The sequence below is a fragment of the Bordetella genomosp. 7 genome (genome assembly GCF_002261265.1).
Taxonomy (GTDB): Bacteria; Pseudomonadota; Gammaproteobacteria; order Burkholderiales; family Burkholderiaceae_B; genus Bordetella_A.
Map to the genome: position 1 here is coordinate 1 of NZ_NEVK01000001.1, position 225,163 is coordinate 225,163.

Annotated in this window: 214 protein-coding genes, 1 tRNA gene and 1 riboswitch (1 of these 216 cut by a window edge); of the genes, 111 read left to right on the forward strand and 104 right to left on the reverse strand. The window is 65.7% G+C overall.

All coding sequences use genetic code 11. From position 1 onward, the window contains the following. A partial coding sequence (locus CAL19_RS00005; RefSeq protein WP_141214337.1) for an IS3 family transposase occupies positions 1–97 on the forward strand: 97 nt, incomplete at its 5' end. A gap of 231 nt (positions 98–328) precedes the next feature. On the opposite strand, the gene CAL19_RS00010 is transcribed toward CAL19_RS00005, so the two are convergent. From CAL19_RS00010 to CAL19_RS00040, 7 genes are read right to left on the reverse strand one after another with little or no spacing between them, the layout of a single operon-like run. After that, the gene (locus tag CAL19_RS00010; protein WP_094795700.1) at positions 329–1,312 is read right to left on the reverse strand and encodes a Bug family tripartite tricarboxylate transporter substrate binding protein; all 984 of its coding nucleotides are present in this window, start codon (positions 1,310–1,312) and stop codon (positions 329–331) included. A 41-nt stretch (positions 1,313–1,353) separates the two neighbouring features. After that, positions 1,354–2,502 (reverse strand): mandelate racemase/muconate lactonizing enzyme family protein, encoded by a 1,149-nt coding sequence (locus tag CAL19_RS00015; protein WP_026639502.1) that lies wholly within the window; start codon positions 2,500–2,502, stop codon positions 1,354–1,356. Between the two features lie 18 nt (positions 2,503–2,520). After that, positions 2,521–3,498 carry a hydroxyacid dehydrogenase gene (locus tag CAL19_RS00020; RefSeq protein WP_026639501.1) on the reverse strand — a complete coding sequence of 326 codons (978 nt, stop codon included), beginning with the start codon at positions 3,496–3,498 and terminating at the stop codon, positions 2,521–2,523. 10 nt (positions 3,499–3,508) lie between these two features. Continuing rightward, a complete protein-coding gene (locus tag CAL19_RS00025; protein ID WP_094795701.1) occupies positions 3,509–4,579 on the reverse strand; it encodes a tartrate dehydrogenase in 1,071 nt (356 codons plus the stop codon). 12 nt (positions 4,580–4,591) lie between these two features. Then, entirely contained in the window at positions 4,592–5,500 is a 909-nt protein-coding gene (locus CAL19_RS00030) for an NAD(P)-dependent oxidoreductase (RefSeq protein ID WP_026639499.1), read from the reverse strand. 29 nt (positions 5,501–5,529) lie between these two features. Beyond that, entirely contained in the window at positions 5,530–6,990 is a 1,461-nt protein-coding gene (locus CAL19_RS00035) for an NAD-dependent succinate-semialdehyde dehydrogenase (RefSeq protein WP_094795900.1), read from the reverse strand. Between the two features lie 25 nt (positions 6,991–7,015). Continuing rightward, positions 7,016–7,996, reverse strand: a complete 981-nt coding sequence (locus CAL19_RS00040) for a 2-hydroxyacid dehydrogenase (protein WP_094795702.1) — start codon at positions 7,994–7,996, stop codon at positions 7,016–7,018. Positions 7,997–8,098: 102 nt separating this feature from the next. Here CAL19_RS00040 and CAL19_RS00045 point away from each other — a divergent pair, with 102 nt between their 5' ends. From CAL19_RS00045 to CAL19_RS00070, 6 genes are all read left to right on the forward strand, one after another. After that, the gene (locus CAL19_RS00045) at positions 8,099–8,908 is read left to right on the forward strand and encodes a FadR/GntR family transcriptional regulator (protein ID WP_038852296.1); all 810 of its coding nucleotides are present in this window, start codon (positions 8,099–8,101) and stop codon (positions 8,906–8,908) included. A gap of 200 nt (positions 8,909–9,108) precedes the next feature. After that, a complete protein-coding gene (locus CAL19_RS00050; protein ID WP_026639496.1) occupies positions 9,109–9,930 on the forward strand; it encodes an SAM-dependent methyltransferase in 822 nt (273 codons plus the stop codon). A 394-nt stretch (positions 9,931–10,324) separates the two neighbouring features. Continuing rightward, complete coding sequence (locus CAL19_RS00055) at positions 10,325–12,322, forward strand: ligand-gated channel protein (RefSeq protein ID WP_094795703.1); 1,998 nt, start codon at positions 10,325–10,327, stop codon at positions 12,320–12,322. Between the two features lie 11 nt (positions 12,323–12,333). Beyond that, positions 12,334–12,678 carry a hypothetical protein gene (locus tag CAL19_RS00060; RefSeq protein WP_094795704.1) on the forward strand — a complete coding sequence of 115 codons (345 nt, stop codon included), beginning with the start codon at positions 12,334–12,336 and terminating at the stop codon, positions 12,676–12,678. A gap of 13 nt (positions 12,679–12,691) precedes the next feature. Then, entirely contained in the window at positions 12,692–14,314 is a 1,623-nt protein-coding gene (locus CAL19_RS00065) for a PepSY-associated TM helix domain-containing protein (protein ID WP_249276230.1), read from the forward strand. Beyond that, entirely contained in the window at positions 14,311–14,649 is a 339-nt protein-coding gene (locus CAL19_RS00070) for a DUF3325 domain-containing protein (RefSeq protein ID WP_094795706.1), read from the forward strand. The genes CAL19_RS00065 and CAL19_RS00070 overlap by 4 nt, the downstream gene beginning before the upstream one ends. A 40-nt stretch (positions 14,650–14,689) precedes the next feature. Here the strand turns inward: CAL19_RS00070 and CAL19_RS00075 are convergent, their stop codons facing one another. After that, on the reverse strand, positions 14,690–15,370 hold the full coding sequence (locus CAL19_RS00075) for a GntR family transcriptional regulator (RefSeq protein WP_026639492.1): 681 nt from the start codon (positions 15,368–15,370) through the stop codon (positions 14,690–14,692). Positions 15,371–15,609: 239 nt separating this feature from the next. On the opposite strand from CAL19_RS00075, the gene hydA reads away from it, so the two are divergent. The 6 genes from hydA (at position 15,610) to CAL19_RS00105 (ending at position 23,702) form a co-directional block, all read left to right on the forward strand. Further along, entirely contained in the window at positions 15,610–17,076 is a 1,467-nt protein-coding gene (gene hydA / locus CAL19_RS00080) for a dihydropyrimidinase (RefSeq protein ID WP_094795707.1), read from the forward strand. Positions 17,077–17,092: 16 nt separating this feature from the next. Beyond that, a complete protein-coding gene (locus CAL19_RS00085; RefSeq protein ID WP_026639491.1) occupies positions 17,093–18,535 on the forward strand; it encodes an amidohydrolase family protein in 1,443 nt (480 codons plus the stop codon). Positions 18,536–18,599: 64 nt separating this feature from the next. Continuing rightward, the gene (locus tag CAL19_RS00090) at positions 18,600–20,189 is read left to right on the forward strand and encodes an ABC transporter substrate-binding protein (RefSeq protein ID WP_026639490.1); all 1,590 of its coding nucleotides are present in this window, start codon (positions 18,600–18,602) and stop codon (positions 20,187–20,189) included. A gap of 4 nt (positions 20,190–20,193) precedes the next feature. Next, a complete protein-coding gene (locus CAL19_RS00095) occupies positions 20,194–21,135 on the forward strand; it encodes an ABC transporter permease (protein ID WP_026639489.1) in 942 nt (313 codons plus the stop codon). A gap of 7 nt (positions 21,136–21,142) precedes the next feature. Then, positions 21,143–22,030: an ABC transporter permease gene (locus tag CAL19_RS00100; RefSeq protein ID WP_026639488.1), complete on the forward strand. Its 888-nt coding sequence runs from the start codon at positions 21,143–21,145 to the stop codon at positions 22,028–22,030. Beyond that, positions 22,023–23,702 (forward strand): ABC transporter ATP-binding protein, encoded by a 1,680-nt coding sequence (locus tag CAL19_RS00105; protein ID WP_026639487.1) that lies wholly within the window; start codon positions 22,023–22,025, stop codon positions 23,700–23,702. Before CAL19_RS00100 ends, CAL19_RS00105 begins: the two co-directional genes overlap by 8 nt. 66 nt (positions 23,703–23,768) lie before the next feature. Here CAL19_RS00105 and CAL19_RS00110 read toward each other — a convergent pair whose 3' ends face one another. From CAL19_RS00110 to pcaH, 10 genes are all read right to left on the reverse strand, one after another. After that, a complete protein-coding gene (locus tag CAL19_RS00110; RefSeq protein ID WP_170941479.1) occupies positions 23,769–24,269 on the reverse strand; it encodes a LysR substrate-binding domain-containing protein in 501 nt (166 codons plus the stop codon). A 7-nt stretch (positions 24,270–24,276) separates the two neighbouring features. Next, positions 24,277–25,494: an MFS transporter gene (locus tag CAL19_RS00115; RefSeq protein ID WP_094795709.1), complete on the reverse strand. Its 1,218-nt coding sequence runs from the start codon at positions 25,492–25,494 to the stop codon at positions 24,277–24,279. 77 nt (positions 25,495–25,571) lie between these two features. Beyond that, complete coding sequence (locus CAL19_RS00120) at positions 25,572–26,123, reverse strand: MarR family winged helix-turn-helix transcriptional regulator (RefSeq protein ID WP_026639485.1); 552 nt, start codon at positions 26,121–26,123, stop codon at positions 25,572–25,574. 81 nt (positions 26,124–26,204) lie between these two features. Beyond that, positions 26,205–27,401, reverse strand: a complete 1,197-nt coding sequence (locus tag CAL19_RS00125; RefSeq protein WP_094795710.1) for a Gfo/Idh/MocA family protein — start codon at positions 27,399–27,401, stop codon at positions 26,205–26,207. Between the two features lie 16 nt (positions 27,402–27,417). After that, positions 27,418–28,389, reverse strand: a complete 972-nt coding sequence (locus CAL19_RS00130; RefSeq protein ID WP_026639483.1) for a PDR/VanB family oxidoreductase — start codon at positions 28,387–28,389, stop codon at positions 27,418–27,420. A 26-nt stretch (positions 28,390–28,415) separates the two neighbouring features. Further along, on the reverse strand, positions 28,416–29,405 hold the full coding sequence (locus CAL19_RS00135) for an ABC transporter substrate-binding protein (RefSeq protein ID WP_026639482.1): 990 nt from the start codon (positions 29,403–29,405) through the stop codon (positions 28,416–28,418). Positions 29,406–29,420: 15 nt separating this feature from the next. Next, entirely contained in the window at positions 29,421–30,740 is a 1,320-nt protein-coding gene (locus tag CAL19_RS00140; RefSeq protein ID WP_094795711.1) for a Rieske 2Fe-2S domain-containing protein, read from the reverse strand. Between the two features lie 77 nt (positions 30,741–30,817). After that, positions 30,818–31,834, reverse strand: coding sequence for a Bug family tripartite tricarboxylate transporter substrate binding protein (locus tag CAL19_RS00145; protein ID WP_094795712.1), 1,017 nt, complete (start codon positions 31,832–31,834; stop codon positions 30,818–30,820). Positions 31,835–32,134: 300 nt separating this feature from the next. After that, positions 32,135–32,725, reverse strand: coding sequence for a protocatechuate 3,4-dioxygenase subunit alpha (gene pcaG, locus CAL19_RS00150; RefSeq protein WP_094795713.1), 591 nt, complete (start codon positions 32,723–32,725; stop codon positions 32,135–32,137). Next, the gene (gene pcaH / locus CAL19_RS00155) at positions 32,713–33,444 is read right to left on the reverse strand and encodes a protocatechuate 3,4-dioxygenase subunit beta (RefSeq protein WP_094795714.1); all 732 of its coding nucleotides are present in this window, start codon (positions 33,442–33,444) and stop codon (positions 32,713–32,715) included. The genes pcaG and pcaH overlap by 13 nt, the downstream gene beginning before the upstream one ends. Positions 33,445–33,541: 97 nt before the next feature. Between pcaH and pcaQ the strand changes: the two genes are divergently transcribed. Further along, positions 33,542–34,501 (forward strand): pca operon transcription factor PcaQ, encoded by a 960-nt coding sequence (gene pcaQ / locus CAL19_RS00160; RefSeq protein ID WP_141214339.1) that lies wholly within the window; start codon positions 33,542–33,544, stop codon positions 34,499–34,501. 24 nt (positions 34,502–34,525) lie between these two features. On the opposite strand, the gene CAL19_RS00165 is transcribed toward pcaQ, so the two are convergent. Genes CAL19_RS00165 through CAL19_RS00175 form a run of 3 tightly spaced genes read right to left on the reverse strand, consistent with a single transcriptional unit; the run spans position 34,526 to position 37,383 of the window. Next, the gene (locus CAL19_RS00165) at positions 34,526–34,981 is read right to left on the reverse strand and encodes a carboxymuconolactone decarboxylase family protein (RefSeq protein ID WP_026639476.1); all 456 of its coding nucleotides are present in this window, start codon (positions 34,979–34,981) and stop codon (positions 34,526–34,528) included. Further along, positions 34,974–36,365, reverse strand: a complete 1,392-nt coding sequence (locus CAL19_RS00170) for a lyase family protein (RefSeq protein WP_094795715.1) — start codon at positions 36,363–36,365, stop codon at positions 34,974–34,976. Before CAL19_RS00170 ends, CAL19_RS00165 begins: the two co-directional genes overlap by 8 nt. A gap of 19 nt (positions 36,366–36,384) precedes the next feature. Beyond that, complete coding sequence (locus CAL19_RS00175; RefSeq protein ID WP_094795716.1) at positions 36,385–37,383, reverse strand: Bug family tripartite tricarboxylate transporter substrate binding protein; 999 nt, start codon at positions 37,381–37,383, stop codon at positions 36,385–36,387. 116 nt (positions 37,384–37,499) lie between these two features. On the opposite strand from CAL19_RS00175, the gene CAL19_RS00180 reads away from it, so the two are divergent. Together CAL19_RS00180 and CAL19_RS00185 are read left to right on the forward strand one after the other, a co-directional pair. After that, entirely contained in the window at positions 37,500–38,396 is an 897-nt protein-coding gene (locus CAL19_RS00180) for a LysR family transcriptional regulator (protein ID WP_094795717.1), read from the forward strand. A 177-nt stretch (positions 38,397–38,573) separates the two neighbouring features. Beyond that, the gene (locus CAL19_RS00185; RefSeq protein WP_094795901.1) at positions 38,574–39,674 is read left to right on the forward strand and encodes a sensor histidine kinase; all 1,101 of its coding nucleotides are present in this window, start codon (positions 38,574–38,576) and stop codon (positions 39,672–39,674) included. On the opposite strand, the gene CAL19_RS00190 is transcribed toward CAL19_RS00185, so the two are convergent. From CAL19_RS00190 to CAL19_RS00200, 3 genes are read right to left on the reverse strand one after another with little or no spacing between them, the layout of a single operon-like run. Next, positions 39,671–40,735 carry a CaiB/BaiF CoA transferase family protein gene (locus tag CAL19_RS00190; RefSeq protein WP_094795718.1) on the reverse strand — a complete coding sequence of 355 codons (1,065 nt, stop codon included), beginning with the start codon at positions 40,733–40,735 and terminating at the stop codon, positions 39,671–39,673. The two genes, CAL19_RS00185 and CAL19_RS00190, sit on opposite strands and share 4 nt — an antisense overlap. Beyond that, positions 40,732–41,748 (reverse strand): YhdH/YhfP family quinone oxidoreductase, encoded by a 1,017-nt coding sequence (locus tag CAL19_RS00195; protein ID WP_170941480.1) that lies wholly within the window; start codon positions 41,746–41,748, stop codon positions 40,732–40,734. The genes CAL19_RS00190 and CAL19_RS00195 overlap by 4 nt, the downstream gene beginning before the upstream one ends. 10 nt (positions 41,749–41,758) lie before the next feature. After that, the gene (locus CAL19_RS00200; RefSeq protein ID WP_026639470.1) at positions 41,759–42,970 is read right to left on the reverse strand and encodes a CaiB/BaiF CoA transferase family protein; all 1,212 of its coding nucleotides are present in this window, start codon (positions 42,968–42,970) and stop codon (positions 41,759–41,761) included. Positions 42,971–43,126: 156 nt separating this feature from the next. Here CAL19_RS00200 and CAL19_RS00205 point away from each other — a divergent pair, with 156 nt between their 5' ends. The 5 genes from CAL19_RS00205 to CAL19_RS00225 are packed head-to-tail and all read left to right on the forward strand — an operon-like array spanning position 43,127 to position 48,102. After that, on the forward strand, positions 43,127–43,936 hold the full coding sequence (locus CAL19_RS00205; RefSeq protein ID WP_026639469.1) for an IclR family transcriptional regulator: 810 nt from the start codon (positions 43,127–43,129) through the stop codon (positions 43,934–43,936). A 25-nt stretch (positions 43,937–43,961) separates the two neighbouring features. After that, complete coding sequence (locus CAL19_RS00210; protein WP_094795719.1) at positions 43,962–45,116, forward strand: acyl-CoA dehydrogenase family protein; 1,155 nt, start codon at positions 43,962–43,964, stop codon at positions 45,114–45,116. A gap of 40 nt (positions 45,117–45,156) precedes the next feature. After that, a complete protein-coding gene (locus CAL19_RS00215; RefSeq protein WP_026639467.1) occupies positions 45,157–46,128 on the forward strand; it encodes a tripartite tricarboxylate transporter substrate binding protein in 972 nt (323 codons plus the stop codon). Between the two features lies 1 nt (position 46,129). Further along, positions 46,130–47,239, forward strand: coding sequence for an NAD(P)H-dependent flavin oxidoreductase (locus CAL19_RS00220; protein ID WP_026639466.1), 1,110 nt, complete (start codon positions 46,130–46,132; stop codon positions 47,237–47,239). Continuing rightward, the gene (locus CAL19_RS00225) at positions 47,236–48,102 is read left to right on the forward strand and encodes an enoyl-CoA hydratase/isomerase family protein (RefSeq protein ID WP_094795720.1); all 867 of its coding nucleotides are present in this window, start codon (positions 47,236–47,238) and stop codon (positions 48,100–48,102) included. Before CAL19_RS00220 ends, CAL19_RS00225 begins: the two co-directional genes overlap by 4 nt. 34 nt (positions 48,103–48,136) lie before the next feature. Here CAL19_RS00225 and CAL19_RS00230 read toward each other — a convergent pair whose 3' ends face one another. Both CAL19_RS00230 and CAL19_RS00235 read right to left on the reverse strand, forming a co-directional pair. Beyond that, positions 48,137–48,883 (reverse strand): RES family NAD+ phosphorylase, encoded by a 747-nt coding sequence (locus CAL19_RS00230; protein ID WP_094795721.1) that lies wholly within the window; start codon positions 48,881–48,883, stop codon positions 48,137–48,139. Next, positions 48,883–49,254 carry an MbcA/ParS/Xre antitoxin family protein gene (locus CAL19_RS00235; protein ID WP_094795722.1) on the reverse strand — a complete coding sequence of 124 codons (372 nt, stop codon included), beginning with the start codon at positions 49,252–49,254 and terminating at the stop codon, positions 48,883–48,885. Before CAL19_RS00235 ends, CAL19_RS00230 begins: the two co-directional genes overlap by 1 nt. Positions 49,255–49,411: 157 nt before the next feature. Here CAL19_RS00235 and CAL19_RS00240 point away from each other — a divergent pair, with 157 nt between their 5' ends. The 5 genes from CAL19_RS00240 to CAL19_RS00260 all read left to right on the forward strand — a co-directional run bounded on the left by CAL19_RS00240 (position 49,412) and on the right by CAL19_RS00260 (position 54,352). After that, a complete protein-coding gene (locus CAL19_RS00240; protein WP_026639462.1) occupies positions 49,412–50,131 on the forward strand; it encodes a ribonuclease activity regulator RraA in 720 nt (239 codons plus the stop codon). Positions 50,132–50,134: 3 nt separating this feature from the next. After that, complete coding sequence (locus tag CAL19_RS00245; protein WP_094795723.1) at positions 50,135–51,244, forward strand: DUF1615 domain-containing protein; 1,110 nt, start codon at positions 50,135–50,137, stop codon at positions 51,242–51,244. A gap of 111 nt (positions 51,245–51,355) precedes the next feature. Next, positions 51,356–52,138: a trehalose-phosphatase gene (otsB, locus tag CAL19_RS00250; RefSeq protein WP_094795724.1), complete on the forward strand. Its 783-nt coding sequence runs from the start codon at positions 51,356–51,358 to the stop codon at positions 52,136–52,138. A 21-nt stretch (positions 52,139–52,159) separates the two neighbouring features. Further along, on the forward strand, positions 52,160–53,530 hold the full coding sequence (locus tag CAL19_RS00255; RefSeq protein WP_094795725.1) for an alpha,alpha-trehalose-phosphate synthase (UDP-forming): 1,371 nt from the start codon (positions 52,160–52,162) through the stop codon (positions 53,528–53,530). Positions 53,531–53,620: 90 nt separating this feature from the next. Next, positions 53,621–54,352 carry a peptidoglycan DD-metalloendopeptidase family protein gene (locus CAL19_RS00260; RefSeq protein WP_432759155.1) on the forward strand — a complete coding sequence of 244 codons (732 nt, stop codon included), beginning with the start codon at positions 53,621–53,623 and terminating at the stop codon, positions 54,350–54,352. A gap of 68 nt (positions 54,353–54,420) precedes the next feature. On the opposite strand, the gene CAL19_RS00265 is transcribed toward CAL19_RS00260, so the two are convergent. From CAL19_RS00265 to CAL19_RS00280, 3 genes are all read right to left on the reverse strand, one after another. Then, on the reverse strand, positions 54,421–55,926 hold the full coding sequence (locus CAL19_RS00265; protein WP_094795727.1) for a tripartite tricarboxylate transporter permease: 1,506 nt from the start codon (positions 55,924–55,926) through the stop codon (positions 54,421–54,423). Positions 55,927–55,947: 21 nt separating this feature from the next. Next, positions 55,948–56,412: a tripartite tricarboxylate transporter TctB family protein gene (locus CAL19_RS00270; protein WP_094795728.1), complete on the reverse strand. Its 465-nt coding sequence runs from the start codon at positions 56,410–56,412 to the stop codon at positions 55,948–55,950. A gap of 819 nt (positions 56,413–57,231) precedes the next feature. Continuing rightward, entirely contained in the window at positions 57,232–57,747 is a 516-nt protein-coding gene (locus CAL19_RS00280; protein ID WP_026639807.1) for an acyl-CoA thioesterase, read from the reverse strand. A 172-nt stretch (positions 57,748–57,919) separates the two neighbouring features. Here CAL19_RS00280 and CAL19_RS00285 point away from each other — a divergent pair, with 172 nt between their 5' ends. Further along, positions 57,920–58,795 carry a dienelactone hydrolase family protein gene (locus tag CAL19_RS00285; RefSeq protein ID WP_094795729.1) on the forward strand — a complete coding sequence of 292 codons (876 nt, stop codon included), beginning with the start codon at positions 57,920–57,922 and terminating at the stop codon, positions 58,793–58,795. An 8-nt stretch (positions 58,796–58,803) separates the two neighbouring features. Here the strand turns inward: CAL19_RS00285 and CAL19_RS00290 are convergent, their stop codons facing one another. Further along, entirely contained in the window at positions 58,804–59,817 is a 1,014-nt protein-coding gene (locus tag CAL19_RS00290; protein ID WP_094795730.1) for an MBL fold metallo-hydrolase, read from the reverse strand. A gap of 51 nt (positions 59,818–59,868) precedes the next feature. Beyond that, positions 59,869–60,783, reverse strand: a complete 915-nt coding sequence (locus CAL19_RS00295) for a LysR substrate-binding domain-containing protein (protein WP_094795731.1) — start codon at positions 60,781–60,783, stop codon at positions 59,869–59,871. A gap of 131 nt (positions 60,784–60,914) precedes the next feature. Here CAL19_RS00295 and CAL19_RS00300 point away from each other — a divergent pair, with 131 nt between their 5' ends. From CAL19_RS00300 to CAL19_RS00310, 3 genes are read left to right on the forward strand one after another with little or no spacing between them, the layout of a single operon-like run. Beyond that, positions 60,915–61,172 (forward strand): DUF2917 domain-containing protein, encoded by a 258-nt coding sequence (locus CAL19_RS00300; protein ID WP_026639811.1) that lies wholly within the window; start codon positions 60,915–60,917, stop codon positions 61,170–61,172. Then, positions 61,169–61,789: a 2-hydroxychromene-2-carboxylate isomerase gene (locus tag CAL19_RS00305; RefSeq protein ID WP_094795732.1), complete on the forward strand. Its 621-nt coding sequence runs from the start codon at positions 61,169–61,171 to the stop codon at positions 61,787–61,789. The genes CAL19_RS00300 and CAL19_RS00305 overlap by 4 nt, the downstream gene beginning before the upstream one ends. A gap of 31 nt (positions 61,790–61,820) precedes the next feature. Next, the gene (locus CAL19_RS00310; protein ID WP_026639813.1) at positions 61,821–62,576 is read left to right on the forward strand and encodes an SDR family oxidoreductase; all 756 of its coding nucleotides are present in this window, start codon (positions 61,821–61,823) and stop codon (positions 62,574–62,576) included. 18 nt (positions 62,577–62,594) lie between these two features. Here CAL19_RS00310 and CAL19_RS19665 read toward each other — a convergent pair whose 3' ends face one another. From CAL19_RS19665 to CAL19_RS00330, 4 genes are read right to left on the reverse strand one after another with little or no spacing between them, the layout of a single operon-like run. Next, positions 62,595–62,741, reverse strand: a complete 147-nt coding sequence (locus CAL19_RS19665; RefSeq protein WP_094795733.1) for a hypothetical protein — start codon at positions 62,739–62,741, stop codon at positions 62,595–62,597. Positions 62,742–62,792: 51 nt separating this feature from the next. Then, positions 62,793–63,581: an indole-3-glycerol phosphate synthase TrpC gene (gene trpC / locus CAL19_RS00320; protein WP_026639814.1), complete on the reverse strand. Its 789-nt coding sequence runs from the start codon at positions 63,579–63,581 to the stop codon at positions 62,793–62,795. Next, positions 63,578–64,609 carry an anthranilate phosphoribosyltransferase gene (gene trpD, locus CAL19_RS00325; protein WP_026639815.1) on the reverse strand — a complete coding sequence of 344 codons (1,032 nt, stop codon included), beginning with the start codon at positions 64,607–64,609 and terminating at the stop codon, positions 63,578–63,580. Before trpD ends, trpC begins: the two co-directional genes overlap by 4 nt. 14 nt (positions 64,610–64,623) lie before the next feature. Beyond that, complete coding sequence (locus CAL19_RS00330) at positions 64,624–65,196, reverse strand: anthranilate synthase component II (RefSeq protein WP_026639816.1); 573 nt, start codon at positions 65,194–65,196, stop codon at positions 64,624–64,626. Between the two features lie 691 nt (positions 65,197–65,887). Between CAL19_RS00330 and CAL19_RS00335 the strand changes: the two genes are divergently transcribed. Both CAL19_RS00335 and pntB read left to right on the forward strand, forming a co-directional pair. After that, positions 65,888–67,492 (forward strand): Re/Si-specific NAD(P)(+) transhydrogenase subunit alpha, encoded by a 1,605-nt coding sequence (locus tag CAL19_RS00335; RefSeq protein WP_094795734.1) that lies wholly within the window; start codon positions 65,888–65,890, stop codon positions 67,490–67,492. 18 nt (positions 67,493–67,510) lie between these two features. Continuing rightward, positions 67,511–68,920, forward strand: a complete 1,410-nt coding sequence (gene pntB, locus CAL19_RS00340) for a Re/Si-specific NAD(P)(+) transhydrogenase subunit beta (RefSeq protein ID WP_094795735.1) — start codon at positions 67,511–67,513, stop codon at positions 68,918–68,920. Between the two features lie 60 nt (positions 68,921–68,980). Here the strand turns inward: pntB and trpE are convergent, their stop codons facing one another. From trpE to rpe, 3 genes are all read right to left on the reverse strand, one after another. Beyond that, entirely contained in the window at positions 68,981–70,501 is a 1,521-nt protein-coding gene (trpE, locus tag CAL19_RS00345; RefSeq protein ID WP_026639819.1) for an anthranilate synthase component I, read from the reverse strand. Positions 70,502–70,761: 260 nt separating this feature from the next. Then, positions 70,762–71,499, reverse strand: coding sequence for a phosphoglycolate phosphatase (locus CAL19_RS00350; RefSeq protein WP_026639820.1), 738 nt, complete (start codon positions 71,497–71,499; stop codon positions 70,762–70,764). Positions 71,500–71,507: 8 nt separating this feature from the next. Then, positions 71,508–72,239 (reverse strand): ribulose-phosphate 3-epimerase, encoded by a 732-nt coding sequence (gene rpe, locus CAL19_RS00355; RefSeq protein ID WP_026639821.1) that lies wholly within the window; start codon positions 72,237–72,239, stop codon positions 71,508–71,510. Between the two features lie 100 nt (positions 72,240–72,339). Here rpe and apaG point away from each other — a divergent pair, with 100 nt between their 5' ends. The 5 genes from apaG to CAL19_RS00380 are packed head-to-tail and all read left to right on the forward strand — an operon-like array spanning position 72,340 to position 76,978. Beyond that, on the forward strand, positions 72,340–72,714 hold the full coding sequence (apaG, locus tag CAL19_RS00360; RefSeq protein ID WP_026639822.1) for a Co2+/Mg2+ efflux protein ApaG: 375 nt from the start codon (positions 72,340–72,342) through the stop codon (positions 72,712–72,714). 35 nt (positions 72,715–72,749) lie between these two features. Then, positions 72,750–74,045: a murein transglycosylase A gene (gene mltA, locus CAL19_RS00365; protein ID WP_026639823.1), complete on the forward strand. Its 1,296-nt coding sequence runs from the start codon at positions 72,750–72,752 to the stop codon at positions 74,043–74,045. After that, on the forward strand, positions 74,042–75,211 hold the full coding sequence (locus CAL19_RS00370; protein ID WP_094795736.1) for a UbiH/UbiF family hydroxylase: 1,170 nt from the start codon (positions 74,042–74,044) through the stop codon (positions 75,209–75,211). Before mltA ends, CAL19_RS00370 begins: the two co-directional genes overlap by 4 nt. 18 nt (positions 75,212–75,229) lie before the next feature. Then, the gene (locus CAL19_RS00375) at positions 75,230–75,994 is read left to right on the forward strand and encodes a DsbC family protein (protein WP_094795737.1); all 765 of its coding nucleotides are present in this window, start codon (positions 75,230–75,232) and stop codon (positions 75,992–75,994) included. 27 nt (positions 75,995–76,021) lie between these two features. Further along, positions 76,022–76,978 carry a D-2-hydroxyacid dehydrogenase family protein gene (locus CAL19_RS00380; RefSeq protein ID WP_094795903.1) on the forward strand — a complete coding sequence of 319 codons (957 nt, stop codon included), beginning with the start codon at positions 76,022–76,024 and terminating at the stop codon, positions 76,976–76,978. 46 nt (positions 76,979–77,024) lie between these two features. Here the strand turns inward: CAL19_RS00380 and ttcA are convergent, their stop codons facing one another. Together ttcA and folB are read right to left on the reverse strand one after the other, a co-directional pair. Then, positions 77,025–77,996 carry a tRNA 2-thiocytidine(32) synthetase TtcA gene (gene ttcA / locus CAL19_RS00385; protein WP_094795738.1) on the reverse strand — a complete coding sequence of 324 codons (972 nt, stop codon included), beginning with the start codon at positions 77,994–77,996 and terminating at the stop codon, positions 77,025–77,027. Between the two features lie 9 nt (positions 77,997–78,005). Then, complete coding sequence (gene folB, locus CAL19_RS00390) at positions 78,006–78,365, reverse strand: dihydroneopterin aldolase (RefSeq protein ID WP_026639828.1); 360 nt, start codon at positions 78,363–78,365, stop codon at positions 78,006–78,008. 114 nt (positions 78,366–78,479) lie between these two features. On the opposite strand from folB, the gene CAL19_RS00395 reads away from it, so the two are divergent. Continuing rightward, complete coding sequence (locus tag CAL19_RS00395) at positions 78,480–79,376, forward strand: NAD(P)/FAD-dependent oxidoreductase (RefSeq protein WP_094795739.1); 897 nt, start codon at positions 78,480–78,482, stop codon at positions 79,374–79,376. A 783-nt stretch (positions 79,377–80,159) separates the two neighbouring features. On the opposite strand, the gene CAL19_RS00400 is transcribed toward CAL19_RS00395, so the two are convergent. Then, positions 80,160–81,923: a M61 family metallopeptidase gene (locus CAL19_RS00400; protein WP_094795740.1), complete on the reverse strand. Its 1,764-nt coding sequence runs from the start codon at positions 81,921–81,923 to the stop codon at positions 80,160–80,162. Positions 81,924–81,967: 44 nt separating this feature from the next. Here CAL19_RS00400 and CAL19_RS00405 point away from each other — a divergent pair, with 44 nt between their 5' ends. The 12 genes from CAL19_RS00405 (at position 81,968) to CAL19_RS00460 (ending at position 93,125) form a co-directional block, all read left to right on the forward strand. Further along, the gene (locus CAL19_RS00405; RefSeq protein ID WP_026640855.1) at positions 81,968–82,744 is read left to right on the forward strand and encodes an enoyl-CoA hydratase; all 777 of its coding nucleotides are present in this window, start codon (positions 81,968–81,970) and stop codon (positions 82,742–82,744) included. Between the two features lie 184 nt (positions 82,745–82,928). Continuing rightward, positions 82,929–84,509, forward strand: a complete 1,581-nt coding sequence (locus CAL19_RS00410; RefSeq protein ID WP_026640856.1) for a DUF1254 domain-containing protein — start codon at positions 82,929–82,931, stop codon at positions 84,507–84,509. 200 nt (positions 84,510–84,709) lie between these two features. Beyond that, positions 84,710–85,138, forward strand: coding sequence for an ATP synthase subunit I (locus tag CAL19_RS00415; RefSeq protein WP_038852575.1), 429 nt, complete (start codon positions 84,710–84,712; stop codon positions 85,136–85,138). Positions 85,139–85,206: 68 nt separating this feature from the next. Further along, the gene (atpB, locus tag CAL19_RS00420; RefSeq protein WP_026640858.1) at positions 85,207–86,088 is read left to right on the forward strand and encodes a F0F1 ATP synthase subunit A; all 882 of its coding nucleotides are present in this window, start codon (positions 85,207–85,209) and stop codon (positions 86,086–86,088) included. A gap of 114 nt (positions 86,089–86,202) precedes the next feature. Continuing rightward, positions 86,203–86,445, forward strand: a complete 243-nt coding sequence (gene atpE, locus CAL19_RS00425; RefSeq protein WP_003815363.1) for a F0F1 ATP synthase subunit C — start codon at positions 86,203–86,205, stop codon at positions 86,443–86,445. Positions 86,446–86,593: 148 nt separating this feature from the next. Next, complete coding sequence (locus tag CAL19_RS00430) at positions 86,594–87,064, forward strand: F0F1 ATP synthase subunit B (protein WP_026640859.1); 471 nt, start codon at positions 86,594–86,596, stop codon at positions 87,062–87,064. A gap of 12 nt (positions 87,065–87,076) precedes the next feature. Continuing rightward, positions 87,077–87,616 carry a F0F1 ATP synthase subunit delta gene (locus CAL19_RS00435; RefSeq protein WP_026640860.1) on the forward strand — a complete coding sequence of 180 codons (540 nt, stop codon included), beginning with the start codon at positions 87,077–87,079 and terminating at the stop codon, positions 87,614–87,616. Between the two features lie 37 nt (positions 87,617–87,653). Next, complete coding sequence (gene atpA / locus CAL19_RS00440) at positions 87,654–89,195, forward strand: F0F1 ATP synthase subunit alpha (protein ID WP_026640861.1); 1,542 nt, start codon at positions 87,654–87,656, stop codon at positions 89,193–89,195. Positions 89,196–89,293: 98 nt separating this feature from the next. Then, positions 89,294–90,199: a F0F1 ATP synthase subunit gamma gene (atpG, locus tag CAL19_RS00445; protein ID WP_026640862.1), complete on the forward strand. Its 906-nt coding sequence runs from the start codon at positions 89,294–89,296 to the stop codon at positions 90,197–90,199. A 42-nt stretch (positions 90,200–90,241) separates the two neighbouring features. After that, a complete protein-coding gene (gene atpD / locus CAL19_RS00450) occupies positions 90,242–91,642 on the forward strand; it encodes a F0F1 ATP synthase subunit beta (RefSeq protein ID WP_094795741.1) in 1,401 nt (466 codons plus the stop codon). Between the two features lie 9 nt (positions 91,643–91,651). Continuing rightward, a complete protein-coding gene (locus tag CAL19_RS00455; RefSeq protein ID WP_026640864.1) occupies positions 91,652–92,077 on the forward strand; it encodes a F0F1 ATP synthase subunit epsilon in 426 nt (141 codons plus the stop codon). Between the two features lie 277 nt (positions 92,078–92,354). After that, complete coding sequence (locus tag CAL19_RS00460; RefSeq protein ID WP_249276231.1) at positions 92,355–93,125, forward strand: helix-turn-helix domain-containing protein; 771 nt, start codon at positions 92,355–92,357, stop codon at positions 93,123–93,125. 272 nt (positions 93,126–93,397) lie between these two features. On the opposite strand, the gene CAL19_RS00465 is transcribed toward CAL19_RS00460, so the two are convergent. Continuing rightward, on the reverse strand, positions 93,398–94,897 hold the full coding sequence (locus CAL19_RS00465) for a catalase (RefSeq protein WP_094795743.1): 1,500 nt from the start codon (positions 94,895–94,897) through the stop codon (positions 93,398–93,400). A gap of 171 nt (positions 94,898–95,068) precedes the next feature. Continuing rightward, positions 95,069–95,920: a 4,5-DOPA dioxygenase extradiol gene (gene ygiD / locus CAL19_RS00470; RefSeq protein WP_094795744.1), complete on the reverse strand. Its 852-nt coding sequence runs from the start codon at positions 95,918–95,920 to the stop codon at positions 95,069–95,071. A 266-nt stretch (positions 95,921–96,186) separates the two neighbouring features. Between ygiD and hemE the strand changes: the two genes are divergently transcribed. The 4 genes from hemE (at position 96,187) to CAL19_RS00490 (ending at position 102,994) form a co-directional block, all read left to right on the forward strand. Continuing rightward, the gene (gene hemE, locus CAL19_RS00475; RefSeq protein ID WP_094795905.1) at positions 96,187–97,260 is read left to right on the forward strand and encodes a uroporphyrinogen decarboxylase; all 1,074 of its coding nucleotides are present in this window, start codon (positions 96,187–96,189) and stop codon (positions 97,258–97,260) included. 350 nt (positions 97,261–97,610) lie between these two features. Beyond that, positions 97,611–99,692 (forward strand): primosomal protein N', encoded by a 2,082-nt coding sequence (locus CAL19_RS00480; RefSeq protein ID WP_094795745.1) that lies wholly within the window; start codon positions 97,611–97,613, stop codon positions 99,690–99,692. Between the two features lie 3 nt (positions 99,693–99,695). Further along, complete coding sequence (locus tag CAL19_RS00485; RefSeq protein WP_026640869.1) at positions 99,696–101,753, forward strand: UvrD-helicase domain-containing protein; 2,058 nt, start codon at positions 99,696–99,698, stop codon at positions 101,751–101,753. Positions 101,754–102,010: 257 nt separating this feature from the next. Then, positions 102,011–102,994: an IS110 family transposase gene (locus tag CAL19_RS00490; protein WP_094795746.1), complete on the forward strand. Its 984-nt coding sequence runs from the start codon at positions 102,011–102,013 to the stop codon at positions 102,992–102,994. A gap of 450 nt (positions 102,995–103,444) precedes the next feature. On the opposite strand, the gene CAL19_RS00495 is transcribed toward CAL19_RS00490, so the two are convergent. The 8 genes from CAL19_RS00495 to CAL19_RS00530 all read right to left on the reverse strand — a co-directional run bounded on the left by CAL19_RS00495 (position 103,445) and on the right by CAL19_RS00530 (position 112,091). Beyond that, a complete protein-coding gene (locus tag CAL19_RS00495) occupies positions 103,445–104,575 on the reverse strand; it encodes a M20 family metallopeptidase (protein WP_094795747.1) in 1,131 nt (376 codons plus the stop codon). A gap of 33 nt (positions 104,576–104,608) precedes the next feature. Beyond that, positions 104,609–105,511 (reverse strand): hydrolase, encoded by a 903-nt coding sequence (locus CAL19_RS00500; RefSeq protein ID WP_026640871.1) that lies wholly within the window; start codon positions 105,509–105,511, stop codon positions 104,609–104,611. A 9-nt stretch (positions 105,512–105,520) separates the two neighbouring features. Further along, the gene (locus CAL19_RS00505; RefSeq protein ID WP_094795748.1) at positions 105,521–106,528 is read right to left on the reverse strand and encodes an ABC transporter ATP-binding protein; all 1,008 of its coding nucleotides are present in this window, start codon (positions 106,526–106,528) and stop codon (positions 105,521–105,523) included. After that, positions 106,525–107,508 carry an ABC transporter ATP-binding protein gene (locus CAL19_RS00510; RefSeq protein ID WP_026640873.1) on the reverse strand — a complete coding sequence of 328 codons (984 nt, stop codon included), beginning with the start codon at positions 107,506–107,508 and terminating at the stop codon, positions 106,525–106,527. The genes CAL19_RS00505 and CAL19_RS00510 overlap by 4 nt, the downstream gene beginning before the upstream one ends. Beyond that, on the reverse strand, positions 107,505–108,425 hold the full coding sequence (locus CAL19_RS00515; RefSeq protein WP_026640874.1) for an ABC transporter permease: 921 nt from the start codon (positions 108,423–108,425) through the stop codon (positions 107,505–107,507). The genes CAL19_RS00510 and CAL19_RS00515 overlap by 4 nt, the downstream gene beginning before the upstream one ends. Positions 108,426–108,428: 3 nt before the next feature. Continuing rightward, entirely contained in the window at positions 108,429–109,406 is a 978-nt protein-coding gene (locus tag CAL19_RS00520; RefSeq protein WP_094795749.1) for an ABC transporter permease, read from the reverse strand. A 38-nt stretch (positions 109,407–109,444) separates the two neighbouring features. Further along, positions 109,445–111,058 (reverse strand): ABC transporter substrate-binding protein, encoded by a 1,614-nt coding sequence (locus CAL19_RS00525; RefSeq protein ID WP_094795750.1) that lies wholly within the window; start codon positions 111,056–111,058, stop codon positions 109,445–109,447. Between the two features lie 64 nt (positions 111,059–111,122). Further along, positions 111,123–112,091: a succinylglutamate desuccinylase/aspartoacylase domain-containing protein gene (locus CAL19_RS00530; RefSeq protein ID WP_026640877.1), complete on the reverse strand. Its 969-nt coding sequence runs from the start codon at positions 112,089–112,091 to the stop codon at positions 111,123–111,125. 309 nt (positions 112,092–112,400) lie between these two features. On the opposite strand from CAL19_RS00530, the gene CAL19_RS00535 reads away from it, so the two are divergent. Beyond that, the gene (locus tag CAL19_RS00535) at positions 112,401–113,357 is read left to right on the forward strand and encodes a LysR family transcriptional regulator (protein WP_094795751.1); all 957 of its coding nucleotides are present in this window, start codon (positions 112,401–112,403) and stop codon (positions 113,355–113,357) included. 326 nt (positions 113,358–113,683) lie between these two features. Here the strand turns inward: CAL19_RS00535 and CAL19_RS00540 are convergent, their stop codons facing one another. The 3 genes from CAL19_RS00540 to CAL19_RS00550 all read right to left on the reverse strand — a co-directional run bounded on the left by CAL19_RS00540 (position 113,684) and on the right by CAL19_RS00550 (position 116,751). After that, positions 113,684–115,303: an ABC transporter substrate-binding protein gene (locus CAL19_RS00540; RefSeq protein ID WP_094795752.1), complete on the reverse strand. Its 1,620-nt coding sequence runs from the start codon at positions 115,301–115,303 to the stop codon at positions 113,684–113,686. Positions 115,304–115,570: 267 nt separating this feature from the next. Then, positions 115,571–115,804, reverse strand: a complete 234-nt coding sequence (locus CAL19_RS00545) for a hypothetical protein (RefSeq protein WP_026639610.1) — start codon at positions 115,802–115,804, stop codon at positions 115,571–115,573. A 95-nt stretch (positions 115,805–115,899) separates the two neighbouring features. Beyond that, entirely contained in the window at positions 115,900–116,751 is an 852-nt protein-coding gene (locus tag CAL19_RS00550) for an NAD(P)H-hydrate dehydratase (protein ID WP_026639609.1), read from the reverse strand. 35 nt (positions 116,752–116,786) lie between these two features. Here CAL19_RS00550 and CAL19_RS00555 point away from each other — a divergent pair, with 35 nt between their 5' ends. Then, on the forward strand, positions 116,787–117,674 hold the full coding sequence (locus CAL19_RS00555) for an enoyl-CoA hydratase/isomerase family protein (protein ID WP_094795753.1): 888 nt from the start codon (positions 116,787–116,789) through the stop codon (positions 117,672–117,674). Between the two features lie 21 nt (positions 117,675–117,695). Here CAL19_RS00555 and CAL19_RS00560 read toward each other — a convergent pair whose 3' ends face one another. Together CAL19_RS00560 and CAL19_RS00565 are read right to left on the reverse strand one after the other, a co-directional pair. After that, entirely contained in the window at positions 117,696–118,448 is a 753-nt protein-coding gene (locus CAL19_RS00560) for an enoyl-CoA hydratase-related protein (protein WP_094795754.1), read from the reverse strand. Further along, positions 118,445–119,437: an NAD(P)H-dependent flavin oxidoreductase gene (locus CAL19_RS00565; protein ID WP_094795755.1), complete on the reverse strand. Its 993-nt coding sequence runs from the start codon at positions 119,435–119,437 to the stop codon at positions 118,445–118,447. The genes CAL19_RS00560 and CAL19_RS00565 overlap by 4 nt, the downstream gene beginning before the upstream one ends. Before the next feature lie 132 nt (positions 119,438–119,569). On the opposite strand from CAL19_RS00565, the gene CAL19_RS00570 reads away from it, so the two are divergent. The 3 genes from CAL19_RS00570 (at position 119,570) to CAL19_RS00580 (ending at position 123,160) form a co-directional block, all read left to right on the forward strand. Next, positions 119,570–120,196 carry a TetR/AcrR family transcriptional regulator gene (locus CAL19_RS00570; RefSeq protein WP_026639605.1) on the forward strand — a complete coding sequence of 209 codons (627 nt, stop codon included), beginning with the start codon at positions 119,570–119,572 and terminating at the stop codon, positions 120,194–120,196. Positions 120,197–120,325: 129 nt separating this feature from the next. After that, positions 120,326–121,555, forward strand: coding sequence for a CaiB/BaiF CoA transferase family protein (locus CAL19_RS00575; RefSeq protein WP_026639604.1), 1,230 nt, complete (start codon positions 120,326–120,328; stop codon positions 121,553–121,555). A gap of 81 nt (positions 121,556–121,636) precedes the next feature. Further along, the gene (locus CAL19_RS00580; protein ID WP_094795756.1) at positions 121,637–123,160 is read left to right on the forward strand and encodes a 3-hydroxyacyl-CoA dehydrogenase; all 1,524 of its coding nucleotides are present in this window, start codon (positions 121,637–121,639) and stop codon (positions 123,158–123,160) included. 25 nt (positions 123,161–123,185) lie between these two features. On the opposite strand, the gene CAL19_RS00585 is transcribed toward CAL19_RS00580, so the two are convergent. Beyond that, positions 123,186–124,094, reverse strand: a complete 909-nt coding sequence (locus tag CAL19_RS00585) for a LysR family transcriptional regulator (RefSeq protein ID WP_094795757.1) — start codon at positions 124,092–124,094, stop codon at positions 123,186–123,188. A gap of 86 nt (positions 124,095–124,180) precedes the next feature. On the opposite strand from CAL19_RS00585, the gene CAL19_RS00590 reads away from it, so the two are divergent. Next, positions 124,181–124,963: an NAD(P)H-dependent oxidoreductase gene (locus CAL19_RS00590; protein WP_094795758.1), complete on the forward strand. Its 783-nt coding sequence runs from the start codon at positions 124,181–124,183 to the stop codon at positions 124,961–124,963. Positions 124,964–125,039: 76 nt separating this feature from the next. Here the strand turns inward: CAL19_RS00590 and CAL19_RS00595 are convergent, their stop codons facing one another. Then, positions 125,040–125,954 (reverse strand): c-type cytochrome, encoded by a 915-nt coding sequence (locus CAL19_RS00595; RefSeq protein ID WP_026639600.1) that lies wholly within the window; start codon positions 125,952–125,954, stop codon positions 125,040–125,042. Positions 125,955–126,162: 208 nt separating this feature from the next. Between CAL19_RS00595 and CAL19_RS00600 the strand changes: the two genes are divergently transcribed. Further along, positions 126,163–126,237 (forward strand) — tRNA-Arg (locus CAL19_RS00600). Positions 126,238–126,517: 280 nt separating this feature from the next. Here CAL19_RS00600 and CAL19_RS00605 read toward each other — a convergent pair. Beyond that, entirely contained in the window at positions 126,518–127,639 is a 1,122-nt protein-coding gene (locus CAL19_RS00605; RefSeq protein ID WP_051423757.1) for a helix-turn-helix transcriptional regulator, read from the reverse strand. Positions 127,640–127,832: 193 nt separating this feature from the next. Between CAL19_RS00605 and CAL19_RS00610 the strand changes: the two genes are divergently transcribed. From CAL19_RS00610 to CAL19_RS00630, 4 genes are all read left to right on the forward strand, one after another. Continuing rightward, positions 127,833–130,031, forward strand: coding sequence for a TonB-dependent siderophore receptor (locus CAL19_RS00610; protein WP_038852322.1), 2,199 nt, complete (start codon positions 127,833–127,835; stop codon positions 130,029–130,031). Between the two features lie 550 nt (positions 130,032–130,581). Next, on the forward strand, positions 130,582–131,517 hold the full coding sequence (locus CAL19_RS00620; RefSeq protein ID WP_026639597.1) for a LysR substrate-binding domain-containing protein: 936 nt from the start codon (positions 130,582–130,584) through the stop codon (positions 131,515–131,517). A gap of 92 nt (positions 131,518–131,609) precedes the next feature. Further along, complete coding sequence (locus CAL19_RS00625; RefSeq protein ID WP_026639596.1) at positions 131,610–133,154, forward strand: acetolactate synthase large subunit; 1,545 nt, start codon at positions 131,610–131,612, stop codon at positions 133,152–133,154. 54 nt (positions 133,155–133,208) lie between these two features. Continuing rightward, positions 133,209–134,189: a Bug family tripartite tricarboxylate transporter substrate binding protein gene (locus CAL19_RS00630; protein WP_026639595.1), complete on the forward strand. Its 981-nt coding sequence runs from the start codon at positions 133,209–133,211 to the stop codon at positions 134,187–134,189. Positions 134,190–134,296: 107 nt separating this feature from the next. Here CAL19_RS00630 and CAL19_RS00635 read toward each other — a convergent pair whose 3' ends face one another. Next, positions 134,297–134,992: a GntR family transcriptional regulator gene (locus CAL19_RS00635; RefSeq protein WP_026639594.1), complete on the reverse strand. Its 696-nt coding sequence runs from the start codon at positions 134,990–134,992 to the stop codon at positions 134,297–134,299. A gap of 166 nt (positions 134,993–135,158) precedes the next feature. Here CAL19_RS00635 and gabT point away from each other — a divergent pair, with 166 nt between their 5' ends. The 12 genes from gabT (at position 135,159) to CAL19_RS00695 (ending at position 147,652) form a co-directional block, all read left to right on the forward strand. Continuing rightward, positions 135,159–136,502 carry a 4-aminobutyrate--2-oxoglutarate transaminase gene (gabT, locus tag CAL19_RS00640; protein ID WP_051423756.1) on the forward strand — a complete coding sequence of 448 codons (1,344 nt, stop codon included), beginning with the start codon at positions 135,159–135,161 and terminating at the stop codon, positions 136,500–136,502. After that, positions 136,499–137,479 (forward strand): aminopeptidase, encoded by a 981-nt coding sequence (locus tag CAL19_RS00645; RefSeq protein ID WP_026639592.1) that lies wholly within the window; start codon positions 136,499–136,501, stop codon positions 137,477–137,479. Before gabT ends, CAL19_RS00645 begins: the two co-directional genes overlap by 4 nt. Beyond that, positions 137,476–138,249 (forward strand): enoyl-CoA hydratase/isomerase family protein, encoded by a 774-nt coding sequence (locus CAL19_RS00650; protein ID WP_026639591.1) that lies wholly within the window; start codon positions 137,476–137,478, stop codon positions 138,247–138,249. Before CAL19_RS00645 ends, CAL19_RS00650 begins: the two co-directional genes overlap by 4 nt. A gap of 17 nt (positions 138,250–138,266) precedes the next feature. After that, complete coding sequence (locus CAL19_RS00655; protein ID WP_026639590.1) at positions 138,267–139,469, forward strand: CaiB/BaiF CoA transferase family protein; 1,203 nt, start codon at positions 138,267–138,269, stop codon at positions 139,467–139,469. 163 nt (positions 139,470–139,632) lie between these two features. Further along, the gene (locus CAL19_RS00660) at positions 139,633–140,868 is read left to right on the forward strand and encodes an ABC transporter substrate-binding protein (RefSeq protein WP_026639589.1); all 1,236 of its coding nucleotides are present in this window, start codon (positions 139,633–139,635) and stop codon (positions 140,866–140,868) included. A gap of 15 nt (positions 140,869–140,883) precedes the next feature. After that, positions 140,884–141,759, forward strand: coding sequence for a branched-chain amino acid ABC transporter permease (locus CAL19_RS00665; protein WP_026639588.1), 876 nt, complete (start codon positions 140,884–140,886; stop codon positions 141,757–141,759). Positions 141,760–141,761: 2 nt separating this feature from the next. Continuing rightward, positions 141,762–142,658 (forward strand): branched-chain amino acid ABC transporter permease, encoded by an 897-nt coding sequence (locus CAL19_RS00670; protein ID WP_026639587.1) that lies wholly within the window; start codon positions 141,762–141,764, stop codon positions 142,656–142,658. 2 nt (positions 142,659–142,660) lie between these two features. Further along, positions 142,661–143,416 (forward strand): ABC transporter ATP-binding protein, encoded by a 756-nt coding sequence (locus CAL19_RS00675; RefSeq protein ID WP_038852321.1) that lies wholly within the window; start codon positions 142,661–142,663, stop codon positions 143,414–143,416. Continuing rightward, positions 143,413–144,180, forward strand: a complete 768-nt coding sequence (locus tag CAL19_RS00680; RefSeq protein ID WP_051423755.1) for an ABC transporter ATP-binding protein — start codon at positions 143,413–143,415, stop codon at positions 144,178–144,180. The genes CAL19_RS00675 and CAL19_RS00680 overlap by 4 nt, the downstream gene beginning before the upstream one ends. Then, positions 144,177–145,508: an amidase gene (locus CAL19_RS00685; RefSeq protein WP_051423754.1), complete on the forward strand. Its 1,332-nt coding sequence runs from the start codon at positions 144,177–144,179 to the stop codon at positions 145,506–145,508. The genes CAL19_RS00680 and CAL19_RS00685 overlap by 4 nt, the downstream gene beginning before the upstream one ends. Before the next feature lie 216 nt (positions 145,509–145,724). Beyond that, positions 145,725–146,702, forward strand: coding sequence for a Bug family tripartite tricarboxylate transporter substrate binding protein (locus tag CAL19_RS00690; RefSeq protein ID WP_026639584.1), 978 nt, complete (start codon positions 145,725–145,727; stop codon positions 146,700–146,702). A gap of 17 nt (positions 146,703–146,719) precedes the next feature. Then, entirely contained in the window at positions 146,720–147,652 is a 933-nt protein-coding gene (locus CAL19_RS00695; RefSeq protein ID WP_051423752.1) for a ketopantoate reductase family protein, read from the forward strand. Here CAL19_RS00695 and CAL19_RS00700 read toward each other — a convergent pair. Next, positions 147,649–148,521 carry a LysR substrate-binding domain-containing protein gene (locus CAL19_RS00700; protein ID WP_026639582.1) on the reverse strand — a complete coding sequence of 291 codons (873 nt, stop codon included), beginning with the start codon at positions 148,519–148,521 and terminating at the stop codon, positions 147,649–147,651. The two genes, CAL19_RS00695 and CAL19_RS00700, sit on opposite strands and share 4 nt — an antisense overlap. A gap of 94 nt (positions 148,522–148,615) precedes the next feature. Between CAL19_RS00700 and CAL19_RS00705 the strand changes: the two genes are divergently transcribed. The 4 genes from CAL19_RS00705 (at position 148,616) to metC (ending at position 153,203) form a co-directional block, all read left to right on the forward strand. Then, positions 148,616–149,206, forward strand: a complete 591-nt coding sequence (locus CAL19_RS00705; protein ID WP_026639581.1) for a cysteine dioxygenase family protein — start codon at positions 148,616–148,618, stop codon at positions 149,204–149,206. An 88-nt stretch (positions 149,207–149,294) separates the two neighbouring features. Next, positions 149,295–150,863 carry a rhodanese-like domain-containing protein gene (locus CAL19_RS00710; RefSeq protein ID WP_026639580.1) on the forward strand — a complete coding sequence of 523 codons (1,569 nt, stop codon included), beginning with the start codon at positions 149,295–149,297 and terminating at the stop codon, positions 150,861–150,863. 68 nt (positions 150,864–150,931) lie between these two features. Beyond that, positions 150,932–151,942 carry a Bug family tripartite tricarboxylate transporter substrate binding protein gene (locus CAL19_RS00715; RefSeq protein ID WP_094795759.1) on the forward strand — a complete coding sequence of 337 codons (1,011 nt, stop codon included), beginning with the start codon at positions 150,932–150,934 and terminating at the stop codon, positions 151,940–151,942. Between the two features lie 79 nt (positions 151,943–152,021). Then, the gene (metC, locus tag CAL19_RS00720; RefSeq protein ID WP_094795760.1) at positions 152,022–153,203 is read left to right on the forward strand and encodes a cystathionine beta-lyase; all 1,182 of its coding nucleotides are present in this window, start codon (positions 152,022–152,024) and stop codon (positions 153,201–153,203) included. Between the two features lie 22 nt (positions 153,204–153,225). On the opposite strand, the gene CAL19_RS00725 is transcribed toward metC, so the two are convergent. The 3 genes from CAL19_RS00725 to CAL19_RS00735 all read right to left on the reverse strand — a co-directional run bounded on the left by CAL19_RS00725 (position 153,226) and on the right by CAL19_RS00735 (position 156,227). After that, positions 153,226–154,395: a putative sulfate/molybdate transporter gene (locus CAL19_RS00725; protein ID WP_094795761.1), complete on the reverse strand. Its 1,170-nt coding sequence runs from the start codon at positions 154,393–154,395 to the stop codon at positions 153,226–153,228. A gap of 95 nt (positions 154,396–154,490) precedes the next feature. Continuing rightward, complete coding sequence (locus CAL19_RS00730) at positions 154,491–155,696, reverse strand: MFS transporter (RefSeq protein ID WP_094795762.1); 1,206 nt, start codon at positions 155,694–155,696, stop codon at positions 154,491–154,493. A gap of 54 nt (positions 155,697–155,750) precedes the next feature. Beyond that, on the reverse strand, positions 155,751–156,227 hold the full coding sequence (locus tag CAL19_RS00735) for a MarR family winged helix-turn-helix transcriptional regulator (protein WP_094795763.1): 477 nt from the start codon (positions 156,225–156,227) through the stop codon (positions 155,751–155,753). A gap of 999 nt (positions 156,228–157,226) precedes the next feature. On the opposite strand from CAL19_RS00735, the gene CAL19_RS00740 reads away from it, so the two are divergent. After that, a complete protein-coding gene (locus tag CAL19_RS00740; protein WP_026640853.1) occupies positions 157,227–158,045 on the forward strand; it encodes a glucose 1-dehydrogenase in 819 nt (272 codons plus the stop codon). Between the two features lie 3 nt (positions 158,046–158,048). Beyond that, positions 158,049–159,869: a glycoside hydrolase family 15 protein gene (locus CAL19_RS00745; RefSeq protein WP_026640852.1), complete on the forward strand. Its 1,821-nt coding sequence runs from the start codon at positions 158,049–158,051 to the stop codon at positions 159,867–159,869. A gap of 13 nt (positions 159,870–159,882) precedes the next feature. Here CAL19_RS00745 and CAL19_RS00750 read toward each other — a convergent pair whose 3' ends face one another. Genes CAL19_RS00750 through CAL19_RS00760 form a run of 3 tightly spaced genes read right to left on the reverse strand, consistent with a single transcriptional unit; the run spans position 159,883 to position 163,081 of the window. Further along, a complete protein-coding gene (locus CAL19_RS00750) occupies positions 159,883–160,866 on the reverse strand; it encodes a Bug family tripartite tricarboxylate transporter substrate binding protein (protein WP_094795764.1) in 984 nt (327 codons plus the stop codon). An 11-nt stretch (positions 160,867–160,877) separates the two neighbouring features. After that, positions 160,878–161,879 carry an NADPH:quinone oxidoreductase family protein gene (locus CAL19_RS00755; RefSeq protein WP_026640850.1) on the reverse strand — a complete coding sequence of 334 codons (1,002 nt, stop codon included), beginning with the start codon at positions 161,877–161,879 and terminating at the stop codon, positions 160,878–160,880. After that, a complete protein-coding gene (locus CAL19_RS00760) occupies positions 161,879–163,081 on the reverse strand; it encodes a CaiB/BaiF CoA transferase family protein (RefSeq protein ID WP_026640849.1) in 1,203 nt (400 codons plus the stop codon). Before CAL19_RS00760 ends, CAL19_RS00755 begins: the two co-directional genes overlap by 1 nt. Positions 163,082–163,173: 92 nt before the next feature. On the opposite strand from CAL19_RS00760, the gene CAL19_RS00765 reads away from it, so the two are divergent. Continuing rightward, positions 163,174–164,115, forward strand: a complete 942-nt coding sequence (locus CAL19_RS00765; RefSeq protein ID WP_026640848.1) for a LysR family transcriptional regulator — start codon at positions 163,174–163,176, stop codon at positions 164,113–164,115. 28 nt (positions 164,116–164,143) lie between these two features. Here the strand turns inward: CAL19_RS00765 and gshA are convergent, their stop codons facing one another. Continuing rightward, entirely contained in the window at positions 164,144–165,718 is a 1,575-nt protein-coding gene (gene gshA / locus CAL19_RS00770; protein WP_026640847.1) for a glutamate--cysteine ligase, read from the reverse strand. 169 nt (positions 165,719–165,887) lie between these two features. On the opposite strand from gshA, the gene CAL19_RS00775 reads away from it, so the two are divergent. Beyond that, a complete protein-coding gene (locus CAL19_RS00775) occupies positions 165,888–166,424 on the forward strand; it encodes a hypothetical protein (RefSeq protein WP_026640846.1) in 537 nt (178 codons plus the stop codon). Here the strand turns inward: CAL19_RS00775 and CAL19_RS00780 are convergent. Both CAL19_RS00780 and CAL19_RS00785 read right to left on the reverse strand, forming a co-directional pair. Continuing rightward, on the reverse strand, positions 166,414–166,629 hold the full coding sequence (locus CAL19_RS00780) for a helix-turn-helix domain-containing protein (protein WP_026640845.1): 216 nt from the start codon (positions 166,627–166,629) through the stop codon (positions 166,414–166,416). The genes CAL19_RS00775 and CAL19_RS00780 overlap by 11 nt on opposite strands. Positions 166,630–166,753: 124 nt before the next feature. After that, positions 166,754–167,626 (reverse strand): LysR family transcriptional regulator, encoded by an 873-nt coding sequence (locus CAL19_RS00785; protein ID WP_026640844.1) that lies wholly within the window; start codon positions 167,624–167,626, stop codon positions 166,754–166,756. Between the two features lie 110 nt (positions 167,627–167,736). Here CAL19_RS00785 and CAL19_RS00790 point away from each other — a divergent pair, with 110 nt between their 5' ends. The 9 genes from CAL19_RS00790 to CAL19_RS00830 all read left to right on the forward strand — a co-directional run bounded on the left by CAL19_RS00790 (position 167,737) and on the right by CAL19_RS00830 (position 175,971). Next, complete coding sequence (locus CAL19_RS00790; protein WP_094795765.1) at positions 167,737–168,534, forward strand: succinate dehydrogenase/fumarate reductase iron-sulfur subunit; 798 nt, start codon at positions 167,737–167,739, stop codon at positions 168,532–168,534. Further along, positions 168,531–168,887: a succinate dehydrogenase gene (locus tag CAL19_RS00795; protein ID WP_026640843.1), complete on the forward strand. Its 357-nt coding sequence runs from the start codon at positions 168,531–168,533 to the stop codon at positions 168,885–168,887. The genes CAL19_RS00790 and CAL19_RS00795 overlap by 4 nt, the downstream gene beginning before the upstream one ends. Continuing rightward, on the forward strand, positions 168,874–169,227 hold the full coding sequence (gene sdhC / locus CAL19_RS00800; RefSeq protein ID WP_026640842.1) for a succinate dehydrogenase, cytochrome b556 subunit: 354 nt from the start codon (positions 168,874–168,876) through the stop codon (positions 169,225–169,227). The genes CAL19_RS00795 and sdhC overlap by 14 nt, the downstream gene beginning before the upstream one ends. Positions 169,228–169,230: 3 nt before the next feature. Next, on the forward strand, positions 169,231–170,109 hold the full coding sequence (locus tag CAL19_RS00805) for a fumarate hydratase (protein ID WP_026640841.1): 879 nt from the start codon (positions 169,231–169,233) through the stop codon (positions 170,107–170,109). 17 nt (positions 170,110–170,126) lie between these two features. Further along, complete coding sequence (locus CAL19_RS00810; protein WP_026640840.1) at positions 170,127–170,738, forward strand: fumarate hydratase C-terminal domain-containing protein; 612 nt, start codon at positions 170,127–170,129, stop codon at positions 170,736–170,738. Next, positions 170,735–172,468 (forward strand): L-aspartate oxidase, encoded by a 1,734-nt coding sequence (locus tag CAL19_RS00815; RefSeq protein ID WP_026640839.1) that lies wholly within the window; start codon positions 170,735–170,737, stop codon positions 172,466–172,468. Before CAL19_RS00810 ends, CAL19_RS00815 begins: the two co-directional genes overlap by 4 nt. A 64-nt stretch (positions 172,469–172,532) precedes the next feature. Further along, positions 172,533–173,552, forward strand: coding sequence for a tripartite tricarboxylate transporter substrate binding protein (locus CAL19_RS00820; RefSeq protein ID WP_051423867.1), 1,020 nt, complete (start codon positions 172,533–172,535; stop codon positions 173,550–173,552). Between the two features lie 54 nt (positions 173,553–173,606). Further along, complete coding sequence (locus tag CAL19_RS00825; protein WP_026640838.1) at positions 173,607–175,220, forward strand: thiamine pyrophosphate-binding protein; 1,614 nt, start codon at positions 173,607–173,609, stop codon at positions 175,218–175,220. A 4-nt stretch (positions 175,221–175,224) separates the two neighbouring features. Next, positions 175,225–175,971, forward strand: a complete 747-nt coding sequence (locus tag CAL19_RS00830) for a sulfite exporter TauE/SafE family protein (RefSeq protein WP_026640837.1) — start codon at positions 175,225–175,227, stop codon at positions 175,969–175,971. A 15-nt stretch (positions 175,972–175,986) separates the two neighbouring features. On the opposite strand, the gene CAL19_RS00835 is transcribed toward CAL19_RS00830, so the two are convergent. The 8 genes from CAL19_RS00835 to CAL19_RS00870 form a co-directional block, all read right to left on the reverse strand. Then, positions 175,987–176,994: an Ldh family oxidoreductase gene (locus CAL19_RS00835; protein WP_026640836.1), complete on the reverse strand. Its 1,008-nt coding sequence runs from the start codon at positions 176,992–176,994 to the stop codon at positions 175,987–175,989. Between the two features lie 24 nt (positions 176,995–177,018). Next, positions 177,019–177,948: a hydroxyacid dehydrogenase gene (locus CAL19_RS00840; protein ID WP_026640835.1), complete on the reverse strand. Its 930-nt coding sequence runs from the start codon at positions 177,946–177,948 to the stop codon at positions 177,019–177,021. 74 nt (positions 177,949–178,022) lie between these two features. Continuing rightward, the gene (locus CAL19_RS00845; RefSeq protein WP_094795766.1) at positions 178,023–179,030 is read right to left on the reverse strand and encodes a Bug family tripartite tricarboxylate transporter substrate binding protein; all 1,008 of its coding nucleotides are present in this window, start codon (positions 179,028–179,030) and stop codon (positions 178,023–178,025) included. A gap of 44 nt (positions 179,031–179,074) precedes the next feature. Continuing rightward, positions 179,075–179,956: an ABC transporter permease gene (locus tag CAL19_RS00850; RefSeq protein WP_026640833.1), complete on the reverse strand. Its 882-nt coding sequence runs from the start codon at positions 179,954–179,956 to the stop codon at positions 179,075–179,077. Beyond that, positions 179,949–180,746, reverse strand: a complete 798-nt coding sequence (locus tag CAL19_RS00855) for an ABC transporter ATP-binding protein (protein WP_026640832.1) — start codon at positions 180,744–180,746, stop codon at positions 179,949–179,951. The genes CAL19_RS00850 and CAL19_RS00855 overlap by 8 nt, the downstream gene beginning before the upstream one ends. 57 nt (positions 180,747–180,803) lie before the next feature. Further along, positions 180,804–181,817 (reverse strand): ABC transporter substrate-binding protein, encoded by a 1,014-nt coding sequence (locus CAL19_RS00860; RefSeq protein ID WP_026640831.1) that lies wholly within the window; start codon positions 181,815–181,817, stop codon positions 180,804–180,806. A 154-nt stretch (positions 181,818–181,971) separates the two neighbouring features. Further along, on the reverse strand, positions 181,972–183,147 hold the full coding sequence (locus tag CAL19_RS00865) for a UxaA family hydrolase (RefSeq protein WP_094795767.1): 1,176 nt from the start codon (positions 183,145–183,147) through the stop codon (positions 181,972–181,974). 53 nt (positions 183,148–183,200) lie between these two features. Continuing rightward, positions 183,201–183,482: a UxaA family hydrolase gene (locus tag CAL19_RS00870; RefSeq protein ID WP_026640829.1), complete on the reverse strand. Its 282-nt coding sequence runs from the start codon at positions 183,480–183,482 to the stop codon at positions 183,201–183,203. Between the two features lie 171 nt (positions 183,483–183,653). On the opposite strand from CAL19_RS00870, the gene CAL19_RS00875 reads away from it, so the two are divergent. From CAL19_RS00875 to CAL19_RS00900, 6 genes are all read left to right on the forward strand, one after another. Then, positions 183,654–184,412 carry a GntR family transcriptional regulator gene (locus CAL19_RS00875; RefSeq protein WP_026640828.1) on the forward strand — a complete coding sequence of 253 codons (759 nt, stop codon included), beginning with the start codon at positions 183,654–183,656 and terminating at the stop codon, positions 184,410–184,412. Between the two features lie 464 nt (positions 184,413–184,876). Further along, positions 184,877–185,860, forward strand: a complete 984-nt coding sequence (locus CAL19_RS00880; RefSeq protein ID WP_094795768.1) for an IS110 family transposase — start codon at positions 184,877–184,879, stop codon at positions 185,858–185,860. A 495-nt stretch (positions 185,861–186,355) separates the two neighbouring features. After that, positions 186,356–186,435, forward strand: a riboswitch (SAM riboswitch). Continuing rightward, entirely contained in the window at positions 186,425–187,669 is a 1,245-nt protein-coding gene (gene metX, locus CAL19_RS00885; protein ID WP_026640827.1) for a homoserine O-succinyltransferase MetX, read from the forward strand. It overlaps the preceding riboswitch by 11 nt. Further along, positions 187,666–188,283: a methionine biosynthesis protein MetW gene (gene metW, locus CAL19_RS00890; RefSeq protein WP_094795906.1), complete on the forward strand. Its 618-nt coding sequence runs from the start codon at positions 187,666–187,668 to the stop codon at positions 188,281–188,283. The genes metX and metW overlap by 4 nt, the downstream gene beginning before the upstream one ends. A gap of 96 nt (positions 188,284–188,379) precedes the next feature. Next, on the forward strand, positions 188,380–189,636 hold the full coding sequence (locus CAL19_RS00895; RefSeq protein ID WP_249276233.1) for a muropeptide transporter: 1,257 nt from the start codon (positions 188,380–188,382) through the stop codon (positions 189,634–189,636). Positions 189,637–189,726: 90 nt separating this feature from the next. Continuing rightward, entirely contained in the window at positions 189,727–190,299 is a 573-nt protein-coding gene (locus CAL19_RS00900) for a trimeric intracellular cation channel family protein (RefSeq protein WP_231494605.1), read from the forward strand. A gap of 433 nt (positions 190,300–190,732) precedes the next feature. Here CAL19_RS00900 and gdhA read toward each other — a convergent pair whose 3' ends face one another. Beyond that, positions 190,733–192,076: an NADP-specific glutamate dehydrogenase gene (gene gdhA, locus CAL19_RS00905; protein WP_026640823.1), complete on the reverse strand. Its 1,344-nt coding sequence runs from the start codon at positions 192,074–192,076 to the stop codon at positions 190,733–190,735. Positions 192,077–192,542: 466 nt separating this feature from the next. Next, a complete protein-coding gene (locus CAL19_RS00910; RefSeq protein WP_026640822.1) occupies positions 192,543–193,331 on the reverse strand; it encodes an exodeoxyribonuclease III in 789 nt (262 codons plus the stop codon). Between the two features lie 174 nt (positions 193,332–193,505). On the opposite strand from CAL19_RS00910, the gene pyrE reads away from it, so the two are divergent. Beyond that, on the forward strand, positions 193,506–194,192 hold the full coding sequence (gene pyrE, locus CAL19_RS00915) for an orotate phosphoribosyltransferase (protein WP_026640821.1): 687 nt from the start codon (positions 193,506–193,508) through the stop codon (positions 194,190–194,192). Here pyrE and CAL19_RS00920 read toward each other — a convergent pair. The 4 genes from CAL19_RS00920 to gatC all read right to left on the reverse strand — a co-directional run bounded on the left by CAL19_RS00920 (position 194,185) and on the right by gatC (position 198,691). Beyond that, positions 194,185–195,165: a tripartite tricarboxylate transporter substrate-binding protein gene (locus tag CAL19_RS00920; RefSeq protein ID WP_038852564.1), complete on the reverse strand. Its 981-nt coding sequence runs from the start codon at positions 195,163–195,165 to the stop codon at positions 194,185–194,187. The two genes, pyrE and CAL19_RS00920, sit on opposite strands and share 8 nt — an antisense overlap. A gap of 224 nt (positions 195,166–195,389) precedes the next feature. Further along, positions 195,390–196,844: an Asp-tRNA(Asn)/Glu-tRNA(Gln) amidotransferase subunit GatB gene (gatB, locus tag CAL19_RS00925; protein WP_094795769.1), complete on the reverse strand. Its 1,455-nt coding sequence runs from the start codon at positions 196,842–196,844 to the stop codon at positions 195,390–195,392. Then, positions 196,841–198,379: an Asp-tRNA(Asn)/Glu-tRNA(Gln) amidotransferase subunit GatA gene (gatA, locus tag CAL19_RS00930; protein WP_094795770.1), complete on the reverse strand. Its 1,539-nt coding sequence runs from the start codon at positions 198,377–198,379 to the stop codon at positions 196,841–196,843. Before gatA ends, gatB begins: the two co-directional genes overlap by 4 nt. 3 nt (positions 198,380–198,382) lie before the next feature. Continuing rightward, positions 198,383–198,691: an Asp-tRNA(Asn)/Glu-tRNA(Gln) amidotransferase subunit GatC gene (gene gatC, locus CAL19_RS00935; RefSeq protein WP_026640817.1), complete on the reverse strand. Its 309-nt coding sequence runs from the start codon at positions 198,689–198,691 to the stop codon at positions 198,383–198,385. Positions 198,692–198,917: 226 nt separating this feature from the next. Between gatC and CAL19_RS00940 the strand changes: the two genes are divergently transcribed. The 5 genes from CAL19_RS00940 (at position 198,918) to rodA (ending at position 204,732) form a co-directional block, all read left to right on the forward strand. After that, the gene (locus CAL19_RS00940; RefSeq protein WP_012247450.1) at positions 198,918–199,961 is read left to right on the forward strand and encodes a rod shape-determining protein; all 1,044 of its coding nucleotides are present in this window, start codon (positions 198,918–198,920) and stop codon (positions 199,959–199,961) included. Between the two features lie 73 nt (positions 199,962–200,034). Further along, positions 200,035–200,919, forward strand: coding sequence for a rod shape-determining protein MreC (gene mreC, locus CAL19_RS00945; RefSeq protein WP_026640816.1), 885 nt, complete (start codon positions 200,035–200,037; stop codon positions 200,917–200,919). Next, positions 200,906–201,472: a rod shape-determining protein MreD gene (mreD, locus tag CAL19_RS00950; protein ID WP_026640815.1), complete on the forward strand. Its 567-nt coding sequence runs from the start codon at positions 200,906–200,908 to the stop codon at positions 201,470–201,472. The genes mreC and mreD overlap by 14 nt, the downstream gene beginning before the upstream one ends. A gap of 21 nt (positions 201,473–201,493) precedes the next feature. Then, the gene (gene mrdA, locus CAL19_RS00955; protein WP_094795771.1) at positions 201,494–203,599 is read left to right on the forward strand and encodes a penicillin-binding protein 2; all 2,106 of its coding nucleotides are present in this window, start codon (positions 201,494–201,496) and stop codon (positions 203,597–203,599) included. Beyond that, positions 203,596–204,732 (forward strand): rod shape-determining protein RodA, encoded by a 1,137-nt coding sequence (gene rodA, locus CAL19_RS00960; RefSeq protein ID WP_026640813.1) that lies wholly within the window; start codon positions 203,596–203,598, stop codon positions 204,730–204,732. Before mrdA ends, rodA begins: the two co-directional genes overlap by 4 nt. Positions 204,733–205,521: 789 nt before the next feature. Here rodA and slmA read toward each other — a convergent pair. Genes slmA through argB form a run of 3 tightly spaced genes read right to left on the reverse strand, consistent with a single transcriptional unit; the run spans position 205,522 to position 207,779 of the window. Then, positions 205,522–206,094, reverse strand: coding sequence for a nucleoid occlusion factor SlmA (gene slmA, locus CAL19_RS00965; RefSeq protein WP_026640812.1), 573 nt, complete (start codon positions 206,092–206,094; stop codon positions 205,522–205,524). 36 nt (positions 206,095–206,130) lie between these two features. Next, on the reverse strand, positions 206,131–206,877 hold the full coding sequence (locus tag CAL19_RS00970; RefSeq protein WP_094795772.1) for a pyrimidine 5'-nucleotidase: 747 nt from the start codon (positions 206,875–206,877) through the stop codon (positions 206,131–206,133). Continuing rightward, the gene (gene argB / locus CAL19_RS00975) at positions 206,877–207,779 is read right to left on the reverse strand and encodes an acetylglutamate kinase (RefSeq protein WP_026640810.1); all 903 of its coding nucleotides are present in this window, start codon (positions 207,777–207,779) and stop codon (positions 206,877–206,879) included. The genes CAL19_RS00970 and argB overlap by 1 nt, the downstream gene beginning before the upstream one ends. Before the next feature lie 235 nt (positions 207,780–208,014). Between argB and CAL19_RS00980 the strand changes: the two genes are divergently transcribed. After that, a complete protein-coding gene (locus CAL19_RS00980) occupies positions 208,015–208,800 on the forward strand; it encodes a MetQ/NlpA family ABC transporter substrate-binding protein (protein ID WP_026640809.1) in 786 nt (261 codons plus the stop codon). Between the two features lie 47 nt (positions 208,801–208,847). Here CAL19_RS00980 and CAL19_RS00985 read toward each other — a convergent pair whose 3' ends face one another. From CAL19_RS00985 to CAL19_RS01010, 6 genes are all read right to left on the reverse strand, one after another. After that, positions 208,848–209,672, reverse strand: a complete 825-nt coding sequence (locus tag CAL19_RS00985) for a TauD/TfdA dioxygenase family protein (protein WP_094795773.1) — start codon at positions 209,670–209,672, stop codon at positions 208,848–208,850. 121 nt (positions 209,673–209,793) lie between these two features. After that, a complete protein-coding gene (locus tag CAL19_RS00990; protein ID WP_094795774.1) occupies positions 209,794–210,684 on the reverse strand; it encodes a LysR family transcriptional regulator in 891 nt (296 codons plus the stop codon). Between the two features lie 20 nt (positions 210,685–210,704). After that, a complete protein-coding gene (locus CAL19_RS00995) occupies positions 210,705–211,199 on the reverse strand; it encodes a peroxiredoxin family protein (RefSeq protein WP_026640807.1) in 495 nt (164 codons plus the stop codon). Beyond that, positions 211,200–211,937 carry a BON domain-containing protein gene (locus tag CAL19_RS01000; protein ID WP_026640806.1) on the reverse strand — a complete coding sequence of 246 codons (738 nt, stop codon included), beginning with the start codon at positions 211,935–211,937 and terminating at the stop codon, positions 211,200–211,202. Next, positions 211,934–212,527, reverse strand: coding sequence for a phosphoheptose isomerase (locus CAL19_RS01005; protein WP_038852559.1), 594 nt, complete (start codon positions 212,525–212,527; stop codon positions 211,934–211,936). Before CAL19_RS01005 ends, CAL19_RS01000 begins: the two co-directional genes overlap by 4 nt. A gap of 30 nt (positions 212,528–212,557) precedes the next feature. After that, positions 212,558–213,046 carry a YraN family protein gene (locus tag CAL19_RS01010; protein ID WP_026640804.1) on the reverse strand — a complete coding sequence of 163 codons (489 nt, stop codon included), beginning with the start codon at positions 213,044–213,046 and terminating at the stop codon, positions 212,558–212,560. A 65-nt stretch (positions 213,047–213,111) separates the two neighbouring features. Between CAL19_RS01010 and rsmI the strand changes: the two genes are divergently transcribed. After that, positions 213,112–214,056, forward strand: coding sequence for a 16S rRNA (cytidine(1402)-2'-O)-methyltransferase (gene rsmI, locus CAL19_RS01015; protein ID WP_026640803.1), 945 nt, complete (start codon positions 213,112–213,114; stop codon positions 214,054–214,056). Next, a complete protein-coding gene (locus CAL19_RS01020; RefSeq protein ID WP_026640802.1) occupies positions 214,053–214,616 on the forward strand; it encodes a methylated-DNA--[protein]-cysteine S-methyltransferase in 564 nt (187 codons plus the stop codon). Before rsmI ends, CAL19_RS01020 begins: the two co-directional genes overlap by 4 nt. Positions 214,617–214,646: 30 nt before the next feature. Here CAL19_RS01020 and CAL19_RS01025 read toward each other — a convergent pair whose 3' ends face one another. Together CAL19_RS01025 and rapZ are read right to left on the reverse strand one after the other, a co-directional pair. After that, positions 214,647–215,576: a septal ring lytic transglycosylase RlpA family protein gene (locus tag CAL19_RS01025; RefSeq protein ID WP_026640801.1), complete on the reverse strand. Its 930-nt coding sequence runs from the start codon at positions 215,574–215,576 to the stop codon at positions 214,647–214,649. After that, entirely contained in the window at positions 215,573–216,445 is an 873-nt protein-coding gene (rapZ, locus tag CAL19_RS01030) for an RNase adapter RapZ (protein WP_026640800.1), read from the reverse strand. Before rapZ ends, CAL19_RS01025 begins: the two co-directional genes overlap by 4 nt. A gap of 162 nt (positions 216,446–216,607) precedes the next feature. On the opposite strand from rapZ, the gene CAL19_RS01035 reads away from it, so the two are divergent. Together CAL19_RS01035 and CAL19_RS01040 are read left to right on the forward strand one after the other, a co-directional pair. Beyond that, positions 216,608–217,348, forward strand: a complete 741-nt coding sequence (locus CAL19_RS01035) for a c-type cytochrome (protein WP_094795775.1) — start codon at positions 216,608–216,610, stop codon at positions 217,346–217,348. Positions 217,349–217,358: 10 nt separating this feature from the next. Further along, positions 217,359–218,645, forward strand: coding sequence for a cytochrome c (locus CAL19_RS01040; RefSeq protein ID WP_026640798.1), 1,287 nt, complete (start codon positions 217,359–217,361; stop codon positions 218,643–218,645). Here CAL19_RS01040 and CAL19_RS01045 read toward each other — a convergent pair. The 9 genes from CAL19_RS01045 to CAL19_RS01085 form a co-directional block, all read right to left on the reverse strand. Next, positions 218,642–220,090, reverse strand: a complete 1,449-nt coding sequence (locus CAL19_RS01045) for a PLP-dependent aminotransferase family protein (RefSeq protein ID WP_094795776.1) — start codon at positions 220,088–220,090, stop codon at positions 218,642–218,644. The two genes, CAL19_RS01040 and CAL19_RS01045, sit on opposite strands and share 4 nt — an antisense overlap. A 16-nt stretch (positions 220,091–220,106) precedes the next feature. Beyond that, positions 220,107–221,033: an HPr(Ser) kinase/phosphatase gene (hprK, locus tag CAL19_RS01050; protein WP_026640796.1), complete on the reverse strand. Its 927-nt coding sequence runs from the start codon at positions 221,031–221,033 to the stop codon at positions 220,107–220,109. Between the two features lie 25 nt (positions 221,034–221,058). Next, entirely contained in the window at positions 221,059–221,514 is a 456-nt protein-coding gene (locus CAL19_RS01055) for a PTS sugar transporter subunit IIA (RefSeq protein ID WP_026640795.1), read from the reverse strand. A 229-nt stretch (positions 221,515–221,743) separates the two neighbouring features. Next, positions 221,744–222,079: a ribosome hibernation-promoting factor, HPF/YfiA family gene (gene hpf, locus CAL19_RS01060; RefSeq protein WP_026640794.1), complete on the reverse strand. Its 336-nt coding sequence runs from the start codon at positions 222,077–222,079 to the stop codon at positions 221,744–221,746. Positions 222,080–222,297: 218 nt separating this feature from the next. Further along, positions 222,298–223,086 (reverse strand): LPS export ABC transporter ATP-binding protein, encoded by a 789-nt coding sequence (lptB, locus tag CAL19_RS01065; RefSeq protein WP_026640793.1) that lies wholly within the window; start codon positions 223,084–223,086, stop codon positions 222,298–222,300. 32 nt (positions 223,087–223,118) lie between these two features. Next, the gene (lptA, locus tag CAL19_RS01070; protein ID WP_094795778.1) at positions 223,119–223,736 is read right to left on the reverse strand and encodes a lipopolysaccharide transport periplasmic protein LptA; all 618 of its coding nucleotides are present in this window, start codon (positions 223,734–223,736) and stop codon (positions 223,119–223,121) included. Continuing rightward, complete coding sequence (lptC, locus tag CAL19_RS01075) at positions 223,733–224,350, reverse strand: LPS export ABC transporter periplasmic protein LptC (protein ID WP_026640791.1); 618 nt, start codon at positions 224,348–224,350, stop codon at positions 223,733–223,735. Before lptC ends, lptA begins: the two co-directional genes overlap by 4 nt. A gap of 10 nt (positions 224,351–224,360) precedes the next feature. Next, entirely contained in the window at positions 224,361–224,972 is a 612-nt protein-coding gene (locus CAL19_RS01080; protein WP_026640790.1) for a KdsC family phosphatase, read from the reverse strand. Then, positions 224,969–225,163: the 3' portion of a KpsF/GutQ family sugar-phosphate isomerase gene (locus CAL19_RS01085; RefSeq protein WP_094795779.1), read on the reverse strand. 795 nt of this gene lie beyond the right edge of the window; 195 of the gene's 990 nt are visible here — the last part of the coding sequence; the start codon falls outside the window, past its right edge; the stop codon is at positions 224,969–224,971. The genes CAL19_RS01080 and CAL19_RS01085 overlap by 4 nt, the downstream gene beginning before the upstream one ends.

A 225,163-nucleotide genomic window follows, 5' to 3' on the forward strand; every position in this document is an offset into this window, starting at 1 on the left:
CGCCCGATATATCCATTACTACAATCACGAGCGCATCAAGCTTAAACTCAACGGGCTGAGCCCCGTGCAATACAGAACTCAGCTCCTGGCCACATAACGGTCAAAACCGTCCAACTTTGTGGGGTCACTTCACTTCGGAGTCAGACACCGGTAGCGCGTAATCCTGGACGTGGTGTCTGACTCCCGCAGGGTGTCTGACACCTTCGGAGTCAGACACCGGTAGCGCGTAATCCTGGGCGTGGTGTCTGACTCCCGCAGGGTGTCTGACACCTCCGGAGTCAGACACCGCGTGTGCCGCCCGAGGCGCCGCTCGCGCCGGTGGTCCGGCTTACTCTATCTTGATGCCTGCGCGGTCGATCACGCCGGTCCACTTCTTGACTTCGGCATTGACCAGCTTCTTGAACTGTTCCGGCGTGCTTGCCACGACTTCTACACCCTGCTTGCCGAAACGCTCGATGACGTCTTTTTCTTTAAGCATGTCGGTCATGCCCGCGTTCACCTTATTGATGATGGGCGCCGGCGTGCCCGCCGGCGCCTGCATGCCGAACCACACCGACACCTCGTAGCCCGGCACGCCGGCTTCTGCCACGGTGGGCACGTCGGGCAACAGCGCCGCCCGCTTGGCGCCGGTGGCGCCCAGAGCCGTCAGCTTGCCGGCGCTGATGTTGGGATACACGTTCGGAAGATTGTCGAACAGCACGTCGATATCGCCGGCCAGCAGCGCGGCAACAGCCGGCGCACTGCCTTTGTAGGGAATGTGGGTCATCTTGGTGCCGGTCATTTCCAGGAAGAGCTCCATGGAAAGATGGTTCGATGAACCTGAGCCGGTCGAGCCGTAGTTGACCTTGCCCGGATTGGCCTTGGCATAGTCGATCAGATCCTTGACCGACTTGAACTTCGAATCGGCGCGGACGGTAAGAATGTTCTGTGTACTGCCCGCCCAGATGACAGGCTCGAAATCCTTCAGCGCGTCATAGGGCATTTTGTCGCGATACAGCCCGGGCAGCGCCGAGAAGGGCAGCGGCGTGATCAACAGCGTGTAGCCGTCCGGCGCGGCCTGGGCCGCGGCCGTGTTGCCGATCAGGGTATTGCCGCCCGGCTTGTTCTCGACCACGACCGACTGCTTCCACTTCTTGGTCAGGTAGTCGCTGGCCGTCCTGGCCAGGGTGTCGTTGAAGCCGCCCGGCGTGTACGGCACGATGATGCGGACCGCGCGGTCGGGATACGCGTCGGCCTCGCTTGCCACAGTGGGTTGGATGATGAGCGCCAGTCCGACGCCGGCCAGCAGCGCCGCCAGTTTTCCTGTCTTCATGATGTTGTCTCCCAGGCCTTGGGGCCTTCTCTTTGGTGTTATCAGAACTTCACGACATAACCCGGCCCATCGATGACCGGGAACTCCTTGAACACAGCTTCGTCCACTTCGACGCCCAGGCCGGGGCCTTTGGGCGGCTCGACGCAGCCGTCTTCGCCGATGGCGAACACAGAACCGAACATGTCGCGCAGCGGGTTGAAGTGGGATACGCAGGCCTCGAAGTAACCCGCGTTTTCGGTAGCCGCCAGGAAATGCAGGGTGGCCGCGTGGTTAAGGCCCGTGGCGGAGCTGTGCGCGTGCACGGGGATGCGGAAGGCCGAGGCCATGGCGGCGATGCGCACGCCTTCTGTGATGCCGCCGGTCTTGGAAAGGTCTGGCTGCCACACTTGTACGGCGCCCGCTTCAAGCATCTGGCCAAATTCGAAGCGCGTGTAGTGGTTCTCGCCCGCCGCGATGGGCACCAGCGGCGTGATCTTGGCGGCCTCGCGATAAGACGCGAAGTCGTTGCAGGCAAAGGGCTCTTCGAGCCAACCTGCCTGGATATCGGCCAGCACCGGCAAGACGCGGCGCGCCTGGGCGATCGTGTAGGCGGTGTTGGCATCGGTCAGGATATCGATATCGTCGCCCAGCACCTTGCGAACCTGCAGGCAGCGAGCGATGTCGTTCTGCGCGGTATCGCCCAGCCGCAGCTTGACTGCGCGGTAGCCCTGCGCCACATACGATTGCGCTTCTTCGGCCAGGGATTCCGGCGCCTGGTAGCCCATCGAAATGCCGCCCGCATAGGCGGGCAGGCGCTTGTGCGAACCGCCCAGCAGTTCATAAAGAGGCAGGTTGGCCGCCTTGCCCTTGATGTCCCACAACGCCATGTCGATGCCCGAAAGCGCCAGGGCAGCGCCGGCTCCCAGCCCGTGGCTGGACAACTGCATGCGATGCACGCGCTGCCACGCGCCGACCACGTCGTGCGCGGACATTCCCACCAGCAGCGGCGCCAGGGTGTTGTGGATCAGGCTGACAATGGCGCCCGGGCTGCGTCCCGGGTGTGCCTCGCCGTAGCCGACAATGCCGTCGGATGTCTCGACCCGCACCACGATGGCGTCGCGCTTCAGGGTGCTGCCCACCCCCATGGTCACCGTTTTGCCCTGGGGCAGCTTGTATGACAGCGGGATGGCGGTAATGCTGCTGATCTTCATGATGTCTCCAGGGGGCTGTTATTGGAAGTTCACAATATTGGAAGGACGCTCGCCTCGGATGAGCGCGAGCTGGGTTTGCACTGCCAGCAGGCCCATGGCCCGCTCGGCGTCGCCGGTCGTGCCCGCCAGGTGCGGCGTCAGCGTGACACGCGGATGGTTGCGCAGCGGGCTGTCCATGGGCAGCGGCTGCGTGGCGAACACATCCAGCACGGCGCCGCCCAGCGCGCCTGCCTGCAGCGCACTCACTAGCGCGGGTTCGTCTATCACCGGCCCGCGGGCCACGTTCACGAGCACCAGGCCGGGCCTGGCGCGGGCCAGCACCTGATGGCCGATCATGCCGCGCGTCTGCTCGGTCAGCGGGCAGGCCAGCACGACGAAGTCGCTGCGTTCAAACAGCTCCGCAAGCCCGCAGGCGCCGACCGCGGCGGGCAGGCGGGAGACGCTGCGCGTATGGGCGGCGACCTGCATGCCGAAGCCCGCCGACGCGATTTCGGCGACGCGTCGGCCTATTGCGCCAAAGCCCACGATGCCCAGCGCGCGGCCGCGCAGCTCATAGGTGAGCGCCCCGGCCTCTCGTCGGGCAGCCCAGGCGCCGCGCCGCACCTCGGCATCGAAATGCCGCAGGCGGCGGGCGCTTTCCAGCATGGCCATGACGGCGTACTCGGCTACGGCATTGGCGTTGACGTCGGGCGTGTTGGCCACCGGAAGGCCTTGCGCGGTTGCGCGGTCCACGGGGATGAAGTCCACGCCCACGCCGTGACGCACCACGCCGCGCAGGGAGTGCGGGCCATCGAAAATATCGGCAGGCAGTTGCCGGCGCACGATCAGCCCCTGCGCGTCCTGCACCAGGTGCCGCAATGCATCGGCCGCCGCCGTGCCGGCCAGTTGCGGGTCGGGCGACAGCACGATGGCTTCGCGGGCCAGCGCCGCATGCGCATCGGGGTGGATGGCATCGGTGAGGACCACCTTGGGTTGCTCTGGCAGTGGGTTGCCCATGGCGGGGCGCTTAGCCGAGATGGCGCAGGATCTGCGCGGTGAATGCATCGGTGCCGGCCCGCCCGCCAAGGTCGGGCGTGACTTCGCGGTCGTCGGCGGCCAGCGCGCCCTCTATGGCGCGCATGATGGCGCCGGCCGCTTCCGCCTGGCCCAGGTGATCCAGCATCATGGCGGCCGACCAGATCTGCCCGACGGGGTTGGCGATGCCCTTGCCGGCGATATCGGGCGCCGAGCCGTGCACGGGTTCGAACATGGACGGATGCTTGCGTTCGGGGTTGATATTGGCGCTGGGCGCCACGGCAATGGTCCCCGTCACGCCGGGCCCCAGGTCGGACAGAATGTCGCCAAACAGATTCGATCCCACCACCACATCGAAGCGCTCCGGCGACATGACGAACCGCGCGGCAAGAATGTCGATGTGATATTGGTCGATGGCCACATCCGGGTACTGCCGGGCCACGGCGGCAAAGCGCTCGTCCCAGAATGGCATGGAATGGTAGATGCCGTTGGACTTGGTGGCCGACGTTACGTGGTTGCGTCCCAGGCGCTGCGCGAGCAGGAACGCATAGTGCAGAATGCGGTCGGTGCCGCGCCGCGTGAAGATTGCTTCCTGCGTGACGAACTCGTGCTCGGTACCCGCGAACATGCGTCCGCCGACTTGCGAATACTCGCCTTCGGTGTTTTCGCGCACGATCCAGAAATCGATCTTGCGCTGTGCGGCGTTGGCCAGGGGGCACGGCACACCCGGCAGCAGTCGTACGGGCCGCAGGTTCACGTACTGGTCGAACTCGCGGCGGATGGGAATCAGCAGATTCCACAGCGACACGTGGTCCGGCACGCCCGGGAACCCCACCGCGCCCAGGAAGATGGCGTCGCTGTCGCGCAGCCGTTCGATGCCATCGTCGGGCATCATCTTGCCGGTGGCCTTGTAGGTTTCGCAGCTCCAGTCGTAGTGGCGATACGCAAGATTGAAGCCATGCAGGGCGCTGACCGCATCCAGCACGCGCAAGGCGGCGGGCACGACTTCGTTGCCGATGCCGTCGCCGGGCACGACCGAGATGGTGTAGGTGTTTTCGCGCATGGGGCCTCGCGGTCAGGCTGCGGGACCGCCGGTGGGCGGACCGCCGGCGATATGGTCTACCAGCTGTGGCACGGGCGCCTGGTCGAGTCCGGCCTGCGCGGCGTCGGCGTATAGCGCGCGGATCGCCCGTGCAAGTTCGCCCTGCGCCCCTTGTTCTTCGGTCATGGTGCAGTAATAGCCCATGTCCTTCAATGCGTTGGACACCGAGAAGCGGAAACCCGACGGATCGCCCGATTCGATATAGGGCCGCAGGCGGGTGAGCACCACGCTGTTGCCGCCGCCCGCGGCCAGAATGTCGCAGAATGCCTGGGCATCTGCGCCGGACAGCCGGGCGCAGGCGGCCGCCTCGGCCAGCACGGCCGAGAAGCCGAGCGACACGTAGTTGTGCAGCAGCTTCATTTTGTGGCCCGAGCCCACGTCGCCGGCGTACGCGATGTTCTCGGCGTAGCTTTGCAGCACCGGCAGGCAATCTTCGAATACCTCGCGCGCGCCGCCCACGATCAGGTTGAGCCGGCCTTCGGCCGCCTCTTTGGGCGTGCGGGTCATGGGCGCATCAAGAAAGCGCCCGCCCGCCGCGTGCACCGCCTTGGCGATCTTCAGCGTCGAAGAAGGAATGGCGGTCGAGCAGTCGATGATCGTGCTTCCCGCCCGCAACCCTTGCAGGGCGCCGTCATCGCCAAGCAGTACCGCTTCGACCTGCGGGCTGCCCGTCACGCACAGGATCAGGACGTCGACCTGGCCGGCGAGTTCGCGCGCGTCGGCGCAGGTCCTGGCGCCCGCGCCGATCAGCGTGTCCAGCGGCTGGTTGCCGGGATGCTCCAGCACGGTCAGCGGATAGCCGGCCCGCAGCAGGCTGGCGGCGATGCCCGACCCCATCAAACCCGCGCCGATCAGGCCGATATTGCGCTTTTGTTCGCTCATGGAATTCTTCCGTCAGTAGTGGAAAGCGCTTACCGGGGTCCAAGCCCGCCCGCGCAGATGTATTTGATTTCGACGTAGTCATCCACGCCGTACTTGGACCCTTCGCGGCCCACGCCCGATTCCTTGATGCCGCCGAAGGGCGCGAGCTCGGTCGAGATGATTCCTTCGTTGAGCCCGACGATGCCCGTTTCGAGCGATTCGGCCACGCGCCAGGCGCGCGCGTAGTTCGAGGTATAGAAGTACGCGGCCAGGCCGAACGGGGTGTCGTTGGCCAGCGCCACGGCCTCGTCTTCGTTGCTGAAGCGGATCAGCGGCGCCACGGGGCCAAAGGTTTCTTCCTGCATCAGCTTTGCGTGGCGAGGCACATCCACCAGAATGGATGGCTCGAAGAACAGGCCGCCCAGGGCGTGCTCACGACCCCCGGTCAGTATGCGGGCGCCGCCCGAAACCGCATCATCGATATGCTCGCGCACCTTGTCGACCGCGGCCCGGTCGATAAGCGGGCCGATGTCAACCGTTTCTTCCAGCCCGTCGCCCACGCGCAAGGCCTGCACCGCCTGCTGCAGGCGCCGGGAAAATTCATCGTAGACGCCGTCCTGTACGAAGATGCGGTTGGCACATACGCATGTCTGGCCCGCGTTCCTGAATTTGGACGCCATGGCTCCGGCCACGGCCAGGTCCAGGTCGGCGTCGTCGAACACGATGAAGGGCGCGTTGCCGCCCAGTTCCATCGATACCTTCTTCATGGTGCCGGCGCATTGCTCCATCAGCTGCTTGCCCACGCTGGTGGATCCGGTAAACGACAGCTTGCGCACGATGGGGTTGCCGGTCAGTTCACCGCCCACCACATCGGACTTGCCCGTAACGACGTTGAGCACGCCGGCCGGGATGCCGGCCTCGGCCGCAAGCTCCGCCAGGGCCAGCGCCGAATACGGCGTTGCGGTGGCCGGCTTGATGACGATGGTGCACCCGGCAGCCAGCGCCGCCCCGGCCTTGCGGGTGATCATGGCATTGGGAAAGTTCCATGGCGTGATGGCGGCCACCACGCCCACGGGCTGTTTGATCACCACAATGCGCCGGTCGGCTGTGGCCGCGGGGATAACGTCGCCGTATACACGCTTGGCCTCTTCCGCAAACCACTCCAGGAAGGACGAGCCGTAGGCGATCTCGCCTCGCGATTCCTTCAGCGGCTTGCCCTGCTCCAGGGTGAGCAGAGTGGCCAGGTCCTCCTGGTGCTGCATGCACAAATCGAACCAGCGGCGGATGCACTGCGATCGCTGCTTGGCAGACTGGGCGCGCCAGGCCGGCAGGGCGCGGTCGGCGGCGGCGATAGCCTCGCGCACGTCGTGCTGCGTCATGGCGGGCACGCTGCCCAGCACGGACCCGTCGGCGGGGTTCACGACGTCAATGGTCTTTCCGTCGGAGGAATCGACCCAGGCGCCGTCTACATGGCATTGCTGGCGAAAAAGGGAAGGTCTGTTCAGTTTCATCATGGTGTCTGTGGGTATGGAGGAATCAGCGGGGTTCAAGCAGATTGCCGGGTTTGCTGCCCCGGTACAGCGCGTCGAGTCCGTCTATCAGCAGCCACCCCATCGCGTCGCGCGTCTCGAGCGTGGCGCTGCCGATGTGCGGCGACAGAAAGACGTTGTCGAGTCCGCGATAGCGGGCGTCGATGCGCGGTTCGTTGGCAAAGACGTCCAGCCCCGCGGCAAAAAGCCGGCGCGATTCCAGCGCCGCGATCAGGGCGTCGTCGTCAACCAGGTCGCCGCGGGAAATGTTCACCAGCACGGACTGCGGCGGCATGAGGGCAATGGCGTCCGCGTTGATGACGCCCTTGAGCTGCGGCGCGCCGGGCGCCGCAATGACCAGCACGTCGGCCACCCGCAGCAGGCCGGCCAGGCTCGCGTGGTAGACGGCCCCGCCTTCCTGGTCGGGCGGCAGCCGCCTGCGGTTGTGGTAATGGATTTCCATGCCGAAAGCGCGGGCGCGCGCCGCGATTTCGCGCCCGATCCGGCCCATGCCGAAGATGGCCGCGCGCCGGCCGGCCAGGCCTTTTCCAAGCAGCTGCGTCGGGCTCCAGCCGTGCCATTGCCCGCTGCGCACCAGGCGGTCGGCCTCGTAGGCGCGCCGGCAGGCGTTGAGCATCAGCATCATGGCGATTTCGGAACAGGCAACGCTCAGGACGTCGGGCGTGTGCAGCACCTGGATGCCAAGTTCGTGCGCGGCGGCCAGGTCGATGTGGTCATGGCCGACGGATAGCGTGGCCACGTAGCGCAGCGTGCCGGCCAGGCTGCGCAGCACGTCTGCGTTGATGGGTTCGGTGGCCGTTACGAACAGCACCTGTGCGCCTTGCGCCGCGCGCACGATCTGGTCGCGGGAAAGAATGCTGTCGTCTTCGTTGACGCGTAGCCCGTACCGCTCGCGCAGCGCGGCCTCTACCCCTGGGGTGAAGCGCCGGCACAGATACGCCTGGGGTCTGTGAGCACCTTGAGGCATTGTCGGCTTGTCTCCGTTGTTTTTTATACTGTCAATTTATATGACAAATTTGTCAAGCGAATTTACTGCTGCTAGTATCGCGGCATGTTTTCAGGCGACGCCATGCACGATCACGATTTCCAGCCCGACTCTGAAGGCACGCTTGCCGACCGCGTCACCGATATGCTGGCGCGCCAGATCCGTAGCGGCGCCTATCCGGTCAATGCCCGGCTGCCCACCGAAAAAATCATGACCGAGGAATACGGCGTCAGCCGCACGGTGGTCCGCGAGGCCATCGCCCGGCTGAAGTCCGAGGGCTTGGTGGAAACACGCCAGGGCAGTGGAACGGTGGTACTGCCGCGCGGCGCGAGCGATGCTTTCCGACTGGGCAAGCCGGACGAGGATCTTGCCCGCGGGGTGCTGCGCATCCTGGAGCTGCGTCGCGGCATTGAAGCCGAAATGGCCGCCCTGGCCGCCGAACGGCGCACGGCGCAGCAAATGGCGCTCATCAACCGCGCCCTGATCAATATCGACAACGCGGTAAGCGCGGGCGGCGATGGCGTGGAAGAAGACCTGGCCTTTCATCTGGCCATCGCGCGCGCCACCGACAACCCGCATTACGCCGAGCTGCTGGGCATGCTGACGCGGGCATTGCGCGACGCCATCCGCGTCACCCGCGGCAACGAAGCTCGCCAGGCTGCGCTTGCGGAAGACGTGCGGGCCGAGCACGAGGCCATACGCTGGGCCATCGAGCATCGCGATGTGCAAGCCGCACGGGTCGCCGCATTCCGCCACATGCAAAGCACGGCCCAGCGCATCGAGAATGTGGACCCGGGTTACTGGAAGGGCGCCAGCAGCGCCGCCGCCCGCCGCCTGGCCCGCACGCGCCTGGCCGCCACGATACGGGGCACGGCCGATCCGGCAGACTCCTGATGCCGTACTGCGTGCGGGAACCGGGGTTTCCACATGCTGCTCACGAGGGCGTACGTCTCGAAACAACCGGGTGATTTACGCTTTATGTCCGCCCGGCTACGATCGATCGCTGTCCTCAGCGCCGGCATGCGCTACCGGGCGGCAGCGCCGAGGCGCAACGATATTTCTTCGTGCAGCAACCGTGTCTGAGGAGAGAATCGATGAAACGCGTACATAAGTCCGTGGCTGCGGCTGTGGTTTGCGCCTTCGCGCTGCATGGCAATGCCGCAGCCCTGGCCCAGCCGGCCGGGGTTGCGGCCTACCAGCCCACCGTTGGCCAGTCGGGCAAGGACGTCGTGTGGGTTCCCACGCCGCAATCGCTGGTGGACCGCATGCTGGACATGGCCGAGCTTACCCCGCAAGACCGCCTGGTGGACCTGGGCAGCGGCGACGGGCGCACCGTGATCACGGCCGCGCAGCGTGGCGCCACCGCGCGCGGCATAGAGTTCAACCCCGACATGGTGGCGCTGGCCAAGCGCGCCGCGCGCGATGCGGGCGTAACCGACAAGGCGACGTTCGAACATGGCGACATCTTCAAATCCGATTTTTCGGATGCCACGGTGGTTACGCTGTTCCTGTTGCCCGCCCTGAATCTGAAGCTGCGTCCCACCTTGCTCGACATGAAGCCCGGCACCCGCATCGTGTCCAACTCGTTCACCATGGACGACTGGGAGCCCGACGAGACCGTGTCCGCGCAGGACTGTTCGGCATATTGCAGCGCCTATAAATGGGTCGTGCCGGCAAAGGTAGCCGGACGATGGACCATGGACGGCAAAGAACTCGTGCTGGACCAGACTTTCCAGAAGCTCACGGGCACCCTGCGCGATGGCGGCAATGCCATCCCCATTACCGACGCCCGCCTGAATGGCGAACATATCGAGTTCAGCGCCGGCGCGCAGACCTATACGGGGCGGGTGTCCGGCCAACAGATGCAAGGCAAGGTAGGCGGCAAGCCCTGGACTGCGACGCGCGCCGGAAGCTGATGCAGGGGCATGCCGAACCACCTTTGGCGTGGGCCGCGCGCCAAAGGTAACCACCAGGCCAGACAGCGGGCGGTACGGACGATACGCCGGGCGCAGACCGGCACCCATCAGTGGTGCGCGCGCGCGACCGCTGCTCTGTTCATTTCTTTTCCTGATCCAGGCGTTGCCGCCGGGCCGTAGGCGCTCGGCCGATATGCCTTGGGGCGAAGTTCCAGCTTCGTCAAAACAGTTGTTTCAGTCAATTTCGGGGACGCATCTCTCGGCCGATATCGGAAACGAGAATGGTTATCCTTTGCGTCGAACTTTTCTGACTAAAAACTGAAGCAATCGGCCTGCTTCGATGCGTTTCAACGTACGGCTGATGCTTCGTCCCCGTTATTTACTGGAGTGTTGCATGTATCCCCCGCCTGACTACGCGTGGCCCCGTGCCGTGGCTGGTGCGCCGATGAAAGCGCTGGCTGCTGCCATCCTGTTCGGAACATCCGTGGCGGCGCCCGCCCAGGCGGCCGAGTCGAACGCCCCCGTTGCCGAAATGGAAAGCGTAGTGGTTACCGCCAGCGGCTTCGAGCAGAACGTCGTGGACGCACCGGCGTCGATCAGCGTGATTCCGCGCCAGAAGCTGGAACAGGGCAACTATCGCGACCTGAACGACGCGTTGCGTGATATTCCGGGCGTGATCATTACGTCCAATGGCGACAATAACGGCCGGGGCGATATCAGCCTGCGCGGCATGGGGTCGGCCTACACGCTGATTCTGGTGGATGGCAAGCGCACCAATACCCGCGAAACGCAGGCCAACGGCAGCACGGGCACCGATCAGAGCTGGGCGCCGCCGCTGTCGGCCATCGAGCGTATCGAAGTCGTGCGCGGCCCGATGTCTTCTTTGTATGGGTCGGACGCCATGGGCGGCGTGGTCAATATCATTACGCGCAAGGTTGCCAAAGAATGGAACGGCGCCATACGCGCGGAGACGACCATCCAGCAACATTCGCGTTCGGGCGACGAGCACCAGGGCAATTTTTATCTCAGCGGCCCCATCAAGAGCGACCTGCTGGGCCTGAGCATCTATGGCGTGTACACGCATCGTGACGAAGACCACGTCTACGAAGGCTACAACAAGGCCCGCAATATGGGCGGCACAGTCAAGCTTGCGTTGACGCCGACCAAGGACCACGACATCGTGCTTGAGGCGGAAGACTACAAGCAGCGATTCGAATCCAACCTGGGCAGGACGCTGGATCCGGAGACCAATGACGAAGACAGCCTGCGCGACTTCGAGCGCCAGCGCTATGCGCTCAGTCACAACGGCCGCTGGACGCCCAATCTGCTTACGGATTCCTATGTTCAACGCGAGCGCACCCACAACGTCACGCGCGAAATGACGATCGTGAACACGATCGCCAGCAGCAATTTCACTTATCTGTTCGACCGCCATACGACGGTGTTCGGCGCATACTACGAAAAGAACGAGCTGGACGATTCGACGTCCAACACGATCTCGGACCTGTCCACGGCCGACCGCTGGCAGTACGCCTTTTTTGCCGAAGATGAATGGCGCATTACCGACGACTTCGCGCTGACGGCGGGGCTGCGCTGGGACAAGGAAAAAACCGCCGGCTCGCATTGGTCGCCGCGCCTGTACGGCGTGTATCACCTCAACGACAACTGGACGGTCAAGGGCGGGGTGTCAACGGGCTTCAAGGCGCCGAACATCCGCCAGACGATCCCGAACTGGGGCGCGTCCAGCCGCGGCGGCGACCGCTACGGAAACCCGGATCTTCAGCCGGAAAAATCCCTGACCAAGGAAATCGGCGTGCTGTACAACGCCGACAATGGCCTGCAAGCCGGCCTGACGCTGTTTGACAACAAGTTCGAAGACAAGATCACTCGCGTGCCTTGCCCGGAATGCGGGCCCCCGAACCGCTTTGGCCGCTCGCCCACCACCTATGCCAACGTGGACAACGCCGTTACGCGTGGCGTAGAAGCCAGCCTGACGGCGCCCCTGACCGAGACCATCACCTTGAACTCGGCATACACCTACACGTACTCGAAGCAGAAATCGGGCGAGTACGCAGGGCAGCCGCTGAACCAGTTGCCCAAGCACATGTTCAACGTCGGCCTGGATTGGCAGGCGACTTCGGACCTGAATCTGTGGACGCGCCTGCAGTTCCGCGGCAAGGAAAGCGACCCCACCACCACGCCGTCGTCGGGCGAGCCGTTTGTGGCGCCGTCGTATACCTTCGTGGATCTGGGCGGCTCGTATAACGTAAACAAGAACGTAGTGCTGCGTGCGGGTATCTATAACCTGTTCGACAAGACGGTCACCTACGACGATTACCAATTCGTCGAGGACGGGCGTCGCCTCTGGCTGGCCATGGACATCCGGTTCTGATAGCGCCACATATGATGTCGAACCTTCCGCAAGCCCCTGCCGCGGCAGGGGCCGCGGCGGCGCGCAAGCCTGCGGCCACCGGGCTGCCGATGCGTTACCGCGTGGCTGTGTTGTACCGCTTTGTCCTGGCCCTGGCGGGCGGCTACGCCTGTGGCAGCTTCGGCGCCATGGCGATCGCGACGGCTTTTTCCGGATATCGGGGCAGCGCAGCCATGAGCGCCACGCTGGCCGCTTTTTCGATACAGACCGCCGCATTCATCTGGGTATTCATGGTGCGCAGCACGCTCAAGGCCACCCTGGGCATTGTGGTATTCGGCGCGCTTATGCTCGCCATCTTCAAATTGGCCGGAGGCTGAGTTGCGCCCAGACTTGAAACCCGAAGGCCCGCGGCAATCGATGTCGTGGCTGCATACGTGGTCCAGCCTGCTGCTGGGCTGGCTGCTGTTCGCGATATTCCTGACCGGCACCTTGAGCTTTTTCTATCCGGAAATAACGGTATGGATGAAACCGGAACTGCATCGGTCCGTGCCGCCGGCGAGCCCGGCTCGGCAGGCAGAAGTTGCCGTGGACTACTTGCAGAAGCACCATGCCGATGCAGGCAGCTGGCTGATCCAGCTGCCCAATGAACGTTCCAATACCACAGTGGTGACGGTGCGAGGCCAGGACGAAGACCCGCGCGCCCGCCGTGGCGGCACGCGCATCACGCTGGACAGCGCCACCGGCCAGCAGCTGCAAAGCCGCGAGACTCGCGGCGGCGCCTTCCTGTACCGCTTCCATTTCGAGCTGTACGGCTTGCCGCGGATATGGGCGCGCTGGATCGTGGGCATCGCCACATTGCTGATGTTCGTATCCATCATCAGCGGCATCATCACGCACAAGAAGATCTTCGCCGATTTCTTCACCTTCCGGCGCGGCAAGGGCCAGCGTTCCTGGCTGGACGCGCACAACGCGACGGCGGTGCTGGCTTTGCCTTTTCACATCATGATCACCTTCAGCGGCCTGCTGCTGCTGATGTTCACCATCATGCCGTGGGGCGTGACGCAGCTCTACGACAGCCGCATCCAGTTCCTGCAAGACCAGAATCGCGCCGTGCTAACCGCGGCGGGGCAGGGCGCGCGACCGAACCCGCCAACGTCGTCGCCCGCGGAGCTGGCCCCGCTGGCGCCCATCCTGGCCGACGCGCACGCGGCATGGCAAGATAATCCGGTCGGCTCCATCAACATCATTGCGCCCAATACCAGCCAGGCACAGATTGAGTTGCGTGCGCTGCATAGCGCGGGCGTGGCCACGCGCAACGTGTACCCGAGCCTGCGCTACGACGGCGTGACCGGCGCCCGGGTCCCGGACAGCGGCGCGGCCGCGTCCGGGCCTTCGGTGCCCATGGCCACGTACAACGTGCTGACCACCCTGCATGAGGGCCGCGGCGTCGACGCAGCCTTTCGGTGGCTGTTGTTTCTTTCCGGCATCGTGGGCAGTGTCATGGTCGCCACCGGCCTGGTGCTGTGGTGCGTAAAGCGCTTGCCTCAGCAGCAAAAGCGCGGCGGCAAGTCGTTCGGCTATCGCCTGGTAGAGGCGACCAATGCCGCCGCCATTGTGGGCCTGCCCATTGCCTGCGCGGCCTACTTCTACGCTAACCGGATATTGCCGGCCGATATGGCGGGGCGCGCCGAACGCGAGATCCACGTATTTTTTGTGGTCTGGCTGGCAACGCTGTTGTATGCGGGCGTGCGCCCCAACCGCCGGGCCTGGCTGGACCTGTTGCTGGTGGCCGGCCTTGCCTACGCCAGCTTGCCCGCGCTGAATGCCCTGACCGGCGGCACCCCGGTATGGCATGCCATGTCGCACGGGCAGTGGATGATCGCCTCGTTCGATCTTGCGGCCTTGGTTTTTGCGGCCGTCTTCGCCTTTGCCTGGCGCAGGCTGCGGCTGCACCAGGGTGTGCTGGCGCGCAAGGCCGTGCCTGCCGCCGCCACTGCAGGGGGCGCCGCATGAGCTTCTTTCTGCTTGCGTGGTGCGTGTGCACGCTGGGATTCATCGCCCTGGCTGCTTCCATGCCCCGACACCAAGAACAGATATTCGGCAAGGAACTTGGCCAGCCGCGCAGCCGCGTCGCGGCCGCAGCAGGCTGGGCGATGCTGGGTCTTGGCCTGGCTGTGTGCCTGCCTGGCGGTGTCTTGAGCAATATGGTCAGCTACTGGGTGGGTGTGCTGACGTTTTCCGCGCTGGCCGTTGTGCTGTGGCTGAGCTACATGGCGCATCGCCTGGGTTGGCTGGCGGCCGCATGTGCCGCCATGGCGCTGCCCTGCCTGTTTGCCATGGCGCGTTGATGGCCGCGCCGCGAGGGCGCGGGCACGGCCTGTGGCGGCCTCAACTCTTGAACACGTCTTCCAGGTCGACGATTTCTTCGGGCGGTTCGAGCGTGCAGCTTTGTTCGATGTGCGTCAGGTGCTGCAGCGTCAGCGCCTCGGCGCGCTTGGCGTCGCCGGCTTCGATGGCATCGATGATGAGCGAGTGTTCGTCGTGGCGGCAGCTGGTGGCCGTGGGCAGGTTGTAGAGGAAAATCACCAGGCAGGTCTGGGTGGACAGTTCGCGCATCATGCGCGCGAGCTCCAGGTTGCCGGCCAGCTCGCTCAGCACAATGTGGAACTCGCCGGCCAGCCGCACGATGGCGCGCTTGTCGTTGCGTTCGCGCGCGGCTTGTTCAAGGATGGCGTGCTCGCGCAGCCGCTGCAGCTTCTCGGGCGTCAGGTTGGCCGTCAGGCGGCGCACCACTGCCGGTTCAATGATGCGCCGAGCCTCGAACACGTCTTTTGCTTTCTCGATCGTGGGCTTGGCGACGAACGCGCCCCGTTGCGGGATGAGCTCGACCACCTGCTCGTGCGCCAAGCGCGCAAGCACCTCGCGGATGCGCGGGCGGCTGACCGAGAAAATCTCGGCGAGTCTTTCTTCTACCAATTTCGTGCCGGGCTTGAGGCGGTTGTCCAGCACCGCCGAATACACGCGCTCATGGATCTCGTTGACAGTGCTTTCTCGTTTTTCTGAAGTCATGGATGCTTGGGGAAGGTCTTAGACGTAGGCGCTTGAGGCATTTTTCGCAGCTTAGACCAACGCGCCCCGAATGGCGCGGCCGGCCGCGTGTACATCAGCATCCGAATTGTAGATATTTTTCGATGTTTTTGTTTTATATCGGGTTAACACTAATGTAAGCATTATTGTTGTCAGTCATAGAATAGCGCTGTAGTTGATTCAGCAACGAGGGGATGGCCCCTCACGCCTCACGGAAGCGGATGACCTCAGCGGCCTTCGATCTCGTCCTGCGCAATGCCGTCCTGGCGACGGCCAGCGACACATACCGGGCTGACCTGGGGGTGCGGCATGGCCGTATTGCCCAGATCGGCCTGGATCTGCCGGCGGGCCGCCAGGAAATCGACGTCGGGGGGCGCGTGGTCACGCCCGGGGGCATCGATGCCCACTGCCACCTGGACCAGCCCATGGCTCCCCCGGTGCGGCTGGCCGACGATTTTCTTACCGGCACCCGTTCGGCAGCGTGCGGCGGCACAACCACGATCATTCCCTTCGCGGCACAGCAGAAGGGCGCAACCCTGCAAGCAGCCATTGACGACTACCATCGGCGCGCGCACGGCAAGGCATGCGTCGACTACGGCTTTCACCTCATCCTTACAGACCCGACGCCGGCGGTGCTGGACGACGAGCTGCCCCGACTGATCGCAGCCGGATATACCTCGTTCAAGCTATACATGACGTACGAGAGCCTCAGGCTCTCCGACCGCCAGATCCTGGATGTGCTCGACGCGGTGCGGCGCCACGGCGGCATGCCCATGATTCATGCCGAGAATGCCGACTGCATTGCGTGGCTGACCGAGCGGCTGGAAGCGGCTGGCCGCCTGGCGCCGCGCTTTCACGGCTGGTCGCGGCCGGCGCTGGTCGAGCGCGAAGGCGCGCACCGCGCCATTGCGATGGCCGAACTGGTGGACGTGCCTGTGCTGCTGGTGCACATATCGGGCGGCCAGGCGGTAGACCAGATCCGCGAAGCCCGCGCCGCCGGCCTGAACATCAATGCTGAAACCTGCCCGCAGTACCTGTTCCTGACAGCCGAAGACCTGGGCATCGACGACAGTTATCACGGCGCGCGCTGTGTATGCAGCCCGCCACCCCGCGACGCCGCTTCGCAACAGCAGATATGGCAGGGGCTGGCCGACGGCCTGTTCCAGGTGTTCTCGTCCGACCACTCGCCGTTCAACCTTCACGGCGAAGACGGCAAGACGCCGGGGGGCGCAGAAGTCGCCTTCCGTCATATTCCCAACGGCATCCCCGGCATCGAAACTCGGATGCCGCTGTTGTATTCCGAAGGCGTGCTGGGCGGTCGCATCAGCCTGAACAAATTCGTCGAGCTGACAAGCACCGGCCCTGCGCGCGCGTACGGGCTGTATCCGCGCAAGGGAACACTGGCAGTCGGCGCCGACGCCGACCTGGTTGTGTGGGACGAGCGCGACTTCGTGCTCGACAACGCGCACCTGCATCACGCCGTCGACTACACCCCTTATGCCGGCCGGCGCCTGCGCGCCTGGCCGGGCCTGACGCTCTTGCGCGGGCAGGTCGTCTGGGACGGCCAAACCTTTACCGGTACGCCGGGCGGCGGCCAGTTCCTGCCGCGCGGCCTGCCTTCACTGTTTCCGATAGGCGCCCGCGCGCCGGGCCACCGTACCTGGCTGCAGGCAGCGCTTGCATCCTGAACCTGGAGTATTGAACGTGACTGCCACCACCCTGATCCAGAATGCCGACACCGTCGTGGCCTGGGACGACTCCCGCCAGAGCCACGTCTATATGCGCAATACCGACGTTGCGTTCCGTGACGGCCAGATCGTCCATGTCGGCCCTGGCTATGCCGCCGGGCCCGACTGCGAAATGGTGGACGGACGCGGCATGATGGTCATGCCGGGCCTGGTCGACATCCACAGCCACCTGGTGCACGAGCCCATCAACAAAGGCTATACCGACGAAACCGGTTCGGCCGGGTTGTACAACTCCAACTTGTACGAGTACATGCCCACGATGGAGGGCGACGACGAGGCGGCGCCGCACCAGTTGACCCTGGCCTGTGCCGAACTGCTGATGTCGGGCGTGACGACGGTGGTCGATATGTCGGTCGCCCATGAGCAATGGATCGACATCCTGGCCAAGAGCGGCCTGCGCGCCTATGTGACGCCGATGTTCCGTTCGGCCCGCTGGTTTACGCGCAACGGCCACGTGGTGGAATACGAGTGGAACGAAAAGGCGGGGTACCAAGGCCTGGAACGCGCATTGCAGCTGATCGAGCTGGCGCAAAAGCACGAGTCGGGCCGGCTGGAAGGCATGCTGTGTCCCGCCCAGATCGACACCTGCACGGCCGACCTGTTGCGCGACAGCCATGCAGAAGCGCGCCGCCGCAAGATCGGCTGGCAGACGCATGCGGCGCAATCGCTGCCGGAGTTCCACGAAATCACCCGCCGCCATGGGCTGACGCCGGTGCAGTGGCTGCACAGCCTGGGGGTGCTCGATCCCGCCAGCATCGTCGGCCACGGCATTTTCGTCGATGACCATCCCAACACCCATTGGAGCACGGCCACCGATCTGCCCATCCTGGCCGAAACGGGCGCCAGCGTCGCGCATTGCCCCACCGTATTCATGCGCCGCGGCATGGCATTGCGCGATTTCGGCCGCTACCGCCGCGCCGGCATCAACCTGGGTATCGGCACCGATACTTACCCGCACAACATGATCGAAGAAATGCGCCATGTGGGATACCTGGCGCGCCTGATGGCCCAGACCCCCCGCGCCACTACGACGGGCGACGTATTCCATGCCGCCACCGTCGGCGGCGCGCAGGCGCTGGGCCGTACCGACATCGGCCGCATTGCGGTCGGGGCCCGCGCCGACATCGTGATGGTCGACATGACGCACCATCTGATGCGTCCGTCGCGCGACCCGGTGCGCAGCCTGGTGTATGCGGCGGCCGACCGTGCCGTGCATACCGTCTACATCGATGGACGGCGGGTGGTGCACAAAGGCGAAGTCGACTCGCTGGACTACCGCAATGCCGCCGCCGAAGTGGACGAGGCCCAGCGCCGCGCCGAGGCGCTGGTGCCCGAGCGCGATCTGGTCGCCGGCCGCACCGCACAAGAAATGTCGCCACTGTCGTTCGACGTGGTCTGAACCATCCACGCCCAGCAACCAAACGCGGCCGGCGGGCGCCGGCCCCAATAAAGGGGAATCCACCATGAAATTGCAGCAATCCACCAAATCCTGGCTGGTTCGCGCCAGCCTGGCCGCCACGCTGGCGGCCGCTGCCAGCACGCCGGCGCTGGCGGACAAGCTCACCGTCGTCATGGCGAGCAAACTGTCGGTGCTCGATCCTGTCCTGACCGCGTCGCACCAGACGCGCAATCATGCATACATGATCTATGACACGCTGCTGGCCACCGATGCCGACAACAAGGTTCGTCCGCAGATGGCCGACAAATGGGAGATCTCGCCCGACGGCAAGACCTACACCTTTACGCTGCGCGAAGGGTTGAAGTGGCACGACGGCGCGCCGGTCAAGGCAGAGGACTGTGTCGCGTCCATCAAGCGCTGGGCCCAGCAAGACAAGATGGGGCGCCAGTTGATGCCGCTGGTCGAATCGATGAACGTGATCGACGACCGGACGTTCAACATCGTGCTGACGCAGCCGGCCGACGTGCTGGCCGCGCTGGCCAAGCCCAGCGGACTGCCGAGCTTCATCATGCCCAAGCGCGTGGCCGAAACACCCGCCGCGCAGGCTATCACCGACTACACCGGGTCGGGCCCGTTCAAGTTCGTGCAGGCCGAGTTCCAGCCGGGCGTCAAGACGGTGTACGAAAAGAACACCGACTATGTGCCGCGCAACGAGCCGCCCAGCGCCACGGCCGGCGGCAAGGTGGTCAAGGTGGATCGCGTGGAATGGCTGACCCTGCCCGACCCGATGACGGCGGTCAACGCCCTGCTGGAAGGCGAGGTCGACTATCTGGAAACCGTGCCCTTTGACCTGACGCCCCTGGTGCAGAGCGCGCCCGATGTCGAACTGCGCGTGCTGGACAAAATGGGCTACCAGCCGATGTACCGCTTCAATCAGACCCAGAAGCCGTTCGACAACAAACTGGTCCGCCAGGCCGCCATGTACGCCATCGGCCAGGACGATATCCTGAAGGCGCAGGTGGGCGATCCCACCTATTACAAAGCCTGCGGCGCCGTGTTCGGCTGCGGGCTGCCCTATGCCAGCGACATTCGCGCCGACATGATCGTTCCGTCGAACATCGAGAAGGCCAAGGCCCTGCTCAAGGAAGCGAACTACGACAATTCTCCCGTGGTCGTGCTGCACGCCACCGACATCGCCATGGCTTCGGCCATGCCCGTGGTCATCGCCCAGCAACTGCGGCAGGCGGGCTTCAATGTGCAGCTGCAGGCCATGGATTTCATGACCATGCTGTCGCGCCGCGCCAACCGCGACGTGCCGGCCAAGGGCGGCTGGAGCATCTTTGTGACGACCTGGCACATGTCCGAGATTCTGGATCCGCTGCGCAACTACGGCGTGTCGGCCAATGGCGAGAAAGCCTGGTTCGGCTGGGCCGACGTGCCCGAGGTCGAAGCGCTGCGCGGAAAGTTCCTGGTTGCCACCACCGACCAAGAGCGCAAGCAGATCGCCGACAAGCTGCAGGACGTCATGCTGGATGAGGGCGTGGCCATTCCGCTGGGCCAGATCCAGACCGCGGCTGCGTACAGCAAAAAGTTGACCGGGGTGCTGGAATCGCCGGCCCCGATCTTCTGGAACATCGCCAAGTCTGGAAAGTAAGCGCATGCTGGTTTATCTGATCAAGCGGGTGCTGGCGACGGTACCCGTGGTGCTGACCGTGGCAGTGCTGGTGTTCGGCCTGCTGCGCCTCAGCCCGGGCGATCCCGCGCTGATTCTGGCGGGCGACTCGGCCACGGAAGCGCAATTGCAGGAGCTGCGCCAGCACATGGGGCTGGACCGCCCCATTACGGCCCAATTCGGCATCTGGGCCACGCAGGTGCTGCGCGGCGACCTGGGCGTGTCGCTGCATTCGGGAACATCGGTAACGTCGATGATCAGCAGCCGTATCGGTCCGTCGCTGGCGCTGGCCCTGTGCACCATCGTGTTCTCCACGCTGGTGGCCGTGCCGCTGGGCGCCTATGCGGCCTGGCGGCGGGGCAGCCGCATCGACAGGGCCATCATGGCGCTGTCGGTCGTGGGCTTCTCGGTGCCGGTCTTTGTGACCGGGTACGCCTTGATCCTGCTGTTCGCCATGCAGTGGGGGTGGCTGCCGGTGCAGGGCTACAAGCCCCTGTCGGCCGGAGTGTTCGAGTTCGCCCGGCATCTGGCCTTGCCTACGCTGGCGCTCAGCACGGGTTTCATTGCGCTGATCGCGCGGATCGCCCGCAGCAGCATCCTGGAAACCATGAATGAAGACTACATCCGCACGGCACGCGCCAAGGGCATCACGGAAGGCACGGTGCTGATTTCGCACGCGCTGCGCAACGCCGCCGTGCCCATCATCACCATTATCGGGATCAGCGTGGCGCTGCTGATCAGCGGCGTCGTGGTGACAGAATCCGTCTTCAACTTGCCGGGGCTGGGCCGCCTGGTCGTGGAATCCGTGCTTGCACGCGATTATCCGCTGATCCAGGGGCTGATCCTGCTGTTCTCCCTGCTGTATATCGGCATCAACCTGACGATCGACCTGCTGTATTCGGTGTTCGATCCACGCATCCGCTACTGAGGCTCGCATGACCACCACCGCTCAACCCGCCGTTCTGCCGGCGGCCGCGGCCGGCTCCGGCCGCTTGCTGGCCTTGCGCCGCGCATTGCGCTCCGGTCCGGTGCTGTTTGCCACGCTCTTTCTGGGCCTGATCATCCTGACGGCAATGGCAGCCAATCATCTGGGGCTGGCCGACCCCATGGCAATCAACCCGGTCGAACGCCTCAAGGGGTTTTCCGCCGCGCACTGGTTCGGAACCGACTCGTATGGCCGCGACCTGCTGTCGCGCGTCATTCATGGGGCCCGGGTATCGCTGCTGATCGGCGCGGGCACCGTGTTCGCGGCCGTGTTGCCCGGCCTGTTGCTGGGCGTGATAGCCGGATACTTTCGCTATGCCGACATGGTGATCATGCGTGTGATGGACGGCATCATGTCGGTGCCCGGCATCCTGCTCGCCATTGCCCTGGTGGCCGTCACCGGCGCCAACATGCTGACGGTGCTGATCGCCATCGCGGTGCCCGAGTTCCCCCGCGTGGTCAGGCTGGTGCGCGGTCTGGTGCTGGGCCTGCGCGGCGAGCCGTATGTCGAGGCCGCCGTGTCGCTGGGCACGCCCACGCCGCGCCTGATGCTGCGGCACCTGTTGCCCAATACCGTGGCACCGCTCATCGTGCAGGGCACCTTCATCTTTGCCTCGGCCATCCTGGCCGAAGCCATCATGAGCTTTCTGGGCGTGGGCATGCCGCCCGAGATTCCCTCGTGGGGCAACGTCATCGCCGAAGGGCGCATGTATTTCCGCATGAAGCCCGAGCTCATCCTTGTGCCGGGATTCTTCCTGGCGCTGACCGTACTCAGTGTGAACCTGTTGGGTGACGCCTTGCGTGACGCCCTGGACCCCAAGATGGCCCGCCGTGTCTAATATCCCTGATCTTCCTGTTCTAAGCATCCGCAACCTGGGCGTGCGGCTGACCGGCGGCACCCAGCAGGTTGTGCAGGATGTCAGTTTCGACATCCATGCCGGCCAGACGCTGTGCGTCGTCGGCGAGTCTGGCTCCGGCAAGTCCGTGACCTCGTTCGCCGTCATGGGCCTGCTGTCGCCTGATGCGCTGCAGCCCTGTGCCGGCCAGATCCTGCTCGAAGGCGAAGACGTGCTCAAGGCCTCGCCCGAACGGCTGCGCGCGCTGCGGGCCACGCGCATGTCCATGGTGTTCCAGGAACCCATGACGGCGCTCAACCCGGTGCGCACCGTGGGCTGGCAGATCGACGAAGTGCTGCGCACGCATAGCACGCTGCCGGCCGCCGAGCGCAAGCGTCGCATTCTGGCCATGCTCGAATCGGTGCACCTGCCCGACGTGGCGCGCATCTATGATTCGTACCCGCACCAGTTGTCGGGCGGCCAGCGGCAGCGCATCGTGATTTGCATGGCGCTCATCCTGCAGCCACGCCTGTTGATCGCAGACGAACCCACCACCGCGCTGGATGTCACCACCCAGAAGCAGATTCTTGCGCTTATCCGCGAACTGCAGCAGGTGCACCAGACCGCGGTGCTGTTCATTACCCACGACTTCGGAGTGGTGGCCGAAATCGCTGATCGCATCGCGGTCATGAATCGTGGCCGCATTGTAGAAGTCGGCAGCCGGGACGATATCCTGGCCCGCCCGCGCGACGCCTATACGCGCATGCTGGTGGCATCGGTGCCGAGCCTGACACCCCGGGCGCGGTCTGCAATCGACGGCAAGGCTATCCTGCAAGTCGACAAGCTGGGCAAGACTTACGCGGAGCGTTCGCTGTTCAAGCCGTCGCGCCAGGTGCATGCCGCCGATGACGTCAGCTTTACGCTGCGCAAGAAAGAGATCGTGGGAATCGTGGGCGAATCCGGGTCGGGCAAATCAACCGTGGCGCGATGCATCGCCCGCCTGATCGACCCCAGCACGGGCACCATCCAGCTGGACGGCCATGATATCGCCACGGCGACGCGGCGGGCGTTCCGGCTCATGCGGCAGAAGATCCAGGTAGTGTTCCAGGATCCGTACCGCTCGCTCAACGCGCGCATCCGCGTCGGCGAATCGATTATCGAGGGCATGCTGAACTATGGCGTGACGCGTCAGCGGGCCAGGCAGCGCGCTATCGAGCTGCTGGAACTCGTGGGGCTGCCCGCCGACGCCATGGACCGGTATCCGCACCAGTTTTCGGGCGGGCAGCGGCAGCGCATCTGCATTGCCCGCGCGCTCGCCTTGAACCCTGAAGTGCTGATCGCCGACGAGGCGGTGTCGGCGCTGGACGTGTCGGTGCAGGCACAGGTGCTGGAACTGATCGAGGACGTGCGCCAGCGCACCGAAACGGCTGTGCTGTTCATCACGCACGACCTGCGCGTGGCCGCGCAGATCTGCGACACCATCGTGGTCATGAAGAAGGGCCGTATCGTAGAAGCGGGCCAGGCCGAGCAGGTGTTGACCACGCCCCGCCACGAGTACACGCGCCAGCTGATTGACGCCGCGCCCGGACGGCACTGGGACTTCAAGAACTTTCGTCCGCTCGAGCAACTGCGCGATGGCGCGCCGCCGCCGGCCATGGCGGCCGTGGCGCACTAGCGCCGCCGGCGACGCTGCCCGTGCATGGGGACATGCGCGGGCACGGACCGCGCGCCTGGCCCGCAGCTACGACCGCGCGCCCGCCGCCGACGCGCCGGGAAACACATGGGGCGAGCCGGGCCATTGTCCGGTTGACGCCAGGTGGCAGACTTCATTGGCCACGAGCCGCTGCATCAGCTGAACCGGCCGCAGCCTGGCCTGTTCCACGGTCGTGACCATGGCCAACTCAACAGAGAGCCCGCCCGCCGCGATGGGCACGGCGATCAGCCGGCCGGCGGCGACTTCTTCGGCCACCGACCCGACGGTAAGCACAATGCATCCCAGCCCGGCGGACGCCAGGCTGCTCAGCAGCCCGAGGCTGTTTGCCTCGAACGCCGGTATCAGCGGCCTGCCTGCTTCCGCGAAGGCGTTTTCGATCAGCCCGCGCAAATGCACATGCTGGTCGCGGCCGGGAAGGATCAGCGGCATCTCGACCAGGTCTTTCAGTGTTGCAGTCTTCATCCGCGACAGCGGGGAACCGGGGGCGCCCACTAGGTGCAGACGTTCCAGCAGCAGGGGCGTGACCACGGATAACCTATGCTCGCCGCCCGCGCTCGCGGGGCAGCAGGGCCAGCACCAGCAATGAACAAGCGCCCGCGCACAGGAACGCGTAGTCATACCTCCCGTTTGTCGCCACGAACGCGGCGAACGCGGTGGGCGCGGCCATATTGCTCAGGTTGACCAGAATGCTGGAACCGGCCGACGTTTCCGAAATAAGGTGCGACGGAGAATGGCGGGCCACCTCGGCGATCTGCACGCCGTTCCAGCTGGCGGCCGAGCTTCCCGCCACGAAGGCAAGCAGGATGACGGACCACAGCGGCCATTCAGCGCTGGTAAAACCGAGCGTCGCGGTGGTGATCGCCGACAGTGTGGCCGCGATCGAAAGGGCGGCAGTGGCCGAGCGCAGATAGTCCGACAGCCAGCCCAGCGCGATGCGCCCGATGACGCCGCCCGCCTGCATCACGGCGAACACCATGCCCGCCAGGGCGAGTGAATAGCCAAGCCGGTCATACAGGAAAATGACCGTGAACGTGAACCAGCAACTTTGCGATACCGCGAAAAGCGCCCCTACCACCGACATCTTCATCAGGCTGCGGTTATGCGCCAGCGACGCCAGCGGCACGGCCAGCGTACGCCAGGACCGCAGCGTAGGCACGGGGAACCGGCGGCCGCGCGCCGGCGGAGTGATGTCGAGCCGGGCGCTGAGCCGCCATGTCAGCAGGGTGGGCACCACCACTGCCAGCGCACAGATGAAGAGCGCGACGCGCCAGCCCGCGAATACCACTAGGGCCGGCACCAGCAGGCCGGCGATCACGCCGCCCAAAGGCACGCCCGCCTGCTTGATCGAGAACATCAGGTTGCGCTTGCCCGGTGGGGAAAAGCGTTGCAGCACTTCGCTGCCGGCAGGGTTGGCCGCCCCGCCGCTCAGCCCCATCAGCAGGCATGCGGCCAGGGCTATGCCAACGTAGGGCAGCAGCAGAAAGGCCATTGACGCGGCGCCCACCACCAATGTCAGCTGCAGCACCCGCATGCCGCCTATCTGCTTGAGCAGGGCCGAGCCCGCGATCAGCAGTACTAGGCCTCCCAGGGAATTGCTGGCGGTGAGATACCCCACCGAGCTGCCGCTCCAGCCGAATTCGGCGGACATCGCAGGGCCGATGATGGGAATCAGCCGGTTCAGGAACGCCGAGATGGTCTGTAGAGTGAAGATTGCCGCCACGGGCATGAGCCAGGCGGGGGCTGCGCGATTCATCGGGCTACATTGGTAGGGTTATGCGAAGGCCGCAGCCCCGTATGATATTGGATACTGGCCGGAGCCGGATGCCGGCGTTACGAGGCGGAGGTCTCGTTGATGCGCCGCGACAGTTCGCGGGTGGACACCAGACGGCGTTCGGCGTTTTCCATCGCGGCTTCGTCATCGGCAAGGTTGGCGATGATGGCCAGCAGCACTTTGCGCGTGGTGGCGATTTCGGCGCTGGTCAGGCCCTGGGTGCCGATGGCGTTCACCTCTTCGGCAAGCGGAATGAGCTTCTTCTTCAATGCCCGGCCGCTGCGCGTAAGAAAGACGTGCACATTCTTCTTGTTGCCCGGCAAGTGCTTGCGCTCGATGTAGCCCAGCGCTTCCATGGCCTTCATGGCGGCGTAGGTGGTGGGTTCCATGACGCCGGCCTGTTCGCTGAGCTCGCGCTGATTCAGGCCATCCTGTTCCCACAGGATGCGCAGAAACGCCCAATGCCCGAACGAGACATTATGGTCGGCCAGGCGCATCTGCAGGCCGCGCACCAACGCGCGGGTGGCGTCTTTGATCAGGTGCGCCAGACGATCGTGCGGCACTGCCTCACGCCAATGCGCCAGCACTTGTCTCGTTTCTTTCGATGCCATGCGGAAGACTGCGGGTTATGCGAAAAGGGTCGCGAAAAATGATACCCCAAAGTATCGCGTCGCCATTGCGGCCGGGCGGTCCTATGCGGCTGTTTGCCAGCGCAGGCATATGTCGGCGCCGGCCTGGTCGGAGCGCAACATGGCCAGGCAGATCTCCAGCGTAGCCTTGGCCCACCGCCCGTCGTGCAATGGGGGCGCATCGCGAAAGACGGCGTTATGCAGTTCGTCGATGACTTCCAGCCTGGGCGCGGGCGGCGGCGGCAGGCGCAGGAAATCACGTTGCTCGTCGGCGTACACCCAGATGCCGTCGGGCATGGGGCGCAGGTCGGCGCGTTCGCACGATACCAGGAAGGCGCCGAAATGCTGGTGTGCGGCGCGCGGCGCGTCCGCGGCGGTACGGGCCGGCGCGTGGTAGGCAGACCCGCCATACGTGCCTGCCGCCTTCAATGCCGCTTCGTCGGCGGGGGTTGGCAGGGTTTTCAGTTTGCGGCGCGCCGCGCCGTAGGCGGTTGGCGCCTTGGCGTCGCCCATTTCGCCGGTCCATCCCATCCATTCGTCGGAATCGAAGTGGCCGTAGCCGTTGTAGTTAAGCGATGCATACGCGCCGCCTTCGAACCATAGCAGTGCGCTGTAGGCGCCTTCGGTGGGTCGCCGGGAGTCCCAGTTGCCCAGGGCGCTGCGCAGGCGGGTCGCGCGGGTGCCCGCGAGCAGGCGCACGATATCGACCTGATGGGCGGCCTGACTGAACACCGCGCCGCCGCCGTCGCGCGTGGACAGCTCTTCGGGCCGTCGGGGCCGCAGCAGGTAATCGGTGTAGTTCAGCGCGTGCACCATTTTGACGGCGCCGTAGTCGCCCCGGGCAATGCGTGCCCGGCATTCCAGGTACGGCGTATCGAAGCTGTGGCAATGCCCGATGACCATGTGGACCGAAGCGGCCTCGCAGGCATCGATCATCGCGTCGCATTCGTCCAGGCTCAGGGCCATGGGCTTTTCAACGAGCACGTGCCTGCCGTGGGCGGCGGCCAGGCGCGTATGCGCGGCGTGGTGCTGGTGCGGGCTAGCCACATAGACGACCTGGACTTCCGGGTCTTGCGCCAGCGCTTCGGCGCTGTCGTATGCCGGGCCGCCGAAGTCGGCCTGGAACTGCGCACGCGCGCCTGGCCGGGGGTCACAAGCGGCAACCAGGCGCACGCGCGGGTCCGCCAGGAAGGTAGGCAGCATCAGCGTGAACGCGCGCCCCAGCCCGATGACGCCTATCTTCAGTACGGGTTCGGTCATGGCAGGAACGTCCGGGCTAAAGATCCAGCACCAGTTTGTCGCCGGTGGCGCGAGACACGCACACCATGATCTGGCTGTCGTGCTCTTCGGGCAGCAGCACCATGTCGCGATGGTCGGCGGCGCCTTCGAGCAGTGCGGTGCGGCATGAGCCGCAGGTGCCGCTTTCGCAGGAATGGCCCACGTGCACGCCCGCCTGCAGCAGCACCGACAGAATGGATTTGCCCACCGGCACGACATACTCGCCGCCCGAGCGCGCCAGCTGTACGGTGAACGGCTTGTCATCGGGCTGCCTGCCGCCGCCTTCGAGAAAGCTCTCGAAATGGATGCGGGCCGGCGACCAGTGGCCCGACATATCGCGCACCGCCTCCATCAGGCCGCGCGGGCCGCAACAATAGACGTGTCCGCGATTGGGCTTTTCGAGCACCGGCCACAGGTCGAACGCCTGCGCCGGGTCGCCGTGATCGTGATGCACCTTTACGCGCGCACGCAATGCGGGGGCACAGAGTTCGTCCAGGAACGCGGTGGTTTCGGGCGACCGGCTCAGGTAATACAACTTCCATGGGATATCGGGCTGGTCCTCCAGCGAGCGGATCATTGAAAGTATCGGGGTGATGCCTATGCCGCCGGCGATGAATATCAGGCTGCCCGGGTTTTCCGCCAGCGCAAAAGCGTTGTCCGGCTCGGACGCCGGCAGAATATCTCCGACCTTTGCCTGGTCTACCAGGCTGATCGAGCCGCCCCGGCCCAGCTCGTCGCGTTTTACCGTGATGACATAGCGGTCGCGTTCGGCGGCGTTGTTGCAAAGCGAATACTTGCGCAGCTCGCCGTTTGGCACCTGCACTTTTATGTGCGATCCGGGGGTAAAGGGCGGGAGCTCGCCATGGTCGGTGCGGCGCAGCTCGAACGAGCGGATGCCGGCGGCCGCGTCACTGATCGCGCAGATCTGCAGGGGCATGAGCGCATCGGCGCCGGGAGATAGTTCAGTCATGGCTGTTTGTGTGCGCGTGGCCGCGCCTAGATCTTGTATGTTTCGTAGGTGCCGGGATGGAACAGCTCGTCGACCGCCACGTGCCGGGACGAAAGCCCTTGCGCGTGGTGATGGCGGGTGAACGCTTCCAGTGTGCGGCGGTTGGGCTCTACGCCATAAGACCAGTAGTCCTTGCCCAGGGTGTCCCGCGCCGCCTTGAGCTGTTCTTCCACGAAGGGCAGGGTGACTTTGGTCGCCGACGTGTCTTCCAGCTTGGCCAGCGCCGCCGCCTTGGACTGCTCGAATGCCTTGAGCAGCGCGCCCGGCAGCCAGGGATGCTGTTGCGCCAGGGTTCGACGCAGGCCCACCACGTGCATGATGGGAAAGATGCCGGTGCGGTTGTAGTAGTCTTTGGCGACGGCAGTCGGGTCGTCGAACAGCCAGCCGACATCCGGGTTGTTGCGTGCCGCGCCGAACGGCGCGCGGGGCGCCATGAATCCCTCAATCTCGCCGCGATCGAGCATGTCGGAAATCGTGGTGTCGGCCGGCGCATCGATCATCGTCACGTCGTCGGGCAGCTTCAGCTTGATTTTCTCGGGACGGCCGGGCTGATCGATACCGCCGCGCACCCAGGTCACGTCGGAAGGGCTGACGCCGTAATCGTCCTGCAGCAGCGCCCGTGCCCACACGTTGGCGGTGAGCTGGTACTCGGGTATGCCGATGCGCTTGCCTTTGAGGTCCTGCGGAGTGCGGATGCGGTCTTTGCGCACATAGATGGACGTATGGCGAAAGGCGCGCGACAGGAAGATCGGCAGCGCAACGTAAGGGCAGTCGCCGTTGGCATGTTTGACCAGGTAGCTGCTGAACGATAGCTCGCTGACGTCGAAGTCCTGGAAGCGAAATGCGCGAAAGAACATCTCTTCCGGGTTCAGCAGCATGTAGGTCGGGTCCACGCCATCGATCTGCACCGCTGCGTCGTACAGCGCGCGGTTGCGGTCGTAGTCGCCCATGGCGATAGAAAGCTGTAGCTTGGCCAACGTGGTCTCCAGTATTCAGGCGGTGGTCTGGTAATTGCCCGCCAGTTGCGGGTCGTTGCTTGGCTGGACGCCCGCAGGTTGCGCGGTGAACTCGCGCCAGTTCGTGGTCTTGGGCACAATGGCCTGGAACGAGCACACATCGGGCGCAATGCGCAGATCACCGGTGCCGATCGCCGGTTCGCCCTGCTGGAACGCGCGCACGGCGTCCAGCATCTGGCGTCGGAACTCGACAATGGCCAGATCGCTTGCCCCCAGGCGCTCTTCGGAACGGTTGGCCAGCGGCCCCATGGTGACCCACATGGCGATGTCCTGGTTCGGAAAGCCGCGTATGCCGGTGAAGTTGCCGGCCTTCATGGCCTGCCGGTCCTGCCAGAACCGGTTCTCGGTATTGCGCAAGGGCCGGTACCGCGTGTCCAGGTCGATTCCCACGCTGGTGCCCAGGAAGCGTCGCCATGTTTCCGTGTCGGGGGTCGTGGCCTTGGCGCCCCACGCGATGAAATAGAACGCCGTGCTGGTGTCGTCCATCGGCACGTTGACGTTGGCGACGTTGTAGAGGTTATTGGGAGGAATGAGCACCGTGCCGGGGGCAACGAACACCGTTGACCGCACGTAGTCGTTCTGCGCCGCGTTGACGATGGGCCGGCGGATGGCGGCGTACCGGAATCCGAAGGGCGTTCGTTGCACCTGCAGGCGCGGCGCCTTGTCGGTGGACGGGCGCAGCCAGTTCTTTTCGGTAGCTTCCGCGCTGCCCACGCGCGCCGGCACGAAGTCGGACGAATGCAGGCTGGAACTATGCGCGGAATCGATTGCCCCTTCGAGTATCTGGGCCCAATTGCACGGGATCAGCACTTTGGCGATGCTGACCTTGGTGTCGGCGGTGGGCGCCCACGGCGGCGGCGTGAACTCGGGCACGTCATCCTGCGAGCCCATGTAGGCCCAGATCACTCCGCCCCATTCCTTGACTTTATAAGCCTTGTGCCGGACTTTCTGGGCCATGGTGCTGGCGGCGGGCTCGGACACCATTTCGATGACATTGCCTTCGACGTCCATCTTCCAGCCGTGGTACAGGCAGCGCAGGCCGCATTCTTCGTTGCGGCCATACACCAGCGATACGCGCCGGTGCGGACAGTATTCGTCCATCACGCCGACACGCCCGTCGGTGTCGCGGAACACCACCAGGTCTTCCCCCAATACCCGGGCCTGCACGGGATCGCCGTCGGGCTCGCTGACCTCTTCGCTCAGGCACACCGGTATCCAGTGCCTGCGCATCAGTTGCCCCATGGGGGCATCGCCGACTACCCGGCACAGCAGTTCATTCTCTTCGTTCGTCAACATCGGGGTAGCTCCTTCATTTCAATATGCGGCCTTGGGCGCCGGGCGGGGATGGGCGTGGCGCGAGCCACGCCGCGTTGCTAGTCGGCCTTGATGCCCGCCGCCTGGATCGCGCCTTCGTAGCGCTTGGCTTCGTCGTCGATGGCTTCGCCATATTCGGCCGGCGTGCCGCCCACCGGCTCGATGCCCAGCGTGTTGAACTGCTTGACCACGGCCGGGGCCTTGACGGCTTTGGCAATGGCGGCGCTCATTTTCTGGACGGCATAATCGGGCGTTCCCGTAGCGGCGAGCGCGCCCACCGTGACGGCAAAGTTGAAGCCCGTAATGATTTCGGAAATGGCGGGAATGTCGGGCGCCAGCGCCGAACGCGCGCCGGCGTTAGTGGCAAGAATCTTCACCTGCCCTTTTTCGGCAAAGCCCGACAACGACGGCAATGCGGCGAATACGACATCGACCTGGTTGCCCACCATGGCGGGCACGGACTGCCCGGAACCACGGAAAGGCACGTGCGAGATATCAAGCTTGAGCGCGATCTTCATGGCTTCCATCGTCAGGTGATGGGAACTGCCGATGCCGGACGACCCGTAATCCAGGCCGCCGGGTTTGGCTTGCACTTGCTTGATGAAGTCCTGCAGCGATGTGATCTTGGTCTGTACGCTGGTGGCCAGGAACAATGGCGATGTCGCGATCAGTGACACGGGCACGAAATCGCGCTTCGGGTCATAGGGAAGGTTCTTGTACAACGAGGGATTGATGGACATCATCGATCCGTCGGTGACCAGATAGGTGTAGCCGTCGGCCTCCGCGCTCGCCAGGGCCTGCGCGGCCACAACGCCGTTGGCGCCGGGTTTGTTTTCGACCACGACCGGCTGGCCCAGACTGCTGGTGAGCCCCTGGGCCACCACGCGCGCGACCGTGTCGGGCAGCCCGCCTGCGGCGTACGGGACGATGAACCGGACCGGGCGCGACGGAAATGTTTCGGCAGAGTCGGCGGCCTGCGCGCAATAAGGCGCAGTCAGGCCGATCGCGGCCCCCAGCATGGCGGACAGGGCGATACGAAAGCCCCGGTGCGACGATACTTGCTGATTGTTATGCATTGTCTCTCTCCTTTTGTCGTGGCACGTTCTTCTGGAATTGCCTGGGCTGTGTGCGCTTGGATCGCAATCAGCGTTATGTCGACGTGCCGTAGAATAATATTAGATAGCTAAGAATAATTCAACGAATCAATCCATGGGCAAGGTCCATTCTTAAAAAATGTGCGAAACGGCGCGATGCATCAGCGCCCGATGCCCGCGCCGGCCATGCCGGGCGGGCAGTACAGCGGCAGCCGCGGCGAGCCACGGCTGGTCTTCGAAACAGCGGAACGGCTCGCCGGTGCGGCGAATGATTCTTCGCGCTTACACGTCGAAGAACACGGTTTCCTGTGCCCCCTGCAGGTGAACATCGAAACGGTAGATTGCGCGTCCGGCGTTCGAGATACGCCGGGCGATAAGGGTAGAGCGACGCTCGGGCGGCACGGCGGCCAGCACCGCATCGTTTGCGTGCGCCTGCGCATCTTCTTCGAAATAGATGCGGGTATACGCATGCAGCAGCATGCCGCGCATCATGACTATGACATCGATATGGGGCGCGGACGCGGGGCCGGTGACGCCGGGCTTGATGGTGTCGACGACGAAGCGCGCTTGCGGATCTGTGCCGGTGCCCACGCGCGCAAAGCCCTTGAATCCGGTGGCCGCGATGTCATCGTGGGGCTGTGCATAGCGGCCCTGCGCATCAGCCTGCAGCATTTCAATGAGCGCGTCGTCAACGGCCTTGCCGCTGCCGTCATAGACACAGCCCTCTATGGTGACCGGCGTGCCCTCGGCGTGGCGTTCCGCGAGCACCGGGGTGAACAGGCTCGCCATGTCGAAGCGGTACTGTTCAGGGCACAGGCCGTAGGCGAAAAACGGACCTATGGTCTGGGACGGCGTCTGTGTCAGCGTCGGCATGCCTGCTCCGTAGGGGTTTGAAGCGCGCCTCGCAGCACGATGTCGAATGCATAGCCAAGCGCATGTCCTTCCTGCGTGGCCTCTGGCGAAAAGTGCGATACCAGCAGGTCGCGGCAGTGGGCCGGCGTACCCTGGAAAATGGGGTCAAGCGCCAGCAATGGATCGCCGGGGAAGTACATCTGCGTAACCAGTCGCGATCCGAAGTAGTCGCCGAATAAAGAAAAATGAATATGGCCGGGGCGCCAGGCATTGTTGTGGTTGCCCCACGGGTAGGCGCCCGGCTTGATGGTCAGGAAGCGGTAGCGGCCTTCGTTGTCGGTAAGGCAGCGCCCCGCGCCCAGGAAGTTCGGATCCAGCGGCGCATCGTGCTGGTCGCCTTTGTGCACGTATCGGCCGGCGGCATTCGCCTGCCAGATTTCCACCAGCGTGTTGCGCACCGGCTTGCCATATTCGTCGAGCACCCGCCCGGTTACCAATATGCGCTCGCCCAGCGGTGAACCATTCCTGGCCGCGTTGCGCGTAAGGTCGTGGTCCAGGGGGCCCAGGCTCTGAGCGCCGTAAACGGGCGCTTGGGTGTTCTTCAGCGCGTCGCGCAAGGGAATCAGTGGCAGCGTGGGGCTGCGCAGGACGGACGACTTGTACTCCGGGTGCCGGTAGGGCGGATGCGCCCGCCAGTCGCGCGGGGTAAGTACAGGCCGATGCGGTGAAGATCCGTCCATGCGCGCTCCAACGTCGATTGAAAGATTGCGTCCACTGTAATGAGACGGTTAAGTTATGGAAAGTGACGTTTCATGCAGCGCGATAGCGTAAAAAGTTATGGAAACTCCCGTCCCCCTGCCTGTCGGCCGCCTGAAACTGCGGCATGTCCAGTGCTTCCTTGCCGTTGCACAGTTGAACAGCCTGCAACGCGCGGCCGACCAGCTGGCGATTACGCAGCCCGCTGTGTCAAAGACCTTGTCGGAACTGGAAGAAGTGCTGGGGCACAGGTTGTTTGAACGAGGGCGGCATGGCGCCGAGCTCACCGCGCAAGGGCGGGCGTTTGCTCCCTATGCCCAGGCATGCCTGGGCAGCCTGCGGGATGGCATTGGGCAATTGACCCAACCCGATGACGGCGCATCGGTGACGGTGGCGGCGGGCATCTTGCCCACTGTAGCCAGCGTGCTTCTGCCCGACGCGCTGCGCATATTCCGGCAGCGCTGGCCCATGGCCAGCCTGCGCGTGCATACGGGTCGCAACACGGAACTGCTCGAGCGCCTGAAGGCCGCCGACCTGGAGTTTGCCGTGGGCCGCCTGGGCGAGCCCGACGCGATGGCGGGCATGAGTTTCGAACATCTGTTTCGCGAGCCCCTGACTGTGGTGGTCAGGGCCGGACACGCGCTGTTGCAGCAGCCCGCGCTGAACCCGACGGCCCTGGCCCGGTACCCGCTGGTCGTGCCCCCGGACGGCACCTTGATTCGTCAATCGGCCGAAAGCGTGATCAGTTCGCTGGGGTTGCCGCGCCGCCTGGCAAGAGTGGAAAGCCTGTCGGTATCCCTGAACATGGAACTGGCGCTGCACAATGATGCGGTATGGTTTGTGCCGTCCAGCTTGGTCGAAAAACCGCTGCAGCGCGGCGAACTGGCGCGCCTGCCCGTACCCTATGGCGGCACTGACGAACCCATGGGCTTGCTGCAGCGCACCGACGTGGCGCTGTCGCCCGCGGCGGCGGATCTGGTCGCCGCGCTTCGGCAGGCGGGCCTGACGCGCGAGCAGGCCCGGCTCAGCCGGCCAGGCTAGCCGCGCCGCGGGCGGCAGCAACGGCTAGGCGGCCGGGCTGGCGTCCCAGAAGTCGGCTTTGGGCGGGGTGCGCCCCAGTTCCGCGAGCACCTTCAGCACGATGGCCATGCCTGTGTTGCCCGCGGGGACGCCTGCGTAGACGGCGGTTTGCAGCAGTACCTCGCGCAACGTGTCCAGATCGAGCGGCGCGCTGGCCGGATCGTCGGCAGGCGCCTGCAGGCCGGTGCGCACGTGCAGCTCGAACTCTTCCCAGCGTCCCATGGATGCGGTGATGGCCAGCACCAGGATGCGGCGTGTGCGCGGCTCCAGGCCCGGCCTGCTCCAGATGCTGTCCCATGCATAGCACGTGATCATGCGCTGGAACTCGACGTTCATCGCGTTGGCGTTGCCCACCGAGCGTTCTACCCAGGCATCGCCCAGGACCTTGCGCCGGTTGGCCAGGCCGCGTTGCAGGGCGTCGGGGGGAAGGGAATCAGGCATGGTGGGGCTCCAGGTTGAAAGAGGATGCAAGGGTGGCGTCCAACGCCTGCAATAGCTCGGCGCAGCTGGCCGCGGATGCCTGTACTGCGCGCAGCGGGTCGGTGGCGGCCGACAGGGCGCGCCCGGCATCGGCCGCCGCGCCGGCGCCCAGTTCGGACGCTACCCACTGCCGCAAGGTCGCCGACAGCGGTTGTTGCGCCTGCAGGGCTTGCGGCGCCAGGCGTTCGACCGCCTGTTGCGCCTGGGCCCGACCGGCGACCGGCGTAAGCGCATCGACGCAGGCTTCCGAAAAAATGACCTCGTGCAGGGCGTCGATATTGGCCTGCATGCGGTTCGTGTCTACCTGCAGGCCTTCGGCCGCCAGGCGCAGCGCTGCGGCGGCGCCATGTACGTGGCGCCACAGCGGCGCCCAGGCGGCGAGTTCGGCCTGCCATTCGCCCAGCGCCCGCTCATGCGCCTGCGCCATGCAGCCCAGCAAGGCCGCGGCCAGCCCCGGCACCGCCTGCGTCTGGGCCACGGCCTGCATGCAATGCACGGCGTTGCGCTTGTGCGGCATGGCGCTGGAGGTCTTGCCCCGGGCGGCTTCTGCCAGCTCGCCGACTTCGAACTGCGACATCAGCGACCAGTCGCGCGCCAGTTTGGCCAGGCTGCCCGCGCATATCGCGGCTTCCATGCCCAGGCGCATCCAGGCGTCGCGCTGGGTATGCCAGCTCAGCCCCGGAGCCCAGAGCCCCAGCCCAGCCGCGAGCGCCGATTCGACCCGCGCGCCATGCGCGCCCATGGCTGCGCGGTTGCCGACCGCGCCGCCCAGTTGCACGCAAAGCGCCTGCGGCGCAAGCGCGCTCAGCTGCTGCACGCTGCGCAGCAGTGCCGCGGCAGATTGTGCGCACTTCAGGCCGAAGCTCGTGATCTGGGCAGGTTGCAGCAGGCTGCGCGCCATCATGGGCGTGGCGGCATGGCTGCTTGCCAGCGCGCTCAACGCGGTGACCAGCCCGCGCAGCTCTTCGAGCAGGGCGTTCAGGGCGGCTTTGGTCAGCAGGGCATGCGCGGTGTCCACGGCATCCTGCGTGGTGGTGCCCCAGTGCAGGTAAGGCAACGCCGCGGGATGACCGCTGGCCAGCGCCGCCTGAATAGGCTCTACCAGGCCGATTCCCAGCGCGCCGGTACGCCGCGAGCGCGCGATGAACTGCGCGCGGTCCAGTTCGATACGCGAGCACACATCGCCGATTGCGGCCGCCGCGCTGTGCGGAATCAATCCGGCCTCGGCCTGGGCCTGGGCCAGCGCCGATTCGAAGCGCAGCAGGGCCTGCAGCCACTGCCCGTCTGTAAATAGTTCGGTGTCGCCCGCCGGGTTGAGGCTCTGGTCGATCAGGGATATCAGCATGGCGGCTTCTATGCTCTGATCAGGCGGACGCGCCCGACACCTTGATTACCTGGCCCCACTTGCCGCTTTCTTCCTGGATGCGGCGCGCATAGTCGGCTGCACCGCCCAGCAGGGGTTCGGCGCCTTCGACCGCCAGCTTCGATTGGAACTCGGCAGTGGCCGCGACCTGCAGGATTCTTTCTTCGAGTTGCCGGATTTGGGCCTGGGGCGCGGACTTGGGCGCCAGGATGCCGTAGGTCAGTGTGCTTTCGAAGCCGGCCAGTTCGGCGACACCCGCTTCGGCTACGGTGGGAACGTCGGGCATCAGGCTCATGCGCTTGGCGCTGGTGACTGCCAGCGCCCGCAGCTTGCCCGATTTGACCAGCGCCATTGCGGCCGGTATGACGCTGAAGCTGAAATCCACCTGGCCGCCTGCCACGTCCGCAAGCGCCGGCGCCGTGCCTTTATATGGCACGTGCACTGCCTGTGCACCCAGCGCCTGCAGGAACATCTCGCCGGTAAGGTGGCCGCCCGTGCCGGTGCCGCTGGAGGCATAGTCCATGTCCGAGCCCTCGGCGCGCAGGGCCTGGGCAAGCTGTGCGACATTCTGCACGGGCGAGTCGGCCGGCACCACCAACAGTAGCGCCGACGAGGCGAACATGGCTACCGGTTGCAGATCGGTAGACGCGTTGAATCTGAGATTCTTGTACAACGCCGGGTTGATGGACACGGTGCCCGTATGGCCCAGCAGGAACATGCTGTTCTGTGGCGACGCGCGCACCACTTGTTCGACGCCCAGGTTGCCGCCCGCGCCGGGCTTGTTCTCGACGATGGCTTCTTGCTTGAAGGTTTCCGTAAGGCCGTGCGCGAGCTGGCGGGCCAGCACGTCGTTGCCGCCGCCTGGCGCGAAGGGCACCACGATGCGCATGACCGGGCTGGCGCCTTGGGCCCATGCCGGCGCGCAAGACAGGGCTGCCAGGCCCAGGGCGCCGGCAAGCGCCTGGCGGCGGGATGGCGAGAGCGGGGTGTTGCAGGGCATTGCGACTTCCTTTTTCCGGAGTAGTGATACGGGATTGCGTGATCGCCCATTGTCGTCCGTACCGGGTCGCGCAATACAGTTGTATTGCTTTCATTAAATAAAAGAAAATGCGTTGAATGGATATCCGCTACCTGAACCATTTCCTGAAGGTCGTACAGCTGGGCTCGATGTCGGAAGCCGCGCGCCAACTTGGGCTGAGTCCGGCGGCCATCGCCCAGCAAATGCGCGCGCTGGAAAAAGAGCTGGGCATGTCGTTGCTGGTGCGCCAGGGCCGCAGCGTGCGGCCCACCGCAGCGGGACAGCGGCTGGCCGAGCGCGGTCCGGCGCTGGTGCAGGATGCGGATGCGCTGCGCGATTGGGTGGCTACCGATGAAGACGCGGGTGAGCTGCGGCTGGGCACAGTGAACACCGCCCTGCATGGCTTTCTGCCCGATATCCTGCAGGCCTTCAGCGATCAATACCCCAACGTGCGCATCTCCCTGCGCATTGGCATCACGCCCGCGCTGTATTCGGCTCTTGTCCAGTCGGAACTGGATGCGGCGCTGTGTCTGAAGCTGTCTTTCGATCTGCCCAAGACCGTGTGCTGGACGCCGTTGCGGCAAGAACCCCTGGTCGTGCTTGCCCCGGCCCGCGACGCCGCGCGCGATCCGCTCGAACTATTGCGCAGCGCGCCATTGCTGCGCTACGACCGTCAATTGGCCGGCGGGCAATTGGCGCAGCGCTATCTGCAGGCGCAGGGCATTCGCCCACGCGAGCGGCTGGAACTCAACTCCATCATGGCCCTGGCGTTGCTGGTCGAGCGCGGCCTGGGCGTGAGCCTGGTGCCGGATATCGGCCAGGGCCTGGCCGGGCCCGGCCTGTGCAAGCTTGCGGTGCCCGCGCTTGCGGGCGAAAGCGGCGGTCAGGCGCCACCGCCGCGCGAGCTGGGGTTGTTGTGGCGCAACCCTTCCCAGCGGGGGCGTTGGCTTAACACGCTGCTGCAATGCGCGCAGCAAGTCGTCCGGGCCGCCTGAGGCCGCCGTTTTCGTCGAGCAGATATGCCGATTCGTCGAAAACGGCTTGTGGGATGCGACCCGGCCTTGCAACATACTCATCGGATGCAGCCCGCCGCGCCAGGTTGCGCGGCGGCCTCCAATGCAAACGGCAACCGGGGCGCTCCGGCGATGCCGATTTTTTCCTGGCCGTACGCGATGGCAACTGATGACCAACCTACGCTGTTTACCGCGCTTGGCCAGGAGCTGAGCCGAGGCGAATCTTCGCCGGGATTCTGGCGCGCCCAGGTGACGGGTTGGCTCATCCTGGCGGTTATCGGATTCAGCATACGGCTGGCCATATTTGGCGATGCGGTCGCGGCGTTCTGGTTGACGTTGAGCCTGGAGCCATTGGCATTTCTCATGACGAGCGCAGCCGCGCTATGGCATGGCCGCGTACGGTCGGCCAGCCATTCGTCGCTGCTTGTGCTGGCGTGCGCCGTCTTGCTGTGCGTCGCGGCGTCCGCATTGCTGGCCTGGATCGCCCTCGCCATCCACCAGCTGTTTCCGCCGGATACGCTGCGGGTGCTGCCCGAGAACCAGTACAGGCTGGGCTTTCTGTATTACATGGGCATCTTCAGCATCTGGACGCTGGTTTATTTCGGCGTGGCTGCCGAACTGGCCGCCCGCACTGCGCGGTTGTCCCGGATGAAAGCAGAGACGCACGCCCTGCGCCTTGAACTCGAACACCTGCAATCCCAGATCGAGCCTCATTTCCTGTTCAATGCGCTCAACACCATCGTGGCCGAAATCGACGAACGGCCGGCCATTGCCTCGGAAATGACCCGGCGGCTTGCGGCGTACTTGCGGTATTCGCTCGACCGGCGCGGGCAGGGCCTGTGCCGGCTGGGCGAAGAGCTGGAAGCCGCCGAGGCCTATGTGCGCATCCAGGCGTTGCGGTTCGATCGTGAACTCGAATATCGCTGTCACATCGACCCCGCGTCGCTGCCGTGCTTTATCCCGCACATGACGCTGCAAGGCTTGGTGGAAAACGCCATCAAGCATGGCATGCGCGCCGATACCCGGCGCTTTGTCATCAATGTGCGCACCCGCCGACGCGACGACGAGCTGATCGTCGCGGTAGACAACCCCGGCGAACTGCACGCGCCCTATGACCTGGCAAAGGGGGGTGGCGGGCTGGGCAACCTGTGCCGCCGCCTGGCGCTGTGCTACCCCGACCGCTATGAGTTTTCGCTGCACCAACGGCAAGAGCGCATCGTGGCCGAGATCAGGCTGCGCGGCGATCCGGTGACGCCTTAACCGGCCGTGTCATCCGCAATGGCCGCATCGGCCGGCGGCGGGTAAAAGCGTGGCGCCGGCGCGGGGTGCAATATGCCGTCCGTCGCCCGGAAGTTTTCTCGCGCCACGAAATGCGGATGGCTCGGCACTTCTGCAAGCGACAGCACCGGCGATACGCAGGCCTCGCTGCCTTCGAACCGCGCCACCCAATAGTCCCGGGGATGGCGCACAAATATCGCGGCCAGCTGCCTGCGCAAGGCCGGCCAGCCGGCGGTGTCGTGCTGGGGCGGCAATTGCCGCTCGTCCAGTTCCAGCCCCCGCAGCAAGGCGGAGTAGAACCTGGGTTCGATGGCGCCTACCGCCACCGCCTTGCCGTCCGCGGTTTCGTAAGTGGTATAGAAAGGGGCGCTGCCGTCCAGAAGATTGCTTGCACGGCTGTCCCGCCATTGGCCTGCTTGCCAGCGCCCCAGAATGGGCGCAAGCATGCAGAGCGCGCCATCGACCATGGCAGCGTCCACTACTTGGCCTCTGCCAGTGTCGCGAGCGGCGAGCGCGGCGGCCAGCACACCGGCCACCAACAGCATGCCGCCCGCTCCAAAATCGCCGATCAGGTTAAGCGGGACGACGGGCGGGCCGGTTCCCGGGCCGATGGCATGCAGCACACCTGTGGCCGCAAGGTAGTTGATGTCATGCCCCACGGTGTGCGCCAGCGGGCCGGCCTGCCCCCAGCCTGTCATGCGCCCGATGACCAGCGCCGCGTTATGCGACCAGCAGACGTCCGGCCCCAGCCCCAGGCGTTCAAGCACGCCGGGCCGCATGCCCTCCAGCAGCACATCCGCGTCGCGCACCAGTTCCAACAGCTGCCGGCGACCCGGCTCGGTCTTCAGGTCGATCGCGACGGCGTCTTTTCCCTTGCCGGTGAGTTCATAGCGTTCGTCGCGCGGAATACCCATGTCGGCGGGGCTGGGGCGCCTGACGCGAATGACCGTGGCGCCCATGTTCAGCAGCATCATTCCGGCCCAAGGTACAGGGCCGGGCGCTTCCAGTTCCAGCACACGCAGGCCGGCAAGCGGCGCCGTCATTGCGCCGGCCCATAGTCGACCAGCGTGCGGCCGCTGGTGGCGCCCTGCAACTGCTGTCCGGCATGCGCGAGCAGTTCGTCCAGGGCGACGGTGTGTACATGCGGCGCAAGCGCCGTGAAATCCGGCTTCCAGTCGCCGGCCAGCCGTGCCCATAGCTGCTTGCGCTCTGTCCAGGTGGCGTTGGCGACAATGCCGAACAAGTGTACGCGGCGCATAATGAACGGCAGCACGCTGCCCTCGAAACTATTGCCGCCGGCATTGCCCACCGAGGCCACCAGGCCGCCTTCGGCCATCGAGCGCAGCATCCAGGGCAGTACCCGGCCGCCGACATTGTCGACGGCGGCGGCGTAGCGCGGCGCCTCCAGCGGGCGGGTCGATTCCAGCGCCACCCGGGTGTCGACCACGTCCGCAGCCCCCAGGCGCCGCAGCATGTCTGCCTGCCCGGGCCGCCGCGTGATCGCCGTGACCTGATAGCCCGCGCGGGAAAAGATCGATATGGCCAGCATCCCCACCGCCCCATTGGCCCCCGATACGGCGATCGGACCGGCCTGGGGGTCCAGGCCATAGGATTCAAACCGGGCCAGCGCCATGGCGGCCGTGAATCCCGGCACGCCTATGGTGGCGACATCGCGGGCAGACAGGCCGGGAGGCAGCTTGAGCAGGTGCTTGCCCGGTATGCGCATCCACTCGGAGAACCCCCCGTCGTAGGCGATACCCGTCTGGAAACCGTGCACCAGCACCTCGTCGCCTGGCGAAAAATCAGGCGCGCCCGACGCGACGACGCAACCCACCGCTTCAATGCCGGCGATCCGGGGAAACTCCGTGATGATCTTTGCTTCGCCACGTATCGAGAGGCAATCTTTGAAGTTGACGCCCGCGTACCGCGTACGCACGATCACGTCGCCTTCGGTAAGCTGGGCGATGCTTCTGGCCTCGATGCCCGAGGTCACCTGCCCGTCGGCACGCTGCGTGACCAAGGCGCGAAAGGTCTCGGGTATCGGCACACTGGACATGGATAAGCCCTCAGATGATGCGCTGCGCGCGAAGTTCGTCGAGTTGTTCGCCTGTGAGGCCGAGCTCCGCATAGATCTCGGCATTGTGTTCGCCCACGGCGGGGCCCGATCGGGGCGTGGGCATATCGCGCCCGACAATGCGCGGAACCACGCAAGGCGCGGGCAGCGAGCCGTAGTCCGGGTCGGGAAGGCGGATAATGGCGTCTCGCGCCTGAAAATGCGGGTCCGCCTTGATGTCTTCGATGTCATAGACCTTGCTGAAGGGAATTTCGAAGGGCTGCAGCCGCGTGCAGATCTCTTCGAAGGCGCGCTCCGAAAACCAGCGGGCCAGCAAGCCGTCGAGTTCCCCCATGTGCTGCACGCGCTTGGGCAACGTCTGGAAGCGGGCGTCGTCAATCCACTCCGGATGCCCCAGCGCCTTGCACAAGCGTTCGTAGACGGCCTGGGAAGACGCCACGAGCGAAAAATAAACCCCGTCATTGCTTCGGTACATGTTCGAGGGCGAGGTGTACGTCGTGAGATTGCCCACTGCGTGGCGCACCAGCCCGAGCTGCTCATGCTCGACCGGCAGGGGATCCAGAATGCGCAGCAACGCCTCTGTTGCCGACAGATCCACTTCCCTGCCGGTTGCTTGCGGGTCGCCTCGCAGGCGCGCCATTTCGGCGGCGATGGCAAAGGCACAGAAGACGCCGGCAATGGAGTCGCCCAGCGGGAAGTTACTGTGCAGCGGCGAGCCGCCGACCGTGCCGGTGAGATTGGTCAGGCCGCTCATTGCTTCGAAAATGCGGGCGAAGCCGGCTCGCGCACGGTATGGGCCCGTCTGGCCGAAGCCGGTCAGGCGGACGACAACCAGCCGTGGGTTGGCCCGGTGCAGGGTATCGATATCCAGGCCCCACCGGTCCAGGCTGCCGGTGCGGAAGTTCTCTACCAGCACGTCAAAGCGCGGCAGCATGGACAGCAGTATCTCCCGCCCCTTCTCTTTGCGCACATCCAGCGTGATGCCCCGCTTGCCCCGGTTGGCCACTTTCCACCATAACGGCGATCCGTCCTTGATCGGCTGCATATGACGCAAGGCATCGCTGCCGTCCGGCAGTTCGAGCTTGACGACATCGGCGCCATGGTCGGCGCATAACGTGGCGCCGCTGGGCGCGGCCAGCACCGTGGCCATATCGAGAATCCTGACGCCGGCCAGCGCGCCGACAGGAGAGGGTGATTGAGTCATTCAGGGATGCGGTCTGGTTGGGATGAACCTGCGTTATGCATCAGCGGCACACCCTCAGCAATAATGCATTTCGCACAGCGAAACAGTGCTCTCGAACCGTTGACGCTCCCTATCGAAGGACCAATCATGCCATCGCCTGTACAACGAAACCGCAAAGTGAGCGCTATCTCTCTTCCTGGCCTGGTGCACCCGCACGACCTGTCTTCCGACCGCCAGTTCTCGATGAACCTGGCGCGCGGGCTGGAAGTGCTGCGTGCTTTCTCGGCTTCGGCGCCGCTGCTGGGTAATCGCGAGATCGCCGATCGCACGGGCTTGCCCAAGCCGACGGTGTCGCGCTTGACGTACACCCTGACGCTGTTGGGCTATCTGGCGCGCGACCCGCAACTGCAGAAATACCGGCTGGGGCCGGGCGTGCTTTCGCTGGGGCACCCGTTGCTGGCAAGTATGCAAGTGCGCCAGTTGGCAAAGCCCATCATGGAAACGCTTGCCAGGACCACGGGATGTACGGTGAACCTGGGCATACGCGACCGCGGGAACGTGGTGTATGTCGACTCGGTGCGCGCCGACTCCGCCAACCAGCATCTGCCGGATATCGGAACATCGCGGCCGCTGCTGACGAGTTCCATAGGCCGTGCGCTGATCCTGGCCTATCCGGCCGCCGAACGCACCGCGATCCTGAACTACCTGAAGGTCCAGGACCGGGCCTTCTTCGAGCAGTACCGAAGTATCTGGGAAGCGGACGCAAAGCGATTTGAAGCACACGGATACTGCCATTCGAAGGGCGACTGGAAGAAAGATATTCACGCCGTCGCGGTACCCGTGCGGCGCCCGAATGGCGAGCCGCCGCTGGCGTTGAACTGCACCATTGCGGCGCACCGCGCGCCTAAGGACAGGCTGGTGAAAGAAGTGGTTCCGCTGCTCAAAGAGGCGGTGCACCAGCTGGTATTTGCGCAAGGCCTGCACTAGGCCACGCATCGATAAGGAAAACCTGATGATCCGAAACCCGACCGAGTTCGAAGCCTTGCTTGCGCAAGTGCGCGACTTTCTGCGCGAAGCGTGCCTGCCCATTGAGAAGCAGGTGGATGAAGGAGACGAAATTCCGGAGCCGGTCGTGCAGGGAATGCGCGATCTGGGCCTGTTCGGACACAGTATTCCGCAAGAGTACGGCGGTGCAGGCCTGACCACCGAGGAACTGGCGCGGGTCAATATCGAGGTGTCGCAGGTCGCCACCGCCTTCCGCGCGCGCTTCGGCGGCAACACCGGCATAGCGTCCGAGTCGCTGGTCGTGGACGGCACGCCCGAGCAGAAGCGCAAGTACTTGCCTTTGCTGGCCAGCGGCCAGGTCACCGGCTGCTTTGCCCTGACGGAACCTGACGCCGGATCGGACGCCACGGCGCTGAAAACGGTGGCAGTGCGCGATGGCGAGTACTACGAGATCACCGGCAAAAAGTGCTTCATCACCAATGCACCCATCGCCGACCTGTTTACCGTGTTTGCGCGCACCGATCCGCATGCGAAGGGCGCGGCGGGCATCACTGCGTTTCTGATCGAGCGGGGCGCCCCGGGGCTGACCACGCCTGCTGCCTACCGCAAGATGGGGCAGCATGGGTCGCCGGTTGGCGAGGTGCTGCTGGACAGAGTGCGCGTGCACGAGAGCGCGATCGTGGGCGGGCTGGAAGGGCAGGGTTTCCGTACGGCCATGAAGGCGTTGAACAAGCAGCGCATCAACCTTGCCGGGCTGTGTGTGGGCCCGGCGATACGGCTGGTGCGGGAGATGGTGCTGCGCGCCCAGGGGCGCAAGCAGTTCGGCCAGGCCATCGCCGAATTCCAGATGGTGCAGCAGATGATCGCCGAAAGTAATACCGAGGTCTATGCCGCCCGCGCGCTGGTGCTTGAGACGGCCCGCAAGCGCGACGACGGCCACGATGTCACCCTGGAGGCATCGATGTGCAAGCTGTTTGCTTCGGAAATGTGCGGCCGGGTCGCCGACCGGGCCGTTCAGGTGTTTGGCGGCGGGGGCTACATCGCCGACAACGTTGCAGAGCGTTTTTATCGCGATGTGCGCCTGTTCCGGCTTTATGAAGGAACCAGCCAGATTCACCTGGGCAACATTGCCAGGCGGACTATGGCGACGATGGCGAGCTGATATCCAGCCGCGTAATTCAATAACAAGCCTAGGAGAGACTATGAAATTCGCTCGTTTGGCGGCGGCGTGCGCGCTGGCCGTGACGGCGCCGACCATGGCAGCCGCGCAAGACAACTATCCCAGCAAGCCTATCAAGATCGTGGTGCCGTTCTCGGCCGGCGGTATCGTGGATTCCGTGGCTCGCCTGATGGGCGAGCAACTTTCGGCCCGGTATGGGCAGCCCGTTGTGGTCGAGAACCGCACCGGCGCCGGCGGCGCGATCGGCACCGATTATGTCGCCCGCGCTCCGGCCGACGGCTACACCCTGCTGCTGGTCAGCCCCAGCCACGCGGTCGCGCCCATCCTGAAAAAGAGCATTACCTGGAACCCCGTTCGCGATTTCAAGGCGGTAGCCGGGTTTGGGATCGTGCCGAACATTATCGTCGTGAATCCGTCTGTGCCCGCGCAGACCATGGCCGAATTTATCGAGCTGGCCAAGAAGAGCGATCAGCCACAGACGTATTCGTCAGCAGGCCTGGGAACGTCGAACCATCTGTCGGGCGAGCTGCTGGCCCAGGAGGCGCAGATAAAGCTGATGCACGTGCCCTATAAAGGGCAGACGGACGCGCTGAACGACCTGGTGGCCGGGCGCGTGGCCATGATGCCGCTGACCGCGGCCCTGGCCATCCCGCAGATCCAGGCGGGCAAGCTGCGCGGCCTGGCGGTTACCACGGCTACGCGGGCCAAGGCCGTGCCCGATCTTCCCACCGTGGCCGAGGCGGCCGGGCTTCCGGACTATGAGGTCGGCACCTGGTTCGGGCTGGTTGCGCCGGCGGCGACGCCGGCGCCCGTGCTCGGCAAGCTCGCCGAGGACGTACGGGCCATACTGGACAAGCCCGAGGTCCAGGCCAAGTTCGCCGCGTTGGGCACCGAGTTCGCTCCGCAGTCGCCGCAGGAGTTCGACGCCTTCGTCGCGGCGGAATACGACAAATGGAGCAAAGTCATCAAGCAAGCAGGCATCGAGGCGGACTGACGTGTCGCGCATCCGCACGCCTCTTTGCGATCAGCTCGGCATACGCCATCCCATTTTCGGTTTTTCGCATGAACCCGATGTGGTGGTGGCGCTTGCCCGGGCAGGCGGGTTCCCCGTGCTGGGCCTCGGGCGCGATGCGCCCGAGGATATCCCCGGGATTATTGCAAACGTAGAGGAGCGCCTGGCCGGCCTGCCGTATGGCATCGACCTGATGCTGCCGGCCAATGTGCCGCAGCAGGCGGATCCGCAGGCCCTGCGCGCCACGCTGCCGGCCGCCCATGTCGAGTTCGTCGACGCCTTGCGTCGCCGATTCGACATCAAGCCGCCACAGCGGCCCAGTTTCTTTACTTCGCATGCCCGTTCCGAAGCGTTGTTCGAAGCCCAGATAGAAGCCGTGCTCGATTCAAACGCCCGTGTGGTCGCGACTGCAATCGGCCTGCGCGCCGAACTCATCCGCGAGGCGTCCCGACGCGGCAAGTTGACGTTTTCGCTGGTGGGCTCGGTGCGACATGCGCGCAAGGCAGTGGAGTCGGGCGTGGATGTCCTGGTGGCCCAGGGGTACGACGCCGGCGGCCATACCGGGCCCGTGGGCACCATGTCCCTGGTGCCCCAGATCATTGCCGTTGCCGAGGGCAGGCCGGTGCTGGCGGCGGGCGGCATCGCTACCGGAGCCCAGATCCTGGGCAGTATCGGCATGGGGGCGCAAGGCGCCTGGCTGGGCACTTTGTGGATGGCCGCGCGCGAGAACCATACGCCGGGCGCCCTGCTCAGGCGCCTGATCGAAAGCGGCAGCGAGGATACGGTTATTTCACGCGCCCACAGCGGCAAGCCTTGCCGGGTCGTGCGCAGCGAATGGATCGATGCCTGGGCCTCGGCCGCCGCGCCCGAACCGTTGAACATGCCATTGCAGCAAGTGCTTACCGGCGACGTGTTCGCCTCGCTGCATGAACACGAAGACGCTGCGCTCATCTATGAGGCGGCCGGCCAGAGCATATTCGGCATCCAGGGCGAAACCTGCGTGGCGGACCAGGTGGACGCGCTGGTCAGGGACATGGATGAAGCCTGGGAGCGCATGCTCCGTTTTGGCGCCCAGGGAGGGCGAGCCATATGACCACGATGTCGCTGAGCGCGTCGTCGCTGTGTATTGCGGACGGGGTGGCCGAGTTCGTCCACGAAGCGCCCGCGTCCCGCAACGCCATGTCGGGCGCCTTGCGCGGCGACTATGCGCGCATGCTGGACATTGTCGAGGCGAACGGCGGGGTGCGTGCGCTTATCCTGCGAGGCGAGGGCGGCAGCTTCTGTTCGGGCGGCGATCTGCACGAAATGGCCGCCCGCCTTGCCGACCCCGCAGAAGGGGCCCCCGTGGCCACGCGGCGCAGGATAGGCGGCGCGGCATCCTGGCTGCGCCGCCTGCTTGAACTGGATGCAATCGTCATCGCGGCAGTCGATGGCGCCGCGGCGGGCGCGGGATTCAGCGTGGCGTTGCACGCCGACCTGGTTATTGCAGCCCCCGAAGCGCGCTTTTGTATGTCGTTCCCGCGCATTGGAGCGGTGGCCGATTTTGGTGCGCACTATCTGCTTCCGCGAATAGTGGGCCTGTCGGCCGCCCGCGGCATCTTGCTGACGGGGCGCACGATTACAGCCGGCGAGGCGCGCGAGCTTGGCATTGTGCACGCCATCCATGACGCCGCGACCCTGCCGCAGGCCGCGCGCGCGCTGGCCCGGCAAGTGTGCAAGGGGCCGGCCGATGCCCTGGCCATGAGCAAGCGCATGCTGAACCTGAGCCTGGACAGCGACTATGCCGCAATGGCCAACATGGAAGCGGCTTCTCAGGCAGTAGCCATGTCTACGGATTTTCACGCGGATGCGGTGCAGCGTTACAAGAGCAGGCAGGCCCAGGCATACGACTGGGATCGCGACGGGCCCTCGATCGGCATGGATGCCCGCGCCCGCACTGAACCCGGCAAGCCCTGATCTGCACCGGCCGCCCGTCGCGAGCGGACGGGCATCATGCCGGCATCGGCAGCCTGTTTTGGTGCAAGAAGCTCGACAGTGAATAGCGTGCCACTTCGCGCCCGGCCGCGTGCTTGAAGGCGACGGTGTCGGCTGACGTTTCGCACAGCCATGGGCTGAGGTCGCGCGGCTTTTTCTGCGCCAGGGCCTGCAGCGAAAACAGCCCGACACAGCAACCGCCGTCGGGGTCGCGCGCCGAGAAATACTCGAAAGCCTGTACGCCGGCCTCGCGCATGTCGGTGCCCAGTTGCTGCGAGGCCTGGTATTGGACCGGATGCGCGAGTTCGGCCCAATAGGCATCAAAAGGCGGCTCTTGCAGCCGCACGCCGGTGGCGGTTCTGTAGGGTACCGAAAACAACGTGTGCTGGCTGCGGATATGCGCTTTGGGCGGCGGCGCCTGCATCGAATGCCAGAACACGAAACGGTAGTAGGCAGATTCGGCAAGTGTGGCGGCAAGGCTCAGGCCGCCATAGAAAATGCCCGGCTCGTGCACGCGGCCAAAGCGCGACCCCCACCGCAACGGGGGGTAGCGGAACGGCGTGGTCAGAAGATAGTGATACCCGGCGGCGCCGGCCGGGTACGGCGGCTTGCTGTCGTCGATGAGCGATTCCAGCACGGCCTGCTCTTCCAGAGTGTCGACGTAGCCCAGCGTGGCGATCTGTTCCTGGCTTTCGACCAGCCGGATTACGGTTCCGGATATGGGCGCCACGTACCGCTGGCCCCGGCACTGTTGCCAGATCATCAGGTCTTGCCCCGGATGGCGTCGGTGAACTGCAGCACCGTCATCAGCCCCTGGATGCTTTCGATCTGCCTGGCCGGTATGCCGCCCGTGACGCGGTTGGGCGTGTGCATGAAATGGCGGATCCAGTCGGGGTCGCCGCCTGCCAGCGTATAGAGCGCGCGCGCCAGGCGCAGGAGGAGCACGGCCAGCTCGCCCTGCTTGGACGCCGGGTCGAGCGAGGGGTTTTGCTTGAGGCGGCTGATTGCGGTGCGATGCACGCCGAGCACGGCGGCAAGGTCGGCCTGCCGCAGGCCGAGCTGATCGGCGGCGCGCAATACCGCCTTGGCCAGCACGGCGTCCGGCGTTGGCTTGATATGGCGCAGGGCAGTCATGGTGGGCCTTCGTGTGTGTACAGCACATATATTATAAAAAATGTGCAAATCGAACAATGCCGTATGCCCCGATGCCGGCAGGGGGACGGCCGGCGCGGTGGTATAACTCTTCGCAACTTGCGTCGCTTCGGTGCGGCGCGCTGACAGGAGACCGCACATGACTTCGTCCCATGACGCATCGGCGTTCCAGGCGCTGGCCGGCGTCACCACCGCCACCTTGACCACCGTGCTGCTCAAGAAAGGCCTGCGCAATGTGTGGATCCGGGGCGCCATGCCGCTTACGGCGGGCGCGCAACGCATGGTGGGGCGCGCCTTCACGGTGCGGTTTGTTCCCGCGCGCGAAGACCTGGCCACGCCTGAATCGTGGAGCTCGCCCCGGTCGACGCGGGCGGCCATCGAGCAGATGCCTGCCGGGTGTATCGCGGTGGTAGACGCCAATGGCATCAAGGACGCCGGGTTCTGGGGCGATATTCTTTGCGCCCGCATGGCCAGGCGCGGTGTTGCCGCCCTGGTCAGCGACGGCGCGGTGCGCGACCTGGCGGGCGTACGTTCTACCGGGCTGCCGGTCTGGGCAAGCGGCGCGGCGGCGCCGCCATCCGTGGCGGCCCTGACCTTCGCCGACTGGCAGCAGCCCATTGGTTGCGGCGGCGTGGCGGTGTTTCCGGACGATGTCATCGTGGCCGACCAGGATGGCGCGGTGGTTATCCCCAGCGCCCTGTTGCATGAGGTGACCGCCTTGGCCGTGGAGCAAGAGCGGCTCGAGGGCTGGATCATGGACGAGGTGCAGGCGGGGGCCTCGCTGCCCGGCCTTTACCCGCCCAACGCCGAGAACAAGGCGCGCTACGAGGCTGCGCGCGGCAACCCGGCCAACGGCTGAAGCATGGCGGCGTCAGTGTGTCCCGCTGTCGTCCAACGGCACGCACGCTGGGCCGGCGCGCTATGGCTGGGTTTGCTGGCTGGCTGTGCCACCCAGGTGCCCGAAGCACCCACGAAAGGGCCGACCGAAATCCGGGCCGACGTGCACCGATTGCTGCCTGCGAACCTGCCCGACCGGCAGGGCTGGGCGCGCGACATCGCCGTGGCGTTCACCGCCCAGGGCCTGGATGCCAGCCAGGAAAACCTCTGCGCCGTCATCGCGGTTACCGCCCAGGAATCGTCGTTTCGTGCCGATCCGCCGGTGCAGGGCCTGCCGCGCATCGCGCGCCGCGAAATCGAGCGGCGTACGCAAGCGATGCATCTCCCCGCGTTCCTGGTGCAGGCCGCCCTGAACATCAAGTCGCCCAATGGCAAGACGTACAACCAGCGCCTGGACACGGTGCGTACCGAGAAACAGCTCAGCGAGCTCTTCGAGGACTTTATCGGCATGGTGCCGCTGGGGCGGCAGCTGTTCGGCGGGCTGAATCCGGTGCGCACCGGCGGGCCGATGCAAGTCAGCATTGCCTTCGCGCAGGCCCACGCACAGGACTACCCATACCCGGCCGAACCTTCCATCCGGCACGAAGTGTTCACGCGGCGCGGCGGCATGTACTTCGGCATTGCGCATTTGCTGGGCTACGATGCCAGCTATCCGTCCGTGCTGTACCGGTTCGCCGACTACAACGCCGGCTGGTACGCGAGCCGCAATGCGGCTTTCCAGGCGGCAGTCAGCCGGCTCAGCGGCATCGAGCTGGCGCTGGACGGCGACCTGCTGATCAACGGGTCTATCGACCCCAGCCAGACCGAACGCGCCGTGCGCGCCATACGCAGGCGCCTGGACATCAACGAAGCCCGCATTCGGCCCGAACTCGAAAAGGGCAAGACCTTCGGCTTTGAAACCACGCGTCTGTATCGGCGGGTGTTCGACCTGGCCGACCAGGACGCCGGCACGCCCGTGCCGCGGGCCGTGCTGCCAGGCATCAAGCTATCCAGCCCCAAAATTACCCGCAACCTTACCACCGCATGGTTCGCCAATCGCGTCCATGACCGGTGGAAGCAGTGCATGGCGAAATAGCCCGCTGGCCGGCCAGCGCGCCCGGGGATATCGTACGGATATCCCCGCCAGGCTCCCGGGCACGATATTTGCAAGCCTGCCCCGGCATACCGACACCGCACAAGGAGTCTTATGCAACACGGCCACGATTCCCCCGACGCGTCGCCAGCCCGAAGCTGGCAGGAGCCCGCCGTGCCGTCTCCCGGTGGAATCGCTTTGTTTCTGGATCTGGATGGCACCCTGGCCGACATCCAGGCCGATCCAGGGTTGGTGGCTGTTCCGCCCGCCACATTGGCTACTTTGCAGCAATTGCACCAGCGGCTGGACGGCGCCATTGCAATTCTGTCCGGCCGCCCGGGCATCGACATCGACCGTCTTTTGCACCCCCTGCGCCTGCCCTACGCCGGGGGGCATGGCGCCGAGCGGCGCGACCGCCTGGGCGTCATCGTGCAATCGGCGGTGCCCGCCAGCCTGGAGCCGGTGCGCGCAGCGTTGCGCAGGCAGATCGCCGATTGGGCGGGCGTATGGATCGAACCCAAGAGCCATGGCCTGGCGGTGCATTTCCGGGCCGCGCCCGGCATGGGCGCGCGGGTGGAAAAACTGGTGCGCGATACGGCCGCCCGCCACGCGCCCGACTTTGAAGTGCAGCCGGGCAAAATGGTGTTCGAATTGCGCCCGCGCGGAATTCACAAGGGCGCCGCCGTGCAGGCGTTCATGCGCGACGCGCCCTTCGCGGGCCGCACACCTGTCGCGGTGGGCGATGACCTGACCGACGAGTCGGCGTTTATCGCCGTGCAGCAGGCCGGCGGCTACGGCATCAAGATCGGGGCCGGGCCCAGCAGCGCCGTCTGGAGATTTCCGAATCCCGAGACGCTGGCGGGGTGGCTGCGGCGCCTGGGCGAGCAAACGCCGTAACGTACGCGCAAGGGGACATACATGAGCCGACTGATCGTCATTTCCAACCGGGTCGCCGTGCCCGCCGGCGCCAGGACGCCCGGGGGGCTGGCCGTGGGGCTGTACGACGCCCTGCGCGATTCGGGCGGAACATGGCTGGGATGGAACGGAGAAATCGGCGAAGGCCCGGGCGACATGCCGTTGTCCAGCGTTACCCGCGACAACATCACGTATGCGACCTTCCCGCTGGCCCAGCGCGACTATGACCGCTTCTACCGCGGGTTTTCCAACACTGTGCTGTGGCCTGCTTTTCATTACCGGCCCGATCTGCTGCGCTATCGCCGCGCTGACTACGATGGCTATCTGGAAGTCAATCGCGATTTCGCGCGCCGTCTCGCGCCGGTGTTGCGGCCGGACGACGTGATATGGGTGCACGATTACCATCTGCTGCCTCTGGGGCAGTATTGCCGCGACCTCGGCGTGCGCAATCGCATCGGCTTCTTTCTGCATATTCCGTTTCCCGCCGCGCCGGTGTTCGAGACAATTCCTCCTCATCGTGATCTGGCGCGCGCGATGTGCGCCTACGACGTGGCAGGTTTTCAGACACACGCCGACGCGCAGGCCTTCAGCGACTACTGCGCGACCAATCTGGGGGCGGTTGCCGCGCCCGAAGGGCTGCGCGTCAATGAACGCGTTTTGCGCGTGGATACCTACCCCATAGGCATCGATGTCGATGAAGTTGCCGCGATGGCGCGCAAGAAGGGGTCCAGGCAGCTGGTGGCCCTGAAATCGGAACTGGCCCGCCGAAAGCTGATCATCAGTGTCGACCGCCTTGACTACAGTAAAGGCTTGCTTGAACGGTTTGCCGCCTTCGAGCATCTGCTGGAGATCGAACCCGATCATGGCCGCGATGTGTCGTTCGTGCAGTTGGCGCCCTCTTCGCGCGCGGATGTGCAGGGGTATCGCGAGATCCGCCGCGAGCTCGACCGCGCGGCCGGCCGCATCAATGGCAAATGGGGAGAGCTGGGCTGGGCGCCGCTGCGGTACATCAACCGGCAGTACAACCGCGCGACGCTGATGCCGCTGCTGGGGGCATCCCAGGTCGGCCTGGTGACGCCGCTGCGCGATGGCATGAATCTGGTGGCCAAGGAATACGTGGCGTCCCAACCGCAGGATGATCCCGGCGTGCTGGTGCTGTCCAGGTTCGCCGGCGCCGCGCATGACATGCAGGATGGCGCTTTGATCGTCAACCCATACGACATCGAAGGCATGGCGCATGCCTTGAATATGGCGTTACGCATGCCGTTGGCCGAGCGCCAGGAGCGGCACCAGCGATTGATGCGCATTCTGCGCGAGCGCGACCTGGCCGCCTGGAAGAACCGCTTCCTGGGCGACCTGCGGGCAGGGGGCTGAGCGCCGGGCCGGATTCAACTGCACAAGCCTGTTACACCGTTTCTTGGTACGCTTCTGGCAGAAATCGTCTTTTCCAATCGAACCAACACGTTGTCAGTGCCCGCTATTTCGCCGATATCCGCTACCCCCGAGGCGCCGCGCCGCCCGTTGAATTCGCCGGCCTGGCGCCGCGCCAGCGCCGTGTGCTGCGTGGGCCTGCTCATGTTGCTGGGCGCATGCAGTTCTACCAAGGTGGGGCCGGGGCAATATCGCGTGCAGTCGGGCGATACGCTGACCAAGATTGCGCGCCAGCACAACACCACCGTGTCCGAGCTGATGCGGCTGAACAATCTATCGAACCCGAATCGCATCGCCAAGGGCCAGGTACTGCGCGTAGACAGCAAGAGCCGCGCCGCGGCGCCCGCACCCAGCCAGAAAGCGCCGCCCACGCCGGCCGCCTCGGCCGCCGCGCTGCGCAACATCAAGCTGGCATGGCCGGCCGATGGCACCATCACCCGCCGCTACAACGGCAGTTCGTCCAAGGGCATTACTATCGTCAACAAGGCGGGTACGCCGGTGCGGGCCGCCGCCGCGGGCAGCGTGGTGTACGCGGGCAACCGCCTGCGGGGCTATGGCAACTTAGTCATCGTGCAGCATTCCGGCGATTTCCTGAGTATCTATGCCCATAACAGCCGGATGCTGGTCAAGGAGGGGCAAAAGGTTACGCAAGGCCAGCAGCTTGCCGAAATGGGCAGTACGGATCGCCAGGGGCCTGCGTTGTACTTTGAACTGCGCCATCGCGGCCAGCCGGTGGACCCCTCGGGCGCCTTGCCGCCGCGCTAGACACGCCGTCGCGCGGGCAAGAAAAAAGCCAGGCAATAGCGCCTGGCTTTTTTTTGCGGGTAGCCGCGTCAGTCTTCTTCGACGAAGGTTTCCTGGCGCTTCTTGCGGATGGACGGCAGGGCCACCAGCACCACCAACACCAGCGCCGCGGCAAGCAGCGAGGCCGACAGGGGGCGCTCGACGAAGGTGAGGAAGTCGCCGCGCGACAGCAGCAGGGCACGGCGGAAGTTCTCTTCCATCATGGGGCCCAGCACCAGGCCCAGCAGCAGCGGGGCGCCTTCGCACCGCAGCTTGGCCCAGATGTATCCCACCACCCCGAACGCGGCCGTCGTGTAGATGTCGAATACGTTGTAGTTCAACGAGTACACGCCGATGGTGCAGAACACCAGGATGGCCGGGAACAGGATGCGGTAGGGCACGCGCAGCAGCTTGACCCACAGGCCGATCAGCGGCAGGTTCAGCACCACCAGCATCAGGTTGCCGATCCACATCGAGGCGATCAGGCCCCAGAACAGTTCCGGGTGGCTGGTCATGACCTGCGGGCCCGGCTGGATGTTGTGGATGGTCATGGCGCCGACCATCAGGGCCATCACGGCGTTGCCGGGGATGCCCAGCGTCAGCAGCGGGATGAACGAGGCCTGTGCGCCGGAGTTGTTGGCCGACTCGGGGCCGGCCAGGCCGGCGGGGTGGCCCTTGCCGAAGCGTTCCGGTTCCTTGGACAGTTTCTTTTCCAGGGTATAGGACGCAAACGCCGACAGCACGGCGCCGCCGCCCGGCAGGATGCCCAGCATCGAGCCCAGGGCCGTGCCACGCACGATGGCGGGAGCGGCTTCGCGGATTTCCTGGCGGCTGGGGTACAGCGAGCCGATCTTGTCCTGCAGTTCGACGCGGTTTTCACGCTGCTCGAGGTTGGACAGGATTTCGGCAAAGCCGAACACGCCCATGGCCACGATGGCGAAGTCGATGCCGTCCTGCAATTCGGGAATGCCGAAGTCGTAGCGGGCCACGCCGGAGTTCACGTCGGTGCCCACCATGCCCAGCAGCAGGCCCAGCAGGATCATGCAGATGGCCTTGGGCAGCGAGCCCGAGGCCAGCACCACGGCGCCGATCAGGCCCAGGGTCATCAGCGAGAAGTATTCGGCAGGGCCGAACTTGAAGGCCACTTCAGCCAGCGGGGGCGCGAAGGCGGCGATCAGCATGGTGGTGACGCTGCCGGCGAAGAATGAGCCGACGGCAGCCAGCGAGAGCGCCGCGCCGGCGCGGCCGTTACGCGCCATCTGGTGGCCGTCGAGCACGGTGACCACCGCCGAGGTTTCTCCGGGCAGGTTGACCAGGATGGCGGTCGTGGAGCCACCGTACTGGGTGCCGTAGTAAATGCCGGCCAGCATGATCAGCCCGGCCACCGGCGGCAGCACGTAGGTGATGGGCAGCAGCATGGCGATGGTGGGCACGGGGCCCAGGCCGGGCAGCACGCCGACGAGCGTGCCCAGGATGCAGCCCAGCAGCGCGTACAGCAGGTTTTCAGGGGTGACCGCGACGGAGAATCCGAGCGCGAGGTGTTCGAGCAATTCCATGATGTTGTCTTCCCCTTGGTTTTAATTCATGCCCAGAAACGTCGGCCACAGCGGGAAGATCAGCCCCAGGCCCTTGACGAATGCCAGCCAGCAGAAGACCACCAGGAAAATGGCGTTGACCACTGCGACGCGCCAGCTGAACTCGAAGCTGGCGATGCTGCTGCCTACCACCAGCAGGAAGATCGACAGGTACAGGCCCAGGGGGCGCAGCAACAGGCCGAACAGCACGACGGAGCCGATGATGATGAACAGGATCTTGAAGTCGAAGCGGTCGACGGTGGTTGCGGTGGCTTTCGGGGAAAGCGCGCCTAGCGCGACCACTGCGCCCAGCACGGCCAGGCAGATGCCCAGCCAGAACGGGAAATAGCCGGGGCCCATCCGGGCGGCGGTGCCCATGCTGTATTGGGTAGCCCCGAAGGCGAATCCCAATCCGATCAGGGCGAACATCACCCCTGACCAGAAATCCTGTTTATTCCTTAGCTGCATAGAAGGTCTCCGTATTGTGCCGTGCCAGGTGGGTAGACCTGTAAGGCGGAGACGCAGGGCCGAGGGACGCAAGAGGCTTGGACATGAAACATATAAAAAAAATATGGCACGGCGGAGCGAGCCATATCGGGTTCTGCAAGCGTCCGGACACTGAGCGCACCGCCAGCACGCTTAGTCCAAGTCGGGTGGATCGTATCACGATGTAGTTCGGAATTCTGTTGGTGAATCCACGCAGATTCCCCTGGTCTTATATCGTGGAATGGCGCTTGCAGACACGGGATTTCCCTCGGTTCGGGCGTGCGTGGACGCTCTTGGTTCGCACGGCGCGCAAGTGGCCGTAGATCGTGGCGGGCAGACAAAGTCAACTCTTGCAGCGTGTCAGATATAAAAGGGCGATGCGCTTGCCGGGCGCGTGTCACCCTGACTTTCGATATTGGCCGCTACGGCGCACAGATCAGGACGCGTGCCGCTCTCGTTGCTGTGCATGCGCAAAGCGCCGGCATAGCGGGCGGGCCGCGGCGCATCGGGTATGGGGACGCCATTTTCCGACAACGACAAATAATTCTTATCAGATGGTCGTCAACGTCGAATTCTTTAAACAATTACATGGATGTAACGCGTTTGCACATTGTCCACGGAATGGACAAGAAGGCGCGGCGCGGGTGTTGCCGCCACGGCGTTCTTGCTGCCGGCATCAATGCATCCGTGGAGCGCTGCCCGCCCGTCCGATGCCCAGCCAATACACAGGCGTGCATACAGATACTAGGGAAAATCCTGAGAAATTTGGCGGTATGTACGTTGCTGTGCCGCAACAGAACGCTAGCTGGCCGGGCTGTCGGCCGGGTCCTGCGCGCGCCGCTTGATTTCCTGGTGGTGGCGTTCCATGGCTTGCCGGAGTTCGCGGCGCTGCAACGCGGCCTCATAACGCTGCCGCTGCTCAAGCGTGTGTACTTGCAGTTGCGGCACGGGGGTTGGCTGGCCGCTGTCGTCCACGGCAACCATCGTGAAGAAACAGCTGTTGGCGTGCCGCACGACCTGCGCGCGGATGTCTTCGGTAATTACCTTGATGCCCACTTCCATCGATGTGCGGCCCGTGTAGTTGACGGACGCCAGGAACGTGACCAGTTCGCCCACATGGATAGGCTGGCGGAACATGACCTGGTCTACCGAGAGCGTGACCACATATTGGCCGGCATAGCGGCTCGCACAGGCGTAGGCGACCTGGTCCAGGTACTTGAGGATGGTGCCGCCGTGGACGTTGCCCGAGAAGTTCGCCATATCGGGCGTCATCAGGATGGTCATGGAAAGCTGGTGGCTTGCAGTGTCTGCTTGCATGGCTCGCACACGGGATGTCAAAACATCATGGTAATCGGTGCATGCCGCGCCGGGCGGAAACTTGTCGCGCTAGCCACGAAACGGGGTCATCGATTGTGCAAGACGCCGCAGGTCTGCGGATGCATAATGGCCTGCGTGCCGTGTACGGGCGGCCCACCCAAGGAGATTCCCCATGTCCCGAGATTCGCAGTTCGACAGCCTGCTGCCGCCTCTGCGGCTGGACCGGCGCGCCTTTGTGGTTACGGCCCTGGCCACCGGCTTTACCGCAGCCACCGGTCATGCAGCAGCATCCACCGCCATCAGCACCTCTGCGGACGGCCTGCAGGCAGGCGAAGTTCAGATCCCCGTGCCCGGCGGCAATATGCCGGCGTATCGGGCGGCTCCCCAGGGCGGCAAGTCGCTGCCCACCGTGCTGGTGATCAGCGAAATCTTTGGCGTGCACGAGTACATCAAGGATGTATGCCGCCGCCTGGCCAAGGCCGGATACCTGGCCATTGCGCCCGAACTGTTTGCGCGGCAGGGCGACGCGTCCAAGTTCACCGAGATAGCCCGCCTGCGCGCCGAAATTATCGATAAAGTGCCCGACGCGCAGGTCATGGCCGACCTGGACGCCACGGCGGCCTGGGCGGCCGGGAATGGGGGCAACCCCGAACGCCTGCTGATCACGGGCTTTTGCTGGGGAGGCCGCATCGTGTGGTTGTATTCGGCGCACAACCCCAACCTGCGTGCGGGCGCGGCATGGTATGGCCATGTGCGCAACACCACCAGCCCGATCAAGCCGCAAGATCCCATCGCGCTGGCGGGACGCCTGAACGCGCCGGTGTTGGGCTTGTATGGCGAGGCCGACGCGGGCATTCCGGTGGCGGACGTCGAACAGATGCGCGAGGCGCTGGGCAAAGGCTCGGAAGCAGCCAAGCAATCGCAGATACGCCTGTATAAAGATGCGCCCCATGCGTTTCATGCCGATTACCGGCCCAGCTACCGCAAAGAGCCCGCCGAAGACGCGTGGCGACGCATGCTCGACTGGTTCGAGCGCTACGGCGGGTAAGCCGCGCGCTACGGCTTGCGCACGCGCTGCTGCAGCGGAGCGTATTCGGCCGGCACCCACGCATAACCGTGACCATCGGCGCGCACGTGGCCCAGGCCCGGAAACGGCAGGTGCGCGCCTGCCACCCAGAGTTTGTCGCGCGCTGCGTCGGCGAAGACTTTCTTGCGGCTGGCGATGGCCTGGGCGCTGTCTACGTCGAATTCGATGGCGACTTCAGGCCGCGCGAACTGCACCGCATGGTTGTGCACGATGTCGCCCCATACCAGCAGGCTCTCGCGCCCGGACGTGAACAGGTATGAAGTGTGGCCGGGTGTATGGCCCGGCGTCGGCACGGCGCGTACGCCGGGCAGCAGCGTTTCGCCGGGCTGGTAGGTAAGAAACTTGCCGGTAGCCTGGTAGGGCGCAACGGCGTCGCGCGACATCTTGAAAAACGGCTGGACATCGGCGGGCGCCTGCGCGGCGACGGTCTGGCTCAACCAGAAGTCGGCGTCGGCGCGCGCAGCATAGACGTCGGCGTTGGGAAAACGGGGGGTGCCCTGCGCGGTGAGCAGCCCGCAGGCATGGTCGGGGTGCAGGTGCGTGAGCAATACGGCATCGATCTGCTCGGGCTGAAAGCCCGCGGCCCGCAGGCCTTCGGCCAGGCCGCCGGCGGTGGGGCCCATGCAAGGCCCGGCGCCCGTGTCCACTAGCACCAGGTGTTTGCCGTTCTGGATGACATAGGCGTTGACGGCAGTCTGTACGCCCGGGTCAGCCGGCACGAACATGGTGGCCAGCAGGGTCTGGATGTCGGCCGCAGTGGCGCCGGTGAGCAGGCCGGGATCGACATCGAGATAGCCGTCATACAGGGCGGTTACCACGAAATCGCCAAGCGCCATGCGATAAAAGCCGGGGGCCTGCGCCGTTTGCAGCGGGGCGGCCGCGTGCGCGGGGGTTGCGGCCCCGGCGCCGGCCACCAGGGCCGTTGCAGCCAGACTGAATGCGCCCAGCAAGCGGCGCGGCAGGAAACAGACCGGAAAACGCATGACAGATAGCTCCGTTGAATCAGGCCGTAGGTGCGTCGAGGATAGCGCGAATCAAGGCAGCATGCGCGCCGTGGCCCGCGCCTGGGCGGCGAGCCAGTCGGCCACGGTATCTACGTCGGGCGATCGAGCATGCGCGCCGCGTATCATGAAGTAGGCATGACGGGACGCGCTTTGCAGCGGCGGGCCCACGGCCACCAGCCGCTGCTGCGCCAGCAGCGGCTCGACCAGTGCCTGGCGGCCCAGCGCGACGCCGTGGCCGGCCAGCGCGGCGTGCACGATCTGGTCGTATTGATTGAAACGCAGCATGCCTTTGGGGCGCACGCTTCCCAGCTGGTGGGCCTGCAGCCACTCAGCCCATTGCAACCATGGGCGCGTGGGATCATCGAACTCCAGCAACACCAGGCGCGGCAGGCTCAAGGCGTCGATTGCGCCGATACCCTGGGACGGGTGCGCCACCGGCGCCACCGCCTCGCCAAACAGCCATTGCGCGGCTTCGGGCGCGGCATCGCGGGGCGTGTACCGGATGGCAATGTCTACGCCGTCGCGTTCAATGTCGAGCAGGCGATTATCGGCAGCGACCCGCACATCGACGGCCGGATGCTGTGCCTGGAATTCACCCAGCCTGGGCAACAGCCACAGCGAGGCCACCCCTATGGTGGTGGTGACCGTCACGGGAATACGGCGCTCGGGGGCGCGCCATTGCCCCGCCAGTTCCCCCAATTGAGACAGCCACGGATCGGCCATGTGGAACAACCGGGCGCCTTCGGACGTGAACGCCACCGAGCGGAACCCCCGCTTGAGCAAAGGCACGCCCAGATGCGCCTCCAGGGCGCGCACCTGGCGGCTGATGGCCGACTGCGTCAGGTGCAGGTCGCGCGCCGCGGCGGTGATGCTCATGCGCCGGCCCACTGCGACGAATCCGCGTATCAAGTCCAGGGGAGGCAGTTTGGAAAGGGGATATGACATTCCTGTAGCGCATGCGAATGCGACGTGGAAATCGGTTGAACAATCATACCCGGAGGGCGTTCAATAAGGCGTACTGGATCAACACATGTGTGGCGCGGAACCCTGCCGCCATGCAGCGGCGGAGAACTTCGATGGCCGGCGAACCGATCAGCCTGTATTGCGCAACGGGAATGTCAATGGCATTGACGCGCGATCCGGTGCGGGTGCGGCGCGTGCCGGGCCTGCGTATTCTTTGCCAGGCCGGCGTGGCATGGGTATCGGAATATCGGTGCCGCGACGACTACGTGCTTGGTGCCGGTGACACCGTGCGCCTGCGCGGCAATCGCGATATTGTGATGAGCGGGCTGCCCGACGCGCGGGTGGCGCTTTTCCTGGAGCCTACGTCATGACTGCAACTGCCTTGCCCTGCGAATTGTGGTTCGACTTCGCCAGCCCCTATAGCTACCTGGCGGTCGAGCGCGTCGAGCCCCTGGCTCGCCAAGCCGGCGTCGATGTCGTGTTGCGGCCGTTTCTGCTTGGTCCGATTTTCCAGGCGCAGGGGTGGAACGATTCGCCCTTTCGCCTGTTTCCCGGCAAGGGCGCATACATGATGCGCGACGTCGCGCGCCTGGCGGACAAGTACGGCATCGCCTACCAGCGACCCAGCCAGTTTCCGCGCATGAGTGTCCTGGCTGCGCGCGTGGCATTGCTGGGGCAAGAGCAGCCCTGGGGCGCCGGGTTCTGCCGTGCGGTGTTTCGCGCCAACTTTGCCGGCGATCTCGACATCCAGGACGAGTCCGTCGTGCGCAATTTGCTGCAAGCCCTGGACGTAAATGGCTCCGCCCTGGTGGAGCAGGCTCGCCAGGAAACCACCAAAGAGGCCTTGCGACGCCGCGTCGACCGGGCTCGCGAACTGGGCATCTTCGGCGCCCCTACCCTGATGGTGGGTAGCGAGATGTTCTGGGGTAACGACCGTCTGGAAGATGCCTTGCAATGGGCTGCAAGCGGGCGCAAGGCCGGGTCTTGAAACTGCCGCCCGGTTAAACAGGAGATTGACAATGTCTACCGACAAGAAAGTCATGATCGTCACCGGAGCCAGCCGCGGCATCGGCGCGGCTGTCGCCATGCTGGCCGCCCGGCGCGGCTATAGCGTCTGCGTCAATTATCGCCATCGCCGCGACGCGGCCGACGAGGTGGTGGCGGCCATCCGCGCCGAAGGCGGCCAGGCGATCGCCGTCGCAGCGGACATGGCCGACGAGGCGCAAGTCGTGCAGCTGTTCCAGGCGGTAGACCGCGAGCTGGGGCGCGTAGACGCCCTGGTCAACAATGCGGGGGTGCTGGAAACCCAGATGCGCGTAGAGGACATGGATGCGGCACGCGTCTCGCGCATCCTGGCCACCAACGTCGTAGGCGCGCTGGTCTGTTGCCGCGAGGCGGTGCGCCGCATGGCCCCCCGGCACGGCGGCCGGGGCGGGGCGATCGTCAACGTGTCGTCGGTGGCCGCCCGCCTGGGCTCGCCGGGCGAATACGTCGACTACGCGGCGTCCAAGGGCGCGCTGGATACGCTGACCATCGGGCTGTCGAAAGAAGTGGCTGCCGACGGCATCCGCGTCAACGCGGTACGCCCGGGAACGATCTATACCGATATGCATGCCAGCGGCGGCGAGCCCGGCCGGGTTGATCGCCTGGCAAGCTCGATTCCGCTGCAGCGCGGCGGCACCGTCGACGAAGTGGCCGGCGCCGTGATGTGGTTTTTCTCGGAAGAGGCCGGCTATACCACCGGCTCGTTCATCGAGGTGTCGGGCGGCAAGTAGCCCTGCGCCCCCCGCTGCCTATCGGCCGGTATTGGGGTAGTCGGGGCCCGCGTCATGAAAGCCGCCGGTGCTGTAAGGATTGACGGCGCCCGGGTGGGGCGGCCCCGCGCGGTGCGGGCCGTCGGCGCAGGCGGCCAGGGTCAGCCAATGTAAACGAGATTTCATGATGGTCTCCTGAGAGTCCTTGGAGCGGGCTGTCGTACGCCGGCGTACGACTCACTCCATCAGCCGCGCCAGTTCCACTCCGGGATCGTCCGCACGCATGAACGCTTCGCCAACCAGGAAGGCGTCTACGTTGTGGCGCCGCATCAGTTGGACGTCTTCCGGAGAAAGAATGCCGCTTTCGGTAATGACCCGCTTGCCGGCGGGGATCATGGGCAGCAGGTCCAGGGTGTTCTGCAAGCTGGTTTCAAAGGTGCGCAGATTGCGGTTGTTGATGCCGAGCAAGGGCGTCTGCAGGCTGAGCGCGACGTCGAGTTCCTTGGCGTCGTGCACTTCCACAAGCACATCCATGCCCAGTTCAAACGCGACGGCTTCCAGTTCGCGCAGGTGGGTGGGTGTCAGGGCGGCCACGATCAACAGCACGCAGTCGGCGCCCATGGCGCGCGCGGAGATGACCTGGTAGGGGTCGATGATGAAATCTTTGCGCAGCACGGGCAGCGGGCAAGCCGCGCGGGCGCGCCGCAGATTGTCGTGCGAGCCCTGGAAAAATTGCACGTCGGTCAGTACCGACAGGCACGCCGCGCCGTGCACCGCATAGGTGGCCGCGATGGCCGCCGGGTCGAAGTTTTCGCGCAGCACGCCCTTGGAGGGCGACGCTTTCTTGATTTCGGCAATGACGCCGGCCTTGCCCTGGGCGATCTTGTCTTCAATGGCCTGGGCAAAACCTCGCACGTCCTGGCGCGCCTGCGCCTCGCGCAGCAGCTCTGCTTCGCTGCGCATTTGGCGCGCGGTTGCGACTTCCTCAGCCTTGACGGCGAGAATCCTCGCGAGAATGTCGTTCATTTCAGGAATTTCCGGGTATATGTGCAGAACTCTTCCAGCTTGGCTCGCGCCGCGCCGTTAGCAATCGTTTCAAAAGCCAATTTCAGGGCTTCGGCAATGGTGGGGGCCTTATTGCCGGCATAAATGGCCAAGCCGGCATTGAAGCCGACGATGTCGCGGGCAACTCCGTCGACATTGTCCAACGCCTGGATGACAAGCTCGCGGGATTCTTCACGGTTGCTTACCTTGATGCCCCGATTAGACACCATTGCCAACCCATAGTCTTCGGGGTGGATTTCATATTCGCGCACTTCACCATCCTTGAGCTCTCCCACCATGGTGGAACCGCCCAGCGAAGCTTCGTCCATGCCATCTTTGCCATGCACCACCAACACGTGGCGCGACCCCAGGCGCTGCAAAACTCGTACCTGAATGCCGACCAGGTCGGGGTGGAACACGCCCATCAGCTGGTTGGCCGCGTTGGCGGGGTTGGTGAGCGGCCCCAGGATATTGAAAATGGTACGCACGCCCAGCTCTTTGCGCACGGGCGCCACGTTCTTCATGGCGCTATGGTGCGCGGGGGCGAACATGAACCCGATACCGGTGGCCTGAATGCATTCGGCGACTTCGGCGGGGCTGAGCGCAAGGTTCGCGCCCAGGGCTTCCAGCACGTCGGCGCTGCCGGACGAGGAAGACGCGCTGCGGCCGCCATGCTTGGCGATCGGCACGCCTGCGGCCGCCGCCACGAACATGGCAGTGGTCGAAATATTGAAGGTATGGCTGCCGTCGCCGCCGGTGCCGCACATGTCGAGCAGGTCTTGCGGATTGGGCGTGACCACCGGGGTGGCGAACTCGCGCATGACCTGGGCGGCGGCGGTGATTTCGCCGACGGTTTCTTTCTTGACCCGCAACCCCATCAGCAGCGCGCTGGCAATCTGCGGCGACATTTCGCCGCGCATCAGCATGCGCATCAGGTGCAGCATTTCATCGTGGAAAATTTCGCGATGCTCGATGCAGCGCGTCAGGGCTTCGGTGGGCGAGATGGACATGGTGTCGGTTCCTTTTATTGGATGTTCAGGAAGTTGCGCAGCAGGTCATGCCCATGCTCGCTCAGCACGGACTCGGGGTGAAACTGTACGCCGTATACCGGCAGTGTCTTGTGGCGCACGCCCATGATGTCGCCATCGGGCGCGGCGGCGGTCACTTCCAGGCAGTCGGGCAGCGTATCGCGCGCGATCGTCAGCGAGTTGTAGCGAATGACGGTATATGGCGAGGGCAGCCCCGCGAAAATGTCGGTGCCCCGATGCGTGATCTGCACGGTCTTGCCGTGCATGATCTGGGGGGCCCGCACAATGTCGCCGCCGTAGGCCGCGCCGATGGCCTGGTGGCCCAGGCATACCCCCAGGATGGGCACCTGGCCGGCAAAACGCTGGATCAGGGCCACCGACACCCCGGCCTCGGCCGGTGAGCAGGGGCCCGGCGACACGCAGATGCGGTCGGGTCGCAGCGCGGCGATTTCGTCGAGCGTGATCTGGTCGTTGCGGGCGACCTGCACATCCTGCCCCAGCTCGCCAAAGTACTGCACCAAGTTGTACGTGAAGGAATCGTAGTTATCGATCATCAGCAATCTAGACATGGCGATTCCTGTGCGTGGCAGCGAGCGGGAGTGTTTTGTTGTGGAATTTCAAGGGTTTGGGCGCGAGCGAACCCGCCCGGCGCCACCCTGGGAAGGGGCGATCATGGGTGACTGCGGGGAACAAGAGTACGGGCATTGGGCAGGTCTCCTTGGGTGTTGGAGCCGCCGTGCCGGAGTGCCATTCTGCTAAACCTTGCCTGCCGGTACGGCGGCAAGGTGCGGTTCGGGAACCGCAGCAACGTGCCGCTTCCTATTGGAAGCGCCACCACTTAGCAATATTGATCGATGTGATACGGGTCATGGCCGACCGGATGTTCGTTGGTTGCGGCAAGTTGCCACAAGTGAGGGGAATATTACCATGCGTGGCGCGCTCCGGCACATCCGGCCCTGCTCGAATGCATGCCGGTTTCCGCAGCGCGGAACGACTGCGCGCAAGTTGCCACGGGACTCGCAAGTTGCGTCATCATGCGCGATTTTGGTGCGCGGAAGCCTCATAAGCATGTAAGCTTCTGCTGCTGAACACAGTACGGCTGGCGTGTCGTTTCCGGCGATCCCGGAAGTCCCTGTCCGCAGTCATCGATCCACCGAAAATCAACAAAATACCAATCAACGTCGCATCCCATGCGGCATTGTGTGCATCGGCTCGCCTGTGGCAGTGGGCGATGCCATGCAATTCTTGAGGATGTTGTGTATGCAAGCTCAATCGACACCGCAGGCGCAGCGCATCGGGATTCCGCGCGAAACCTTTGACGGGGAAAAGCGCGTCGCATCGGTGCCCGATGCCGTCGCGAAGCTGGTCAAGCTGGGGTTCCAGGTAGCGGTGGAATCCGGGGCGGGGGAAGCCGCCAATTTCAGCGACGACGCCTACCGGGAGGCGGGCGCCGAGATCATTGACGGGGCTGCCGCGCTGTGGAGCGCGTCCGACATCGTATTCAAGGTGCGCCCGCCCACCGCCGACGAAGTGTCGCTCATGCGCGAAGGTGGCATGCTGGTGGGCTTTATCTGGCCGGCCCAGAATCCGGAGCTGATGCAGCAGCTGGCCGCCAGGAAGGCGACGGTGCTGGCCATCGACAGCCTGCCGCGCACCTTGTCGCGCGCACAGAAAATGGACGCGCTGACCTCGATGGCAGGCGTCAGCGGTTACCGCGCCGTGATCGAGGCCGCCAACGCCTTCGGGCGCTACTTCAATGGGCAGATCACGGCGGCGGGCAAGGTTCCGCCGGCCAAAGTGTTTGTCGCCGGCGCCGGCGTGGCCGGGCTGGCCGCCATCGGCACGGCCGCGAACCTGGGCGCCATTGTGCGCGCCAACGATACGCGGGCCGAGGTCGCCGACCAGGTCAAGTCGCTGGGTGGCGAGTTCGTCAAGGTCGACTACGAAGAAGAAGGCTCGGGCGGCGGCGGGTACGCCAAGGTCATGAGCGAGGGCTTCCAGGCGGCTCAGCGGGCGATGTATGCCGAGCAGGTCAAGGACGCCGACATCGTCATCACCACGGCGTTGATTCCCGGCAAGCCGGCCCCCAAGCTCATTACCGCAGACATGGTGCGCTCGATGCGCCCGGGCAGCGTGATCGTGGACATGGCCGGCGAGCAGGGCGGCAATTGCGAGCTTACCGTGCCGGGCGAGGCCGTGGTGCGCCATGGCGTGACCATCATCGGCTATACGGACCTGGCGTCGCGCCTTGCGAAGCAGTCGTCCACCCTTTATGCCACCAACCTGCTGCGCCTGGCCGAAGAGCTGTGCAAGGCAAAGGATGGCGTGGCAGTGGTCAACATGGAAGACGACGCGATCCGCGGCCTGACCGTCATCAACGCGGGCGAAGTCACCTGGCCCGCGCCGCCGCTGAAGCCCGCCGCGACCCCGCCGGCCAAGCCGGCCGCCGCGCCTGCGGCGAAGCCCGGCGGGCATGGCCACGGCGCCACCGGGCCGCTGCCGGCCAAGGCGGTGGCGGGCATTTTCGCGGCAGCTGCCGTTGCCTTCTGGTTCATCGGCAGTTATGCGCCCGCCGCCTTCCTGGGCCATTTCACGGTATTCGTGCTGGCTTGCTTCATCGGATACATGGTGGTGTGGAACGTCACGCCCGCGCTGCATACCCCGCTGATGAGTGTGACCAACGCCATTTCCAGCATCATCGCCATCGGCGCGCTGGTGCAGATTGCATCGCCCGACGCGGGGCAGGCGGGCCGGCCCGACGAATTGATCCGCTGGCTGGCGTTCATTGCGCTGGTGCTCACAGCCGTCAATATGTTCGGCGGCTTCGCCGTCACCCGCCGCATGCTGGCCATGTTCCGTAAATAATAAGTAGAGAAGAACATCATGTCCCAAAGTCTTGCTACGGTGGCGTACCTGGGCGCCGCCATCTTGTTCATCCTGAGCCTGGGAGGGCTGTCCAACCCCGAGACCTCGCGGCGCGGAAACTGGTTCGGTATTTTCGGCATGGCCCTGGCCGTGCTGGCCACGGTGTTCGGGCCTCGTGTCGATGCATCGGGCATTGCCTGGATCGTGGCAGCGTTGGTCATAGGCGGCGCCATAGGCCTGTACGCCGCCCGGATCGTCAAAATGACCCAGATGCCGGAACTGGTGGCCCTGATGCACAGCCTGGTGGGTCTGGCCGCCTGCCTGGTGGGGTTTGCCAGCTACGTCGATACCTCGTTGCAGCTCCAGGGCGCCGAGAAAGTCATCCACGAAATCGAGATCTATGTCGGCATCCTGATCGGCGCGGTAACGTTCTCGGGTTCGCTGATCGCTTTCGGCAAGCTCAATGGCCGCATCGGCGGCAGGCCGCTGCTGCTTCCGGCGCGCCATTGGCTGAACCTGGCCGCGCTGCTGGTGGTGATCTGGTTCGGGCGTGAGTTCATTCGCGCCGATTCGGTGGCCGACGGCATGGTGCCCCTGCTGGTAATGACGGCAATCGCCCTGTTGTTCGGCGTGCACATGGTCATGGCCATCGGCGGCGCCGACATGCCGGTGGTGGTGTCCATGCTCAACAGTTATTCGGGCTGGGCGGCGGCCGCCACCGGATTCATGCTGAGCAATGACTTGCTCATCGTCACGGGGGCGCTGGTCGGTTCTTCGGGCGCGATTCTGTCGTACATCATGTGCACCGCGATGAACCGCAATTTCATCAGCGTGATCGCCGGCGGCTTCGGGTCGGGCGCTTCGTCCGCCAAAAAGGGCGATGCGGCCGAGCAACAGGGTGAAGTCACCCCCATCGGCGCCGCCGAAACCGCCGAGATGCTGCGCGAGGCCAAGAGCGTGGTGATCGTGCCGGGCTACGGCATGGCGGTGGCGCAGGCCCAGCACACCGTCAACGACATTACCCGCACGCTGCGCGAAAAAGGCGTCGATGTCCGCTTCGCCATCCATCCGGTGGCCGGCCGCATGCCGGGGCACATGAACGTGCTGCTGGCCGAAGCCAAGGTTCCGTACGACATCGTGATGGAAATGGACGAGATCAACGACGATTTCCCCGATACCGATGTGGCCATCGTTATCGGCGCCAACGACATCGTCAACCCCGCCGCGCAAGAAGACCCGGGCAGCCCTATTGCCGGCATGCCGGTGCTTGAAGTGTGGCGCGCCCGCAATTCCATCGTGATGAAGCGGTCCATGGCGTCGGGGTATGCCGGGGTGGACAACCCGCTGTTCTACAAAGAGAACAACCGCATGTTGTTCGGCGACGCCAAGCAGATGCTGGACGAAGTGCTGGGCGCCCTGAAGGCGTAACGAAGGCGCTCGCGCCTGCCGCCACCGTGCGGCGGCAGGCGAGCGCCCGCACGCGCCGCGTCAGATGGGCTCGTCAAGCCCGTGCTGCACCTGTTCGGCGGCGCGCAGCACGGCGCGGGCCTTGGCCTCGGTTTCGGCCCATTCGAGCTCGGGGTCGGAATCCGCCACAATGCCCGCGGCCGCCTGCACGTATAGCGTGCCATCCTTGATGACACCCGTACGGATGGCGATTGCCACGTCCATTTCGCCGCCGTAGCTCAGGTAGCCGGCCGCGCCGCCGTAGATGCCGCGGCGCACCGGCTCGAGTTCGTCGATGATTTCCATGGCGCGCACCTTGGGCGCGCCTGTGAGCGTGCCGGCAGGGAAGGCGGCGCGCAGCACGTCCATGCTGCTCATGCCCGGGTTCAGGGCGCCGGTCACGTTGGACACCAGATGCATGACGTGCGAATAGCGTTCGATCGTCATGGTGTCGGTGACCTTTACCGAGCCCACTTCGGCCACCCGGCCCACGTCGTTGCGCGCCAGGTCTATCAGCATGACGTGTTCGGCGATTTCTTTCGGATCCGCGCGCAGCTCTTCGGCAAGCGCCAGGTCTTGTTCCGGGGTGGCGCCGCGCTTGCGCGTGCCGGCCAGCGGACGAATGGTGATCTGCGATTTGGGCGTGCCGTTGTCGCTGACCTGTTCCTGCCGCACCAGGATCTCGGGCGACGCGCCCACCACCTGGAAGTCGCCGAAGTTCCAGAAATACATATAGGGCGACGGGTTCAGCGAGCGCAGCGCGCGGTACAGCGACAGCGGCGAGTCGCGGAACGGCTTGGCGATCACCTGGCCGACCTGGACCTGCATCAGGTCGCCCGCCGCGATGTATTCCTTGGCGCGGCGCACGGCGGCCAGGTAGTCTTCCTTTTTGAAGTCGCGCCGTTCTTCGGTCTGCATGCTGGCGTGGCTGTAGGGAATGTCCACGGGGCGACGCAGTTTGGCGCGCAGATCCAGCAGGCGCTGCTGCGCGCGGCTATAGGCCTCGGGCTGCGAGGGGTCGGCATACACCATCAGGTAGGTGCGGCCGGCCAGGTTGTCGACGATCACAAGTTCATCGACGTGCATCAGCATGATGTCGGGCGTGCCGCCCTGCATGCCGGCCGGAAACGGCTTGGTGGCCGGGCCCAGTCGCGGTTCGATGTGGCGCACCGTGTCGTAGCCGAAGTAACCGGCCAGGCCGCCGCAAAACCGGGGCATGCCGGGGCGCACGGCTACCTTGAAGCGGCCCTGGTACTGCTCGATGAAAGCGAGCGGATCGCCCTGGTTCGTCTCGATTACCTGCCCGTCGCGCAACACTTCGGTGGTGGTGCCTTCGGCCCGGATCACAGTGCGCGCCGGCAGGCCGATGAACGAATACCGTCCGAAGCGCTCGCCGCCGACCACCGATTCCATCAGGCAGCTCATGCGCCCGCCCTGCGCGCCGCTGTGGGCCAGTTTCAGATAGATGGCCAGCGGCGTATCCAGATCGGCGTAGGTTTCGGCCACCAGCGGAATGCGGTTGTATCCCTGTGCTGCCAGTGCTTTGAATTCAATTTCGGTCATGGGGGTCTCGCAGGTTTCTTGGGGGCTACGGGCCGGGCACGCAACAAAAAAGCCCGGTCCAGTGATGGGTCCGGGCTTAGGCGCTGTGTTCGTACAGCTTCGGCACTAGTCGGCAAACGCGTCCAGGGCCGGGAAGGGAATCATCGCCACCCGGAAGACCAACGCCACCAGCGCCACGCGGCGCTGTGCTGGAAGGTCTTGGGGCAGGCGATCATTGATGAGAAAAATCTGCTTGTTGCGCTGGAGGCAAAGCGCCGGGATCAGGAGGCCGCGCCATCCAGGGCGGCTGCCGGATTTCCGGGCTGGCCCTTGGTGCGGTCGGCGTTCCAGAGTGCGATCCACTGGGCGGCTTCGACGATGCCGGCAACTATACCATCGACATCCAGGCTGTGCACATCCTGCCCTTCGTTGTAGCCGTAAGGCACGGCCAGCACTTGCACGCCGGCGGCGCGGCCCGCCAGTGCGTCGTTGACCGAGTCGCCGATCGCCACGGCCTGCGCCGGGGCCACGCCCAGGCGCTCGCAGGCGTACAGCATCTGGTCGGGGTCGGGCTTGCGGCGCGCGCAGGTGTCTCCGCACACCACTTCCTGGAAAAAGCCCGCCAGGCCGGTGCGCTGCAATAGCGGCAGGGTGAACTCGGTGGGCTTGTTGGTGACGACAGCCAGCTTCAGGCCCTGGTCGCGCAGCGCTTTCAGTCCTTCGATGACGCCGTCGAATACCGTCGCCTTGTCGCCGTTTACCAGGTGATAGTGGCGGAAAAACGATGCGCGGGCGCGGGCGAACAGTTCGGGGTCGGGTTCGGCATCGTGCAGCGAGCCGGCCAGCGCTCGGCGCACCAGGTTGTCGACGCCTTTGCCCACGAAAGTGGCGATTACGTCTTCGCGCAGGGGGGGCATGCCCAATTCGATGCGCATGGCGTTGGCGGCATGGGCCAGGTCGGGCACCGAGTCGAGCAGGGTGCCGTCCAGGTCGAGCAGAACGGCGTGGAATGTGGTCATGACGGGCCTCACGCGGTCAGGGTGCCGGCCTTCGCGATTTCGTCGCGCAGGGCCTGGATGACTGCGGCGTAATCGGGCTTGCCGAAAATGGCCGAACCGGCCACGAAGGTATCTGCCCCGGCGGCGCGGATCTGCGCGATATTGTCGACTTTCACCCCGCCATCGACTTCAAGCAGGATGGGCTGGCCGCCCTGTTGCGTCCAGCGGTCGATGCGCGCCCGCGCATCGCGCAGCTTGGCCAGCGTGCCGGGAATGAAGCTCTGGCCGCCGAAGCCGGGGTTTACCGACATCAGGAGCACCACGTCGAGCAGGTCCATGACGTGGTCCATGGCGTCCAGGGAGCTGGCCGGATTGAACACCAGGCCGGCCTGGCAGCCGTGGTCGCGGATCAGCGACAGGGTGCGGTGCACATGGCGCGAGGCTTCGGGGTGAAAGGTGATGATGTTGGCGCCCGCCTTGGCAAACTGGGGAATCAGTTCGTCGACCGGCTCGACCATAAGGTGCACGTCGATAGGCACCTGCACGTGCGGCCGGATTGCGGCGCAGACCATGGGGCCGATGGTCAGATTGGGAACGTAATGGTTGTCCATGACGTCGAAGTGGATCCAGTCGGCGCCGGCGTCGACGACATTGCGGACTTCTTCGCCCAGGCGGGCGAAGTCGGCAGACAGGATACTGGGCGCGATACGAGTGGCGGCCTGAGACGCAGTAGGCATGATGATCGGGGTTTCCGCGGGCATAATGTGCCATTATTGTAGTTTGCCGTACCAGAATGCCGCCCGGTCCGGTTACAACCGCCCGCGGCAGGCTCCCTTTACCAGCGCTCATCGGGAAAGGCCCGTGAAACCCTACGACCTGACCGTCACCGTTGCTCCGGTTTTCGTGCCCGAGCAATCCGATCCCGCCGAACAGCAGTATGTGTTCGCCTACACGGTGCGCATCACCAATACCGGCGAGCACCCTGCGCAAGTCATCAGCCGTCACTGGATCATCACGGACGGCGACCAGCGTGTCCACGAAGTGCGTGGCCTGGGGGTAGTGGGGCAGCAGCCGCTGCTGGCTCCCGGCGAAACCTTCGAATACACCAGCGGCTGTCCGCTGAACACCCCCGTGGGCACCATGAGGGGTACTTACCATTGCGTGGGCGAGAACGGAATTCCGTTCGAGGTGCCCATCCCCGAATTCCTGCTGGCCATGCCCCGCACGCTGCACTGACACGGCGGCATGCCGGCATTTTTCCGTATTTGTACATGAAGCGTTTACTGAGCCTGTTGTGCATGCCGCCGCTGTTGGCGGCATGCAGCCTGACGCAAGTTCCGCCCGAGCCGGGCCAGCAGGCGCCGGCCGCCTCGCCGGGCGCGCCATCTGTAACCGGACCGCTGGTCGTGCCGCCGCTGTCGGCGTTGCCGGACACGCCCGCGCGGGCGCTGGGCGGGCGCTTCCAGCGGGCAAACTGGGCCGACCTGCCGGGCTGGTCGGCCGACGACCTGTCTCAGCTGTGGCCGCTGTTCATCCGCAACTGCAAGGGGCTGATGCGGCCCACCAGCGGCAACCTGGCCGCGCCGGCGCGCGCCGCGCCACGGGTCTGGCAGCCGGTTTGCGCGGCCGCCGCCGATCTTGGGCAAGATCCCCTCGACGCCGCCACGGTGCGGGAATTCGTGCAGACGCATCTGCAGCCCTGGCGCCTGAGCGGCGCCGACGGCCGCCCGGCCGCCAACACGGTCACGGGCTACTACGAACCGTTGGTGCGCGGGTCGCGGCGGCAGGGCGGGGTGTACCAGTGGCCGCTTTACGCCGTGCCCGACGATCTGCTCACCATCGACCTGGGCGCGGTATACCCGGAATTGGCCGGCAAGCGGGTGCGCGGCAAGCTGGTCGGCAAGCGGGTGGTGCCCTACGACACGCGCGCCGCCATTGAGTCGTCGAACCGCAAGCCGCCGGCCATCGTCTGGGTTGACGACCCCGTCGACAACTTTTTCCTGCAGGTGCAGGGATCCGGCCGCGTGCTGCTGACCGACGGGCCGGACGCGGGCACCACAATACGGGTGGCGTATGCCGACCACAACGGCCAGCCTTATGCATCCATCGGACGCTGGCTGATCGACAAGGGCGAATTGGGCGCCGACCAGGCTTCGATGCAGAATATACGGGCCTGGGCGCAGCGCAATCCGCAGCGCGTGCGCGAAATGCTCAATGCCAATCCGGCTGTGGTGTTTTTTCGCGAAGAGGCCGTCACCGACCCCGAGCTCGGTCCCAAGGGCGCCTACGGCATTCCGCTGGCGCCGCGTCGTTCCATTGCCGTGGACGCCGGTTTCGTGCCGCTGGGTGCGCCGGTGTACCTGGCCACGACGTGGCCGGCCTCCGACCGGCCGCTGCGGCGCCTGGTATTCGCGCAAGATACCGGCGCCGCCATCCGCGGCGCCGCGCGGGCCGACTTTTACTGGGGATATGGCGACGAGGCCGGCGCCCTGGCGGGCCGCATGAAACAGCGCGGCCAGATGTGGGTGCTGTGGCCCCGGCAGGCAGGGGAGCCCAGCGCGCGATGACTCACCAGATAGTCGTTTGCGGCGCCGGCATTATTGGTTTGGCCAGCGCCCTGGCGCTGGCGCGTCGCGGGCTGCGCGTCGCGTTGCTGGCGCCTGCATCGACGGTGCCCGCCGCCGACCCCGATACCTATCATCCGCGTGTCTATGCCATATCGCCGGCCAGCCAGAAGTTCCTGGCCGGGCTGGGAATCTGGGACGCCCTTCCGACCGCACGCATCACGCCGGTGCAGGCCATGGAAATCCATGGCGACGCGGACGGCCGGGTCGACCTCGATGCCTGGCATGCGGCGCAGCCGCAGCTGGCCTGGATCGTCGAGTCCGGTGAAATCGAACGCGTGCTGATCCAGGCCGTGCGCATGTTCGCGATTCCGTGGTTGCCCGAACGTTGCGTGGGGTACCGCGATGGCGCGGTGGAAACCAGCTCGGGGCAGTGGCTGCGCGCCGAGCTGTTCGTGGGCGCCGATGGCGCTTCTTCGCCCCTGCGCGCCGCGGCCGGCATTGCGCACAAATCAGTGCCATACGAAGACACGGGCCTGGTGGCGCACCTTGACGCCGAACGCCCGCACCATGGCACGGCTTTCCAGTGGTTCCGCGACGACGGCGTGCTGGCGCTGCTGCCGCTGCCCGATACGTCGGCGGGGCCGCAGGTATCGATGGTGTGGTCCATGCACAACCCGCAGGCGGCGGCGTTGCAGGCGCTGGCTCCGCAAGAACAGGCCGATCGGCTGCAAGACATGCTTGCGCAGGCTTCGCACGGGCGGCTGGGCCGCCTGACGCTGCGCGGCAAGGTGCACGGTTTTCCGCTGACGCTGGATCAGGCGCAAATGACGGCGCCGGGCATCGCGCTTGCCGGCGATGCCGCGCATCGCGTGCACCCGTTGGCGGGGCAGGGCCTGAACCTGGGGCTGGGCGATGTCGAAGCGCTGGCGCGCATCGTGGCAGAGCGCGAGCCCTACCGCACGGCCGGCGACCCGCGGGTGTTGCGCCGCTACCAGCGCGCCCGCGCCGAGTCGGTGTTGGCCATGCGGTTGGCTACCGACGGCCTTTACCGGCTGTTTGGCGCTCGGGCGGCGCCGCTGGCCTGGCTGCGCAATGCAGGCATGCAATGGGTGGACGCCGCGCCCGTCCTGAAGCGCTATTTGATCAACGGGGCCTCGCGCAATTAAGCCGGGCCAGGAGTACTCATGAACTTCCGAATTTCCGCAGTCTTGTCCGGCGCCGCATGCGCGGTGGGGTTGGCCCTGGCGGGCAGCGCGTGGGCGCAGGCGCCCGCTGCGCAGCAGGACAAGGTTTATTCCACCGAATCTGTCGCGGATCCGGCCGCGCAGGCCGTCAAAGATCGCTTCGCGCAGCGGTTCGGCGAACTCAGTGTGACGGCCGTGCGCCGCACCCCCTATGGCATTTTCGAAGTGCAGCTGGGCACCGAGCTGGTCTACACCGACGAAAACGTGACCTGGGTGATGGAAGGCCCGCTCATCGACGCGGCCACGCGGCGCGACGTCACGCGGGAGCGCCAGGAAAAGCTGGGTGCGGCGGCGTTTGACGAACTGCCGCTGGACATGGCCGTCAAGCAGGTGCGCGGCGACGGGTCGCGCAAGATGGCCATTTTCGAAGACCCCAACTGCGGCTATTGCAAGCAACTGCACAAGACGCTGCAAGACGTCGACAACCTGACCATCTACACCTTCCTGTATCCGGTGCTGACGCCCGATTCCACGACCAAGTCGCGCAACGTCTGGTGCGCCAAGGACCAGGCTCGGGTGTGGCAAGACTGGATGCTGCGCGGCCAGACGCCGCCGAGCGCCGAATGCGACGCGCCTATCCAGCAGGTGCTGGCGCTGGGGCAGAAGCTGATGGTGCGCGGCACGCCCGCCATCTTCTTCGAGGACGGCAGCCGCCTCAACGGCGCTGCGCCGCTTGAAATGATCGAGGCCCGTCTGGGCCAATAACCGGAGCTTGCCGTGAATGACGATGCCATCAAGGTCGCGCTGCTGGATGACTACCACGGCGTGGCCGAACGCTACGCCGACTGGAGCACGCTGGGCGCCAACGTCCAGGTGCAGTCGTTTCGCGACTACCTGCCCGAAAGCGCGCGGGTGCAAGCGCTGCAGCCGTTCGATGTCATCGTCGCCATGCGCGAGCGCACCCCGTTTCCCGCGCAACTGGTCAATGCCCTGCCCAGGTTGCGCCTGCTTATCACCACGGGCATGCGCAACCTGGCCATCGACATGGATGCCTGCCGTGATCGCGGCGTGGTCGTCTGCGGGGCGCCGGGCAGCGCGGACGCCAATACGGCCACGGCCGAACTGGCCTGGGCCCACATCCTTGCGCTGTTCAAGAACCTGACCATCGAAGACGCCAATATGCGGCGGGGCCTGTGGCAGACCGGCATGCCCCAGCCGCTGGCAGGCAAGTGCCTGGGCGTGGTGGGGCTGGGCAAGCTGGGCGCCGCGGTGGCCCAGGTGGGCAAGGCCTTCGGCATGCAGGTGCTGGCCTGGAGCCCCAACCTGACGCCCGAGCGTGCGCAGGCCGCTGGCGTCGGGTTCGCATCCAAGCACGAGCTCTTCGCCAACGCGGATGTGGTCAGCCTGCACCTGGTCCTGAGCGAAAGCACGCGCCAGGTCGTGGACGTCGCTGCGCTGGCCGCCATGAAGCCCACCGCGTTCCTGGTGAATACGTCGCGCGCGGGTCTGGTCGATCAAGACGCCCTGGTGGATGCGCTGCGCAAGGGCCGGCTGGCCGGCGCCGGCCTGGATGTGTATCCCGAAGAGCCGCTGCCCGCCACCGATACGCTGCGCGCCTTGGACAACGTGGTGCTTACGCCGCATCTGGGGTATGTCAGCCCCGAGAACTTCACGGTGTTCTACCGCAGCGCCCTAGAAGCGGTGCAGGCCTGGATGGCCGGCAACCCCATACGCGTTCTCAACGCGTAAAAATCCCGTAATAGTCGCCTGACAGCGGGGCGGCCGGCGCGGCCGCCTAGCGCCGCTCGAACATCACTTTCTGCTCGGTCAGTGCGGGTTCATTGTCGGCGCAGCCCGCGCCGGCGCCGCCATGCGGCGTCGCGGGTTCCGACGGGTCGATGTGGTCGAACGCCGTATCGCCGCCGGCATCGGGCACTCCGGTGGGCTTCAGGCCCGCGAAGTCGAACAGGTCGCGGTCCATCAAGTGCGACGGCACGATGCGCGACAGCGCATTGAACACGTTCCATGAACGACCGGGATGCCGGCGGTCCCACTCGCGGATCATGCGGCCCACTTCTTGCCGCTTCAGGTTTTCCTGCGAGCCGCACAGGTTGCACGGAATGATGGGAAACTGCTTGAATGCCGCGTAGGCGATCAGGTCGCTCTCGGGCACATAGGCCAAGGGGCGGATCACCGTATGCCGGCCGTCATCCGACACGAGCTTGGGCGGCATGGCCTTGGCCTTGCCGCCGTAGAACAGGTTCAGGAAAAACGTCGCAAGAATGTCGTCCCGGTGGTGGCCCAGCGCGATCTTGGTGGCGCCCAGTTCGCTTGCCACCCGGTACAGGATGCCGCGCCGCAGCCGCGAACACAGCGAACACATGGTTTTTCCCTCGGGAATGACCCGGGTCACGATCGAATACGTGTCCTGTGTCTCGATGTGAAAGGGCACGCCCAGCGAACTCAGGTAATTGGGCAGGACATCGGCCGGAAAGCCGGGCTGCTTCTGGTCGAGATTCACCGCGACGATGTCGAACGAAAAGGGGGCCCTCTTGCGCAGATTGATCAGGATGTCGAGCAGCGAATACGAATCTTTGCCGCCCGACAGGCACACCATGACGCGGTCGCCTTCCTCGATCATGTTGTAGTCGGAGATCGCGCGGGTGGTTTCGCGCGCCAGGCGTTTGCTGAGCTTATTGCCCTCGTGGCGGATCTTTTCTTCGGCGGGAGTACGCGCCACGGGGGCGGTGTCGACAAGGTCTTGCATGACAGGAGCCTAGCGGTTGATCTGTATTTCGACGCCCACGGCCGCGCAGTCGGAGAACGCCATGGGTTTGCTGATGCGCAGGCGCAGCGCCCGCACCTCGTCGAAGTCGCGCAACAGGCGCGCCGCCACCTGTTCCGTCAGTGTTTCGATCAGGTTGACGTGGGCCTGCGTGCATTCTTCGACAATGGCTTCGCGCAGGCGGCGATAGTCGAGCACGCTGTGGATATCGTGATCGTCGACCGTGCGCGTGATGTCGACGTCGAATTCGGCGTCGATATGCAGGGGTTGGGTCGCGCGGCGTTCGTGTTCAAGGATGCCGATACGGGCGTCCAGTGCCAGCCCGGAAAGGATGATGCGGCGTGTAGGCATGATGAATACCTAAAAGACAGAAACGGGATTGTAAGGCGGGCGGCGCGGCTGGCTACAATCCGGGCTGATGTGCCGCGGGCGGCGCAATGCTAAGCCTTACGGAAGACGAGTTTCATGCAGCAATACGACGCAGTGATCGTGGGCGGCGGCCCGGCCGGCGCCTCTTGCGCCATCTGGCTTGCCCGGCTGGGCCTGGATGCGCTGCTGGTCGAGGCCGCCGCGCAACCCGGCGGGCTTGCCCACGACAACCCGTTCAACGATGACTGGATCGCCGTGCTGCCCGACGTCACGGGCCAGCAGGTCGCAGCCAATATTGCCCGCAGCGTGCGGGCCGCCGGGGTGGCCACGCGGCTGAACACGGTGGCGCGCCGGGTGGTTTGTCGCGACGGGGGCTTTGACGTGGAACTCGAGGCAGGGGGCCAGGCAATGCAGGCGCGAGGGCGTGCGCTGGTGATCGCCTCCGGTGTGCGTGCTCGTGGCCTGCCGGGCCGGCCCGCGGACGCCTCCTGGCCCGGCGTGCTGGTCGGTCCGGGCTCGGCCATCATGGCGCAGGACTACACCGGCCAGTCGGTGGCGGTGCTGGGCGGCGGCGATAACGCGTTCGAGAATTTCGTCTACGTGCGCAATCGCGGCGCAGGCGAAGTACATCTGTACGCACGCACCGTGCGCGCCCAGCAGCAATGGGTGGCGCGCGCCGGCAACGAGGGCGTGCATGTCGGCCAATATGTGGTCGATCCTGTGGCGCGCACCGTCAACGGCCAGGCGTACGACCTGATCCTGGTGTTCTACGGCTGGGAGCCGCAAGCCGCCTTCGCCGATGGCCTGGGCCTGCAGCGCGATCCGCGTGGTTACATCCACACCGACCCGGCCACGGCCGAGACCAGCGTGGCGGGCGTGTACGCCATAGGCGAAGTGGCCAACCGCATGCATCCCTGCGTGGTGACCTCCATGGCCGACGGCGTGGTCGCCGCCAAAGCCATCCAGCGCCGCCACGAACGCGGCGCAGCATAAAGGCAGCCGTATCCGCGCGAGGTGTCTGACACCCTCCGGGAGTCAGACACCAGTGGCACCTAGAAGGCGCCGTTACCGCAGTGTCCGATTCCCGAAGGGTGTCAGACACCGTTGGCAGGCAGAAAGCGCCGTTACTGCAGTGTCTGACTCCCGAAGGGTGTCAGACACCGATGGCAGGCAGAAGGCGCCGTTACTGCAGTGTCTGACTCCCGAAGGGTGTCAGACACCGATGGCACGCAGAAGGCGTCGTTACTGCAGTGTCTGACTCCCGAAGGGTGTCAGACACCCACGGCGGGCAGAAGGCGTCGTTACTGCAGTGTCTGACTCCCGAAGGGTGTCAGACACCGACGGCAGGTAGAAGGCGCCGTTACTGCTGTGTCTGACTCCCGAAGGGTGTCAGACACCGATGGCACGCAGAAGGCGTCGTTACTGCAGTGTCTGACTCCCGAAGGGTGTCAGACACCGACGGCAGGCAGAAGGCGTCGTTACCGCAGTGTCTGACTCCCGAAGGGTGTCAGACACCGACGGCAGGCAGAAGGCGCCGTTACTGCAGTGTCTGACTCCCGAAGGGTGTCAGACACCGACGGCAGGTAGAAAGCGTCGTTACCGCAGTGTCTGACTCCCGAAGGGTGTCAGACACCGACGGCAGGCAGAAGGCGCCGTTACTGCTGTGTCTGACTCCCGAAGGGTGTCAGACACCGACGGCGGGCAGAAGGCGCCGTTACTGCAGTGTCTTCTCCCTGGGCCGGGCAGGACGCTGGACGGCCCAAACCGCGCCTTCCGCTATTTGGCAGTCAGCACACAATCCAGCGCGGCCGGCGGCGCCAGCCGCACCGTAAAGGCCCGCAGTTCGTCGCGGCGGAACACGTGCACGGTAACGCGGTCGCCCGGTCGATACTGGGCCAGCAACTGTTCCAGCCCGGCCGAATCATCCACCCGCAAGCCGTCGATGGCCACCAGGGTATCGCCGGCGGCCAGCCCGCCCTTATGTGCCGCTCCGCCTTCGAGCACCGTGGCCAGCACCAGGGAATCTGCCTGCTTGCGCGTGCGCACGTCCAGCGACGGGATGTTCAGGGATGCCTTCCATTGCAGCCCGATGCCATGTGGCGCCAGCAGTTCGGCCAACGGCACGTCGGCCGTGCCGTAGGCGTATCGCGCCACAAAGCGGCGCACATCCACGCCGGTGGCCTCGCGCACCAGCGCGGGCAGTGCGTCTTCGGGTACGCCCACCGGCTTGCCGCGATAAAAATCCCGGCCGTAGCGCCGCCACAGCAGCCGCATCACGTCGTCCAGCGACGCCGCCCCACCGCTTTCGCGGCGGATCGTCAGGTCCAGGCCCAGCGCCACCAGCGCACCCTTGGTGTAGTAGCTCACCAGCGCGTTGGGCGAGTTTTCGTCCTGCTTGTAGTAGCGCGTCCAGGCGTCGAACGAGCTTTCGGCCACCGATTGCTTGTGGCGCCCTGGCGTGCGCGCCACGCTGGTGATGGTCTTGGCCAGCAGGCGCAGATAGTCGGCCAGGCTTACCGTGCCAGAGCGCAGCAGCATCAGGTCGTCGTAATACGACGTAAAGCCTTCAAATACCCAAAGCAGGCGCGTCAGGGCCGGCTGTTGCAACGAATAGGGCGCAAAGGCGGCGGGCTTGATGCGCTTGACGTTCCAGGTGTGGAAATATTCGTGGCTGAGCAGCCCCAGAAAGCCGCGGTAGCCATCGCCCTGGCCTTGCTGGCCTTGCACGGGAAGGTCTTTGCGCGAGGCCATCAGTGCCGTGCTGGCGCGATGTTCCAGGCCGCCGTAGCCGTCGCCCACCACCATGGTCATGAACACATAGCGGTCGCTGCTGTCCAGGAACGGCGCGCGCTTGCTGCGAGGTTCAAAAAGTGCGATCTGCGCTTCGCAGATGCGGCGGGCGTCGTCGGCGATGCGCGCCAGGTCCAGCCGCGGCGCCACGCCGGTGAACACCAGCTCGTGCTCCGCGCCATGCGCGGTAAAGCGCGCCACCTGTGGCGTGCCCATTTCCACGGGGTGATCGATCAGGGCGTCGTAATCGGGAGCCAGGTAGCGGCCAAAACCGTGGCGCCGTGCCGCGCCGGCGTAGCCGCGCGCTTCGGGCAGGCTGGTATAGACCTTCCAGCCATCGATGCCCCGCGGGGGCTCCAGGTCGAGCAGGCAGGGCGCCGATTCGCGGCCTGCTACGCGCAGGAATACGCTCGTGCCGTTGAAAAATCCGTGCGTTTCGTCCAGGTGCGCGCCGCGCACCGACAGGTCCCAGGCGTAGACCGTGTACTCGACCTGCAGCGGCCCTTCGCAAGGCGCGGCCTGCCAGGTATGGTTGTCGATCTTGGTTACGGCAACCGCGCGGCCGCCGGCACGGGCGTGCAGCGTTTCGATCTGCCGGGAAAAATCGCGGATCAGGTAGCTGCCGGGTATCCAGGCGGGCAATGCCAGGCGCTGGCCGGCGGAGTCCGGCTCGGGCACCGTCAAGGTGACGCGGTAGCGGTGGCCGGCGGGGTCGTAAGGCTCAAGGCGGTAAATTACGGGTTTGTCCATTGCGGTATCTTACTTTCCCAAACACGATTTTCCAGGAGACTTCCATGAGCGAATCATTTGTGCTGGTCGAAACCCGCGGCCGGGTCGGGCTGTTGACGCTTAACCGCCCCAAGGCGCTCAATGCGCTCAATGATCAGCTGATGGACGAGTTGGGCGCCGCGCTGCTGGCCTTCGACGCCGACGACGGTATCGGCGCGATCGTGATCACCGGCAGCGAAAAGGCCTTTGCGGCCGGTGCCGACATAGGCGCCATGAAAGACTGGTCGTACATGGACGTGTACGCCAGCGAATACATCTCGCGCAACTGGGAAACCATCAAACGCGTGCGCAAGCCGGTCATTGCCGCGGTGGCGGGCTATGCCCTGGGCGGCGGCTGCGAACTAGCCATGATGTGCGACATCATCATTGCCGCCGACTCGGCCCGCTTCGGCCAGCCGGAAATCAAGCTGGGCGTCATCCCTGGCGCGGGCGGCACGCAGCGCCTGCCGCGCGCGGTGGGTAAGGCCAAGGCCATGGACCTGGTGTTGACCGCCCGCCTGATGAAAGCCGAAGAGGCCGAGCGTGCCGGCCTGGTTTCGCGGGTCGTGCCTGCCGACAAGCTGCTCGACGAGGCCATTGACGCCGCCACCGTCATCGCATCGATGTCGCTGCCCTCGGTCATGATGGCCAAGGAATGCGTCAACCGCGCGTACGAATCGCCGCTGAACGAGGGCGTGCTGTTCGAGCGCCGGGTGTTCCATTCGCTGTTTTCCACGGCCGACCAGAAAGAGGGCATGGCGGCGTTCGTCGAAAAGCGTCCGCCCGCGTTCCAGCACAAGTAAATCCGGCGGGCGCAGGGGGCGCCCGGGCAAGGGTACGCGCGGTCCACACCCGGTTTCGCGCTGTAACTTTTACGTCGCACACTGTTGCGGTGTCCGAGCCTATTCTGTAACGGCGTTATGTTGGAAGGTGGCCGCCTGGCAGCAGGCGGCCGGCTCATTTGCCAATACGAACAAGGAGCCCCTCATGCATTGTCGCCCGTCCATTCCCGCCCGCCGCTGGCGCACCGCCACTCTGGCGGGCGCCCTGGGAGCCTGCTTTGCCTGCGCTGCGCTCGCCCAGGAGCCTCGCCACACACTGCGGCTGGTTTCCGAAACGCCTGCCGTGGCCTCCAGCGCGCCCCTTTCTGCCCAGGAACTGCGCGATACCGCAGTAGATGCGTATCTGTACGCCTATCCGCTGGTCTTGATGGAGGCCACGCGCCGCAGTTCGACCCAGGTGCAGCATGCGCTGGCCGGCAAGGCGCCCATGAACCAGTTCGGCCACCGGACGGTCTTCCCGGATCCGGGCAACACAGACGTCGCCTGGCCCAGCACCGACATGTTGTATTCCAGCCTGTGGTACGACGTATCCCGGCAGCCCCTGGTCATACGCGTGCCCGCCTCGGGCGGCCGCTATTACGCGTTGTCGCTGCTGGATATGTGGACCGACGAATTCGATTCGCGCGGTACCCGCACCACGGGCAACGGCGAGCAAACGTTTGTGCTTGTGGGTCCGCATTGGCAAGGCATCGCGCCCGCAGGCATGGACGTCGTGCGCAGCCCCACCAACATGGGGTGGCTGATCGCGCGCATCCAGGCTGGGGGGCCGCATGAATATGCGGCCGTCAACCAGTTCCAGGCGGGGCTGACGGCCACTGCGTTGCCGGTGGCTCCGCCGGCGCCGGCCACGCCGCCGCGGCCCGGGGCGGCCAAGCCGGCAGTCTGGCCCCAGAGCCCGGCCAGCCCGGGGTATTCGCCAGTGGGGGCGGCGTCGGCTCTGCCGCCGCCCGCGCCTGTGCAACCGGCGTCCTCGGTCACCTGGGACACTCAGGGCACGCCGGGGCAGCAAGTCGCCGCCATGGACCCGGCCACATTCTTCACCGTGTTTTCCGAGCTCCTGCAGGCCAACCCGCCGCACGCGAACGACAACGCCATACTGTCGCGCCTGCGTCGCATCGGCCTGGCCGGCCCCCAGCCCTTCGTGTATTCGAACCTGGATCCGGTGGTGCAACAGGCGCTGGCGGACGCGCGTCCCGTGGCGGGCCGCCGCATCGCGGACGCGGTTGCGCGCATGGGCACGCCCCTGAACGGCTGGAACACCGTGCTGCATGGCATCGGTTCATACGGCACCGACTATACGCGCCGGGCCGCGGTTGCCTACGCCGGGCTGGGCGCCACCACGCCGCATGACGCCCTGTATCCCATAACCACCGTGGACGAAGACGGTGAGCTGCTCGATAGCAACGAAGAGTACGTCCTGCACTTCGACAAGGGGCAGTTGCCGCCCGTCAATGCGTCGTGGTCGCTGACCTTGTATAACGCCCAACAAGGCCTGGCGCCCAACCGCAAGGGCCGCTATGCGCTGCGCAGCACCGATCCCCTGCAATACAACGCCGACGGCTCGCTCGATATTTACATTCAGCGCGACGATCCGGGCCCCGGCAAGTCGCAGAACTGGCTGCCCGCCCCCGACCAGGGCAACTTCATGCTCAACATGCGCCTGTATTGGCCCCAGGACATCGCGCTCGACGGCCAGTGGGCTCCGCCGCCGGTCCGGGAAGACTAACCCTCGGCACACCCCGGCCGGGCGTCATCCGGCGCCCCGCTGCCGCAGCTGCCGGCCCGCACCAAATATTGGTGCGGGCCGGCAGCTTTATTTGCTCGGTCAAATCGAATCACGCTATACTCTACGGGTTTGACGCTTGCGGGATAAAAACACATGGCAAACCTGTCGCGCATGTGTGTTCGCAAGAGCGGGGAAGCCTGATGCAAAGCCTGGTGCAACACAATCCGGTGCTTACCGAAGCCGATCGCGCGGCGCTCGATGCTCAGGCTTGCCGGGGGCTCTTGTGGGCATTGGCGGCGCAGGGGGCCATGGGGCTCGCGGCGGCATTAATTGCAGGGATCATTGCGGGTAAGGCGGCCGGGTTGTCGGCGTTGGCGGGGGCGGGTGCGTATTTCGTACCCAATGCGTTGTTTGCATTGCGTCTGCTCGTCAACGTGCTCAAGTCGGGTCGAGCCAATCCTGTTACTTTTTTCCTAGGCGAGGCGGCCAAGTTGCTCATGACGGCATTGCTGTTGTGGCTGCTGTCGCGTGTGGCGCAAAACTGGCTGGTATGGCCGGCTGTGCTGCTCGGGCTGGTCTTCACGCTCAAGGGCTATCTCCTGTTGTTAATGTTCCGCAAGTTGTCATAGCTGCTTAGAAATCATGCAAACGTCCGGCTCGCAAGGGTCGTTCATTCAGCAAACAGGGTAGGGTTCAAATGGCTGCTGCCAGCGACGTATCGCCTCAGTCCGCGTATATTCAGCACCACCTGGTGCATCTGAACAATCTTGGCGAAAAGCAGTCCGTCATCGCCCAGTTCGACGTCATCAACTATGACTCGGTGTTCTGGTCCGCCCTGACGGGTCTGGCAGTCATCCTGGTTCTTTGGCTGGCCGCGCGCCGCGCCACGGCAGGGGTGCCCGGCCGCTTCCAGATGTTCGTCGAAATGATCGTCGACATGGTGGACGAACAGGCCAAGGGCATCGTCACCAATGCCAAGAGCCGCCTGTTCGTGGCCCCCCTGGCGCTTACCGTGTTCCTCTGGATCGTCCTGATGAACGCGCTCGACCTCATCCCCGTCGACCTGATGCCGTCCATCTGGCGCTGGACCGGCCTGGGCGACGAGCACGGCGATCCTTTGTACTACCATCGCATTCTGCCCACGGCCGACCTGAACGTGCCCATGGGCATGTCGCTGGGCGTGCTGCTGCTGATGTTCTACTACGGCATCAAGATCAAGCACCCGGGCGGTTTCGTCAAAGACCTGTTCGCCGCGCCGTTCCATGCCCATGGCATCGGAGCCGTGCTGCTGGCCCCGGCCAACCTGCTGCTGAACCTGATTGAATACGCCGCCAAGTCCGTTTCGCTGGGCATGCGGTTGTTCGGCAACATGTTTGCCGGCGAACTCGTGTTCATGCTGATCGCCTTGCTGGGCGGCGCCTGGACAGGGCTCAACGCAGCCAGCGTGGGCCTGGGTATCGGCCACATCCTGGCCGGTTCGGTGTGGGCCATCTTCCACATCCTGATCGTGCTGTTGCAGGCCTTTATCTTCATGATGCTGACGCTGGTGTACATCGGCCAGGCTCACGAAGGGCACTAACCCGATTCCTGGCGCGGGTTTCCGCCCGCGCCCAGGGGCGCAAGATTTTCTTGCATTCCAAGCAGTACCGTTTTCTTACATTTTTGACTTCAGATTTCTAACCAAGGAGTTGTCATGACCAACGTCGCTTTCGTTGCTCTCGCTTGCGGTCTTATCATCGGTCTGGGCGCTATCGGCGCTTGCATCGGCATCGCACTCATGGGCGGCAAGTACCTGGAAGCTTCGGCTCGTCAGCCTGAACTGATGAATGCGCTGCAAACCAAGATGTTCCTGCTGGCTGGCCTGATCGACGCGGCGTTCCTGATCGGCGTGGGTATCGCCATGCTGTTCGCCTTCGCCAACCCGTTCGTAGGCTAAGTCCGACGGTTCATGGCAACGCCCGCCGGCGCAACGGCGGGCTTGACGCCGGCGGCAGCAGCTTCAGCTGCGTGCATGTCGGCCAAGTATCGAGTGCTCCGTGACGCCCTTCATGTGTCCGGAGCCGTAAGGTGTTAAAGGAACGACCGTGAATCTGAACGCGACGATCTTTTTCCAGATGCTCGTGTTCTTCGTTCTGGGCTGGTTCACGATGAAATTCGTGTGGCCGCCTCTGACGAAGGCGATGGACGAGCGCCGCCAAAAAATCGCCGACGGCCTGGCCGCCGCCGAGAAGGGCAAGGCCGATCTGGCCCAAGCCCAAGCGCGCGTCAGTCTGATCGAGGCTTCTGCCAAATCCGAGACCCACGCCCGCATCGTCGAGGCCGAGAAGCAGGCCGCCTCGCTGATCGAGCAGGCTCGCCGCGAGGCTGAAGCCGAGCGCGCCCGCATCGTCGCCCAGGCGGCGCAAGATGCCGCGCAGGAAGTCCAGCGTGCCCGCGACCTGCTGCGCGACGACGTCGCCGCATTGGCTGTCAAGGGTGCTGAACAGATCCTCCAGCGCGAGGTTGATGCCCGCGCCCATGCCGAGCTGCTCAACCAGCTCAAGGCGCAGCTTTAATCCGGGAACGCCATGGCTGAACTTTCCACTGTCGCCAGGCCCTACGCCGAGGCACTTTTTGGTGCGGCACGCGACGACAAGGCCGGTTTGCAGGCCTGGGCCGAACTGGTCGGCGAGCTGGCCCATGTGGCTGCTCACCCCGACGTGCGCGAAGCGATGTCCGATCCGCGCCTGGGCGATGCGCAGCGCATCGAACTCTTTACCAGCCTGGTCAAGGCTGAGTTGCCCCAGGGTGCGCGCAACTTCATCGAGCTTCTGGTGGCCAACGACCGCCTTTTGCTGCTGCCCAGCATTGCGCAGCAATTCGTCGCGCTCAAGAACCAACACGAAGGCACGGCGCAGGCGGAAATCACCAGTGCGTTCGAGCTCGGCGCCGATCAGGTCAAAGACCTGGTCAACGCCCTTGAAACCAAGTTCGGTCTGAAGCTCAGCCCGGTCGTCACGGTAGACAAGTCGCTGATCGGCGGCGTGCGCGTGGCGGTAGGCGACCAGGTACTCGATACTTCCGTAAAAGCCCAATTGGCCCGCTTGCGGGATACGCTGGCTGCCTGACGCGCAAGGCCAGATAAACAGGATTCCAGGAGTCAATATGCAACTCAATCCCTCCGAGATCAGCGAACTGCTCAAGAGCCGCATCGAGGGCCTGGGCGCTTCGGCTGACATTCGCACCCAGGGCACCGTCGTGTCCGTGACTGACGGCATTACCCGCATCCACGGCCTGTCCGACGTGATGCAGGGCGAAATGCTCGAATTTCCCAACAATGTTTTCGGCGTGGCGCTGAACCTCGAGCGCGACTCCGTCGGCGCCGTGATTCTGGGCGACTACACCGGCGTGTCCGAAGGCGACCAGGTCAAGACCACCGGCCGCATTCTCGAAGTGCCGGTCGGCCCCGAGCTGAAGGGCCGCGTGGTCAACACGCTGGGCCTGCCCATCGACGGCAAGGGTCCCATCGACACCAAGGAAACCGACATCATCGAAAAAGTGGCGCCCGGCGTAATCGCCCGCCGCTCGGTGTCGCAACCGCTGCAAACCGGTATCAAGGCTATCGACTCGATGGTGCCCATCGGCCGCGGCCAGCGCGAGCTGATCATCGGCGACCGCCAGACCGGCAAGACCGCCGTTGCCGTCGACACCATCATCAGCCAGAAGGGCAAGGACGTCACCTGCGTGTACGTCGCCATCGGCCAGAAGGCGTCGACCATCAACAACGTGGTGCGCAAGCTCGAAGAGCACGGCGCCATGGAATACACCATTGTCGTGGCCGCCTCGGCGTCCGACTCGGCCGCCATGCAATACCTGGCTGCCTACGCCGGCTGCACCATGGGCGAGTACTTCCGCGATCGCGGCCAGGACGCCCTGATCATTTACGACGACCTGACCAAGCAAGCCTGGGCCTACCGCCAGGTATCGCTGCTGCTGCGCCGTCCGCCGGGCCGCGAAGCCTACCCTGGTGACGTGTTCTACCTGCACTCGCGCCTGCTCGAGCGTGCCGCGCGCGTCAACGAAGAATACGTCGAGAAGTTCACCAACGGCGCCGTCAAGGGCAAGACCGGCTCGCTGACCGCGCTGCCGATCATCGAAACCCAGGCAGGCGACGTGTCGGCTTTCGTGCCCACCAACGTGATCTCGATCACCGACGGCCAGATCTTCCTGGAAACCGACCTGTTCAACGCGGGTGTGCGTCCTGCCATCAACGCCGGTATCTCGGTGTCGCGGGTGGGTGGCGCTGCCCAGACCAAAGTCATCAAGAAGCTGTCCGGCGGTATCCGTACCGACCTGGCGCAGTACCGTGAACTGGCAGCCTTCGCGCAATTCGCATCCGATCTCGACGACGCCACCCGCCGTCAGCTCGAGCGCGGCAAGCGCGTGGTCGAACTGCTCAAGCAGCCGCAATACCAGCCGCTGCAAGTGTGGGAACTGGCCGTCACGCTGTACACGGTCAACAACGGCTACCTGGACGACGTGGACGTGGCGCAGGTCCTGGCCTTCGAAAAGTCGCTGAAAGATCAGCTCAAGGCCAAGCACGCCAGCCTGATCCAGCGCATCGAAGACACCAAGGAACTGTCCAAGGACGACGAAGCCGAACTGGCTGCCGCCATCCAGGATTTCAAGAAGCACGGTGCTTTTTAAGGCAATGTCCGGCGTAGTGGCGGGCCGCGTGCCCGCCCTACGGTAGGGCGGGGCGAGCCCCGGCCGCAACCGCCAAGCCGTTACAACAGGAAAGCGCAATGCCCGGAATCAAGGAAATCCGAACCAAGATCAAGAGCGTGCAAAACACGCGCAAGATCACCAAGGCGATGGAGATGGTCGCTGCATCCAAAATGCGCAAGGCGCAGGACCGGATGCGCGCGGGTCGTCCGTACGCCACCAAAGTGCGCGAGATCGCTGCGCACCTGATGCAGGCCAACCCCGAGTACAGCCATCCGTACCTGATCGAACGCGATATCAAGGCGGTAGGCGTGGTGCTGGTCACCACCGACAAGGGTCTGTGCGGCGGCCTGAACACCAACATCAGCCGTGTGACGCTGGCCAAGCTCAAGGACTTCGAGCAACGCGGCATCCGCGTGCAGGCCACGGCGTTCGGCAACAAGGGCCTGGGCCTGCTGACTCGCATTGGCGCCAATCTGGTCTCGCACGAGGTGCAGCTGGGCGACAAGCCCGACCTCGACCGCCTGCTGGGCGCCATCAAGGTGCAGCTCGACGCCTATCTCAGTGGCGAAATCGATGCGTTGTACGTGGCGGCTACCCGCTTCGTCAACACCATGAAGCAAGAGCCGGTGTTCCTGCGTCTGCTGCCGCTCGAAAGCGGCTTGGACGATCCCTTCCAGTCGGGCGTTGAAAAACTGGCATCGACCGCTGAGGTCAAGTCGAACTACAGCTGGGACTACATCTACGAGCCCGATGCCAAGAGCGTGATCGACGACCTGCTGCAGCGTTACGTCGAAGGTCTGCTGTACCAGGCCGTGGCCGAGAACATGGCCTCGGAGCAGTCGGCCCGGATGGTCGCCATGAAGGCAGCGTCGGATAACGCCAAGAAGGTTATCGGCGACCTGCAGCTGGTCTATAACAAGACCCGCCAGGCGGCGATCACCAAGGAAATTTCGGAAATCGTAGGGGGCGCGGCCGCCGTCTAAGCAGCCTGCATCCCGTCAAAAGCTATCAAGCAAGGAATCGACATGAGCAACGGAACCATCGTTCAGTGCATCGGCGCCGTGGTGGATATTCAGTTCCCCCGCGATCAAATGCCCAAGATCTACGAAGCGCTCACTCTGGCCGACGAAAGTTCGCCGTTCGCCGAAAAGGGTCTCACGCTGGAAGTGCAGCAACAGCTGGGCGACGGCGTGGTGCGTACCATTGCGCTGGGCTCCAGCGACGGCCTGCGCCGCGGCATGAAGGTCGTGGGCACCGGCGCGCCCATCTCGGTGCCGGTGGGCCACGGCACGCTGGGCCGCATCATGGACGTGCTGGGTCGTCCCATCGACGAAGCCGGCCCCATCCAGGCCGACGAAAAGCGCGCCATCCACCAGAGCGCTCCCCGTTTCGACGAACTGTCGCCGTCGGTCGAGCTGCTCGAAACCGGCATCAAGGTTATTGACCTGGTCTGCCCGTTCGCCAAGGGCGGCAAGGTGGGCCTGTTCGGCGGCGCCGGCGTGGGCAAGACCGTCAACATGATGGAACTGATCAACAACATCGCCAAGCAGCACAGCGGTTTGTCGGTGTTTGCAGGCGTGGGCGAACGTACCCGCGAAGGCAACGACTTCTACCACGAAATGGAAGAGTCGAAGGTGCTGGACAAGGTGGCCATGGTGTTTGGTCAGATGAACGAGCCTCCCGGCAACCGTCTGCGCGTCGCCCTGACCGGCCTGACCATGGCCGAGAAGTTCCGCGATGAAGGCCGCGACATCCTGTTCTTCGTCGACAACATCTATCGCTACACCCTGGCCGGTACCGAAGTGTCGGCGCTGCTGGGCCGTATGCCTTCGGCCGTGGGCTACCAGCCGACGCTGGCCGAAGAAATGGGCGTGCTGCAAGAGCGCATCACCTCGACCAAGACCGGCTCGATTACGTCGATCCAGGCCGTGTACGTGCCTGCCGACGACTTGACCGACCCGTCGCCCGCCACCACCTTCCAGCACTTGGATTCGACCGTGGTGCTGTCGCGTGATATCGCCGCGCTGGGTATCTACCCCGCCGTGGATCCGCTGGATTCGTCCAGCCGCCAGCTCGACCCGCAAGTCGTCGGCGAAGAGCACTACGCCGTGGCCCGTGGCGTGCAGCAAACCCTGCAGCGCTACAAAGAACTGCGCGACATCATCGCCATTCTGGGCATGGACGAACTCTCGCCCGAAGACAAGCAGGCCGTGGCCCGTGCGCGCAAGATCCAGCGCTTCCTGTCGCAGCCGTTCCATGTGGCCGAAGTGTTTACCGGTTCGCCCGGCAAGTACGTGCCGCTGGCCGAGACCATCCGTGGTTTCAAGATGATCGTCAACGGCGAATGCGACGCGTTGCCCGAGCAGGCCTTCTACATGGTCGGCACCATCGACGAAGCCTTCGAGAAGGCCAAGAAACTGCAATAAGGAGCTCACATGGCTACCCTGCAAGTGGATGTGGTCAGCGCAGAAGAAGCGATCTTCGCCGGTGAGGCTAAGTTCGTGGCACTGCCTGGCGAGGCGGGTGAGCTGGGCATTCTGCCCGGGCACACCCCGCTGATCTCGCGCATACGCCCCGGTACAGTCAAGATCGTCCGTGCCGATGGAGGCGAGGAGAACATCTTCGTCGCCGGGGGCATCCTTGAAGTGCAGCCGGGCATGGTGACGGTGCTGGCCGATACGGCCATCCGCGCCGCCGACCTCGACGAAGCCCGCGCCGTGGCGGCGCGCGAAAAGGCCGAAGAGGCCCTGCGCAACGCCAAGGACAAGGCGGATATCGCGGTGGTTGAGGCGGAACTCGCCATGCTGGCCGCGCAAGCCGTGGCTGCGCGCAAGCTGCGCCAGACCCGCAGCACGCACTGATATCAGTACCCCGTGCGCCGCGTGTCCCGCGCGGCGCACAAACAAAAAGGGCGGCCTTGGCCGCCCTTTTTGTTTTTGCATTTCCAAACGGGGCGCGTGCATATGCGTGTGGCGCGTCCGCTCGTCGCCGCGCTTTGCGCTAGTACCCAAAAAGCAGGAACTGGCAAGCGCTGGACGCTTGGATTACGTATAACCCGCAATATGACATGTGCGGATACCGCCTAGCTGGACTGACGCGTACGCTTGCGTTTATTGCGTACGTATCAAGGAGCTCGTCTTGCGGGAAACACTCGATTGCGCCGTACTGATGACGCCCGGCCATGAAGCCTGGGTGCGCGACTGGGTCGCCAGCCACCAGGGCCAGGGCCGCCTGCGCCTGTACGCGCAGGAACTGTCCGCGTTGGCGCCGGGTTTGCCAGATACGCGCCTGCTGGCGCGCGCGCGCCTGGCGCTACGGCGCTACGACGGCTGCGTCATCCCGGTGGCGCCAACGTCCTTGTCGTGGGTGCGCACCATTCTTGCCAATGCTGGGGCCGAGCCGCGTACGCCGTTGGTTGCCATGGTGTTCGACATCACCGCGCCGGCCATACTCGATCTGCTCGCCCTGGGGGCGGCCGACTTCATGCGCGCGCCGGCCTGCACCGATGAGCTTCGGGCACGCCTGTCGCGGCTATGCCGCGGGGGGCCATCCATGACACCCCAGATGGCGCCAGGGGGTGCGGCGGGCGCGCCTCCGTGCACGGTGCGTGAACCCGTGCCGGGCTACGGCGCACGGGCGAGCGCGCGCCGTACGGCAACGCGTGCCCGTCTTGAAGCGGCCTTGGCCGCGTTGCATGCGCAGGACGCCACGCTGGCTGAAGAACCTTTCCGGCAGGCCAAGTCCCGCGTGGTTGCCGGCTTCGAACGCGAATACTTGCGTCGCGCGTTGTCACGCCATGGCGGCAACGTGGCCCAGGCCGCGCGCGCGTCCAGCAAGCATCGCCGCGCGTTCTGGGCACTGATGCGCAAGCACCGCATCGACGCGTCGCCGTACCGCGAGCCCCGCTGACGCGGCAGGCGCTGGTTTCGATCCCTGGTGTCTGACGCCCTGGCGTGATTGGTGTCTGACACCCTTCGCGTGATTGGTATCTGACACCCTTCGGGAGTCCGACACCAGTAATTCCCGGCGAGAGTCAGACGTCGGCAATTTCCGGCGGGCGTCAGGCAATGGCAATGTCCCGTCGCTACCGAAGGCAGGCGCGCCGCAGATGGGCGCGTGTGTGATGGGCGTCTCGCGTGTAATTGGTGTCTGACTCCCGAAGGGTGTCAGACACCGCCAAGCTACCCTTCGCTCATGCCCGGGGCGGGTTGGGGGGCTTGATGCTTGCGTACGCGTTCCTCGATACGCTTGCCTACATCCGGATCGACGCTCTTCCAGTACTCGAAAGCTCGTTCCAGCACGGGCGAACGCACGCCGCCAAGCAGGCTTCCGGCAACAGTTTCAACCAGGCGCGCGCGCTGCGCGTCGTCGAATACCTCGCGTACCAGGATGCCCGGCTGAGTGAAGTCGTCGTCTTCTGCACGCAAGGTGTAGGCGCTGCGTACCATTTCGCCATCGGCTTCCCAGCCGTCTTCTGCCTTGCCCGACGTGTCGGCCCAGGCGCGGCCTTCGGAATTGGGCGCATAAACCGGCTGGTTGCCGCTGTGCTCGTAGGCCATGTGGCCGTCGAACATATATGTATTGACCGGCACCTTGGACTTATTGACCGGCAACTGGTGAAAGTTGGCGCCGATGCGGTGGCGCTGCGCGTCGTGGTAGGCGAACGCCCGGCCCAGCAGCATCTTGTCGGGCGACAGGCCGATGCCGGGAACGGTATTGCCGGGAGAAAAAGCTGCCTGCTCGATTTCGGCAAAGAAATTCTCGGGGTTGCGATCGAGCGTCATCGTGCCCACTTCGATCAGCGGGTAGTCTTTATGCGACCAGGTCTTGGTAAGGTCGAACGGGTTGATGCGATACGTCTTTGCGTCTTCGTAAGGCATCACCTGCACCGAAAGCGTCCAGCGGGGGTAATCGCCCCGTGCAATGGCGTCGAACAGGTCGCGGCGGTGGAAGTCGGCATCGCTGCCGGCCATGTCCTTGGCTTGCTGGTTATTGAAGAATTCCATGCCCTGCCGGGTATGGAAATGGTATTTCACCCAGAAGCGCTCGCCCTGGGCATTGACCCACATATACGTATGCGAGCCATAGCCGTTCATGTGCCGCCACGTGCGCGGCAGCCCGCGGTCGCCCATCAGGTACGTGACCTGATGCGCCGATTCGGGGTTGTTGGTCCAGAAGTCCCATTGCATGTGGTTGTCGCGAAGGCCGGAATCCGGCAGGCGCTTCTGGCTGCGTATGAAGTGCGGGAACTTCATCGGGTCGCGCACGAAGAAAATGGGCGTGTTGTTGCCCACCAGGTCGTAGTTGCCTTCGGAGGTATAGAACTTCAGCGAGAACCCGCGCACGTCGCGCCAGGTGTCGGGGCTGCCGGCTTCGCCCGCCACGGTGGAGAACCGCGCGAGCATTTCGGTTTTACAGCCTTTCTGAAACAGCGCGGCCTTGGTGTACCTGGACACGTCCGCCGTGGTTTCAAACACGCCAAAGGCGCCGGCGCCTTTGGCATGCGGCTGGCGTTCAGGAACCTTTTCCCGGTTGAAGTGCGCCATCTGCTCCAGGAAGTGGACATCGTGCAGCAAGATGGGACCATTGGGGCCGATGGTCAACGAGTGGCGATCGCTTGGCGCGGGCGCTCCGGCCCCGGTAGTAGATGGCGTGGCGTCGTGCTTTTTTGAGTTTGTCATGGTGGCTCCTGGAAGAAGATGACAAGCAGGCGAAAGCGGGTTCGGCCCGGGCGGCAAGGTTCACTGTACACCAGGTTATCCTGGCCTTAGCCTGCGCCGGCGCATGCACATTGCGTACGGCCGGGGGGCGAACGCAAGCCGACATAAAACATCGCGCCCACGCGGGGCGGGTCACATGTTCGTCTGGTCCGGCGGCACACCTTCCGGAAGCATCGCCGCACAATGGGCGTTCTTGCGCAGTTCAAGCTGTGCGCCCAGCCCGTAGCAGGCCATCGAGATCGAGCCCATAGTATGGCCGCGCACCAGCAGTTCAGGCTTGCTGTTTTCGGCGGCCGCCAGGCCCGCGATGTATAGCAGCGGCACGAAGTGGTCCGGGGTGGGAACCGCCAGGTCGTAGTCGGCATGCCCGGTCAGGCGCAACAGGTCGCCGGGTTGATCGGCAAGTTGCGCGGCCACGGCGTCGTCGAAGCGCCGTGCCCAGTCGTAGGCCAGGTCGGCCTGGCCCCATTGCAGGCGCCCCAGGTTGTGCACGACGTTTCCGCTGGCCACCACCATGACGCCGCGTTCTCGCAGGGCGTCGAGCCTTGCGGCCAGATCCAGATGGTATTCAAGGGGGCGCAATGCATTGATAGACAGCTGCACCACCGGTATGTCGGCGTCAGGGTATAGGTGCGTCAGTATGGACCAGGTGCCGTGGTCCAGCCCCCATTGGTCGATATCGAGACCGACCCATTGCGGTTTGACCAGCTCTACGATTTCGCCGGCCAGGTCCGGATCGCCGGGCGCGGGGTAGTCGAAATCGAACAACTGTTGAGGAAAGCCGTAGAAGTCGTGGATCGTGCGTGGCCGGGGCATGGCGGTGACTGCCGTCGCGCCGAAATACCAGTGGGCAGATACCACCAGCAGCGCGCGTGGCCGGGGCAAGTGCTCGCCGAAGGCGCGCCATGCTTCGGTGAAATCGTTTCGCTCCAGAGCGTTCATGGGGCTGCCGTGGCCGATGAACAGTGCGGGCATCTTGCTCATAGTGTCGCTCCTTGGGCGGCGCGGCTGGGTGCGCCTGCTGCGCACAGGAAAGCCGGCAACGACGGCGCAAGACCAGGCTGGGCTGATCCGCCAGTCGCTTGCAACATCATAGTCGGATTGCGCGACTGCGTTATGGCGACCGGGTCGGGTATTGCTGCGTGGGCGCGCCGCCCACGCCCGCCCAGAAAGCCGCCGGTTGCGGCAGCCCATCCTTCGTCGCGCGCCCCGGGGGGTAAAATCACGGCTTCCGATGTTGAAGGATGGCCGTGTCTGCTACCCCTTTGAAGAACGATGTGTTCTTGCGCGCGCTCTTGCGCGAACCCGTCCCCTATACCCCCATCTGGCTGATGCGCCAGGCGGGCCGATATCTGCCCGAGTACAACGCCACCCGGGCGCGCGCGGGCTCGTTCATGGGCCTGGCGCAGAACCCCGAATACGCCACCGAAGTCACGCTTCAGCCCCTGGCCCGTTACGATCTTGATGCGGCCATTCTGTTTTCCGACATTCTTACCGTGCCGGACGCGATGGGCCTGGGCCTGGACTTCGCCCCGGGCGAGGGGCCGCGCTTTGCGCAGCCGGTGCGCACAGAAGACGACGTCGCGCGCCTGGCCGTGCCCGACATGGCCAAGTTGCAGTATGTGTTCGATGCCGTGGCCCTGATCCGGCGCGAACTCGATGGCAAGGTGCCTCTCATCGGCTTTGCCGGCAGCCCCTGGACCATCGCCTGTTACATGGTTGAAGGCCGTGGCAGCGCCGACTACCGCCAGATCAAATCCATGCTGTATGCGCGTCCGGACCTGCTGCATCGCATCCTGGAAATCAACGCCCAGGCCACGCTGCAATACCTGAACGCGCAGATCCAGGCCGGCGCACAGGCCGTGATGCTGTTCGACAGCTGGGGCGGCGTGCTGGCCGACGGCCTGTTCCAGCAGTTCTCGCTGGCCTATACCCGCAAGGTCGTGGATGGGCTTATTCGTGAGCATCAAGGCCGCAAAGTGCCCGTGATCGTGTTTACCAAGGGCGGTGGTCAGTGGCTCGAAGATATCGTGGCCTGCGGCTGCGATGCCGTCGGGCTGGACTGGACGGTGAACCTGGGCCAGGCGCGCCAGCGGGTGAACGATGCCGTGGCGCTGCAAGGCAACCTCGACCCGATGACGCTGTTCGGCGGCGCACAGGCCATCCGGGCCGAAGCGCGTCGCACGCTCGATTCGTACGGGGCGGTGGGCCGGGGTGGTCACGTGTTCAATTTGGGCCACGGAATTTCGCAGTTCACGCCGCCCGAGGCGGTGGCCGAATTGGTGGATGAAGTGCATAGCCATAGCCGTGCATTGCATGGCTAAGTAAGTGGCCGCTATCGCGGCCCTGGGCGACCGCACATGGGGTTGGCCGCTTACTTGTGCACAGTGCGCAGGCAAGTCGGGATAACCCCGAATAGCTGGAAGCGTTTCTGGGAATTGCTTATAAGTATTTGAAAATAAACAGCAAATACATATGCAACTACCGCCGGAGCATGTTTTTTCAGCCGTTCGCCTTGACAAGTCCCAACGTTGTTGGCGATTTTTCCCCAAAGTTATCCACAGCCCCGTGTGCTTTCAGTAAATCGTCATGGCGCGACAATCTGTTAGCCGCAAAACCCAGAATCTACTTTAATTACGCAAGCGCCCAGCCATGTCTTTCCGCTCTGTCCCGTATGTCTGACCCGCAAGGCAGCGGCGTCGCGCACCCCGTGAGCTGGGTGCGTGTTGCGCTTGATGTTCCGTTGCCCGGCCCGTTTGACTACCGCGCGGCGGAGGCGGTGCCGGTGGGCGCGCGCGTGATCGTGCCGTTTGGACGGCGCAAGCTGGTGGGCGTGGTGGTCGCCGCGCCAGAGCAGCCTGGGGTAGAGGTCGGCCAGGTGCGCGAGATCGAGCAGGTGCTGCAAGACCTGCCGCCACTGCCGGCCGATTGGCTGCGGCTGGCCAGCTTTGCGGCCGATTACTACCAGCGGCCCCTGGGTGAAGTCATGCTGCCGGCCATGCCGCCGCCGTTGCGCAAGCCGTCGGCCTACCAGGGCAAGCGTTCGGGGCTGGGCCCGGTGGCGCGCCTGGAGTCCCGCAAGCGCAAGGCGGCGCCCGCGCCGGTAGAGCCCGACGAGCCCCCTGCGCTCAATGCCGACCAGCAGGCCGCCGTGGATGCGGTGGCGGGGCTGGCTAGCTTCAAGCCCGTGCTGCTGCATGGCATAACCGGCAGCGGCAAGACCGAGGTCTATCTGCACGCCGCGCAGCGTGTCCTGGCGCAGGGCCGCCAAGTGCTGCTGCTGGTTCCCGAAATCAACCTGACTCCCCAGCTTGAATCGGCGTTGCGCGCCCGGCTGGCGGGGGTGCTGGGCGCCGATGGCCTGGCGGTGATGCATAGCGGCTTGTCCGATGGCGAGCGCGTCCAGGCGTGGGCCCGGGCGCAGCGCGGCCAGGCGCGCATGCTGCTGGGCACGCGCATGGCCATTTTTGCGCCGCTGGCCAACCTGGGGCTGATCGTGGTCGACGAAGAACACGATGCGTCGTACAAACAGCAAGACGGCCTGCGGTATTCGGCGCGCGACCTGGCGGTGTGGCGCGCGCGAGACCTCGGCATTCCGGTAGTGCTGGGCTCGGCCACGCCCTCGCTGGAAAGCTGGCATCACGCCGAGCGCGGCCATTATCTGCGTTTGTCGCTGCCGGGCCGTGCCCGTGCGAGCGACCTGCCCGCGATACGGCTGATCGATACGCGCCGCCTGGTGATGCGGCAAGGCATCTCGCCGCAGTTGTCGGATGCCATTGCGCAGCGGCTCGAGCGCGGCGAACAGTCGTTGGTGTTCCTGAACCGGCGCGGCTATGCACCTGTTCTGCATTGTGCATCGTGCGCGTGGGTCAGCCACTGCCCGCGCTGTACGGCCTTTACCGTGCTGCACCGCACTGCCGGGCGCGGTCATCGCCTGCATTGCCATCATTGCGGCTACCAGGCGCCGGTGCCGCGCGCGTGCCCGGAATGCGGCGACCAGGATCTGCAGCCCATGGGCCGTGGCACACAGCGCGTGGAAGAACATCTGGCGGAACTGTTTCCCGAAGCCCGCATCTCGCGAATCGACGCGGACAGCACGCGCCGCAAAGGCAGCGCGCAGACCTTGTTCGCGGCAGTGCACGCCGGAGAGGTCGATATTCTGGTGGGCACCCAGATGGTGGCCAAGGGGCACGATTTTGCGCGCCTGGGCCTGGTGGGGGTGCTGAACGCCGACGCCGCGCTGTTTGCCCACGATTTCCGCGCGCCGGAGCGCCTGTTTGCGCAATTGATGCAGGTGGCGGGCCGCGCCGGGCGTCATGGCGGGGGCGGCGAAGTCCTGATCCAGACGGGATACCCCGAGCAGCCGGTGTATCAGGCATTGCTGCGGCATGATTACGCCGGTTTTGCACGCCATGCACTCGAAGAACGCGAAACCACCGGCCTGCCACCTTTTGCCTACCAGGCCCTGCTCACGGCCGAAGCGCGTGAACTCTCGCAGGCGCTGGCCTTTCTGCAGCAGGCTCGCGGGCTGGCCACCACCGGCGAGTTTCCCGGACTGGCGTCACTGACGCTGTACGATCCCGTGCCCCTGCGCGTGGTGCGCGTGGCGAATGTCGAGCGAGCCCAGCTTCTTCTGGAAAGCACCAGCCGGCCGGCGCTGCAGGCCTTTCTTGGCGCGTGGTCGGCGCACCTGCCCGCGGTGGCGGCAGACAACCGCGTGCGCTGGCAATTGGAAGTCGATCCTCTTGAAATCTGACGCATGTCCGACAGTACACCCATAGGCCACGGCCTGAACCCCGCCCAGAAAGAGGCTGTGCTGTACCTGGACGGCCCGTGTCTGGTGCTGGCCGGCGCGGGCAGCGGCAAGACCCGCGTCATTACCCAGAAGATTGCGTACCTGCTGCGCGAATGCGGTTACATGGGCCGCAATATCGTGGCGCTGACCTTCACCAACAAGGCCGCCCGCGAAATGGGCGAGCGCGTCAAGCCGCTGGTGGATCGTCAGATGGCAAAGGGGCTGACCATCAGCACCTTTCACGCGCTGGGCGTCAAGCTGTTGCGGGAAGAGGCGCGCCATGCAGGCCTGAAGCCGCAGTTTTCCATATTGGATGCGGACGACGCGATGGCCATCATCCAGGAACTGCTGGCCACGACGGACCGCGGGCGCTTGCGCGCGGTGCAGTCGGTTATTTCGTTGTGGAAGAATGCGCTGCTCAGCCCCGACGATGCCGAACGCATCGCGGCCACGCCCGGCGAAGTCGAGGCCGCGCGCGTGTACCGAAACTACAGCGCCACGCTGGCGGCCTACCAGGCGGTGGATTTCGATGATCTCATCCGCATACCCGCGCAGTTGCTGGAGCACAACGAAGAGGTACGCACGCGCTGGCAGAACCGCGTGCGCTATTTGCTGGTGGACGAATATCAGGACACCAATGTGTGCCAGTACCGGCTGGTGCAGCTTTTGTGCGGAAGCCGAGCCATGTTTACCGCGGTGGGAGACGATGACCAGGCCATTTATGCCTGGCGCGGCGCCACGGTCGAGAATCTGGCCAAGCTCACCACTGACTACCCGCAGCTCAAGCTGATCAAGCTGGAACAGAACTACCGGTCGGTGCAGCGTATCCTGGCGGCGGCCAATACGGTTATTGAAAAGAACCCCAAGCTGTTCGAGAAGAAGCTCTGGTCCGACCTGGGGGTGGGCGAGCCCATCGTTGTATCGGCGATGGACAATGATGAGCACGAGGCGCAGTCCATTGCCATGAAGATATCGGCCGCGCGTTTCGAGCGGCAGGCGCAGTGGAAGGATTTCGCTGTGCTGTATCGCGGCAATCACCAGGCGCGCATCCTGGAGCAGGCGTTGCGCAACCTGAAGATCCCGTACACCATCGCTGGCGGCCAAAGCTTCTTTGACAAGGCCGAGGTGCGGGACATCCTGGCTTATCTGCGGCTGATCGCCAACGACGACGATGATCCCGCCTTCATACGGGCCGCCACCACACCCAAGCGGGGCATCGGACAGGCCACGTTGCAGGTGCTGGGCCAGTACGCCGCGCAACGAGAAGTGTCGTTGCTGGCGGCAGTGGATGAATCTGGCCTGGAAGGCCTGTTGCAGGCCCGGCAACTCGAATCGTTGCGCACTTTTGCCGAGTTCATCCGCCGCATCCAGTGGCGCGCGGGCCGGGGGCGTACCGATGGCGCGGGCTCGCCCGAATCGGCGGGCGCGATCCTGGACGACATGCTGGCGGCTATCCAGTATGAGCGCTATTTGTACGATACGCTCGACGAGAAGCCCGCGCAGGCACGGTGGGAAAACGTGCTCGAGCTCACGGGCTGGCTCAAGCGCAAGGCCGACGAAGACGGAATGACGCTGTTTGACCTGGTGCAGCACGTTGCGTTGATCACCATGCTCGAGCGCGGCGACGAAGAAGAGCCGGACGCGGTGAAGCTGTCGACGCTGCATGCGTCCAAAGGCCTGGAGTATCCGCACGTGTACATCGCCGGCGTGGAAGAAGGCTTGCTGCCGCACTGGGGCAAGGATGACGAAGAGGGCGACCCGGCCCGCGCCGCCGAAAGCCTGGCGACCCGCATCCAGGAAGAGCGGCGCCTGATGTACGTGGGCATCACCCGCGCACAGCGCAGCCTGAATATCAGCTGGTGCAAGAAGCGGCGCCGCGCCCGCGAAGACATGGTGCGCGAGCCTTCGCGCTTCATCGAAGAAATGGGTCTGGGCGACGTGCCGGTGCAAGAAGACGAAGCCACGCGCGCCATGAGCCCGAAAGAACGCCTGGGGATGCTCAAGGCGCTGCTGCGCAAATAGCGAACGGGCGGTTTGTGCGATGGGTGTCTGACACCTTGTATCTTGAAGGCGGTGGTGATTAGCTATCGCTACTAGCGTATCCGGTGAGTTTGTTCTGACACCGAAAGCCTGGACTTTGTGACGCAGATTAGGCCCCGGATGCGCGCCTCTGAGAGCCGACTGGACATTGGACGGTAGCCTAGGGCATTGTGACCCTGCATGTACAAGGCAAATGGGCGCAGTGGGCTTGGAGGCCAAGTTAAGAGGAGTCCGAGTCGATGTTTTTTCTGGGAATTGACGTTTCGAAGGCCAAGCTGAACTGCGCTCTGATCGGCGCTGAAGGCGATAAGCGCAAGACCAAGGTGGTGCCCAATACGGTCGCGGGCATCCAGGCCTTGCTAGGGTGGTGCGCCAAGCAAGGTGCGCAGCCGGAGCAGTTGCACGTGGTGCTCGAGCCGAGCGGGCCGTACCACGAGCAGGCGGGCACTGCGCTGCATGACGCGGGGGCCAGGGTCTCGATGATCAATCCGGCGCAGGCGCGCGATTTTGCCGGTGCGCTGGCGGTGCGCACCAAGACCGATGAGATCGACAGCTACGTGCTGGCCCGCTACGGGCAGGCACTGCGTCCGCCGTTGTGGCAGCCGGCGCCGCTGCACGCGCGGCAACTGCGCGCGCTGCTGGCCAGGCACGAGGCGCTGGCCAAGGATCTGCAGCGTGAGCTCAACCGGCAGGAGAAGGCCCAGTTCGGCCAGTCGCCCGAGCCGGTCACCGGCTCGATTGACCAGGGCGTGGCGTTTCTGACCGAGCAGATCAAGCGCCTGGAACGTGCTATCAATGACCATATCGACCGCCATCCAGACCTGAAAGAGGACCGGGACCTGCTGACCAGCATTCCGGCCGTCGGTCCGCAGACCGGCAACGCGTTGCTGTCGATCATGCATAACCGGCGCATCGAATCGCCTCAGTCGCTGGCGGCCTATCTGGGCTTGGCGCCCGTACAGCGCCAGTCCGGCACCAGTCTGAACGGCCGGTCTCGGCTGTCCAAGACGGGGCCGGCTAGAGTGCGAGCCACCCTGTACATGGCCGCGGTCGTGGCCGTGCGCCATAACCCTCACATACAGGCGCTCTACGCCCGTTTGCTGGCCGCCGGCAATTCCAAAATGGCCGCTCTCGGGGCAGCCATGCGCAAGCTGGTCCACCTATGCTTCGGCGTGCTTAAAAACCGCACCCCATATCGCAGCGATTACGCGTTAGCCACTTGACTGCCAAGACGGTATCTACGGAGTCAGACACCGGCGGACTGGGGGGAGGCGCTGCGCTTGTGCCGGTGTCTGGCTCCCGAAGGATGCCTGACACCGTTTGGTGCGATGCGCATTTGACACCTACGGAGTCAGACACCGGCGGACTGGGGGAGGCGCTGCGCCTGTACAGGTGTCTGGCTCCCGAAGGGTGCCTGACACCGTTTGATGCGATGCGCGTTTGACACCTACGGAGTCAGACACCGGCGGACTGGGGGGAGGCGCTGCGCCTGTGCAGGTGTCTGGCTCCCGAAGGGTGCCTGACACCGTTTAGTGCGATGCGCATTTGACACCTACGGAGTCAGACACCGGCGGACTGGGGGGGAGGCGCTGTGCTTGTGCAGGTGTCTGGCTCCCGAAGGGTGCCTGACACCGTTTGGTGCGATGAGATGGCTGACGCTGTTGCGTGATGGATCAGGCGAGTTCGCGCAGCAGCAGTTCCCAGAACTTGAGCCGGGTCTGCAGGGTGGAAACCAGGATGTATTCGTGCAGCGTATGCGCGCCGTCGCCGTCGGCGCCCAGGCCGTCGAGTGTGGGCACGCCTATGGCGGACGTGAAATTTGCATCGCTGCCGCCGCCTGTCATGGGGGCTTCTTCGAGTGCAAAGCCGGCTTCGCGCGCGTACTGCTGCGCGCGCGACAGCAGCGCCGCGGCCGCGTCGGTGCGCACCATCGGCGGCCGGTTGAGTTCGACGTTGATATCCAGCTCTACATCGGGCCCTACTGCACACAGGTTGCGCATGCGGCGCAGCACATCTTCGGCCGCGCCCATATCGGGCACGCGGAAGTCGACCACGCAGCGGCAGCGGGCCGGCACGGTATTGGTGACTGTGCCGCCGGCAATCGTGCCCACGCTTACGGTAACGCCGCGCTCGTAATCGGTCATGGCTTCCAGGGCCAGCACCTGGTGCGCCATTTCGCGTATGGCGCTACGGCCCTTTTCGTGCTGCATGCCGGCATGCGCGGGACGGCCCTTGACGTCCAGGCGCAGCATGCCGGTGCCTTTGCGGGCCGTGACACACTTGCCGCCGTTGGGTCGGGCGGGCTCGCACACCAGCGCGTACTTGGCGTTGGCGGCGTACCGTTCAATCGATGCGCGCGAGGCATGGCTTCCGGTTTCTTCGTCGGGCACCATCAGGAAGTCCACAGGCAGGCGGGTGGCGCCAGGTTGGGCCAGCCTGGCCAGCGCAGCCAGCGCCAGGTAGATGCCGCCTTTCATGTCGTAGCTGCCCGGGCCGTACAGGCGGTCGCCCTCGACGCGGCACGGATTGTCCTGCAGCGTGCCGACCGGGTGTACCGTGTCCAGGTGCGCCAGCACCAGGATGCCGGGCCGCGTATCGCCGGGGGCGCGATTGGTGGTGTACAGCAGCGGGCCCGTGGCCGGGCCAAGCGGCGTGATTTCAACGTTCAGGCCGGCCGCGCTTGCCTGCGCCTGCACCAGTTCGGCCATGGCGGCCACGCCTTGCGGCGAGTTCGACGGCGATTCGCATTGCACCCACGACTGGATGCCGGCGACGATTTCTTCGGTGGTGGGCAACGATGACATGTGGTGGTTCCAGAATGTAGAAAGACCGCAGGCTCAGGCGACCTGCTGGCCCGCCAGTTTGGCGAGTTCGGCGTCGCCGGGCAGTTTGCCTTCAAACCACAGGCTGGCACAAGCCGCCGACATTGCGCGGCCATCGTGGCCGATGCCGGGCACCACCTGCAATTTCCAGCCGAACGGCACGCCGCGGCGTTCGGCTTCGCGCTGGCCGGCCTCGAAGTAATAATGGGCGCGCGCAAACCGGTGCGGGCCCTGGCGCAGCGCGGGCGGGTCGGACGGGAGGTTGGGATCGTTGGTGGCGATATCCTGGTCGCCCGCCAGGATGGTCATCGGATAGGCCAGCAGGCGAACCAGGTGTTCTTCCGACAGACCGACGCCGTCCAGGCCTTCGGGGAACGGATGATCGAAGGTGGGCAGGGTGTACCAGCCCGGGTTGGCGGCCGTCACCGCGCAGAAGGGCGCATGCGGCTGGCTGCTCATCAGCCGATGCACGAACTGGCCTCCCGCCGAATGGCCGAACAGATACGCCTGTTCGACCTCGGTGATTTCGGCCCGGCGCAGATCGGCAAATACCTTGGCCACGAGGGCGTACGTCCATCCGTCGACGTGGCGAGGGTTGCCGCCGGGGCTGAACACGCGGCCGTTGTTGTAGCTTTCGACGCCAGGCCAGATATCGTTGGAGAACGTGGGCGCCACGATCAACAGCTTGTGCTTGTCGGCAGCGGGGATCCAGAAATCGCGGTAGTCATCGCCATTGCGCAGTACGCCGTGCTGCACGATCACGACGGGGCGGTCGGGCGTGTAGCCGTAGGGGCGGTAGGTTTGCAGCGTGAAGGGACGATCGGCATTGCGATCGTCGTCGACATAGACGATAGCGTTGCGGCCGGCGTGGCCCAGTTCGTGGGCGATGCGCTCGACGTTGGACGTTTCTGCTTTCATGGCTGCGTATCAGTTGGCGGTATTGAGGTGACAGGCCGACCAGTGGCCGGGCGCGATTTCCTGCAACGGGGGCACCTGTTCGCGGCAGCGCGGCATGGCGTGCGGACAGCGGGGATGGAAGGTGCACCCTGGAGGCGGGTTCAGCGGCGACGGGATCTCGCCCTTGATGGGTGTGAACTTGCGGCCTCGGCGGCTGACGTCGGGCACTTCGGCCAGCAACGCCTGCGTATACGGGTGATTGGCCCGCGCGAAGATCTGGGCGGCCGGCGCGCGCTCGACGATCCTGCCCAGGTACATGATGGCCACGCGATCGGATATGTGCCGGACCACGCCCAAGTCGTGGCTGATGAACAAATAAGTAAAGCCGTGCTGTTCGCGCAGGTCCATGAACAGGTTGATGACCTGCGCCTGGATGGATACGTCCAGCGCGGCCACGGGCTCGTCGCACACCAGGAACTTGGGCTCGACCATCAGCGCGCGGGCAATGCCGATGCGCTGGCGCTGGCCGCCGGAAATCTGGTGCGGAAAGCGGTCGCGGTATTCGCGGTCCAGGCCCACTTCGGACAGGGCGCGGTCAATGCGCGCCGGTATCTCGGCGGCCGGCGCCAGCTTGTGCACCTTGAGCGCCTCGCCCAGGATCTGCCGCAGGCGCTGGCGCGGATTGAGCGACGCCTGGGGGTCCTGGAAGATCATCTGCACACCCAGCGTGTAGGCCAGGCGCTCGGCGCCGCGCAAGTCCTGGACGGGCCTGCCCTGGTACAGCAGTTCGCCTTCGGTCTGGCGGTGCAGGCCGGCCACCACGCGGCCCAGCGTGGACTTGCCGCAGCCGGATTCCCCCACCAGGCCCAGCACTTCGCCGGGCTGCACCGTCAGGTCGACGCCATTGACGGCGTGCACCGTGCGCCGGTCGACCGGCTTGCCGGCCAGCGCCAGGATGCGCTGCGCCAGGTCGGGATGATGTTCGAAGCGCTTGTGGACGTTGCGCAGTTCGATTACGGGCGTGTCTTGCTGGGTCATGCGGCAGTATTCTCGCGGGCGATCGGTACGTAGCAGCGGAAGCTGCGGGGCCCTTCCTGGCTGGCGGCGGGAGCCTGTTCGGCGCAGCGCGGGATGGCGCTGGGGCATCGCGGCCGGAAGGCGCAGCCGGCGGGTCGGCCCGCCAGGCTGGGCGCCATGCCCTCGATCTGGTGCAGGCGCGCGCCGGGGGCGGTGTTGGCCGGCATCGAATCCAGCAGCCCCCGCGTGTAGGGGTGGCGCGGCGCGTCCAGCACCTGTGCCACGGGCCCGGCCTCGACAATGCGGCCGGCATACATCACCGCGACGTGATCGGCGAGTTCGGCCACTACGCCCAGGTCGTGGGTGATCCAGATCAGGGCGGTATTGTGAAGCCGGCAGATTTCCTGCATGCGATAGAGGATCTGCCCCTGGATGGTGACATCCAGCGCCGTGGTGGGTTCGTCGCAGATGATCAGGTCCGGGTTGTTCAGCATCGCGATGGCGATGGCCACGCGCTGCCGCATGCCGCCCGAAAACTCGTGCGGATAGCTGTCCAGGCGCGTTTCGGGCGACGGAATGCCCACCATGGCCAGCGCCTCGCGGCAGCGCTCGCGCGCCTGGGCCACGGGCACCCGCTCGTGCGTAAGAATCGCCTCCATCATCTGCTCGCCGATGCGCAGCACCGGGTTCAGCGTCATCAGCGGGTCCTGGAAAATCATGGCGATGCGGTTGCCGCGCAGGCGTCGCATGCCTTCTTCGTCGAGCTTGCGCAGGTCCTGGCCCTTGAAGAGAATTTCGCCGGATACGACTTCGCCCGGCGGGTCGATCAGGCCCAGCAACGAAAAACCGGTGACCGACTTGCCGGAACCGGATTCTCCTACCAGCCCCACGATTTCGCCGCGCCGCACCGTCAGGTCGACGCCGTCCACCGCCGGCCAGGCGCCGGCTTCGGTATGAAAGGCGGTGCGCAGTCCGCGCACCTGCAGTATTACGTCGCTCATGCTCGTCGGGGATCCAGGGCTTCGCGCAGGCGGTCGCCCACAATGTTGATGGTCAGGATCAGCAGCAGCAATGCAATGCCCGGGAACATGCTGATCCAGTAATCGCCCGACAGCAGGTATTGGAAGCCGTTGGCAATCAGCAGCCCCAGCGAGGGCTCTGTAATGGGTACGCCCACGCCCAGGAAAGACAGGGTGGCCTCCAGCGCGATGGCGGTGGCGATCTGGATGGTGGCGAACACCATCACGGGCCCCAGGCAATTGGGCAGCAGGTGGAACGCCATGATGCGCCACGCCGGAAAGCCCAGGTTGGCGGCGGCCTCGATGTATTCTTTGCGGCGCTCTTGCAGGGCGCGGCCCCGCATGATGCGCGCGTAGTGCGCCCATTGCACCACCACCAGCGCCAGAATCACCTTGTCCACGCCGCGGCCCATCATGGCCAGCAGCACCAGCGCCACGAGAATGGTGGGAAAGCCCAGGATGAAGTCAACCACCCGCATGACCACCGTATCCACGAAGCCGCCCACGTATGCCGCGATCAGGCCCGCGATACTGCCGATGGCCGTGGCCAGCGCCACCGCCGTCAGGCCCACCAGCAGGCTGATGCGCAGGCCGTACAGAATGGCGCTGAACATGTCGCGGCCCTGGTCGTCGGTGCCCAGCAGGTACACCTGGCCGTCCATCGACTCGGAGCCGGGCGGCAGCCGCCCGTCGAGCAGGTTGAGGTTGGCCAGGTCGTAAGGGTTCTGCGGCGCGAAGTAGGGGGCGGCCATTACCACCACCATCAGCAGGACCAGCGCGATCACCGAGCCCATTACCGTGGGCCGGCTGCGCAGTTTTTTCAGGATGGCGACACGGCGCGGCGTTTCAGCCAGGGGCTGGATGGTGCGCGTACGGCCATTGGAAGACGATTGAGCCATGACTTAATGTGCAGGAGCGACAAGCTGCACGCGCGGATCAAGCGCGGCATAAAGAATATCGACGATGAAGTTCACGATGACGAAGATCAGCGTCACCAGCATCACGTACGCGACGACCACGGGGCGGTCAAGCTGATAGACGCTGTCGATCAGCAGCTTGCCCATGCCTGGCCACGCAAACACGGTTTCGGTGATGGTGGAATAGGCGATCAGGCTGCCGAATTCCATGCCGACCACCGTGACCACCGGGATCAGGATGTTGCGCAGAATATGGCGGCGCACGATGCGGCCGGGGCGCACGCCCTTGGCACGCGCGAACTTCACGTATTCCTGCGATTGCGCCTCGGCCACGCCGGTGGCGGTCAGGCGCAGCACCAGCGCGATGTTGGCCAGCGCCAGGTTGATGGCGGGCATGATGATGTGCGACCAGCCATCGGCGGTAAGAATCGACAGCCGTACGCCCAGCACGCTGACCGTGTCGCCGCGCCCCGAGGCGGGCAGCCAGCCCAGCCATACCGCGAACAGCAGAATCAGCATCATGCCTTGCCAGAAGTTGGGCAGTGAAAAGCCCAGCACCGAGCTGGCCATGATGCCGCGGCCCAGGACCCGGTCGCGGTACAGGCCGGCTACCAGGCCCAGCGGGATGCCCACGATACAGGTCATGCCAATGGCGACCACCACGAGTTCGAACGTGGCCGGCACACGCTGCAGGATCAGTTCGATGGCCGGTATGCCGTGCACGAATGAGTTGCCCAGGTCGCCGTGCAGGGCGCGCCACAGGAAGGTGAAATACTGCTGCCAGATCGGCTGGTCCAGCCCCAGGCGGGCGATGGTGGCCTGGCGGGCCTCCACCGTTGCCTCGGGGCTGACCAGCAGCTCGATCGGGTCGCCCACGGCATACACCGCAAAGAAAACCACGACCGAGACGGCCAGCAGCACGAACAGGCTCTGAAGCAGCCTGCGCAGGGTGAACAAAACCACGTTGCGAGTTCCTTGGGGTCTTGCAAAAACAGCCGGCGTTATGGGGCCGGCTTAACCGAAGTAGCGAGAGTGTACTGGTCGGCGCGACCTTCGTACGTGAGCCCCTTGCGGAAAGCCCACAGGGTGCTTTCGTAGTGCAGGGGGATGCTGGGCAGGTCGTCCAGAGCGATGGTCAGGGCCTGCTGCAGCAGTTTTTCCCGCTGGGCATCGTCCACAGTGGTGACGGCCTGGCGGAAGATTTTATCCAGTTCCGGGTTCGAGTAGCGGCCATAGTTGCTGGTGCCCATGCCCAGTTCGGGCGCGTACGAGGTTACCCAATACTGCAGGAACGATGAGGCCTCGCCGGTTTCGGATGACCATCCGCCCATGGCGACGCTGAACTCGCGCTTGGCCCGCTTCGGGAAATACACCGAGCGCGTCATGGCGTCGACATTGGCCTTGATGCCGACGCGCGACAGATACTGCGCCACGGCCTGGGTGATCTGGCCGTCGTTGATATAACGGTCGTTCGTCGAAGACAAAGTCAGCTCGAAGCCGTCCGGATAGCCGGCCTCGGCCAGCAGCTTGCGCGCGGCTTCGGGGTCATACTTCAGTTCGGGCGGCTGGGGCAGTGTGCCGAACATGCCGTCGGGCAGGAACTGGTTGGCCGGCGTGGCCATGCCGTCCATGATGCGGTCCACAATGGTCTTGCGGTCGATGGCCGTGCTGATGGCGCGCCGCACCCGCACGTCCTGCAGCGGGTTCTTGCCGCCGGGGGCCTTTACCAGCGGGCTGTCGTCGCGATCGACATCGAACTGGAAGTAAATGACGCGCACCGATGGCGTCACCACGTAGCCGAACCCCGGGGTGTTCTTGATACGCGGCACGTCGCGCGCGGCCGGACTTTCGATGACATCGAAGTCGCCCGCCAGCAGACCGGTCAGTCGCGGGCCCGCGCCGGGCACCGGCACGAAAGTCACGTTGCGCCATTCGGGCTTGTCGCCCCAATAGGCGTCATTGCGCTCCAGTTCGATGCCCGAGCCCTTCACGTATGACTTGAATTTGTACGGGCCGGTGCCGATCGTGTTCTTGCCATTGTTGAAATCGATGACCCTGGGCCAGTCGCCGGTCACGCCGCATTTCTTGTCGAGATCGAAGCTGATGGGGCCATGCTCGACGATGCCGCTCCACAGAATGCCCATGCGCGTCAGGTCGTTGGGCAGCAGCGGATACGGCTTCTGCGTCTTGATACGCAGCGTGCGGGCATCTACGGCCGAGACATCGGCGAACTTCTTCACGACGGCGGCATAGGAGCCGGCGATGGCTTCTTCATTGTTCATGGCCCGGCAAAACGTGAAGATGACGTCCTGCGGGGTAAATGGCTGGCCGTTCGAGAACTTTACGCCCTCGCGCAGGTTGAATTCCCAGGTGGTGTCGTCCAGGGCCTTCCACGACGAGGCCAGGCCTGGCACCAGGCTCATCTTCGCGTCCTGCGCGACCAGGGTTTCGAAGATGTGGGCAGCCAGCGCATTGTTGGGGGTGGCCTGGTGGTAGTGCGGGTCCATGGCGGTGGGCTCGGAGGCCAGCGCGATCTTGAGCGTCTGGGCGTGCGCGCCGCCGGTCAGGCCGAGCAGCGCGACCAGGGCGGCCGTGCGTATGCGGAATGCGGACATAGTGGTTGTCTCCTGGATGCGTGGCGATGTCAACGTTGTGATGAATCCGGGCCGTGTTGGCGGCCTAGGCAATCGGTTGGGCCAGGCGCAGCACCGTTACCCCGGGGCGCACATTGGCCAGCGACGGCATGATGAGCACGCAGTCGTCATACGGTGTCACGAAGGGCTCGCCGGCATTCCAGCCCAGCAGCGTGCCGGCCCGGGGCAGACGTTCCAGGCCGCGCCACGGTTGCGCGAAGCGCACGTCGGCCGTCTCAGCGGCGATGGCATGCGTAACGCGCAAGGCTTGCTGGCGCGGCGCAGGCGGCGCGGTCCATTCGGCGGGCAGATCGCCCGGGTCGAACGCGCCCGCAGCCGCCAAGAAGCGGGCCATCTGGTCGATGGCGACATCTCGCGACGCCGGGTCGCCATGAAATCCGCATTCGATCAGCAGCGAGCGGGTGCCGTTGTCGCCGCTTTCGCCAAAGCGGCCGTAATCGCGCATGCGCACGCCTGACGCATGGCCGGCATCGGCAATGATGTTGGCGGGGTTGCCCAGCTGCAAGGCCAGTTCGATGTTCCGGTCGTGCACGCCGGTCAGTTGCAGGGGCACATCGGAATTGCTCATCGAGTGGAAATCCAGCAGCCAGTCTGCCCGGTCTACCCAAGGCCGCAGGGCCGCGGCACGCTCGCGTTCGCACGTCGAGGGCGCGGCCAGTTTGTCGGCGCTCCACACGCGGTTCATGTCTTCGTCGACGAAGCGTGCGGGCAGGTAATTGGCGGCATCGAAGCGGTCGAACGCGGCCAGGTTGCAGAACGCCAGGGTCAGCGTGCCACGCCGGGGTTGCGGGCCGTGTGCGAGCAGGGCCTTCAGCGCCCAGGCGCCGCACAGCTCGTTGCCGTGCACCAGCGCCGTGAGCATGACGCGCTTGCCCGGCGCGCCGGAGTCGAAATGCCACACGCCGGGCGTGCCGGTATTGCCCTGTCGTTCGGCAGTCAGATCCGGACAGTCGAGAGTGAAGGGTCGCAGCGGTGTGGCGGCATCGGTAACCATGGGCGCTCCACGAAGCAGGTTTTCGGCATGTGGGCGCCAACCCGCGCGGCACGCCGCCGGCGTGCACGGCTGCACGAGGCCCGGGCTTCCGGACACGATGCTGCCATGGACACGTTTCCCCTGCGGCGCGCGGGCAAGGCCTGGGCCAGCGCGGCCGAATTGTTATCTGGGCAGATTCTAGGAGCCGCCACCTTTCGCGACAATTAGAATATTTGGCAGAGCATTTGCTTTTTTGGCAAAGATAGCCGACGATGACGCGGGGTTGCCGCTTGCCTTTGCAGTGGCCGCCTGCGGCCCCACAGGAGACCTATGCTGGGAATTTCGCTGAAGTACTTCGTGGCAGTCGCCGAAACGGGCAGCCTCAGCGCCGCTTCCAGGCAGTTGCACGTGGCGGTGTCTGCCATCAGCCGGCAGATCGCCCGGCTGGAAGAACAGGTGGGCGCGCCGTTATTCGAGCGTGCCCCGCGCGGCATGGCGCTGAGCGAAGCCGGCCGGCTGTTGCTGGCGCATGCGCGCCGCACCTGGCTTGAAGCGGACGAAGTCATGCGCCAGATCGCCGCCTTGCAGGGCACGCCGCACGACGAGATCCGCGTCGGCGCTTCCGAAGGGCCGGCGCAGGGCTTCCTGCCTGTCGCCATGGTGGATTTCCGCAAGCAGTATCCGCGCACGCGGTTTTCGCTCCAAGTGCTTACCCCGCCCGAAGCGATGCGCTATATCGCCAACGGCGACATTGATGTCGCGGTGTCGTTCAACGTCGAGCCGGCGCAGGGGGTGGCGGTCGTGCATTCCTGGCGCGCGCCGGTGTACGCCGTCATGGCGGCGACCCATCCGCTGGCCGTGCGCAGCAGCCTGCAGCTCGAGGACGTGCTGGCCTATCCGCTGGCGCTGACCGATGACAAGAGCACGGCGCGGCGCCTGCTCAACCGCACCTGCGCGTTGGAAGATATGCAGTTGCAGGCGGCGCTGATTTCGAATTATTCGCCGGCGCTGCATGGTTTTGTGCGCAATTCCGATGCAGTGATGTTCGCTGGCTACATCTCGGTGGCCTGGCGCCTGGAGCAAGACGGGCTGGTGGCCCGGCCCGTCGTCAGCGCCGAACTGCAGTCGCGCAACCTGCAGATCCAGACCATGGAAGGGCGGCTGCTGCCGCCAGGCGTGGTGCGCTTCATCAACCACCTGAAATCGCGCATCGACGAAGTCGAGGCCACGTTGCCGCAGGAAAGGCAGCAGGCGCGCAGCGAGAAAAAACGCGTGAAATGGGTTTGACGGCTGGTGCGGGGGGCGGTGTCTGACACCCTACGGGAGTCAGACACCAGAACCGTTGGAAGATGCCCGGGGGCAGCACCGGTGTCTGACTCCCGAAGGGTGTCAGACACCTTGGTCGTTGGAGGATGCCGGGGGCAGCACCGGTGTCTGACTCCCGTAGGGTGTCAGACACCTTGGCCGTTGGAAGATGCCCGGGGGCAGCATCGGTGTCTGACTCCCGAAGGGTGTCAGACACCTTGGCCGTTGGAAGATGCCGGGCGCAGCATCGGTGTCTGACTCCCGAAGGGTGTCAGACACCTTGACGCCCAAGGCCGTGCCTTGTCGGCTTATTGCGCGGGCCGTACCGACATCGCCAGGGTGTACTGGTCGCGGCGGCCTTCGTAGGTCAGGCCCTTGCGGAAGGCCCAGATGCTGCTTTCGAAGTGCAGCGGAATCAGCGGCAGGTTGTCCAGTGCGATCTGCGTGGACTCTTGCAGCAGTTTTTCGCGCTTTTCGGGGTCAACCGTCACAATGGCCTGCTCGTACACCTTGTCGAAGTCGGCGTTCGAAAAGCCGCCGTAGTTGCTGGTGCCCAGGCTGCGGGCCGAATCCAGCGATGCCACCCACAACTGGAACAGCGCCGACGCTTCGCCCGTTTCAGCCGGCCAGCCGCCCATCGCGAAGCTGAACTCACGCTTGGCGCGCTTGGGAAAGTAGATCGACGCAGTCATCGCATCCACGTGGGTCTTGATGCCGATGCGCGACAGATACTGGGCCACTGCCTGCGTCACCTGGGCGTCGTTCACATACCGGTTGTTGGTGGACGACAGCGTCAGCTCAAAACCGTTGGGATAGCCGGCTTCGGCCAGCAGCTTCTTGGCGCCTTCCGGGTCGTACTTGATTTCCGGCGCGGCAGGCAGCGCGCCGAACATGCCGTCAGGCATGAACTGGTACGCAGGCGTGGCCAGGCCGTCCATGATGCGCGCATTGATCGTCTTGCGGTCGATGGCCATGCTGATGGCCTTGCGAACCCGCAGGTCTTGCAACGGGTTCTTGTCGTCCGGGCTCTTGACGAACGGGCTGGGGTTGCGGCCGACGTCGGGCTGGAAGAAGATCAGGCGGGTCGACGGCGTGGCCACGTACTCGAACTTGCCGTTGTCTTTCAGACGCGGCAGGTCGCGGGCGGCCGGGTTCTCGATGACATCGAAGTCACCCGACAGCAGGCCCGTCAGTCGGGGGCCGGCGTTGGGCACCGGCACGAACTTCACCGTTTGCCAGTGCGGCTTCTCGCCCCAGTACGTCTCGTTGCGCTCCAGTTCGATTCCGGTGCCCTTGACGTACGACTTCAGCTTGTACGGGCCGGTGCCGATGGCGTCTTTGCCATTATTGAAATCAACCACCGTCGGCCACGCGCCCGTTACGCCGCAGCCTTCTTTGGGGGCGAACTTCAGCGGGCCGTGCTCGACAATGCCGTTCCAGATGATGGGCAGCTGGCGCGCCAGCTCGGCGGGCATCAGCGGGAAGGGCGCGGCGGTCTTCAGGATGACAGTGTGGTCGTCCGGCGTCTGCACATCGGTCAGCAGCTTGGTGACCGTCATGTACGACTGCGAGATATTGGTCTCGTTGTTCAGCGTGCGGCACACCGAGAACAATACGTCCTGGGACGTAAAGGGCTCGCCGTTCGAGAACTTCACGCCTTCGCGCAGCTTCAATTCCCAGGTCAGGTCGTCCAGGTTCTTCCAGGACACCGCCAGGCCGGGCTTGAGCTGCATGTCGGCGCTGCGATAGATCAGCGAATCGTAGATGTGCGCGGACAGCGCATCGTTCTGCGTCTGCTTGTGATAGTGCGGGTCGGCGGAAGTCGGCTCCGACGACAGGGCCACGGTCAGGGACTGTGCCAGGACGGTCGGTGCGATGATGAGACCGGCGCTGGTAACCAGCGCGGCCAGGGAAGTGCGGATATTCATTTTGGCTCCAGTCGGTGATCGTTCGCACCGGACGGCGGGGGTGCCGCCAGTTGCAATCAATCGTGACAAGGCGCCGATTATCGGAAGCCGATTCCCGCGTTGTCAATTCGCGAATTTCATGTTGCAATGCAACAAATCTTCGGCCCACGCATCAAAAACGACAAGGCGCCACCCTCGCTTCGAGGTGTGGCGCCTTGGACGCGTGCCGGGGCACGCAAGGCAATGCCGCCCGACTCGTAAAAGTGGCGGGCGGCGGCCGTTACAGTATTACCACTGCGAACCGGCGTAGTGCGCGCTGGCGGCGCGGGCACGATTCATGGTGTCGTTGACTTCGGCAACGTAGTTGGCGAAGGCGCGGGCGCCGCGGGCAATTTTGCCGGCGGCCTGCTTCAGCAGCACCAGTGGTTGGGCGTTAGATTGGGCTTCCATCGCGCCGCGAAGCAGGTCGCGTTCAAGCGCGTCGGTAAGGCGGGCATTGCTATTAAGGGTCAGTTCGCTCATGGTTTTCTCCAGTCCGTTTCGTCTTGGGGTAAACCATTATAGGGATAACCCTAAGTGCAATGCAACATCTATCTGTGGATAAGTTGTAACTACCGTTAACCGTGGCCGTTGCGCAACTGCCGGACGGCGTCGGGGAGCTCGCTTGCGGTGAGTCCGATGGGTCCGGTTCCCCGGGCTACCAGAAAATCGGCAGCCGCCCCGTGTAGCCACACGGCCCCGGGTACGGCCTGATCCAGCGGGATGCCCTGCGCGATCAGGCTGCCCAGCATGCCGGCCAGGGTATCGCCGGTACCCGCCGAGGCCAGGCCGGCGTTGCCCGTGATGTTGCGCCAGCAATGGCCATCAGGCCGGCATACCAGGGTGCCGGGCCCCTTCAGCACCACCCAGGCGGCGTGGCGGCGCGCCAGCTCGCGGGCGGCGCCCAGCCGGTCGGCCAGCACCGCCTGTGTGCTGACGCCCAGCAAGCGGGCGCCTTCGGCAGCGTGCGGGGTCAATACCACCGGGCCGGGGCCCCAGCCGGGCAGGGCGCCCGCCGCCAGCAGATTCAGCGCGTCGGCGTCCAGTACCAGCGGCGTGTCAGCTTGTTGCGCAAAAAGCCCGCACAGGGTGGTTTGCGATAGGCTGTCCGTGCCCAGGCCGCAGCCGGCCACCCAGGCATCAATAGGCAGGCCGGCCCGATAAAGTCCGGCGGCATCGCGCAGCATCAGCTCGGGCTGCAGGGGGTCGCAGGGCAGCGGACAAGCCTGCTGCGCAAAGCCCACCAGGACTTTGCCCGCGCCGGTTTTCAGGGCGGCGCGACCGGCCAGCAGCGCGGCCCCGACCATGCCCGGCCCGCCGCCAATGATGGCAACGGTGCCGTGGGTGCCCTTGTGGGCATCGGATCGGCGCGGCGCGAACAACAGGGGAAGGTCCTGGCGAAGAATGGGCAGGGGATCACGGGCGGACATGGCGGCGCTTGCGGAGCAAGTCAGGCAGAGAATGGATGACTATCCACTATAGTGCCCCTGGAGCACAGGCAATATTCAAGGAGACAACGGTGCGCGACTCATCGCTGGACCATTATTCCCAGTACCAGGCCCTGAAACTGCGGCGGCATCCGCATGGCATCCTGGAAATCATCATGGGCGCCAAGGGCGGCGCGCCCGGCAAGCTTTCTACCGCGGACGCCCGGCTGCACCGCGAACTGGCCGACATATGGCGCGACGTCGATACCGACCCCGCCACCCGCGTGGTGGTGATCCGCGGCGAAGGCAAGGGGTTTTCCGGCGGGGGAGACCTGGAGCTTGTCGAACAGATGGCCGACGACTTCCAGGTACGGTCGCGGGTGTGGCGCGAGGCTCGCGACCTGGTCTACAACGTGATCAACTGCAATAAGCCCATCGTGTCGGCCATGCATGGGGCCGCCGTGGGCGCGGGGCTGGTGGCCGGGCTGCTGGCCGACATTTCCATCGCTGCGCGCGATGCGCGCATTATCGATGGGCACACGCGTCTGGGCGTGGCGGCGGGCGACCATGCCGCCATTGTGTGGCCGTTGCTGTGCGGCATGGCCAAGGCCAAGTACTACCTGTTGTTGTGCGAGACGGTGACGGGCGCCGAGGCCGAGCGCATCGGGCTGGTGTCGCTGTGCGTGGACGAAGCCGAATTGACCGACAAGGCATTCGAGGTGGCCACGCGGCTGGCCAACGGCTCGCAGACGGCCATCCGCTGGACCAAATATGCGCTGAACAACTGGTTGCGCACCGCAGGCCCCAGCTTCGATGCGTCGCTGGCCCTGGAGTTCATGGGGTTTGCCGGCCCCGACGTGCGCGAAGGCATCCAATCCCTGCGCGAGCGGCGTGCGCCGGATTTCGATCCCGGCGCGCCGTTCTGACAGGCGCATCCGGGCAGGGCGCTATTTCTTTGTCAGGAACCGCGCGAATGCGTCCTGCGCTTCCTGTGTTTGCAGCCGGGCCCGGAATTGGGCCGCTTCGTACTCAAGCGTTTCGTCGACCGCCTGACGGTCGGCCCGCTTGAGCATGGCCTTGGTCAGCCGCAGGGCGTTGCGCGGCTGGGCTGCGAGTTCGGCCGCCGTTGCGTGCGCCATGGCCAACGCCTGGCCGGGTTCAGCAATGTCGGTCGCCAGGCCCGTTTGCACCGCGGCCTCGGCGTCGAACGCCTTGCCCTGCAACAGCCACTGCGCGGCCTTGCGCGCGCCCGCCAGTCGGGGCAGCAGCAGGCTGGATGCGCCTTCGGGGCACAGCCCCAATGCGACGAACGGGATGCGCAGCGTGGCATTGCGCGCCGCATAGACAAAGTCGCAATGCTGCAGCAAGGTGACGCCGATACCGACCGCGTAGCCCTCTACCGCCGCGATCACCGGCACGTCAGTGGCGATCAGGGCGCGCAGAAACGTCATGCCGGCGCTGTCGCCTTCGGGGCGGTCGCCCTGGAAGTCGCGCAGGTCGTTGCCCGCCGTGAAATGTCCGCCTGCGCCAGTCAGGATCACCGCCGACAGGCTGGAGTCGTCGGTCGCGCGGGCCAACTGGTCTGCCAGCGCCAGATAGGTGGCGATATCCAGCGCATTGCGCCGTTCCGGGCGATTGATCGTCAGGGTCAGGACGCCGCCCTCGCGCTCGACCTGCAGGCTGTCGGGCGTGGCGCTCATGCGAACTCCCGTGCGGCAAGCCGCGCACGCGCCTCGGCGTACTCGCGGCGCAGGTTGGCCACGATGTCGGCGGTGGGCAGGACGCTGTCGATGCCGCCCACCCCCTGGCCGGCGCCCCAGATGTCTTTCCAGGGCTTGACGCGGGTCGAGCCGAAGTTGGACGCGCCCGTGTCCGGGGCGGGCAGGTTGGCCGGGTCCAGGCCGGCTGCCACGATGCTGGATTTCAGGTAATTGCCGGGGATGCCTGTAAAGAAGGGCGTGTACAGAATGTCGGCCGCACCGGCATCTACGATGGCCTGCTTGTAGCCGTCGGACGCATTGGCTTCGGCGCTGGCGATGAAGCGCGTGCCCATATAGACAAAGTCGGCGCCCATGGCCTGCGCTGCCAGAATATCCGCGCCGGACGTAATGGCGCCCGACAGGATGATCGGGCCGTCGTAGCGGCGCCGGACTTCGCGCAGCAGTGCGAACGGGCTCAAGGTGCCCGCATGGCCGCCCGCTCCGGCGCACACCAGGATCAAGCCGTCCACGCCCGCTTCCAGCGCTTTTTCGGCGTGCCGCACGGTGGTGACGTCATGGAAGACCTTGCCGCCCCAGGCGTGGATGCCGTCAACCAGGTCGCCGGGCGCACGCAGGCTGGTAATGATGTAAGGAACGCGATGCTTGGCGCAGACGGCCAGGTCTTGTTCGAGGCGGTCGTTCGAATGGTGGATGATCTGGTTCACCGCGTAGGGCGCCACTGTCGCGGCCGTGTCGGTGTTGCGCCGCGCGGCCAGGCTTTCCTGGACTTCGGACAGCCACTCATCCAGCAGCGACTGCGGCCGTGCGTTGAGTGCGGGAAAAGACCCCACCACGCCGCTGGCGCATTGTTCCACCACCAGCTTGGGGTTGGACACGATGAACATGGGCGAACAAATGACCGGCAGCGTCATTTGCGCATAGAGCTGGGAAACCAGGGCGTGGGGCTGGGCGGCGTCGCGTGCGTTCATGAGTGAGCGGAAGTTGAAAGTGAGCCGGGGGCGTGCATATAATTACCTACCGGACGGCCGGTAATTAATCGATATTCATTTAACGGCAAGCGTCGCCCGCATGTCAATGCGATGCGCCGCGCCCTTGCCTTCATGCCCGACAGCATTGCTTCCACCAAGCGGCCACGCGCCGGCCGCCCCCCGACCCTGGCTGCGCCGCGCGAACGCATCCTGGAAGAGGCCGCGCGCCTGTTCGCGAAATCGGGCTACGAAAACAGTTCAGTGGCCGACCTTGCCGCCGCCATCGGGGTATCGAAGGCGGCGATTTACCATTACTACCCCACCAAGCAGGACATCTACGACGCGATCATCATCGATGTGCTGCGCGGCATGACGGCGGCCGTATCCCAGGCCGTGGCGCAGGCGCCCGGCCACCGCGAGCGCCTGCGTGCGTTCATGCTGGCTCACGCCCGCTACTTCGAGCAGCATCATCCGCAATTCGTCACGATGCTGGTCGGCTATTCGGGCATGACCATCACCGAACGCGAAGACGCCGCGCATCTGCGCGACGATTACGAACGCATGCTGCGCGACATCCTGGCCGCCGGCATGGCCGCAGGTGAATTCCGCGCGCTCGACGTCGCGTCCTCGGGCCGTGCGGTGCTGTCGACGCTGAACTGGATGGCGCGCTGGTATCGGCCGGGGGGCCCGCAGGCGGCCGAAGCCATCGCAGAAGATTTCTTCGACCTGCTGGCGGGCGGCCTGGTGGCGCCGGAGTAACGGCGTGCAGGCCGCAACTTGTGCAGGACGCGCACAACAACGTTCGCAAAACGGAATACGTCAATACGGGCCGAGGGCTAATATCCCAGGGTTCTTTCCGAGTTTTATCTTTCTTCTTTCTTATTGATCATGTCGCAACGACCCGCTCCCCTGACCGGCATACGCGTGCTGGACCTGACCCGCGTCCTGGCCGGCCCCTGGTGCACCCAGAACCTTGCCGACCTTGGCGCCGAAGTCATCAAGATCGAACGTCCCGGCGCGGGCGATGACACGCGCGCGTGGGGCCCGCCTTATCTGAAAGACGCCACGGGCGCCGATACCACCGAGGCCGCGTATTACCTGAGCGCCAACCGCAACAAGTATTCGGTGGCGCTCGACATCGCGTCGCCGCGCGGCGCCGAACTGGTGCGCGAACTGGCGCGCCAGAGCGATATCCTGGTCGAGAACTTCAAGGTGGGCGGCCTGCGCAAGTACGGCCTGGACTACCAGACGCTCAAGGCCGAAAACCCCCGCCTGATCTACTGCTCGATCACCGGATTCGGCCAGACCGGCCCCTACGCCAGCCGCCCTGGATACGACTTCATGATCCAGGGCACGGGCGGGCTCATGAGCATTACCGGCGAGCGCGACGACCTGCCGGGCGGCGGGCCGCAAAAGGCCGGCGTGGCCGTGGCCGACCTGATGACCGGCATGTATTCCACCGTTGCCATCCTGGCCGCGTTGCACGAACGCGGCCGTAGCGGCCTGGGCCAACACATCGACATGGCGCTGCTGGATTGCCAGGTCGCCATGCTGGCCAACCAGAACCTCAATTACATGACAACCGGCCAGGCCCCCAGGCGCGCCGGCAATGCGCACCAGAACCTGGTGCCGTACCAGGTGTTCGCCGCGAGCGACGGCCACCTGATCGTGGCGGTGGGCAACGACAGCCAGTTCCGCAACTATTGCCGTGTGATCGGGTTGCCCGAGCTGTCGGACGATCCGCGCTTTTCCACCAACCCGCAACGCGTGCAGAACCGCGACGCGCTGGTGCCGTTGCTGGCCGAGCGCATGGCCACCGGCGAGCGCGACTTCTGGCTGGCCGAGCTCGAGGCGGCCGGCGTGCCGGCCGGCCCCATCAATACGCTGGACCAGGTCTATAAAGACCCGCAGGTGCAGGCGCGCGAGATGTGGCGCGAACTGCCGCACCCCACCGCCGGCAAGGTGCCGGTGGCCGCCAGCCCGCTCAAGTTCTCGGACAGCCCGGTGCAGTACCGCCGTCCCGCGCCTTTGCTGGGCGAGCACACGCGGCAGGTGTTGTCCGAAAGGCTGGGCCTGTCTGAAGAAGAAATCCAGGCGCTCGCGCAGCCGCGCAGCTGAGCGGCCAACGGGGCGCAATGCCCGCGGCGGACATCCGCGGCGGGCGCCCCTCGATGATCAATCCGCTACGGAGCACAAGCAATGACAGATATTCAGACCATCGCCGTCGTCGGTGCCGGCGCCATGGGGCGCGGCATTGCGCAGATCGCCGCGCAGGCGGGCGTCCAGGTGCGGCTGTACGACACCAGCGGCGACGCCATTGCCTCGGCGCGCGAGTCGCTGCGGCAACTGTGGGACAAGCTGGCGCAGAAAGGCAAGCTCAGCCACGCAGACGCCGAGGCGGCGCTGGCGCGGATTCATCCTGCCGCCGCGCTGGACGAACTGGCCGACTGCCAGGTGGTGGTCGAAGCCATCGTCGAACGGCTGGACGTCAAGCGCGATCTGTTCGTCAAGCTGGAAAGCATCGTCGGGCCCGATTGCATCCTGGCCTCGAATACCTCATCGCTGTCGATCACCGCGATTGCGGCTGCGTGCCAGCGCCCGCAGCGCGTGGTGGGCTTTCACTTCTTCAACCCGGTGGCGCTGATGAAGGTGGTCGAAGTCATCGATGGCCTGCGCAGTGATCCCGCGGCTGGCGATGCGCTTGCCGCCCTGGCGCGCCGCATGGGCCATACCCCGGTGCGCGCCAAGGACATGCCCGGCTTCATCGTGAACCATGCGGGCCGAGGCATGAACATAGAGGGCCTGAAGGTGGCGCAGGAATCCGTGGCGTCGTTTGCGCAGATCGACGCCATCATGCGCGAACAGGCCGGATTCCGCATGGGGCCCTTCGAACTCATGGACCTGACCGCGCTGGACGTTTCGCATCCGGTCATGGAATCGATCTATCGCCAGTTCTTCGATGAACCGCGCTTCCGGCCGTCGCCCATCACGGCCGTGCGCCTGGCGGGCGGCCTTATCGGCCGCAAGGCCGGTGCGGGTTTCTACGATTACCCCGATGGCCAGAAGCAGGCGCCTGCCGAGCCCGCCGCGCCCGCGGCCGAGCCCGGCCTGCGTGTGTGGGTCAGCCCGGCGCATGAAGAGGGCAGGGCGCGCGCCCTGGCGCTGCTCGAATCGCTGGGCGCCGGCATCGTCGATACGGCTCAGGCGCCCGACGACGCGTTGTTGCTGGTGACGCCATATGGCGAAGACGTATCCACCTGCGCCAGCCAGCAAGGCCTGGATGCAACACGGACGGTCGGCCTGGACACCCTGCATGGGCTGGCCGCGGGCAAGCGCCGCACGCTGATGCTGTCGCCCGCGACGCAGGCACGCTGGCGCGACGCCGCGCACGCGCTGCTGGCCGGCGACGGTGCGCCAGTCAGTGTGATCCAGGATTCGGCGGGTTTCGTGGCGCAGCGCATCGTGGCGGCGATCGTCAACGTGGCTTGCGAGATCGCCCAGCAAGGCATCGCCACGCCGGCCGACATCGACCGCGCGGTGACGCTGGGCCTGGGCTACCCGATGGGGCCGCTGGCGATGGGCGACGCCCTGGGGGGCGAGCGCATTCTCGAGATCCTGCGCAACCTGCAGCGCGTAACCGGTGACATGCGCTATCGGCCCAGCCTGTGGCTGCAGCGGCGGGTGCAGCTGGGCCTGTCGCTGCTCGCCGAGCCCGCGGCCTGACGGACACTCTTCGCCCGGCGCGCCGCTACGCCGTCGACCGGGCGATCTGTTCGCGCAGCCATTGGTGGGCTGGGTCTCGGTGCAGGCGTTCGTGCCACAGCATCACCATGTCGAACCCCGGTATATCCAGCGGCGCCCGCACCGCACGCAATTCGGTTGCGCCGCGTATGAGTCGCGCGGGCACCATCGCCACCAGATCGGTGGTGGCGAGCACGGACCGAAGCACCAGAAAGTGTGGCACGGACAGCACGACGTTGCGCTGCATGCCTTGTTGGGCCAGCACCATGTCGGTCACCCCGTAGAACCCGCCTTCGTCCTGCGACACGACGGCATGGTCGAGCCGGCAGAACTGCGCGAGCGTGGGGCGGCGCTTCAGCCCGGGATGGCCAGCCCGCCCTGCCAACACATAATGCTCATGGAACAAGGGCCTGCGCCGCAATGCGGGCGGCGACTCGGCCGCAATGTGAAAGGCCAGGTCCAGTTCGCCCTGTTCGAGCTGGCGCGCCAGGCGCTGCGGCGAAAGCGGACAGATGGCAATGCGCGAACGCGGCGCGCGGGCGCGCAGCCCGGCCAGGGCCGGCTGCAATACGGTCGCTCCCGCGTAATCGGATGCAGACACGCGCCAGGTAAGTTCGGCGTTGGCCGGCTCGAAGGCGCCGGGGGGCGCGATAGCCTCGCGCAGTGCCTGCAGCGCCACGCGCAGGGGCTCGCGCAGTTGTTCTGCGCGGGCGGTGGGCCGCATGCCGCGTGGTCCGGGCAGCAGCAGGGGGTCGCCCAACACGTCGCGCAGCCGGGCAAGCTGCAGGCTGACCGTGGGCTGCGACAAATGCAGCCGGCTCGCCGCGCGCGTGACGTTCAGCTCGGTCAGCAGCGCCTCCAGCGTCACCAGCAGATTCAGGTCCAGCCGACGCAGCCGATCTACGGTATTGGGCATGGCAATAGTGACCAATAAAGGAATTCATTTCTAATATAGCGGACGCGACCCTATCGTGTGGCTGGCTATCTCGATAGGAGCTTTCCGTGAATCTGTTGCTTGTCTATGCCCATCCTGAACCGCGCTCGCTGAACGGGTCCATCAAGAACTTTATTTGCCGGCATGTGGAGCGCGGCGGCCATGCGGTGCAGGTTTCCGATCTGTATGCCATGGGCTGGAAGGCCGCGCTCGATGCGCAGGACAACATGGCCTGTGAGCCGGAAGCTCGCTTCGATCCTTCGGCCGAATCTGCAGCGGCCTTCCGGAATGGTACGCAAAGCGCCGATATCGAACGCGAGCAGGAGAAACTGCGCTGGGCCGATGGCGTCATTCTGCAGTTTCCGCTGTGGTGGTTCTCGATGCCGGCGATCCTGAAGGGATGGGTTGAGCGCGTCTACGCGTATGGATTTGCCTATGGCGTGGGCGAGCACTCGGACACCCATTGGGGCGACCGCTATGGCGAAGGGACGCTCGCGGGCAAGCGGGCCATGCTGGTCGTGACTGCGGGCGGCTGGGAGTCGCACTACGGCCCCCGCGGCATCAATGGCCCTATCGACGACCTGCTGTTTCCCATCCAGCATGGCATCCTGTACTACCCCGGGTTTGATGTGTTGCCGCCGCACGTCATCTATCGCACCAGCCGCATTGACACGCCCGCGTTCGAGCGTGTGTGCCAGGCGCTGTCGCGCCGCCTGGACGACTTCTGGACGGCGCAGCCCATTCCCTTTCGCAAACAGAATGCGGGCAGCTACCTGATCCCGGAGTTGACCCTGCGGCCGGACATTGCGCCGGGCGAGTCCGGGTTGGCCATACACCTGGAGCGGCGATAGAGGCGCCAGGCGCGCGCATCGCGCGCGTAAAAAAGCCCCCGCAATGCGGGGGCTTTTCTTCGGGCCAGGGCAGGGACTACTGGACCGACTGGACCATGTATTCGACAGCGGCCCGAATGTCTTCTTCGGAGGCGTTGGCCGCGCCACCCTTGGGCGGCATGGCGCCCTTGCCGGTGATGGCGACCTTGACCATGGCGTCCATGCCGGTCTTCAGGTAGGGTTCCCAGGCGGCCTTGTCGCCCAGCTTGGGAGCGCCGGCCACGCCCGTGCCGTGGCAAGCGAAGCAAGTGGCTTTGTACAGTTTTTCGCCAACCGGATTGACCGCGGCTTCGGCCTTGGGCGCCGGGGCCTGGGCTTGCTGTTGAGCCGGGGCGGGGGCTTGGGCCTGTGCCTGGGGGGCCGCGGCAGCAGGCGCGGCAGCGGCAGCGGCCGGAGCAGCCGCCTGCTTGGTTTCTTCGGGCTTGGCCTCGCCTTCCTGCGCGGGGGCTTCGGGTTCTTCGAACGAGCCGCCGGATTCATTGGCCATGTAGACCACCGCACGGGCGACTTCGTAGTCGCTCAGGGCCGGGTTGCCGCCCTTGGCGGGCATGGCGCCCTTGCCGTGCAGGGCCACGTCGAGCATGGCGTCGTAGCCCGCTTTCAGGAGAGGTTCCCAGGCGGCCTTGTCGCCCAGCTTGGGCGCGCCGGCCACGCCCGCCGTGTGGCAGGCCGTACAGACGGCCTGATAGACCTGTTCGCCGGTCTTGAAGACCTTGGGCGCGTTGGCATCGACCAGTTCAAACCCGGCCACCGGGGCAATGCGGCGGGCCACCGCTTCTTCGGTGAGGGTGTCGGAGCCGGCGCCCGTCTTGTCGCTGGCCGTGACCAAGTTCACCAGCATGATGATGACGATGATCGGCACCAGGAACGACAGCACGACCGTGACGATCAGCTGTTTGGGAGTCTTGATAGGCGACGCGTGTTCTTCGTGGTGTTCCTGCTCGTTGCTCATAACCAAATCCTGCAAATCGGGTACCGGGGCGCCTGGCGGCGGCAACAGACGAATAACTACTGCGCAAGGATAGGCCAGAAAAGCGACCGACCCCGCATGCAAACGCTGGATTATATAACGCTAAGCCGGCCGGGGACGACGGAGGTCAACTTGTCTGGCCGCTGCGCCGCCGCAACGGCGCGAAATATGGGTACAATGTCGCCTCTTTGCGCCCGTAGTTCAATGGATAGAATGAGAGTTTCCGAAGCTCTTGATACAGGTTCGATTCCTGTCGGGCGCGCCATAGAATCAAGCACTTAAATTTTTTGGGCCCGTTCTGGGCCCATGCGACGCGTATTGGCGCGTGTTCTTTGGCCTTCTGCTGGCCCTCTTGTGCTGGCAAATGGTCTGCGTACAGCGCAGGCATCCTGGCCTTCTTCCTCTGATGACCTCACGCCTGTGAAAAAGGCGGCTACAAAGCAGTTGCGCCAGGGCGGTTCTTAGTGTGCGCCAACGTGCTCCAGCACCAGCAACGCGCTTGGTATCGGCCTGTGCCGCCACCACGACGATCCTGCGGCGCCGATTCATCGCATCCAGCGGTTTTGCCCGGTTTCGAGACCATCCAACATGCCGGCCGGGTGATCGGCGACGATGCAAGGGCCTGGCTGCGTGAATCCTTCCCCGGGGGCTTCGCTCAGACTCATGGGCGCACTTGAGACGACTTGCACCGTTGTTTGTACGCGTACTGCGCTGCGCCGCGCCCAGTCTTTGGGGCCCAGGCCATAACGCTGGCGAAATACTTTGCCGAAGTGGCTCTGGCTGGAAAACCCGGTATCGACCGCGGACTGGGTAACGCTGCAGCCGCGGTCGAGCATGGCCGCTGCTTCGGTCAAACGCAGGTCGCGCAAATAAGCGTGTACCGAAGTACCGAAGTACGCCCGGAACCCGGCCTGGAGTTTTTTTTCGGGAATGCCGACGCGCCGTGCCAACTGCCGTGGCGTCCAGGCCTCTGCGCAATTTTGGCGCAGCAGCGTTCCCGCGGCCACGATTGCGACGTATTCCTTGTCTGTGGGCCGCTGCAGCGGGAGCGGCGTGCAGATCGTGTCGGCTACCAGGGCCAGCGCCTCCTGGATGCGCGCCCAGCGCCACGCACGGCGCGCGAATGCGTCGCTGACCGGGGCGTCGCTCGCCAGCGCCCAGGCAAGATCCACGCAGGCCGACGGCGTGGCGAACGCTGCCGAAAAGGCGACGGCCCCCCCGCCATCCGGCCCCGCGAAACGGTGTTCGACCCGGCCGGGCAGGTGGCTCCAGCCCAAGCTGCATAGCGCCTCCAGTGTGAAGCGTATATCCACCAGCCTGATGCTCTGGCCCGCCGGCAAACGCCAGAGCGCGCAGGCCGGCACCGGGTGGTGAAACACCATCGCCATGCCGCCCGACAACAGGCAGGAACGGCCGCCGCCGTGGGTGAGCTCCAGGTTGCCTTCCAGGCAGATCTGTATGCCAAACAAGGCATTGTCGGGCGATGGAAGATGAAGTTCGCGCGGCGCCACGCCGTCAAGAACCACTAGGCTGACGCCCTCGGCCACCCGCTCGACCTGTTTGATGACGGCTTCCCAATCATCGTCTCGGGGCACCGTGGGCAGCGTGCCGCGCCACCATTCATGTGGCTTGTGCGGCGTGGCATAAATGGCGGGGGCAGGTTTCATGTGGGTTCGGGATACCGCTTGCAGGAGTTCGCGTGGCCTACGACGCTGCGTGAAAACCGCTATGCCGTAATGTCGCCGGGCCGCAAATCCGCCAGTGCGCGCCGGAAAAACGCCAGACATTGCCGCCGCGTTCTGGGATTATCCATTACCAATCAATAATGATTCTTGTTAATTATAACGAGGCCTGATCTTTATGACCCTACCGCCGTTCCGTATGCGCCCGCTCGCGCTGGCTGTCCTCTTCAATCTGGGCGCGTGCGCGTCCGCCTTGGCACAGACGCCGGAAGCAGCCGTCCTGGCGCCGGTTCGCGTGGAGGGGAATGTCGATCAATCGCCCGCCTCGGGTGACGCGTATGCAGCCGTGCGCAGCCGGTCCAGCACCAAGACGGATAGCGCACTGATCGATATTCCTCAGACCGTGAACATCGTGACTCGCAACGAGATGGACCGCCAGGGTTCGACGTCGGTGTCCCAGGCGCTGCGCTTCACCCCTGGCGTGGTGACGCAGTATGGCGACAACGACGCGCGCCACGATTGGCTGACGGTGCGCGGTTTCACGCCGGGGCGCTATCTGGACGGGCTGCTGCTGCCGTTTGGCGCACGGGGTTACGCGCAACCGCGGGTAGAGACATACGGATTGGAACGAATCGAGGTCCTGAAGGGGCCGTCTTCCGGCCTATATGGTCAGGCATCCCCCGGCGGCGTCATCAATATGACGAGCAAGCGTCCCACTGAAGACTATCGCAATGAGGTCATCGTGCAGGGAGGCAGTTTCGACCGGTTCCAGGGCGGATTCGATTTTTCGGGCCCGGTCGACGCGGACGGGCGTCTGCTGTATCGGCTGACCGGACTTGTGCGCGATAGCGGGACACAGTTCGACTACGTGACCGACGACAAGGTCTTTATCGCGCCGAGCTTTACCTGGAAGGCGTCGGCCGACACCACCATCAATTTCTCCGTGCAGTACCAGGAAATCGACGCGGCCGGCGGCGGCGGCGCCCCGGCGCTGCCGGCGATCGGGACGCTGTATCCGTCTTCGAAGGGGCGCATTTCGCGCGATCGTTACGTCGGCGACCCCGACTATGACCGGTTCCGCAACGAACAGACGCTGGTCGGCTATACGCTGGACCACCGATTCAATGACGCACTCTCGTTCCGTCAGACGACGCGCTACAGTGAGGTCGATACCGATACGCGACGAGTTCAGCTCGGCGCCATGCCAACGGACACGCAGGCCATCCGCTACGCCTGGGCGTTTCCCGAATCCTCGCGCGCGATTCAGGTGGATAATCAGCTGGCCTGGAAATTCGATACGGGCCCGGTAAAGCACGACCTGTTGATAGGCTTCGATTATCTGCGCGAAAGTTCGAACTTCACCGAGTCGCAGCTGACCTTGCTGTTGCCGCCGATTTCCCCGCCATTGTTCGATCTGTACAACCCGGATTACGCCAATGCCGGCATCCAGACGCCGCCGGACGGCATGCGCATTGACCAGCGGCGCGACCAGCTGGGCCTGTATCTGCAGGACCAGATTGCCATCGACAAGCTGCACCTTACCTTCGCGGGCCGGTATGACTGGACGCATTCCCGAACCCGTACCTGGACTCACGCATCGAATGCCACGGCGACGGCACGCAACAGTCCGGAGCACTTCACGGGCCGCGTGGGTGCCAGCTGGCGTTTCGATAACGGGATTGCGCCCTATATGGCGTATTCCACGTCGTTCCAGCCCCTGTCGGGAACGAATCGCCTGGGTATGCCGTTCAAGCCGAGCACTGGCGAACAGGTAGAAGCGGGCGTCAAGTACATGCCGGCCGGTTCCGATACGCTGGTGACCTTGGCCGTCTTCCAGCTGGACCAGAAGAACGTGCTGGCGCCCGATCCGCTCAACACCAGCTTCAATACGCAGACCGGCGCGGTACGGCTGCGCGGCGTAGAACTGGAAGCGAAGGCGCAGGTAACGCGCGGGCTCGACGTTACGGCGTCGTATGCCTACACGGACAGCGAGATCCGCCGCACCAACGCCACCGACAGCACGGGCCAGCAAGGCAACCAGATGGCGTTTGTGCCGCGGCACCAGGCCGGTGTGTGGGTGGACTACACCTTCCAGGCCGGTGCGCTGCGCGGGCTAGGCATGGGTGCGGGCGCGACATATCGTGGCAGCAGCTACGGCGACAATGCGAACAACTACGCCATTCCTGCCGTGACGCTGGTGGACATGGCCTTGCGATACGAATTGGGGAATCTGTCCGAGGCGCTACGAGGCGCTCAAGTGGCGCTGAATATTTCCAACGTGTTCGACAAAGAGTATGTCGCTACGTGCTTGGGCCCGCTGAGTTGCTACTGGGGCGCGGAACGCACGGTACTGGCCACGCTGCGCTATCGCTGGTAAGACGCGTGCGAACGCGGGTGTCTGCGCATCAGCCGTCCGCCACGGTGCGAACCAGGCTGTTGCGCGGCTGGTCGGCTCGGTGATAGATGCATACCGGCATCCGGACTTCCGGCTCCAGGCGAACGAAACTCACTTTGAACGCACTGGCGATCTTCCGCGTGTACGCGGAACTTATCATGTGGCCTCTTCCACTTTCCACGGCAGCTAAAGCTGTGCTCAGGCTGCTGAGCACGCGCCAGTCTGTCAGGACGAGGCGATCACGAAGGTAGCTGTTGACCTGCATGACCGAGCGCGAATCCCGCCCAACGTCGCGCCAATCGGCGCTAATATTGCGCCGTACCGATTCGATTCCTGTCGGGCGCGCCAGAACTTCGCCTCCCGGCGTCGTCCTTCCGTCGCGCTGTAGCTTATTTCGCAGGCGTCGGTCTTTGTCGGGCCGACAGCCGCGCCGCGCTCCTTCAGTGCCTGTCGGGTCATTGCTCTGCCGGCCTCGCGCTACCACCTTCCGATGGCGGCCGCACCGCATTCTTCCAGGGGAACTCATCGCATCATGCGTCGTATCCGCACGCCCAGCATGGCGGCGCTGACTGCCTTCGAGGCGGCGGCCCGGCACGAGAGCTTCACGCTGGCCGCGCGCGAGTTGTCCGTGACCGAAAGCGCCATTTCGCGGCAGATCAGTCTGCTGGAAGAAAGCCTGGGTGTGTCGCTCTTTGTTCGCGTCAAACAGCGGGTGACCCTGACCCGGCCGGGCCTGCTGTACAGCGAAAAGGTGCGCGCCTCGCTGCGTGCGCTGGAACAGGACACGCTGGCCATCGCCGCGCATGGCAGCGGTCGGGGCAATCTTGAACTGGCGGTGCTGCCGACGTTCGCGCTCGAATGGCTGATTCCACGGCTGCCCACGTTCTACGCGCGCTATCCGGATGTACGTATCAACATGGGCGTGCGCACTGCCCCGTTTTCGTTCGAAAACGAACACTTTGATGCCGCCATACATCACGGCAAGCCCATCTGGCCGCACGCCACGCTGGAACTGCTGTTTGGCGAACGCATGGTCGCCATCGCCCGCGCCGACCTGATCGGCAAGCCGCTCGAGCGCGCCGAAGACCTGCTGCAGTACACGCTTCTGTATTCCACCACGCGGCCCGAGTCCTGGCGCCAGTGGTTCGAACTTGCCGGCGTGGCGCAGATGCCTGAATCGATCGGCAGCGCCGGCTTCGAGTTGCAGTCGATGGTGGTGCGGGCCGCCGAAGCAGGGCTGGGGGTTGGCCTGGTGCCCGAATTCTTCGTGCCCGAGGCCGCCTGGCAGAATGGGGTGATACGGGCGCATCCACTTTCGATGCTGGCCGAAGATTCCTACCATCTTGTGTACCCGCTTGAGACGCGGGACAACCTGCCGCTGCAGTGCTTTCGCGAATGGATACACCAGGAAGCGCGGGGCTTCGCCGCCGAGCTGCGGTTACCGCCATCCGATAGGGTTGATGACTAAAACTCATCATATGGCAATTATTTGTCGCTTTACGCCTGGGTAGAAGCGATAAAAAATGGCGGGTTCAGTAGAAAACTGCGGGAAGAGTTTTTATGAATGGCGCCAAAAGTCTGGTTAAAACCCTGCTGGCTTCCGGTATCGATACTTGCTTTGCGAATCCCGGAACCAGCGAAATGCATTTTGTTGCTGCACTCGACCAGGTGCCGGGCATGAAATGCGTGCTGGGCCTGCAGGAGAACGTGGTCACCGGCATGGCCGATGGTTATTTCCGCATCGCCCGCAAGCCTGCCTGCACCCTGCTGCATTGCGGCCCGGGGCTGGCCAATGGCATGGGCAACCTGCACAATGCCCGCCGCGCACGCAGCGGCATCGTCAACATTGTGGGCGACCAGGCCACCTACCATCGCCCCTTCGACGCGCCCCTGACCGCCGATACGGCCGGAATGGCGCAGACGGTGTCGCAATGGGTGCGCACCAGCGTCGACAGCGCGCGCCTGGGCCGTGATGCGGCTGAAGCCGTCGCCGCGGCGCGCAGCTTTCCCGGCCAGATCGCCACGCTTATCCTGCCCGCCGATGTGTCCTGGAACGAGGGTGGGGTGGTCGGCGAGCCGGTGCCCGCGCCCGCGTCGCTGCCGGTAGACGGCAATGCCATCGAGAACGCCGCGCGCACGTTGCGCGCCCATGGCGCCGACACCCTGATCCTGGTTGGCGGCACGGCGGTGCTGAGCGACGCGCACCCCTGGCTGTGGCGCATCGCGCAGGCAACCGGCGCCACATTGATGGCCGATTTCGTCACCGCGCACCTGTCGCGCGGCCGGGGCCGCCTGCAGCTCGAGCGCACGCCCTACGTGATGGAGGCTGCCATCAAGGCGTTGCAGCGCTACAGGCACATCATTCTCGTCAACGCCAAGCCGCCCGTGGGCTTTTTTGCGTACCCCGGCCTGCCGTCGACGCAGTATCCGCCCGACGCCCAATTGCAGGTGCTGGCGCGCGCCGACCAGGATCCGCTGCCTGCGCTGCAGGCTTTGGCGTCGCTGCTGAACGCGCCCGAGGTCGCCATCCCCGACCCGGGGCCGCGCCCCGCGGTTGCGACGGGCGCGCCCACTCCGGAGGGCCTGGCCCAGACCGTGGCCGCCGTCATGCCCGAACACGCGATCATCTCGGATGAAAGCGTGTCGTTCGGGCGGGGCTTTTATAAGTTCAGCCATGCGGCGCCGCCCAACGACTGGCTGCACCTGGCTGGCGGCGCGATCGGCGACGGCCTGCCTGTGGCCACCGGCGCCGCCATCGGCGCACAGAAGCAGCGGCGTGTGATCAGCCTGCAGGCCGACGGCTCGGCCATGTATTCGCTGCAGTCGCTGTGGACGCAGGCCCGCGAAAAGCTGCCGTGCACGACCATCATCCTGAACAACAGCAAGTACAACATTCTTATCGGCGAGTACGCCAACGTGGGCGCGACCCCGGGCGATACCGCGATGAGTATGCTGGACCTGGGCAACCCGGCGCTGAACTGGGTGGGCCTGGCCAACGCCATGGGCGTCGAGGCCGCGCGCGCCACCACCCTGGAGCAATGCGCAGACCTTATGCAGGCCAGCTTCGGCAAGCAGGCCCCATTCCTTATCGAGCTTATGGTGTAAGTACAGCGCCGTAGACTACCTTTTGTCCCTTACCTGGATGGAGACACATCTTTCATGAAACACCGGAAACTTTCTCAGATCCTGGCCGCAGCCGTCATCGGTGGTACGGCGTTGTGCGCGCAGGCAGACGACTATCCGTCGCGCCCGATCACGTTGATCGTGCCTTACCCCGCCGGCGGCACCACCGACCTGGCCGCCCGTACGATCGCCCACGCCATGGGCCCGCTGCTCAAGCAATCCATCGTGGTTGAAAACCGCGCTGGCGCGGGCGGCAATATCGGCATGGGCGTGCTCAAGCGTTCCGACGCCGACGGCTACACCATCGGCATGGGCACTATCGGCACTCAGTCGATCAACCAGTTCATCTACAAGGACATGCAGTTCGACCCGGCCAAGGACTTCGCGCCCCTGGCCATGGTGTTCACCACGCCCAACGTGATTGCGGTCCGCCAGGACGCAAAGTGGAAGTCGGTGCAGGACCTGTTCGCGGACGCCAGGCAACGCAAGGACGCACTGATCTCGTATGCCTCGCCCGGCGTCGGATCGTCGGTGCACGTGACCGGCGCCTACCTGGAGCAGGCTGCCGGCATCAACATGCTGCACGTGCCCTTCAAGGGCGTGTCGGCGTCCATGCCGGCATTGATCGGCGGCCAGATCGACGTGCTGATGGATAACCTGCCCAGCACGATCAGCCAGCTGAAAGACGGTTCGCGCGTGCGCGCCCTGGCGGTTACTTCTGCCGAGCGTTCGCCCTTGTTGCCCGATGTGCCTACTGTGGCCGAATCGGGCCTCAAGGACTTCGACGTGACGGCGTGGTTCGCGCTGTACGCGCCGGCCGGCACGCCCGCCGAGGCGCAGGCCAAGCTGATCGAAGCGGCAAAGCAGGCATTGGCGACCCCTGCCGTGCAGGAGCAGTTTTCGAAGCTCGGCGCCACGCCCGGTTCCATTACCGGCAAAGACCTGGCCGCGTTCGAAGTCACCGAACGCGAACGCTGGGGCAAGCTGATCAAGGAACGCAACATCACCACGGACTGACACCGCGCCGTACGCTGCGGCGCACCTTACTCTTGACGGCGCAGCAGCGCCGGACTTAGATGCGGCCGCCCAGGCCAAGCGCTACGCGCCTGGCCTGGGCGGCCGCGCTACAGATATTCCTTATACCGCTGGATGTATTCGCGCGCGCTGGTGTTCAGTTCGCGCACGCAGCGGTCGGCGGCGTCGGCGTCGCCGCGCATCATTGCCGCGAGCAATTCGCGGTATTGCTTGATGCCGGCTTCCGCGCGGCCCGGCAGTACGGCCACCCGCCGCATGGTGACCCGGGTGCGCTCGTAGATCCGTTCGATCAGGTCGCTGAGTATCGGATTGCCGGCCAGGCTTGTGACGCGGTAGCGAAAGCGCATGATGGTGTCTACATGCCCTTCGATATCGCCGTCGCGCAGGCTTTGCTCGAACGGCGGGCCGAGCCATTCCTGGAGCTCTTGCCAGTCTTCCGGGCGGGCGTTCTGCATGGCCAGGCGCACCGATAGGCTGTCCAGCGCTTCACGCACTTCGTACAGGCGGTAGGTGGTCTGCATGTCTACCGGCACGACGATGGCTCCCTTGTTGGGCACACGCTGCACCAGCCCGCGGTCTTCCAGGGTGGCCAGTACCTCGCGCGCCTTGGCCCGCGTGATGCCGTAATGCTGCGCCAGATCTTCTTCGGGAATGCGCGAGCCTGGCAGCAATGCCTGCGCGGCAATGCGGTCGCGCACGTCCAGCACCACGGCCTGCGTGGAAATCAACTTTCTTTTTGCTGCCGCCGGCTTGTCGCTGGTCGCGGGCTTGGTTCGGGTTGCCATTTCCACCGTTCCTGAAAGGCAAATTGGGTGAGCGGAATGATAACACTCGTTTGGGCTCAAGATTGTGCACAATTTTATATCCCAAATTGTAATTCATCGTTGACACAATCCTGATTCCGTCCCAAACTGCTTCCGTCCGATCGATGGGACGCTCGATATCAGGAGAATGGCTTTGCATACCGATCACTCGACGGGGTTGCCCGGCCCTCGTTGCCAGGAATACTTGAACCGGCGCCAGGCGCTGGTTGCGCGCGGGGTGGTCAACGGGCCGCCCATATTCGCCCAGGAGGCTTCCGGCGCCACCGTTATCGACCTGGACGGGCGCCGCTACCTGGATTTCGCCGGCGGCATAGGCACCCTCAATGTGGGGCACGCCCATCCCGAGGTCGTGCAGGCCGTCAAGGAACAGGCCGACGCTTATCTGCACACCTGCTTCAACATCGTGATGTACCCGGGGTATATCGAGCTGGCCCAGGCGCTGGTCGACCAGGTGCCGGGCGACTGGCCTAAAAAGGTCATGCTGCAAAGCACCGGGGCAGAGGCTATCGAAAACGCGATCAAGATCGCCCGGTGCGCCACCGGCCGGCGGGCAGTGGTGGCATTCGAGAATGCATTTCACGGCCGCACCTACATGGCCCTGTCGCTGACCGCCAAGGCGCCGGCGTACAAAACCGGCTTCGGCCCGCTCGCGGGCGACGTGTACCGCGCGCCTTTTCCGGTGCCTTATCGCTGGCGCGGCGATGTTCAGTCGTGCGTGGACGACGCCTTTGCCCGGCTGCAGCGTATGGTCGAAACCGAGATCGGGGCCGACCAGGTGGCGGCGATTGTGATCGAACCGGTGCAGGGCGAGGGCGGATTTCATGTTGCGCCGCCCGAGTTCATGCAGCGCCTGCGCGATTACTGCACCCGCCACGGCATTGTCATGATTGCTGACGAGATCCAGTCGGGTTTTTGCCGCACGGGGCAGTGGTTCGCCACCGAACACAGCGGCGTGCAGGCTGACCTGTACACCCTGGCCAAGTCCATGGGCGGGGGCATGCCTATCGCCGCCGTGGTGGGCCGGGCAGACTTGATGGACGCGCCCGCCGTAGGCGGGCTGGGCGGCACCTACGCCGGCAACCCGCTGGCCTGCGCCGCGGCATTGGCGACCATGCGCATCATGAAGCGCGACGACTACGCGGCCAAGGCCCGCCAGTTGGGCGAGGTGCTGCAGGCGCGGTTCGCGAAATGGGCTCGGGATATCGACATCGTGGGCGACGCCCGGGGCGTGGGCGCGATGCAGGCGGTGGAAATCGTGCAGGACAAGGCCGGCGCCGAGCCCGCGCAGGATTTGGCCGCCCGCATCGTGCAGTATGCCTACGAGGCCGGCCTGATCCTGGTGAAGGCCGGGTTCCACGGCAATGTGCTGCGCTTTCTCGGCCCGCTGAACATGAGCCAGGCCGAACTGGATCAAGGCCTGGATATCCTGGAAGCCGCCATCGTGCGTGTATCGCGGGAGGCTCGCGCATGAACACGCTGCTCAAGCTCGACAATGCCCGCAAAGTGGTGCGCCTGCTGGGCGCGGCCCGGCCCGACATGAACGTGCTGGTGCTTTACGACTTCTATACCGAGCACAATGTGCAGCCCCTGGCCATTGCGGTGCAGGAAGCCGGCGCCGTGCCGCACCTGATGCAGATACCCGGCAGCCGCCAGCATGGCCGGCCGTTCTCCGACGTGGTGGCCAAGGCGATGTGCGCGGCCGATCTGGTCATTGCCCTGACGCGCGCCAACGCCGCGCACACCGAGGCACGCCAGCAGGCCACTCGCGCAGGCGTGGGCGTGATCGTCCTGCCCGAATCCGATCTGCCGGATTTCTTCCTGGCCGACGGATGGAACGCCGACTTCGAGGCCCTGCGCCCGCAGATCCAGGGCCTGGCCGACGCGTTGAGCCGCGCCGACCACGCTCGTGTCACCAGCGCCGCCGGCACCGATATCCGCATGAGCATCGCCGGACGACGCGGGCGGGCCCTGCATGGTTTCGCCAACACTGTCGATATTTCGGCGGGCTATTGCCTGGAGTCCAGCCTGGCCCCCGTTGAGGGCACGGCCGAGGGCGTCATCGTCGTGAACGCCAGTATTCCCGGCGTGGGGCTGGTGCGCGACGAGCCGGTGCGCATTGTGTTTGAACGCGGCATGGCCGTCTCCATCGAAGGCGGAGACCTGGCAAGGCGGTTCCGCGATCTGCTGGCCAGCTTCCAGGATCCGGGCGTGTACAACCTGGGCGAGCTGGGCGTGGGCATGAATCCTTGCTGCACGCTGGACGGCACCATGCTTTCCGACGAAAGCGTGTACGGATCGATCCAGTTGGCATTGGGAACCAGCGCCTACATCGGCGGCACGGTGAAGGCAGCTGCCCACTACGACACCATCGTGACCGACGCGCAGCTGTGGCTGGATGATCGGCTGGTGCTTGACGGCACGCGGCTGATGCTGGAGGAACAGTCATGACGATACGCGTGCAACAAGGCAGCGACGGCATCGCCACCGTGCTGCTGGACAGGCCGGAGAAGCGCAATGCCTTCACGCTGGAAATGTACCGGCAGTTCGGCGCGGCCATCGATGCGCTGGATGCCGACGACAGTGTGCGTTGCATCGTTGTGCGGGGCGCCGGCGGCGCGTTCTGCGCAGGCAGCGATATCGGCGGCTTTGATGAAGAGCGCGGCGACGCCCAGGTGGCGCGGGAATATGCCGAACTGACGCTGGACATGACCGACCGCCTGAAGCTCACGCGCCATCCCACGGTGGCGTGCATCGAGGGCGCCTGCGTGGGCGGAGGGCTCGAGATCGCGGCGTTGTGCGATGTGCGCATCGCGGCGCGCAGCGCGCGCTTCGGCATACCGATCAACCGCATAGGCCTGACCCTGGACTACCGCGAGCTCGAAGACCTGGTTGGCCTGATCGGCCCGGCACATGCCCTGGAAATCCTGCTCGAAGGCAGTGTGTTCGGGGCGGACGAGGCCATGTCCAAAGGGTTGCTGACCCGTGTGGTGGACGACGAGCAGGTGGTCGAGCACGCCTACCAGTGTGCGGCGCGCATCGCCAAAGGCGCGCCGCTGGTCAACCGATGGCACAAGCGCTTCGTGCGCAAGCTGGCGTCGGGCGTACCCCTGAGCGAGGCAGAGCGGCTCGAGCCCTACGCCTGTTTCGACACCGAAGACTATCGCATTGGCAAGGCGGCTTTTCTGCGCAAGGAAAAGCCTGCTTTCCTGGGCCGTTAAGAAGGAAATCCGTAGTCATGGCAAACGAAGTCAAGCAGCCGCTGGCCGGCCTGAAGGTCCTGGACCTTTCTCAGATCATGGCCGGCCCATACTGCACCATGGTGCTGGCCGACCTGGGCGCCGAAGTCATCAAGGTGGAAAAGCCCGGAAGCGGCGATGATTCGCGCGAGATGGGGCCCTATGTCAATGGGGAATCCACCTGCTTTGCCCAGATCAACCGCAACAAGATGGGCATTTCGCTGAACCTGAAGCATCCGGATGCCCGCAACATCGTATATGACATGGTGCGCTGGGCGGATGTGGTGGTGGAAAATTATCGCGTCGGCGTCACCCGCTCGCTGGGGCTGGATTACGACACGCTCAGCGCCATCAACCCCCGCCTGGTGTACTGCTCGATTTCCGGTTACGGGCAGACCGGTCCGTACGCCGGCAAGGGCGGGTTCGACCTGGTGGCGCAGGGCATGACCGGCATCATGAGCATGACCGGCGAGGCCGGGGGAAGGCCGTTGAAGTCCGGCATCGCCATCTACGACATTGGCGCCGGACTGACGGCCTGCTATGCCATCCTGGCGGCCTGCCTGCATCAGCGCCAGACCGGCGAAGGGCAGCACATCGATATTTCGCTGGCCGAATGCGGGCTGCCCTGGTTCATCTGGGAAGCCGCGGCGTACTTCGCCGAAGGCACGGTGCCGCAGGCGACCGGCAGCCGGCACCGTGTGTCGGCGCCTTACCAGGCGTTCCAGACCGGAGACGGCTACATCATTATCGGCGCGGCGAACCAGCGCACCTGGGAAAAGCTCTGTGCCGATGTGCTGGGGCGTCCGGAATGGATCACCGACCCCCGCTTCGCCACGAATTCTGACCGCATGGCCAATATCGAAGTGCTGGAATCGTTGCTCGAGGCGGAGTTCGCCAAGGCCGATGCCGCTACGTGGATACAGCGTTGCGAAACGGCAGGGGTGCCGTGCGGCCCCATCAACGATTTCGGCCAGGCGGTCAACGACCCGCATTACGCGGCGCGCGGCATGATCCAGGAACTGGATCACCCCAGGCTGGGGCGCATGAAGACGATCGGCATACCCACCCATTTCTCGCATACGCCGGGGCTGGTGCGCACGGCGGCGCCGCTGCACGGCCAGCACACCGACGAGGTGCTGGAGCGTTTCGGGGTGGACGCGGCGCGCCGTGCGCAGTTGCGCGAAGCAGGAGCCATCCAGTAGTAAAGCAGGCAGTTCGACCGGCGGCGTACGAACACGCAGCCGGCCAGGCAGCAAGCCCGAGCGTCGTCAGCAAGGGCCGACAACAAGAGCAACAAGGGGCCGGGCAGTCCAAGCCGGCATATTCGAAGAATCGCAATGCGCATACGGCGCAGAAGGAACGAATATGAAGCACAGCATCAATCGCAGCCGCCGCCAGTTCGTGTCGTCCAGCGTGGCCCTGGGGGCCGCCTCGGTGTTTCCGTGGGCCGTCCGGGCCCAGTCGCCAGGCGAACCGTTTCGAATCGGAGCGCTGAACTCCATCACGGGCGTGGGCGGGCCTTATGGCGGCGCCATGTTGCAGGCCATCCGCATCGCGGTCGACGAAGTCAATGCCGCCGGTGGCGCGGCGGGCCGGCAGCTGGCCCTGTACGCCGAGGACGACCAGACCAAGCCCGACGCCGCCGTGCTGGCGGTCAAGAAGCTCATCGACATCAACCGGGTGCAGGCGGTGGTCGGCGTGTGGCCGTCGGCGGTGGGGCTGGCCATCATGCCCATCACCAACAATGCCGGCGTCATCATGATGAACACCTGCGGCGCGCCCGAGATGCAGACGGAAAACAAGCGCGGCCTGGCCTGGATGTTCCAGGCGTCCAACGCCGTATTCGGCAAGGCGTTTGCCGAGATCGCGCGGCAGCGCGGATTCCAGCGGCCGGCGGTGATGGCGTTCAATAACTCGACCTTCGTCGGCCTGGCCAATTACTTCCGGCAAACCTGGGAAGCGGGCGGCGGCAAGGTCAGCGAACTGGTTATCTACGAGCCCAACCAGACCACTTACCGCACGGAACTGAACCGCGTGCTGGCCACCAAGCCCGACGTCATCGCCCTGGGCTCGTACCGCCCGGACGCGACGATCCTGCTGCGCGAATGGTTCCAGTCCGGCCAGGACTGCAAATTCATCATGCCCGGATGGACCGCCAATGAAGACTTGGTCAAGGCGCTGGGCAAGGAAGCAACCGAAGGCATTATCTCGGTCTCGAACGTGGCGGCCCACGACCACGAAGCCTACAAGAGCTTTGCGGCGCGCTTTCGCGACAAGATGAAGCGCGATCCCGACGTTTTCGCCGCGCAGAGCTATGACATGGTGATAACCCTGGCCCTGGCGCTTGAAGCGGCCGGCGCCCAGGCCACCACGATGGACATCAACGCGCATATCAAGCCCGTGACGTCCGGGGGCCAGAAGGTGTCGTCGTTCCAACAGGGGCGCGAAGTCCTGAAGTCCGGCGGCGACGTCGACTACGAGGGGGCGTCGTCGAGCCTGAACTTCGGCCAGCACGGCGAAACGGTTCCGGACTTCGGTGTGTTCGAAATCACCGACGGCAAGCTCGTCCTGAAAGAGACAGTGCCGGGTTCGCTAGCCTGAGGCACGGAGCAGAACATGGACTGGATTGCAATCCTGAACGCGGCGATCAACGGCATCGTGCTCGGCACGCTGCTGGCACTGCCGGTGCTGGCGATTACGATGGTATTCGGCATCGCGCGCTTTCCCAACGCGGCCACGGGCGACTACATGACGCTGGGCGCCTACACCGCCATCGCGATGCAGACTTTCGTAAGCAGTTCGCTGGTGCTTGGCGTGCTGGCCGCCTGCGCAGTAACGGCCCTGGTTTCGGTGGGCTTTTACCTGTGGGTGTTCCGGGCGCTGGCGCATCGCTCCAACATCGCGCGGCTGGTCGCGTCGCTGGGGGTGGCGTTCGTGGTGCGCAATACCATCACGTTCTTTGCCGGCCAGGATCAGTACAACCTGGACGTGCCTCTGGTGCGGGCCTGGAACTTCAACGGGGTCAGGATCCTGCCCACCGATGTGTACATCCTGGCCACCGCGACGGTCGCGCTGATCCTGGTGTTCGTGCTCTTGCACGCTACCCCCATGGGACGCCGCATGCGAGCGGTGGCCGATAACGCCGACCTGGCGGCCGCGAGCGGCATACGATCGCGGCGGGTGATGCTGTGCCTGTGGACGCTGTGCGGCGTGTTCTCCGGTCTGGGCGGCGTGCTGCTCGGCATCAAGGCGGTGGTGATTCCCGAACTGGGTTTCGAACTGCTCATGCCGATGTTCGCGGCCGTGATCCTGGGCGGTATCGGCCATCCGGTGGGCGCGGTGGTGGGTACGCTGCTGTTCAGCGTGTCCCAGGAGATTGCCAGCCTGTACTTCGAACCGTCCTACAAGATCGTCATGGCGTTCGGGATTCTGCTGGTCGTGCTGCTGGTGCGTCCGCAGGGCATCTTTGGCCGGCCGATGGCAGCGAGGTAATCATGGAAGCCTATCTGATCGCCATCTCCATTGGCATTCTGATCTACATGCTCATGGCTGTGGGCCTGTCCCTGCACTATGGTTTTACGGGGTTGGTCAACTTCGGCCACGTGGGCTTTTTCGCAATCGGCTCGTATGCCTCCGCGCTGCTGTCGATGCAGGGGGTTCCCATCCCGCTGGCCATGTTGGGCGCAACGGTGCTGACCGCGCTTGCGGCCTATCCGATGGGCATTATTGCGCTGCGGCTGGGCAGCGATTACCTGGCCATCGTGACGCTGGGCTTTTCCGAGTCGGTGCGCATGATGCTGCAAACCGAAGAATGGCTGACGCGGGGCATGCACGGCCTGCCGGGAATTCCGCGCATGTTCGCGGGGTGGGTACCGGCCGACCAGATCGACTTCTGGATCATGATCAGCCTGCTGGCGGTCAATGCAGCAGTGTTCTGGCTCGTGACGCGCGTCATCCGCAGCCCCTTTGGCCGGGTAATCGAGGCCATCCGGGACAACGAGGTGGCGGTGCGTGCGCTCGGCAAGGATCCGGCGCGGTTCAAGACGCGATCGCTGATGCTGGGCGCGGCCCTGGCAGGCCTGGCGGGCGCCTTCCAGGCCCATTACCTGACGTTTCTCAGCCCCGACCAGTTCGTGCCGCTTATCACCTTCTACATCTGGATCGCGGTGTTCGTCGGCGGCGTCAACCGGCTGTCGGGGGTGGCGCTGGGTACGGTGATCCTGATCGGGTTCCTGGAAGGTTCGCGTTTCGTGCGCGAGTTCCTGGGCGGCATTTCCGAAGTGCAGATGGCCAGCGTGCGTATCTGGGTGATCGGCATGGCGCTGATTCTTATCGTTCTTTACCGCCCGCAAGGCGTACTGGGCAAGCCGACGGGAGGCAAGCAATCGTGAAGATGCTCGAAGTCTGTAACGTCAGTGCCAGTTTTGGAGGCTTCAAGGCGCTGGACGATGTCAGCCTGCACCTGAATCGCGGGGAGCTGCTGGGTTTGATCGGCACCAACGGCGCGGGCAAAAGCACCCTGTTTTCGGCGATAACCGGTTATGTGCCGCTGCAGTCGGGCGCCATCCGCTTCGATGGCCAGGACATCACCGACCTGGCTGTGCACCGGCGTGTGCGCCGCGGGCTGGCCCGGACCTTCCAGGTGCCGCGCGAGTTTTCTCAGCTGTCGGTGCTGCACAACATGATGGCGGCCGCGCCCGACCTGAGCGGGGAAAAGCTGCTTGCGCTGTTCTTCTCGCCGCGCCAGGTTGCACGCGAAGAACAGCGCGCCGCCGAGCGCGCGCACGAGCTGCTGCAGTTCCTGAATCTTGCCCGTGTGGCGGATGAGCCGGCCGGCATGCTTTCCGGCGGCCAGAAAAAGCTGCTGGAGCTGGGGCGGCTATTGATGCTGGAGCCGCGCTGCATCATGCTGGACGAACCGTTCGCCGGCGTGAACCCGGTGCTTATCGGCGAGCTTTCCGAGCGCATCACGGCATTGAATCAACGAGGGATGACGGTGCTGATCATCGAACACAACCTGGAAGAACTGGCCCGCATCGTGCCCCGCATGTATGTCATGGATCGCGGCCAGGTCATCGCCGAAGGCGGGCCGCGCGAAGTGCTTGCGCAGGAAGCCGTGCGCGAAGCCTACATGGGAGGCGTGATATGAGCGGGCCGGGCATTTCCCATGACACCGGCGGCGGCGCCTTGCTGTCCTTGCAGAACGTGGCCGGCGGCTACGGAGACGTGGATATCGTCTGCGGCATCGACATGCAGGTGGCAGCGCAGGAAATCGTGACGATCGCCGGTACGAACGGGGCAGGCAAGTCCACGCTGATCAAGGCAGTGATGGGCTTGCTTCCTCGCCTGTCCGGCACGCTGGAGTTCAACGGTGTAGACCTGCGCAGCCTTGATGTCGAAGACCGGGTGCGGGTGGGCATTTCGTATGTGCCGCAAGTCAAGAACGTGTTCGGCGACCTTACCGTTCTGGAAAACCTGCAGGTCGTGGAGTATGTGCGGCAACCCCGGGCGCGCATCGCCGAAATGCTGGATATGTTTCCCGCGCTGGCGGCGCGACGGCGCACTTACGCGTGCAATCTGTCCGGCGGCGAGCGGCAGCAACTTGCGTTCGCGCGAGCGCTCATGCCGGATCCCCGGCTGATACTGCTGGACGAGCCGTCGGCCGCGCTGTCTCCCGCCCTGACCGACCAGGTGTTCCGCGAAGTGCAGCGCCTGCCCAGCCTGGGCGTGGCCGTGCTGATGGTCGAGCAGCGGGCTCGCCAGGCGCTGCAGTTCAGCGACCGCGGGTACATCCTGGACGCCGGGCGCATCGTGCTTACCGACACGGGCGCCAACCTGCTGGCCAATGAAGATATGGCCGATCTTTATATCGGCCGGGGCCACTCCACCGAACAGACCGGAGATCAACTATGAATACCGCGGACTTGCGCGCGCGCCGACCGGCGCCGTCGTCTATTGCTCGCCTTACCATGGCCGAGGGCTTGCGGGCGCTGGATGCCGGCACCCTGACGTGCGAGGCCTGGGCGCAGGCCTGCCTGGAACGCATCGCCTTGCGCAACCCTGACGTTCGCGCCTGGGTGCATGTGGCCGGGGAACAATCGCTGGCCCGCGCCCGCGCCCTGGACAAGAGCGGCCGCACCCGTTTTTTTGACGGCGTGCCGCTGGGAATCAAAGACACCATCGACACGGCCGACATGCCCACGGAGCTTGGCGACCCCGAGATCTTTCCGGGGCGCCAGCCTGGCGCCGACGCGCCGGTGGTGGCCCGCGCCCGTGCGCTGGGCTACAACATACTGGGCAAGAATACCGTGTCGCGCCACGCCATCATGCTGGCCGGACCCTGCCGCAACCCCCATGACCTGAGCCGCAGCCCGGCTGCGTCATCGGCCGGGTCCGGGGCCGCGGTGGCCGATTTCATGACGCCGATCTCGGTCGGCACCCAGACGGCCGGGTCCATTCTGCGGCCGGCATCGTTTTGCGGAGCAGTGGGATTCAAGCCGACGCTGGATCTCATCCCGTATGTCGGCATCCGTACGTATTCGCGGCCGCTGGACGTGATCGGGCCGTTGTGCCGCTCCGTGGAAGACGCGCAGCTATTCATGAAGGGCTTCGTAGGAGACCCGCGCTACACCGCCCAGGCGCCCGACGCCATGCCGCGGCTGGGCGTCTGGAAACCGCGCGACTGGCCGCAGGCGGATGCGCGTACGCAGGCAATCTTTGAAGAGAACCTGGCGTCGCTGGCCCTGGCCGGCGCACGCCTGGTGCCTTTGTCGATGCCCGGTTCGTACGAAGAGATCGGCGACATCCAGGACGTCATCATGGCGTACGACCTGGCGCGGGAATACGACGATCTGCGCCGTCACCACGCCGACCGATGCGATCCCGAACTGCTTGCCTACCTGGAGCTGGGCCGTTCATACAGCGATGAGGACTACGCCCGGGCGCTGGACGCGGCCGACCGCTGCCGCCGCCAGTTCTACGATATTGCCCGCGACCTGGACGCGCTGGTCATGCCGGCTACGCTCGGCGAGGCAACCGAGATTTCCAGCACGGGCAGCTCAGTGTTCATCCGCGCATGGTCGCTGCTGCACAACCCGTCTATCTCGCTGCCGGTGGCGCGCGGGGACCACGGCCTGCCGATCGCCATCCAGCTGGTGGGCTTTCGCAATGAAGACCCCGCGCTGCTGGCATGGGCCCGCAAGGTGGAGCAGGTGCTGGGCAATCGCGCGCACGATACCTGAACCGCGCGTGCCGCGCCGTTCGCGGCACGCGGCATGCGGCCGCCTTGCCGGCCCTTCGAATTTCGCCAACCGCCCTTGACCAAATCGCGCTTGCCGGTCGCCAGGGCATTCCTATACTGCTTTGCAGGGACGTGGCCGCCCGGTGGTTCGTGCGGCGGCCCCAGGCCGCGCCGCGCCGCGTCGGGCCACAACGATAAGAACACATCGGAGGACGACATGCTGGTGAAGTCATTGGCCCGGGCTTGCCTGGGAATTGCGGTACTGTGGGGCAGCGCCGGCGCGGCGCTGGGCGCAGATTGGCCCGCGCAGCCCGTCAACCTGGTGGTGGGCTCGCCGCCGGGCGGCTCTACGGATTATCTGGCGCGCCTGTTGTCCGAGCCGCTGGGCGCCGAGCTGGGCCAGTCAGTGGTGGTGGTAAACAAACCGGGCGGCTCAGGCAATGTCGGCAATGGTTTCGTGGCGAATGCCCGTCCGGACGGCTATACGCTGCTGTTCGGCTATAACGGCTATCTGGTCTCGAATCCGCACTTGTTCAAGGATATCGACCTTGACCCCAACAAGCGCTTTACGCCGGTGGCGTTCGTGGCCAGTTCGCCGCAATTGCTGGTGGTGAGTGGCAAGGCGCCGTTTCAGGACCTGCCGGGCCTGATCGCGTACGCAAAGGCCAATCCCGGAAAAATCAACTACGCCTCGTCGGGGCAGGGCTCGATTCCCCATGTGGGCGCGGTGATGCTCGAGCAGATCGCCGGCATTTCCATGGTGCACATTCCGTTCAAGGGCGCGGGCGATGCCATGCAGGCGCTGGCGGCAGGAACGGTCGATTTCTACATTACCAGCCCGGCCGGCGCCATGGGCCAGGTGAAGGCGGGCCTTGCCCGGCCTGTTGCGGTGTCGGGCGGCAAGCGGCTCGATGCGTTGCCGGACGTGCCCGCCACCGATGAACTGGGGCTCAAGGGCTACAACGTGGGCTCGTGGTTCGCCATCTATGGGCCCGAGAAGCTCGACCCCAAGATCGTTGCCCGCCTGAACAGCGCGTTCAACCGCGTGCTGGACACCGAAAAAATCCGCCAGGGCGTGCTCAGCGCGGGCATGTACGTGGACACCATGTCGCCCGACGAACTGGCTCGCTACACGAGCGAAGAGTTCGATCACTGGGGCGCTGTCATCAAGCAGGCCGGCATCAAGCTGGACTGACCACCGGGGAAGGAGCAATGGCAAAAGTATGTATTGTTGGGTGCGGGGCAATGGGCTCTGTCTACGCAGGCCTTATGGCGTCGGCCGGGCACGAGGTGCACGCGGTGACCCCGTGGAAAGAGCACGTGGATGCCATCAACGCGAACGGCCTGCGTGTGTCGGGTTATAGCGGCGAGCGGCGGGTGCGCCTGGCCAGTGCGTCTGTCGATACAGCGGGAATCGGCCCCTGCGACCTGGTCATCATCGCCACCAAGGCGTTCGACGTCGAAGCGGCCGCACAGGCCGCAGCCCCGCTGTTGAAGCCCGATACGGTGGTGCAGACCATCCAGAACGGCGTGGGCTCGCCGGAGCGGGTGGCGCGGTTTATCGATCCGGGCCAGTTGGCCGTGGGAGTAGTGGGCGGCTATGGCGCGTCCTTGCCCGAATGGGGCCATGTGCACCATAACGGCCTGGCCGTGACCTGGTTCGGCGCTTATGCGGGGCTGCCGCGCACCGCGCTTGAAGCGTCGGCCGAGGTATGGCGTTCGTCGGGCTTTGATGTGGCGTTGCACGACGATGTTTCGAGCATGGTCTGGAAGAAGGTCATCATGAACGTCGCGTATTCGGGCACCGCGGGGCTGACCGAGTTGACCATAGGCCAGATCATCGAGCACCCCGAGGCGTGGCGTATTGCGTCCGGCTGCGCTCAGGAGGCGGTGGATGTGTCGCGCAGCCTGGGCGTGGAGCTGGGGCTGCCGGACCCCATTGCCCACGTGCGCGCGCTGGGCGGCAAGATCCCCGGCGCGCGGCCGTCGATGCTGCTGGACCTGCAGGCGGGCCGCCGCTGCGAGGTGGATGCGATCAACGGCGCCATTGTCAGGCTGGGCAAAGAGCAGGGCGTGCCGACGCCGGTCAATGATGTGGTGGTGGCGCTGATCCGCGCCAAGGAGTCGGAGCGCCTGCGGCCTTAGCCGCGCCGTGTGTCGCGTGCAAAGCTCAGCCGCGTCTTCAGGCTCTGGAAAACCTGCCGTATCACCGGGTTGACCACGTGGCTGCGCACATATAACCGGTACACCAGGTCGGGCAGGGCCGGCATGCCGTCGCCGGCGCCCAGCACGCGCAGGCCCGGGTCCAGCTGTTCTACGCCGCGCGCGGTCACGCCCAGCCCCGCGCGCAAGGCGGAGCGTATGCCTACCAGGCTGGTAGAGGTGTGCCGCGGCGTCCACGCGATGCCGGCGGCGTCCAGCGCTTCGCACGCGATGCGCCGGAAGATGCTGGGGCCGTCGGCCATTACCAGCGGGACGGGCTTGGCGGGGTCGTGCGCATAGTTGGCGCCGCACAGCCACACCGTGGGGCTGGACCGAAGCACGAAGCCTTCGTACGAGGGGTCTTCGCGGTTGGATATCACCATGTCCATTTCCCCTTCTTTCAGCGATTCCATGAGAAACGGGCTGCGCCCGACGTGCAGGTCGAACTGCACGCCGGGAAAGCCGAGGGTGATTTCCTGAAGCACGGGCGGAAGCATGGTGTCGGCCGTGTCATGCGGCGCGCCGATGCGGATGAGGCCCTGCATGGATTGTTGCTGCAGGCTGCGCAGCGCTTCGTCGTGGATGGCGAGCATGTGCCGCGCGTAACCCAGCAGGCGATGCCCGTGATCGGTCAGCCGTTTCTGCCGACCCTGCTTTTCAAACAACGGGTGGCCGGCCCGGTCTTCCAGGCGCTGGATCTGCTGGGTGATGGCGGCTTGGGTGCGCCCAAGTTGCACGGCCGCCGCGGCAAAACTGCCCTTGCTGACGATGGTGGAAAAGGTGCGCAGCAGGTCGATGTCTAGGGTGTCCATACTTAAATTATATTTATATATTTATTCCTCGCGTTGGATTGTTGCCAGTCGGCCATAAGGCTAAAGTGAGCCCAACGATTAAGAGGAGCTTGTCTTGACTACCATCTCTGAGCAACGCCAGGCGGCTGTGAGCGCAGCCATTTCAGCCATGAAGGCGGCGATCGGGCCAGGCCCCGCCACGCGTGCAAGTCTGGACGCCGTCTTGCAGCAGCTGTTGGGCCTGGCGGCGCAGCGCCAGTTCTGGCAGCAGGCCGAGTTTGCCGCGCCAGAGCCTGGCGAATACCAGAATCGTTACCTGATCGCCGAAGACCCGGACCAGAGCTATGCGCTGTATTTGAACGTGATGCGTCCGGGCAAGCGTATCGTGCCGCACAACCACACCACCTGGGCCTGTATCGCAGCGGTCGAGGGCTCGGAGCACAATCGCGTGTATGAACGCACCGACGATGGCTCGGTGCCTGGCGTGGGCAAGCTGCGCGAGACCGCCGTGGTCGTGGTCGAGCCGGGGCGCGGCATCGCGCTCATGCCCGAGGACATTCATTCTGTAGAGATCCAGGGCGACCAGGTGATTCGCCACCTGCATATGTACGGCCGGGCGCTCGAGACACTGACCGAGCGCATGAGCTATGACCTGGCTGCAGGCACCTGCAAGAAGATGGACATAGGCGTGCAGACGCGCCGCTAGCCAACCCGCAGCATTTATTCCGGCCCGGAAAGGTGTGCGCCCGCGAGGCGCACGGGGCTTCGTTTTGCCTGTTTTTTTTGAGTATTCCATGCCCAACTTCATATCCGCCGCCACGTTGAAGGCCATGCTGCATGATGGCCAGGAGATCGCCCTGCTGGACGTGCGCGAGCATGGCCAGTATGGCGAAGCCCACTTGTTCTATGCGGCTTCGCTGCCCTACAGCCGGCTGGAGCTGGACATCCACCGCCTGGTTCCGCGCAAGCAGGTGCGGATCGTGGTCTATGACGGCGGTGACGAGGCCAGCCGCGACGTGGCCGGACGCGCGGCGCTGCGTCTGCAGGCGCTGGGCTATGCCCAGGTAATGATCCTGGAAGGCGGTGCGCGAGCCTGGCGGGACGCAGGGTACAAGCTGTTTGCCGGCGTCAACCTGCCGTCCAAGACCTTTGGCGAGCTGGTCGAGCACGCGTATCACACACCGCGCATCTCTGCGCAGGAACTTGCCCGCAAACAGGCGGCCGGAGAACCACTGGCGATCTTCGACGGGCGGCCGGTGAACGAGTTCCACAAGATGAATATCCCGGGCGCGACGTGCTGTCCCAATGGCGAACTGGCCTATCGCATCAAGAGCCTGGTGCCGGACGACTCGACCCCCATCGTGATCAATTGCGCGGGCCGCACGCGTTCGATCATCGGCGCCCAGACGCTGATCAACCTGGGCATTCCCAATCCCGTGTTTGCGCTGGAAAACGGCACGCAGGGCTGGTTTCTGGCGGACCTTGCGCTGGAGCACGGGGGCACCGACCGCTACGGCGACAACACCGGAAGCCCGGCGCTGCTGCCGCAGGCCCGGGCGTTGGCAGAACGCTTCAATGTGCCGTATGTGACGGCGCAGACAGTACGCGCCTGGGCGCAGGACGCCGGGCGCACGCTGTTTCTGTGCGATGTGCGCACGTCCGCGGAGTTTCATGCAAAGTCGCTGCCGGGCGCACAGCATACGCCGGGCGGGCAGCTTATCCAGGCCTGCGACCAGTATGTGGGGGTGCGCGGCGCGCGGCTTGTGCTGTTCGACAGCGACGGTGTGCGCGCACCGGTGGTGGCCAGCTGGCTGCGCCAGATGGGCCACGATGCCAGCGTGCTCGAGGACGGCCTGTCCAGCGGCCTGGCCTTGCAGGCCGAACCTGCTGCAACGCCGCCCCGGCTGGAACGGATCTCGGCCGCGCAACTGGCCAGCCGCATGCAGGCGGGCGATGTGGCCGTCGTGGATGTGCGCGCCGGCATGCAATACCGCGCAGGACATATACCCGGTTCCCGGTGGTCGATACGGCCCCGGCTGGCGAGCGACCTTCGCCACGAGACCCGCCAGGCGGTCCTGGTGGCCGACGACGCGCGGATCGCGCAATGGGCGGCCATCGAGCTGGTTCGCGCGCCGCTGCTGCTTGAAGGCGGGCTGGACGCCTGGCAGGCCGTCGGCTACGCCGTAGAACCCAGCCCGGACTGCCCGTCGGACGAGGATTGCATCGATTACCTGTTCTTCGTGCACGACCGGCACGACGGCAACAAGGAAGCGGCGCGCCAATATCTTGCATGGGAGACCGGCCTGGTCGCCGAGCTCGACGAGCAGGAGCGCGGCAACTTTTACCTGCCCGCATCCGCATAGCCATATGCGGGGAGGAGCCGCGTTCGCGCGGAAACCATAAGAAGCTCAAAGTAAACAGGAGAGTCACCATGTCTGGAGCAAGGTTTGCAAAACTGATGATGCTGGGGGCGGCGACGGCAGTTGCTGCATTCGCGACGTTGTCGCACGCGCAGTCTGTCGAGCGCCTGCCCGCGCGCGACGGCTATCCGGGCGAGCCCATCCGGTTCGTGTCGCCGTTTCCGCCCGGAGGCGGCAACGACGCCACGACGCGCTGGGTGACTTCGCGCCTGATGGACGTGACGGGGCAACCCGCTGTCGTGGAAAACCGCGGAGGAGCAGGGGGCAACATCGGCGCCAAGGCGGCAGCCTCGGCCAAGCCGGACGGCTATACCGTGCTGACGGGCCAGGTGTCGCTGATGGCGGTGAACCCCGCGATCTACAGCGACGCAGGGTTCGACCCGCTGAAGAACTTCACGCCGATCACGCAGATCAATGCTGCCCCCCTGGCCATCGTGGTGCCGGCCGCGTCTTCCATCAAAGACTTCAATGACCTGGTGACGCAAGCCCGCGCGAATCCCGGCCGCCTGACCTACGCCACCCCCGGCAATGGCACACTGTCGCATCTGGTGGGCGTGGTGCTGGCGAAGGAGCACGACATTCCGCTGACGCACGTGCCGTACCGCGGGGCCGGGCCGGCCATCAACGACCTGCTGGGCAACCAGGTCAATGCGCTGGTTACGTCGACGTCGTCCGTGGCGGGCCTGATCCAGAACGGGCAGTTGCGCGCGGTGGCAGTCACGAGCCCGCGCCGCATCGGCGTCTTTACCCAGGTGCCCACGCTGGAAGAGCTCGGCCTGAAAGGCGCGCGATTTGAAGACTGGTATGGCTTTTTCGTGCCCGCCGGTACCCCGCAGGACCGTGTAGCCTATCTGCACGAGGCCATTGTGCGCACGTTGCGCTCGCCTGACGTCACGCGCTTGATCGTCGAGGGCGGCAGCGAGGTGGTCGCCAGCACGCCGGAAGATTTCGCCCGGCAACTGCGCGACGATATCCAGCGTTGGGCGCACGTTGTCAAACTGGCCGGCGCGAAGGTGGATTGAGCCGGTGGCCGGTGGCCGGTGCGCATGCGCACCGGCGCCCGCCCACGCCGGGCCATTACCGAAGCAGGGTGAATTGAACATGTCGCGGACACAGGGCATAAAAACTCGACTGGCAAGCGTTGGCAAGACGCCGGCGTACGACGGCGGGACGGCAGTCAACCCGCCCGTTGTGCGGGCCAGCACGGTGGTGTTCCGGAATGCCGCGCACCAGCGGCAGGCGCGCGAACAGCGCGGCCAGGATCGGCTCTTTACGTATGGCGCGCGCGGCACGCCCACCACGTTCGCCCTGGAAGACGCGGTATGCGAGCTGGAAGGCGCCTATCGCGCGCGCCTGTTCCCAACGGGCCTGACGGCCATTGCCATGACGCTGGTCAGCTACCTGCGGCCCGGCGACCATGTGCTGATTTCCGACAGTGCCTACCAGCCTGTGCGTCAGCTGGCGCGCCAGTTCCTGGAGCCCTACGGGATCGAATATTCGTTCTTTGCCGCCGACGGCAGCGATGCCGAAGACGGGATGCGCCCCAACACCCGGATGCTTTATGCCGAGTGCCCGGGCTCGCTGGTCTACGAGATGTGCGACCTGCCCGCGCTGGCCGCCATGGCCCACGCCCGGGGCGCATGGGTGGCCGCCGACAATACCTGGGGCTCGGGGTGCCAGTACCGGCCGCTGGCCCTGGGCGCCGACATTTCCGTCATGGCCGCCACCAAGTACCTGTCGGGCCATTCCGACGTCATGATGGGCACGGTTGCCACCACGGAAGCGGCGTGGAAGCCTTTGGCGCAGCGCTGCGACGCGTTCGGCATCACGGTAAGCCCGGACGACGCGTGGCTGGTGTTGCGCGGCGTGCGTTCATTGATTCCGCGCCTGGCCATGCATGAACGGCACGCGCTGCAAGTGGCGCAATGGCTGGCGTCGCAACCCGGCGTGGCCACGGTGTTCTGCCCGGCCCTGCCATCGCACCCCGGCCACGACCTGTGGCAGCGCGATTGCCAAGGCACCAATGGGCTGGTGTCTATCGAGCTTGCCCGAACCACATCCCAGGCGAACGTCGACCGGTTCATCGACAGCCTGCAGCTGTTTGGCATAGGCGCGTCGTGGGGCGGGCACGAAAGCCTGGTGACGCAGGCTCATATGAGCGAGACGCGCAGCGTCACAGACTGGAGCAAGCGCGGGCCGGTGGTGCGCCTGCACATCGGGCTGGAAGACCCGCAGGATCTTATTGACGACCTGGCGCAGGCGTTGCAGGCGGCGGCGCCGTAGCGTGTTTGCCGCCATGCGCGCGCTACAGCCGCAGCCAGCCGCGGCGGCTGAGGCAATGCAGCGCGACGCCGGCCACGAAGCCCAGCGCCACGTTCCAGATACATAGCGCCGCACAGGCAAGCGCGACGATGCGGTCGCCGCGCTGCGCGGGAAGCGTGCTGCTGCCCGCGGCAAGCTGCATGCCGGTGATGAACAGCACGACCCCCAGCACGGCCGGTGGAAACAGCTGGAAGAGGGCATGCACCGATCCGCTGAAGAACAGCGCCAGCGCCAGCAGGATGCAGCCCAGGATGACGACCGAGCCCCCGGTGCGCGCGCCGAATGCGCGGTGCCCCGCCATGCCGCCGGCGCCATGGCACATCGGAACGCCGCCGATCGCGCCGCTGAACAGGTTCATCAGGCCGGTGGAGACGGCCACCTTGCCCTCGGTGACGCGACGCTGCGGAAAGTACTTGTTGTTTTCTTCGGTGATGGCGATGACGGCATTGCCCAGCGTAAGCGGCACCTGGGGCAGCGCCAGCAGCACCAGGCCCACGAACACTTCGTTCCATGTGACGTCGGCCAGCGCGAACGACGGCGCGCTGAATCCGATGGAGGCCGCGCCCAGCCGCGACAGCAGCTCGGGCTGCTGGACGGCGCCCACTGCCGCTCCGAAGGCCAGCAGCACGAACATGGCCGGCACGGCCCGGTTGCCCATCAGCGCCAGGGTGCCGGCCATGCCCACGATGGCGACCAGCCAGTCGGTGTGCATCATCCTGGCGCCTTGCAGCATGAAGCCGAAGCCCAGGCCCAGCACAATGCCGAGCACGATGGACGGCGGCACCAGCCTGGCCACGCGCCCCATCAGCCCGCTGATTCCGATGCCGAACCAGATGATGCCGGTGGCGATCGCGGCGCTATATACGGCAGCCGGAGTCACCACGGCCGTCTGCACGGCCTGGATGGAGGCTACCGCGCCGATGGCCTTCATGGGCTGAACGGGGAAGGGCGTCCTGTAATACAGCCCGCAGGCGATCATGGACACGCCAAAGGCGAACAGCACGCCGAACGGATCCATCCCCAGCACGCCGATATAGGCGGCCACGAAGGGGATGAGCGTACCCAGGTCGCCGAACGCGCCGGCCCATTCCATCCGGTCGTAGCGGTTGGCTGGGCTGCCGGTGGCGGGGGCGTCAGGATGAGTGGAGGGCATGCTGGCCGGGATAGCGGTTTGCAGTCGTCTGCATGAACGCGAGTGTACCCATCGCACGCCAGTGCAGCGAGGTTCGCGAAACAGCAGGCATCGTTCTACGCCGCCGCGGCCCGCATCCTGGGATGCCGCTGGAAGTAGACCGCTGCAGGGGTGGCCAGCAAGATGACCGTGACGCAGAAGGCGCACACGGCGATGTCCATGCCCCAATGGTCTGCGATCCAGCCGATGCCCATGGTGGGCGCCATGGCGCCGATGTAGCCGACGACCAGGTACGTCGACAGCAGGCCGGAGCGCGTGGTGGGGGTGGCCAGGCGGGTGAGCATGCTCATGCCGGCCAGCATGCACATGCCATGTCCGATGGCGGTGAACAGCACGCCCAGGCCGAACAGGATGGCCGAGCTGGTCCACAGGTTGGCGATCAGCAGCATGTTGCTGAGCGCCAGCATGACCAGGCCCCCAGCCCCGCACCATTGCGTGGGCATGCGGCCAACCGACATCTGCACCGCCGCCGACGCGAACAGAATGAGCGCGATGGCGGTGCCGCTGACCACGGGCCCGTGCCAGGGCACCAGTTGGTCCAGGAAGAGCGGCGCCATGGACGCATACATCCCGAATACGCCGAACGCCAGGAAGGGCAGGGTACATGTCAGCACGAAGGCCCGCGCGTCGGTGCGGGCGGGCCAGGTGAGCGTGGGAAGAATGTCGCGCAGGCCGGGCTTCTTGGCGTGATGCGGGCTTTCATCGCGCGGCAGGGGCACCCGCCACAAGGCGAACAGGCCCAACGCGCCCAGGAACAGTGTGGGAACGTAGGTGGTGACCAGCGGCGATGGCGCCCATTGCCCGAAGACGCCGCCCACCAGCGGCCCCAGGCCAAAGCCCAGCGCGAGCAGGAAGCCGGTCATCATGGCCGCGCGTTGCACGCTGCCGGACCGCGATAGCCGCGCCAGCCCCAGTGTGGAGCTGGTGGTGACCAGGCTGGATGCCACCCCGACGACGAAACGGCCGGCGCACAGGCTGGCCAGGTCCCACGCTGCAAGGCTGGCGAATGTGCCGACCACCACCAGGGCCAGGCCGCACTGCATCATGGGCCTGAACCCCAACCGGTCGGGCAGCCGCCCCAGAAACAGCAGGCTGCACAGCGCGCCGCCCATGTAGACCACATACAGCACTGATATATCGCTGGTTTGCAGCTGCCACGTGTCTTTGTACAGGGCGTACAGCGGGCTGATGAGCGCGGTGCCCATCACACCCACGATCATCGCGAAACTCACCCATGCGTAGGGTGAACCTTTTAGTTTCATTGCGGGTTCAGCCTGGGAAGCAGGTTGCCGGGTCGGGATGCGCTGCGCCCGCTGTCAGGCCGGGGCGTTGAGCTCATGGAAACGACGCGAAATTTTTTCGAGGGCGATGAGGGTGACTTCACGTTCGTGCGGGGTCAGGTCGGCCAGGATGGTGCGTTCGATTTCCTGGCTTTTGGCCAGGATGGCGGCCGCGACCTGCCTTCCGGCGGGCGTCAGGCCGATGCGCTTGGTGCGGCGGTCGTCGGGGTCGCTGGACCAGTCGACCAGGCGGGCCTTGCGCAGGTAATTGAGCACGCGCACCAATGATGAGGTGTCCAGGAACAGGGCGTTGGCCAGGTCTTTCTGGCGCAACGGTTCTCCCTGTACGTAAAGCACTAGCAGCGGCATGCGGGTGGCATCGGACAGGCCCTGGTCTTTGAAGCTGAGGTCAACCTGGCGGCGCCACTGCCGGAATACGCCGCCCAGCAAGGGGCCGAAGCGCGTGCGAACCTGCCGCGGGTCGGGCGCGGCGGGGGGCAAGGTAGTTTGCATACAAAGTATTCTACTGCAGGGCGGCATCTTGGGACATGACGGCATGGCCTGTGAGGGTGTCTGACACCAAAGGTGTCAGACACCGTCTGGCAAGCAGCAGGCAGCGGCGTGATGGCACGGCCGTGGAGGGTGTCTGACACCAAAGGTGTCAGACACCGACTGGCAAGCAGAAGGCAGCAGCGTGATGGCACGGCCGTGGGGGGTGTCTGACACCAGAGGTGTCAGACACCGACTGGCAAGCAGAAGGCAGCAGCGTGATGGCACGGCCGTGGGGGGTGTCTGACACCAAAGGTGTCAGACACCGACCGGCAAGCAGAATGCAGCAGCGTGATGGCACGGCCGTGGGGGTGTCTGACACCAAAGGTGTCAGACACCGTCTGGCAAGCAGCAGGCAGCAGCGTGATGGCACGGCCGTGGGGGTGTCTGACACCAAAGGTGTCAGACACCGTCTGGTAAGCAGCAGGCAGCGGCGTGATGGCACGGCCGTGGGGGGTGTCTGACACCAAAGGTGTCAGACACCGACTGGCAAGCAGCGGGCAGCAGCGTGATGGCACGGCCGTGGGGGAGTGTCTGACACCAAAGGTGTCAGACACCGACCGGCAAGCAGCAGGCAGCGGCGTGATGGCACGGCCGTGGGGGGTGTCTGACACCAAAGGTGTCAGATACCGTCTGGCAAGCAGCGGGCAGCGGCGTGATGGCACGGCCGTGGGGGGTGTCTGACACCAAAGGTGTCAGACACCGACCGGCAAGCAGCGGGCAGCGGCGTGATGGCACGGCCGTGGGGGTGTCTGACACCAGAGGTGTCAGACACCGACCGGCAAGCAAGACACGCCACTGTGTCAGACACCGCCTGGCAAGCAGGCATGCGATGTGCTGCGGGACGCGCGGCGCGCAGGGGCGGGTTTGCCGCGGGGGAGGTCCCGGTCTAAGCTTTGGGCAGGCTATCGACAGGCGGCGTTTGCCCGGGTCCTGGTTCTGGCGCGCCGCAAGGAGAACAGCATGCGGAATTGCGTGGATCTATCGGGGAAGGTGGCGATCGTAACGGGCGCCAACTCGGGCATAGGCAAGGGCGTGGCCCTGGAGCTGGCGGCAGCCGGGGCCCGGGTGGTGGTGAACCACCGCCCCAATGAAGATTCGGCGCGGCGCGCCGCCGAGGTAGTCCAGGCCATTACGCAGGCGGGCGGCGCGGCGGTGGCGGGGCCGGCCGATATCAGCCGGGAAGACGATGTCGAACGGCTGTTCGGCATTGCCCAGGAACGCTTCCAGGGGCTGGACATCCTGGTGAACAACGCCGGCATCGAGCAGCCCGCCCCGGTGCAGGATATGACCCTGGACCAGTGGCAACGGGTCATCGATGTAAATCTGACCGGCCAGTTCCTTTGCTCGCGCGCGGCGGTGCGGTCGTTCCTGAAACAGCACCCCTCGCCGCCCGCCGACACCGCAGCCGGCGCGATCGTTTTCATCAGTTCGGTGCACGAAGTCATTCCCTGGGCGTTCCAGGCCAACTACGCGGCCTCGAAAGGTGGCGTGTCGCTGCTGATGCAGTCGCTGGCGCAGGAGCTTGCGCCGATGAAGATACGTGTGAATTCGGTGGCGCCGGGGGCGATACGCACGCCTATCAATGCGCCCGCCTGGAACACGCCGGAAAGCCTGGTCCAACTGTTGAAGCTGATTCCCTACGGCCGCATCGGCGAGCCGGTTGATGTGGCGCGCGCCGTGGCCTGGCTGGCCAGCGACAGCGCCGACTACGTCACCGGCCACACCCTGTTCGTGGATGGCGGCATGACGCTGTACCCCGGTTTTCGTGGAGCGGGCTGAGCGATGTCCAAGCCAATCGAGGATTACGGATTGATCGGCAATATGCTGTCGGCCGCGCTGGTGGCGCGCGACGGCTCGATCGACTGGCTGTGCCTGCCGCACTTTGACTCGCCGGCCTGCTTTGCCGCGTTGCTGGGCGACGAAAGCCACGGCCGCTGGCTGCTGGCGCCGGCGCAGCCGTGCGCACCGGCGCGGCGCCGCTATCTGCCCGATACGGCCGTGCTCGAGACCCTGCACGAAACCGACACCGGCGCAGTGCGGGTATATGACTTCATGCCGCTCAGCGATGAGGACGAACGCGTGGACGTGGTGCGCATTGTGCGCGGCGAACGGGGCCACGTGGACATGCATACCGAGCTGACGCTGCGCTTTAACTATGGGCAGGCGGTGCCTTGGGTGCGGCGGCGCGATTATGGGCTGAGCGCGATCGCGGGGCCCGATGCAGTAGAACTGCATACCTCGGTGCCGATGGAGGGCCATGACATGAAGAGCGTGGCCAGTTTCCGCGTGCACCAGGGCCAGACCGTGCCGTTTACCCTGTCGTACCACCGTTCGCACAAGACGCCGCATTTCGTGCCCGACCGCTTGGAAAGCATGGACCGGACCATTGCCTGGTGGCAGGAATGGGCCAAGCGGTGCCATTGGGAAAACGGATCGGGCGAGCGGCGCGATGCGGTGGTGCGGTCGCTGATCACGCTGAAGCTGCTGATCTTCCAGCCCACGGGCGGCATCGTGGCGGCGCCCACGACCTCGCTGCCGGAAGAGCTGGGCGGCAGCCGGAACTGGGATTACCGCCATTGCTGGCTGCGCGACTCGGCCTTGACGCTGTACGCGCTGTTGAATGCCGGCTATCGGGAAGAGGCCGAAGCCTGGCGGCAATGGCTGTTGCGCGCGGCGGCGGGGCATCCCAACCAGATACAGATCATGTACGGCATTGCCGGCGAACGATGGCTGCCCGAGAACGAGATACCGTGGCTGCCGGGCTACGAGGGCAGCGCGCCGGTGCGAATCGGCAACGGCGCGGCGGGCCAGATGCAGCTGGACGTCTATGGCGAGCTGATCGAGACCCTGCACGCGGGCCGGGTCGCCGACCTGGCTCCGTTGGCCGAGGCATGGCGGATGCAGAAAGTGCTGCTCAAGCCGCTGGAGCAGCTATGGGACCAGCCCGACCACGGCATCTGGGAAGTGCGCGGGCCGCGCCGCGCGTTTACGCATTCGCGGCTGATGTGCTGGGTGGCGCTGGACCGCAGCATCAAGTCGTGCGAGCGCTTCGGGCTGGAAGGGCCGGTAGAACGATGGCGCGAGCTGTGCGAACGCATACGCCAGGACATCTGCACGCATGGCTACGATGCGCGCATGAATTCGTTTGTGCAGTATTACGGCGGCACGGCGCTCGACGCCAGCCTGCTGCTGATTCCCCAGGTGGGGTTCCTGCCGGCCAGCGACCGCCGCGTGCAAGGCACCATTGCGGCCATCGAGCGCAAGCTGATGCGTGATGGCCTGCTGTTGCGCTACAGCACCGAAGAAAGCGATGATGGCCTGCCAGGCGAAGAGGGCGCGTTCCTGGCCTGCAGCTTCTGGCTGGCCGACGCGTACATCATGCAAGGACGCCTGGACGACGCCGAACGTCTGTTCGAGCACCTGCTGGCGCTGCGCAACGACCTGGGCCTGCTGGCCGAAGAATACGATGTGGCGCGGCGGCGGCTGGTGGGCAATTTCCCGCAGGGGTTCTCGCACATCGGCCTGGTGAACACGGCCTATAACCTGGGCAAGGCCGGCGGCACGGCGCGCCAACGATCCACGAGCGACGCGCCGCGCGACTGACCGCGGGTGCTGTTTATTGCGGCTGGATACGGGCGGCCGTCACGATGTCGAGCCACTTTTTGCCTTCGGCCTCGGTAAAACGCGCGAAGGCCTGCGGATCGGAGCCCACGGGCTTGGCGCCCAGGCCCGCATACTGGGCCTTCAGCCCGGGTTGCTGCAACGCCCGTGCAGCGTGCTGCGACAGTTTGGCCACGACCTCGGGCGGCGTGCCCGCAGGGGCCCACAGTCCATACCAGGTGCTGATGTCAAATCCCGGAAAGCCCGATTCGTCCATGGTGGGTACATCGGCCAGTTCGTCGACGCGCCGCGGCGTGGTGACGGCAACAGCGCGCAGTTTGCCGGACTTGATGAACGGCATGGCCGACGGCATGGAGTCGAACATAAGCTGGATCTGGCCGCCTACCAGGTCGGTGAGCGCGGGCGCGCTGCCCTTGTACGGTACGTGCTGCATAGTCAGGCCGCTGCGCACTTTGAAAGACTCGCCCGCCAGTTGCTGAGCCGACGCCGTGCCCGCCGAGCCGAAGTTCAGCGGCTGCGTCTGCCCCAGTTTGACTAGATCCTGCACGCTGCGCACGCTGGAGCTTGCCGGCACCACCAGCACAAGGGGTACGTCGGCCAGCTGCGTGATGGGGGCGAAGTCTTTGAATGCGTCATAGCGCATCGACTTGTACAAATAGGGATTGATAACGTGCAGCGACGCGTTGGCCAGGAAGGTATAGCCGTCGGGCTTGGCGCGCGCCACCAGGTCGGCGCCTATCATGCCGCTGGCGCCGGGTTTATTCTCGACTACGACACTCTGGCCGATGGTCTTGGACATTTCCGCGGCCACCAGGCGCGACACCGTGTCGGTGGGCCCGCCCGGCGGATACGGCACGACCATGGTGATGGGGCGGTCAGGGAAGTGGTCTGCGGCGGATGCGGCAAGGGGAACAACGGTAAAACCGGACATGGCCAGCACGGCCGCGGCGCGGCGCAGGGGATGCGGCAAGGCAAGCATGGGGATGTCTCCTATTTTATTTTGAGCGCCACTTTGCCGATGACGCGCCGCGATTCCAGCGCGTCCAGGGCCAGGGCGAGATCGGCGGCCGGGTAGACCGCCGTGACTGCAGGCCGGATCCGCCCAGTGCGGGCCCAGTCCAGCAAGGTATGCATGGCGCGCTGCAGCGCCGGGGCATGCGCGATGCGCTCGTCTGCCGGGGTCCACCCCAGGTAGCGGCCATAGAAGAACCCATGCAGGCTGATGTTCTTGACCAGCAGGAGGTTCAGCGGCACCGGCGGCACTTGGCCGCTGGCAAAGCCGATGCTCAGCATGCGGGCGTTGGCGGCGGCGGCCCGTACGCTGTGCTCAAAGGCTGTCCCTCCTACCGGATCGAACACCACATCCGCGCCGCGGCCGTGCGTCAGGGCCTTTACGTTTGCGGGCAGCTCCGCGTCGGCGGCCATGGCGTGGGCGGCGCCGGCGGTCAATGCGGCCTGGCGCTTGTCGGGCGTGCTCGCGCACGCGATGACGTGGGCACCCGCCTGCGTGGCGATTTCAACTGCCGCGAGGCCCACGCCCGATCCCGCACCCAGCACCAACACGGTATCGCCGGGCTGCAGGCCGGAGCGCCACAAGAGCGCCGTATAGGCCGTGCCATATGAGATGGGCACGGGCAGCGATTTCAGAAGATCCAGCCCTTCTGGCACGGGGTAGACGGTGTACTCGGGCAGCGTCAGATACTGCGCGTAGCAGCCCCAGCGCGAAACGGCCACGACGCGATCGCCTGCGGCCACGCGGGTGACGGCGCTGCCGCGCGCGGTAACGCGCCCCACGGCTTCGGTGCCGGGCACGAAGGGCAAGGGCGGGCGGCTTTGATAGGTGCCTTCAATCAGCAAGCGCGTGGCGTGGCTGACGCTGGCGTGCTCGATTTCGATTGTGACTTCGTGCGGGCCGGGCGCGGGCGCGTTGTCGATTTCGCGCACGGTGACGTCGGCCACGGGGCCGTGGCGTTCGCAGACCAATGCACGCATCATGATGCCGGCTCCGCTTGCTGCACGACGCCGACGCGCAGCAGTTCTTCCACGTCTGCCTCGGCCACGCCCCAGTCGGCGAGTATCTGCCGGGAATGTTCGCCGATGGCCGGCGCGGGTACCAGGCCGCGTGCCTGTGCCAGCCCGGGCGCGCGTGCGTAGGGCAGCGGGGCGCCGCCAGGTTGGGCGAGCGGCTCGAACAGATTCAAGTGCAGCGCCTGGGGGTGCGCTGCCAGGCCGTCGTAGTCGCGCACGCACGCGTGCAGCACGTCTTCGCGCGTCAATCGTTCAATCCAGTATGCCGACGGACGCTCGCGCAACTGCGCGGCCAGCGCCTCGTGCAGCGCGTCGCGACGGGCCATGCGGCCGGCGTTGTCGGCGTAGGCGGGGTCGGTTAGCCAATGGGTACGATCCAGCGCCCGGCACAGGCGGCTGAACTGGTCGTTGTTCAGGGCCAGCACCGCCAGGCGTCCGTCGGCGGTGTCGAATACGCCGTTGGGCGCGCTGACCGGGCCGGCGACTCGTTCGCCGGCCATCGCGTGCGCCACGATATCGTGCACTTGCAGTGCCGCGCACGCGTGGAACAGGCTGATCTCGACGTGGCTGCCGCCGCCGCCGCGAGCCTGCCGATACAGGGCGGCGCTGGCGGCCTGCGCGGCGTACAGGGCCGTGGCGATGTCTGCCATCAGCATGCCGATGCGGCGCGGCGCGCCGTCGGACGCCTGGTTGGCGACCATCAGGCCGCTGTCGGCCTGCATCACCGAGTCCGACGCCGGCGCATCGGCGTACGGGCCGTCGGCACCGTAGCCGCTGATCGAAACATAGACGAGCTCGGGGCAGTCGCGTGCCAGCTCAGCGTAGCCCACGCCCAGCCTCGATGCCACTCCCGGCCGGAAATTCTGGATCAGTACGTCGGCCTGGCCGGCCAACCGGGCGAGCAGAGTTCGGCCCGCTGGCTGCCGTGCGTCTACGCACAGGCTGCGCTTGCCGACGTTGTAGGCGATGGACAAGGCGCTGTCTGCGCCGCGCACTACGCCCACGTGGCGGCCCCAGTCGCCGGTGGGCGGTTCGACTTTTACGACCTCGGCGCCCTGCTGCCACAGGAGTTGCGCACAGTACGGCCCGGCAATGCCCTGGCTGATGTCCAGCACGCGCAGGCCCGTGAAGGGCAGCGGCACAGGGGAGGAGGCGGAACGATGCATGAGGCTTATGTCGTCTGGTGGGTGTATCCACTGATGGTAGGCAGGCACACCGTATTCGACAATGCGTGGAACTGTGCCAGTAATGGTGAATCATGTTTGACAATATCCCCGACCTGAACCTGGTGCGGCTGTTTGTCGCCATGGTTGAATCGCCCAATCTCAGCGTGGCGGCACAACGTTGCGGCATGACACGCTCGAACATGTCACACCGGCTGAAAAGGCTGGAACTCGTGATGGGGGCACAGCTGTTACGGCGCACGACCCGCCACGTGGAGCTCACCCAGGCAGGCCGCCTGCTGTACCAGCACGGCGTACGTTTGCTGGACGAAATGCGTGCCGCCCAGGCATCGATCGACAGCCTGGGCGGCACCGTGCGCGGCGATGTACGGGTGCGCCTGCCCACCGGGCTGGGACATTTATACCTGGCTCCGGTACTGTTGGAATTCGCTCGCAGCTATCCGGATATCAGCCTGCGCGTGCACATCAATGACAACATCGGCGACCTGGTGTCGGCCGAGGTCGACCTGGCCTTGAAGATCACCTCAGCACCGCCTGAAGACCATGTGGCGCGGCGGCTATGTGCTATCCAGTGGGTGCTGTGCGCCGCGCCGTCGTTCAGGCACGAGGGCCGGCCGGTGCGCACGCTGGAAGAGCTGGGGCGGTGTTCGCTGATCGCGCCGCAGTCGATGGGCCGGCGCTTCGACCTGCGCTTGATGCATGCGCATGGCGATCCGCTGGTGCTGCGCGTTGCGCCCCGTCTGCAGTCGGGCGACTACCCGTTTCTGCGCGAAGCTGTGCTGGCGGGGCTGGGCGTTGTCCTGCTGCCTCGTTATGCGGTGTGGAAAGAGCTGCGCGACGGCCTGTTGCAAGAGGTGCTGCCCGAGTTCGAACCCGAAGGCGTAGGCAACGCCATTTACCTGCTGACCGCGCCCAATCGGTTTCCGTCGATGGCTGCGCGTACCTTGGCGGCTTTCGTGCAAACGCATATCGAACGGCACCATCGAGACTGGCTGCGCCCCGCGGCGGGGCGCTGATGGTCGCGCCAGGCGGCGCGCACGCCGGTCAGGGCTGGGCCGGCGCTTTCAGCGCGGCCTGGAAGCGCGCGACGTAGGTATCGAAATCGATGTCGTCGCTTTGTTCCAGGCGAGCCTGTTCGGCATGCGACTGGCGCGCGGCGTCGGCGTAGGCGGCCGCGACGTCGGCTGGCAGGGGCGTGGCGCGCAGCGTATCGGCGTGCCGCTTGCTCAGTTGCAGCGAGTAGTCGTGGAAAGACAGGCCGCTGTCGCGCAGGCCGGCCAAGAGCTGCGCCGAGGGCGTCTGGTCGGGGTCGTCGAGCTTGGCGCGCTGGGCCTGCACGGCTCGTGCATAGGCGTCGCCGCCCAGCGCGTGGTCGTACAGGGCCGCATAGGGAGCGATCTGGTCAAGCAGCTGATGGCCCCACTCGGCCACGCCGATGCCGGCGCCATCGCGGTCGAGCAGCAGGCCGGGCCTGCGGCCTTCTTTGACGACCATCGAGAAGTTGTCGGCGCTGCGCTGGCAGTAGCCGTTCTGGGAGAAATACGGGCTGTCGGACGCGGCACAGAACAGCAGGAAGGCGTCCATGAAGCGCGCCGTTTCGGCGGCAATGCCCACAGGCTGCTGCGGGTCGATGTCCAGGCAGCGCACTTCGACGTACTGCACGCCGCGCTCGGCCAACGCAGTAACCGGCCGTTCGCACCGGCCGGTGGTGCGCTTGGGGCGGATGCTGGAGTAGTACTCGTTTTCGATCTGCAGCACGTTGGTGTTGAGCTGGATCCATTGGCCGTCGCGATGCGTGCCGATGGCCTGGTAGTCGGGCCAGGGCTGCGTGACGGCGCCGTACAGGCGCCCCAGGAAAGTGCCCAGATCGTTGTAGCAGAGCTTGAGCTGCGATTGAGCCTTGTTCTGGTAGCCCAGGTCGCTCATGCGCAGGCTGGTGGCGTGGGGCAGGTACAGCGTGTGGGCGTCCAGCGATTGCAGGGCGTGGCCGTTGTCGCCCATGAAGTCGCGCGAAACCGCCGGCGCCGCGCCGAACAGGTACATCAGCAGCCAGGAATAGCGGGTGAAATTGCGAATGAGCGCAATGTAGCCGCGCGATCGCCGTTCCTGGGCGGCGATAGGGCCGGGTTCGAGCTCGTCCCAGAGGGCGTCCGGCAGCGAGAAGTTGTAGTGCAGCCCCGCGATGCATTGCATGGCCTTGCCGTAGCGTTCGGCAAGCCCGCGCCGGTATACGTGCTTGAGCATGCCGGTGTTGGATGTGCCATACCAGGCGATGGGAATGTCGGCTTCGGGGGGCAGCGTGGCCGGCATGGACTGGTTCCAGATGTACTCGCCGTTCAGTACGCTGTAGACGAACCGGTGGGTGTCTTCGAGTTCGGCAAGCAGCGGCTCGACACGGGCATGGGTGCCGGTAATGAGTTCGAGCAGCGCTTCGGAATAATCGGTAGTGACGTGTTCGTTGGTCAGGGCGGAGCCCAGGCCGGCGGGATGGGCGGTAAGTGCCAGCTTGCCGCGGGCGTCGACGCGCAGCCCTTCTTTTTCGATGCCGCGCAAAGTCTGGGCGAGCAGGTCGGGGCGGGCCTTCAGGCAGGCCATGCGGCTGGCAGCGGTATCGTTCACGGTCATATGGATATTCTGGGATTGAGCGCGGATTTTACGGGGTGCGGGCGTTTCGTGCCGAGGGATCCCGCACCGGCAGTAGGGGGGCTTTTGATCTGCCCACACTGCCGGCGCCGATCGGCGACAATCAGCGCAACCCCACTGCTCGCGACCCGGAGGCCGCAGGACGATGATTTCCCGATTGTTTAGCCCGTTTATGGCGCGCCTGTCACGCCTGATTGTTGTCGCGCTGCTGCTGGCCGCCTGCTCGCCCAGTTACAACTGGCGCGAAATGGATGTGGCCGACGGCCATGTGCGCGCAGCCTTTCCGGCCAAGGTGCAGACTCAGGCCCGCGACATTTCGCTGGGCGGGCACCGGCTGCGGTTTACGCTGGATATGGCCGAGGTGGATGGATCCATGTTTGCCGTGGGGCATGCGCGGCTGCCCGAGGCCGTCGCAGGCGACCCCGCTGCGCGGTTGGCGCTGCGCGACGCCCTGGTGCAATCGCTGTATGCCAACCTGGGCGCCCGGCCCGCGACGCCGCTGCCCGGCGATGGCGAAGTGATCGAAATACATGGCCAGGCGGGCGAACGGCCCGGCTGGATACTGGCGCGGGTGTGGGTCACCGATACCCTGCTGGTGGACGCGGTGGCCGCCGGCTCGCCGCAGGGCTTGCCGCGCGAGCGCGCGCAGGAGTTCGTGCAGGCGGTGAAGATCAATCGGTAAGCGGCGGCAACAGCCCCTGCCGCAGCGCCTGCGTGATTGCCGCGCGGCGGTTGTAGACGCCCAGCTTGCTGCACGCGTTGCCGATATGGAAATTGACGGTGCGTTCGGTAACGCCCAGGATGACGCCGGTTTCCCAGCTGGTTTTTCCCAGCGCTGACCAGTACAGGCAATCGCGCTCGCGGTCGGATAAAGGTTTGGCGTGCATGGCGACGCAATGCGGGGATGCGGGGCGGGAATGAGGGGGAAGATTTTCCATGGCGCCCGCATGGATGAGCGGGCACGAGCCGCCGGCGCCGGCTTATCGGACCGATCTGAATGGTGCCGTCGGCCTAATCGGCTGCCGCGGCGAACACCCCGCGCAAGGTCTGCGTGATTGCCGATTTGCCATGGTGGCGTCGTTCGAGCATGCCCACGCGCCGCAGGATGGGCGGCCCGGGCAGCGGCTTGACCGCCAATTGCTTGCCGTGGCGCCAGTCCGCATTGGCCAGCAGCGGCACAATGGCCACGCCATAGCCTTGCCGCACCAGCTCGGCAATGGCCTCGATGGAATTCAGCTCCAGGATGACGTCCGGGGCGGCGCGCAGGCGCGCCAGGGCGTCGGCGATCAGGTGGCCCGTCCAGAGCGAGCGGTCGAACTGCAGGAATGGTTCGGACGCCAGCAGCGACGCGACCGACTTGCGGCGCAGCCGCGGGGCGGCGATCAGGACCAGCGGCTCCTGGTACAGCGGTGTCCAGACCAGTGACGCGTCTACGCCATGCGGCGGCTCGGTAACCACCGCAGCGTCCAGTTCGCCGCTGGCCACGCGCGCCGCGAAATCCGCCGACTGGCCGGCCAGCAGGGTGATGCGCAGGTCGGGGAAGTCGCGCTTTACGCGCGCCAGCACCGTGCCGAAGGTACCCATCAGGGACGACACCAGGGTGCCGATGCGCAGGCTGCCGCGCATGGGGTTGCCGCTGTGCGCGAGCAGCTGCTCGTAGCGCGCGACCAGGTCTTCGAGTTCGGCCAGTACCTGGCGGCCCTGCGCCGTGGGCACGGCCGCCTGCGCGCGCCGCTCGAACAGCTGTGTGTCCAGCTCGCTTTCCAGGTTTTTGATCTGCAGGCTGACGGCGGCCTGGGTCAACCCGACGTGGCGGCCGGCCGCCACGAAGCTGCCCAGCCGGGCGGCCGCGAGCGCGGTGCGGAACTGGCGTATGGATGCCATGGGTCGACCCTATATAAGCAAAACTTGGTCTGTCCAAAATAATTAATAGTTTTACTTCTGTCAAAGCCGGCTGCACCATGTATGGCGTTGCACATACACATGGAACGGCGATGGCCCAGCTTGAAACTGCTGCCGGGATGCTGCACGTCAAGGTATGGCGGGGCGGCCAGCATGGTGTCTTCCAGGACTACGAGCTGCCGCGCCGCGACAACCAGACCGTGCTGGACGTGGCCACGCATATCCAGCGGCACCTGGACCCCACCTTGTCATACCGGTATGCCTGCCGCGTGGGCATGTGCGGATCGTGCGCCATGACGGTCAACGGCGTGGCGCGCTGGACTTGCCGCACCCATGTGTCGCGCGTTGCCCGCGATGGCCGCATCGAGCTCGCGCCGCTGTCGAATCTGCCCATCGTCAAGGATCTGGTGACCGACATGGCGCCCTTTTTCGACAAATGGCAGCAGGCGCAGGGCCGTTTCACGGGGCCGGCCAGCCGGCAAGATCCGGTGGCGCGCGTCAGCCCCGCATCGCCGGCGCGCCGCGCGGCCGATGCGGGAATCGAATGCATAGGCTGCGGTGTCTGCTATGCGTCTTGCGACGTGGTGAGCTGGAAGCCGCAGTTCCTGGGGCCGGCTGCGCTGAACCGCGCCTGGACGCTGGTCAACGACGAACGCGACACCGCCGGCGCCCGGCGGCTTGCTGCCGTGGCGGGCGACGCCGGCTGTCACGCCTGCCATACACAGGGCTCCTGTACGCTGCGCTGCCCCAAGGGCATTGCGCCCACCGCCGCCATCGCCGGCCTGAAGCGCGTGACGGCGCGCGCGGCGTTGCGGGGCGAACTGACCGGCGCGGCCGCGCCGGAAGAAACGGCCGGCGCGCTGCCCGGCGTAACGGAAGCGACGCCATGAGCGCGGCCAGCGCAGCGCGTCGGTGGTACTGGCAACGCATCAGCGCCATGGTCATGACGGTATTCGTGCTGGCGCATCTGGCGCTGGTGACATGGGCAGTGCGCGGCGGGCTGAGCGCCGCCGAGGTGCTGGGCCGCACGCAGGGCAGCGTGGGCTGGGGGGTGTTCTACGCGGTGTTCGTGCTGTTGGTGGCCATCCATGCGGGCATAGGCTTGCGCAATGTGCTCGACGAATGGGCGGCGACGCGCAAATGGTCAGGCGCAATGGGGCTGGCGGCGGGCGCGCTGCTGCTGGCACTGGGGTGGCGCGCCGTTGCCGCCGTGACGCTGGGGGGCGGATATGCGCCGCAATGACCGCCGCGCCCGCACGCATGCCAGCTGGCTGGCTTTTGCCGTGCACCGCATTTCAGGGCTGCTGTTGCTGGCGTTCCTGCCCGTGCACTTCTGGACATTGGGCCTGGCGCTTCAGGGCGAGGCGGCGCTGGACGGTGCATTGCGCTGGTACGAAGCGCCCATTTTCAAGTTCGGCGAATGGGCGCTGGTGCTGTGCCTGGCGCTGCATCTGGCGGGCGGGGTGCGCTTGCTGTGGATAGAGTTTGCGCCGTGGCAGGGGTTGCGGCGCGGATGGATCGCGGCGGGCACGCTGGCTTCGCTGGCGGTGTCTGTGCTTTTTGCCTTCAACATGCTGGGTTGAACGATGCCAGAGATCGATTATGCGCAGGTGGAAGACGCCGCGCGCGAACTGTACATAAGGGCGCTCAAGCGGCTGCCTGACGATATCAAGCAGGGCTTTGCGCAGTTGCGCGCCGCAGAATCGTCGCCGCGCGCGCAGACGATCCTGGACACCATGACGACCAATATCACGGTGGCCGAACAGAACGACAACCTGCTTTGCCAGGACACCGGCATTCCCATCTATAACGTCTTGGTGGGGCGTCGCGTGGGGCTGGACGGCTGGCGGCTGAAGCAGGCAATCCGCGCCGGCTGCGAGCGCGCCACGCGCGAGCATCCGTTGCGTTCAAGTGTGGTGCATCCGATCAGCCGCAAGAACGCGCATACGTCGTGTGGCCCGGGCGTGCCCGTTATCCATATCGATTTCTGCGAGCAAGACGACCGCCTGGAAATCGAGATGATTCCCAAGGGCAGCGGTTCGGAAAACAATTCGTTCCTGCGCATGGCGATTCCGGCCGAGGGGCTGGATGCCGTGAAGACCTTCGTGATCGACTGTGTCATGCAGGCGGGCGGCAAAACCTGTCCGCCCACCATCGTGGGCGTGGGCGTGGGCGGCACCTCGGACCTGTGCGTGCACCTGGCCAAGCAGGCCGCGACCCGCCCGCTGGGTTCGCACTGTGGCGATCCGCTGGGCGCCGAACTGGAGCGCGACCTTTCCGTGGCGGTCAACCAGCTGGGCGTGGGCCCGCAGGGCCTGGGGGGCGACGCAACCGCCTTTGCCGTGCACGTCGAACTGGCGGCCACCCATATCACCATGAATCCGGTGGCCGTGAACATGCAATGCCATTCGGCGCGCCGGGCGCGCGCCATCTTCACGCCGCGGGGCGTGCAGTACGGATTCTGAGCGCAGCGGGACGAGCCATGACGCACCACGACCTGACCATGCCCATCACGCAAGCCCAGGCGCGCGCGCTGCGCGTGGGCGACACCGTAACCCTGCAGCGCACCCTGTTCGGCATACGCGACGCGAGCTATATCGCGCTGTTCGACCAGGGGCGTGCGACCCGCCTGGATATGAACGGGCACGCCGTCATCCACACCGCGCCCAATGTGCGCAAGGTAACGCCCAGCGCGGCCAATCCGGCAGGTTATGAGCCGGTGTGCATTGGCACCACCACGTCATCGCGCATGGAGCGCTTCACGGCGCAGCTGATGCGCCAATGCGGCGTGCGCCTGATTGTTGGCAAGGGCGGCATGCATGAAGGGTCGAGCCGCGCGTTTGCCGAGCTGGGCGGCGCGTACCTTGCCATTGTCGGCGGAACTGCGGCGCTGGAAACCACGTGGATCGAATGCATCGAGGATGTCGACCTGGACGACCTGAACCCGGAGTCGCTGTGGAAGTTCCGCATCCGCGACTTCGGCCCGTTGCTGGTGGCCATGGACAGCCATGGCGCATCGCTGTATGAACAGGTGGCGCACGACGTCGCGGATCGGCGCCAGGCAGTACTGGCGAGCCTGGGGGTGACGCGATGAGCCAGCATGGCTTGCAGGTGCGCCAGACGGATGTGCTGATCCTGGGGTCGGGCGGCGCGGGGCTGTTCGCTGCGCTGCATGCGCACGACACGGCGCCGGGCCTGGACATTACCGTGGCCGTCAAGGGGCTGCTGGGAAAGTGCGGGTGCACGCGCATGGTCCAGGGCGGCTACAACGTGGCCCTGGCATCGGGCGATTCGCCCGAACGGCATTTCATGGACACCATCGAGGGCGGCAAGTGGCTGCCCGACCAGGAACTGGCCTGGACGCTGGTCAACCGGGCAATCGAACGCATCCACGAGCTGGAGAACGAGCTGGGCTGCTTCTTTGACCGCAACCCCGACGGCACACTGCATCAGAAAGCCTTCGCGGGCCAGACGTTCGACCGCACCGTGCACAAGGGAGACCTGACCGGCATCGAGATCATCAACCGGCTGGCCGAACAGGTATGGGCGCGGCGCATCCATCGCATGGAAGAGCACCGCGCCGTCGAGCTGATACCGTGCCGCGACGGCCGACGCATCGCGGGCGTGCTGATGATAGACATCCGCACGGGCGAGTTCGTGCTGGTGCGGGCCAAGGCGGTGCTGCTGGCCACCGGCGGCGGGCCGACCATGTACCGCTTTCACACCCCCTCGGGAGACAAGAGCTGCGACGGCCTGTCCATGGCGTTGCGCCTGGGGCTGGGCCTGCGCGACATGGAGATGGTGCAGTTCCATCCCACGGGGCTGCTGGCGGGGACGGATACGCGCATGACGGGCACCGTGCTCGAAGAAGGGCTGCGAGGTGCGGGGGGCTACCTGCTCAACGGCGCGGGCGTGCGCTTCATGCAAACCGTCGACCCGCGTGCCGAGCGCGCCACGCGCGACATCGTGTCGCGCGGCATCTACGCCGAGATGCGCGCCGGACGCACATCGCCCAACGGCGGCGTGTATATCGAAATGGCCCACCTGGGGCCGGATAACGTGCGGCGCCAGTTCAAGGGTATGGTCGAACGCTGCGCCGACTGCGGTTTCGACCTGGCGGCGGGGCGTGTCGAAGTGGTGCCGACCGCGCACTACATGATGGGCGGCGTGCTGTTTGCCCCGGATTGCCGCACGGCCATGGCCGGCCTGTTTGCCGCCGGCGAAGATACAGGCGGCGTGCACGGCGCGAATCGCCTTGGCGGCAATGGGGTGGCCAATTCCACGGTATTTGGCGGCATCGCGGGCGACACCATGGGGCGTTGGGCGCCCGGCCAGGATTGGGCCGAGCCGGACCAGCGCGCCGTGCAGGCAGCCATGGCGCGCACACTGGCTCCGCTGGCCAGGCGGGGCGGCGATCTGCACGCCCTGCGCGAGCAGTTGTCGAACGTCATGTGGGACGACGCCGGGATTGTGCGCGATGCAGAGGGTCTGCAGCGGGCGCTGGCGGCGCTGGCGCAGCTGCGCGGCGAGCTGGACAGCGTGGGCGTGGCGGAGTCGGGGCGCGCCTACAACATGACCTGGCACGATTGGCTGAACCTGGACAGCCTGGTGCACGTCAGCGAGGCCATAGTACGGGCCGCGCTGGCACGCGAAGATTCGCGCGGCGCGCATTTTCGCGCCGATTATCCCGACGTGCGCGATCTGGAGCATTCGTGGTTTTCCGTGGTGTCGCAGCAGGACGGCGCCATGCAGGTGGAGAGGCATCCCGTGCAGTTCACACGCGTGCGGCCTGGCCAGACGCTGTTGCAGCAAGACGCGGCGTAGCCCTGCCTGGTGGCACGCCACGCAGGCCGCTTCATAAAGAAAGAAGAAAAGCGAGGAGACCATCATGGCAATCAGTGCAATCAGGGCATTCGGTGCATTCGGGGCGGCGCGGTGGGCCGCGGCGATGGCGGGCATGGCGGCCAGTATGGCGTTGGCAGGTCATGCCGCGGCACAGGCTTATCCGCAGCGCCCCGTGACGTTGGTGACCCCTTTCAGCGTGGGCGGGGACGCGGACCTTGCCGCGCGCAACCTGGCCGCGGTCGTGCAGCCATACCTGGGGCAGCCGCTGGTGGTGCTGAACCGGGCAGGGGCCAACGGCGCCATCGGCTCGCAATATGTCAGGGACGCCGAACCCGACGGCTATACCCTGCTGATGGCTCGCGTGGGGTCGCAGGCGATACTGCCCGCCTTGCAGCCGGGGCTTTCGTATCGCTGGGACGATTTCACGTTCCTGGGCTTGCTTGAGCTGAACCCCTACGTATGCGCCGTGCCCAAGAATTCCCGCTACCGCACGCTGGCCGACCTGGTGGCGGCCATCAAGGCGCGGCCGGGAGCCTTGAACTACGCGACCACGGGCCCGGCCACCGTGCTGAACCTGGGGCCGCAACTGCTGTTCAACGTGCTGGGGCTGTCGTCTACCGCCGCGATGCCGATTACCTATAAGGGTTCGGGCGAGGCGATGCTGGCCGCGCTGTCGGGGCAGGTGGATTTTGTGTGCACCAACTATGCGCCGATGGCCGGCCCTTTGCAGGACGGCCGCCTGCGCGCGCTGGTGACCACGACGCCCAAGCGCCTGGAAAGCCTGCCCGATGTGCCGACGGCACGCGAAGCCGGCTATCCGCAGCTCGAGGCCATTACGGGCTGGAGCGCGTTGTACGGCCCGCCGGGCATGACGCAGGACGCGGTGCGCAAATGGGCGGAAGTGCTGCGCCAGGTATCGTCCGACCGTGCCTGGATCGACGGCACCGTGCGGCTGGGCAGCGTGCCAGACGTGCGGCCGGCCGAGCCGACGCGGGCGTTCGTGCAGGCCCAGGTCGATGCCTATGTAAAACTGGGGCGCACGGCGGGTATTGCACTGAAATAAGATTCGACAGGTCACTGCCGCTGCGTGCGGCATGCGCAACACGAGGGGTTATCGATGGCAGTCAACGTTCGCGGCGCCGATGCACTGGCGCAGTCGATCAGGGCGGCAGGCATCACGCGCCTGTTCACCTTGTCGGGCAACCACATCATGCCGGTATTCGACGCCGCGCTGTCGGCGGGAATCGAGCTGGTGCACGTGCGGCACGAGGCCGCCGCGGTACACATGGCCGACGCATGGGCGCGGCTGACGGGCGAACCTGGGGTGGCGTTGGTGACGGGCGGGCCCGGCCACGCCAACGCGGTGTCGGCTCTTTACACCGCGCAGATGTCGGAATCGCCGGTGGTGCTGCTGTCGGGCCACGCGCCCAATCGCCAGGCGGGGTGGGGCGCCTTTCAGGAAATGGACCAGGCCGCCATGGCGGCCCCCGTGGCCAAGGCCTCGTGGGTTGCCGCGACGGCAGACGGGCTGGCAGCCGACTTCGCGCGCGCCTGCCGGGTGGCCGCCAGCGGCCGCCCTGGCCCGGTGCATCTGAGCCTGCCTACCGATGCGCTGGAGCAAGCTGCCGGCTCCGTAGCGCCGCCGGCCCAGGCGTACGCGCCGCAGCCCATGCCGCTGCAGGCCGATCGCGCGGCCTTGTTTGCGGCGCGCCTGGCGCAGGCGCGGCGCCCGCTGGTGCTGGTGGGGCCGCGAGGCTGGACGGATGCGGGCCGCGCCCGCGTGGCGGCGCTGCGCCGGGCCTGGGGAATCCCGGTCGTGGCCAGCGAGAGCCCGCGCGGCGCCAATGATCCGGCGCTGGGCGCGTTCGCGCCTGTGCTGGGTCGCGCCGATTGCGTGCTGCTGGTGGGCAAGCGGGTCGATTTCACCTTGCAATTCGGCCAGGCGTTCGACCCCGCATGCGTGTTTATGCAGATCGACGCCGACGAGTTTGAATACGACCGTACGCGCCGCGCCGTGGGCGAGCGGCTGCAGGAAACCGCGCAGGCCGACACCTATGCCGCGCTGGATGCCCTGGCGGCCATCCCGGCGCAAGGGCCGGCCGGCTGGCTGGCCGAGGTCGAGGCGGCGCTGGCCTATCGTCCATCGGCCTGGCGCGAGGCGCGCGGCGCCGATGCCGGACTGCATCCGGCCGAAATCTGCCGCGCGGTGCAGCACGTGCTGGACTCGCACGAAGATTCGGTGCTGGTGTGCGACGGCGGGGAATTCGGGCAGTGGGCGCAGGCGTGCCTGAACGCGCCGCATCGCGTCATCAACGGGGCCGCGGGCGCCATCGGCGCGGCGCTGCCTATGGCCCTGGCTGCGCGCCTGGCGTATCGCGGCGCGCCCGTGGTGGCGATGATGGGCGACGGCACGTTCGGCTTTCATTGCGCTGAAATGGACACCGCGGTGCGCTACGGTCTGCCCTTCATTTGCGTAGTGGGCAACGACGCGCGCTGGAACGCCGAATACCAGATCCAGCTCAACCAGTATGGCCCCGGGCGACTGGTCGGTTGCGAACTGCTGCAGACGCGCTACGACCGCGTGGCCGAAGGCTTCGGTGCGCGGGGCGCGTGGGTCGGGCGCGCCGAGACTCTTGCGCCGGCGCTGCAGGCCGCGCGCGACGCCAGCCTGCCCACCTGCGTGAACGTGGCGCTGGACGGCTTGCCGGCCCCTGTGGTGCGGCAGGGCTGAGCCCGTGCCCGTCGAAACATGGCTGCTGCTGGGCGGCGGCGCGTTTGTCGCGGGGTTTGTGCAGGGGCTGGCCGGGTTCGGATTCGGGCTGGTGGCGATGGCATTCTGGTCGTGGACGCTGCCCCCGTCGATGGCCGCGCCCGCCGTGGTGTTCGGGTCGCTGATCGGGCAGTTGCTGGCGGTGCGCTCGTTGCGCCATGGGTTCAGCTGGCGTCGCCTGTTGCCGTTTCTATTGGGCGGGCTGGCGGGCATCCCGCTGGGCGTGGCGCTGCTGCGCTATGTCGATCCCGCCGCCTTCAGGCTGGGGGTGGGCCTGGTGTTGCTGGCCTATTGCCCGGCCATGCTGCTGGCTGCCGAGCTGCCGCGTATTGCGCGCGGCGGGCGCGCGGCCGACGCGGCGGTGGGATGGCTGGGCGGGGCCATGAGCGGGTTCGGCGGTCTGCCCGGTCCGGCGCCCACGTTGTGGTGTGTGCTGCGCGGCTGGCCGCGCGACGAGCAGCGCGCGGTGTTCCAGAGCTTCAACCTGGCGATGCATGCCGTCACCCTGGCAAGCTACGGGGTGGCCGGCCTGCTGACGCCGCAGACCGTGCCCGTGTTTTCCGTGGTGGGGGCGGCCGTCCTGATTCCCGCCCTGGCGGGCGTGCACTTGTATCGCCGCTTCAGCGATCTGGTGTTCCGCCGCCTGGTGCTGGCATTGTTGACCCTGTCGGGCATTGCGCTGGTGGTGGCGGGCGCGCGGGGGTTCTGGTAGCCCTGCGCGGCGGCTTCAGGCCTGGCCTGCCAGCGCGCGCAGTTGCGCAAGCAAGGGCTCGGGTATGTCCACGCCATGCTCGGCGGCGCGCCGTTGCAGGTCCGCCCGCCGGGCGCCCGGCAGCCGCACGTCTTCGTCGGCCAGCATCGCGGCTATCAGGGTTTCGACACGGTCCAGGTAGACATCGCGGCCGGCCAGCGCGCCGGGGTCGATGGCCAGGAAGGCCTGTCCGATGCGCGCCTGGTTGCCTTCGTCGGTAAAGAACGAATCGGCTTCGAAACCGAAGTGCGCGCCGGTCAGCGCGCACGCCAACAGTTCGACGATCAGCGCCAGCATGGCGCCCTTGACGCCGCCCATCGGCAACATGCTGCCTGCCAGACCGGCCTTGGGGTCGGTAGTGGGGTTGCCGTCCGCATCCAGTGCCCAGCCCAGCGGAATTTCGCGGCCCTCGCGCGCGGCCACCATCAGTTTGCCGCGCGCGACTTCGGACAGCGACAGGTCGATGACCAACGGGTCACCGTCGCGGCGCGGAAAGGCGGCGGCGACGGGGTTGGTGCCGAACAGCGCGCGCCTGCCGCCCCAGGCGGGCATGGCCGCGGGCGAGTTGCCCATTGCCAGGCCCACCAGCCCCTGCCGGGCCAGCGCGTCCAGATGGTAGGCGGCCACGCCGAAATGGTGGCTGTTCGTCACGCCGGCAAAGGCCACGCCATGGCGCAGCGCGCGCGAGGCGGCTTCGTGGATGGCCATCGCGCACGCCGGAAAGGCAAGCCCCGCGCCGGCATCGATCAGTACGGCGCCGTCGCGCTGCCGCAGGATGCGCGGCACGGCGTCGCCCACCGCGCGGCCATTGCGCACATGCACCGCGTACGAGGGCACGCGCGACACGCCATGCGATGCCAGCCCCTGCGCATCGGCATAGACGAGCGCGCGGGCCGTGCTGGCGGCCATGTCGGGGCTGGCGCCCGCGCCACGCAGCGCAGCGGCGGCCAGATCATGCAGGGATTTCAGGTCTACAGTTGCCATGGGATCCGGTCAGAGAAGTCAGGGTCAAAGGCCCTTGAGGGCCTGCGCCACGCGTTGCGCCACCATGCCGGACACGCGGACGTTGGCTTCCTGGGTCAGGCCGGCGATATGCGGCGTGAGCACCAGGTTGGGCGCGTCGGCCAGCGGGCTGCCGGCGGCCAGCGGCTCGTTGTCGAACACGTCGATGGCCGCGCCCCGCAGGTGGCCGCTGCGCAGCGCGTCGGCCAGCGCCGCTTCGTCGACGATGCCTCCACGGGCGGTATTGATGAGCACGGCGCCGCGCTTCATTGCCGCCAGCCGGCGCGCGTCCAGCAGGTTGCGCGTGGCGTCCGTCAGTGGAATATGCAGGGTCAGGACGTCGGCGCGCTGCAGCAGGTCGTCCAGCGGCAGCGGCTGCACCCGCGCATCGCGCCAGGCCGGGTCGTCGTCGCGCAACATCGGATCGTGCGCAACAACCTGCATGCCCAGCCCCTGCGCCAGACGGGCCGTCAGGCGGCCGATGCCGCCGAAGCCAACCACGCCCAGCGTGCGCGACTCGGCCTCGAGCCCGTTCGAGAGCTCGGTGCGCGGCCACGCGCCGGCGGCCACCTGCGCGCTGTGGCGGTAGGCCCCGCGCAGCAGCATCAAGGCGCTGGCGATGACGTATTCGGCCACGGCCCGCGCATTGGCGCCGGTGGCCGGCAGTACGGCAATGCCGCGCGCCCGGCAGGCGGGCAGGTCGATGTTGTCCAGGCCCACGCCCAGGCGTCCCACCGCCTTCAGGCGCGGGCCGGCGGCCAGCAATGCGGCATCGACGCGCGTGCGGTTGCGCACCACCAGCGCGTCGGCGTCGGCCAGGGCGGCCGCCAGCGCCTCACGCCGGTCGACCAGATCGGGCTCGTAGCGCACGTCGAAGTCGGCGCGCAGCGCGGCCACCGCCGCTTCGTCCATGAATTCGGAAATAACAATATGCATCAGGGCTGCTCGATGTCAGTGTAAGGTCGCTGCCGCCCTGCGCCCGCCGGGGGCGCGCACAGGGCGGCGGCATTTCAGCCAACCTGGATATTGGCCTCGCGAATGATTGTGCCCCATCGGTCGATCTCGGCGTCCAGGTATTGCTTGAAAGCCACCGGACCGCGCGGCCGCGGAACGAAACCCAGGCGCCGCAGCGATTCCTGCATGGCGGGGCGGGCCATTTCCTGTTCGATGGCGCCGCCGATGCGCAGTACCAGGTCCTGGGGCAGGCCGGCCGGCGCGAGCACGCCGGTGAAGTTTTCGACCACCAGATCCGGCAGGCCGGCTTCGGCCACGGTGGGCACATCGGGCAGGTCGGGGCTGCGTTCCCGGGTGCTGACCGCCAGCGCGCGCAGCGTGCCGCTTTTTACGTGGGGCAGCGACTCGGGGTAGTTGGAAAAAATCACGTCCAGCTGGCCGCCGATCAGGTCCGTGAGCGACGGTGCGCCGCCCTTGTAGGGCACATGCAGCAGCGAATTGCCGGTCAGCTTCTGGTACAGGGCCAGGGTAAGGTGGGGCGGCGTGCCGTTGCCGCTGGAACCCGCCGACAGCGAGCCGCCCTTGGCGGCGTGCGCGAGCTCTTGCAGGCTGCGTATCGGGCTCTTGGCGGGTACCACCACCATCATGGCCGACGATGCCAGCCCGGCCAGCGGCACCAGGTCTTTCTTGACGTCGTAGCCCGCCTTGCCGGCAAAGAGGGTTGCGTTGGCCGCATGGGTCATGGTGATGGCCAGCCAGGTGTAGCCGTCGGCATTGGCGCGCGCGACCAGCGACGCGCCGATGTTGGCGCTGCCGCCCGGCTTGTTCTCGACCACGACGTTCCAGCCCTGCGCGCTGGCCAGCGCCTGCGCCGTCTGGCGCGCCGCCACATCGGTCAGCCCGCCCGGCGAAAACGGCACCACATAGCTGATGGGCCGCTGCGGCCATTCTTGCGCGGCGGCCAGGCCGCGCGACCACGGGCCCAGGGCCAGTGCGCCGGCGCCGAGCAGCCCCAGCGTTCTGCGTCGCTGGAAATCGGGACAGGCGGGACGGACAATGCGCATTGCAGGTTCTCCTTAGGTCACAGGTTGCCGCCCGGAGGGCGGAGTCAGTGCTGCATTCCCCACTTGCGTATGGTGTGGATCTCGACAGTGCGGAAGATCACGTTCTCGACCAGCAGGCCGATGAGAATTACGGTGAACAGGCCGGCAAACACGTTGGGAATTTCGAGCAGGTTCTTGTTCTCGTAGATGAACCAGCCCAGTCCGCCCGAGCCCGAACTGACGCCGAACACGAGTTCGGCGGCGATCAGCGTGCGCCAGGCGAATGCCCAGCCGATTTTCAGCCCGGTGAGAATGCTGGGAAACGCCGCCGGGATCAGAATGCGCCTGACGTACCCGAATCCGCCCAGGCCGTAGTTGCGGCCCACCATGCGCAGCGTCATGGATACCGACAGGAAGCCGGAATGGGTGTTCAGGGCCACGGCCCACAACACCGAGTGGATCAGCACGAACACCACGCTGCCTTCGCCCAGGCCGAACCAGATCAGCGCCAGCGGCAACAATGCGATGGCGGGCAAGGGGTTGAACATCGATGTCAGGGTCTCGAGCAGGTCGGTGCCCAGCCGCGTGGTGATGGCCAGCACCGTCAGCACTGCCGCCAGCGCGATGCCGGCCGCGTAGCCCACCAGCAGCACCCGGATCGAGGTCCATGCCTTGAGCAGCAGCGCGCCGTGGACCAGCCCGTCATACAGCGCCGCCACGGTAGAGCCGAAGGTGGGAAACAGCAGCGGGTTGTTGACGTTGCGCGCATACATTTCCCAGATGAGGGCTAGCACCGCCAGCAGGAACAGCTTGCGCAGGGCGCCCACGTTGTACAGGCGTTCCCAGGTAGACAGCGGCTTCTGCACCACGCCGAAGGAATCGTCGGCCACCGGTTCCAGGTAGCGTTCCGGGCGCGGGACGGCGAGGTCGGCATTGTGGTCAGCCATGATGGTGCCCCTCTTCTTCGACGCGGTCGGCGAACAGCATCGCGTTGATCTTGTCTTCGAGTTCCTGGTGGCGGGCCGCGTCCGATTCGCCGCGCGGCACGCTGTTGATCTCTGCCTTGACCTGGCCGGGATGCGGCGACAGCAGCAGGATGCGGTTGCCGATCTTGATGGCTTCGGGAATCGAGTGCGTGACGAACAGCACCGTGAACCGGGTGTCGTCCCACAGCTGCAGCAGCTCGTCCTGCATCTTGCGGCGCGTCAGCGCGTCCAGCGCGGCAAAGGGCTCGTCCATGAGCAGGATGTCCGGTTCCATGGCCATGCCGCGCGCAATGGCCACGCGCTGCTTCATGCCGCCGGACAGCATGTGGGGGTAGTGATCGGCGAACTTCGCCAGGTTCACCTTGTTGATGTAATGCATGGCGCGTTCGCCGGCCTCGCGCGGGCCCATGCGGCCGCTGGCCACCAGCGCGAACGCCACATTCTGGCGCACCGTCTTCCAGGGCAGCAGCTGGTCGAATTCCTGGAACACCATCATGCGGTCGGGCCCCGGCCGGGTCACCACTTCGGACTTCAGCCGGATCTCGCCTTCCACGGGCTGCAGATACCCGCCCACGGCCTTCAGCAACGTAGATTTGCCGCAGCCGGACGGCCCCAGCAAGATAAAGCGGTCCCCCTGCAGCACCTGGAAGTCCACCCGATAGGTGGCTGTGATGAGGTATTCAGGGGTTTTGTACTGCAGTGTCACGCCGCGTACATCCAGCAGCGGCGCGGCGGTGTTTGCATCGGTCATGCCAGCCCTCCTGTGTAGGGCCCCGGCGCGAGGCCGGGGTTGGGTTTGACGCGGCCTTCAACTGCCCTGCAACGTGTGCGCGTTGGGAAAGAACAGGTCTTTCCATGAATCGGGCATGACTTTGATGGACCCCACCTTATGCATGAAATTCACGTACTTCATGATGTTGTTGGGGGTAAGGGTGTACGAGATGTCGGGGTTGTTCAGGATGTCGACCACATCCTGCAACGGGGTGCGCGTATCGTTGGCCAGGCGCAGGTAGGTCTTGGCCGCCCAGTTCTTGTCGTTATTGATCTTGTCGGTGGCTTCCTGCAGGGCCGCCATGAACGCCGCATATACCTTGGGGTTTTCTTTGTAGAACTTTTCGGTCGTCCATACCAGGTTGAAAGTGGCGGGGCCGCCCAGCACGTCGTACGAACTCAGGATGCGATGGATGCCCGGCTGCTTCAGTTCAAAATCCTGGAAGGGGGGCGACGTGAAATGCGCGGTGATTTCACTGGACCCCGACAGCAGCGCGGTCATGCCGTCGGGATGCGAGAGCGACACCGTCAGCTTGTCCAGGCGGTTCTGCTGCCCTTCGCCAAAGGCTTGCTCGGCCGCCATCTGCAGCGTGACGGCCTGGATGGATACGCGCACGGCGGGCAGGGCAATGCGGTCCTTGTCGGTCAGGTCCTTGATGGACTTGACCTGCGGGTTGCGCGAATTCAGGTACAGGGGCATGGCGTTGATGGCCGATACCGCCTTGACGTTGAGGTTGCCGCGCGTGCGCGCCCACATGGTCACCAGGGGGCCGACGCCGCCGGATGCGAAATGCAGGCTGCCCGACAGCACGGCCTCGTTCATGACATTGCCGCCTGCAAAGCGCGACCAGTTCACCTTCAGGTCGTCGATGCCCGCCTGCTTGGCGTGCTTCTCGATCAACTGTTCGTCCTGCATGATCATCAGCGACAGATAGCTGATGCCGGGCTGCACGGCGACAGCAAGCTCCGAGACCTCGGCGCGCGCCTGGGAACCAAGCAGCAGGCCTGCCGACAGACAGGCCGCCATTGCAATATGCGTGAATCGCTTCATGTCTTCCTCCTTGGGGGTGGTGCCTGGACAGGCGTAGGGCGGGATGCGCGCCCGGCATCTGTGTGCCGGTGCGCGCAGGCCGTCGGGTGTGCATCAGGGCCCGGCGATCTGCCGGGCGGGATCGATGTGGCTTGGCTTCATGGCGTGCGCCGCGTCATGCGCTTTCGTACAGGCGGGTCAGCACGAACTCGCGATGGCCCAGGGCTTCGGCGGCGGTCCAGCGGCCATTGGCGGTAGCCAGCATGCATTCCAGCAGTTTGTCGCCGGCCTGGTCCAGGTCGATCTCGCGTTGCAGCAGCGCCGATGTGTCGACATCGATGTGTTCGCTCATGGTGCGTACCGTGCGCGGGTTGGCGCAGATCTTGATGACGGGCAGGATGGGGTTGCCGATGACGTTGCCCTGGCCGGTGGGAAAGAAGTGCACGGCATAGCCCGACGCAGCGCACAGGGTCACCATTTCGGCGGCCGCCGAAGACGAGTCCATGAACCACAGGCCTTTGCCGGTAGGCACTTCGGCCTTGTCGAGCACGCCGTCGATGCGGCATTTCTTGCCGATCTTCTGGATGTTGCCCAGCGCTTTTTCTTCGATGGTGGTCAGGCCGCCGGCGATATTGCCCTTGGTGGGCTGCGATTCGGACAGGTCGCTGGTTTTCCAGCGGTCGATGACTTCCTGGTAGCGATTGAACATGAACATGAAGCGCTCGCGCACCGCATCGTTGGCACAGCGTTCGGCCACGATGTGTTCGCCGCCGGTCAGTTCGGTGGTCTCGCCGAACACCAGCGTATTGCCCAGGGCATAGAGCTTGTCGAAGGCGTTGCCCACGGTGGGGTTGGCGCCGCAGCCCGACGTGGTGTCCGATTCGCCGCACTTGGTGGACACCCACAGGTCGGATATGGGGCATTCCGTGCGTTGCAGGGACGTGGCGTAATGCACGAACTCCTTGGCCTGGCGCGATGCGCGCATGATGGTGTCGAGGTCGCCGTGCAGTTCGATGCTGAAGCCGGCCACGGGCTTGCCGGTGGCTGCAATGCCATCGACGACGCGCTTGGTCCAGCCTTCTTCGATGCCGATGACGATGACGGCCGCGACGTTGGGGTTGCTGCCCGTGCCGATCAGGGTGCGGAAATGCAGTTCCAGATCTTCGCCGAACTGCAGGCGGCCGTAGGGGTGCGGCAGGGCCATGGTGCCCTTGATGTTGTTGGCGACGGCTTCGGCGGCTGCGTTGGAGATGTCATCCACGGGCAGGACGATGACGTGGTTGCGCACGCCTACGCGCCCATTATCGCGGCGGTATCCCCGGAAGGTGGTCGAAGCATTGACGATGGCCATGGCGGTTCCTATGTGGGTGTATCTGTGTATGGGGCGAGTGGGGGCGCGGCCGCTTACCAGCGCTTGGTCTTGATGTTGTGCACGTGGGCGTGCTGGCCGGCCTTGATGGGCTCGACCACCTTGCCGATGTCGATGCCGTACTTGAACACGGTGTCGCCGACCGCCATGTCTTTAAGAGCGACTTTGTGGCCGATGGGAATGTCCTGCAGCGCCTTCAACTGGATGATCTTGTCTTCATCCATGATCCAGGCGTTCAGTTCCGTGCCCGCCTTCAGGCCTTCCACGACGGCGACCGCCACCGTGTCTTTCGCATCGTGCAATACGGCGTGAATCATTGCTGTCCTCTCTTGGTGTGATGACCGCCCCGGTTGCTCGATCGGAGCCGGTTGGACGCATCTTAGGCGAGCCGGCAGGTCAAGTCAACTAAATCATATATATGACATGTATGATTGGGATTGTGCCGGCATGCGTGGCTACAATTCGGGCCTCTTCAATCTGGTTCTTCCATGAAAAACACGACGACGACGACGGTTCCCCTGGGCAGCCCCCTGTATGCGCAGGTCAAGCAGGCGGTGCTTGCCGCGCTGGCGCGTGGGGAGTGGAAGCAGGGCGAGGCCGTTCCGCCAGAGAAGACGCTGGCCGAACGCTTCGGTGTTTCCATCGGCACCCTGCGCAAAGCCATCGACGAACTGGCCGCCGAGAACATATTGGTGCGGCATCAGGGCCGCGGAACGTATGTCGCGGTGCACACCCGCAATCACCATTTCTTCAAGTTTTTCCGCATCGTGAGGCAGGACGGCCACAAGTCGTACCCCGCCACGCGCCTGGTGCGCTTTCGCCGCGTGCGGGCCAATGCGGCGGCGCGCGAATACCTGAGCCTGCCCGCCGGCGCATACGTATTCGAGTTCACGAATGTGCTGTCGCTCAACGGCGATGTGGTGATGGTGGATGACATCAGTGTGCCCGAAGCGCGCTTTCCCGGCATGACCGAACAGCAGCTGCGCGAGCGGCCCAGCACGCTGTACGCGTTTTACCAGGACATGTTCGGCGTGAACGTCATCGCCACCGATGAGCGGTTGCGCGTATGCCCGGCCGACGCCGCCCACGCCGGCTGGCTGGGCGTTGCCGAGCACACGCCCTTGCTGGAAATCCGCCGCGTGGCGTTTTCGTACAACCGGCAGCCGGTGGAATGGCGCATTTCGCGCGTCAACACCCAGGCGTACGAGTACCTGGGCCAGGAGCCCGGCGCCGCCGTAGCCGGATAGACAGAGGAGGGTGTCTGACTTCCGCAGGGTGTCTGACACCTTCGGAGTCAGACACCGGCTTGTGGCGCGGTGGGGCTTGGCATTTGCAAAGGTGTCTGACTCCCGCAGGGTGGGGCTGGGCATCTGCAAAGGTGCCTGACTCCCGCAGGGTGTCTGACACCTTCGGAGTCAGACACTGGCTTGTGGCATGGTGGGGCTGGGCATCTGCAAAGGTGTCTGACTCCCGCAGGGTGTCTGACACCTTGTATCTTGAAGGCGGTGGTGATTAGCTATCGCTACTAGCGTATCCGGTGAGTTTGTTCTGACACCGAAAGCCTGGACTTTGTGACGCAGATTAGGCCCCGGATGCGCGCCTCTGAGAGCCGACTGGACATTGGACGGTAGCCTAGGGCATTGTGACCCTGCATGTACAAGGCAAATGGGCGCAGTGGGCTTGGAGGCCAAGTTAAGAGGAGTCCGAGTCGATGTTTTTTCTGGGAATTGACGTTTCGAAGGCCAAGCTGAACTGCGCTCTGATCGGCGCTGAAGGCGATAAGCGCAAGACCAAGGTGGTGCCCAATACGGTCGCGGGCATCCAGGCCTTGCTAGGGTGGTGCGCCAAGCAAGGTGCGCAGCCGGAGCAGTTGCACGTGGTGCTCGAGCCGAGCGGGCCGTACCACGAGCAGGCGGGCACTGCGCTGCATGACGCGGGGGCCAGGGTCTCGATGATCAATCCGGCGCAGGCGCGCGATTTTGCCGGTGCGCTGGCGGTGCGCACCAAGACCGATGAGATCGACAGCTACGTGCTGGCCCGCTACGGGCAGGCACTGCGTCCGCCGTTGTGGCAGCCGGCGCCGCTGCACGCGCGGCAACTGCGCGCGCTGCTGGCCAGGCACGAGGCGCTGGCCAAGGATCTGCAGCGTGAGCTCAACCGGCAGGAGAAGGCCCAGTTCGGCCAGTCGCCCGAGCCGGTCACCGGCTCGATTGACCAGGGCGTGGCGTTTCTGACCGAGCAGATCAAGCGCCTGGAACGTGCTATCAATGACCATATCGACCGCCATCCAGACCTGAAAGAGGACCGGGACCTGCTGACCAGCATTCCGGCCGTCGGTCCGCAGACCGGCAACGCGTTGCTGTCGATCATGCATAACCGGCGCATCGAATCGCCTCAGTCGCTGGCGGCCTATCTGGGCTTGGCGCCCGTACAGCGCCAGTCCGGCACCAGTCTGAACGGCCGGTCTCGGCTGTCCAAGACGGGGCCGGCTAGAGTGCGAGCCACCCTGTACATGGCCGCGGTCGTGGCCGTGCGCCATAACCCTCACATACAGGCGCTCTACGCCCGTTTGCTGGCCGCCGGCAAGTCCAAAATGGCCGCTCTCGGGGCAGCCATGCGCAAGCTGGTCCACCTATGCTTCGGCGTGCTTAAAAACCGCACCCCATATCGCAGCGATTACGCGTTAGCCACTTGACTGCCAAGACGGTATCTTCGGAGTCAGACACCGGCTTGTGGCACGGTGGGGCTGGGGCATTTGCAAAGGTGTCTGACTCCCGCAGGGTGTCTGACACCTTCGGAGTCAGACACCGGCTTGCGGCAGGGCGGGGCTGGGCATTTGCAAAGGTGTCTGACTCCCGCAGGGTGTCTGACACCTTCGGAGTCAGACACCGGCTTGCGGCATGGTGGGGCTGGGCATTTGCAAAGGTGCCTGACTCCCGCAGGGTGTCTGACACCTTCGGAGTCAGACACCGGCTTGTGGCACGGTGGGGCTTGGCATCTGCAAAGGTGTCTGACTCCCGCAGGGTGTCTGACACCTTCGGAGTCAGACACCGGCTTGTGGCATGGTGGGGCTTGGCATTTGCAAAGGTGTCTGACTCCCGCAGGGTGTCTGACACCTTCGGAGTCAGACACCGCACCCCGTCGCACCGGCTTCGCCGCCCTCGTGTTGCCGGCAGTGCTAAACTTCCGAACTTCAACCGGCGCCGATTTGCCTGATCCGCTTGCGGGCGCCTCTATAAATCCAGCTAAAGAGGTCCGTATGACCGCTCCTGCCCTATCTCCGGCCGGGGGGCTAACCCCCGGCGCTGCGCCTGCCGACCCTGGTTCGGTGGGTATCGTGACTCCCCAGCTCATCCGATTCGACGAGCCGCTGCAATTGGCCAGCGGCCAGTCGCTGCAATCGTACGAACTTGCCGTCGAGACCTACGGCGTCCTGAACGCCGAACGCACCAACGCCGTGCTGATCTGTCATGCGCTGAATGCGTCGCATCATGTGGCCGGCGTAGCGGCCGACGACCCCAACGACATCGGCTGGTGGGACAATATGGTCGGGCCGGGCAAGCCGGTGGACACCAACCGGTTTTTCGTCATCGGCGTCAACAACCTGGGGTCGTGCTTCGGGTCCACCGGCCCGGCCAGCATCAACCCCGCCACCGGTCGGCCATGGGGCGCGGCCTTTCCCGTGCTGACCGTCGAAGACTGGGTGCACGCCCAGGCGCGCCTGGCCGACTACTTCGGCATCGGGAAGTTTGCCGCGGTCATGGGCGGATCGCTGGGCGGCATGCAGGCCCTGAGCTGGGCCATTACCTGCCCGGAGCGCGTGGCGCACTGCATCGTCATCGCCAGCACGCCCCGCCTGTCGGCGCAGAACATCGGGTTCAACGAAGTGGCGCGGCGCGCCATCATCACGGACCCCGACTTCCACGGCGGCGACTACTACGCCCACAACACGGTGCCGCGCCGCGGCCTGTCGGTGGCGCGCATGATCGGCCACATCACCTACTTGTCGGACGACGACATGGCCGAGAAATTCGGCCGTACCCAGCGCGAGCCCGCCGAAGGCGGCGCCTATCGCTACGGCTACGACGTGGAATTCGAGGTGGAGTCGTACCTGCGCTACCAGGGCGAAAAGTTTTCGCGCTACTTCGATGCCAATACGTATCTGCTGATCACGCGCGCGCTGGATTACTTCGATCCCGCACGCCGTACCGGCGGCGACCTGGCCCAGGCGCTGGAGCCCGCACGCGCCGATTTTCTGCTGGTGTCGTTCACGACCGACTGGCGCTTTCCGCCAGAGCGCTCGCGCGAAATCGTGCGGGCGCTGCTGAAAAACGGCAGCCCGGTGACATACGCCGAGATCGATGCGCCGCACGGCCATGATGCGTTCCTGCTCGACGACTCGCGCTACCACGCGGTAATGCGCGGGTATTACGAGCGCATCGCGCACAAGCTGGGCCTGGCCGTGACGGCCAGCGAACCTGCCGACGAAGGATGCCCAGCATGAGCCCCGCCAGCTTTCCGCCTGTGCGCAAGCAAGACGTGCGTCCGGACCTGATCCGCATTGCCAGCTGGATCGAGCCCGGCAGCCGCGTGCTGGACCTGGGGTGCGGCGACGGCGCCCTGCTTGCTTATTTGCGCGATGAGCGCCAGGTCAGCGGCGCGGGCGTGGAAATCGACGACAGCCACGTCATTACCTGCGTACAACGCGGTGTCGAGGTCATTCAGCAGAACCTGGAAGACGGCCTGGCCTTGTTCGACAACAAGCAGTTTGACACGGTCGTGCTGTCGCAGACACTGCAGTCCATGCATCGCACCGAACACATTCTGCGCGAGATGGCGCGAGTGGCGCGGTTCGGCATCGTGTCGTTTCCCAACTTCGGTTACTGGCCGCATGGCTGGTCCATTCTGCGCGGCCGCATGCCGGTGACGGGCCAGATGCCGTACCAGTGGTACAACACGCCCAACATTCACCTGTGCACCCTGGACGATTTCGAGCGGCTGGCGCGGGATCTGGGCCTGCGCATTCTTGAGCGCGCCACGTTCCACGAGGGGCGCGAGATCACCCTGCTGCCCGGCTGGCGCAGCACCCTGGCGGTGTACCGCTACGCAGCCGACTGACGGCCCCGTGACGCGCGGGGCGGGCCCTGCACCGCGCGCGGCGGATGCGGCCATTGGTTAATATGCCGTGTCCGGCGCGCATCGCGCCGGCTGTCGTTGCAGGAGCCGTCTATTTCCGCCGCCTCTCATGTCTATTTCAGCCGCCGCGTCGCCCCCTTGCTGGTGCTGGGGTTTGCCAGTGGCTTGCCGCTGGCCTTGACGGGCGGCACGCTGCAGGCCTGGGCCACGGTCGATGGCGTGTCGCTGGAGGAAATCGGCTTTCTTACCCTGGTGGGGTCGGCTTACACGCTGAAGTTCCTGTGGGCGCCGCTGGTCGACCGCTATGTGCCGCCCCTGTTGGGCCGCCGGCGAGGCTGGATGCTGGTGACGCAGCTGCTGCTGGCCGCGGCCATCATGGCCATGGGGTTGCTCAACCCCGGTTCGGCGCTGTTGCCGCTGGCTATGCTGGCGGTCGCGGTGGCGTTTCTGTCGGCCACCCAGGATATCGCCTTTGACGCTTATTGCACCGACGTGCTGCGGCGCGAAGAGCGCGGGGCCGGCGCTGCCGTGAAAGTGCTGGGATACCGGCTGGCCATGGTGGTGTCGGGCGGGCTCGCGCTCATCCTGGCCGACCAATGGCTGGGCTGGGGGGCCACCTATGTGCTGATGGGGGCGCTGATGCTGGCGTGCGCGCTGGCTACCATCTGGGCGCCCGAGCCCGAACAGCCCGCGCGCGCGCCGCGCAGCCTGGCGCTGGCGGTGGTGGAGCCCCTGCGCGAGTTCTTCAGCCGGCGCGGCGCCTATACCGTCCTGATCCTTATCGTGCTGTACAAGCTGGGCGATGCCTTCGCCGGGGCATTGTCCACCACCTTTCTGATACGCGGCGCGGGTTTCGACCCCACCGAAGTGGGTACCATCAACAAGGTGCTGGGGCTGACGGCCACCATCATCGGCGCATTGGCCGGCGGCTCGCTGATGGCGCGCTGGGGGCTGTATCGTTCGCTGATGGCATTCGGCCTGCTGCAGGCCGTATCGAACCTGGGCTATTGGGTGCTGGCGGTCAGCCCCAAGAGCCTGTGGCTGATGGGCGCCGCGGTGGGCGTCGAGAATCTGTGCGGCGGGCTGGGCACGGCGTCGTTCGTGGCCCTGCTGATGGCGCTGTGCCAGCAGCGTTTCTCGGCTACGCAGTTCGCGCTATTGTCGGCGCTGTCGGCGGTGGGGCGCATTTATCTGGCGGGTCCGCTGACGCCGCCGCTGGTGCACTGGCTGGGCTGGCCCGGGTTTTTCATGTTGACCGTGGCAATCGCCATTCCGGGGCTGGTGTTGCTATGGGCCCAGCGCCGCACCATCGATGCCCTGGAGCCCGCCAACTGAGGGCATGTTGCCGTCGAGGTCGTCATGCACGTGGAAACGTCTACGCTATTGCTGCACACCCTGTACCTGATCGCCATCGTGGCCGAAGCCATGACGGCCGCGCTGGCGGCCGGGCGGCGCGACATGGACTGGATGGGTGTGTGCATCATTGCCTGCGTCACCGCCCTGGGCGGCGGTTCGCTGCGCGACGTGCTGCTGGGCCACTATCCGCTGACGTGGGTGAGGCATCCCGAATACCTGGGCATGACGGCGGGGGCGGCGCTGCTGACCGCGCTGGCCGCGCCCCTGATGCGGCGCCTGCGCAGGCTGTTCCTGTTGCTGGATGCCGTGGGGCTGGTGGCGTTCACCATCATTGGCTGCAAGGTCGCGCAGGCCATGCAGCTGCCGGTCAGCATCGTGCTGATCAGCGGCATGATCACCGGCTGCGCCGGCGGCGTGCTGCGCGACGTGCTGTGCAACGATGTGCCACTGCTGTTTCGCAAAGAACTGTACGCCAGCGTGTCGCTGGTGACCGGCGGGCTGTACCTGCTGCTGCTTGAAGCCGGGCTGACCGCCAACGCCGCGGTGCCACTGGCGCTCGTGGTGGGCCTGGCGTTCCGCTTGCTTGCGCTGCGGTTCAATTGGCAGATGCCCCGATTCGTGTACCGCGACGACTGGCACTGACCGCAGCCCCCCGTGCCGCGATACGGCGTGTCGGACACCCGACGAAAGGCGGGCGCTTTTGCCGGATGCGGGATGGTATGGCGCCGCCGGTGTCTGATTCTGACGGTGATGGATAGGTGCCGCCGGTGTCTGACTCCGAAGGTGTCAGACACCCTGCGGGAGTCAGACACCTGATGCGCGTTTTTGCCGGATGCGGGATGGTGTGGCGCCGCCGGTGTCTGATTCTGAAGGTGATGGGTATGGTGCCGCTGGTGTCTGACTCCGAAGGTGTCAGACACCCTGCGGGAGTCAGACACCGGCGACCTCTACGGGGTCAGACACCGGCGGCCTTTGCGGGGTCAGGCACCGGCGACTTCTGCGGGAGTCAGGCACCGGCGACTTCTGCGGGAGTCAGGCACCGGGTCCAGGTGCCTACCCCCTGGGTGAACCAAGATCAGTACAGACCTTGTTGCCGCATTGCGTCGGCCACTTTGACGAAGCCGGCGATGTTGGCGCCGTCGAGATAGTTCACGGCGGTGCCGCGGCCCTGGCCGTGGCGCACGCAGTTGTCGTGGATGTCGCGCATGATGGCATGCAGGCGATGGTCGACTTCTTCGCGGCTCCAGCTCAGGCGGATGGCGTTCTGGCTCATTTCCAGGCCAGACACGGCCACGCCGCCGGCATTGCTGGCCTTGCCGGGGGCATACAGCACGCCGGCGTCGATGAAGGCCTTGGCGGCTTCCAGCGTGGACGGCATGTTGGCGCCTTCGGCCACGCACTTCACGCCATTGGCGATCAGGGTGCGGGCATCGTCGATTTCCAGTTCGTTCTGCGTCGCGCAGGGCAGGGCGACGTCGACCGGCACGTGCCACGGGCGCTTGCCGGCCACGTAGGCGAGCTTGAACTGGCCCGCATACTCTGCCAGGCGGCCGCGTGCGTTGTTCTTCAGGTGCATCAGCGCGGCGAGCTTTTCATGCGTGAAACCGGCCTCGTCGACCACCGTGCCGTCGGAATCCGACACCGTCACCACGCGGGCGCCCAGCGTCATGGCCTTCTCGATGGCATATTGCGCCACATTGCCCGAACCCGACACCGACACGCGCAGACCGTCGAACGACATGCCTTCGCGCTTGAGCATTTCTTCGGCGAAATACACCGTGCCATAGCCCGTGGCTTCGGGACGGATCAGGCTGCCGCCGAACGACAGGCCCTTGCCGGTGAACACGCTGGACGCCGTGTTGGACAGCTTTTTCATCATGCCGGCCATGTAGCCGACTTCGCGCGCGCCCACGCCCATGTCGCCGGCCGGCACGTCGGTGTCCGGGCCAAGATGGCGATGCAGTTCGAGCATCAGCGCCTGGCAGAAGCGCATGACTTCGGCGTCGGACTTGCCCTTGGGGTCGAAGTCGGAGCCGCCCTTGCCGCCGCCCATGGGCAGCGTGGTCAGGGCGTTCTTGAGCGTCTGCTCGAAGGCCAGGAACTTCAGCACCGACAGGTTGACCGACGGGTGAAAGCGCATGCCGCCCTTGTACGGGCCGATGGCCGAGCTGTGCTGGACGCGGAAGGCTCGGTTGACGCGCGGGCGACCGCTGTCGTCGGTCCAGCAGACGCGGAACTGGATCACGCGCTCGGGTTCCACCAGCCGCTCGAGCAGGGCGTGCTCGGCATAGTGGGGGTGCTGCTCAAGAAAAGGCCACAGGCTGGCCATGACTTCGTGCACGGCCTGCATGAATTCGGGTTGCTGCGGGTCGCGCGCAGCGACCTGGCGCAGAAAGTCGTCAAGACTCTGCAGTTTCACTCGGGTCTCCTGGGGGGCGCTGCAAACCGGTGCAGAAATGCCCGGCTGTGGTGCGCTAGAGGGGCCAATTCAATGCGTAATTGCACTGACTCGGTGCGCAATTGTACGAGCAACGAATGGCCCGCGCAAAACGCCCGTTGCCCGGAAACCCGCATGAACATTGGCTTTGCGGCAGGTCGTATATGGGGACGCATCTTGGAGGAGGCGTCCCGGCAAGGCTCGAAAAACGCCCCGAGAACTCCCAGGCACGCGTTTTTACGGGGTATTTAAATATGTCCCCATATAAACCCGCCACACGGCGCCCGGCGATGTCGATGCCAACGAGGTGCGCAAGGCCGGTTTGCGGTAAGGATGGAGGGCTGGGGCCGGGTCGGGTCAGCCCTTTGCGTCCCCGTTTTAATTTAATGCGTCCCCGTATATTTTTCGGCCGTTGAGCGCCCCGCGAAGTACTGCGTACCGCCGCGAACTACAGTGCAGCGTCGTAATCGATGGTCAGCGGCGCATGGTCGCTGAACCGCTCGTCTTTGTAGATGGCGGCCGCCCGCGCCCGCGCGGCGATTCCCGGCGTGGCGATCTGGTAGTCGATACGCCACCCCACGTTCTTGGCCCAGGCCTGCCCGCGATTGCTCCACCAGGTGTACTGCTCGGGGCGGTCGTCCAGCGTGCGGAACACGTCAACGAAGCCGCGCCGGTCGAACACGTCGCTGAGCCAGGCGCGCTCTTCGGGCAGAAAGCCCGAGTTCTTCTGGTTGCTCTTCCAGTTTTTCAGGTCGATTTCTTTGTGGGCGATGTTCCAGTCGCCGCAGATGATGAACTCGCGGCCGGTCTTGCGGTGTTCCTGCATCAATTCGTCGAGCCAGGGGCCGAACACATCCAGGAAGCGGTATTTGGCCTGCTGGCGCTCGTCGCCGCTGGAGCCCGACGGCAGGTAGGCGCTGATGACCGAGAGATTATTCCAGTCGGCGCGGATGATGCGGCCTTCGGCGTCGAACTCTTCGCATTCAAGACCGGTTTGGACGCGTTCGGCGGCGTTGCGCAGATAAATGCCCACGCCGCTGTAGCCCTTCTTGATGGCATGGCAGAAATGGCCGGTGTAGCCCGGCGGATGCCGCAGGTCGTCGGTCAGGTCGTCGTGCGAGCATTTGATTTCCTGCAGGCAAAGCACATCGGCGCCATGCGTCTGCATCCAGTTCTGCAGCCCCTTGCGAAAGGCCGAACGGATGCCGTTGAGGTTGATCGAGGTAATGCGCAGCACGACGGAACTCCTGTAAACGCCCGGCCAAGCCCGGCTCAATAGGCGACTTTAACCGACGCTTGCGGCCGGCGCGCAAGCGCTGCGACGCGCGGCCGCCTGGCGCCGCACGCCCGGGCCGCTCCCGGAAGGCAGCTAAAATGCCGCCTGTCATCCATATTCACGGAATTCCGCCGCATGGCCGCCGCTACCGCCACTTCCGCCGACTTTGTCCGTTTTGCCCTCGACGAGGGCGTGCTGCGCTTCGGCAGTTTCAAGGTGAAGTCCGGCCGCACCAGCCCCTACTTCTTCAATGCGGGCCTTTTCAATGGCGGCGCATCGGTCGGCCGGCTGGCGCAGTTCTATGCCCAGGCGCTGCTGGATTCGGGCGTGGCGTTCGACATGCTGTTCGGCCCCGCCTACAAGGGTATTCCGCTGGCCACCGCCACCGCCGTGGCATTGGCCGGCCACCCGGCCATGCAGGGACGCGACGTGCCCTTTGCCTTCAACCGCAAAGAAGCCAAGGATCACGGTGAAGGCGGCACGCTGGTGGGCGCGCCGCTGGCCGGCAAGGTGGTGATCATCGACGATGTGATTACCGCAGGCACGTCGGTGCGCGAATCGGTAGACATCATCCGCGCCGCGGGCGCGGAGCCCGCCGCCGTACTGATCGCACTGGATCGCCAGGAACGCGCCGGCCCAGACGGCGCCCTGTCGCCGCATTCGGCCGTGCAGGACGTGGCGCAAACCTACGGCATACCGGTGGTCAGCATTGCCACGCTGGGCGATATCCTGGCGCTGCTGCAGGACGACGCGGCGTTCGCCAGCCACCGCGACGCCGTGCTGGCGTATCGCAGCCAGTACGGCATTCAGTCGCTCAATTGACGTTCATGCCCTCGGCCTTGAGCACGGGGGTCCATTTGTCGATTTCGGATTTCACCCATTTTTGCAGCGATTCGGGCGTCTGGCGGTCTTCGGACACGATCTCGGCGCCCAGGTCGGCCATCTTGCCGGTGAACGCCGGCGACTTCAGTGCGGTTTTCAGCGCACTGTTGAAACGGCTTACCGCTGCGGGGGGCGTGCCCGCCGGCGCGTAGATGCCGTGCCACACTTTCACCTCGAAGCCCTTGAGGCCCTGTTCTTCTAGCGTGGGGGCGTCCGGCAGCTTTGATATGCGCTCTTGCGTGGTGACGCCGTAGAACTTCACATTGCCCGCCGCTATGTGCGGGATGGTCTGGGTGGTCTGGTCGCACAGCACGTCCACCTGTTCGCCCAGCAAGGCCGCCATGGCGGGGCCGGTGCCCTGGTACGGGATGGTGGTGAACTTCACGCCCAGCGCCTGCTGCAGCAGCGAGCCGCACAGCTGCGACACGGCGCCCGGCCCGGCATTGGCCAGGTTGATCTTGTCGGCATTGGCCCGGGCATATTCGATGAATTCGGCCATGTTGGCGGGCGGCAGGTTCTTGCGGCCCAGCAGGGTCATGGGCACGTCCACGACTTCGCCCACATAGGCATAGCTCTTGAGCGGATCGAACTTCAGGTTCGAATACAGCGCGGTGGCGGTGGCCATGCCGTTGTGGTGGATCAGATAGGTGTACCCGTCGGGCTCGGCATTGGCGACGTAGGCGGCCGCCAGGGTGCCGCCCGCACCCGTGCGATTCTCGACCACAATGGGCTGGCCCAGTTCTTTGCTGAGCTCGGCGCCCAGCGTGCGCGCCACCACGTCGGTGGGCCCGCCAGCGGCAAACGGCACAATCAGGGTGATCGGACGCGAAGGGTAGTCGGCGGCCTGGGCGGCCGGGGCCAGCGTAAGCACGATGGCCGACAGGGCGGTGGCAAAGGGTAGGCGCAAGGTCATTCGTGTCTCCAGATTTACGCGGACAATACCGGCCGCGCCGAACGCCGACGCGGCCTGCAAGTGTGCGTCAATTCTGGCCTGCCGGCGAGACGTGCGCATTCAGCTTTGTAGAAGCCGGGATTTGCGTGGCCGAAAGCAGGGTAAACCCGAGTGCGGCGCCAGGCGCCTGCGCGGGGCTGGCGGCGCCCGCAGGCCTTGCCGGCGGGCGCCTGCCGCGTTGCGGGTTACGCCAGCTTTTGCTTGAGCAGCTCGTTGACCTGCTGGGGGTTGGCCTTGCCCTTGGCGGCTTTCATGATCTGGCCCACCAGCGAGTTGAACGCCTTCTGCTTGCCGGCGCGGTATTCGGCCACGATGGCGGGGTTGGCCGCCAGCACTTCGTCGATCATGGCGCCGATGGCGCCGCTGTCGCTGATCTGCTTCAGGCCGCGCGCCTCGATGATGGCGTCGGGGTCGCCGCCATGCTCGCCGGCCCACATCGCCGCGAAGACGTCGCGGGCGATTTTGTTGGATATGGTGCCGTCGATGATGCGGCCGATCAGGGCCGCCAGCGCGGGCGCCTTCACGGGCGCGTCGGCGATGTCTTTTTCATCGCGGTTCAGCGCCGCGGACAGCTCGCCCATGATCCAGTTGGCGGCCTGCTTGGCCTGGCCCGCGGGCAGGGCGCCGGCCACGTCTTCGAAATAGGCCGCCAGGCCGCGGCTGGCCGACAATTGCGCGGCATCGTAAGCCGACAGGCCGTAGTCGCGCTCGAAACGCGACCGCAGCGCCGCCGGCAGCTCGGGCATCTGCGCCCGGACGGCTTCGATCCATTCGGACGAAATGACCAGCGGCGGCAGGTCGGGGTCGGGAAAGTAGCGGTAGTCGTGCGCGTCTTCCTTGCTGCGCATGCTGCGCGTTTCGTCGCGATCGGCGTCGTACAGACGAGTTTCCTGCACGACCGTGCCGCCGTCTTCCAGCAGTTCGATCTGGCGGCGCGCTTCGTAGACGATGGCCCTTTCAAGAAAGCGGAACGAGTTGACGTTCTTGATCTCGGTGCGCGTGCCGAACTCTTTCTGCCCCACGGGGCGTACCGACACGTTCGCGTCGCACCGGAAAGAGCCTTCTTGCATGTTGCCGTCGCAGATGCCCAGCCACACCACCAGGCTGTGCAGCGCGCGGGCGTACGCCACGGCTTCGGCGGCCGAGCGCATTTCGGGTTCTGTGACGATTTCGAGCAGCGGCGTGCCGGCGCGGTTGAGGTCGATGCCGCTGGCCGCATTGCCGTTGGCGAGGGTGAAGTCGTCGTGCAGCGACTTGCCGGCGTCTTCTTCCAGGTGGGCCCGCGTCAGGTTGACGGTTTTTTCTTCTTCGCCCACGAAGAACGAGATCGAGCCGCCCGTGACGACCGGAAGTTCGTACTGGCTGATCTGGTAGCCCTTGGGCAGGTCGGGGTAGAAGTAATTCTTGCGCGCGAACACCGAGCGAGGCGCGACGGCGCCGCCCACGGCCAGGCCGAAACGAATGGCCAGCTCGGCCGCGCCCCGGTTCATCACGGGCAGGCTGCCGGGCAGGGCCAGGTCGACCACGTTGGCCTGGGTGTTGGGCGCGGCGCCGAAGCGGGTGCTGCTGCCTGAAAAGATCTTGGCGCTGGTGGAAAGCTGGGTATGGGTTTCCAGGCCGATGACGATTTCCCAGTTCATTGCTTGGTGCCTTGCTGGCCGGGCACGCGGCGGTGCCAGTCGGTGACTTGTTGATAACGGTCGGCGATGGCCAGCAGGCGGCCTTCGTCGAAGTAGTTGCCGATGATCTGCAGGCCCACGGGGCGCTGGTGCTGGCCGAAGCCGCACGGCACGGACATGGCGGGCAGGCCGGCCAGGCTGACGCCCAGGGTGTAGACGTCGGCCAGCCAGTCGGCGGTGGGGTCGTCGCGGTTGTCGCCCAGGTTCTTGGCCACGGTGGGCGCCACCGGCCCCATGATGACGTCGCACTGGTCGGCGAAGGCGCGCTGGAAGTCCTGGGCGATCAGGCGGCGCACGCGCTGGGCCTGCAGGTAGTAGGCGTCGTAGTAGCCGTGAGACAGCACGTAGGTGCCGATCAGGATGCGCCGCTTGACCTCGTCGCCAAAGCCTTCGGCGCGCGAGCGGGCGATCATCTGGTTGAGGTCGGCGTATTCGGCGGCGCGATGCCCGTAGCGCACCCCGTCGTAGCGGGCCAGGTTGCTGGACGCTTCGGCGGGCGCAATGACGTAGTACGCGGGGATGGCCAGCTCGGTGCGCGGCAGCGAAATCTGCACGCGCTCGGCGCCCAGCGCCTCGAATTGCGCCAGCGCGGCCTCGACGGCCGCGGCCACGTCGGGGGCCAGGCCTGCGCCCAGGTATTCTTGCGGCACGCCGATGCGCAGGCCTTTCAGGGTCAGGCTGCCGGCCGCGTCGCAGGCGGCCTGGGCGGCCTCGTAAGCGGCGCGGATGCGGCCAGGCTCGTTGGGCGCGCCGTCGCAGGTTTCCAGGCTGGTGGCGTCATGGGGGTCGAAGCCGCTCATGGGGTCGAGCAGTTCGAGCAGGTCGCGGCTGCTGGGAGCGAGCGGCCCCGCCTGGTCGAGGCTGGAGCCGAAGGCCACCATGCCGAAGCGCGACACGGTGCCATAGGTGGGCTTGATGCCGCTGACGCCGCACAGCGCGGCCGGCTGGCGTACCGAGCCCCCGGTGTCCGTGCCGGTGGTGGCGGCCACCAGGCGCGCGGCCACCGCGGCCGCAGAACCGCCCGACGAACCGCCGGGCACGGCCGCGGGGTCCCAGGGGTTGCGCACGGGCCCGTAGGCCGAGTTTTCATTGGCCGAGCCCATGGCGAATTCGTCGCAGTTGAGCTTGCCGACCGATACGGCGCCGGCGGCCTGCAGGCGCTGCACCACGGTGGCGTCGAAGGGGCTTGCGTAGCCCTTGAGCATCTTGCTGCCCGCGGTGGTGTGCCAGCCGCGCGTAACGAACGCGTCTTTGTGGGCGATGGGCACGCCGGCCAGCGGGCCGGCGCTGCCGGCCGCCAGGGCGGCGTCGGCGGCGTCGGCCTGGGCCAGTGTCAGGGCGTCGTCGATATGCAGGAAGGCGTTCAGGTCGCCGGCCGCGCGGGCGGCTTCGAGCGCGCTGACGGCGAGTTCCCGGGCGCTGACCTGGCGCCGGGCCAGCGCGGCGCGCAATTCGGCAATGCCCCCGAATTGGGTGTGCAGGGCGGTAGTCGTCATGGCTTACTCGATGACCTTGGGAACCAGGAACAGGCCGTCGCGGGCATCCGGCGCGTTGGCCAGCAACTCGGCACGGCGCGCTTCGGACGGCGTCTCGGTGACGGCGTCGGGGCGCAGGCGCAGGGCGATGTCCTGGTGGGCCGACAGGGGGTGGGCCATGGGCTCGACCCCCTGCGTGTCGGCCGCCTGCAGCCGTTCGATAAGGTGAAGGATGCCGTTGAGTTCGTCCTGGGCGCGAGAGCGCTGGTCGGGAGTCAGTTCAATTCTGGCCAGCCGGGCGATGCGGGCCACGTCTTGTTCGTTGAGCGCCATGCAGGAAAACTGAGAAAAATCGAAGGAAGGACGGGCCATGGTAACCGGCCCGGGTTTTACACCGCCCGGTCCTGTGACAAACCATGAATAGCCCGCATTTATGCGCTATTTCCGGCGAAATTATAAGTTATCATTCACGGTTTAATCGCTGCACCGGTCCGGCGGGTGTCTCTTGCAGCCCGCCGCCAGCAGTCCAGCCCTCATTCTCGAATCTCGCTGAGCTCCCATGTTCGGATTCCTGCGCAGTTATTTTTCCAGCGATATGGCGATCGACCTCGGTACCGCCAACACGCTGATCTACGTCCGGGGCAAGGGCATCGTGCTCGACGAGCCATCGGTGGTCGCCATCCGCCACGAAGGCGGTCCCAACGGCAAGAAAATCATCCAGGCCGTTGGCCACGAGGCCAAGCAGATGCTGGGCCGGGTGCCCGGCAACATCGAGGCCATCCGGCCCATGAAAGACGGCGTCATTGCCGACTTCACGGTTACCGAGCAGATGCTCAAGCAGTTCATCCGCATGGTCCATCCGCGCAACATGCTGGCGCCCAGCCCGCGCATCATCGTGTGCGTACCCTGCGGCTCCACCCAGGTCGAGCGCCGGGCCATCCGCGAGTCTGCGCTGGGCGCGGGCGCCTCGCATGTGTACCTGATCGAAGAACCCATGGCGGCGGCCATCGGCGCAGGGCTGGCCGTGTCCGACGCCAGCGGCTCGATGGTGGTCGACATCGGCGGCGGCACGACCGAAGTGGCCGTGATCTCGCTGGGCGGCATGGTGTACAAGGGCTCGGTAAGGGTCGGCGGCGACAAGTTCGACGAGGCCATCGTCAACTATATCCGCCGGAATTACGGCATGCTCATCGGCGAGCCCACCGCCGAACTCATCAAGAAAGAAATCGGCTCGGCGTTCCCGGGGTCCGAAGTGCGCGAGATCGAAGTCAAGGGGCGCAACCTGGCCGAAGGCGTGCCGCGCAGCTTCACGGTGTCGTCCAACGAAATCCTGGAATCGCTCACCGATCCGCTCAACCAGATCGTGTCGGCCGTCAAGATCGCGCTGGAACAGACGCCCCCCGAACTGGGCGCCGACATCACCGACAAGGGCATCGCCCTGACCGGCGGCGGCGCGCTGTTGCGCGACCTGGACCGCCTGCTCCAGGAAGAAACCGGCCTGCCGGTGGTGGTGGCCGAAGACCCTCTCACCTGCGTGGTACGTGGCTGCGGCGAAGCCCTTGAGCACCTTGAAAAGCTGGGCGCCATTTTCATCAACGACTAAGTCCGTCCCGCCGGGCGCCGCCTCGCCTGTGGCGCGCGGTACAGCGGTTGCGGGCTGACGCCCCTCGGTATTCATGCAACGACAAGGGACTCCACCGCTGTTCAGGCGCGGCCCGGCCGCAGAGCTGCGGCTGGCCGTCATGGTCGTCCTGTCGCTGGTTCTGCTGGTTCTCGATTCGCAATTCCACGTGCTCGAACCCTTGCGGCGCGTCGTCGCCCTGGGGCTGTATCCGTTCCAGCGCACCGTCATGGCGCCGCGCGACCTGGTTCAACAGGTCAATGAATGGGTCAACGCGGCCAACCGCATCCGCACTGAAAACGAAGCCCTGCAGCGCCAGCGCATCGAGCTGTCGCAGGTGGCGACCCACGCCGCCCAGCTGGCGGCGGAAAATGCGCAACTGCGCCGCCTGCTCGGAGTTACCGACACGGTAGAACAGGCCGCGGTGGTGGTCGAGGTGCTGTACGAGCCGGCCAACAGTTTCCAGGAGCGGCTGGTCTTCAACAAGGGCAGCCAGGCAGGGCTGGCCCCGGGCATGCCCGTCATCGACGAAGGCGGCGTGGTGGGCCAGATCGTGCGCGTGACGCCGATGGCTGCCGAAGCCGCGCTGGTTACCGACGAGCGCGTGTCCATCCCGGTGCAGGTGCTGCGCAACGGGCTGCGCCTGATCGCCTTCGGCTCCAATACGCCCGGCCGCATCGAGGTGCGCTACCTGGCCGCCAACGCCGATATCAAAGAAGGCGATGTTATCGTTACCAGCGGCGTGGGCGGGCTCTTTCCGGCTGGCCTGCCGGTGGCCAAGGTGCAGGCCGTCGAACGGGACACGGCGTCCGGGTTCGCGCGGGCCCTGTGCGAGCCGCTGGCCCACCCCGAACGCTATCGCCACTTCCTGGTGCTGCAAGTCGACGTAGCCCGGGCGCAATCCGATCTTCAAGAGGCCGACAGCGGTGGACCGCAATAACCCGACGGTACGGCAAACGGCGCGCCGGCTGGGCACGCCCAGCAACGTGCATCCCGAGCGCCTGACGCGCCCGGCGCATGGCGCGTTCGTGTGGGGCACGCTGCTGGCGGCCTGGCTGTTGTCGCTGCTGCCCTGGCGCGCCTGGCCGGGCGCGCCCGACGTCCTGGCGCTGGTGCTGGCGTTCTGGTGCGTGCACGAGCCGCGGCGCGTGGGCATGGTGGCGGCGTTCTGCTTCGGCCTGCTCATGGATGTGCACGACGCCAGCGCGCTGGGCGGCACCGCGCTCGAATACACCTTGATCGCCTACGGAGCGGTGGTGTTGCATCGACGGCTGCAGCGCTTCGATCTCTGGAGCCAGGCGCTGCACATGCTGCCTGTGTTTTTTGTCGCGCGGCTCGTGCAGCAGATGTTGCTGGCCTGGCTGGCGGGGCGCTGGCCAGGCTGGGACTGGGCCCTGGGCGTGTTGCTGACCGTCGCCCTTTGGCCGGTGGTGGGCTGGGCGCTGCACCTGCCGCAGCGCGGCGCCGACGACGCCGAATCCTCGTCCGTCTGAGGCCGGCATTTCCGCGTGCCCATGTTCGAGTTCAAGAAAACCGGCCAGCAGCAGAAGCAGCGCTTCAAGCTGCGCGCGTGGGTGGGCGGCCTGTTCGCGCTGGCCTGCTTTGGCGTGCTGGTGGGGCGTTTCTGGTATTTGCAGGTCGACCGCTACGAGGGCCTGTCCGAACGCGCCGACCGCAATCGCATCGCCGTCGTGCCCATTGCGCCGCGCCGCGGCGAGATCCTCGACCGTAATGGCCAGGTGCTGGCGCGCAATTACCGCACCTATACCCTTGAGGTGGTGCCGGCCCAGGCCGGAAACATCGATAAGCTGCTCGATCGTCTGACGCCCATTGTGTATGTCAGCCCCGGCGACCTGCGCCGCTTCAAGCGCCGCGTGGGAGAGTCCAGCCGCTATGCCAGCCTGGTGCTGCGTAACAACCTCAACGAAACCGAGGCCGCCTGGTTCGCCGCGCACGCCTATGAGTTTCCCGGCGTCGAGTTGCGCGCGCGCTGGGTGCGCGAATACCCCCAGGGCGCCACGGCCGCGCATGTGGTGGGCTATATAGGCCGTATCGCCGACAACGATCTCGAACAGCTCGAAGAAACCGGCCAACTGGGCAATTATCGGGGCACCGATGTCATCGGCAAGAAGGGCATCGAAAAAAGCTGGGAACGCCAGCTGCACGGCCAGACCGGGGTGGAAGAAGTCGAAGTCACCGCCACGGGACGCCCGGTGCGCACGCTGCGGCGCACCGACCCCGTGCCGGGCTCGGACATCATGCTGTCCATCGACCTGGACTTGCAACGCATCGCCGAAGAAGCCTTCGGCGACCAGCGGGGCGCCCTGGTGGCCCTGGACCCCAAGACCGGCGAAGTCCTGGCGTTTGTGTCGCAGCCGTCGTTCGACCCCAACCTGTTCATTGACGGCATTGACGTCGACAACTGGCGCATGCTGAACGAATCGCCCGACCATCCGCTGATCAACCGTCCGCTGTACGGCACGTATCCCATCGGCTCGACATACAAGCCGTTCGTGGCCCTGGCGGCCTTGCAGCTGGGCGTGCGCAGCGCCACCGAGCGCATCTCGGACCCGGGCTACTACGAATTCGGCGGCCAGCGCTTTCGCAATGCGGGGGGCGCGGCCTATGGCATGACCGACATGCATCGCGCGATCGTCGTGTCGTCGGATACCTACTTCTATTCGCTGGGGCCCGAAATTGGCGTGAATGCCCTGCACGATTTCTCGAAGCAATTCGGGTTCGGCCAGATCACGGGCATCGACCTCGATGGCGAGCGCGCCGGCGTGCTGCCTTCTACCGAATGGAAGCGCAAGGCCTACAAGGGCCGTGAACGCCAGCGCTGGTACGCCGGCGAGACGATTTCGGTAGCGGTGGGGCAGGGCTACAACTCGTTCACGTTGCTGCAGCTGGCGCAGGCCACTTCGACGCTGGCGGACAATGGCGCGTACCGCCGGCCCCACCTGGTGCATGCGGTGCGCGATACCCGCACGGGCGAGATCAAGGTCACACCGTCGGACCCGGAATATCGCATTCCGCTCGAACAGCGCAACGTCGATATCATCAAGGCCGCCATGGCCGACGTGGTGCGTGCGGGCACCGCGCGGCGCGCTTTTGCCGGCGCTTCGTACCAATCGGCCGGCAAGACGGGCACGGCGCAGGTGTTCAGCCTGCGCGGCGCGCAATACCGGGCCAGCGAGCTGGACGAGCGCTTGCGCGACCATGCACTGTTCATGGGGTTTGCGCCGCTGGAAAACCCGCGCATCGCCGTGGCGCTGCTGGTAGAAAATGCGGGCTGGGGCGCCAGTGTCGCCGCGCCCATTGCCCGCAAGGTGTTCGATTACTGGCTGGCCAAGACGGCGCCCGCCGCGCCCACGTTGCCCGCGCAGGCGCCGACGGCCGCTGGCGCGGTTGCCGACTCGGCCTCCGACGCCAGCGCCGAGCCGGCGCCGCGTGCCGAGCCGCGTCCGCCCGCTCCTCCCGCTCCGCGTCCGCGCCCCACGCCTCGCGCACTGGCGCCGGCCACGCCGCCGCCCGCGCCGGCTCGCCGCGTTCCGTCAACTGCGCCAGCGTTGTCCGACCTGAGCGAGCTTTTTGAGTCTTCCACGGGAGCCAAGCCATGAAACGCCTGGGCGCGCTGCTGGCTCGGATTTTCCTTGCCTTCGACTGGCCATTGCTGGTCATCCTGGCCCTGTTCGCCGCGCTGGGCCTTACCGTCATGCATTCGGCCGTGGGCAGCACCGACTGGCGCTTTGCCGAGCAGTCGCGCAACTTTGCGATTGCCTTTGCGGCGATGTGGGTCGTGGCCCTGGTGCCGCCCAGGCGCCTGATGCAGCTGGCGCTGCCGTTTTATGTGGTGGGCGTGGTGCTGTTGCTGGGGGTGGAATTTTTCGGCGAAACCAGCAAGGGCGCGACGCGCTGGCTGGACCTGGGCGTTACGCGCATCCAGCCATCCGAAATGATGAAAATCGCCGTGCCGATGATGCTGGCCTGGTATTTCCAGCGCCACGAAGGCGACGTGCGCATCCGCGATTTCCTGGCGGCCGCCGCCATGCTCGCGGCGCCATTCGGCTTGATCGTGTTGCAGCCCGACCTGGGCACGGCATTGTTGGTGTTCGGCGCCGGGTTCTTCGTGATCTATTTCGCGGGCCTGTCGTTCAAGCTGTTGGTGCCCCTGACGGTGATCGGGGTGGCGGGCATAGGCACGCTGATCTATTACGAAAATTCGCTGTGCCAGGCCGGCGTTGACTGGGTGGTATTGCACGAATACCAGAAGCAGCGGGTATGCACGCTGCTCAATCCCAGCTCGGACCCCCTGGGCAAGGGGTTCCATACCATCCAGTCGATGATCGCGGTGGGGTCGGGCGGTCTGTATGGCAAGGGTTATATGCAGGGCACGCAGACGCACCTGGACTTTATCCCCGAGCGCACGACCGACTTCATTTTCGCGGTGTACGCGGAAGAGTTCGGGTTGTACGGCGGGGTGGCGATGCTGGTGCTGTACGGGCTGCTGATCGCTCGGGGCCTGACCATCGCCATGCGCGCTTCGTCCCAGTTCGGCCGCCTGCTGGCCGGGGCGCTGACGATGATGGTGTTCATCTACGTGTTCGTGAATGTGGGCATGGTAACCGGCATCCTGCCGGTAGTGGGCGTGCCGTTGCCATTCATGAGCTACGGCGGGACGGCGCTGTTCACCATGGGGATTGCCTGCGGGATATTGATGAGCGTCTCCAGGCATCGGGGGGAGCAGGCGTGACGGTTGGGGTGTTTGGGTATGACTGAGTACTGAAGCGCCGGCGGGCGGGGACAGGCGGGGGAGCGGCTTCACGTGGCCGGTCGGCCGCCCCGCGCGGCCGACACCGCTTCGTCAACCTCGTCAGCCTGCGGCTTCCTTCGGTTTCCCTCGCTCGGCCCCGAGGCGCCGCCCCCCCGCCTGTCCCCGCCCGCCGGCTCGCGGTGTCGGTTTGCCACGGTTATTGGCGCCGCCGGTGTGCTTGGCGGTGTTCAGGTCGTCAAGGGGACGGGAGATGGTAGTGGGCCGCCAGGGCAGGCCGCCCTGCGCGGCCTGCCCTGGCATTCGGGGTGGGCTGGCGGGGGGCTTGTTCCGTTGGCGGGTGGCCGGGGGTAGGGTGGCTGTGCGTAAGCTAGGCCGGATTGGTCTCACCGCGTCTATTGACAGTGCCACCTTACGTACCGCCAATCCTCGCATTCCATCACCCGAACGCGTCAGGCGTCCGCGCAGGGCGGGCGCTTGACGCGGCCCTGCACTTCTCCCACCCCTCTTGAGCATCAGCCCCGCACGACACGGTTTTTTTTCAGCAACCTGACCACATTCACCGATGCAGCCGGGCGCCGGGGGCGTAGCGGGAGGCGGGCGCCTCGGGGGCGAGCGAGGGAAACCGAAGGAAGCCGCAGGCTGACGAGGTTGACGACGCGGTGTCGGCCGCGGGGGGCGGCCGACCGGCCCCGTGAAGCCCGCCTCCCGCTACGCCCCCGGCGCCCGGCGTCAACAGAAAGGACAACCAGCCTTCCCCCGAAAAACCCCTCAGAGCAACACCCTCAGATGCTCATCCAGATGCACGGTAGGCGCCACGCGCCATCCGCTTTGGGCGTACCGCAGCCAGCGTCCCAGCACCAGGTGGGTCAACAGGCTGGCGTGGGCGGTGATGTTGGCATCGGCGGGCAGGTCGCCGTCGCTGACTGCCACGCGCAGAGATTGCTTCAGCGTGGCCTCGATGCGGTCGTTGATGTGGTTGATGCGTTCCTGCAGCCGGTTGTCTTCCGTGACCAGCGCGTCGCCGGTCAGCACCCGCGTCATGCCCTTGTTGCGCTCCGAGAATGCCAGCAGCATCGACACCGTCTTGCGCGCCTGGGCCAGGCCCAGCGGTTCGGCCGCGGCAATCTGGTTGATAAGGGTGAACAGGCTTACCTCGATAAACTCGATCAAGCCTTCGAACATCTGCGCCTTGCTGGCGAAATGCCGGTACAGAGCCGCTTCCGAAACCTGCATGCGGGCGGCCAGCGCCGCGGTGGTAATGCGTGCCGCATGTGGCTGCTCCAGCATTTCAGCCAAAGTTTGCAGGATCTGGTTTTTGCGTTCGCCGGGTTTGCTCGCCATGGGCCGACAATCGGTGGATGGGAAGATGGGCCGCCGCTAGCGCCGCAACGGACGGCGGCGCAGCAGCAGGTCGCTTACCGAGTTTACCCGCAAGTCGACATAGCCCGGCCGGTGGCAGGATGCGCGCGCAAAAGGCGTGCCGGGATGGTACACGTGGACGGTGCCGACCCCTACGCGGCGGGCGCCGCGCAGGTTGGGCAGCGTATCTTCGACGAGCACCGCGCGCGCCGCGGGCACGCCTTCGCGCGCCAGCACGTAGCGCAGCAGGGCCGGCGAGGGCTTGGGCCGGAACTCGCCATGCAGGCGCATGTGCTCGATGGCCCAGATGCTGTCGAACTGGCGCAGTATGCCCAGCCGCCTGAGCACCGCGCGCGCGTAGTCGAAAGGCGCGTTGGTCAACAGCACCTTGCGGCCCGGCAGCCGGCGCAGCTTGTCGGCCAACGCCGATTCGGCGCGCACCAGCGGATTGACGTCGAAATCATGGCTGCGGCGCAGGAAGGCATGGGCGTCCACGCCATGGTGGCGCACCATACCGATCACGGTGGCGCCGTAGCGATGCCAATACTTGGCGCGCAACTCGTTGGCCGTGTCGATGTCCACGTCCAGCGCTTCGGCCACTGCCGCCGTCATGCCCTGGTCGATGCGGGGAAAGATCGCGTGCGAGGTGTCGTGCAGGGTATTGTCGAGGTCGAACAGCCACAGCCGTTCAGCCACGGCCGTGGCCGCGCGGCGCGAGCGGCGCAGGCGCGCCGCCGGCCGCAGCAGATGGCGGCGAACCTGCATCAATGCGAGCTGATCATCGTGCCGACGCCCTGGTCGGTCAGGATTTCGAGCAGCAGGCAGTGGGGCACGCGGCCATCGACGATGTGCACCGAATTCACGCCGTTCTTGGCGGCGTAGAGCGACGACGCGATCTTGGGCAGCATGCCGCCCGAAATCGTGCCGTCGGCGAACAGTTCGTCGATGGTCTGGGCCGACAGGCTGCGCAGCAGTTTGCCGCTTTTGTCGAGCACGCCCGGAGTGTTGGTCATCATCAGCAGTTTTTCGGCGCCCAGCACTTCGGCCATTTTGCCGGCCACCACATCGGCGTTGATGTTGTACGCCGTGCCGTCTTCGCCGTAGCCGATGGGCGAGATGACCGGAATGAACTGGTCGTCTTGCAACGCCTTGACCACGGCCGGCTCAACCTGGGTGATGTCGCCCACGAAGCCGATGTCGATGGGTTCGTCGGGGTTGTCTTTGTTGGCCATCAGCTTCTTGCGCGCCTGGATCAGCATGCCGTCTTTGCCGGTCAGGCCCACGGCCTTGCCGCCGACTTCATTGATCATCATGACGATATCTTGCTGCACCTGGCCGCCCAGCACCCATTCGACCACTTCCATGGTTTCGGCGTCGGTGACACGCATGCCTTGCACGAAGGTGCCCTGCTTGCCGATGCGCCGCAGGGCGTCGTCGATCTGCGGGCCGCCGCCGTGCACAACCACCGGGTTCAGGCCCACCAGCTTGAGCAGCACCACGTCGTGCGCGAAGCTGCGTTGCAGGCGCTCGTCGGTCATGGCGTTGCCGCCGTACTTCACCACGATGGTCTTGCCATGGAATCGTCGTATATACGGCAGTGCTTCGGAAAGAACGGCCGCTTTGATGGCGGGCGACGATACGGCGGCAGGGTCGGGGGTGTCGGTCATGGCAACTGGAGCTCTGCAAAGTGTGAAAAAGGAAAAATGCCTGCGCCGGCGCGGGCTCGGCGCTGCCAGGGCAAGCATACGGCAGATTGTAGACCCGCCCAATTACTTATACCCGCAACCCATGACGTTATGACCGACAAATGACCGCTATTCAGGTAAATTGAGGGCGTTTTGCAACGGCCGCGGCCCCCCTGGGGGCAGGCGGCCCTTCTGTCCTATTCCCACGAGGTCCATCATGCGTTTTCTCTTTGCCCGGACGGCCCTGCTGGCGTCCGCCTTCTTCCTGGCCGGTGCGGCCCAAGCCGACAAACTGGTCGTGGGCGCCACGCAAGTGCCGCACGCCGAAATCCTGGAAGTGGTCAAGCCCGTGCTCGCCAAAGACGGCGTAGAGCTCGACATCAAGGTGTTCAGCGACTACGTGCAGCCTAACCTGCAGCTGGCCGACAAAGAGCTGGACGCGAACTTCTTCCAGCACCAGCCCTACCTGGACACCTTCAACAAAGACCGCGGCACCAAGCTGGTGTCGGTTGGCCTGGTCCACGTCGAGCCGTTCGGCGGCTACTCGCGCAAGGTGAAGTCGGTGGCCGAGCTGCCCCAGGGCGCCACGATAGCCATCCCGAACGACCCGTCCAACAGCGGCCGTGCCTTGCTGCTGCTGCAGAAGCAGGGCCTGATCAAGCTGAAAGACCCCTCCAACATCGTCGCCACGCCGCTGGACGTGGTGGAAAATCCCAAGCAGCTGAAATTCCGCGAGCTCGAGGCCGCCATGTTGCCGCGCGCGCTCGATGACGTGGCGCTGGCGCTCATCAACACCAACTACGCCCTCGAGGCCGGCCTGGTGCCCACCAAAGACGCCCTGTTCATCGAGGGCGCGGATTCGCCCTACGCGAACCTGGTGGCCGCGCGCCCCGACAACAAGGACGCGCCCGCCATCAAGAAGCTGGTCGACGCCCTGCACACGCCCGAGGTGAAAGCGTTCATCCAGGACAAGTACAAGGGCGCTGTCGTACCGGCGTTCTGAGCCTCGTCTCGTACAGGCGGCGGCCCCATGCGGGGCGGCCGCCGCGGTCAGGCGGGGCGTTCGCCCTTGAGGGTGATGCGATGCATCACCCGCCGGAAACCGTGGTAGTCATTTACCGGGTTGTGCTGCGTACAGCGGTTATCCCAGAACGCGATGGTGTCGGGTGTCCAGGTAAAGCGGCAGGTGAATTCGGGCTTGACCTGGTGGTCGAACAGAAACCGCAGCAGCGGCGCCGATTCTTCGGGGCGCATGCCCTTGATGCCCACCGTATGGGCCACGTTCACATACAGCGCCTTGCGGCCCGTTTCGGGGTGGGTGCGCACCACGGGGTGCTCGGCCACGTAGTCCTTCGGCGCCGCGCCAGGCCCATCGGTGCGCATGCGGTCTTCGCGCGTCTTGGATACGTCGGCCTGGGCTGAACTGTTGATGCCCACCAGCCCGTCAAGCAGCCCGCGCATCGTCTCCGACAGCGCTTCGTAGGCCAGATACTGGTTGGCGAACATGGTGTCGCCGCCGTATGGCGGAATTTCGCGCGAGAGCAGCATCGAACCCATGGGCGGCTCTTGCAGATAGGTGGTGTCCGAATGCCAGATGCCGCCGAAGTTCAGCGTCTCGTGTTCCAGTTTCTTGACTTCGATGATCGTGGGATAGCCTTGCAGCCCACGCACGAAAGGGTATTCGATCGGCTTGCCCATCGCCTGGCCAAAGGCCAGGTATTGCGCGGCAGTGAGCTTCTGGTCTTTGATGAATATGACCTGGTGGTCGAGCAGGGCCCGGCGCACGTCGGCAGCCTGTTCGTCGGTCAGTCCGGCAGCCAGGTCCAGGCCGGACAATTCGGCGCCCAGGGCGCCAGCGATCTTGCGGATTTTCATGTCGATCGGGATTCCACGCAGGCAGACCGTGCCCGCAACGGCTACATGGTATGCCGGCGTGGACCTGGGAACAAATCAAATAATATTAGGGTTTGTTCAGGAAAATTTAATAATGGCGCGGCTAGGCGGCGTCGCCGGAACCCAGCATTTCCACCAGTCGGGCGCCGGCCGGCGATAGCGTGTACCCGCGGATGGTGACCACCGCAATCGTACGGTGCAGGGCGGGCCGCGTGATGCGCACGGCAGTCAGCGTCGTGCCGCGCGGAATGGCGATGCGCGGCAGGATGCCTGCGCCCAGGCCGGCTTCGACCATGGCGATCAGCGTGCTGGCATGCGTGAACTCGTAGCCCAGGTCGGCCTTGATGCCGCTGGCCTGAAGCGCCGCTTCCAGATGGTTGCGAAACATCGAGTTGGGTGCCAGCGTCAGCAGCCGCAGGCGCGTGACTTCGCGCAAGGTGATGGCCTGCCGGCCGTTGTGACGGTAGCCGTGCGGCAGCAGCGCGCAGTATTCGTCGTTGAATAGCGGGTGGAATTCAAGATCGGGACGCTTGTCTTCCACCGGCCCGATGCCGAAATCGACTTCGCGCCGGCGTACGGCTTCGAGCAGGTCGTGGTGGGTGAGTTCGCGTACCCGCACCGCAATGCCGGGATAGTGGCGGGCATAGGCCGTCAGCACGGCGGGCAGCCGCGTGCCCGCCACGGTGGGCACACAGGCAAAGGCCAGGTTGCCTTGCTGCGCATTGGCGGCCTGCTGGATGCGGGCCAGCCCGCTGTCGAGTTCGGCCAGGGCCTTGCGCGCGCTGATCAGCAGCTCTTCGCCTTCGGGCGTGAGTTCGACCCGGCGGGTGGTGCGGTGGAACAGCGCCACGCCCAGCTGGGACTCGAGCTGCTTGACCTGCATGCTGATGGCAGGCAGCGACACGAACGATTGTTCGGCGGCCTTGCGAAAGCTGCCATGCTCGGCAACCGATACAAAGGCTGACAGCAGTTTGAAATTGAACGTCGCGGACATGCGCGCGGCCGCGTGGATGATCAGCCGGCCGCCAGTGCTTTTTCGATGGCGGCGTGGAATTCGGCCTTGTCGTAGTCGCCCAGGTAGCGCTTGATGATGCGCCCCTGCTTGTCGACCAGGAAGGCGCTGGGCGTGAGCTTGACGTCGCCGAAGGCGCGTGCGATTTCACCGCTGACGTCCAGGGCCACCGGGAAGGGCAGCTTGCGCGTTTCGGCGAAATTGAGCACGTAGTTGGGCGGGTCGTAGCTCATGGCCACGGCCACGGTTTCGTAGCCCTTGGGCGCGTACGCGTTGTAGGTGTCGATGTTGTCGGGCATCTGCTTGACGCAGGTGACGCAGCTCGTGGCCCAGAACTTCACCAGCACGACCTTGCCCCGCAGGTCGTGCATGCTGAACTTCCTGCCGTCGATGGTGGTAAAGGCCACATCGGGGGCGGGGGCGGCGGGGCGCCATATGAACCAGGCCCCGATGCCGGCCGCCACCAGGACGGCCAGGGAAAGAATGAGTTTTTTCATTTACTTGATAGGCATGACTTCGACGCCGCCGACCTGACCGCCGGTGCCGGTTTCGATGGGCGCCGCGTGGGACTGCGACGAGCCGCCCGCCGGTTGCGGCGTGCTGGCGCTGGCCGGGCCCGACAGCCGCACGGCTTCTTCGCGGCTGATGATCTGGAACAGCTTGACAACCTTGGCCACGCCGCCGACTTGGGATGCGGCCGTGGCCGCATAGTTGCCTTCGGCTTCGGTGACCATGCCCAGCAGGTAGACGACGCTGCGGTCGGTCGTGACGACGATGGTGGCCGAGGGCACGTACTTGGTGTTGAGCAGCGCGGTCTTGACCTTGGACGTCAGCCACGTGTCGTTGGAGCGGGTGCCGAACGAGGCCGCAGGGCCGACGTTCATCTGGTTGACCACCGACTTGACGTGCTGGATGCCTCGCGCGATTTCGGTGGCCTGCGCCTTGGCGGCCTCGGAAGGGGCGTCGCCGGTGAGCAGCACCAGGCCGTTATACGACACAGCACTGATGCGGGCGGCATCGCCGAGCTTCTGGCTGATCTGGTATTCGGCCTTGAACGCGATGTTCTGGTCTTCGAGCTGCGCGCCCGACGTACGACGATCGGTGATGACCACTGCCGTGGTGGCCGCCGCGCCGCCCACCACCAGCGGCGCGCATGCCGACAGCGACAGGGCGGCGGTGCCGAGCATGGCGGCCAGCAGCAGCGGTCGGGCAACTGTCTTGGCGTCGGGCATCATTCGGTGTCTCCTAGAAGTAGGGCGTCAATACCGTCGCACATGGCATGCAGCATCAGGGCGTGGATTTCCTGGATGCGCATGGTGCGGTCGTTGGGTACACATAAATGGACGTCGTGCGCGGTCAAGAGTTCACTTATTACCCCGCCGCCCTTGCCGGTAAGCGCAATGACCGACATTTCGCGGTCGTGGGCAGCCTGTACGGCGCGCACCACGTTCGCGGAATTGCCGCTGGTGGAAATGGCCACCAGCAGGTCGCCTGGCTGGCCCAGGGCGCCCACCTGGCGTTCGTAGATTTCTTCGAAGCCGTAGTCGTTGCCGACCGCGGTCAGGATGGCGGTGTCGGTGTTCAGGGCGATGCCCGCCAGGGGCAGGCGTTCGCGCTCGAACCGGCCGACCAGTTCGGCGATGAAATGCTGGGCGTCGGCGGCCGAACCGCCGTTGCCGCATGCCAGAATCTTGCCATTGTTGGCCAGGGCGGCGAACAGCATGTCGACCGCGCTGGCCAGCGGGGCCGACAGGGCTTGCATGCTTGCTTCGCAGGCGGCCATGGCATCGCGAAAGTGCGACGTCATGCGAGAGGTCATATCCATGGCCCGCATTATCTCATGGCGGCAGGCGGGCTAAGGGGTGAACGCGGCCGCCAGCCAGCACGCCCTGCCGCCGTCGAAGGCCACGACATCAAAGCGCACCGGGGGTGTGCGGCCACCCCAGTGGCGCAGCGCCAGTGCGGGCAGCAGCAGGGCGGCGCACCGTGCCAGCCGGGCCTGCTTGGCCCGCCCCACGCTGGCGGCCGCCCCGCCGTAGCGGTGGCCGGTGCGGGCGCGCACCTCTACGAACACCAGGGTATCGCCGTCGCGCATGACCAGGTCGATCTCGCCTGCCCGGCAATGCAGGTTGCGCGCCAGCGGCGCCAGGCCGGCGGCCGTCAGCAGGGCAAGCGCCCGGGTTTCATGCGTATGGCCGGCGCGTTGCGTGGGCGACCGGCGGGGCGCTTCGGCGCGCGCCGGCGGACGGGCCGTGCGCCCGGCGGCGGCGCGGCGCCGCTTCAGCAGCCGCTGTTGCGCCTGCCGGGCGCGCGCGTAGGCAATTTCCAGGAAAGGGTCGGACATGGGCGTGATCCGGGCCGATGGGAGGGCTACACTGGCACAATTTGCCGCCTGGCCGCCATCCGACTATGAACCTGAATGTCCCGCCTGCGATCGCCGGCGATGCCTGGAGCCGCATGGCCGAGCGTGTCGCCGGCCAGCACTGGCCCGAGGCCACGCTTTACGTTGTGGCGACTCCCATTGGCAACCTGGGCGATCTGGGGTTGCGTGCGTGGCAGGCGCTGTCGCGGGCCGACGTGATCGCCGCCGAAGACACCCGCGCCAGCCGCAGCCTGCTCGACGCCTGGGGAATTTCCACGCCCCTGATGGCCGCACACCGGCACAACGAGGCTGCCGCCGCGCAGGGCATCTGCGAACGCCTGGCGCAAGGCCAGCGTGTGGCGCTGGTGTCAGACGCGGGCGCGCCCGCCGTCAGCGACCCCGGCGCGCGCGTGGTGCGGGCCGTGCGCGCGGCCGGCTACGCCGTCGTGCCGGTGCCCGGCCCCAGCGCGGTGATCGCCGCGCTGATGGGCAGCGGCGCCACCTCGGACGAAAACCCGGCTTATGCATTTGCGGGCTTCGCCCCGGCCAAGTCCGCTGCGCGCCAGCGTTGGCTGCGCTCGTGGTGCGCGCTGCCGGCCCCGGTGGTGATGTTCGAGTCGCCGCATCGCCTGGGCGCCTGCCTGGCGGACTTGCTCGATGTGTGCGGCCCCGGGCGCCTGCTGACCATCGCCCGCGAACTGACCAAGCGATTCGAGCAAATCGTCACTTTGCCCCTGTCGGAAGCGGCCGGCTGGCTGGCAGCCGACCCGCATCGCGCGCAGGGCGAGTTCGTGCTGATCGTGCACGCCGCAGAAGCCGCCCCGGCCGATTCCGCAAACCCGGAAGATCCGGCCACCGGCGTGCTGCTCGATGCGCTGCTGGAAACCCTGTCGGTGCGCGACGCAGCGCGCGTGGCCGCCAAAGTGACAGGCCAGCCGCGCGACGCCCTGTACGCCGCGGCGCTGGCCAGGAAGGCGCGCGCAGGCTCATGACGCGGGCCGATATCCGGGCCCCGGTGGCCTACCTGGACGCCGATACCCCGCTGGGCGGCCTGCGCCTGGCCGCCAGCGACGCGGCGCTGCAGGGGGCGTGGTTCCTGGACCAGTGGGACCTGCCGCCGCCGTCGGCCGCGTGGCGGCTGGCGCCCGAACATGCCGTGCTGGTGCAGGCCCGCGGGCAACTGGCCGAATGGTTCGCGGGCAAACGGCGCGAATTCCGGGTGCCGCTCGACCCCCGCGGCACGCCGTTCCAGCAGGCCGTGTGGCAGGCGCTGCTGGCCCTGCCGTTCGGCGCAACATGCAGTTATGGCGAACTGGCGCAGGCCATAGGCAAGCCCAAGGCCGTGCGCGCGGCGGCGCAGGCGATCGGCCGCAACCCCATTTCGATCTTCATCCCGTGTCACCGTGTGGTGGGCCGCGACACGTCGCTGACGGGTTTCGGCGGCGGGCTGGCGCGCAAGCACGCGCTGCTGGCGCACGAAGGGCACCGCTATCCCGGGCAGAACGCGCGGGCGCGACGCATTACCGACGGGCAGGCGGAGCTGCCCTGGTAAACGGCCAGGCCGCGCCAGCCCGCGTCAGTGTCAGTAAGTGGCCAGGCTGGGCAGGATGCCGGTGCGATCGGCCACCTGCCGCGCGGCGCCCAGCGCCGTCGCGCGGTCGGTGTACGGGCCGATGCGCACCCGGTACAGGCCGCCTGCCTGCTGCACCCTGGCCGGCGGCGTTTCGGCGGCGGCGTCCAGTTGCGCGTTGACCTGTTGCATCAGGGTCTGCGCATTGGCCGGCTGGCTGAAAGCGCCCACCTGCAGGTAGACGCCGCTGGCCGCGTCCGCGCCCGAGCCTGGCGAGGCCGGCGCCAGCTCGGCGACGACAACTTCCGTGGCGGCCAGAGGGGGGGCGTCAGCCACGGTTTGCGCCGAAGCCGCACTGGCGACGCCCGCGCTGCGTTCCTGCGCCAGCCGGATTTCGCCCGGCAGGATGCGTTCGACCACCACTTCGCCGCTGCCGGGCTCGATGATGCCCAGTTTGTGCGCCGCTGCATACGACAGGTCGATGATGCGGCCGCCGTGGAACGGCCCGCGGTCGTTGATCCGCACCACCACGGTGCGGCCGTTGATGCTGCTGGTGACGCGCGCATAGCTGGGCAGCGGCAGCGTGGGGTGGGCAGCCGTCATGGCGTACATGTCGTAGACCTCGCCGATGGAGGTGCGCCTGCCATGGAATTTCTTGCCGTACCACGAGGCGATGCCGCGTTGCTTATAGGCGTGGTCCTGGTCGGCCACGGGCACGTAGCGTTTTCCGAACACCGAATATGGCCGGTTGGCGCCGCCGGCCAGGGGTTCGAGGCGCGGAATCGCGTCGGGAATGTTGTCCAGGTCGGACGGCGGATGGGCGCCCGGGCCGTCGTCCTGGTAATAGCCGCCGGCCTTGCGGGTGCCGGGCGACGAGCAGCCGGCGATCAGCACCGCCAGGCCAAGCAGCACGGGAGCGAGAATCAGGCGGCTACGGTTCATTGGGGCTCATCCGGCAGTTGCGTGCGATGCCGCACCAGCAGGGGGTCGTGGTCGGAGAAGCGCTTGGCCAGTTGTTCCACCACATATACCGAGCGATGCTGGCCGCCCGTGCAGCCGATGCCCACCGTGAGATAGTTGCGCGTGTCCTGCGTGTATTGCGGAAGCCAGCGCCGCAGGTAATCGGTAATATCGTCGATCATGCGGCCCACGATATCGAAGCTCGCCAGCCATGTGGCGACGGGTTCGTCGCGCCCCGTCAGCGGACGCAACGTCCGGTCGTAATAGGGGTTGGGCAGGCAGCGCACGTCGAACACCAGGTCGGCATCGCTGGGCACGCCGCGCTTGTAGGCAAACGACTCGAAAGTCAGCACCAGCGGCGGCCGGTCGGCCTGCACCAGGTCGCGGATCCAGGCGCGCAACTGGCCGGGGGTCAGGTCGGACGTGTCAATGACGTGCTCTTGTTCGCGCAGCGGAGCCAGCAGGTCGCGTTCGAGCGAAATGCAGTCCAGCAGCGAAGGAGCCTGCCCGCCACGCGACAGGCGGTCGGTCAGCGGATGGCGGCGGCGCGATTCGGAATAGCGCTGCGCCAGCGTGTTGGTGTTGGCGTCCAGGAATATGACGCGCAACGACGTTCCCATGGCGCGCATGGCGGTCAGCACGCCCGGCAATTCGGCCAGCTCGCCGGGCGAGCGCACGTCGATGGCAATGGCGACGCGTTCGAGGCCATCGTCGCGCGCGCCGGCCACGAATTCGCTCAGAAACCTTACCGGCAGGTTATCGATACACGTGTAGCTGGCATCTTCCAGCATGCGCAGCGCGACCGATTTGCCGGACCCGGATATTCCAGTGATAAGGACAACACTTAGCATGGTTTTGATTGTTGCATGAATTTGCCGCAGGGTTGGCCGCCGGTTCGCATCTGATATGGCCTTAAACTGTAAGACTGATCCTATACCCGAGTGCCGCGGCGGCGTAATCTAAGGTTGCCAGCGCGTCTGGCCTGCTTATTTGCCTACCCCTCTGCCTACTTGATGCCAGTATTTTCCCTTTTTTCCCGCACCGGTCGCCTGCGGCGCCAGCTGGCTGTGCTGGCTGCCGCCGTGGCCTTGTCGCATGCTGCCGCCGCGCAGGAAGGCGCGGTGCTGCAGCCCGATACCATGCAGGCGCGAGTGGCCGCCTGTACGGCCTGCCACGGTGAGCAGGGCAAGGCCGGCGCCGACGGCTACTATCCCCGCCTGGCCGGCAAACCCGCGGACTATCTTTACCACCAGTTGCTGAACTTTCGCGACGGGCTGAGGCAGTATCGCCCCATGACTCACCTCCTGGTGGGGCTGCCCGACGACTACTTGCGGGAAATGGCCGCCTATTTCGCCGAACAGCACGTGCCGTACCCCCGGCCGGCGCGGCCGGCGGCCTCGGCCGACATGCTCGAACATGGCCGCACGCTGGCCCTGCAGGGCGACGCGTCGCGCGGGCTGCCCGCCTGCGTGGCCTGTCACGGCGCCGCGCTCAGCGGCCAGGCGCCGGCGATACCCGGTTTGCTGGGGCTGCCGCGCGACTACATCGGCGCGCAGATCGGCAGTTGGCAGAACGGGCTGCGCCGCGCCGCCGAGCCGGACTGCATGGCCGATGTCGCCAGTAAGCTGACGCCCGAGGATATCGGCGCGCTTTCGGCGTGGCTGTCATCGCAGCCTGTCGTCGAGCCCTATGTGCCAGACCCGGCCGGCACGGCGGCCTTGTCCGCCGAATGCGGCAGCCAGAATCAACAGTAGAAGGGCCGGCATGAAACGCATCATCAAGATATCTGTGCTTGCGCTGCTGCTCGCGTGCGTGGCCGCGATTGCGGCCCTGTACTGGATGGGCACGCGCGACGACACCTCGACGGGCCGTCCCGCAGACCCCGCCGAGGCCGGACGCCAGGTCGAGCAGGGGCGGTATCTGGCGCGCCTGGGCAATTGCATGGCGTGCCATACCACGCAAGGCGGCAAAGCCTACGCCGGCGGCACCGCCATCCCCACGCGCTTTGGCACCCTTTATGGGCCTAACATCACGCCGGACCCGCGCACGGGCATCGGCCAATGGAGCGCCGACGATTTCTGGCAGGCCCTGCACAATGGCAAATCGAAGGACGGCAGCCTGTTGTACCCCGCCTTTCCGTACACGGAGTACACGCGCATGTCGCGCGCGGACTCGGACGCGCTGTACGCATACCTGCGCACGGTCGAGCCGGTGGAGCAGCCCAGCCGCGCCCATGAGCTGGATTTTCCGTACAACCAGCGCGGGCTGCTGGCCTTCTGGCGGGCCTTGTATTTCAGCCCCGGCGTGCTCGAGCCCGATCCGGGCGAGCCGGTGCCCTGGAACCGGGGGCGCTACCTGGTCGAAGGGCTGGGGCATTGCGCCGCCTGCCACGCGCCCCGCAACAGCCTGGGCGCCACGCGCGCGCAAGACGGTCTGTCGGGCGGCTTTATCGACGGCCTGGACTGGTATGCGCCGCCGCTGGACAACGCCCCGGGCACCGGGCTGGGCCACTGGAACGCGCAGGACATCGCCCAGTTGCTGCAAACCGGCATGGCCAGGCAATCCACGGCCAGCGGGCCGATGGCCGAAGTCGTGCTGGGCAGCTCCCAGTTTCTTACCGACGAAGACGCTCTGGCCATCGGGACGTATCTGAAGTCCCTGCCGGCGCCGGCCATTGCGGCGCCGGCCCAGGCGCGCGCCGCCGCTCCGGCGTTGCTGGAACATGGCGGCCGCCTGTACCAGCAGCATTGCGCGGCCTGCCACCAGGACCAGGGGCAGGGCATCGGCACGGCGTGGCCGGCGCTGGCCGGCAACCCCACCGTGACGGCGCCGCTGGCGGTCAATGCGATACGCATGGTGCTCAATGGCGGCTACGCCCCTGCCACGGCGGCCAATCCGCGTCCGCACGGCATGCCGCCGTTCGGGCCGATGCTGAGCGACTCCGATATCGCGGCCGTGGTGTCGTATATCCGGTCCAGCTGGGGTAACCAGGCCGGCGCCGTGACCGCCTTCGACGTCAGGCGCGTGCGCGACGCATCTACGCGCAATTAGCCGGATGCGCCGGCGCGTGGGGCGGCGCCGCGGCGCCGCCCGGCCAGCGCGCCCAGTTCGCGCATGGCGTCTTCCATGCGGTCGTCCCAGGGGTGGCCGTAGTTCAGGCGCAACGCATGGGCAAATTGCCCGCCGGCCGAGAAAATCGGCCCCGGCGCGACGCTGATGCCGCGCGCCAGGGCGCGGCGGTGCAGGTCCAGCGCGTCGGCGGGCGCCGGCATTTCCAGCCACACGAAAAAACCGCCCTGGGGGCGCGTGACACGGGTGCCGGGCGGAAAGTAGCGCGCCACTGCGTCCAGCATGCGTTCTTGCTGCGCGGCCAGGGTGGCGCGCAGCCGGCGCAAGTGGCGGTCGTAGCCGCCCCGTTCCAGGTATCCCGCCAGCGACCCTTGCGCCGGCACCGAGGCCGACAGCGTGGTGGCCAGCTTCAGGCGCTGCACGGCCCGCGCGTAGCGGCCCGCCACCGCCCAGCCGATGCGAAACCCCGGCGCAAGGCATTTGGAGAACGACGCACAATGCAGCACCAGGCCGTCGGTGTCGTAGGCTTTGGCCGGCAGGGGCCGGGAATCGCCGAAATACAGTTCGCCATAGACGTCGTCTTCAATCAGCGGGATCTGGTGGCGCCGCAGCAGCGCCACCAGGTCGCGCTTGCCGGTTTGCGACATCAGGCTGCCCAACGGGTTCTGGAACTGGGTCATCAGCCAGCACGCCTTGGGAGAATGCCGCCGGATGGCGGCTTCCAGGGCTTGCAGGTCAATACCCTGGCGCGGGTGGGTGGGCACTTCCACAGCCTTCAGCCCGCGCTGTTCGAGCGCCTGGAGCGCGCCGTAGAACGTGGGCGACTCTACGATCACTGCATCGCCCGGCCGGGTGGTGACGTGCAGGCACAGGTTCAGCGCCTCGAGGGCGCCGGTGGTGATGACCACGTCGTCGGGCGTAACCGGCACGCCCGCCGCCCGGTAGCGCAGGGCGATCTGCCTGCGCAGGCGCGGGTAGCCGGGTGACAGGCTTTCGACGGTGTCGTGCGGGTCCAGGTGGCGCAGGTAGCCGGCCATGGCCTGCCCCAGCTGCTCCAGCGGGAACAGCGATGCCGACGGAAAGGCCGAGCCCAGCGGCACGACTTTGCGGTCGCGCACGGATCCCAGAATATCGAAAATGCGTTCGCTGATGGCCAGCGGCCTGGAATCGCCGCGCGGTTGCGACGTATCGGGCTCGGGCGGCAGGCTGGCCGGCAGGGCCCGCACGTAATAGCCCGAACGCGGCCGCGCCTGCACCAGGCCGCGCGCCTCGAGCAGGTAATAGGCCTGGAAGACGGTAGAAGGGCTGACGCCGCGCGTGGCGCAGGTGTCGCGCACGGAGGGCAGCTTGTCGCCTGCCTGCAGCAGGCCTTCGCGTATGGCGCGCGCGATATCGTCGGCCAGCGCCTGGTAGCGGGTGACAGCCATGGGCCGGTGGCGTGGCCTATTTGCTGCTTTGCAAGATCGCCATGGCCTGGCGTTCCATGAATTCGCCCAGCGTATCGATGCCGCGCAGTTTCAGGATGGTGTTGCGCACCGCGGCTTCGACCAGCACGGCCAGGTTGCGGCCGGCGGCCACCTGCAGCATGACTTTGCGCACGGGCATGCCCAGCATGTCCTGGGTGATGTCTTGCAGGGGCAGGCGTTCGAACTTGTCTTGCGCGGTAGAGCGCACCAGGTGCACGATGAGCTTGAGCCGCATTTTGCGCCGCACGGACGTTTCGCCGAAGATGGTGCGGATGTCGAGCAGGCCCAGGCCACGCACTTCAAGCATATTCTGCAGGAGCGGGGGGCAGTGGCCTTCGATCATGCCGGGGGCGATACGCGAGAATTCGACCGCGTCGTCGGCTACCAGGCCGTGGCCGCGCGAAATCAGTTCGAGCGCAAGTTCGCTCTTGCCCAGGCCCGATTCGCCGGTGATCAGCACGCCCACGCCCAGCACGTCCATGAAGACGCCGTGCACCGTGGTGGTGGGCGCGAGCTTCTTGCCCAGGTAGATGCGCAGCAGGTCGATGAGTTGCGCGGCCGCCACGGGCGTGGACAGCAGCGGCACCTGGTGCTGGTCGCATTGGTCGATGAGATCCTGCGGCGGCGTCAGGCCGTCGGCCAGCAGGATGGCCGGCACGCCGCCGATCAGCAGTTCGTCCATGTGGTGCGTTCGGCGGCGCAGGTCGAAGCGGCTGTAGTAGGCCAGTTCTTCCTGGCCGAACACCTGTATGCGCGAGGGGTGAATGAGGTTCAGGTGGCCGATCAGGTCGGCGGCCGACATGCCGTCGTCGCGGATGGCGCGCTCTGCGGCGCCTTGTCCGGCGATCCAGGTGAAGGGGATGTTGTCGGCGTTGTCGTCGACCAGTTCCTGCACAGTCAGCATGGCAGCGCCTCGGCGATCGGCGGGGTCAGCGTTGCCCCGTGGTGAGCATCCGGTGAACTTCGGCCGGGTCGGTTTCGGTGCCCAGGGCTTCGCGCAGCGCCTTGTTGGACATCAACTGGGCCAGTTCGGCCAGGATATCCAGGTGCTGCTGGGTAGCGGTTTCGGGCACCAGCAGGCACATCAGCATGGTAACCGGCTGGCCATCGGGGGCGTCGAACGGCACCGGCTGCGCCAGGCGGAAGAACGCGGCCATGGGTTCGGACAACCCCTTGACGCGCCCGTGCGGCACCGCCACGCCCTGGCCCAGGGCCGTGGAGCCCAGGCGTTCGCGTGCAAACAGGCTGTCGAACACGACAGTCCGGGCCAGCCCGTGATGGTTTTCGAAGAGCAGCCCGGCCTGCTCGAATGCGCGTTTCTTGCTGGTGGCGGGCAAGTCGAGAACGACGTTGCCGGCGGGAAGGATGCGCGACAAATGATTCATGCGGTTCATTATAGGGTGTTATGCGGCAGTGCAAAATCCGCCGCGGCCGCTACCTGGTACGAACCGGCAAGCATAGTCGCATCGGCAAGGCATTGGGAAGGGGGGACTTGCCGATGCCCCGGCGGGAAAGCTGCATCTCGCGGGACATCGGGATCAGGCAGATCCGCTAGCGGGATCTAGGGTTCAAGCTCGGGTACGTGACCGGCTCGAGTCGGGGTGAGGCGCGGGACTACGGGGTTTGCTGCATGGCAGCGGCTTGTCGCTTCACGGACTCTGCCGAGTGGCTTTGTACCTTGTCTTTGTGCTTGAGGACCTGGCGGTCGACTTTGTCGGCCAGGAGGTCGATGGCTGCGTAAAGGTTTTCATCCACGGCTTCGCAATGGATGTCCTTGCCGCGCAGTCGCATGGTGATTTCGGCTTTATGCCGCAGGGGCTCAACCGAGAGCATGACCTGGGTATCGATCACGTGATCGAAATGCCGCAGCACTCGCGCCAGTTTGTTCATGACATATTCCCGGATGGCCGGGGTGACGTCGAGATGACGACCGCAGATGCTCAGGTTCATAGTGCGCTCTCCTACAAAAAAGAGAAATGGGTGCGCGTATAGCGCGGGGATCGGCTGAATAGGTCTCCTGTGAAAAGGGGTTGGATGGATGGGGCGCGGCGCGCGAAACGCCGGCCTTCAGTACTAGTGTATAGACTCTGTGGGCTAAAACAAGTTGCGTCCGGGCAAGCGGGCGCGCGGCCCCGCAGGGGCCGTACAGGGGTTGCCCCCAGGTTTTGTTACATACGGAAGTGTTCGCCCAGGTAGACGCGGCGCACGGCCGGATCGCCGACGATTTCGTCGGGCTGCCCGTCGGTAAGCACCTTGCCTTCGCTGATGATGTAGGCGCGATCGCAGATGCCCAGGGTTTCGCGCACATTGTGGTCGGTGATCAGCACACCGATGCCGCGGCCCTTCAGAAAACGCACGATGCGCTGGATTTCGATGACGGCGATGGGATCGACGCCCGCGAAGGGCTCGTCGAGCAGGATGAAGCGCGGCCGCGTGGCCAGCGCGCGAGCGATTTCGACGCGGCGCCGCTCGCCGCCCGACAGCGAGATGGCGGCGTTGCCGCGGATGTGGCCGATCTGCAATTCGTCGAGCAGGTTTTCGAGCTGCTCTTTGATCTGCCCGTCGGTAAGGCCGCGGCCGTCGGCGCCGACTTGCAATTCGAGCACGGCGCGGATGTTCTGTTCGACGCTCAGGCGCCGGAACACGGACGCGTCCTGCGGCAGGTACGACAAGCCCATGCGCGCGCGCTTGTGGATGGGCATCGCAGTGATGGGCGCATCGTCGATTTCGATGCGGCCGGCATCGGCGGGCACCAGGCCGACAATCATGTAGAAGCTGGTGGTCTTGCCCGCGCCGTTGGGGCCGAGCAGGCCGACGACTTCACCGCTGTTGACCGACAGCGAGACGTCCTGCACCACGGTGCGGCCGTTGTAGATCTTGCGCAGGCCCGTTGCGCGCAGGCTGCCCTGCTTGACGCCGGAGGCTGATGACAAGTTGGGCGGGGGAGTCTGGGTCATGAGTATGCGAAGAAGAACGGCGGGTGGGCCTTTCAGCCCTGCTTGGCGGCCGAGCCGCGCTTTGCGCGGCATTCGGCGATGGCGGCGTCGGCCTTGGCGCGCGGGGGAGCCAGCGAGCGCACGCGGCCGCCCGGCGCCGATGAGTTTGGCCCGCCCTGGGCCTGGTACACCCCGGTTTTTTCGTTGTAGCGGACACGTTCGCCGCGGATGGTGTCAAACGGCTTGCCGCAGATGAAGCGCGTGACGATGGCCTGGCCGATGAGGTCGAATTCGCCCTTGGTGCTGTTGTACTCGGCGCGCAGGCCCGTGCCCTCGATGACTTCGAAGCTTTCGGGCCGTTCCTGCCGGATGGTCACGATATTGCCTTTGTTGGCGGTGGCGGTGCCGAACTGGTTGCCCGCCGCGTCTTCGTGGGCTTCGAGCCGGTCGGCCGTAAGCTTCATCAGCCCGCGGGTGAGCACGACATTGCCGGTGAAAATGCTCTGGCGCTTGATGTCGTCGTAGTGCAGCGTATCGGACAGGATCAGCGTGCTGGGTTCTTCGGCCGGCGCCGCCTGCTGCGCATGCGCGGCCGCCGCGCCCAGCAACAGGCAAGCGGACAAGGCCCTGGCGGCGAAGGAACGCATCGGGGAAATCAGTGAGTGCATCATGGCGAGGCCTGGGTTGATTCGCCCGAGGGGCGCGTGCGGGTATCGGAGCCGGCGATCTCGACGTCGGTGGAAGCCGACACCTGGAGCTGCCGGGTAGCGTTGTTGTACCGCATGCCGGTGCCGCTCATGCGGGAATTTCCCTTGACCACGACGGCCGGCAGGTCGGTATAGATGACGTCTTCGTCGGGCAGGATGATGAGCTGCTTGCTGCGCACGTCGAGCGCGTCGTTGTTGGCGTCGGCCCGGCGATGCACATGGGCGTTGCCGTTCATGACGATGCGCACGCCGCCGCGCTCCATGATGGCGGTATCGGACGTGGCCACCGTAATGGGGTTGTTTTCTTGCTGGCCGACGGCGCGGGGGGCCGTGACGTGATAGGAATCGTCGTCGGGGAAGTGTTCGGCATAGGTGCCTTCCAGCCGGTTGACGGGCTTGCCGGTGGCGTCGGTGCGCAGCATGACGAAATCGCGCGCCCATGAGTCCATTTCGTGGGTCAGCCTGCGCGGCGGATCGATAGGAATGGCGCGCTGGGCGTAGTCGGCCGCCCACCACGTGCCGACCACGATGGCGATCAGCAGTACCAGGGCGATCAGGGCCGGGAAGCGTTCTTTCATGCCTGAGGCGTTATTGGATGGCGCCGGGGCCGAGCAGGCCGGGCGCCGTCATGAAGGCGCCCAGGCGGCCTTGCGAGGCCAGCAGCAGGTCGCAGCATTCGCGCACGGCGCCGCTGCCGCCAGGCTGCGAGGCCACCCAGTGGGCTGCCTGCGCAATATAGCCCGGCGCATTGGCCACGCTGGCGGCGAATCCGGCGCGTTGCAGGGCCGGCAGGTCGATGATGTCATCGCCCATGAAGCCGGTCTGGTTCAGTTCGACCCCATGGCGCTGGGCAAGTTCCGCCAGCGCTGCGCCCTTGTCGCGCACCCCCTGCAGGACCTCGGCAATGCCCAGTTCGGCGGCACGGCGGTCGACGATGGGGCCCGACCGGCCCGTGACCAGGGCGACTTTCAGCCCGCCCTCGAGCAGCAGGCGCAGCCCATGGCCGTCGTGCGCATGGAAACGCTTGAACAGTTCGCCGCTTTCGCCGTAATACAGGCTGCCGTCGGTGAGCACGCCATCGACGTCGAACACCATCAGGCGAACGGCGGCGGCGCGCTCGCGCACGGCCGGCGAAATGCGGGCCAGGACCAGCGCTTCGGCCGGGTGGGGAGAGAGATTGTGAGGTGGTGTCATGGTCATACTACTTTAGCGGCCATCAGGTCGTGCATGTGCAGGGCGCCCAGCAGGGCGCCGTCGGTATCCAGCACCAGCATCTGGTTCAGGCGCTGTTCGTCCATCTGGCGGGCGGCATCCACCGCCAGCGCGTCGGGACCTATGCTGCGGGGCATGCGGGTCATGCCTTGCGCCACCGTAAGGTTGCGAATATCGCC

Excerpts from the sequence above, each read along its gene's own strand:
- CAL19_RS00010 (WP_094795700.1), bottom strand. The coding sequence starts at position 1,312 with ATGAAGACAGGAAAACTGGCGGCGCTGCTGGCCGGCGTCGGACTGGCG.
- CAL19_RS00015 (WP_026639502.1), bottom strand. The coding sequence starts at position 2,502 with ATGAAGATCAGCAGCATTACCGCCATCCCGCTGTCATACAAGCTGCCC.
- CAL19_RS00020 (WP_026639501.1), bottom strand. The coding sequence starts at position 3,498 with ATGGGCAACCCACTGCCAGAGCAACCCAAGGTGGTCCTCACCGATGCC.
- CAL19_RS00025 (WP_094795701.1), bottom strand. The coding sequence starts at position 4,579 with ATGCGCGAAAACACCTACACCATCTCGGTCGTGCCCGGCGACGGCATC.
- CAL19_RS00030 (WP_026639499.1), bottom strand. The coding sequence starts at position 5,500 with ATGAGCGAACAAAAGCGCAATATCGGCCTGATCGGCGCGGGTTTGATG.
- CAL19_RS00035 (WP_094795900.1), bottom strand. The coding sequence starts at position 6,990 with ATGAAACTGAACAGACCTTCCCTTTTTCGCCAGCAATGCCATGTAGAC.
- CAL19_RS00040 (WP_094795702.1), bottom strand. The coding sequence starts at position 7,996 with ATGCCTCAAGGTGCTCACAGACCCCAGGCGTATCTGTGCCGGCGCTTC.
- CAL19_RS00045 (WP_038852296.1), top strand. The coding sequence starts at position 8,099 with ATGCACGATCACGATTTCCAGCCCGACTCTGAAGGCACGCTTGCCGAC.
- CAL19_RS00050 (WP_026639496.1), top strand. The coding sequence starts at position 9,109 with ATGAAACGCGTACATAAGTCCGTGGCTGCGGCTGTGGTTTGCGCCTTC.
- CAL19_RS00055 (WP_094795703.1), top strand. The coding sequence starts at position 10,325 with ATGTATCCCCCGCCTGACTACGCGTGGCCCCGTGCCGTGGCTGGTGCG.
- CAL19_RS00060 (WP_094795704.1), top strand. The coding sequence starts at position 12,334 with ATGATGTCGAACCTTCCGCAAGCCCCTGCCGCGGCAGGGGCCGCGGCG.
- CAL19_RS00070 (WP_094795706.1), top strand. The coding sequence starts at position 14,311 with ATGAGCTTCTTTCTGCTTGCGTGGTGCGTGTGCACGCTGGGATTCATC.
- CAL19_RS00075 (WP_026639492.1), bottom strand. The coding sequence starts at position 15,370 with ATGACTTCAGAAAAACGAGAAAGCACTGTCAACGAGATCCATGAGCGC.
- hydA (WP_094795707.1), top strand. The coding sequence starts at position 15,610 with ATGACCTCAGCGGCCTTCGATCTCGTCCTGCGCAATGCCGTCCTGGCG.
- CAL19_RS00090 (WP_026639490.1), top strand. The coding sequence starts at position 18,600 with ATGAAATTGCAGCAATCCACCAAATCCTGGCTGGTTCGCGCCAGCCTG.
- CAL19_RS00095 (WP_026639489.1), top strand. The coding sequence starts at position 20,194 with ATGCTGGTTTATCTGATCAAGCGGGTGCTGGCGACGGTACCCGTGGTG.
- CAL19_RS00100 (WP_026639488.1), top strand. The coding sequence starts at position 21,143 with ATGACCACCACCGCTCAACCCGCCGTTCTGCCGGCGGCCGCGGCCGGC.
- CAL19_RS00115 (WP_094795709.1), bottom strand. The coding sequence starts at position 25,494 with ATGAATCGCGCAGCCCCCGCCTGGCTCATGCCCGTGGCGGCAATCTTC.
- CAL19_RS00120 (WP_026639485.1), bottom strand. The coding sequence starts at position 26,123 with ATGGCATCGAAAGAAACGAGACAAGTGCTGGCGCATTGGCGTGAGGCA.
- CAL19_RS00125 (WP_094795710.1), bottom strand. The coding sequence starts at position 27,401 with ATGACCGAACCCGTACTGAAGATAGGCGTCATCGGGCTGGGGCGCGCG.
- CAL19_RS00130 (WP_026639483.1), bottom strand. The coding sequence starts at position 28,389 with ATGACTGAACTATCTCCCGGCGCCGATGCGCTCATGCCCCTGCAGATC.
- CAL19_RS00140 (WP_094795711.1), bottom strand. The coding sequence starts at position 30,740 with ATGTTGACGAACGAAGAGAATGAACTGCTGTGCCGGGTAGTCGGCGAT.
- CAL19_RS00145 (WP_094795712.1), bottom strand. The coding sequence starts at position 31,834 with ATGCATAACAATCAGCAAGTATCGTCGCACCGGGGCTTTCGTATCGCC.
- pcaG (WP_094795713.1), bottom strand. The coding sequence starts at position 32,725 with ATGCCGACGCTGACACAGACGCCGTCCCAGACCATAGGTCCGTTTTTC.
- pcaH (WP_094795714.1), bottom strand. The coding sequence starts at position 33,444 with ATGGACGGATCTTCACCGCATCGGCCTGTACTTACCCCGCGCGACTGG.
- pcaQ (WP_141214339.1), top strand. The coding sequence starts at position 33,542 with ATGGAAACTCCCGTCCCCCTGCCTGTCGGCCGCCTGAAACTGCGGCAT.
- CAL19_RS00165 (WP_026639476.1), bottom strand. The coding sequence starts at position 34,981 with ATGCCTGATTCCCTTCCCCCCGACGCCCTGCAACGCGGCCTGGCCAAC.
- CAL19_RS00170 (WP_094795715.1), bottom strand. The coding sequence starts at position 36,365 with ATGCTGATATCCCTGATCGACCAGAGCCTCAACCCGGCGGGCGACACC.
- CAL19_RS00175 (WP_094795716.1), bottom strand. The coding sequence starts at position 37,383 with ATGCCCTGCAACACCCCGCTCTCGCCATCCCGCCGCCAGGCGCTTGCC.
- CAL19_RS00180 (WP_094795717.1), top strand. The coding sequence starts at position 37,500 with ATGGATATCCGCTACCTGAACCATTTCCTGAAGGTCGTACAGCTGGGC.
- CAL19_RS00185 (WP_094795901.1), top strand. The coding sequence starts at position 38,574 with ATGGCAACTGATGACCAACCTACGCTGTTTACCGCGCTTGGCCAGGAG.
- CAL19_RS00190 (WP_094795718.1), bottom strand. The coding sequence starts at position 40,735 with ATGACGGCGCCGCTTGCCGGCCTGCGTGTGCTGGAACTGGAAGCGCCC.
- CAL19_RS00195 (WP_170941480.1), bottom strand. The coding sequence starts at position 41,748 with ATGTCCAGTGTGCCGATACCCGAGACCTTTCGCGCCTTGGTCACGCAG.
- CAL19_RS00200 (WP_026639470.1), bottom strand. The coding sequence starts at position 42,970 with ATGACTCAATCACCCTCTCCTGTCGGCGCGCTGGCCGGCGTCAGGATT.
- CAL19_RS00210 (WP_094795719.1), top strand. The coding sequence starts at position 43,962 with ATGATCCGAAACCCGACCGAGTTCGAAGCCTTGCTTGCGCAAGTGCGC.
- CAL19_RS00215 (WP_026639467.1), top strand. The coding sequence starts at position 45,157 with ATGAAATTCGCTCGTTTGGCGGCGGCGTGCGCGCTGGCCGTGACGGCG.
- CAL19_RS00225 (WP_094795720.1), top strand. The coding sequence starts at position 47,236 with ATGACCACGATGTCGCTGAGCGCGTCGTCGCTGTGTATTGCGGACGGG.
- CAL19_RS00230 (WP_094795721.1), bottom strand. The coding sequence starts at position 48,883 with ATGATCTGGCAACAGTGCCGGGGCCAGCGGTACGTGGCGCCCATATCC.
- CAL19_RS00235 (WP_094795722.1), bottom strand. The coding sequence starts at position 49,254 with ATGACTGCCCTGCGCCATATCAAGCCAACGCCGGACGCCGTGCTGGCC.
- CAL19_RS00240 (WP_026639462.1), top strand. The coding sequence starts at position 49,412 with ATGACTTCGTCCCATGACGCATCGGCGTTCCAGGCGCTGGCCGGCGTC.
- CAL19_RS00245 (WP_094795723.1), top strand. The coding sequence starts at position 50,135 with ATGGCGGCGTCAGTGTGTCCCGCTGTCGTCCAACGGCACGCACGCTGG.
- otsB (WP_094795724.1), top strand. The coding sequence starts at position 51,356 with ATGCAACACGGCCACGATTCCCCCGACGCGTCGCCAGCCCGAAGCTGG.
- CAL19_RS00255 (WP_094795725.1), top strand. The coding sequence starts at position 52,160 with ATGAGCCGACTGATCGTCATTTCCAACCGGGTCGCCGTGCCCGCCGGC.
- CAL19_RS00265 (WP_094795727.1), bottom strand. The coding sequence starts at position 55,926 with ATGGAATTGCTCGAACACCTCGCGCTCGGATTCTCCGTCGCGGTCACC.
- CAL19_RS00270 (WP_094795728.1), bottom strand. The coding sequence starts at position 56,412 with ATGCAGCTAAGGAATAAACAGGATTTCTGGTCAGGGGTGATGTTCGCC.
- CAL19_RS00280 (WP_026639807.1), bottom strand. The coding sequence starts at position 57,747 with ATGCAAGCAGACACTGCAAGCCACCAGCTTTCCATGACCATCCTGATG.
- CAL19_RS00285 (WP_094795729.1), top strand. The coding sequence starts at position 57,920 with ATGTCCCGAGATTCGCAGTTCGACAGCCTGCTGCCGCCTCTGCGGCTG.
- CAL19_RS00290 (WP_094795730.1), bottom strand. The coding sequence starts at position 59,817 with ATGCGTTTTCCGGTCTGTTTCCTGCCGCGCCGCTTGCTGGGCGCATTC.
- CAL19_RS00295 (WP_094795731.1), bottom strand. The coding sequence starts at position 60,783 with ATGTCATATCCCCTTTCCAAACTGCCTCCCCTGGACTTGATACGCGGA.
- CAL19_RS00300 (WP_026639811.1), top strand. The coding sequence starts at position 60,915 with ATGGCCGGCGAACCGATCAGCCTGTATTGCGCAACGGGAATGTCAATG.
- CAL19_RS00305 (WP_094795732.1), top strand. The coding sequence starts at position 61,169 with ATGACTGCAACTGCCTTGCCCTGCGAATTGTGGTTCGACTTCGCCAGC.
- CAL19_RS00310 (WP_026639813.1), top strand. The coding sequence starts at position 61,821 with ATGTCTACCGACAAGAAAGTCATGATCGTCACCGGAGCCAGCCGCGGC.
- CAL19_RS19665 (WP_094795733.1), bottom strand. The coding sequence starts at position 62,741 with ATGAAATCTCGTTTACATTGGCTGACCCTGGCCGCCTGCGCCGACGGC.
- trpC (WP_026639814.1), bottom strand. The coding sequence starts at position 63,581 with ATGAACGACATTCTCGCGAGGATTCTCGCCGTCAAGGCTGAGGAAGTC.
- trpD (WP_026639815.1), bottom strand. The coding sequence starts at position 64,609 with ATGTCCATCTCGCCCACCGAAGCCCTGACGCGCTGCATCGAGCATCGC.
- CAL19_RS00330 (WP_026639816.1), bottom strand. The coding sequence starts at position 65,196 with ATGTCTAGATTGCTGATGATCGATAACTACGATTCCTTCACGTACAAC.
- CAL19_RS00335 (WP_094795734.1), top strand. The coding sequence starts at position 65,888 with ATGCAAGCTCAATCGACACCGCAGGCGCAGCGCATCGGGATTCCGCGC.
- pntB (WP_094795735.1), top strand. The coding sequence starts at position 67,511 with ATGTCCCAAAGTCTTGCTACGGTGGCGTACCTGGGCGCCGCCATCTTG.
- trpE (WP_026639819.1), bottom strand. The coding sequence starts at position 70,501 with ATGACCGAAATTGAATTCAAAGCACTGGCAGCACAGGGATACAACCGC.
- CAL19_RS00350 (WP_026639820.1), bottom strand. The coding sequence starts at position 71,499 with ATGACCACATTCCACGCCGTTCTGCTCGACCTGGACGGCACCCTGCTC.
- rpe (WP_026639821.1), bottom strand. The coding sequence starts at position 72,239 with ATGCCCGCGGAAACCCCGATCATCATGCCTACTGCGTCTCAGGCCGCC.
- mltA (WP_026639823.1), top strand. The coding sequence starts at position 72,750 with ATGAAGCGTTTACTGAGCCTGTTGTGCATGCCGCCGCTGTTGGCGGCA.
- CAL19_RS00370 (WP_094795736.1), top strand. The coding sequence starts at position 74,042 with ATGACTCACCAGATAGTCGTTTGCGGCGCCGGCATTATTGGTTTGGCC.
- CAL19_RS00375 (WP_094795737.1), top strand. The coding sequence starts at position 75,230 with ATGAACTTCCGAATTTCCGCAGTCTTGTCCGGCGCCGCATGCGCGGTG.
- ttcA (WP_094795738.1), bottom strand. The coding sequence starts at position 77,996 with ATGCAAGACCTTGTCGACACCGCCCCCGTGGCGCGTACTCCCGCCGAA.
- folB (WP_026639828.1), bottom strand. The coding sequence starts at position 78,365 with ATGCCTACACGCCGCATCATCCTTTCCGGGCTGGCACTGGACGCCCGT.
- CAL19_RS00395 (WP_094795739.1), top strand. The coding sequence starts at position 78,480 with ATGCAGCAATACGACGCAGTGATCGTGGGCGGCGGCCCGGCCGGCGCC.
- CAL19_RS00400 (WP_094795740.1), bottom strand. The coding sequence starts at position 81,923 with ATGGACAAACCCGTAATTTACCGCCTTGAGCCTTACGACCCCGCCGGC.
- CAL19_RS00405 (WP_026640855.1), top strand. The coding sequence starts at position 81,968 with ATGAGCGAATCATTTGTGCTGGTCGAAACCCGCGGCCGGGTCGGGCTG.
- CAL19_RS00410 (WP_026640856.1), top strand. The coding sequence starts at position 82,929 with ATGCATTGTCGCCCGTCCATTCCCGCCCGCCGCTGGCGCACCGCCACT.
- CAL19_RS00415 (WP_038852575.1), top strand. The coding sequence starts at position 84,710 with ATGCAAAGCCTGGTGCAACACAATCCGGTGCTTACCGAAGCCGATCGC.
- atpB (WP_026640858.1), top strand. The coding sequence starts at position 85,207 with ATGGCTGCTGCCAGCGACGTATCGCCTCAGTCCGCGTATATTCAGCAC.
- atpE (WP_003815363.1), top strand. The coding sequence starts at position 86,203 with ATGACCAACGTCGCTTTCGTTGCTCTCGCTTGCGGTCTTATCATCGGT.
- CAL19_RS00435 (WP_026640860.1), top strand. The coding sequence starts at position 87,077 with ATGGCTGAACTTTCCACTGTCGCCAGGCCCTACGCCGAGGCACTTTTT.
- atpA (WP_026640861.1), top strand. The coding sequence starts at position 87,654 with ATGCAACTCAATCCCTCCGAGATCAGCGAACTGCTCAAGAGCCGCATC.
- atpG (WP_026640862.1), top strand. The coding sequence starts at position 89,294 with ATGCCCGGAATCAAGGAAATCCGAACCAAGATCAAGAGCGTGCAAAAC.
- atpD (WP_094795741.1), top strand. The coding sequence starts at position 90,242 with ATGAGCAACGGAACCATCGTTCAGTGCATCGGCGCCGTGGTGGATATT.
- CAL19_RS00455 (WP_026640864.1), top strand. The coding sequence starts at position 91,652 with ATGGCTACCCTGCAAGTGGATGTGGTCAGCGCAGAAGAAGCGATCTTC.
- CAL19_RS00465 (WP_094795743.1), bottom strand. The coding sequence starts at position 94,897 with ATGACAAACTCAAAAAAGCACGACGCCACGCCATCTACTACCGGGGCC.
- ygiD (WP_094795744.1), bottom strand. The coding sequence starts at position 95,920 with ATGAGCAAGATGCCCGCACTGTTCATCGGCCACGGCAGCCCCATGAAC.
- CAL19_RS00480 (WP_094795745.1), top strand. The coding sequence starts at position 97,611 with ATGTCTGACCCGCAAGGCAGCGGCGTCGCGCACCCCGTGAGCTGGGTG.
- CAL19_RS00485 (WP_026640869.1), top strand. The coding sequence starts at position 99,696 with ATGTCCGACAGTACACCCATAGGCCACGGCCTGAACCCCGCCCAGAAA.
- CAL19_RS00490 (WP_094795746.1), top strand. The coding sequence starts at position 102,011 with ATGTTTTTTCTGGGAATTGACGTTTCGAAGGCCAAGCTGAACTGCGCT.
- CAL19_RS00495 (WP_094795747.1), bottom strand. The coding sequence starts at position 104,575 with ATGTCATCGTTGCCCACCACCGAAGAAATCGTCGCCGGCATCCAGTCG.
- CAL19_RS00500 (WP_026640871.1), bottom strand. The coding sequence starts at position 105,511 with ATGAAAGCAGAAACGTCCAACGTCGAGCGCATCGCCCACGAACTGGGC.
- CAL19_RS00505 (WP_094795748.1), bottom strand. The coding sequence starts at position 106,528 with ATGACCCAGCAAGACACGCCCGTAATCGAACTGCGCAACGTCCACAAG.
- CAL19_RS00510 (WP_026640873.1), bottom strand. The coding sequence starts at position 107,508 with ATGAGCGACGTAATACTGCAGGTGCGCGGACTGCGCACCGCCTTTCAT.
- CAL19_RS00515 (WP_026640874.1), bottom strand. The coding sequence starts at position 108,425 with ATGGCTCAATCGTCTTCCAATGGCCGTACGCGCACCATCCAGCCCCTG.
- CAL19_RS00525 (WP_094795750.1), bottom strand. The coding sequence starts at position 111,058 with ATGTCCGCATTCCGCATACGCACGGCCGCCCTGGTCGCGCTGCTCGGC.
- CAL19_RS00530 (WP_026640877.1), bottom strand. The coding sequence starts at position 112,091 with ATGGTTACCGATGCCGCCACACCGCTGCGACCCTTCACTCTCGACTGT.
- CAL19_RS00535 (WP_094795751.1), top strand. The coding sequence starts at position 112,401 with ATGCTGGGAATTTCGCTGAAGTACTTCGTGGCAGTCGCCGAAACGGGC.
- CAL19_RS00540 (WP_094795752.1), bottom strand. The coding sequence starts at position 115,303 with ATGAATATCCGCACTTCCCTGGCCGCGCTGGTTACCAGCGCCGGTCTC.
- CAL19_RS00545 (WP_026639610.1), bottom strand. The coding sequence starts at position 115,804 with ATGAGCGAACTGACCCTTAATAGCAATGCCCGCCTTACCGACGCGCTT.
- CAL19_RS00550 (WP_026639609.1), bottom strand. The coding sequence starts at position 116,751 with ATGTCCGCCCGTGATCCCCTGCCCATTCTTCGCCAGGACCTTCCCCTG.
- CAL19_RS00555 (WP_094795753.1), top strand. The coding sequence starts at position 116,787 with ATGACTATCCACTATAGTGCCCCTGGAGCACAGGCAATATTCAAGGAG.
- CAL19_RS00560 (WP_094795754.1), bottom strand. The coding sequence starts at position 118,448 with ATGAGCGCCACGCCCGACAGCCTGCAGGTCGAGCGCGAGGGCGGCGTC.
- CAL19_RS00565 (WP_094795755.1), bottom strand. The coding sequence starts at position 119,437 with ATGAACGCACGCGACGCCGCCCAGCCCCACGCCCTGGTTTCCCAGCTC.
- CAL19_RS00570 (WP_026639605.1), top strand. The coding sequence starts at position 119,570 with ATGCCCGACAGCATTGCTTCCACCAAGCGGCCACGCGCCGGCCGCCCC.
- CAL19_RS00575 (WP_026639604.1), top strand. The coding sequence starts at position 120,326 with ATGTCGCAACGACCCGCTCCCCTGACCGGCATACGCGTGCTGGACCTG.
- CAL19_RS00580 (WP_094795756.1), top strand. The coding sequence starts at position 121,637 with ATGACAGATATTCAGACCATCGCCGTCGTCGGTGCCGGCGCCATGGGG.
- CAL19_RS00585 (WP_094795757.1), bottom strand. The coding sequence starts at position 124,094 with ATGCCCAATACCGTAGATCGGCTGCGTCGGCTGGACCTGAATCTGCTG.
- CAL19_RS00595 (WP_026639600.1), bottom strand. The coding sequence starts at position 125,954 with ATGAGCAACGAGCAGGAACACCACGAAGAACACGCGTCGCCTATCAAG.
- CAL19_RS00605 (WP_051423757.1), bottom strand. The coding sequence starts at position 127,639 with ATGAAACCTGCCCCCGCCATTTATGCCACGCCGCACAAGCCACATGAA.
- CAL19_RS00610 (WP_038852322.1), top strand. The coding sequence starts at position 127,833 with ATGACCCTACCGCCGTTCCGTATGCGCCCGCTCGCGCTGGCTGTCCTC.
- CAL19_RS00620 (WP_026639597.1), top strand. The coding sequence starts at position 130,582 with ATGCGTCGTATCCGCACGCCCAGCATGGCGGCGCTGACTGCCTTCGAG.
- CAL19_RS00625 (WP_026639596.1), top strand. The coding sequence starts at position 131,610 with ATGAATGGCGCCAAAAGTCTGGTTAAAACCCTGCTGGCTTCCGGTATC.
- CAL19_RS00630 (WP_026639595.1), top strand. The coding sequence starts at position 133,209 with ATGAAACACCGGAAACTTTCTCAGATCCTGGCCGCAGCCGTCATCGGT.
- CAL19_RS00635 (WP_026639594.1), bottom strand. The coding sequence starts at position 134,992 with ATGGCAACCCGAACCAAGCCCGCGACCAGCGACAAGCCGGCGGCAGCA.
- gabT (WP_051423756.1), top strand. The coding sequence starts at position 135,159 with ATGGCTTTGCATACCGATCACTCGACGGGGTTGCCCGGCCCTCGTTGC.
- CAL19_RS00645 (WP_026639592.1), top strand. The coding sequence starts at position 136,499 with ATGAACACGCTGCTCAAGCTCGACAATGCCCGCAAAGTGGTGCGCCTG.
- CAL19_RS00650 (WP_026639591.1), top strand. The coding sequence starts at position 137,476 with ATGACGATACGCGTGCAACAAGGCAGCGACGGCATCGCCACCGTGCTG.
- CAL19_RS00655 (WP_026639590.1), top strand. The coding sequence starts at position 138,267 with ATGGCAAACGAAGTCAAGCAGCCGCTGGCCGGCCTGAAGGTCCTGGAC.
- CAL19_RS00660 (WP_026639589.1), top strand. The coding sequence starts at position 139,633 with ATGAAGCACAGCATCAATCGCAGCCGCCGCCAGTTCGTGTCGTCCAGC.
- CAL19_RS00665 (WP_026639588.1), top strand. The coding sequence starts at position 140,884 with ATGGACTGGATTGCAATCCTGAACGCGGCGATCAACGGCATCGTGCTC.
- CAL19_RS00670 (WP_026639587.1), top strand. The coding sequence starts at position 141,762 with ATGGAAGCCTATCTGATCGCCATCTCCATTGGCATTCTGATCTACATG.
- CAL19_RS00675 (WP_038852321.1), top strand. The coding sequence starts at position 142,661 with ATGCTCGAAGTCTGTAACGTCAGTGCCAGTTTTGGAGGCTTCAAGGCG.
- CAL19_RS00680 (WP_051423755.1), top strand. The coding sequence starts at position 143,413 with ATGAGCGGGCCGGGCATTTCCCATGACACCGGCGGCGGCGCCTTGCTG.
- CAL19_RS00685 (WP_051423754.1), top strand. The coding sequence starts at position 144,177 with ATGAATACCGCGGACTTGCGCGCGCGCCGACCGGCGCCGTCGTCTATT.
- CAL19_RS00690 (WP_026639584.1), top strand. The coding sequence starts at position 145,725 with ATGCTGGTGAAGTCATTGGCCCGGGCTTGCCTGGGAATTGCGGTACTG.
- CAL19_RS00695 (WP_051423752.1), top strand. The coding sequence starts at position 146,720 with ATGGCAAAAGTATGTATTGTTGGGTGCGGGGCAATGGGCTCTGTCTAC.
- CAL19_RS00700 (WP_026639582.1), bottom strand. The coding sequence starts at position 148,521 with ATGGACACCCTAGACATCGACCTGCTGCGCACCTTTTCCACCATCGTC.
- CAL19_RS00710 (WP_026639580.1), top strand. The coding sequence starts at position 149,295 with ATGCCCAACTTCATATCCGCCGCCACGTTGAAGGCCATGCTGCATGAT.
- CAL19_RS00715 (WP_094795759.1), top strand. The coding sequence starts at position 150,932 with ATGTCTGGAGCAAGGTTTGCAAAACTGATGATGCTGGGGGCGGCGACG.
- metC (WP_094795760.1), top strand. The coding sequence starts at position 152,022 with ATGTCGCGGACACAGGGCATAAAAACTCGACTGGCAAGCGTTGGCAAG.
- CAL19_RS00725 (WP_094795761.1), bottom strand. The coding sequence starts at position 154,395 with ATGCCCTCCACTCATCCTGACGCCCCCGCCACCGGCAGCCCAGCCAAC.
- CAL19_RS00730 (WP_094795762.1), bottom strand. The coding sequence starts at position 155,696 with ATGAAACTAAAAGGTTCACCCTACGCATGGGTGAGTTTCGCGATGATC.
- CAL19_RS00735 (WP_094795763.1), bottom strand. The coding sequence starts at position 156,227 with ATGCAAACTACCTTGCCCCCCGCCGCGCCCGACCCGCGGCAGGTTCGC.
- CAL19_RS00740 (WP_026640853.1), top strand. The coding sequence starts at position 157,227 with ATGCGGAATTGCGTGGATCTATCGGGGAAGGTGGCGATCGTAACGGGC.
- CAL19_RS00745 (WP_026640852.1), top strand. The coding sequence starts at position 158,049 with ATGTCCAAGCCAATCGAGGATTACGGATTGATCGGCAATATGCTGTCG.
- CAL19_RS00750 (WP_094795764.1), bottom strand. The coding sequence starts at position 160,866 with ATGCTTGCCTTGCCGCATCCCCTGCGCCGCGCCGCGGCCGTGCTGGCC.
- CAL19_RS00755 (WP_026640850.1), bottom strand. The coding sequence starts at position 161,879 with ATGCGTGCATTGGTCTGCGAACGCCACGGCCCCGTGGCCGACGTCACC.
- CAL19_RS00760 (WP_026640849.1), bottom strand. The coding sequence starts at position 163,081 with ATGCATCGTTCCGCCTCCTCCCCTGTGCCGCTGCCCTTCACGGGCCTG.
- CAL19_RS00765 (WP_026640848.1), top strand. The coding sequence starts at position 163,174 with ATGTTTGACAATATCCCCGACCTGAACCTGGTGCGGCTGTTTGTCGCC.
- CAL19_RS00775 (WP_026640846.1), top strand. The coding sequence starts at position 165,888 with ATGATTTCCCGATTGTTTAGCCCGTTTATGGCGCGCCTGTCACGCCTG.
- CAL19_RS00780 (WP_026640845.1), bottom strand. The coding sequence starts at position 166,629 with ATGCACGCCAAACCTTTATCCGACCGCGAGCGCGATTGCCTGTACTGG.
- CAL19_RS00785 (WP_026640844.1), bottom strand. The coding sequence starts at position 167,626 with ATGGCATCCATACGCCAGTTCCGCACCGCGCTCGCGGCCGCCCGGCTG.
- CAL19_RS00790 (WP_094795765.1), top strand. The coding sequence starts at position 167,737 with ATGGCCCAGCTTGAAACTGCTGCCGGGATGCTGCACGTCAAGGTATGG.
- CAL19_RS00795 (WP_026640843.1), top strand. The coding sequence starts at position 168,531 with ATGAGCGCGGCCAGCGCAGCGCGTCGGTGGTACTGGCAACGCATCAGC.
- sdhC (WP_026640842.1), top strand. The coding sequence starts at position 168,874 with ATGCGCCGCAATGACCGCCGCGCCCGCACGCATGCCAGCTGGCTGGCT.
- CAL19_RS00805 (WP_026640841.1), top strand. The coding sequence starts at position 169,231 with ATGCCAGAGATCGATTATGCGCAGGTGGAAGACGCCGCGCGCGAACTG.
- CAL19_RS00810 (WP_026640840.1), top strand. The coding sequence starts at position 170,127 with ATGACGCACCACGACCTGACCATGCCCATCACGCAAGCCCAGGCGCGC.
- CAL19_RS00815 (WP_026640839.1), top strand. The coding sequence starts at position 170,735 with ATGAGCCAGCATGGCTTGCAGGTGCGCCAGACGGATGTGCTGATCCTG.
- CAL19_RS00820 (WP_051423867.1), top strand. The coding sequence starts at position 172,533 with ATGGCAATCAGTGCAATCAGGGCATTCGGTGCATTCGGGGCGGCGCGG.
- CAL19_RS00825 (WP_026640838.1), top strand. The coding sequence starts at position 173,607 with ATGGCAGTCAACGTTCGCGGCGCCGATGCACTGGCGCAGTCGATCAGG.
- CAL19_RS00835 (WP_026640836.1), bottom strand. The coding sequence starts at position 176,994 with ATGGCAACTGTAGACCTGAAATCCCTGCATGATCTGGCCGCCGCTGCG.
- CAL19_RS00840 (WP_026640835.1), bottom strand. The coding sequence starts at position 177,948 with ATGCATATTGTTATTTCCGAATTCATGGACGAAGCGGCGGTGGCCGCG.
- CAL19_RS00845 (WP_094795766.1), bottom strand. The coding sequence starts at position 179,030 with ATGCGCATTGTCCGTCCCGCCTGTCCCGATTTCCAGCGACGCAGAACG.
- CAL19_RS00850 (WP_026640833.1), bottom strand. The coding sequence starts at position 179,956 with ATGGCTGACCACAATGCCGACCTCGCCGTCCCGCGCCCGGAACGCTAC.
- CAL19_RS00855 (WP_026640832.1), bottom strand. The coding sequence starts at position 180,746 with ATGACCGATGCAAACACCGCCGCGCCGCTGCTGGATGTACGCGGCGTG.
- CAL19_RS00860 (WP_026640831.1), bottom strand. The coding sequence starts at position 181,817 with ATGAAGCGATTCACGCATATTGCAATGGCGGCCTGTCTGTCGGCAGGC.
- CAL19_RS00865 (WP_094795767.1), bottom strand. The coding sequence starts at position 183,147 with ATGGCCATCGTCAATGCTTCGACCACCTTCCGGGGATACCGCCGCGAT.
- CAL19_RS00870 (WP_026640829.1), bottom strand. The coding sequence starts at position 183,482 with ATGATTCACGCCGTATTGCACGATGCGAAAGACACGGTGGCGGTCGCC.
- CAL19_RS00875 (WP_026640828.1), top strand. The coding sequence starts at position 183,654 with ATGAAAAACACGACGACGACGACGGTTCCCCTGGGCAGCCCCCTGTAT.
- CAL19_RS00880 (WP_094795768.1), top strand. The coding sequence starts at position 184,877 with ATGTTTTTTCTGGGAATTGACGTTTCGAAGGCCAAGCTGAACTGCGCT.
- metX (WP_026640827.1), top strand. The coding sequence starts at position 186,425 with ATGACCGCTCCTGCCCTATCTCCGGCCGGGGGGCTAACCCCCGGCGCT.
- metW (WP_094795906.1), top strand. The coding sequence starts at position 187,666 with ATGAGCCCCGCCAGCTTTCCGCCTGTGCGCAAGCAAGACGTGCGTCCG.
- CAL19_RS00900 (WP_231494605.1), top strand. The coding sequence starts at position 189,727 with ATGACGGCCGCGCTGGCGGCCGGGCGGCGCGACATGGACTGGATGGGT.
- pyrE (WP_026640821.1), top strand. The coding sequence starts at position 193,506 with ATGGCCGCCGCTACCGCCACTTCCGCCGACTTTGTCCGTTTTGCCCTC.
- CAL19_RS00920 (WP_038852564.1), bottom strand. The coding sequence starts at position 195,165 with ATGACCTTGCGCCTACCCTTTGCCACCGCCCTGTCGGCCATCGTGCTT.
- gatB (WP_094795769.1), bottom strand. The coding sequence starts at position 196,844 with ATGAACTGGGAAATCGTCATCGGCCTGGAAACCCATACCCAGCTTTCC.
- gatA (WP_094795770.1), bottom strand. The coding sequence starts at position 198,379 with ATGACGACTACCGCCCTGCACACCCAATTCGGGGGCATTGCCGAATTG.
- gatC (WP_026640817.1), bottom strand. The coding sequence starts at position 198,691 with ATGGCGCTCAACGAACAAGACGTGGCCCGCATCGCCCGGCTGGCCAGA.
- CAL19_RS00940 (WP_012247450.1), top strand. The coding sequence starts at position 198,918 with ATGTTCGGATTCCTGCGCAGTTATTTTTCCAGCGATATGGCGATCGAC.
- mreC (WP_026640816.1), top strand. The coding sequence starts at position 200,035 with ATGCAACGACAAGGGACTCCACCGCTGTTCAGGCGCGGCCCGGCCGCA.
- mrdA (WP_094795771.1), top strand. The coding sequence starts at position 201,494 with ATGTTCGAGTTCAAGAAAACCGGCCAGCAGCAGAAGCAGCGCTTCAAG.
- rodA (WP_026640813.1), top strand. The coding sequence starts at position 203,596 with ATGAAACGCCTGGGCGCGCTGCTGGCTCGGATTTTCCTTGCCTTCGAC.
- slmA (WP_026640812.1), bottom strand. The coding sequence starts at position 206,094 with ATGGCGAGCAAACCCGGCGAACGCAAAAACCAGATCCTGCAAACTTTG.
- CAL19_RS00970 (WP_094795772.1), bottom strand. The coding sequence starts at position 206,877 with ATGCAGGTTCGCCGCCATCTGCTGCGGCCGGCGGCGCGCCTGCGCCGC.
- argB (WP_026640810.1), bottom strand. The coding sequence starts at position 207,779 with ATGACCGACACCCCCGACCCTGCCGCCGTATCGTCGCCCGCCATCAAA.
- CAL19_RS00980 (WP_026640809.1), top strand. The coding sequence starts at position 208,015 with ATGCGTTTTCTCTTTGCCCGGACGGCCCTGCTGGCGTCCGCCTTCTTC.
- CAL19_RS00985 (WP_094795773.1), bottom strand. The coding sequence starts at position 209,672 with ATGAAAATCCGCAAGATCGCTGGCGCCCTGGGCGCCGAATTGTCCGGC.
- CAL19_RS00990 (WP_094795774.1), bottom strand. The coding sequence starts at position 210,684 with ATGTCCGCGACGTTCAATTTCAAACTGCTGTCAGCCTTTGTATCGGTT.
- CAL19_RS00995 (WP_026640807.1), bottom strand. The coding sequence starts at position 211,199 with ATGAAAAAACTCATTCTTTCCCTGGCCGTCCTGGTGGCGGCCGGCATC.
- CAL19_RS01000 (WP_026640806.1), bottom strand. The coding sequence starts at position 211,937 with ATGATGCCCGACGCCAAGACAGTTGCCCGACCGCTGCTGCTGGCCGCC.
- CAL19_RS01005 (WP_038852559.1), bottom strand. The coding sequence starts at position 212,527 with ATGGATATGACCTCTCGCATGACGTCGCACTTTCGCGATGCCATGGCC.
- CAL19_RS01010 (WP_026640804.1), bottom strand. The coding sequence starts at position 213,046 with ATGTCCGACCCTTTCCTGGAAATTGCCTACGCGCGCGCCCGGCAGGCG.
- rsmI (WP_026640803.1), top strand. The coding sequence starts at position 213,112 with ATGAACCTGAATGTCCCGCCTGCGATCGCCGGCGATGCCTGGAGCCGC.
- CAL19_RS01020 (WP_026640802.1), top strand. The coding sequence starts at position 214,053 with ATGACGCGGGCCGATATCCGGGCCCCGGTGGCCTACCTGGACGCCGAT.
- CAL19_RS01025 (WP_026640801.1), bottom strand. The coding sequence starts at position 215,576 with ATGAACCGTAGCCGCCTGATTCTCGCTCCCGTGCTGCTTGGCCTGGCG.
- rapZ (WP_026640800.1), bottom strand. The coding sequence starts at position 216,445 with ATGCTAAGTGTTGTCCTTATCACTGGAATATCCGGGTCCGGCAAATCG.
- CAL19_RS01035 (WP_094795775.1), top strand. The coding sequence starts at position 216,608 with ATGCCAGTATTTTCCCTTTTTTCCCGCACCGGTCGCCTGCGGCGCCAG.
- CAL19_RS01040 (WP_026640798.1), top strand. The coding sequence starts at position 217,359 with ATGAAACGCATCATCAAGATATCTGTGCTTGCGCTGCTGCTCGCGTGC.
- CAL19_RS01045 (WP_094795776.1), bottom strand. The coding sequence starts at position 220,090 with ATGGCTGTCACCCGCTACCAGGCGCTGGCCGACGATATCGCGCGCGCC.
- hprK (WP_026640796.1), bottom strand. The coding sequence starts at position 221,033 with ATGCTGACTGTGCAGGAACTGGTCGACGACAACGCCGACAACATCCCC.
- CAL19_RS01055 (WP_026640795.1), bottom strand. The coding sequence starts at position 221,514 with ATGAATCATTTGTCGCGCATCCTTCCCGCCGGCAACGTCGTTCTCGAC.
- hpf (WP_026640794.1), bottom strand. The coding sequence starts at position 222,079 with ATGAACCTGAGCATCTGCGGTCGTCATCTCGACGTCACCCCGGCCATC.
- lptB (WP_026640793.1), bottom strand. The coding sequence starts at position 223,086 with ATGACCCAGACTCCCCCGCCCAACTTGTCATCAGCCTCCGGCGTCAAG.
- lptA (WP_094795778.1), bottom strand. The coding sequence starts at position 223,736 with ATGATGCACTCACTGATTTCCCCGATGCGTTCCTTCGCCGCCAGGGCC.
- lptC (WP_026640791.1), bottom strand. The coding sequence starts at position 224,350 with ATGAAAGAACGCTTCCCGGCCCTGATCGCCCTGGTACTGCTGATCGCC.
- CAL19_RS01080 (WP_026640790.1), bottom strand. The coding sequence starts at position 224,972 with ATGACCATGACACCACCTCACAATCTCTCTCCCCACCCGGCCGAAGCG.